This is a genomic window from Gilvimarinus sp. F26214L (assembly GCF_054401055.1).
Genome location: NZ_JBTIYG010000005.1, coordinates 1 through 230,686 on the forward strand (window position 1 = coordinate 1; position 230,686 = coordinate 230,686).

Here is a 230,686-nt window from a genome sequence, read left to right on the forward strand (position 1 = left end):
CGACTTGCATGTGTTAGGCCTGCCGCCAGCGTTCAATCTGAGCCATGATCAAACTCTTCAATTGAAAAGTTGCGGAATCTCTATCCGACATCCCCACAAGGAGAATACCGGTACTGCAGAGCTTCCTAATTCATGTTCAGACTACATCGTGAACGTAACATTCGTATGAATTGTCAGGTCACTTGCGTCTGATAGGTTCTGTGTCTCGCCTATCCCGCAAGCGCCCACACGCTTTGCTTGATCGTCTTTTTAAAGAGCCGGTTAAGTGCGTTGCCTCAACCGAGGACGCGCATTATACGCAACTCGAACCGGCGCGCAACAAGAAAAAATAACTTTTTTGTAATTTTTCTCCGGCGCCATTTTCGGCACCCGTCGCGCCCCGGTTCGAGCAAAAAGTCAAGCCTTGGTCCGCTCGAAAAGATGGTATTTTTTCTTGCCCATCCGCACGATGAAGAACCGGCCGAAGTACGATTTTTCCACTGCAAACACCTGTGCAGCCTCCATGTTCTCATCGAAGGAGGCGGCCCGCCCGTTTACGCTGACCGCGGAACGCTGCAACGCATCCTTCACCTGCTTTCCTGACGCTGCGAGCCCGGCGTCTGCCAGGAGTTGGGTCAGCGGCGTTGCGTTGAGGTCACCTTCCGGCAGCGCCGAGGAAGGAATACCGTCCAGCTTCAGTTGCTCCAGGTCACCCTCGGTCAGACTCTCCAGCCTGCTCTCGAACAGAGCCCGGGTAATTCGCTCCGCGGCCTCCAGCCCTGACTGCCCGTGCACCAGTTCCGTGACCTCCCGCGCCAGTATGCCCTGGGCCTGGGGCTTGCCCCCGGCGCTGCGGTCGGCCGCCTCGATACCGTCTATCTCCGCAGGCGGGAGAAAGGTGAAGTAGCGGAGGAATTTGTACACATCCGCGTCGGCGGTATTGAGCCAGAACTGGTGGAAGGCATAAGGAGAGGTTCGCGCGGGATCGAGCCAGATGGTGCCACTCTCGGTCTTGCCGAACTTGGTGCCGTCTGCCTTCGTAACAAGGGGCAGGGTGAGACCATGGGCCGTTCCCCCGTGGAGACGGCGCACCAGGTCAACCCCGCCGGTGATATTTCCCCACTGGTCGGACCCGCCGATCTGCAAGGTGCAGTTGTGGCGCTTGTAGAGTTCGGCGTAATCCAGAGACTGCAGGATCATGTAGCTGAACTCGGTGTACGAGATACCCTCGCCTTCGCGGTCAATCCGCTGCTTCACCGATTCTTTATTGATCATGTTGTTGATGGAGAAGTGTTTGCCGATGTCACGTAGAAAGGTGAGCACATCCATCGGCCCCACCCAATCCAGATTGTTCACCACTTCGGCCGAGTTCGCTCCCGTATCGAAGTCGACAAACCGGGAAATCTGGCGCTTCAGACAGTCGACCCACTCGGCGACCACCTCTTTGGAGTTCAGGGACCGCTCCTGCGCCTTGAAGCTTGGATCACCGATCAGCCCGGTGGCCCCGCCGACCAGCGCGATCGGTTTATGGCCGGCACGCTGGAATCGCTTGAGGGTCAGCAGGGGCACCAGGCTGCCGATATGCAGACTGCTGGCGGTGGGATCAAAGCCGCAATAAAGGGTTCGCGCTTCTTTTAGGAAATTTTGAAACTCACCGGCACCGGTGGTCTGGGCTACGAGCCCTCGAGCTTGAAGGTCGTCAAAAAGCGAAGGATCTACGCTGGACATCAACAGTTCCTGAACTAGATTGGTAAGAGATTCGGGGCGAGTTGCGGGAGGCGCCAACGATACCCGAACTGCACCCAAAAACAAATATTCCCTCCGTCGCGGTCTGCCTGTGGCGCATATCTCCAACTGAACTGTTTGGGATTTCAGGGATCAATTTTATGGTCCTGTCAGGGTGAAAAGCTCAGCCTTTTCTGCTATAACTCTTCCAATTAACTCAGAAAATTAACACCGCCATGGAACCCATTGAAACACAAGGGAAACTTCCCTTCCGCAATTACCTCAGTCAATTCCCGCGCAAGCACCTCATGGTGGCTGGCGGCCTGGGGCTTTGCCTGAGCGGCCTGCTGCTCCTCTTTCCCTCGGGAGACGTGACCGCGGAGCGCCAGACCATTCCATTGACGCTGAACCTCCCCGCCTCAACCCCGGTGCCGGAAACGGCGATTCCGGAGGAGCCGGCGACCCCCGCGCCAAGCCTTGAATGGAAATCTCTGGTGGTGAAGTCAGGAGACAATCTCTCGCTGCTGTTCAAGCGCGCCGGCCTGACCCAGTCCGACGTCCACGAGTTCATCAGCAGCGGTAAAGATGCCAGGGCCCTGACCCGCATTTATCCGGGACACCAGTTGGCTTTTCAGCTGGACGAGGCCGGTAAACTCCAGCAGCTTCGCCACACCAAAGACCGACTGAATTCGCGACTGTATCGGCGCGGGGACAATGGCTTCGTGGCCGAGGACCAAAATAAGACGCCGGACATTCATCTCGCCTACCGGGAAGCGGAAATCACCAGCTCCCTGTACCTGGCCGCCAAATCCCCGGACGTGGGTCTCGACGATGCCTCAATCGACCAGCTGGCAACCATCTTCGGATGGGACATCGATTTCGGCCTGGACATCCGCAGGGGCGACACCTTCAAGGTACTCTACGAAGAGAAGTTTCTCGACGGCGAGAAACTGGGCAACGGCGCTATTCTTGCGGCGGAGTTCACCAATCAGGGGAATACGGTAAAAGCGGTCCGATATGAACACGAAGACGGAAGCGTTCACTACTACACCCCGCAAGGCAAGAGCATGCGCAAGGAGTTCCTGCAGACGCCTCTGAACTTCCGCTACATCAGCTCAAATTTCAATCCGCGCCGGCTCCACCCGGTTCACAAGACCGTGCGAGCCCACCGCGGCACGGACTACGCCGCAGATCGGGGCACACCCGTGTGGGCCTCGGGGGACGGACGAGTGGTTGCGGCCGGCTACAGCCGCGCCAACGGGAACTATGTCTTCATTCAGCACGGCAACGATGTCCAGACCAAATACCTGCACCTCCACAAGAAGTACGTGAAAAAGGGCGAGCGCGTCCGCCAGAAGCAGGTGATCGGCACCGTCGGCTCCACCGGCTACGCCACCGGGCCCCACCTCCATTATGAGTTCCTGATGAACGGGGTGCATCGCAACCCCCGCACTATCATCCGCAAGCTGCCCCAGGCCAAATCCATCGCGGAGAATGAAATGCTGCGGTTCTCGCAGCAGATCTCGCCCCTGCTGGCCCAGCTTGACCAATACCATGAAGCCACTCAGCTGGCACTGGCCGAATCGGAAACCACCGGCGGCCAATGAGCGACCCCCGGGAGCTGTATGTCGGTCTGATGTCCGGGACCAGCGCCGATTGCATCGACGCGGTCCTGGTGGACCTGTCCTCCTCACAGCCCCGCTTTATCCACCAACTAGCCTTTCCCATGGACGCCGCCACCCGTGCGGCGATCTATGAGCTGATGGTGCCCGGTGATGGCGAGATCGACCAGATGGGCGTGCTCGACCAGCAGCTCGGACATGACTTCGCCGATGCCGTTACGCAACTCCTGGCGGAGGCCGGGATTGCGCCGACTGAGGTCCAGGCCATTGGCAGTCACGGCCAGACCATCCGCCACCGCCCGCCTGGTCAGCTCGATGCAGCATTCACGGTTCAAATTGGCGATCCAAGCGTTATCGCCGAGCGCAGTGGCATCACCACAGTCGCCGATTTCCGGCGTCGGGACATGGCCGCCGGAGGCCAGGGCGCTCCCCTGGTTCCCGCTTTTCACCGTGCAGTTTTTCATTCCAGTAGCCGCAACCGGGTCATTCTGAATATCGGCGGCATCGCCAACATCACCTTCCTGCCCCAGGACGGGGAGCCGCTGGGTTTCGATACCGGCCCCGGCAATGCCCTGATGGACGCCTGGATTCAGCGGCACCACAATGAACCCTTCGATTGGGACGGACACTGGGCAGGCACCGGGCGTGCAGTTCCCGGGTTACTGGAACAACTTCTCGAACACCCGTATTTCGCCCAGGCGGCACCCAAGAGCACCGGGCGCGAGATGTTCACTCTCAACTGGTTGCTGGAAGCGCTAGGCGCCCACCCGGATCTTCCCCCCCAGGACGTGCAGGCAACCCTTATGGAGCTCACGGCTCAATCCATCAGCAACCACATTCAGGGGCTGGAAGGCGGAAGAGAACTGGACATATACGTATGTGGCGGGGGAGCCCACAGCAAGGGACTGATGCGGCAACTCGCCGAAAAAATGCCGGAGCACTCTCTGGGAACGACCGAGGAATTGGGCATTCCACCGGACTGGGTAGAAGCGGGTGCCTTTGCCTGGCTGGCCCAGCAAACTCTTGCGCGCCGGCCCGGCAACCTGCCCACTGTCACAGGAGCGCGTCGCGCGGTCATTCTGGGCGGGGTGTATTACGCGTGACCGGTCGCCCTCATTGTTGAGGCGGAAACGTTGCGGGCAGGAAATTAGAAAGAAAAGGACTCACCGCAGCCACAGGTGGAGGCTGCGTTGGGATTGTGGACCACGAACTTGGAGCCCTGCAGCCCCTCTTCATAGTCCACCTCGGCCCCCAGCAGGTAGGGATAGCTGAGGGAGTCCACCACCGCACAGACGCCATCCTTTTCCACCACCGTGTCGTCGTCAGCGGTGGTTTCCTCGAAGGCGAACCCATACTGAAAACCCGAACACCCGCCGCCGGTCACAAAAACCCGCAGCTTCAGGTCCGTATTGCCCTCCTCCTCGATCAGCGATCTGACCTTAGCCACCGCATTGGCGGTAATGAGCAATGGTTGTTGAGGATCAAAGGTTTCTGCACTACTGGCCATGTACAAGCCTCAGCCGACGGGGAATGATTCCAGGAACGAAATTATGGGGGCTGGCCGGGGCGCAATCAAGGGCGGAACGGGAACTCCACACGAGAGACCTATAAATAGGCCCGCGCCAACGCCCGGGCCGCCACGGGTGAATCAGAGTGCGGGAGCGGAGGCCTCAGCGGGTGCAGCGCTGCTCTTGCTGTCGGCAGGAGCCTTGACCTTGGACTTTTTGGACTCTTCAGGGCTATAGAGCAAGCTGCCGTTCACCTGAGCGCCTTTCACCATCTCGATCAGTTTATAGTGAACATTCCCGTCAACCGCGGCCTTGGCGGCCAGTTCGACGTGCTTGCTGGAATGGATATCGCCGACCACAGCCCCGTTGATTCGCACGGTGGGTACCACGATCTCGCCTTCGACCCGACCGTTCTCCGCTACGTCCAGGTGGGCGTCATCGCCATCTTTGACATAGATGTTGCCGCGCAGGGTGCCTTCAACGTGAAGAGTACCAGAAAAGTGGATATCCCCCACCACCTCGGTGTTCTTGGAAATCAGAGTGGTACTTGCGCTGTTGGAAAGCCCCATAGAAACCTCGTTTTTGCTGGATTTACCGAACATTATTGCACTCACTGCCTTGCTTCGTGTTTGTTTATAGCTCAGCTTTCGTGAACCAGCCAGCCAAATTTCTTCTCGACTGACTTCGCGTTCCGACCGGTGGATTTGGCCACCAGCTCTATGCGCTCCGGCTCGAAGCCGGGCGGCAGGTCCAGATACCCTTCGATGTTCTGGAAGTACTTGAATCGCAGCTTGATGTCTTCCTCGTCGATCTGAGGGCTCAGGTCCTTGAGCGGCATATTGCGAGTCGCGCCGTCTTCGTGCCCGACGACCGTAATGTTCACGGAACCGTTCAGCACCTGGTGATTGGTTGCCAGCTGTTGCATCACCACCTTGAAGTCATATCGCCTCGGAACCCCTGTTGAAATCACATCGACAGAGCCGATGGTGAGGCCGCTGCGATTTTCGGAGGGGGCCATCAGCCCGCGGTAAAAGGTGATGTCTTTCTCGAGCGAAGCGATCTGAGCCTTGAGCTCGATGACCTGGTTGCGGACATCCTCGCTGGAGGCCTTGTCCACCTCACTGGCAAGGCGCAGATTGGCGACCTGCTGGGACAGGGAATCCGCCTCGTCCGTTTTGGCCTGTAGTTCGCGACGCAGTCGGTCACGTTCGCCCATGGCATCCGCCTGCGCCGTTACGCCGTGGTGCTTTCCGAGCCAGTAACTGCCGCCCACCGCCACGACAAACAGCACCGCCACCCCGGCGCTCACCAGCAGCCGGAAATAGGGTCGGTACGGAACCACGACCAAGCGGGTTGGCTTAGTGCCTGTTACTGCCATTGTGGATGAATTGCCCCGTAAGTTCTTGCTAACAATGTGGTTTTCCGGCGGCAATATACACGAAATGTCGCCCTCAGGGCATTACGGCGAGCTGATCGATGCCGGTTCTCTCCTCGAGCCCGAACATGAGATTAAAGCACTGGATGGCCTGGCCGGATGAGCCCTTGGTGAGATTGTCGATGACGCCAAGGACCACAACTGTATCTTTTTTCGCCGGTTTAAACACTGACAAGCGGCACATATTGGAACTTTTTACCGAGCCGGTGGGCGGCGTACTGCCCGCTGGCATCACGTCCACGAAGGGCTCGCCTCGATAGCGCTCTTCGAAAAGGCTTTGCAGGTCGCAGTCGCTGTCCAGCAGAGGCGCATACAAAGTGGCGTGGATGCCCCGGGTCATCGGCGCCAGGTGGGGAATAAAGGTAACAGAGGGCTTGACGCCGGCGCGCGCCACCTGAGCCAGAGTCTGTTCGATCTCCGGCTGGTGCCGGTGCCCGCCGATGCCGTAGGCCTTGAAGCTGTCGTTCACCTCGGAAAAGGAGAAGTCCACCTTGGCGCTGCGACCCGCCCCGCTCGCTCCCGTGGCGGCATTGGCGATCAGGTGCTCCGCATCCACAACGCCCGCTTCCACCAGCGGCAGGAAGCCCAGCTGAATGACCGTGGGGTAGCAGCCCGGGCAGGCCACCAGACGCGCCTCGCGAATGGCCGCCCGATTCAGTTCCGGCAAACCATACACCGCGTGTTCAATGAACTCGGGACAGGCGTGGGCCTGGTTGTACCAGGATTCCCAGAGAGCCTGGTCGCGCAGCCGAAAGTCCGCCGAGATGTCGATGACCCTGGGGCCCGAGTCGAGCCCGGCGCCCAGCAACTGCCCCAGCATGCCCTGGGCCACGCCGTGAGGAGTTGCAAAGAACACCGCATCGCAGCTCTGGAGCTGTTGCGGATCCGGTTCCACGAACTTCAGGTCGATGTAGCCGCGCAGACTGGGATACAGGTCGGACACGGGGCGCCCCGCTTCCGCTCGCGAGGTCACACACACGATCTCCACATCCGGATGGTGCGCCAACAAACGTAACAGCTCCACGCCCGTGTAACCGGTTGCGCCTACGATACCGACCTTAATCACTGCTCAACTCCAATTGTCCTGGGGCGGAAAGCCCGCGTTTGCTTTGGCCGCACAAAGAGTGCGTATAATAAAAGGAGCGCCCGGGGAGCGAAAGTGGCCCCTTCGCCGCTGGACATTCCTTCCCATTCAACAAGCGTCTCGATGCCCTCACCCAAGTCCAACGCCCTGCAACGCCTGAAAAGCCGCACACGGGCCGGAATCGACGACTTCCGCTACAGTCTCTCCTACATTGATGCCCTGCCGCAATTGACTATTCTCGGTTTATTCAGCGGGCTGGCCGCCGCGGGGGTGATCGTTCTGTTCCGGCTACTGGTTGACGGCTCTTTGATACAGCTGCTGGGCGAGCGGGACAACTTCGAGGCACTACCGGCTTTATGGCGCTTCGGCCTTCCGTTCGGAGGTGCGCTGATCATCGGACTGGGCTGGCACATGCTGGACAGACAGGCGCGCTCCGTAGGTGTGAGCCACGTGCTCGACCGGCTGCACCACCATCAGGGAAAGCTGCCCTTCCGCAGCCTGGTCGCCCAGTTTTTTGGCGGGGCACTCAGCCTAATCAGCGGTCAGTCCGTGGGCCGGGAAGGGCCGGCGGTTCACTTGGGCGCGGGAGCCGCCAGCCTCCTGGGCCAGTGGTTGCGCCTGCCCCACAACAGTTTGCGCACGCTGGTGGGATGCGGGGTAGCGGCGGCCATCGCGGCCTCGTTCAACACCCCCATGGCCGGCGTCATCTTCGCCATGGAAGTGGTGCTGATGGAGTACACGATCGCCAGCTTTTTGCCTGTGATTCTGGCCTCGGTATCCGGAGCGGTGGTGACCCAGTTGGTATTCGGCGAAGACCCCAGTTTTTCGGTGACGCCGGTACAAATGAAGAGCCTGCTGGAACTTCCGTTCATGGCTCTGGCCGGCGCGGTAATCGCTCTGGTGGCCCTGGTGTTCACCCGCCTGCACCTGGCGCTGTATCGCTCGCAACAATTACCAATACTTGTACGCTTTACAACCATTGGCGCCCTCACGGGGGCTCTGGCCCTGGTGGTGCCCGAGGTCATGGGGCTGGGCTACGACACCCTGGAGGCGGCCATGCTCGGGGAGCTGGGGCTGCAGGTGCTGCTGGCAGTGGTGCTGGCGAAGACGGTCGCCTCGGCCGTAAGCACCGGGCTCGGGATGCCCGGCGGCCTGATCGGTCCCATACTGGTCATTGGCGGATGTGTTGGCGGTGTGATGGGAAACCTGGGGGAGATCTTTTACCCGGAGCATGCATCCGGAGCAGGCTTCTACGTGACCCTTGGAATGGCGGCCATGATGGGCGCGGTTTTGAACGCACCGCTCGCCGCGTTGATGGCCATTCTTGAGCTGACCTATAACCCCAATGCGATTTTCCCGAGCATGGTGGTGATTGTGGTGGCCTCGGTATTCACTCAGCAGATTTTCGGCTGCGAAGGGATATTCCGGGCACAACTCCGGGCACTGGGAACGCCCTTGAGCAGCGTGCCGGCCCAACAGGTTCTCAGCCGCGCCGGCGTGCTGAGTGTCATGAACAGGTCCTTTGTGATCACCGAAAGAAGGCTGTCCCTGATTGCCGCCCACGCGCTGTTGGAAAAGACGCCCACCTGGATTGTTCTCGACGAGCCGGACAATCCCGCTCCCGACAGCCGCCGCAGTCTCTTGCGAGCCGCGGATCTGGCAAAATACCTCGACAGTTACCAGCCGGAACTCAACGAAATTACCGAGGAAGGTGAAGCCGTGATCGATCTGGCGGAAATCCCCGGGCAGCGGTACAAGCTGTACAGTTTGCACCCGCAGGCCAACCTCTACGAGGCCCGCGAGCTGTTGCGCCAGTCCTACGGCGAGGCGATCTGCATCGAAGAAGTGGAATCGAGCACGCCGCTGCGTTCACCCGTTCTCGGCATCGTTACCCCCGGGGAAATCGACAACTACTACGGGCCGGTGCGCTGAGGCTGCAGAGCCTGGCAACCCACGCCCCACATTCACCATCGAAGCACACTGCGAACGGGAAGAACACATGGCCTGGCTCAACGATTACTACCTATGGATCAAGAGTTTTCATATTTTTTTCATGGTCTGCTGGTTTGCCGGCATCTTCTACCTGCCCCGGCTGTTCGTGAATCACGCCATGGCGGAACACCAGGCCACTGCGGCACAGCTCGGCGTCATGGAACGCAAACTGTACCGCTTCATTACCCCCTTTGCGGTGCTCACGGTGCTGCTGGGCATCGCGCTGATGGCGGCGCGCTGGGACTATTTCGCCCAGGCGGCATGGATGCACGGCAAGTTGACCCTGGTGGTGATCCTGCTGGCTTATCACTGGTACTGCGGCCGGATCGTGAAGAGCTTCGCCCGCGGAGAGAACCGACGCGGGCACCGCTTCTACCGCTGGTTCAACGAGTTTCCCGTGCTTCTGCTGCTGGGCATCGTCCTGCTGGTGGAACTCCAGCCCTTCTGAGGGACGAGGCGCACCGGGCACACACGGTCCCGAAATGTTGACAACGCGGTTGCCGGGCGCGGAATTTGCTTCCTGAGCTGATTCTTTAGCCCCGGATCCCTGGGCGAATCAATAACACGCAACCCCGGGCACGGCTTCGTGTCTGGCGCCAGGAGCATGCAATGACCGAGTTTCACAGCGACACCCCCGTGGTAATGAGTCTCTCCAGTCACGACCCCTCCGGCAGCGCCGGTATTCAGGCGGACATCGAGACCACCGCCAGCCTGGGATGCCACTGCACTCCCATTATTACTGCGCTCACGGCCAAGGACACCCAGGCGGTCAAGGACATCTCCCCTGTGGAAACGGGACTGCTGATCGAGCAGGCCCGGGCAATTCTGGAAGACATGCCGGTGCGAGCCATCAAGCTGGGCCTGATGGGAAGTGTGGAAAACATTGAGGCCGTGCACACCATTCTGCGGGACTATCCGGACATTCCCGTGGTACTCGACCCGGTTACGGCCGAGTTCAACAACGAGCTCTTCAATGCAAGCGCCGTCATCAGCGCCACCGCAGCGCTGCTCATGCCGCTGGCCACCATCGCCACACCGGATCTGGTGGAAGCTCACGACATGGCGCTCGGTGCCGATACGGTCGACGCCTGCGCCCAGGAAATTCTGGAGACCGGCTGCCAGTACGTGCTCATCTCGGGCTCCGTTCGCAACGCCACCCATTACGAGAACAGCCTCTACGGCGAGGGCCACCTGATCCGTCACTACAAGTGGCCGCGAATCCGCATGATCAGCCACGGCTGCGGTGCCACTCTGGCTGCGAGTATCGCTTCTTATCTCGCTCACGGTCTGCGCCTGGAAGACGCAGTCCAGCAGGGACAGAACTTCACGTGGCACGCCCTTGCCGCAAGCCGGCGCCTGGGCATGGGCTGCTTCATACCCAACCGGATGCATTGGGCCGACAAAAACGGGAACGAGAATCAGCGCAAGGCGGGATGAGCGCTCCTGCCAGAGAGACCTTCCCCCGCGGCCGCCGGCGCTGAACCGGCGGCCGCTTTGCGCTACACTGCGCGGCCAGTTCCCAGCGGGCCGATGCCGTGATTCAAGGTCTTTACGCCATAACAAACGAAACCCTGATGCCGGGCGAGCTGCTTCTCGCCAAAACCGAGGCGGCGCTGGCTGGCGGCTGCCGGCTGATCCAATACCGCAACAAAACCGCAAGCCCGGCGCAGCAACTGCGCGAGGCGACGGCGCTGCGGTCGCTATGTGATGAATACGGCGCCGCACTCATCATTAATGATTCTCCCCAACTGGCCCGGGAGGCGGCCGCCCACGGCGTGCACCTCGGTCAGGAGGATGGTTCCCTGGAGGCCGCTCGCCGCGATCTGGGCTCCCGGATGATTGTCGGGGCTACCTGCCATGGGTCACTGGAACTGGCTCGCCAGGCGGCTCTCGCCGGGGCCAGCTACCTGGCTTTTGGCCGCTTTTTCCCGTCACAAACCAAGCCCCAGGCTCCCCCGGCCACACTCGACCTTATCGCCGAGGTTCACGCGGAGTTCGGATTGCCTCTGGTGGCGATTGGAGGAATCACCCTGGACAATGCAGCCGGGCTGGTGGCCGCCGGGGCCGACTGCCTCGCTGTGAGCCATGACTTGTTCCACGGCGACCCGCACCAGGTTCGCGAGCGTGCCTTACGCTATTGTTCTCTTTTCGAAAGCACACAGGAGTCTCCATGAGCCGTTCCACTGAACTCTTCCAACAGGCCCAGCGCTACATTCCCGGTGGCGTCAATTCACCCGTGCGCGCCTTCAAAGCTGTTGGGGGCACGCCCTTGTTCATCGAGTCGGCGAAGGGCCCTTTCGTATACGATGCGGACGGTCGGGAGTACATCGACTACGTGCAGTCCTGGGGGCCCATGCTGCTCGGTCATGCCCACCCGGACGTTCTCCAGGCGGTTCGGGAAAAGCTGGACCTGGGTCTGAGCTTTGGAGCGCCCACTGAAATCGAAACCACGCTGGCGGCGAAAGTCTGCGAGATCTATCCGAGCATCGACCTGCTCCGATTCGTCAATTCCGGCACCGAAGCAACCATGAGCGCTATCCGCCTCGCCCGCGGTTTTACCGGTCGGGATAAAATCATCAAGTTCGAAGGCTGCTACCACGGCCATTCGGATTCGTTGCTGGTCAAGGCGGGTTCCGGCGCGCTGACCATGGGCGTGCCCAGCTCACCGGGGGTGCCGGCCTCCCTGACCGAGCACACCCTCACGCTCACCTTTAACGATAGTGAACAGGTCCGGGAAGCCTTTCGCCAGTACGGCGATCAGATCGCCTGCGTCATCGTGGAACCGGTAGCAGGCAACATGAACTGTGTGCCGCCGGTGCCCGGGTTCCTGGAGTGTTTGCGGGAGCAGTGTGATCAGCACGGGACCGTATTGATATTCGACGAAGTGATGACGGGGTTCCGGGTCAGCCTGTCCGGCGCCCAGGGCCATTACGGAATCAAACCGGACCTGACCACCCTCGGGAAAGTCGTGGGGGGAGGCATGCCCGTGGGTGTGTTCGGCGGTCGCAAGGACATCATGGAACAGATCGCGCCGCTCGGGCCTGTCTACCAGGCGGGTACCTTGTCGGGCAATCCCATCGCCATGGCCGCAGGACTGAAGACCCTGGAGCTGATCTCCCAGCCGGGCTTCTATGAGCCGATCGTTAAACGCACCCGGCAACTCGTCGATGGCTTGACCGAAGCCGCCGGTCGCCACGACGTTCCCTTCACCACCAACAACGTCGGCACCATGTTCGGGGCATTTTTCACCACGGAAGAACGTGTGACCAACTACCAGCAGGTCATGGCTGGTGACACTGCCCGCTTCAACAGGTTCTTCCATCTGCTGCTGGACGAAGGGGTCTACCTCGCACCCGCTGCCTACGAAGCGGGCTTTATGTCCGCCGCCCATGGCGACGAGGAGGTTGAAAAAACCGTCGCGGCGGCCGATCGGGCCTTCGGCGCCCTCTGAGAACACCGGCATGCATGGGCCGGCGGCAGGTTGCCAGAGCGCGTTATCGGTAGCCTGCCGCCCCCCGCCGGGGATACAAAAATAACGCCAGATACGTTTTATCACCCGCCAAATTTCACGAATTCCTTTTTCTACGCGCCAACTTCAGGGCCTCGCCAGGACAAACTCGCAATCTACTTCTAGAATCATCGGCAAAGTTACTCAATAACAGAGCTTGGACACCGATGTCGGAACTGGAAATAGAACGGGGCGATGTCACCCTGGTAATGAACACCCAAGGACCTCGCAAGGGGCCAACTCTCTTGTTTCTACACGGAGGTGGCGAATCCCGCGCCGTGTGGTCACCGGTTTTTTCGCGGTTGCGCCCCAGACACTGGCAATTGGTGGCACCGGACCTGCGCGGCCATGGCGACAGCGGTTGCTCCCAGGCCTACGTCTTCGATGATTTTGTCCGGGACGGCTATGAGATCATGCGCCACCTCAAAGGCAGGCCATTGGTGCTGGTGGGCAGCTCCATCGGCGGACTGATGGCGCTGATGCTCACTCTGCGCTACCCGATGATGATCGACGGCCTTGTTCTCCTGGATGCACCCACGCGGCTGTCGAGGGCGGCGGCGAAGCGCGAGAGCGAAAAAATCCTGGCAAGCTTGACCGGGACAAAGCACGAGCCTGACCCGCTGGATTCACAGCACGCACTTGGACAACTCCTTGACGACATTCTGGCGAATCCGGACCGTCTGGCGGAAGCCGCACAGTCAGTGTGTGTGCCGACTCTGTTCCTGCACGGTTGCGAAAACGACGCCGTGGGACAGGAGGAGCTGAACGGCTTGAAGAAGGACATCCCTCATGTTGAGACCGCGGCGATTGAAGCGGGCCACCACATGGCCCGGGAAAACCCGCAGGCCGTAGCCGATCAGATCTCCGAATTCGTACCGGGCCTCATCCGGGAAGTGGTGCACTGACCACACGTCTGTCATGCCAAAAAAAGCCGGGATTTCCCGGCTTTCAATCGGATACACTCGCTCACGACTGCCGCAGACATGTAATCAACCGTCCGGCTGACCAAGCATTGCGATCAGCGTCTGCAAGTCCGCCTGAGCCTCCTCGCTCAGATCGATGATTTTGCATCCAGCCCAATGCAGTGCGCCCTCTTCGCGTTTCGACCACAGACAGTCCACTCCCACCGGGATCACCCTGCGACCATTGACGGCCCGTGGAAGATGGAGGTCAAACTGATACAGGCACTCTGCCGAGAAGGCGTGCTGTCCCGCCACCATCATGCCTTCCATGTGAATGTTCACCACTCGTCCCACCGGGCGTTGACTGACCCGGTCGTAAATCTCGACCGGCTCACTGATGGAGTGTCGTGGCAAGCGACGCTGTTCGCTCGGATTCAGGCTGCCATCAGACATGGTCGGTCTCCTGTTGCATGGCTTCTGCCTTGGCATTCAGGCTTTCGAGGATATTGTCCAGTGCGCGGTCGAAGAAGGGCTTGCTGCTGCCCGCGATGACACGCGCCCTGCCCTGCAACATGCCACGAGCCAATTCCAGCCCGGACTTCATCGCGACTTTTTTCCCCATTTGATCAACCAGCATGTATTGCATGGTCTTGGAGTTGTACCAGGCAACTTTGAGCCGCTTGCCACCGTCGAATTCGAACCAGGTGCCGAACTCAATCATCTTGAGATTCTCGACCATGGTTCGCTCCTGGACGGTAATCGCCTGCTCGCCTTGTTGCTCACCCGCCTTCTGAGCCGCCTCGCTTTCCCATTTGCTGCGCATGGGTGCAGGGGCCGGTGAAGGTTTTTGGTGGTCCATGGCCATTTTCTGCAGTGATACCAGGGCGTCCAGGAGCTTTCGGGCCCGCCCCTGATCGTAACCAATGGTGTCGAAACCCTGCTCCATGGTATCCATCAGCTCGTCCAGCATATCCTGCTTCTGGACCGGTCTTTCGCCGGGCCCTTCCGCTTCGATGCTCGCGATTAACTGATCTACTGCGGCAATGGCCCGTTTCCAGGATTCGGAGTTGTCGCCGTAACGGAGGAGAAGAAATGCCAGATAATCGGACCAGGGCTGCAGCAGCAGGAGTAGCACAGCAGAGGGGAGCTCGCGGCCATCCGTTCGCGAACGAATCTCCCTGTTCACTCGCACCTTCACTTCCCGCAGTTTCTCTTCGCCCTGGACTTTTTCCATGGCCCGCTTTTCCATCAGGTCCTGGCGACGGGCGATCTTTTTGACATACGAGCTGAAGTCCAGCAGCAACTCCGCGAACAGCCGGACATCGTTTTCAAACTCCTTCAGCACCCGCGACACGGTGTCCCTGATCTTGGTGTAGATCTCGTACTGGGAGGTTCCGTCGTTGCCGACCCACCGGGTGCCCGCCTCCGCCAGGGAGTTGAGCAGCAGTCGTGCCGGGTGCTCCTTTTTCTCGAAGAAGGTGCTGTCGATGAATGCCATTTTCAGAAAGGGCGTATGGAGATAACTGAGGATGGTTTTTACGCTATCGGGCAACTGCTCGTCCGAGAGCATGTACTCGAACAGCATACCCACCAGATCAATCGTGTGCATATCGGCCGGATCAACCCGACCGTCAGCCGAGCTTTGCTGGAGTTGCTCCACAACCTGGCGGCTCACAGTGGCAACGTCCTGAATCGGAACGGCAAGTTCGCCGGCCGGCGCGTTAGCTGCGTCATCGGTAAACCCCAGAGCCTGACTCTGGAGGGTCTGCAAAGCGTTCACCAGTTCCTGGTTGGTGTACAACGCGGGCCCCGTCGCGGTTCGCGGACCCGCAGCGGGACCGGGGCCGCTGCGCGGGCCTGTGCTTGTTCCCTGATTCAGGCCTGCCTGGCCAAGGTGCTGCTGTAATGTGCGAATCGCATGGATGATCCCGCTGGCGTAGGGATCCGCACCGGCGGGATCATGGCCGTTGACCTCGGTCGCCGTCCTGGCCTGCCCGGAGGATTCAGGCGCTGTACCCGCGGCCCCAGTCGATGCAGGCTCCTCGTGCCGCTCGACCGGCTCGGGGTGGTCCTGCTGGAAACGCAGTCGTGACATGGTGTGAAGATGCGGAAGAATCCCCTGGGCGGCAAGGTAACTGCCCACCTCCCGGTAGATATCCTCGAGCACTTCGGTCAGCTCCACCTCGAAGTATTTGTAGGCAAGAATTTTTTCCGGAGTACTGAGCGCTACAGTGGCGAGGCTGCTGCGCAGCGCTTCGCAGAACTGCAGCGGGCTGAGCGGGTTGTTGTGCTCCTGCACCTTTCGGCCCTCGTTGAGGACGGCGAGCCGCTGCTGGAGGAACCAGAGAGTTTCCCCACAGCGCTCCTCGGCACGATGGGCGATGGATGACAGAGCAATACGCTCTTCCAGATCGTCGTTCTCCACCAGCGTGAGCGTGTCCGGGTGGTACTCGTCGCTCCTCAACCGGGTGTCGAGGGTCCGAGCGCCGAATCTGGCGAAGCCTTCGCGCAGCGATGCCGTGAACTGTGCACCCATGGCTGCGCCGTTGTAGCTGAGAAAATGGGTGGTTTCCTGCAGGTGCCGCGCGTCCTTGTCGGTCGCCGCCCGGTCGAACAACTCCTGAAACTTTTCTTCCAGGACCTTGAGGAAGCGGGCGTACATCCGATCTCCGTGATCGGTAGTGATCTGCCCGCATTGTTTCAGGTACGCGTTTATTGTCGCGTCCGGGTAACGGCCGATGCCGCGTTCCGCCCGGTTGCTGTCGAAGTCGCTCATGGATGCCCCAGGCTTTCCTTCTGGTTATTGCCGGTCGCTGCCCGCGACCGTGCGTGGGTGCGGGATGAGCCCCGGCTCGTGCGCGGGGCAAGGGTTTTGTAAGCAGCCTCTCTTAATACTAGCAGGCCGGGACCAAAGGCAATACGAAGTGGGGATCGGAAGCGTAAGGAAATGTATCCCGCGGAGCCGCCGCAGCTCCGCAGGTTTTCTATTGGAGTGTTTGCAGATTGGTGACCATCTCCTGCAGGGCAAGCGCAACCGGCCCGGTGGAGTCGCCCACGTAGCGTAAACCCTGGCGCGCAAACTGACGGGCCCGGTCCAGCTGTGCCAGGCCACGGTAGCTGGTTGCCAGCAGCAGATAGAGTTCCGGCTCCCGTCGATCGATGCGCAGGCCGCGCTCCGCATTGACGATTGCCCCCTGCCAGTCGCCCGCCGCCACCAGGGTGCGGGCGTCTTCCAGCATTCGGTTCAGGGCTTGAACCGGGGCCGCACTGGGCGCAGGCGACCCGGGCCGGGATACCTCCGGTTGTTCCGGCTCGGGCGATTCCACGATCGGGCGAACGGCACATCCTCCGAGCAGGACGAGTAGGGCCAGAATGGCCGGGCCGGTGGCGTTGACGAGTCTCCTGTTAAACAGGGCAGAAATCTGGGTCATTCTCGAATCGAACTCCTTCATTGCGTGTCCCACAGCTGCTGAAGCCAGTGGATCACGGGATTGCGGCGGTGTCGGCACCCCCCCTTCGACTGCGGTTCAGTGCCCTGCAGGAAGGGGAGCAATTCACTTCCAATGCAGTTGGATCCGCCCAGGGTGCCGTCCGCGGGATTAACCCAATGATAGTCCACTCCGGCAGGTTTGAGCGGCGACAGGGGCCGGGACGAGATCTCGCCGAAGACATCGGTCCAGACTCTCAGGGCTCCGGTGGCACCGGTCAGGGGCGTCGGACCATTGTCGTCCCGCCCGACCCACACCACTGCCAGGTGGTCTCCACTGTAACCCGCGAACCAGCTATCCCGTTGTTCATTGCTGGTGCCCGTCTTGCCCGCCACCTGCCAGCTCTCGTCCAGCCGCTGGTAAGCGCTCCGCCCGGTGCCCTCGCGCATGGTGGCCTGCAGCCCGTACTGGAGCAGGTGCATGGCGTCCGCTGGAAAGCGCTCTTCGGTCAGAAGGGGGTAGCGGTTCAGGGGTTGTCCCTGGGCGTCTAGCACGGAAAGGATGCTGCGCTGGGGCGTGTACACTCCTTCCGAGGCGATGGTCTGATACATGGCACTGACCTGAAGGGGAGACAGGTCCAGCGCGCCCAGGAACAGCGACGGCAGCGGCGCGATCGGCTCATCCACGCCGAGCTTGCGCAAGGTTTCCCTGACCGGCTCCACACCAAGCTCCATACCCAGGCGCGCGGTGGCCTGGTTGTAGGACTTGGCCAGCGCCTGATACAGAGGCACTTCGCCGTGCTCTTCCCGGGAGAAGTTGCGGGGCTCCCAGAGCCGTCCGCCTTCCGATTCGACACTCAGCGCAGAATCGTCGATGGGGCTGATCAGAGTATAATTCTCGGGCGGCATCAAAGCGGTCAGGTATACGGCCGGTTTAACCAGGGAGCCTATGGCTCGACGGGCATCCAACGCGCGGTTGAAACCTGCGTAATCCGGGTCCCGGTCACCCACCACCGCCAACACTTCGCCACTCCCCACCGCTTCCACGACCACGGCCCCCTGCAGAGTCTCTGCTTCCAGCTCGTAACCGCGTTCCATGGCCGTCAGCTCCGATTGCAGGCTCTCTTCCGCCGCTTTCTGCACCGTTGGCGACAATGTTGTGAATACCCGCAAACCTTCGCTGCGCAGGTCCTCCTGGCGGTAGTCTCTTTGCAGCTGCCGTTTGACCAGTTCAATGAAGGCCGGGTAGCTATAGGGTGTGGCATTGGCTCCCTGCACCACGTCCAGAGGCTGTTGCCGAGCAATCTGGGCCTCGAACTCGCTGATCAGCCCCCGCTCTTCCATCACGGACAACACCACATTGCGGCGCTCCAGCGCGCGCTCCGGATGCCGCCAGGGATTGTAATAGGAGGCGCCTTTGACCAGCCCCACCAGCAGCGCGATCTGGTGAATGCGCAGTTCACCCAGGGGCTGCCGGAAATAATGCTGGGCGCCAAGGGCGAAACCGTGAATGGCGCGGGGACCGCTCTGCCCCAGATAGACTTCGTTGAGATAGGTTTCCAGAATCTCGGCCTTGCTGTAGCGGGCATCCAGGGAAATTGCCATGAACGCTTCGACGATCTTGCGCGTCATGCTGCGGCGTTGATCCAGGTAAAAGTTCTTGACCAGCTGCTGGGTGAGGGTGCTGCCGCCCTGGACCACGCGGCCGGCGCGCATGTTGACGTAAGCCGCCCGGGCGATGGACTTGGGGGACACACCGTGGTGACGAATGAAATCCCGGTCCTCCACGGCGATCAGCGTCTCTCCGAGCAGCGGAGGGACATCTTCCAGCCGCAGCAGCAGGCGATCTTCCATGTGGGCCGGGTAAATTCCGCCAATCTCCTGGGGCTCCAGACGCACAATGGGCAAAGGTGCGCCGCTCCGGTCACTCAGCTCCTGAACGGAGCCATTGGCAAAGCTCAGAGACAGGTATTGGGCTGGTTCCCGGCGGTCCCAGAATGTAAAGCCGCGACTATGCAGCTGCACCCGGTCACCACGCACACTGGCCTGCCCCGGTTTGTTCACGGCATTCACAAATTGATATCCCAACCCTTCAAGCTCCGCCAGCAGCTCATCCTGCTTCAGGGGCAAGCCGGCATAGAGTTCAAGGGGGCGCGCGTAGACACGGGCCGGCAGCGACCACTTTTTGCCCTCGAACTTGCTGCGCACCACATAGTCGAGATAGAGAAGGGTTCCGAGACCCAGAAATACCGGGATCAGCGCCAGCTTCCACCAGCGGCGGAGTCCGCCCAGTAAACCGGAGGTGCTTTTGGTTCTGCGGGAGGGCGCCTTGCGGCTTTTGCGGGTTGTTCGTCTTGCCATGATACCGACGGGCCGAGAGAGTTGAATCTGCAGCGGGAAGGAGATTTCCCCGCAGATCGGCTCAATAGTTTAGCCCGACGCCAAAGGCTTATCGAGAGGGCTTTATCGTCGAAGTTCATTTCCGCATAATGCGTCACTCCCGAAGCGGCAAATGCACTTCCAAAAATCACCGCACACCCATAAGCGAGCGAGCATGAGCAAATATCACATCTACGGCATCGGCGCCGCCCTGGTCGACACGGAAATCGAGGTCACCGACACGGACCTTGAGCAGATGGAGGTGGACAAGGGGCTGATGACCCTGGTGGATGAGGGCCGTCAGCATCAGTTGATCGAGCAACTCTCCGGTCACCTGGTTCATTCCAAACGGGCCTCCGGCGGTTCCGCCGCCAACACGATCATTGCCGCCAGTTACTTCGGTGGCAACAATGTGTATTCCTGCAAGGTCGCGGACGACGAGAATGGCGAGTTCTATATCAACGACCTGCGCGCTGCAGGCGTGGACTACCCATACAACGGTGGGCTTGAATCGGGAATAACCGGTCGCTGCCTGGTGATGATCACCCCCGACGCGGAACGCACCATGACCACCTTTCTCGGCGTGAGTGCTTCCCTGTCCGAAGCGGAGCTGCACCCCCACGTTGTGCCGGATTGCCAATACGTCTACATGGAGGGTTATCTGGTCTCCTCTCCCACCGGCAAGACGGCCGCCATCAAGCTGCGGGAACTCGCCGAGCAGCACGGAGTGCGCACGTCCATCAGTCTTTCCGACCCGGCCATGGTGGAACATTTTGGCGATGGTCTGAAGGAGATGATCGGCAGCGGCGTGGACCTGATTTTCTGCAATGAACAGGAAGCAATGGGTTTCACCGGATGCGCCTCGCTGGAAGCTGCGGCGGAGGGCATGAAGGAGTATGCCCGCACCTTTGCCATTACCCTCGGGGCGCGCGGCGCTCTGGTTTACGATGGCGATAAGCTGATTTCGATTGCACCGCAGACCGTAAAAGCCGTCGATACCAACGGCGCGGGAGACATGTTCGCTGGCGCATTCCTTTATGCCATCACCCACGGACATTCCCATGAAACCGCCGGTGAGCTGGCAAGCCATGCAGCCGCCCATCTGGTGACTCAGTGGGGCCCCCGCCTGCCTCCCGAGCAACACGAACACATCAGACGGCGCGTATTGGGTCAGTGAGTTATGCCGGTGCGCCGCGTGGAGCTGCGTACCGGCTTTTCATGTCCGCAAGGATGGTTCTCACCCAGGGAGCCGCTTACTCGTCGAACTGCTCTCGAATCTGGTCTGAAACCTGCCGGGATTCGTGGGGATTGAACTCCAGGATGAACATGTGCCAGAGAGTAAAAAACAGCGCAGCGATCAGCGGTCCCACCACAAAGCCATGGATCCCAACCACCGCGAGACCGCCAAGGGTTGAAAACAGGACGATGTAGTCCGGCAGTTTGGTATCGCGCCCCACCAGGATCGGTCGCAGTATATTATCCACCGTGCCGATGACCAGAACCCCGAACAGCACCAGTACGATCGATTGGACATAGCTTCCCACGGCGAACAGATACAATGCCACGGGAACCCAGATCAAGCCGGTACCAACGGCAGGAATCAACGACGAGACCGCCATCATCGCGGCCCAGAGCAATGCCGGCTGAACGCCCAGGATCCAGAAAATAAGCCCGCCCAGAGAGCCCTGGACCAATCCCACCACCACGTTGCCCTTCACGGTCGCCCGGGTCACTTCGGAAAACTTCTTGAAGAGCAGGGTCTCGCGTCGGTCATCCAGTGGAAAGGCCACCCGGAGCCACTTGAGAATGGTGATGCCGTCGCGCAGCAGAAAGAACGCCAGATAGAGCATCAGAGCCGCACTCAGCAGGAAGGCCAGCGTGTTCTGGCCGATGTTCAGCGAGCGCTTCGCGAGGAAGTTGACTGCGGTGCTGATGGCGCTGCCGGCTTGCTCGCGCAGCTCGGCCAGGTCCACGCCCAACGAGTCCAGGCGGCTTTGCACTACCGGAAACGCACTTTGAATCCGCTCCAGGTACTTGTCCACGTTCAACTCGCCGGACTCATACTGGGCATAGAGATTGACAGCCTCATTGACCACCGAGGACAGTACCAGCAATACCGGTAGAATCACGGCCACTACAGCGATCAGCAAAGTCAGCAGGGCGGCCGCAGTGGGAAAGCGCGGCATGTGCCGGAGCAAACGCTTGTTTACCGGCATGAACAACACAGCAAGAATGGACGCCCACAGTATGGGCGCCAGAAAGGGTGACATCACCCAGACGAAGCCCGCCGACGTCGCCGCCAGCACCCACACAAAGACCCGCTTTTCCTGGATCGTGTATTCAGGTCTTGTTTCCAGCACCGCCCCTCCCCATTTCCCTCAAGGTTTCAAGCCGGCTTGCTAGCCGACAAACACGCGCGCGTTCCTGAACATCCGCATCCACGGGCCGTCTTCACCCCATTCGTCGGGATGCCAACTGTTGGTCACGGTTCGGAACACCCGCTCCGGGTGCGGCATGATGATGGTAGCCCGGCCGTCACGGCTGCACACTCCGGTCATTCCACGCGGCGATCCGTTGGGATTGGCGGGATAGTGCTCGGCCACTTGAATCCGATTATCCACGAACCGCATAGCCACCAGCCCGCTGCTATCGCACTCTTCCAGTGCCGCGCCGGACGCGAACTCCGCACGGCCTTCACCGTGGGCGATGGCCACGGGCAGATGCGACCCCGCCATGCCAGCCAGCAACACGGACGGACTCTCCTGGATCTGCACCAGTCCGAAACGGGCTTCGAATTGCTCCGACTCGTTCTTCACAAAGCGCGGCCAATGCTCCGCACCGGGAATCAACTCCTTCAGCGTGGACATCATCTGACAGCCGTTGCACACGCCCAGGCTGAATGTATCCGTTCGATGGAAAAAGCGCTCAAACTCATCCCTCAGGGTGCTGTTGAACAGCACGGTTTTGGCCCAGCCTTCGCCGGCCCCCAGCACGTCGCCGTAGGAGAAGCCACCACACACCACCAGGCCCACGAAGTCCGCCAGAGTGGCGCGGCCGCTCAAGAGATCGCTCATGTGAACGTCCACCGCAGTAAACCCGGCCCGATCGAAACAGGCCGCCATCTCTACCTGGGAGTTGACACCCTGCTCGCGCAGGATCGCAACCCGGGGGCGCTGCCCCGCGGCGATCAGGGGCGCAGCCGGATCTTCGTTGGGGTCGTAGCTCAGCTTTGCGCTCAATCCTGGGTCCTCGGCGCGGATCTGTTCAAATTCCTGGCGGGCGCTTTCCGGGTTGTCCCGCATGGCCTGCAATCGGTAACTGGTCTCGCTCCACAGGCATTCCAGTTCCGCGCGGCTGTTCTCGTAGAGCACCTCACCACCGTGTGAAATAACGAACCGCTCCTCCGTGGACACAGTGCCCAGGGCTACCAGCAGCCCTTCGATTCCCTGTGCGGCAAAGTGCGCGCGAACGCGATCCAGATCAGCAGATTTCACCTGCAGGACGCAGCCGAGCTCTTCATTGAACAGGGCAGCCAGTGCGTCCTTGGGCGCGCTGCCGATGCCGAGCCCGTCCAGTTCCACTTGCAGACCGCAGCGGCCCGCGAATGCCATTTCCGCCAGCGTGGTCAGCAGCCCACCATCGGACCGATCGTGGTAGGCGAGGAGCAGCTCGTCCTGGATGCACGCCTGCAGAGCCGTGAAGAATTTTTTCAGAACCTCCGCACTCTCCAGGTCGGGAACGGCTTCACCCATCTGCCCGCACACCTGGGCGAGAATGGATCCACCCAGGCGCTGCTGCTTCCCGGCCAGATCCACAAATATCAGCTGACTGTCGCCCCGGTCGGTCCGCAGCTGCGGAGTCAGGGTCTTGCGGACATCCTGCACCGGCGCAAAGGCTGAGATCACCACGGACATGGGAGCCGTTACGGCCTTGTCCTGCCCGTCGGCCTGCCACGCCGTGCGCATGGACATGGAGTCCTTGCCCACGGGAATGGTGATCCCCAATTGCGGACACAGCTCCATGCCGATCGCTTCCACGGTGCGATACAGCTTTTCGTCTTCCCCGGGGTGTCCGGCGGCGCACATCCAGTTGGCGGACAAACGGATGTCGCGCAGAGAGTCGATCCGCGCGGCGGCGATGTTGGTAATGGCTTCGGCGATGGCCATTCGACCCGAGGCGGGCGCGTTCAGCAGCGCGAGGGGTGTGCGCTCGCCCATGGACATGGCCTCGCCACAGTAGCTGTCGTAGGCGCTGGTAGTCACGGCACAATCGGCCACCGGCACCTGCCACGGGCCCACCATCTGGTCCCGCGCCACCATGCCGCCCACGAAGCGGTCACCAATGGTGATCAGGAACTTCTTGCTGGCAACGGTGGGATGCTGAAGAACCCGTTTGACCGCCTCTTCCATTGTGACCCCGTCCAGTTGCAGCGGCTCCACAGGCGCATAATGGCGGTTGCCTTCCCGGTGCATTTTGGGCGGCTTGCCGAACAGGACCGGCATGGGCAGGTCGATGGGCGCATTGTCGAAGTGGCTGTCCTCCACCACGATGCGTTTTTCCTCACTGGCTTGACCCACCACCGCGAAGGGGCAGCGCTCCCGTTCACAGATGGCCTGGAACACGGCCAGATTTTCCGACTTCACCGCTAACACATAACGTTCCTGGGACTCGTTGCACCACAGCTCCAGGGGGCTCATGCCCGGCTCGTCACTGGGCACCTTGCGCAGTTCGAAGCGGCCCCCGCAGCCGCCGTCCTTAACCAGTTCGGGAAAGGCGTTGGACAGGCCCCCGGCGCCCACGTCGTGAATGAAGGCGATGGGGTTGTGATCTCCCAGCTGCCAGCATTGGTCGATGACCTCCTGACAACGGCGCTCGATCTCGGGGTTCTGGCGCTGCACCGAAGCATAATCCAGGTCGGCGCTGGATGTTCCGGCGCTCATGGACGACGCCGCGCCACCCCCAAGGCCGATCAACATGGCAGGGCCACCGAGCACGACCAACTGGGTCCCGGCGGAGAAGGTGGGCTTCTCAATGTGCTCCGCCTTGATGTTCCCGTAGCCGCCGGCCAGCATGATGGGCTTGTGGTAGCCGCGGCGTTCACCGCCAAAGTCCGCCTCGAAAGCGCGGAAGTAGCCGCAGATATTGGGCCGGCCGAATTCGTTGTTGAACGCGGCTCCACCGATGGGCCCCTCCAGCATGATGTCCAGGGCACTGACGATCCGGTCGGGCTTGCCGTACTCATTTTCCCAGGGCTGTTCAAAACCGGGAATCTGCAGGTTGGAAACGGCAAAACCGGTCAGGCCCACCTTGGGTTTGGAGCCGCGACCGACCGCGCCTTCGTCCCGGATCTCGCCACCGGCACCGGTTCCCGCGCCCGGGAAGGGGGCGATGGCTGTAGGGTGGTTATGGGTCTCCACCTTCATGAGCATGTGAATGGCTTCCTGCTGGTAGCCATAGCTTCGGGTCACCGGGTCCGGATAGAAGCGGCCGGCCACATGCCCTTCCACCACGGCCGCATTGTCCGCATAGGCCGACAGCACGCCCTCCCCCCCCTGCTCATGGGTATTTTTGATCATCTGGAAGAGCGAGCGGCTCTGATCCTCACCATCGAGGGTCCAGCTCGCATTGAAGATCTTGTGGCGGCAATGTTCCGAGTTGGCCTGGGCGAACATCATCAGTTCCACATCCACCGGATTGCGACCCAGGTCCTGATAGCTTTTTACCAGATAGTCGATCTCATCCTCGGCAAGGGCGAGCCCCAGTTCACGGTTGGCTGCTTCCAGCGCTTCGCGGCCTCCCGCAAGCAGATCCACGGTATTGGCGGGCCGGGGGGCCTCGTCGCGAAACAGCTGTTCGGCCTCACTGAGTTCGTCGAAGACCGCTTCCATCATGCGGTCGTGAAGCAGCGGTGCCACTTCGCCAACGGCCTCGCCACGGCTGTACACGGTGTACAGAATGCCGCGCTCGATCCGGCCCAACATTTCGAGACCCACGTTGTGGGCGATGTCCGTTGCCTTTGAGGACCAGGGGGAGATGGTTCCAGGGCGTGGCACCACCAGGAAGCTGCGCTGGGAACGGACATCCGTCGGCGCCGAAGTGGTTTCCAGTGCGGGGCCATATTCCAGCAGTCTGGAAAGCAGGCCCTGCTGCGCCTCGTTCAGTGGTGCCGCGCCTTTTTTCATTGCGGCGAAATGAACGTATTGAGCAGAGACCGCGCTGATGGCGGAGTCCTGTGCCTGGAGGCTGGTCAGCAGCTTTTGACTGCGAAATGCGGAAAGTGCCGGAGCGCCGAGCAGGGTCAGCATAGCGGTTTGATTTCCTCGAGGTTTGTTGCGGGACGGCAGGCTGGGGAACGAGCCACGTTGGGAGGCGCCATTGTACTGGATAGCGGCAATGAAGGCAGCAGCAGGCGGCCACCACCATGGCGCTCCATTGCCGAAGCCCCGGCGCGAATACCAGCTATTAGAGTGGATTATGACGAAAACTTTCTACTCTCAAGTGCCACTTCCTCGGAACTTTGTCCTCGCGGATCGCTCTATCTGATCCATAAATTGCGCACCACGGCCGATTTTGCTCCCTCCGGCCAATCTCTACTATATTTGCACGCCAGGTGCAAGCTAGCCGATCACAAGCTCAACCTATAAAATTGCACATATCCAGACATCGCACCATCCACGTCACAGGGAAGAAGACGGCAATGGGATCAATGAAGCGAATTCATCCAGTCTTCCGATTTTTTAAACGCCTGCTGTGCAGCTGCGCGGTCCTCCTGGCCTGCAGCGTACTGGTGGGTAGCGATACGCCGAGCCTGCTGGAGAAGATCCAGGCCAGCGGCAAGCTCTATGTGCTCTCCCGCAACGGACCCACCACCTACTACGAAGGTCCCTACGGCTTCACCGGCTTCGAATACACCCTGGCACAGGCCTTTGCGAAGGAACTGGGCGTGGAGTTGGTCATCCGTGACGAGGACAATCTGGCCATTCTCCTGGACGCCCTGGGCGGCCCTAAAGCCCACATTGGCGCCTCGGGATTGACTGTGACTCATAAGCGCCAGCGAGAGCTGCTCTTCAGCCGCCCCTATCTCGAAATTACTCAACGAGTCATTTACAACCGGGATAAGCCCCAACCGGAATCCCTCGCCGACCTGGTGGGCCAGGATTTCCTGGTGATCGCCAACAGCGCGCATTCGGAACGCCTGCGGGAACTGCGCAGTGAATTTCCCGGCCTGCGCTGGCGCGAGCGCAACGACCTGGAGATGATCGATCTGGTGCAGATGGTTCACAATGGTGAGCTGGACTACGCGATTGTCGACTCCAATGCCTTCGCCATTAATCGCAATGTGTATCCCAATGTGCAGGCCGCGTTTGACCTTTCCGAACCCCAGCAACTGGCTTGGGCATTCCCCCGTTTTGCCGACACCAGCCTGTTCGATGCCGCCGAGGCGTTTTTTGCCCGGATCGAATCCAGCGGTTGGCTTGCAGAGGTAACGGACTACTATTACGGCGACGCCGACATGTTCAACCAGGGCGGCGCCATGCTGTTCGCCGAACGCATCGAAAGTCGTTTGCCGGCCTGGGAGGGCTATTTGAAAACGGCTGGAGAAGAACAGAACATTGACTGGCGCTTGCTCGCTGCAATGAGTTATCAGGAATCTCACTGGAATTCCAGGGCGCGTTCCCATACGGGCGTACGCGGCCTGATGATGCTGACCCAGGTTACCGCCAAGGAACTGGGGATTGCCAACCGGATCGACCCGGAGCAAAGCATCAAAGGCGGAGCGCGCTATTTCAAGAAGATCTACGAGCGCATTCCCGACCGGATCCAGGGTGCGGACCGGACCTGGATGGCCCTGGCCGCCTACAACGTGGGCACCGGGCACCTGGAAGACGCGCGCATCCTGACGGAGGCTCACGGCGATGACCCCGACAAGTGGTCAGACGTGCAGCGCTATTTGCCCCTGCTGGCGGAGCGGAAGTATTACCAGCACACGAAGCACGGTTACGCCCGTGGCTGGGAGCCCGTCGCTTACGTGCAGCGCATCCGCCAGTTCTACAACATCCTTCGCTGGCAGGACGAGCGCAGGCAGAAGGAACTGATTGCGGACCAGGTGGAGTACCGATTCGAGCCGGTGGAAACAATCTCCGCCAACACGCTGTTCCCCCGAGCGCTCTAAGAGCCTGCAGCCGACAATTCACGTGCAGAGGTCACTCAGGCCGCTGCTTCAGGATCAGCTCACCGGACGACGGTTACTCTGAATCGGCACCGGAGTCAGCAACTTTCCTTGCGGCTTTTCTTTCCTGTCGTCGCCGTCGAAAAAAGCGCGACATGATCTCGCTTGCCTCCGCACCGCAAAGCCCCAGTTCATAGCGCACGCGATGGTTGCACCAGGGCGCGTCCAGCAGTTGCGCCTGGCTGACGACGGCTCCGGCCTTGGGCTCGGCAGCGGCGATCACCACCCGCTCGATCCGGCTATGCACAAGAGCCCCGGCGCACATGGTGCAGGGTTCAATGGTGACATAGAGCGTACAGCCGGGAAGCCGGTAATTACCGGTGTTTCGCGCCGCGTTCCGCAGAGCCACGATCTCCGCATGGGCTGCGGGGTCGCAGGCAGAGATGGGCTGGTTCCAACCTTCCCCGAGAATCGTTCCGCCTGCGTCGACCAGCACTGCGCCCACCGGAACCTCCCCTGCCTGTGCCGCCTGCTCGGCCAGTTCCAGCGCGCGGTTCATCGCTGCCCTGTCCTTCGCGTTCCAGTCAGCGTCGGTGTCGGAGTGTTGTTCGTACATTGAGCTACCCGGAAAAATCGTACTGAATTCTTTGTGAAAAATCCGTCATGGGGCAGAATGCATCGCCGCCGCTGACATAGTTTGCCTCGTCCCGGTCAAATCCCTATGATTGCAGCCGCCAGGCAATTCGATAATGAGGACTCCATGCCCAAGGTAACCTACTTCTCTCCCAACGGCGATCAACAGGACGTGGATGTCCCGGTCGGCAACAGCGTAATGGAAGGCGCGATCGACAATATGATCGATGGCATTCTCGCAGAGTGCGGCGGCGCCTGCACCTGTGGCACCTGCCATGTATATGTGGACGAGCAATGGCTCAGCAAAGTCGGCGAAGCAGGCGATTTCGAAAAGGACCTGCTGGAGGTTGTCATCGACCCCGAGCCCAACAGTCGACTCTCCTGTCAGATTGAAGTGACCGAAGAGCTGGACGGCCTGGTGGTCCGCATCCCCAAGGCCCAGATTTAACAGCCTGCAGCGCTTTCTGGCACAGCTGGCAGCCCGCTCGCGCATGGCGCCGGCCAAGCCTGAGGTCAATTGACAATTCCCTCGTGCTGGGGGTACCTTGTTTGCCTGCTTTCAGCTCTGTGCAACAGCCGGAGCCACACTGCGCTGCTCATCACCGCCCTCTCTCCCATGAGGCATGCAGGCAGGCGGTGAAGATCGACTCGGCACGAGCAGGCGCTGAAGTCACAGGCAGCTCCCGCCCCAGCGCCACAACAGATCGTGTTTTTAATTCCCGCTAATCAACCTCTGGAGAACCACGTGAAAGAGCTTACAAAATTTTACATCAACGGCGAGTGGGTCGACCCGGTCGATCAGCGCCAGATCGAAGTAATCAATCCCGCCACCGAACAGCCCGTCGCCAAAATTTCCATGGCTGGCGCTGAAGACGTCAATCGCGCAGTGGCGGCCGCCAAGGCTGCATTCCCGGGCTTTTCCGCAACCAGCCGCGATGAACGACTCGCTCTGCTGAACAAGCTGGCGGAAGTGTACAAGGAACGTTACAACGACATGGCGGAAGCAATCACCCTGGAAATGGGCGCGCCTGTGGCATTGTCCCAGAAAGCACAAGCGGCCACCGGCCTCGGTCACATCACCACCGCTGCGGAAGTTCTGAAGACTTACGAATTCGAAGAAGACCTGGGCACCACTCATGTGTTCAAGGAAGCCATCGGGGTGTGCGGCATGATTACGCCCTGGAACTGGCCCATCAACCAGATCATGTGCAAGGTCGCGCCGGCACTGGCGACGGGTTGCACCATTATCCTCAAGCCCAGCCAGGTTGCACCGCTGGACGCCTACGTGCTGGCCGAGATGATCGACGCCGCCGGCTATCCTCCGGGCGTTTTCAACCTGGTGAACGGTTCGGGTCCCCAGGTTGGCGAGTGGCTGTCCTCGCATCCGGATGTGGACATGATCTCCCTGACAGGCTCCACTTATGCGGGTGCACAGGTTTCCAAGCACGCGGCGGACACCATCAAGCGCGTTTCACTGGAACTGGGCGGAAAGTCGGCCAACATCATCCTCGATGACGCGGATCTGGAAAAGGCCGTAAAGATGGGTGTGATGAGCTGCTTCAACAACACGGGTCAGAGCTGCAACGCCCCGACCCGCATGCTGGTTCCCGCTGACAAACACGACCAGGTGGTGGAGATCGCCAAAGCGGTCGCCGAAAAAGTCGTGGTGGGCGCACCGGACGACCCCAGCACCGTTATCGGCCCCCAGGCGAACCGAAAACAGTGGGAAACAGTTCAGAAGCTGATCCAGAAAGCCGTCGACGAAGGTTGCCAGCTGGTTTGCGGCGGCACCGGAAAACCGGAAGGCCTGGACACCGGCTTCTATACCAAGCCGACGATTTTTGCGAACCTCAAGAACAGCGACACCATCGCTCAGGAAGAGGTATTTGGTCCGGTGCTGGCCATCATTCCCTACCAGGATGAGGAAGATGCGATCCGCATCGCCAACGACAGCATTTACGGCCTGTCCGGCTATGTGCAGTCCGGTGATCTGGAAAGGGCCCGCCGGGTCGCTTCCCGCATGCGGACCGGCATGGTGCACATCAACGGCGCGCCGGTGGATGTACGCGCTCCCTTTGGCGGTTACAAGCAATCAGGAAACGGTCGCGAGTGGGGTGCCCACGGCTTTGACGAATTCCTGGAAATAAAGGCTGTAATGGGCTACGAAGCCCGCAAGTAACAGTCGATGCACCATCGAAAGGCCATCTGCGGATGGCCTTTTTTATGTCACTCTCCGTCACTCTCCAATGTACTTCCCATGGACGAACCCCGCTCTCCCTGCATTTCGGTCTGCGCCCTCGACGCAGAGGATCTCTGTATCGGCTGTTATCGCAGTGCTGGGGAAATCGCCCGCTGGTCACAATTGACGGCGAAAGAAAAACAGGAAGTACTGGAAAATGCGGCGACCCGTCGGGGGCGCAAGCATTCGGTTCGGCTGGATTGAACATTGGGATGCAGACCGCCCTGCGGGCCCACCCGAGCGGTTGAAGTAGCTTCAAGCTGGAACTGCAGTTGATGACATCCTATCTCGCCACCCTGAACTTTGCCCTGGGCATTACCGCGCCGATTTTCTTGCTGGTGGTCCTGGGGATTGTGCTCAAACGCTTGCAGGTCATCAACGAGGGGTTCATCACCTCAGCCTCCTGGCTGGTCTTCTCGGTGGGACTTCCCACCCTCCTCTTCATCAGCATCATCAAAACCCACTTCGATCAGGTACTCAATCTCCGCTTGCTGGGGGTGGGCGTGCTGGCAACGGTCGCGGTTTTCGTTGTTCTGCAGCTCGCCTCTCGGGTGCTGGTACGGGAACGGGATGAACGGGGCATTTTCGTACAGGGCTCGTTCCGCGGCAACATGGGTATCATCGGTCTCGCATTCTGCGCGAACGCCTATGGCGAGGAGGGGCTCGCCATCGCGTCCATCTACATGGCCGTGCTCACCATTTTGTACAACGTATTGTCCGTGTACATCCTCACCCGGACCCTGGCTGCTGGCAGTGAGGCGATGCTGAAAAAAATCGCCTGGAACATTGGCAAAAATCCGATCGTCATTTCCATCGTGTTTGCGCTTCTTTGGTCCTATCTGGGGATTGGTCTTCACCCGGTGCTGATGCAGTCCGGAGAGTACCTCAGCGCCATGACTCTGCCTTTGGCCCTGCTCTGTATCGGCGGCAGTATCAGCCTCAGGGAACTGCGCCTGGCCTCGAATGTGCCGGTGCTGACGGTGATCGCGAAGCTGGTGCTGGTGCCGGCGGCGACGGTGCTGATCGCCTATCCGTTTGGTTTTACCGCGATGGAATTGGGTGTGGTGTTCCTGATGGCCGCCACCCCGACCGCCACGGCCAGTTACATCATGGTGCATGCCATGGGCGGCAAGGGAAGCATGGCAGCCAATATCGTCGCGCTGTCCACGTTGGCTTCCGTTCTGAGCGTCAGTGGCGGCATCGTCATCCTGAAAGCAATGAATCTGATTTGATGCAGTGGCTCATTGTGGTCCCGAGACCTCCGAGCGCCCTGCCTGCAACTCCGACAGCTGTGCGCGCTCCAGGGCATCCTCCAGACTCTGAAACCGACGACTCTCGGGGAAAGCCTCTCGTGCGCGAATGAGAACCTCCCGCGCCCGATCAAACTGGTTGCGATTGATAAAGGTTTCGCTGCTGCGAATCAGTTCGCGCTCGATGCGAGCGATCCCAAGCCTGGCTTCGTCGCTGCCCGGGTCCAGGTCCTGCAGCCGCAAGTAATAGTCGAACGCACTGCTGCCGGCTGGGGTCAGGTAGTTTTCCGCCGTCATCTGCCGCCGCGCTGCAACTCTGACGCTTTCCAGTTCGCCGTCGCCTTCCTCGCCCGCTACGATGGACAACAACCCCTCGTGCTTCCCATCCACACGCAAGCCTCGCAACGCTAACTCGATCGCCCACTGGTGATTGCCGGACCGGAGGCTGGCTTGGGCCAGTTCCAGATAGCGTTCGGGAATTCTCCGAAGGCCCGCACGCGCCTGGGGATTGTCGGGGTCCAGATCCAGCGCGCGCCCATAGAGCTGGTAGGCGTTTTCATGGCGAGGTTCGGTCAACTTGTCCTCGGCTAACAATGCGTCGCCCTGCTCCACCAGCCTGGCGGCGCGTTTCATTCCTGTTGCCCGCTCCTTCAGTTGCTCGGAGATCGCATCCGGATGGCCCGCAAACGTGTTCTCAAAAATTTTCAGAACCTGTTCCGCCCGGGCTACATTTCTCCCCTCCAGGGCGCGGTTGATGTGCTGGTGAAGACGATCGGCCAAGCGGGAAAGGGCCAGCTCGGCATCCGCCGAATCGCCGCGCCGATACGCTTCGGCGAGGCGCGGGGCAAGAGACAAATCCCGATCCAACTGCGTCCACAGCTGCCGGACTTCCGACGAGGAGAGGGCCTTGTTCGCGCTTGCCGCTTCCGCAGCTTCGGCCGGATGTTCCGCGCCCGAGCTAGATCCCCGCACCGGGGTGGGGGTCGGGTCCGGCGCTGGCACTTCGGACCCGGGGCTCGCCTTGGCGGGAAGCGTCTCACGCGGCCCCGGGTCGGCTACTCCGCGCAACTCTCCCGTTCGACTGACCAGGCGATCCACCACTTGGGAAATTTCGGGCGGAAGGTGCACGGCAAACCGGGTGAGCGCGACCATGCCCAGCACCAACATCGCCGCAGCCAGCCACGGCCAGAACACACCAATCGCCGAACGCCCGCGGCGTGGCCGTTCGTGTCCGCTGCCAGCGGCTGCCGCCACCCTGGGCTGGCCCTCGGATACCGGCGCAGGAATTTCTTGCGCGGTGGATTCGCCCTCACCGGCTTCCACAGCATTCTCGAGGGAAGCCGCAGCCCGTTCGTGGGGCGTCGGGCCATCGGTTAGACCCCGTCGCCGGGCAGCCTCGTAATGGCGGACCGCCAGCTCAATGGCTTCCATGTCTTCGTCGGTGATCTGACCGATCGCCGCAATCAGCTCGGCCCCGCTCTGCAAGCGCTGGTCCGGGTCCGGCGCCAGGGTACGATCGACGATGGATTGAAAAATGCGAAGATGACCTGGCAATCGCGGGATCGCGCCGCCTTTAACGTCCTGTGCGCCCTCTTCGTCACTTGTCGGTGGGAACTGGCCGGTGAGGAGCAGAAAGAAGAGGACGCCGAGACTGTAGATGTCCGAGCGGGAGTCTGCGGCGCCGTCGCCGATCAGGGAATCGAGGCCGAAATCCAGGACCACCGCCCGACCGTCGCCTGCCCGCACCATGACGTTTTCCGGACTCAGATTCCCATGAAACACCCCCTGGCGGGCAGCGTAGTCCAGAGCGCCGGCAACCTCCCGAAGGATTTGCAGGGTTTGCTGGGGCGCGAAGCTTTGCCTCGCTTCCATCAGATCCCTTCCGCGCACATGCTCGATCGCCAGATAGGCTCGTTGCTGATGCACGCCCGCATCATAAACCGGTGCGATGTTGGGATGCCGCAGCTCGCTCACCGCTCTCGCGTGATGAAAAAAACGTGTGCTGAATGCCCTGCCGTCGCCGTGCCTGGAGCGAAGAAGTTTGAGCGCCACTTGCCGCCCGGAACTCTCGTGCACCGCGAGAAAGACACTCGCCACAGTGCTCTTGCCGAGGGGCCGAACTATCCTGTAACCGGGAACTTCGATCACCATCACCTCTTCCCCGTCGTCCGTTCCGCTTTGAGGTTCTGCCGCTCCGGGGTTCTTTGACAGGATCAGCCCCGGAACAGGACGAGTTTTGACCGCAAGGCCCGTCCGGGGTTTAGCCGACTGCCGAAAAACGTGAAGAGAAGCCCGATACAAGGGACCATCAAGCGCTCACGCGCCGGCTGGCTGAACCCGGCGTGAACCGCCGATACTAAATCGACCGGATGCGGCGCGAGCGCTCATGGGGTTGCGGGACCTGCGGATAGCGGGAGTCCGATGTGGATAGCGGGAGTCCGATGTGGATAGCGGGAGAGAGGAGAGAAGATAAATCCGGCGGGAGCCGGCCGGGCAGTGGGCGCACCGGCCGAGTCATTCACACGAGCGTTCGGGGAGTTGAACGCACGGGCTTCTTAAAACGGACTCAACCGTCCTGGGCTTCGTCGGTCTTCACAGCCTCATCGATCAAGGGCTTGAGTTCGCCCTTCTCGTGCATTTCCGTGATGATGTCGCAGCCGCCAATCAGCTCACCGTTCACCCAGAGCTGAGGGAAGGTGGGCCAGTTCCCGTATTGCGGCAAAGTGGCCCGAATCTCGGGGTTGGCCAGAACATCCACGTAGGCGAACCGCTGCCCGCAAGCCATCAGCGCCTGAGATGTGCGCATGGAAAAGCCGCACTGCGGAGCACTGGGGGAACCTTTCATGTAGAGAATGACTTTGTTTTCGGCGATCTGCTGCTTGATGGTTTCAAGAGTATCCATGGATTGAGCTTTACCTCGCATCATCTGTCACCCCGACCTCAATGGGCCGCGGGCTGAAATTTGCACCGTGTGGGCACTTGGATTGGTTTCGGACCCTGTGGATTCCGGCTCCAGCAGGAATGTGAGCTGATTTGAAGCCGGGCAATAACCGAGTCCAGCACTCGGGATTTGTTGCATTCTAACTCAGGGTGGCTGCGGTTTAAATGGAAACTGCTGGCCGCGGACCCATACCGCCCATCGGGCCCCGCCGTGGTCCAATTGCCAAGCCCCTGGTTTACTTACAATTGCCAAGCCCCTGGTTTACTTATAATATTTACGGTTTTTACAATTTCACTGACAGGCAGCCCGGGCTGCCTGTTTTGTTTCTGCTCCCGCGCACCTTCCAGGCTCCGCGGTCACGAGCTCGAGCCAAGCCCCGGGCGTGCAGAGCAGATACTGTTGCAAACGAAATTGATCGGGTGGTGTTTTCGCCCCTTCACACGGATCCACACGCGAGAGTAAACACCATGGCCAGCCGACACCTTTTGACACTTACGGACTTGAGCACCAGCGAGCTCCGACAACTGATCGACCGAGGCATTGAGCTCAAGGAGCTTCACCGTGCGGGCAAGGACCCACAGTGCATGAAAGGCAAGGTTCTGGGGATGATCTTCGAAAAGTCATCCACCCGAACCCGGGTGTCATTTGAAGCCGGGATGGCTCACCTGGGCGGCCAATCCATTTTTCTCTCCCCGCGCGATACGCAACTGGGACGAGGCGAACCGATCGAAGACTCCGCCCGCGTGCTCTCGCGCATGGTGGACGTGGTCATGATCCGCACCTTCGCGCACGAGATCGTGGAGCGTTTCGCCCGCCATTCCCGGGTGCCGGTCATCAATGGGCTCACCGACGAGTTCCACCCCTGTCAGCTGCTGGCGGACCTGCAGACTTTCGTGGAGCACCGAGGCGATCCCCAGGGCAAAGTGGTGACCTGGGTTGGCGATGGCAACAACATGTGCCACTCCTACATTAACGCCGCCCGCCTGTGGGACTTCGAGCTGCGCATTGCCTGCCCTCCCGGCTTCGAGCCCGACGCAGCTCTGGTGGACGCAAACCGCGACCGGGTCACTGTATTCCGGGACCCTCGGGAAGCCATCCGCGGCGCCCACTGGGTCAGCACCGACGTATGGGCATCCATGGGTCAGGAGGAAGAACAGCAGGCGCGGCTGCAGAAATTTTCCGGGTTCCAGGTGAACCACGAGTTGATGGCCCTCGCACATGCCGACGCCATCTTCATGCACTGCCTGCCCGCCCACCGGGGAGAAGAGGTCTCGGCTGAACTCCTCGAGGATACCGGCGCATCCGTCGTCTGGGACGAAGCGGAGAATCGACTGCACGCGCAAAAGGCGTTGCTGGAATTTTTGATGGCACAGTAGGCGGGCGACCCATCCCCTCCGGCGGGTCGCAAACGCCAACCGGTTCTCATTTGCCGGTTAAAATTTCCTCTCTCTCTGGCACAGGCCTCCCCCTCGAATATACTGCCGGGCACGAGTTTGAACTGATCACCACGATGGGGGAAGCCGCCGTGCTCATTCTCAGTCGCCGCAAAGGCGAATCTTTCATGATAGGGGACGACATCAAAATCACTGTGCTGTCGCAGCGCAGTAACCAGGTGCGGATCGGAATCGACGCCCCCCGGTCCATGCCTGTCCACCGGGAGGAAGTGCTCCGCCGCGGAGACAACACGTCCTCACAACCCGCCCAAGATACCACCTCAGAGTCCACGGAAGACGCTCTCGCGGACCTGAACGAATAACCTCATCCCCGGGCCAGAATCAAGCGACATATCCGGCCCGGGCCACTATGCCAAAATAATCTAATTTCCGCTCTCGACGGCCCCGGGCGCGTCGATCTGCGCCTTGTCGCGCACGGGCGATTAGCGCCCACTGACCCCGCTCCTTACCCACATTTTATCCACAAGATATCAGGGCCGTTATGGCCTTGCATTCAACGGCTAACCGCATTATCTTGTAGCGCAAATCGGCTGCACCCCCATATATTGGGTTTTCCGCTCCAGCTACCCCGCTTCCAGGGGTGCAGCGGACCTGCAGCCCGGTGGGCCCCTCCGGGGAGCCCGCCCGACGGCATAGCGACACGGAAAGAGAGCGCCACTGCCTCCAGTTCGGACGGTGGTCTGCGAGCTAAGAGTGAAATAAAAGCCATCAGGACAGCTATATGCCCGGTACCACCAGGACATAGATCGAAATTTCAATTCCCTAGGGTCGGTGCGTTTTGGCAGCGGCCCTTTTAGTTTCGGATGGCCGATGCCGTCCGATCAGCACCTACATCAAATGACAATTTGTACCCGGCCGGCCGTCCGACTCGGCCAGCCGAGCCAGAAGGCAGGCCCGCCGTTCCGCCGGCTATCACAGCCGGACACTGGAACGTACCGGCTTCTGGATTTTCGCGCAGCGTCCGCAAGGATGCCGCGCACAGAGGAAAGAAAGCCCATAAGCACGCTCGCGTGCAAGAAAAGCAACCCCGCTTAATTCGGAGACGTCGATGTATACCGATCAGACCATAGAAGGCAGTGCAGAGCCTGGTTCAGCCACTCTGTCCGGCGAGGACAGCGCTGTATCCGCCACGGCGCCAGGAAGGATTCGCGTCATCAAGCGCAACGGTACCGTAGTGCCCTACGAGGACAGCAAGATCGCCGTTGCGGTGACCAAGGCGTTTCTGGCCGTTGAGGGCGGTACCGCTGCCGCTTCCAGCCGCATTCACGAGACCGTTGAGAATATCACCGGGCAGATCAGCGCGACCTTTAAGCGCCGCATGCCGTCCGGCGGAACCATCCACATCGAAGAGATCCAGGACCAGGTGGAACTGGCTCTGATGCGCTCCGGTGAGCACAAGGTGGCCCGGGACTATGTTCTGTATCGCGAGCAGCGGGCGCGCATCCGCGCAGAGAAGGCGAAGCAGGAAGCCACCGACAGCAACCTGCCGCGCATCAACGTCACCATGGACGACGGTTCGGTCCAGCCCCTGGATATGGGCCGCATCGAAGTCATCGTCAATGAGGCCTGCGCGGGCCTGAAGGATGTGGAGCCCCAGGCGATTCTCAACGAGGCCCTGCGCAACCTTTATGATGGCGTCTCCATAGCGGACGTGAACACCTCTCTGGTGATCACCGCGCGCACCCTGGTGGAGAAGGAACCCAACTACTCCTACGCCACCGCCCGCCTGTTGCTGGACAAGCTGCGCGCCGAAGCCCTCGGCTTCCTCGGCATCGCCGAGTCCGCAACTCAGGCGGACATGCATACCCTGTACGCTAAAGCCCTGCCCGCCTACATCCGCCGGGGGGTCGAGCTGGAACTTCTGTCTCCGGAGCTCCTGCAGTACGACATGGACAAGCTGGGCCAGGCCCTGGATGCAAGCCGGGATCTGCAGTTCACCTATCTGGGGCTGCAAACCCTGTACGACCGCTACTTCATTCACAGCGACGATATCCGTTTCGAACTGCCGCAGGTCTTCTTCATGCGCGTGGCCATGGGCCTCGCCGCCGAGGAGGCTGACAGGGAAGCGCGGGCCATCGAGTTCTACAGACTCCTGTCCTCCTTCGATTACATGAGTTCAACACCGACCCTGTTCAACGCCGGCACCCTGCGCCCGCAGTTGTCCTCCTGTTACCTCACCACCGTGCCCGATGACCTGCACGGCATCTACGGGGCGATTCAGGACAACGCCATGCTTTCCAAGTGGGCGGGTGGCCTCGGCAACGACTGGACGCCGGTACGGGGCCTGGGTTCCTACATCAAGGGCACCAACGGCAAGTCCCAGGGCGTGGTTCCCTTCCTGAAGGTGGCAAACGATACCGCCGTGGCCGTAAACCAGGGTGGCAAGCGCAAGGGTGCGGTTTGCGCCTACCTGGAATCCTGGCACATCGACATCGAGGAGTTCCTCGAACTGCGGAAGAACACCGGTGACGACCGACGCCGCACCCACGACATGAACACCGCCAACTGGGTTCCTGATCTGTTCATGAAGCGCGTTTTCGAAGACAAGGAATGGACGCTCTTCTCACCGAGCAGCGCGCCGGACCTGCACGACCTTTATGGTCAGGCCTTCGAGCGCCGCTACGAGGAGTACGAGCAACTTGCCGCCCAGGGCAAGATCAAGCCCTTCAAGAAAGTGCGCGCGGTGGACCTGTGGCGCAAGATGCTGGGCATGCTCTTTGAAACCGGCCACCCCTGGATCACCTTCAAGGACAGCTGCAACCTGCGCAGCCCCCAGCAGCACGTGGGCGTGGTGCATTCCTCCAACCTGTGTACCGAGATTACCCTCAACACCAAGGCCAACGAGGAAATCGCGGTGTGCAACCTGGGTTCCGTGAACCTGGCCCAGCACGTCGAGAACGGTCAGCTGAACCGGGCGAAGCTCCAGCAGACCATCAAAACCGCGATTCGCATGCTCGATAACGTAATCGACATTAACTACTACTCGGTTCCGGAGGCTCGCACCTCCAACCTGCGGCACCGGCCCATTGGCCTCGGCCTGATGGGCTTTCAGGATGCCCTGTACCGCATGCGCATCGCCTACGGCTCGGACGAAGCGGTGAAGTTCGCCGACGAATCCATGGAGGCGATCAGCTACTACGCCATCAGCTCTTCCAGCGAACTGGCGGCCGAGCGTGGCAGCTACTCCAGCTTCGAGGGCTCCCTGTGGAGCAAGGGCATTCTGCCGATCGACTCGCTTGAGCAACTGGTGCAGGCGCGAGGCGCCAAGTTTGTCGAAGTGGACCGCAGCGAGACTCTCGACTGGAACACCCTGCGCGAAACGGTAAAAGCCCAGGGCATGCGTAACTCCAACGTGATGGCCATCGCGCCCACCGCGACCATCGCCAACATCACCGGCGTATCCCAGTCCATCGAGCCCACGTATCAGAACCTCTACGTGAAATCGAACCTGTCCGGCGAGTTCACCGTGGTCAACCCTTACCTGGTTCACGACCTGAAGGACCGCGGCCTCTGGGACAACGTCATGGTCAACGACCTGAAGTACTACGAGGGATCGGTGCAGCGCATCGAGCGCATTCCGGCCGATTTGAAGGCCCTCTATGCCACGGCTTTCGAAGTGGAGCCGCGCTGGATCGTGGAGGCAGCAAGCCGCCGGCAGAAGTGGATCGATCAGGCCCAGAGCCTGAACCTCTACATCGCCGGCGCCAATGGCAAGAAGCTGGACGTGACCTATCGCATGGCCTGGTTCCGGGGTCTGAAGACCACCTACTACCTGCGCGCACTGGCAGCGACCTCGACGGAGAAATCCACCGTCGACACGGGCACGCTGAACGCGGTCTCCGCGTCCGCCAGCAACGGGGCCGCAAGCAACGGTGCTGCGGCCGCCGCGCAACCGGCTGAAGTGCCCAAGGCCTGCTCCCTGGACGATCCGGATTGCGAGGCTTGCCAATAGGGCAAGCCCAACCCTGGCTGAACGGGGGCCTCATGGCTCCCGTGGCAGCGACTTGAACACACAGCAAAAACTCATTTGGTAACAGGTTTTTTTATGCTCAGTTGGGACGAATTCTACGACGATCAACCGGCGGCCCAAGCGCCGAAACCCGCTCCTCAAAAATCGACCCCTGCTCCGCAGAAAACGGCGCCCGGCGATGCGCAAGCGCCTGAAACTCCTGAGCCGGCACAAACCCCGGCGCCCTCGGTGAGCGAGCCGAGCGCCCGGTACGACGCTGATCCGGACTCGGATGCCATCGCCGCAGCAAGGGCTTCGCTGGAGAATCTTGACCCGGCGCCGGGTCTGGCGGAACTGGAAATGGGCGCAGCGCGAGTCGAGGTGGATGACAAGGCAATGATCAATTGCCGCGCGGATCTCAATCAGCTGGTGCCCTTCAAATACGATTGGGCCTGGCAGAAATACCTGGACGGCTGCGCGAATCACTGGATGCCCCAGGAAGTCAACATGACGGCGGACATTGCCCTGTGGCGCAGCGCCGAAGGGTTGAGCGAGGACGAGCGTCGCATCGTGATGCGCAGCCTGGGCTATTTTTCCACGGCGGATTCGCTGGTGGCGAACAACCTGGTACTGGCCATCTATCGCTTGATTACCAATCCCGAGTGCCGCCAATACATCCTTCGCCAGGCTTTCGAAGAAGCCATTCACACCCACGCCTATCAGTATTGCATCGAGTCCCTGGGTATCGACGAAGGCGAAGTGTTCAACATGTACCGGGAGTTGCCTTCGGTGGCCAACAAAGCGGCCTGGAGCCTGAAGCACACCCAGGCCCTCGGCGATCCCACCTTCACCACCGGAACGCCGGAGACGGACCAGGAGCTGCTGCGTAATCTGGTCGCGTTTTACGTGGTGACCGAAGGCATTTTCTTTTATTGCGGTTTTACCCAGATTTTGTCCATGGGGCGCCGCAACAAGATGACCGGCGTTGCCGAGCAGTTCCAGTACATCCTGCGCGACGAATCCATGCACCTGAACTTCGGCATTGATGTGATCAACCAGATCAAGCTGGAAAATCCCCATCTCTGGACCGACCAGTTCAAGAAGGAAGTGATTCAGATGGTGCTGGAAGGCACCGAGCTGGAAGTCCAGTTCGCACGGGACTCCATGCCCCGTGGCGTACTGGGAATGAACGCCGCGATGATGGAGGAGTATCTCCACTTCATCGCCAACCGGCGGCTCGCTCAACTGGGCCTGCCGGAGCAGTACGCGGGTGCGCAGAACCCCTTCCCGTGGATGAGCGAGATCATGGATCTGCGCAAAGAGAAGAACTTCTTCGAGACACGCGTCATTGAATACCAGACAGGCGGTGCCCTGAGCTGGGAGTAATCACCCTGCACGGGTTGGAGAAGTCCAGGAGGGACTTTTCCGGCACGGCACGGGAAGGGAGCATCGATGAAAGTGTGTTCCGCTCTCCCGCGAAAAGACCGACAGTAATTGCGCGCACAACCGAACGAGGTAGTGAAAAGCCGATGAAACCCAAAACGGAAGCCGACCGGGAAGCAGTGCTCATGGCGCTGGATCAGCTCAGCCAGACCATGGAAGTCATGAGTCAGGTGGTCAGCCGCCTGAAGCGCAGCGTGGAGCAGGCGGAGGCGAATGCGGCAAAGGCCCCCGCGGGCAAATCACCGCAGAGCGCAAAACAGCAGCAAGATCGTGCGGATTGTACTGACGCAAGCGAGGATCCCCCCACCGTTCTACATTGATCAGGTCAGAAAGCAAAGCCGTCCTCACCCGGTACACAGACCCAGTTTGGAGATCGCCCGCTTATGTTCACCCGCACTCTGCACCACATCGAAATCCGGGAACCCAAGTCAACATACGCGGTTATTCAACGTTCCCGTCGCAAGCAGCTCGCCCGAATCATCTGTCATTTGCGGGATGATTTGCACGTGACCTACCCCCGTCTCGCCATGCCCTCTCGCTGGCTGATCGAGAACCTGCTCTGCAATGTACCTGACGAAGACCTGTTACAGACTGAAAGCTGGGACACCCTGGTGGTGGAGATTCTGAAAAAAATCCGTCGCCTGGCGGACGCCAGCCTCAACAAGGAATACGAGTTCACCCGCTGCGAAGACAGCGGCCCGCTCTTCCCCAACGCGGAGCGGTTCGACCAGTGGGACGTGTTCCGCTTCTGCCAGACCCTCCTTCGCCACCTGGATCGTGTGCTGCAACAATCCTGAAGCGAAGCGCAGGTTTTTGCCGGATCATGTGAATGCCTTTTCCCCGCTCCGAGGCCTACCGCAGGAACCTCTGTGGTGAGGCGCCATCCAAAGATTCACATTTCGCTCAGCTACAGACCGGCCAGCACCATGACAGATGATCCGATCGAGCACCTGACCCATCAGCTTGAGCAACTTCAGCCGCGGAGGGTTCTGGTGGCTGCCGATCACGTTCCGGCCGTGATCAACGAATGGGCTCGGCAACACGGGGCGGAGCTGACCACCGTGTCCTCTGCACGGGACGATTGGCAGGAACTCGGCCGTTACGAATTTACCGTGGTCATTGACTACCTCGAACATCTCGACAAACCCGAGGCGCTGCAAAAGCTTGCCCGCCTGCGCAATCTGCACAGCCAGCGAATCTGGGTTCTGGTGGATCGCGACAGCACCTGGCGCTTCGGGGATTTCATCGGTCTGGGGTTTCACCGCTACGCGCAATTCGCCGGCGACGTGCAGAGCGGTGCGAGCGTCTGCTATGGCTACGACCTGGCCTCTTACAACCACATCCGAAGCTGGAACAATCCCCGGTTCTGGGCGAATCCGGAGAACTGGAACAAGTACCGCTGGTAACCGGCAGCGGACCGCAGAGATTTCCGGCACCTGCTCTGGTCAAGGGCTCACATTAGCCTCAGCCTTTTCCTACACGATGCTCAGCAATGTCGCCTATTGCCTCCTTGGCACTCTCCCCATAATACGCATCAACAAGGACGTTACAGGAACTAGCTGCCAGGACGGCAAGGTTACAGCAAGGAACTCCGATAGCGTGTAACAGCAAGGATGTAAACGGGCCATGGATTGGCCCTTTTTTTTGCCTGATCTTCAGGCAATTATCCCACCAGGCGATGGATTCGGCGGCGAAGATAAGGCACCACCTCGTCCTCGAACCAGGGGTTGGTCTTCAGCCAGCGGCGATTGCGGGGCGAGGGATGCACCAGCGGCAGCGCCTCGGGTGCGAAGCGTCGCCAGTCGCGCACCCGCTGCGCGAGAGTCGGGTAGCGCCCCTCCAGGTAGTGGGACTGGGCGTAGCTGCCCACCAGTAAGGTCAACTCGATGTTGGGCAGTGCCTCCAGCAACCTCCCGTGCCAGAGCTCCGAACACTCCGTCCGCGGCGGCAGATCGCCGGACTTGCCCCGCCCCGGATAGCAGAACCCCATGGGGATGATGGCAATCTTCCGTTCATCGTAAAAAGCTTCCCGCCCGAGGCCCATCCAGTCGCGCAAGCGGTCACCGGAAGGGTCGTTCCAGGGGACACCGGTCGCGTGAACGCGGGTGCCCGGCGCCTGACCAACAATCAGAACCTTGGCGCTGGCCGTCGCCCGCACCACCGGATTGGCCCCGAGAGGCAGCACCTCTTCGCAGACGCGACAGGCGCGCACTTCCGCCAGCAGATCTTTCAATGGAATGGTTGCAGATTTTCTCATGAAAACTATCGAAAGAATCGGGGCTGATGGTGCAAACGTGTAGGTTGGGTTAGGCCAAAGGCCGTAACCCAACAATGACCTGACCCCAGGGAAGTGCTGCGGCACGCCACAGTTTCTCACCGGCGTTATGTTGGGTTACGCTTCGCTAACCCAACCTACGGGGTTAAGGTGCAGAGTCGCGGGGCAATCAGCGAGCCGTCACCCACAGCGCCAGCGCGTCCTTTTTGCTTCGGGACACCAGGCAGTGGCCCATGGCTGCATCGTAGTACATGCTGTCCCCTTCATTGAGCAGAACAGGCTCGTAGTACTCAGTATAGACCTCGATCTGACCTTCCAGCACCAGCAGAAACTCCTCCCCCGCATGGCGCACCCAGTCGTCGAAATCCTCAAAGGACCGCGCCCGAACGCGGCACTTGAACGGCACCATCTTCTTGATGCTGAGATTCGAGGCGAGAAGCTCGTGCTCGTAGGTGGCCGTTGGATGGGGCTGCCCTTCTCCGGCGCGGGTGATGTCCCGGCGGCCGGTGGCACCGTGGCCCGGTGAAAGCGGCACGAACAACTGGGGAATGTCGATTCCGAGCCCGGCGGTCAGCTTCTGTACCGCCTGAAAGCTGGGGGAGATCTGTTCGTTCTCGATCTTGGACAGAGTGGAGCGTGCGAGCCCCGTAAGTCGGCTGGCCTCTTCCAGGGTCAACTGATTGGCCAGGCGAATCTCCCGGACCTTTTTACCCAACTGGAGCGGCTCTTCCAACGGCAGGCCGTCCTCTCCCAGGGCGTCCCGGGAACGGCGGATCTGCGGGGCTTCCGGCGTGCTGATTTTGCTGGGCAAGAGTGATCTCCGGGGCGTCTCCGAGCGGTCAGGCGGGTACTTTAGCAGATTTCCCCAATCAGGAAACTTGTGTTTCCGATAGGAAATTTTTGGTAAGATGCCCGGCTTCTCGCGGGGCCGCCACCGTCGGCCTGGCCCCCAGACTCTCTCCCGCACAACCAGGTAAATTTCATGAGCCCGATTGCCTCCAAGCCCCTTTCTCTCACCCCGCTCAGTGGTTTCGCCAAGCGCCACATCGGACCCGATGCCCGCGAAGCCGATCAGATGCTGGCAACCCTGGGGCTGGACTCCCTGGCGGCGCTGATCGACAAGGCAGTCCCTGCCAGCATCCGGACTCATGAGGAGTTGGCCTTGGACGAGCCCAAGGGGGAAGCGGAGGCTCTGGCGGCCATCAAGGCCATCGCCCAAAAGAACCGCATCTTCAAATCCTACATCGGCATGGGCTACCACGACACCTACCTGCCGCCGGTGATTCAGCGCAACGTTCTGGAGGCGCCGGGCTGGTACACCGCTTATACACCCTACCAGCCGGAGATCTCCCAGGGCCGCCTGGAAGGGCTGCTCACCTATCAGCAAATGATCGTGGACCTGACGGGACTCGACATGGCGAACGCCTCCCTGCTGGATGAGGGCACCGCGGCGGCGGAAGCCATGGCACTGTGCAAGCGCCAGGCGAAAAAGAACAAGTCGCTGAACTTCTTTGTGGCGGAAGACGTTCACCCGCAAACCCTGGCCGTGGTGCAAACCCGGGCGGAACACTTCGGCTTCCAGGTTATCGTCGGCGATCCGGCCGGTGACCTGGAGCAACACGACTACTTCGGTGCGCTGCTGCAGTACCCCGGCAGCACAGGGCAGATCCGCGACCTGGCACCCTTCATCGACACCATCCACCAGAAAGGCGCTCTCGCCACTGTGGCCGCGGACCTGATGAGCCTCGTACTGCTGACCCCGCCCGGCAAGATGGGCGCGGACATCGTGGTTGGCAGCAACCAGCGCTTCGGCGTGCCCATGGGCTTCGGTGGACCCCACGCCGGGTTCTTCGCCTTCCGAGACGAATACAAGCGTCTGGCGCCCGGTCGAATCATCGGGGTATCCGTGGACAAGCACGGAAAGCAGGCCCTGCGCATGGCCATGCAAACCCGGGAACAGCACATCCGTCGGGAGAAGGCCACTTCCAATATCTGTACCTCTCAGGTACTGCTGGCGCTGATCAGCGCCTTTTACGCCATGTATCACGGGCCGGAAGGACTCCGGGAAATCGCCGAGCAGATTCACCGCCGCACGAAGAGCCTGGCTGCAGCGTTGCGCCAGCAGGGATTCAACCTCGAGAGTGAATCCTTTTTCGACACCATCACTGTCGCGGTGGGCAAGCAGCAGGACGCAATCTATCAGCGCGCCCAGGATCAGGAAATCAACTTGCGCCGGGTGGGCTCCGACAAACTGGGCATCAGCCTGAACGAGATGACCAGCAAAGGCGATGTCCTGCAACTGCTGGAATGCTTCGCGCCGGACGCTAAAATCGGCGGCGAGCCCGACGGCCTGGGAATTCCCGCCAGCCTGCGTCGCGATGACGTGATTCTGGGGCATCCCATTTTCAACAGTTACCACAATGAAACGGAAATGATGCGCTACCTCAAGCGCCTCGAGTCCCGGGACGTCGCCCTGAATCAATCCATGATTCCGCTCGGCTCGTGCACCATGAAGCTGAACGCCGCAGCGGAGATGATGCCCATCACCTGGCCAGAGTTCGGCCGCATGCACCCCTTCGCACCCATTGAGCAGGCCGAGGGCTATCGGCAACTGTTCACGGAACTGGAACAAATGCTCCAGGCCTGCACCGGCTACGCCGCCATCAGCCTGCAACCCAATGCCGGCTCTCAGGGTGAATACGCGGGCTTGCTGGCGATCAAGAAGTACTTCCAATCCCGCGGTGAGACCCAGCGAACCATCTGCCTTATCCCATCCTCCGCCCACGGCACCAACCCCGCCTCGGCACAAATGGCGGGCCTGAAAGTGGTGGTGGTCAAATGCGATAGCGAAGGCAACGTGGACCTGGCGGACCTGCACAGCAAGGTGGAGAAACATGGCGACACGGTTGCCGCACTGATGGTGACCTACCCCTCCACCCACGGCGTGTACGAAGAAGGCATCCGCGAGATCTGCGAGACCGTCCACTCGGTGGGCGGCCAGGTGTACATGGATGGCGCCAACCTCAATGCCCTGGTGGGCCTGGCCGCGCCCGGTGAAATCGGCAGCGACGTATCCCACCTGAACCTGCACAAGACCTTCTGCATTCCCCACGGTGGCGGCGGTCCCGGCATGGGCCCCATCGGCGTGGCGGAACACCTGAAACCCTTCCTTCCCTCCCATCCGGTGCAGCCGGTGCCCGGCACCGATGCAACCAGCGGCACCATTTCCGCCGCTCCCTGGGGCAGTGCCAGCATCCTGCCTATCAGTTGGATGTACATCAAAATGATGGGGCGTGACGGGATGCGCTCGGCGACTGAATACGCCATCCTTAATGCCAATTACATGGCGCGCGCGCTGGAGCCCTATTACCCGATTCTGTACAAGGGCCGCAACGGGTTTGTGGCCCACGAGTGCATCCTCGACCTGCGCCCGCTCAAAGAGGCAACGGGCATCAGCGAGGAGGACGTGGCCAAACGGCTGATGGACTTCGGCTTCCACGCGCCCACCATGTCCTTCCCGGTGGCCGGCACGTTGATGATCGAGCCCACGGAAAGTGAATCCAAGGCGGAGATGGACAAATTCATCGAAGCCATGATCACCATTCGCCAGGAAATCGACGACGTTGCAAAAGGCGTGTACTCCGCGGAGAACAACCCGCTGGTCAATGCACCCCATACCCTGCACGACCTGACCGCCGCCGACTGGCCCCACGCCTACAGCCGCGAGAAGGCAACCTTCCCCGCCGACTACCTGCGCGAATACAAGTACTGGCCCAGCGTGAACCGCATCGACAACGTCTACGGTGACCGTAACCTGATGTGTACCTGTCCGGCGGTGAGTGATTACGAGGAAGCCTGAAGCTGATAATTAACACCAAATAAGTTGGAAGCAATGAAATTGGAAACCGGCCAATGGAGTTGGAAACCGGTAGCAAAGAGGTCTTGACGAAGGTTTGTTGTCGACTTTTGGCAGGGGCAGGGATGCTCTTATGCCGGCGGGATTTACTCAGTCGCCGCGATTTGCGGTAACGTTGGACCGCTAGCGGACAGCCCGTTCGATAGCAGCGCGTTTTACACCCTGTCCACTAGTCCCTCACAAATACTGTTTGGAGTTCGTCACACATTTGCGCTTGGTTAATGGTGCGGTGACGTAGTCTGAAATCGCAGGCAGACTCAGTGAGCAATTGCAGGTCGGCAAACAGCTGCTATGCATAGCCCGTCTTGAAAGGGCCGAGCCCCAGCGGCAATAATCCCAGCTGCGCCGCGACCATGCGCCGATTATCCCTGCGCCGCTCGTGCCCGCCTTCATGCGCAAAGACAATATCCAGTTCTGTTTTTCTGCAGCTCGATACCAGCCCCCGACTGACATAAATCCTGGCCCGCCACCAGCCGAGGGTGAACACCAGCGGTTCATCCTGGTACAGCAGCAGCGGCGCGAGTATCCAGGCTCGCTGCAAGCCACTCGCTACGCCGGGCTCCATCGCGAACAATGTTCTGCGCAGACGCGGATAGAACAGTCGAGCGAGCTGGGCGAGCCCGAAGCACAACCCAAATACCACCAGCGAGAAGAGCCAATCAAATCAATCATCTTTGTGGCCCTCCTCGCTCGTTTCCTGCTCTCCCTTGCTGACGATCAACTGCTCCAGATCATCCACATTAGCACCAGGCCCCGCATCACAGGGCAAGCCGCAGCCAGACGGAGCCACCTACAAACGGCGGTCTGACACACCACTCTCTAGATGTATTCCGCCCCCGATCACTTAAATCAGATCTCCCAACCAACAAATCATGCCCCTCCACTACTGGAAACTGAATTACAGGTACGAATGTTGCTGTTCAGCCAGAGTGTTCTGTAATTACCCCTCACTATCAGGATTTCACCCGTATTCATGATTGACGATGCTCGGAAAAGGGGCGGGCAGGGGATGCCGGCACCAAAAACTGTCACGACAGGTTTCGGCGGAAACTGATGCGGGCCTCGCAACAAATTTTTCGGGCCAGGCGCGAATACAACATCTGGGTCGGCAACGAAACCCTGGAAGACTATGCCCTGCGGTTTACCGCCAAGAAGTCGCGGCACTGGAGCCTCGACCAGGTTGCGATAACCGCCCTGGGCGCGACCGCCTTCATGGCCCTGGAAGCCATCGCGGCAGCCATTACCCTGAACTACGGGTTCGTCAACGCGGTGAGCGCAATGGTGGCCGTTGCCATCATCATTCTGCTGACCGGTTTCCCCATCGCCTACGCGGCCGCCCGGCACGGGCTGGATATCGACTTACTGACCCGGGGCGCGGGTTTCGGCTATCTCGGGTCCACCCTGACCTCATTCATCTACGCGTCCTTCACCTTCATTTTCTTCGCAATCGAGGCCGGCATACTCGCCTCCGCATTGCAGGCGCTGCTGGGCATTCCACTGCCGCTTGGCTACGTGATTTGCGCGCTGGCTGTCATTCCGGTGGTGACTCACGGGATTACCGCTATCAGCAAATTCCAGGTGGGAACCCAGAACCTGTGGCTCGCCTTGCAACTGATCGCCCTGCTTGCCGCGGGTATTGTCGAGTTTGATCGACTCGGGGAATGGATGGCCTACGCACCAGCGGGCACCGGCACCGGAGCCGCGACGGAAGCTGGGTTCAGCCTGGCCCTATTTGGTGCGTCGGCCGCGATCCTGTTTTCACTGGCGCCCCAGATCGGGGAACAGGTCGATTACCTGCGCTTCATGCCGCCAAAGACCAGAGAAAACGCCCGGAGCTGGTGGTTCTGGCTCAGCCTCGCGGGCCCCGGCTGGATACTCATTGGCCTCGTCAAAATGCTCCTCGGCTCCTTCCTCGCCTGGCTCGCCTTCGCTGGCGGCAGCAGTGCAATCCATGCGGCCGACCCCACTTACATGTATCAAACGGCTTTCGCCTATCTGGTGCAGTCCCCCACCGCTGCCCTGATCATCGCCGGCGTGATGGTGTTGATCTCGCAGATGAAGATCAACGTCACCAATGCCTATGCCGGTTCGATCGCCTGGTCCAATTTCTTCTCGCGGCTCACGCACAGCCATCCGGGCCGCGTGGTATGGCTCGTGTTCAATGTGGCGATTGCGTTGACTCTGATGGAGCTGGGCATTCATCATGCCCTGGAATCCATTCTGGGCCTGTTTGCCATCGTCGCGCTGAGCTGGTTGGGCAGCCTTGCAGCTGATCTGATCATCAACAAGCCTCTCGGTCTCAGTCCGCCGCACGTGGAGTTCAAACGCGGGCACCTTTATGACGTGAACCCAGTGGGCGTAGGCTCGATGTTACTGGCGTCCACGATGGGGGTGCTCGCGTACTTCGGCACGTTCGGCGAAGTGGCCGGTCACCTCGCGCACTTCATCAGTCTCGCGATCTGTTTTTTGGCCGTTCCCGCCATCGCGGTACTCACGAAGGGCCGCTACTACCTGGCCCGCCAATCGCCTGAGATCGACGAACTCATCGAAGCCGCGAATCTGCGTACGGCGAACGCTGATGAGCAGAGCCACGCCACGGTTCTTGAATGCTGCATCTGCGAGAATGCCTTTGAGCGGGAAGACATGAGTTTCTGCCCAGCCTATCAGGGAGCGATCTGCTCACTGTGCTGCTCCCTCGATTCCCGGTGCATGGACAGCTGCAAGACGCAGGCAAGGTTCTCCCAGCAGCTGACCCGACTGCTCCATAAGGTTCTTCCGAAATCGCTTCTCGACATCGTCAACGGGCGACTCGCCCGATTCCTGGCGGTGTTGTCGGCCTCCGCCATCGTCATAGCCTCGATTCTGGGATTGATCTACTACCGGATGCAGCCGCAGACCGGGGCCGAAGTCCTGCTGCTCCAGGACACCATGATCAATGCCTTTTTTCTGTTATTGATCGTCTGCGGGGTGATCGCCTGGCTGTTCCTGCTCACTCACGAGAGCCGGGTGGTAGCGCAACAGGAAGCCACGCGGCAGACTCAGCGCCTGATGATGGAAATCGACGCGCACGACGAAACCGACAAACAACTCCAGCAGGCAAAAGAACTGGCGGAACGCTCCAACCAGGCAAAGAGTCGCTACCTCACGGGCATCAGTCACGAACTCCGCACACCGCTGCACGCAATTCTCGGCTATGCCCAGCTGCTCAGTGAACGGGACGATATGCCGGAGAGGCACCGGGCTTCACTGCTGACCATCAAGCGCAGCAGCGAATACCTGGCCGATCTGATCGAGGGTCTCCTGGATATCTCCAAGATCGAGGCAGGCCGACTCGATATATATCGCAACACAGTGAACCTGCCCGAATTGATAGATCAATTGATTCACTTGTTCCGCGATATGGCGATAAAAAAAGGAATCGACTTCAATTGCCACATTTGTGGTCGCTTGCCGGAATTGGTGATTACCGATGAAAAACGCCTGCGGCAGATACTCATCAATCTGCTTTCCAACGCCATCAAGTATACGGAGGAAGGCCGAGTGGACTTTCGTATCCGCTATCGCAGCCATGTGGCGGAGTTTGCAATCGAAGACACCGGCGTCGGTATCCATGGAAAGGACCTGCAGCGAATCCTGGATCCTTTCGAACGCGTTCGCGGCCCGGGCGTCCCCAACGTCTCGGGCAGCGGTCTCGGTCTCACCATCGTGCGTCTGCTCACGGACATCATGGGCGGCGAGCTGAAGATCCGAAGCATCCCCGGCGTGGGTAGTTGTTTTACTGCATCCTTGATGCTGTCGCCTACCCACGGCCCCGTGGACAAGACTCTTCCCCGCCAGCGCATCGACGGCTATCACGGACCGCGCCGGGTAGTCATGATCGTCGATGATGAACCGGTTCATCGCGGTCTGCTGTCGGAAATCCTCAGGCCGCTGGGCTTCACCATCGTAGAAGCTTCCGATGCAAGCAGTTGCCGCGATCTTCTCCTGCAAACAACGCCTCACATTTTCCTGCTGGACGTGAGCATGCCCGGCTCCGACGGACTGCAGCTGGCGAAACTACTGCGCAAAGCCGGCTACAAGCAACCCATCGTCATGATCTCCGCCGACGCCCAGGAGCGCCATCGCAATCCGCGGGAAGTCGCCTTTCATGACGGTTATCTCGTAAAGCCGGTCAACAATCAGCAGTTGCTCGACTGTATTGGCCACTTTCTGCGGCTGGAGTGGACACTAGCCGCCAGCGACGACGCATCTCCGGCAACACTGATCAGACAGTCCGGCGCTGCCCTCAAGGGCTCGCTGTCAATAGCAGCCAGAGCAGCCAGTGCCCCGGTTCTGACGCGGCAATCAGTCGACCATGTACTGATAAGGGAGCTGATCGCCTATGCACAGATCGGCTACAAAAAAGGCGTCAATGAAAAGCTGGAACAAATTGCCGCCGCGCACTTGCTTGACGAAGAAGCCCTGCGCTACTTCAAACGGCTGGCGGCCAGTATGCGTTTTGACAGGCTGGTAGAGAGTATTGAACTAAATGAATGAACGTCCCAACGTAGTCCTCGTCGTCGATGACTCGCCCGAGTCCCTCGGAATGGTAAACGATACCCTGGAGCAGGCTGGCTACGATGTGCTTGTAGCATTAGAAGGCAAGCAGGCACTCTCCATCGCCAAACGCATCCGACCCGACGTGATCCTGATGGATGCGATCATGCCTCACAAGGACGGGTTCGACACCACACGCGAGCTGCGCGAAATGCCGGAACTGTCGGCGGTACCAGTCATCTTCATGACCGGTCTGAGCGACTCGGAAAGCGTGGTTCGCGGCCTAGAAGCCGGAGGCGTGGACTACCTGACGAAGCCCATCCGCCCCGATGAACTGCTGGCAAGAATGAACGTTCACCTGAACAACGCACGGCTCACCAGCAGCGCATTCACTGCACTGGACTCCACCGGACAATATCTCTTATCGGTGGACCGAAACGGTCATATTCTCTGGGCTACGCCCCAGGTACACGCCCTCTTCGCCCGAGCGCGAATCACGGAAAGCTGGCAGGAAACCGAATTAGCTTTCAAGATCGATGAGTGGCTGAGACACAAGCCGGATCCCGGCCAGAGCATCGAAGTAAGCTCACCTCCCGAGAAAACTCCCAAGTCCCGCAGCAGTGAGAAGAGCCTCTCGCTCACACTGGTTCAGATCCTGAGCGCCAACGAAATCCTGTTGAAGCTCTCGCAGGTTAGTAATATCTCCGGCGAAGAGCTGCTGAAAACGAAGCTGAATCTCACCCGACGCGAGTCCCAGGTACTTTTCTGGATCAGTAACGGCAAAACCAATTGGGAAATCGGGCAGATCCTGGAAATGAGTCCGCGCACAGTTAACAAGCATCTGGAGCAGATTTTTCCGAAGCTGGGGGTACAGAATCGCACGGCGGCGGCGAGGATTGCGTTGAGTGCGCTGGGGGAGGCGCAGGGGGCGTGATTTGGTGGTGAGCTGTGAGATGAGAGATGTGAGATCAGCTTGACTCTCCTGCCTTCGTCATTCCGGACAAAGGGCGGAATCCACCTACAGTGCGCGCATCCAGCCCGCCGTTTGCCGACGGGGAAAGCGTTTCGAAAACGCGTAGATTCACCCCTTCGCCAAACGGGGCCGAAGGCACTCAACTGCACTACGTCCTCAAAACCGCTCTTTCCGTCGGACCACGGCACGCTTGTTCGCACGTCCTGTTCCACGAAGGGCAATACCCACCAAAAACAAAACGGCAGCGACAAACCAGGCAAAGTGCATAAAGTCATGTGCAATCCCGGAAGACGGCCCATGACCTTCGTGGCTCCACGCTAGGCTGGAAAGGATCGTAAGCACCATACCCACTTTGATCTTGGTAACTCTCATTTCACCCCTCCGGTCATTACCTCTGTCGTACCTGTGTTGTTCAGTGCGAAACCGCTAAAAGAGGGTGGCAACTCGCGTTTTGGCAGCATGCCTTCCTCCACAATGAAATTGATCACCTGGTCCACGCCTGCACCGGTTTTTAGGTTTGTGAAAACAAAGGGTGCGTCGCCACGCATGCGCTTGGCGTCTTCACGCATGACATCCAGTGATGCGCCAACCAGGGGTGCAATGTCGGTCTTGTTGATGATCAGCAAGTCCGAGCGAGTGATACCCGGTCCCCCTTTGCGGGGGATTTTGTCTCCGGCCGAAACATCAATCACATATAGAGTGAGGTCGGACAGTTCGGGGCTAAAAGTTGCACTCAGGTTGTCGCCGCCGCTCTCGACAAAGACTAGGTCGAGGTTCTCATGCCTGCGCATCAGCTGGTCAATGGCCGACAGGTTCATGGACGCATCCTCGCGGATTGCCGTGTGCGGGCAGCCGCCTGTTTCTACACCAATGATTCGATCCGCGCTCAGCGCGTCATGGCGAGTAAGAAACTGGGCGTCTTCATGGGTGTAAATATCGTTAGTGACCACGGCCATGTTGTAGTAGTCGCGCAGGGCCTGGCACATGACCCGCAGCAAGGCGGTTTTTCCCGAGCCTACCGGGCCGCCGACGCCGACGCGCAGTGTTTGCGCTGGTCTGTTGGTTGACATGCTTGTCTCCTTCCTCAAATGTTCTCAGCGTCAATGAGAAGTGCTGAGCAAATTGTCGTGGCTTTCACGAGCGGAACAGCCGCGTGTACTGATTTTCGTGGCACATGCTGGCGATGGTTAGCCCCGGCAAACTTGCGCCTATCTGATCGTCAGCTATCGAGCCGCCTAAATCGAGTACAGACGGGATCTGTTCCTGCAGATTGTGCAGAAGCACCTGTGCTTGGGCTTGTCCCAGTGGCATCAGCTTGGTTGCGGCCACCACCTGATTCTCCAGCCACGACCATACATAGCCGAGCGCGGCGCTGCGCGGGTCGATGTTCCAGTGGTGGGCGGCATGAGCGAACCCCGTCAGGAAGCTGAGCGAAGCGATCCCGCTGGTGAGGGGCACGTCCAACTTCGGCAATAATCGCTGCAAGGCTTCACCTGCGGCGGTATCACTCAGTTGCAGTTCCCGGGTTTCGCGACAGGCCAGGAGGAAGTCGTTCCAGTAGCGAATCGCGACATCGTCGCCCTGCGCGATCGACTCAGCGAGACGGTACACCACCGGTATATCCACGGTGGCCATGGAGTGACGAAGCTGCATGGACACCCAGTTGCCGATTTCCCGTGCGTTGTTGATCCAGCGTGCGTCAATGGCGTATTCCAGGCCGTGTGAAAAAGCGTAGGCACCGACCGGCAGGTTGGCACTGGCCAGATGCAGAAGCCGCAGCAGAGCGGCGTCAGTGCTCATGGGTTTTCCCGTTTCCGTTCAGGCACAGGTAAAGAGGTCTCTCGTCATGAGAATGGTGGTGATCACCGTGGCTCTGGTCATGGCCGCCATGAGAGCTGTGGGAATGAGAACCGGCGTACGCCCCGGACACCGGGACGAACAGATGTTCGCCATGGGTGAGCGTCATGCCGAGCATGGTGAGCATTTCTTCCAAAACATGGTCCGGCAGGATGCGCAGTCTGCGCGGCCCCATTTGCACTTTTACGTGCCGGTTGCCCAAGTGATAGCAGGCAAGGCTGAATGTCTCCCAGTCCTCGCAGGTGGCAGTCACCACCGGTTCCATGGCGCCCTCCACGATGATGTACTGACCACATTGCGTGCGAAGGCATTCGCCGATCTGCAGCGGTGTGCCGCGCTCCAGGAATATGCGCAGCTCTTCGCCGTCGGTCGTGATGGTGCGCAACCGTCCGCGGTCGCGCTGCAGATGCGTGAGGATCACCCTGCGCGGCGGTGCAGCCGGGAATTCGGTTCCAAGACGTTCATAAACTTCTAGCACTATGGCCTCCGGCCTGAGCATTGAATCAATTAGCCCTAAAAAAGGTTGTAAAGCTGCGCAAGCGGCAGCACCGATGCGGGTTCGCAGGTGAGCAGTTCACCGTCGGCCCGCACTTCATAGGTTTGCGCATCGACTTCGATGGTCGGCAGCCAATCATTTAGGATCATGTCCTGCTTGCGCACGCTACGGGTGTTTCGACAGGCCACCAGTTGCCGCTGCAGACCGAGCCGGTCACGAACTCCTTCGGCCAGTGCCGCCTGGCTGGTGAAGGTCACCGAGAGCGCGGCGGCGGCCCGTCCGAAAGCGCCGAACATTCGGCGGTAGTGAACGGGCTGCGGCGTGGGGATCGATGCGTTGGGATCGCCCATCGGCGCGGCGGCGATCATCCCAGACTTGATGATCAGGGCCGGCTTACTGCCAAAGAATGCCGGCCTCCATAACACCAGATCCGCCATCTTTCCGACTTCGATGGAGCCCACTTCGTGGGCAATGCCGTGGGTCAGCGCGGGATTGATGGTGTATTTAGCAATGTAGCGACGGGCACGCACGTTGTCGGCAGCGCTCGTGTCTTCCTTCAGGGATCCGCGCTGTACTTTCATCTTGTGCGCGGTCTGCCAGGTACGCGTGATGACTTCACCCACACGTCCCATGGCTTGGGAGTCGGATGCGATCATGCTGATTGCGCCCAGGTCCTGCAGAATGTCTTCAGCGGCAATGGTTTCCTTGCGGATGCGCGAATCGGCGAAAGCCACGTCTTCGGGAATGGACGAGTCCAGATGGTGACAGACCATCAGCATGTCCAGATGCTCATCCACGGTGTTCACCGTGTAGGGACGCGTGGGATTGGTGGACGATGGCAGCACGTAGGGGTAACCGCAGGCGCGAATGATGTCCGGCGCATGGCCGCCACCGGCGCCTTCAGTGTGATAGGTATGAATCGCCCGGTCCTTGAAGGCGACAATGGTATCGTCGACGAAACCGGATTCGTTCAGCGTATCGGTGTGGATCGCCACTTGAATATCGAAGGCTTCCGCCACGTTCAGACAATTGTCGATCGCGGCGGGCGTGGTGCCCCAGTCTTCGTGAAGCTTCATTCCACAGACGCCGGCGCGCACCTGATCCTCCAAAGCCTCGCGCCGGCTGGCGTTCCCTTTGCCGAGAAAACCCAGGTTCATGGGCATGTCGTCGGTGGCCTGCAGCATTTTTCCGATATTCCATGGGCCCGGCGTGCACGTGGTAGCGTTGGTTCCAGTGGCCGGGCCGGTGCCGCCGCCGAGCATCGTGGTGATTCCGCTCATCAGGGCTTCGTCGATTTGCTGCGGACAAATGAAATGAATATGTGCATCAATGCCGCCAGCGGTGAGAATGCAACCTTCGCCGGCGATTATTTCCGTTCCGGGGCCGATGACGATGTCCACCGCATGCTGCACATCCGGATTGCCGGCCTTGCCGATGGCGGCAATGCGGCCGCGCTTTACGCCAACATCCGCCTTGACCACTCCCCAGTAGTCGAGAATCAGCGCGTTGGTGATAACCAGGTCCATGACCTTGTCCCCGGCCTGCTGGCTTTGGCCCATGCCGTCGCGAATGACCTTGCCGCCGCCGAATTTTACTTCGTCGCCATAGACGGTCATGTCTCTCTCAACCTGAATCCACAGTTCCGTATCGGCCAGGCGGACGCGGTCGCCGGTGGTCGGGCCGAACATTTGCGCATAGGTTTCCCGATCTATTCTTGTCACATTGTTCTCCGGTCTACACGAACAGCTTACGTTACGAGCGACTATTTAAATTCCGGGTAGTAAAACGATTTCAGAGTGGACCCATGACTTCGCCGCGAAATCCATACACCCGTTGGTTTCCAGCGTAAGCCACCAGATCCACTTCCCGGCTCTGCCCCGGCTCGAAGCGCACCGCGGTGCCGGCAGCGATGTTCAGGTGAAAGCCGCGCGATTTTTCACGGTCGAAACGCAGTGCGGGGTTCACTTCGTAAAAGTGATAGTGGGAACCTATTTGAACCGGACGATCGCCAAGGTTCTCTACCCGCAGAGTGACTGTGTCCCGACCTTTGTTGATTTCAATCGGATCCGCGCCGACCTGAATTTCGCCCGGCTTCTTTACGGGTGCTGGAGTATCGGATTGCATAGCATTTCTCGCTCAGATCAGTTGATCGGATCGTGAACCGTCACCAGCTTGGTGCCGTCGGGGAAAGTGGCTTCCACCTGAACTTCATGTATCAGCTCGGCGACACCCTCCCTCACCTGATCGGCGCCAAGTATCTCCTTGCCGTAGGCCATCAGCTCGGCGACCGTTTTGCCGTCCCGCGCGCCTTCGATGATTTCCATCGAGATCAGCGCAACCGCTTCCGGGTAGTTGAGTCTCAATCCGCGGGCGAGGCGTCGCTCCGCCAGTAGTGCCGCGGTGAACAGAAGCAGCTTGTCTTTCTCTCTCGGTAGTAGTTCCATTGATCTGCCTCGCCTCTTTATGCGTTGCTATCGCCCGCGCTTCTATGTGGACCAGATTCGCGGGTGCCTGGCGTCGCGTTGGTTCAACACGGGCCGGACACATTCCCATATTGAGATAAACAACTTCCGCGCCTGCTCCGAGCAGGGCCCAAGATAACGAGCGACGACGAGGTCGTTGAGCTTTGAAACACCTGCGAGGGCACCCTTTGGCAATGCCGCTGTCCGTTCGCGCAGCTCATGAATTAGAGCGTCCACATCGTCATCGCCCGACGCAAAAGGACCCGCCACGAAAATGCCGCTTACCGGGCAGGACTGCATGCCTGCCGCAGCGGTCGCGAGGTCGCGCGTTGCATCACCGAGCACCAGATTTTCCACCAACACCGGGCGCTGTTCGCGAGAGATCAGCAAGCGCTGATTGAGACTACCCTGATCGAAGCGAGCCTGCTTGGCCGGCAGTCCCAGACAGGTGATCTCCCAGCCGGTAAAGCGACTTTCGGCGGCGAGCTTCACTTGCGTGAGCATGCTGGCGTGCGCGTCGGGATAGACAATAGTTTCCTGCGGCAACCACTCCATGGAAGCGCCGGCCGCCACATCGATCGTATTGATCTGCTGTTGCAGGCGGCGGTCGGAACGAGCCCGGTAGACACGACCCGCACCGGGCGTGGTCAACAGGACCTGAGCCGCCGGGTTCAGCCGGACATTGATTTGCAAACGATCACCGGAGACCAATCCGCCTGGAGGGTGCAGGAGGTAAACGTGGGCCAGCTCCGCGCCTTCGGGATAAAAAGGCTTCTGTACGCAAAGCGGTCCGCTGTGCGCGTTGCGTACCAGTCGGCAACCCCGATCACGCTGCTCGAAAGCCAGGTCGAGGCTCGCCTGCCATTGACCGGCACGGTGCAGGTCTTCGGCCTGCTGCAAGGCATTCAGGGGCAGTGCCAGTGAATTCATCTAGACCGCCAAGTGCCGCTCAATGAGGCTCTCGCTTAATCGGTCCATGGTGTCGCCAGCCACTACCCTTCCTTTTTCCATCAGCCGAAATTCCTTGCCAACCCGGCGCGCGAATCCCAGCCTTTGCTCCACCAATATCACGGTGAGTCCCTCCGCGTTGAGTCTGGTGATCACATCGCCGATCTGGCTGACGATGTTCGGCTGTATTCCCTCATTGGGTTCGTCAAGAATCAGAACGCTGGGTTCAATCACCAGGGCACGGCCGATCGCCAGCTGCTGTTGCTGGCCGCCCGACAGGTCACCCCCACGGCGGTGCAGCATTTCCGCCAGCACCGGAAAAAGGTCGAAAATCTTTTGCGGAATCCGGCGCAGGCCGTCCTTGCGACAGGGCAGTCCGATGCGCAGATTTTCTTCCACCGTCAGCTTCGTAAAGATATCGCGCCCCTGAGGGACGTAACCAATTCCCAGGTTCGCGCGGCTGTGCGCCGGCATCTGTTGGATGGGCTTGCCTTTGAAAAGAATCTCCCCGCCACTGACCGGCAACTGACCCATTAGGCATTTGAGCAAGGTGGTTTTGCCGACGCCGTTGCGACCCATGATGCAGGTACAGGAACCCTTCTCGATGTCGAGATCGAGACTCCACAGTATCCGGGAGTCGCCGTAGCGCTGGTCCAGCTGTTTGACTTGGATCATGCGCCCTCTCCCAGATAGACCTCGATCACCTTCGGATCATTCTGAACTTCGTCCATAGTGCCTTCCGCCAGTACGCTGCCCTGGTGCAATACGGTTACGGTTCGCGCGATGCTGCGAACGAACTCCATGTCGTGCTCCACGACCACCACGGTGCGATCACCGGCAAGCGAGGTCAGCAGCTCGGCGGTGCGCTCGGTTTCCTGTGCGGTCATGCCCGCCACCGGCTCGTCGATCAGCAGCAGACGCGGATCGGAAGCGAGCAGCATGCCGATTTCCAGCCACTGCTTTTCGCCATGGGACAAGGCACCTGCCTGCAGATCGCGCTTGGCCTGAAGGCCAACAAGGTCGAGCACTTCATCGATCCGGTCGCGCTGGTCGCCACTGAGCTGCGCAAACAGAATGTCCCACACACCTTTGCGGCATCTGAGCGAAAGCTCGAGGTTGCTGAACACGGAGTGCGATTCAAACACCGTCGGCTTCTGGAACTTGCGGCCGATGCCCAGTTGCGCGATTTCCGCTTCATCGTGACGCAGCAGGTCGATGGTCTGCCCAAACCAGGCCTGACCGCTGTCGCAGCGGGTTTTGCCGGTAATCACATCCATCAGCGTGGTTTTGCCGGCACCGTTGGCGCCGATCAGGCACCGTAGTTCGCCATCGTTGATATAAAGGTTCAGATCGTTCAGGGCTTTGAAGCCATCAAAGCTGACTGTGACACCCTCAACATAAAGAATCACCTTGTGCGAAACGTCGAGGGGGCGATCCACCTCGTTATGCCAGGTCTTTCTGAACCCTGGCATGAAGTTTCGCAGCGGCGCTTCAAGCATTTCAGGAAGTTTCATGCGCCCGCCTCCTGTTCTCGAGGAAGCCGTCGGAATGGATTGATGCGCGCGCGGCTGACCAGACCCACCAGACCCTTCGGCAGGAAGATGGTGACCACCACAAAGAGTGCGCCGAGCATGAACAGCCAGCTTTCCGGCGCCCACGCGGTGAACTTGGTTTTCGCGTAGCTCACTAGCAGCGCGCCCAGCACTGCTCCGTAGAGTGTGCCGCGTCCGCCCACGGCGACCCAGACCACCACCTCGATGGAGTTCAGTGGTGCAAACTCGCCGGGATTGATGATACCCACCTGCGGCACATACAGCGCGCCAGCCACCGCGGCAATCAGCGCCGAACAGGTAAATAGCCACAACTTGTACTGCGCCGTCCGGTAGCCGAGAAAGCGCACTCTTGCTTCTGCGTCCCGCACCGATTCCACCACCCGTCCGAGACGGGAGTTCACCACGGACTGGGTCAGGATATAGAGAACCGCGAGAAGCATTGCCGTGATCACGAAAAGTCCAACGCGGGTGCCGTCCGCCTGTAGGTCGAAGCCGAGAATTTCCTTGAAGTCGGTCAGACCGTTGTTGCCGCCAAAGCCCATTTCATTGCGGAAGAAGGCAAGCATCAGCGCATAGGTGAGCGCCTGCGTCATGATGGACAGGTAGACGCCTGTGACCCGCGAACGAAAGGTCAACCAGCCGAACACGAAAGCGAGCAGCCCGGGCACCAGCAAGACCATCAGCATTGCAAAGCCGAAGTTGTCCATGCCCCACCAGTACCAGGGCAGACTGTCCCAGCTCAGGAACACCATGAAGTCCGGCAAATCCGGGTTGCCGTAAACGCCCCGGTCGCCTATCTGCCGCATTAGGTACATGCCCATGGCGTAGCCGCCCAGCGCGAAAAATGCGCCATGCCCCAGGCTCAGAATGCCGCAGTACCCCCAGATCAGGTCCACGGCCAACGCGAGCGTCGCGTAGCACAAATATTTGCCGAACAGGGAAATCGTGTAGGTACTGACGTGCAGCGCCGAGCTCTCGGGAATCAGCAGGTTGGACACGGACGCGATCAGCGTCGCCCCAAACAGCACCAGAACAAAGGTCAGGCAATTGCCGGTGGTGGCGCGGCGCACGCCCCAGTTCTCCAGAAGCTTTCTCATTCCACCGACCTCCCCTTCTGCGGGAACAGTCCCTGCGGCCGCTTCTGTATGAATAGTATGATCGCCACCAGCATGAGGATTTTTGCCAGCACCGCGCCGGCAACCGGCTCAAGAAACTTAGTGAACAGACCCAGGCCAAAGGCGCCCACCAGCGTGCCGAAGAGATTGCCCACGCCGCCGAATACCACGACCATAAAGGAATCGATGATGTAGGCCTGACCCAGGTTCGGGCCCACGTTGGTCAGTTGGCTAAGCGCAACGCCGCCAATACCCGCCACACCGGAACCGAGCCCGAAAGTCATCGCGTCGACCCGGTCCGTGCGGATGCCCATGGCCTTCGCCATGTCCCGGTTCTGGGAAACAGCTCGCACCTGAAGACCGAGCGAGGTTTTCTTCAGAATCAGCAGCAGAACGAAAAACACGGCCAGCGAGAAGATCAGAATCGCAAGCCGATTGTTGGTCAGCGACAGTACGGGGTTGATCTGCAGAGAACCGCTCATCCATTCGGGAGAGACCACCAGCCTGTTCAGCGGCGAGAAGATGCTGCGTACCGCCTGTTGCAGAATCAGGCTGATACCGAATGTCGCCAGCAACGTTTCCAGAGGACGCCCGTTGAGATAGCGAATAACGTATCGTTGAATCAGGACGCCCACGCTGCCGGCGACGATAAAGGCCGACGGAATCGCCACCCACAGCGAGTAATCGATGAAGGCCGGCATGGCGAGTTGAACCACATAAGTCGTATAGGCGCCCAGCATCAGCATTTCGCCGTGGGCCATGTTGATCACGCCCATCACGCCGAAGGTGACCGCGAGCCCTACGGCCGCCAGCAGCAGAACGGAGCCGAGGCTGAGTCCGAAGAACAGTTGATCGATTCTGGAGTAAAACTCGACACGCGCTTCGATGGCTTCCAATGCAGGCGCGAGGGCGGCACGGACTTCCGGGTCCTGCTCGTTACGCCCGTTTGCATCCAGCATGCTGGCCATGGTGTTCCGCACGGAATTTTCCAGACGTTCTTCCAGCTTCTTTAGCGCCTCAAGGCGAAGCTGGCGGTCGCCGCCGTCGGCCAGCGTCTGCAATGCGATGGCCGCTTCCAGAACTTCCAGCACATCCGGATGCTCTTCCCTCGCACGCGCCTGCTCAAGCAAGGGCAGATTGCTCCCCTTCATGTTGTCGAGCATTTCCCGGGCGGCCTGAATCCGTTCCTGTAAATCGCCCTGCAACAGGTTTACGCGGGCAATGGCCTCGAGCAAATGGCTGCGAATGCGGTTGCTCACGCGCACTCGCTTGAGGGTCGCTGGATCGATTTGCGGGAGTAGCTCACCGGAAACCGCATCGGCAACGGCTTTCGCCCCTTTCGAACTGGTCACCGACAACAGACGAAACGTGCTTTGGTCGTAGTACAAGTCCCCGTCGAAGAGCGCGCGAAACAGCGGCAGCATCGTTCTGCCGCCCGTGTCCTCGAGAGATGTCAGAATGTCGAGACTTTCGCGCAGATTGGCGGTGGGGAGCTCTCGCAGCAGCGCGTCCATTGTCGGAGCCGCGGTCTTATTGGTCACCGTTGGGATGCCGGATTTCGCGCCCGTGACTTCGGCGGCGGCGATGGTGTTGGCTTCGGCCGCCGCCTGCCCGGCAAACAGGCAGCAGAGCAGCATTAACAACTTTCTCACTATATAATCTCCCGGAGAACTGCTTTGCGGTAGAGAGGCTCTTCCCGGGATCAATCGATACCCGGGAAGAACGGGTGCCTGCTAGCGCTGCTGACCTGAGCAGGACTTGCTGACCGTGTTGTAGTTGCCGCATCGGATCGGTTTGGTCCAGTCGGCGATCAGATCACGGGAGCCTTCCAGGTAATCGGACCAGGCATCGCCGGGCACAATACCTTCGGTTTCCCACACCACCATAAACTGGCCGTTGTCCTGGATCTCGCCAATCAGTACAGGCTTAGAGAGATGGTGGTTTTTGTTCATCACCGCCATGCCGCCGGTCAGGTTCGGTGTTTCGATGCCGATCATCGCCTGCTCCACCGCATCCACGTCTGTGGTACCGGCCTTTTCCACCGCCTTCGCCCACATGTTGAAACCGACATAGGTTGCTTCCATGGGATCGTTAGTGACCCGCTTCGGATCGCCAATGAACTTCTTCCACCTGGCGATGAATTCTTTATTTGCTGGCGTATCCACGCTCTGGAAATAGTTCCAGGCGGCGAGGTGACCCTCCAGTGCGGAGGTATCGATACCCGATAGTTCCTCTTCGCCCACGGAGAACGCAATGACGGGAATGTCGTAGGAGGAAATGCCCTGGTTCGCCAGTTCACTATAAAAAGGCACGTTGGCGTCGCCATTGATGGTGGACACCACCGCCGTCATCTTGCCGGCATTGCCAAAGTGCTTGATGTCGGACACGATGCTCTGCCAGTCGGAATGCCCAAAGGGGGTGTAGTTGATCATGATGTCCGAGCTCGCCACACCCTGGGACTTCAGATAGGCCTCGAGAATCTTGTTGGTGGTTCGCGGGTAAACGTAGTCCGTTCCAGCCAGGACCCAGCGCTCCACGCCCAACTCATTCATCAGATAGTCCACGGCGGGAATCGCCTGCTGATTGGGCGCCGCACCGGTGTAGAAAACATTCTTAGAGGATTCCTCGCCCTCGTACTGCACGGGATAGAACAGCAGTCCGTTCAGTTCTTCGATCACAGGCAGCATGGATTTGCGGGAAACGGAGGTCCATCCGCCGAAGATGACGTCGACCTTTTCCTGGGCTAGCAACTCGCGAGCTTTCTCCGCAAACAGGGGCCAGTTGGAGGCAGGGTCAACCACCACCGCTTCCAGCTTCTTGCCCAGCAGGCCACCTTTTTTGTTCTGCTCTTCCACCATCATAAGTACGGTGTCCTTCAGGGTGGTTTCGCTGATGGCCATGGTCCCGGACAGCGAATGCAGCACACCCACCTTTACGGTATCGGCAGCCTGAACCGCGAGGCTCAGAACGGACAGACCTGCACCCAGCAGGGCTGCTTTTGCTTTGCTCATGGTTGGTTCTTTCATGCTCAGACTCTCTTCGGGGGATGCTCTCTTTAGTGAGGATGAAGGCGTTCCAGTCAGAGAGATTATTGATGCGGGGCTGAGTCGGGGCCATTAGCCGATTGACTACCCCAAACTGCGTCAAATGACGTAGTTCGTGTGCACGATTTCTGTGCAGGCTTTGCAGGGTTGAAAAAGCAGAGAAATAGAGACAAAAAGAACCAGCGAACCGACCGCCAGCTATCAAGGCCGGTTGCTGGGTTGGGGAATAGGGAAAGCCTGGAGCTGCAATTTGCTCATGCTTCCCGGTACCCGGAGATAAGACAGGCTTGGGCGCAGAACGCCCTTGCGACCGACCGCAAAGGCAACGCCGTTGCCATGGAATCATTATTGTAAAAAAGACTCGAACAAGACCATCAGCCGATTAACTAACGGCCGTACGTTGCTTAACGTAAGAGATAAACTGGCTCGGTCTAGAATTTGAAAAAAAGCCAGCAGGGTCGGTCCCGACGAAGTCGGCCTGCTGGCAGGAGAGCACAGACAGTAGAGGCATGCTATCTGTGAGTAAAAGTGCGGGCGCGGTATCTATACTCCGACGACACGCTCAAGCGTCCACACCAGGCCCATACCGCCTACGCCGTAAGTGGCCGCATGGACCACTGGCATCTCCAGGCGCAACAATCGGAACAGACGGATCGATGCAATCACTGCTACCACAAACAGAATCTGGCCGATTTCCACACCGATGTTGAAAAACAGCAGGGCCGTGACCGTTTCCGTCGGCGATACACCGAGGCCGCCCAGCACGCTGGCGAACCCCAATCCGTGAATAAGACCGAAAGCCGCCGTTACACCGGCCCGCCATCGCAATGACCGGCTGCCGCTTTCGCCATCATCCTGCTTGCGAAACGCCAGTATCGCTTCTCTGGCCATGAACACCACGGACAGCGCGATGATTGCTTCGACGGGAGCGATGGGAATATTCAAAACGTCGAGGTGCGCTAGCGCCAGTGAAATGGAGTGGCCCAGGGTAAACGCCGATATCAGCCACAGCAGCGATGTCCCGGTCGCCAGCAGCGCGAGACAGAAGACGAAGGCCAGGTGATCCCAGCCAACCAGTACATGGACCGTACCCAGCTCGAGATAACGCCAGGCGGTTTGCCAGAAGCCGGCAGGTTCCCGCTGCGCAACGCTTTGCCAGTCCGGCAGCGCAATCACCGCGCCCACGCGTCCTCCGGGCAACATGTCGGAACGGCTGCTTCCGTCGCTGAGCCGGGTTTCCAGCGTCCCGCCGTCCTTGCCCCAGCGGGTTTGCACGATACCGGCGGCGCCGGGTGCGCAGCTGACGTCGAAGACGAGGGTTGCGGAGAATTCGCTTGCACCGGCAACGGGAGTGACACTTTGGGCAGTGCAGTCCGTCGGCCAGATCAGTGGCAAGCTCGGATCCACGTTCTCCGGCAGAGTTACCTCAAGGCGAAACCGGTCGCTGTCGTTCTGCTGAACGATCGTGAACTGCGCCAAGTCAAGATAGGGCGCCCAGGCCGGCGATATCCATAACATTGCCGCCAGGCCCGGGAGCAGAAACCGAAGTACCTTAATCATCGGCACCACCACTCATCGTCACGCGGCTATCCGGCGGTTCGTTCGCTTCGACGATGATCTCGAATTTCTGCCGCACGATTTGCGTTTGTTCATTCACGCGCTTCATCTGCTCGTTGCTTGTCCAGTCGCTTGCGATACGTTCCTGAAGCAACTCGAAGGGAATCGGCTCCGGCTGCTTCACGTTCGCCACACGCACGTAATGATATCCGCGCGGGGAAGCGAGAGGACCGATCCACTCGTTCCTGGGAGCCTCAAGTAATGCGTTGAAGAAGTTGCCGCCAAAACTGGTCTTCAGAATGCTCGCCGCATAGTCCTCCATGTTATCGCCCAACCAGTAGCGGTCTCCTTCAACGTGCTCCCCGGCTCTGAGCCGTGCGAGTATGTCGACCGGCTTGTCGGGTTCGCTCTGGTAGAAGACCTGCTCAAAGCTGACTTTCGCTTCCGCATAGTACGCGTCCATATTGTCCGCATAGTACGCCAGCAGTTGCTGATCGCTGGGTTCCGCCGGCGTCCCGGCCCAGAGCAGGCGCACCTTTTCGATCAGATGCTCGCGCACCTTGCCGTCGTTCATGTGCATCTGTCGCGCGACTGCCTCGCGAAAAACGATTTCATCGCTGAGCCATTGGCTCACGATGGCCTCGCTCTCCGACGGTGTAGGTGTTCGCCCTTCCAACCACGCGAACTCCTCTTCGAGCGCGGCGACAATGCCTTCACTGATGACGATGGTCCGGTCCACGGAGGCGGCAAGCGCTGGCGCGGACTCAGATATCTCTTCCGGCGGAGCTTTCCGCCAGGCGTCCAGCGCGAATATGCCTACAGACGCGACGACAAACAGGGTGAGCGGCTCTTTCAGTATTCTTGTCAGCCGGGTACTGGTAGATGGTTTTTCCATGTTCGCTTCTCTATAGCTGGCTTGAGTTTTTGGTCACTTGCCCTGCCCGTGGTCCACCGCCAGGGCATTGAGATAATCTTTCTCGGTAATCCCTATCTTCCGCATCGCCATGCCCGACAGGCAGGCATTCATCATGTAGTTCGCGTTCATGGCACTGGTGTTGCCGAACTCGAGCATCGGTGCGAAGTCGGTGATCTCGAATCCGGCGATCTTTGTTTCGGCACAGAGGCGGCGCAGCAGTGGCGTGATTTCACGGACCATCAAACCGCCCGGTGTCGCGCGACCGGCCGCACCCAGTTCCGCCGGGTCGAGCACACTCACGTCGAAAGCGATGTAGACCCGCTGGGAAGTGGACTTGGCTTCGTCGAGCACTCGCTCCATTACCTCCTGCCATCCGCGGTGCTCCACTTCCGCCATGGTGTGGTAACGCACTCTATTGTTTCGCAACCAGTCGAAGGCCCTTTGATCGTTCATGGGTCCGCGCAATCCGACCTGGATCAGGTTTTCCCCATTGACAATGCCTTCAGTGACGAGGCGGTACATGGTATTGCGGTCGGAAAGGGCATGGGCGACTGTGGGCTCGGCGTTGTAATGCGCACCGAAGTAGACGACGGTGACCGGATCGTCTGGCTCCAGGTCGCGAATCGCCACGACGTTCGGATACATGATGGAATGATCGCCTCCCACCAGGAAGGGAACCGCACCGGTCATGCCGGTCTCATAAACCATGTCGCGGACATGCCTGATGCTCAGCTCGAGGCTCATGCGATCCACGGCGAAGTCACCGTAGTCGACGATGTTGAGCACTGCACCGGGATCCACCATGGAGTAGATGTCCCGATCGGCGATCCCGTGCATGGCCCGCAGCGTGCTGGGCCCGTGCTGCCCGTCGCGGCTGCCGCTGCTCATGCTTTGCGGAATGCCGGCGATGGCGACTTCCACCTTGCCCATCACCAGGTCCTCCGGCGTGATGGCGTAAGGCGCTCCCGCAAAGGTTGGGATCGACGTACTCGAACGGATATACCGCGTCAGCGCGAAGGGTCCCGGACTGCGTCGGAATCTCTTAAGCACCTCGGGCTTTTTCACCTTGAAGCTGTTGAAGCGCGAGGATTCGCGGTTGAGGGGAATTTCTCCCATGTCGATACCCGGCTTGTAGGCAAAATCCTCGACCGTGCGGATCAAGTCCGCCACGTACTGTTCAACCTGCTCCGGCTCGCGTCGCTCCAGTTCCTCGATCAGTTTCTGACGGGACGGGACCACGTGCAGTGCCTGGTCGCTCTGCAGAAACGTTCGCTGCTCGTCGCTAAGAAAGTCGAGCTTGCTCATCAGGCTGCGGGGAATATCGCGGTCCGATTGAGCCAGGACCGGAGTCGGAACGACGGATGCGGTTGCGAGCATTAGCAGGCCGCACAGCAGGGCCGGACCTTGCCTGCGTATTTGAAGCCGATTCATTTCGCGTGCTCCTTCTGATAGTCATCCTGCGCGTGATCGGTGGTCACTGCATTCAGGAAATGCGGCGCAGTCAGGCCTAGCTTGCGCATGGCTACGCCGGTCATGCAGGCCTTGGCGATGTGCGCACTGTGCAGCGTGGTGACGTAAGTGGGGTCGAGCGCGGGAGCGATTTCGACGAGATCGAAACTGACCACGTCGGACTCCGCACACAGACGCCGTACGATTGTGATTGCCTCGCGCGGTGTGATGCCGCCGGAAACGGGGGTGCCGGTGCCAGAGATATACGACGGGTCCAGGACGTCCACATCGAAGGAGATGTGCAGCTTGCGCCCGTCCGCCCTGGCTTCGGCCAGTACGCGCTCGAGCACGAAGTCCCAGCCGAACTTCTCCACTTCCGCCATGGAGTGATACTTGAAGCCTTCCTCCCGCAGCCACTTGTAGGTTTTCTCGTCGGGACTACCCGATCTCAGCCCCAGCTGAATGTAGTCACTGCCCTCGATAAGGTCCTCAGCCAGCAATCGATAGATCGGCTGGCCGTGGTCGATCAGGTGTGCGCGGTCACGTCCCACGTCGTAGTGCGCGTCGAAGTGAATCACCCCAAGATTGCCCTTGCCGTAGACGTCCACGAGACCGGCCACATTGGGATATTCCAGCGAGTGATCACCGCCGATGATGAAGGGCATCGCGCCCGTTTCGGCAATCTCGCGGACCACTTCCCGCACGTGCTGCATGCTCCGTTCAGTGCTGTCGTTGTCGATGGCAATATCGCCGTAGTCGACGATGTTCAGTTCCCGACTTGCGTTCACCTGGGTGTACTGGTCGTTGCCGCCCATGCCGCGGGCCAGTCGCAGCGCAACGGGACCGTGATCTGCGTCGCGCCAGCCAGAACCCATATTCAAGGGCGCGCCGACAATGGCGATGTCCACCTCGCCGGCGATCAGGTCCTCCGGCGTAAAGGCCACCGGAGCGCCCGCAAACGTGGGCACACCCAGACCCCAGCCGCCCATATAACGCGAGAGATCAATGGGGCCGGGCTCGCGCTCGGGATCGAAGCTGCGCGGCCGGCGCACCTTCCAGGCGTTGAAGTCCGGCGATTCCGTATTGAGTGGAATGCTCGCCTGGTCGCGGCCCTCGACGAACTTCGTCTGCTCCTCGACCCACATCATCGCTTCCACGTAGGCCGCCACTTCTGCCGCACTGCGCTTCTCCAGTGCCGCGATGAGATCCTCGGACGTGGATGCGTAGCGCTTGCTCTTATCGCTGAGCAGGTAGTTGCGCTGCTCGGGGCTCAGCGCCTCCAGCTTCACTTGCACGGACGTCGGAAAATAGATGTCTCGGCGTGTTTCCTCGTCCTGGCTTAGCACCTGTGTGCTGGCGGCGACAACACCGAGAGCGACACAGGCGCATGCGATCAACTGCTTTCGTTTCTCTGTTTTTTTCATGTTCTACCTTATCGATGGAATGCCCTTGCGTTGAAACGCATTCCTCACTGGCCGTGGTCGATCGCGATGGGATTGAGGTAACCGGCTCTGGTCAGCCCCTCCTTTCGCATCGCCATGCCCGAGAGGCAGGCATTCATCATGTAATTGGCGTTCATGGCACTCACGAGGCTGAGGTCCAGCATCGGCGCGAGGTCGGTGATATCGAAACCGGCGATTTCGTTCTCCGCACAGAGGCGGCGCAGTAGCGGCGAAAGCTCCCGCGGGGTCAGCCCCCCCGGAGTCGCGCGACCGGCTGCGCTCAGATGCGCGGGATCGAGCACGCTCACATCCATGGAGATGTAAAGAGGCTTGCGTGTAGACTTTGCTTCCTTCAGTACGCGCTCCATCACCTGAGCCCAGCCGCGGTGTTGCACTTCAGCCATGGTGTGATAGCGCACACCCTGTTTTCGGAGCCACTCGAAGGCTTCGGGCCCGGCCTGCGATCTCCGCAGTCCCACCTGGATGAGATCGGCACCTTCCACCAGTTTTTCGCTCAGCAGGCGGTACACCGCGTCGCGGTCGGAGAGGCGATGCGCACGGGGGGCCTCGGCGTTGTAGTGCGCACCCAGATGCACGGCGGCAATCGGCCGGTCCGGCCTTGCGCCGCGCACTGCTTTCACCGCCGGGTAGAATATCGAGTGGTCACCACCAACCAGAAAGGGAACCGTTCCGGTTTCGGCGATCGCCTGTACCCGGTCGTGAATGGGCTCGAGGCTTCGCTCCACACTCATGCGATCAAGGGGTACATCGCCAAAGTCGACGATGTTGAGCACAGCACCGGGATTCACCAGCGCGTAAACATCACTGCCATTCATGCCGTGCGCAGCCCGGAGTGCTTGCGGTCCGTTGCGTGCATCGCGACTGCCACTGCTCATGCTTTGCGGGACGCCAGCGATCGCCACGTCCACGCGACCCGCCACCAGATCTTCCGGTGTACTGGCGACCGGTGCGCCTGCGAAGGTGGGAATACCCCCTTGCGGGTGAACGTAGCGCGAAACGCTGAACGGTCCTGGATCGCGGTGGCGATCTTCGAGAATCTCCGGCGCGATCACCTTGAAACCGTTGAAGCGGGTGGCTTCCGGGTTGAGGGGGATTTCCGCCATATCACCCTCCTGAAAACCCAGCGCCTGTACCGCGGCCATCATGTCGGTCACATATTGCCGTACCTGCTCGGGAGTGCGGGTCTCCAGCTGTTGAATGAGTTTCTGGCGTGACGGGATCACCCGCAGCGGTTCGGGACTGCGCAGAAAGCTGCGCTGGTCATCGGTGAGACCCGACAGCTTCTCGGCGACGCCGGGAGGGAATGCAAAGGCTTCCACCTCCGCAAAGCCGGGAATCGCCGTCATCGCGAACATTGCCGTCAGGAGAGAGCCACCAACCTTTTTCTTGCTGAAGCGGGCCATCAGCGCATCTCCTCCTGATAGTTGTCCTGGGCGTGGTCGGTCGATATCGCGTTGAGATAGTGCGGGTCCGTCAGGCCTTTCTTGCGCATCGCGATGCCGGTCAGGCAGCCCTTGGCGATGGCCGCGCTATGCAGTGCGGTGACATAGGTGGGGTCCAGCGCCGGCGCGACTTCCACCAGATCGAAGCCGATCACATTGGATTCCGCGCAGAGACGTCGCACGATGGGAATCGCCTCTCGAGGTGTTATGCCCCCCGAGACCGGTGTGCCAGTGCCGGAGATATAGGACGGGTCCAGCACGTCCACGTCGAAAGAGATGTAGAGTTTGCGGCCGTCCGCTTTCGCTTCGGCAATGACGCGTTCAAGCACGAAGTCCCAGCCGAACTTTTCCACTTCGGCCATGGAGTGATACTTGAAGCCTTCCTCGCGCAACCACTTGTACGTTCTCTCGTCCGGACTGCCGGAGCGCAAACCTACCTGAATGTAATCGCTACCCTTGATATGCCCTTCTCGCATCAGGCGGTAAATGGGTTGCCCGTGGGAAATGTAATGCGGACTGTCCCGGCCCACGTCGTAGTGCGCATCGAAATGGATGACGCCCAGGTTGCCCCTGCCCACGACGTCAACCAGGGCGGCGACGTTGGGATACTCCAGCGAATGGTCGCCGCCGATGATGAATGGCATCGCACCGGTTGCGCCAATCTCCCGTACCACTTCGCGCACGTGCTGCATGCTGCGCTCAGTGCTGTCCTGATCGATAGCGATGTCGCCGTAATCTACGATGTTCAGTTCACGGCTGGGGTTGACCTGGGTGTACTGGTCATTGCCGCTCATGCGCCCCTGCACACGCATGATCAGCGGCCCGTGGTCGGCATCGCGCCAACCGGAGCCCATGTTCAATGGAGCACCGACGATCGCCACGTCCACCTCACCCGCCTTGAGGTCTTCCGGCGTTAGCGCGAGCGGTGCGTTGGCAAAGGTGGGAACACCGCGCGGCAGTTCCACGGGACCGGGCTCGCGGTCCGGGTCGAAGCTGCGCGGGCGGCGCACCTTCCAGGCGTTGTAGTCTGGAGAGTCAGTGTTCAGTGGAATGCGGGCCACATCCCGCCCTTCGATGAATTTTGTCTGATCGCGCACCCAAAGCATGGCTTCCACATAGGCCACCACCTCTTCCGGGCTGCGTTTTTTCAGTTGTTCGAAGAGTTTTTCTTCAGTGGATGCGTAGCGGCGGGCGCCGCCAGTGGCGAGAAAATCGAGCTGCTCCTTCGTCAGCAGTTCGAGCTTCGGCTTCAGCGAATCGGGGAAATCGAAGCGCTCCTCGTCGCTTTCAATCCGGGCTAGCGATGTGACGGACACGGCACCGATACCCAGCGCTACGACAGCGGCAAGCAGCCGCCGGTTTGCCAGTGTTCTGCTCATGAGGTTTTCCTGTCTGACAATCTGATGAAGGCGAAGGTGCTCGCAACAGGGAGGCTTCAAACCTTCCCTGCGCGAGCAGCACTTCCCTCGTTTAGAGCTGGATGTTGATACCCATGTAATAGGAGCGGCCGACCGGGTTTACCGGATAGCTGCTCGAGGTTACGTAGGGACGCTCGTCCGTCAGATTGTCGATACCACCGTACAGTCGCACTGTGTCGCTGTAGTCGAAAGTACCCGACAATCTGTGGGACGTGAAGTCGTCGGTGTAGAGAGAGCCGTAGTTCTGCTCAAGGGTTTCGATATCGTCGATAAGGGCCTGCTCACTCAGATACTGGGCTCTCCAGGCCACTGCGAGCGGACCCTTGCTCACCCGCGCGTTCAGCAATCCTGACCATTCAGGAGAGCGCATTTCACCCAGCTGAATGTCGACCTTCTCGGGTTCGCCAGGGTTCGCCGGTTCGATGAACTCCAAGGTCTTCTGCTTGGTAGCCGCTAGTCCGATATTGAAAGCGTAGTCAGCTAGGTCGAACTGGTAAGCGATGTTGAGATCGACCCCTTCGGCACGAGCTTCACCGAAGTTCAGCTTAGTCTGGCGAAGGAAGACAAATCCACCAGCCTGCGCCGAGGTCGGGTCGGAGTTTCGTGCGGTCAACTCACAGAAGGGGTTATTGATGCTTGCCGAGTCATAGCAGCTGTCCACGATGCGCTGCGACGACACTTCTGAAATCGCCTCTTCGATGCTGATGTCCCAGAAGTCGACGCTCATGGACAAGCCCGGCAATGCGTAGGGCGCATAGACTATACCGAAGGTCTTGGTGGTCGCTTCTTCGGGCAGCAGGTCTTCATTACCGCCGATCACACCAGGGAAGCCAGCTGACAGCGGATCTTCAAAAGCGTAGCTGCCGTCCGCGTCAAAGATGTGAACGTCACCCGGGTTGACTCCATAGTCCTGAACTCCCGCACCCCGAAGGGCGGCAACACAGTTCGCCTGACGCTGTGCTGGATTGGCACCGCTGGAGATTTGTGCAGCATCACATGGGTCCACCGGTCGGAAACTCTGGCCCTGTTCGGGCGAGTAGAGCTCAAAGAGGTTCGGAACCCGAATCGCCTTGCTAAAGTTTGCGCGCAGCCGGACGTCTTCATGCGGAGCCCAGACAAGGCCTGTTCCCCAGGTGGTGTTTGAACCGAAGGTGGAGTAGTCGGCTCGACGACCAGCGATATCCAGAGTGAGTTCGTCGACCAGGGGCAGGCCTGACAACAGCGGAATCGACGCTTCCGCGAAGACATCCCACACATGATAGCTGGCGTCGGTACTCAGGGAGCGGCTGCCAGGTGAAGTACCCAGGGAACCGGCAGCGCTTACGTCTCCCACATAGTCGCCCACTGAAAACTCGGCACCTTCCGGCGTCACGCCATCGACCAGAATGATGCCCTGGTCCATGCTGTCGAAGTCTTGTGAGCTCTTCTCCTCACGCCACTCTGCGCCCAGAGCAAAGGCGATGGGGCCGGCGGGCAGATCGAACAACATGCTCGAGTCACCAGTAACGAAGGCCGTTACCACGCTTTGCTCAATGCTATCTTCCACTTCCCGGTCGTAGGTGAAGAAGTCGATCGCCTCCTGGCTGATACCGCCCTTGCCGGCCCAGATGTTGGCGGGCTTGCATTGTCCGTCGCCGGGAGTGAAGGTGAAGAATGGCGAGCTGGCGCCACCGCCGAGATAGGATGGGAAGTTGAACGGCGTGGTATAGGGGTAGGCCGTCGGATCCAGATCGGAACGGCAAACCACATTTCCCGTAGTCGGATCAGTCACCGCATCGATGGCGGCGAAGAAACGATCGGTGATCACCGCCTCGCGGTCGGTGAGCTTGCGATCGAAGCGCCCGTAGTTGGCAGCCACCTCATAGTCGAGACCGATCTCGTCGAAAGCACCACGAAGACCGGTAACCAGACGGTAGGTGTGTCGCTCGTTGGTGGAGAGGTTATCGCCCCAGTCATCCGAGTCCCGCGAGATATACAGACCGGACCCAGCGTAGGGCTGCAGTTCGGCAGGCAGGTAGGGGTTGTCGGGCGCACCGTACAGCCAGTCAGTGGCATGGTGGGAACCACCCCCGAACTCCACTTCTTCGTAGACGTACTTCGATTCGACGAAGATCTCGGCAGACGGCGTTATGTCGTAACGCGCGTTCAAGTTGGCCGAGTACTTCTCGCTTTTCGGGATGATGTAAGGCCGCTCCGGTGCAATATAACTTTGTGCGGCGCCGAAGTGGTTGAAGTTCCCCGCAATCAGACCGTCCTGATAGGGGACCGGTTGACCGGCCTCATTGAGGTACCAGCACCCTCCTGAGTAGTCGGAGTTGTAGCCGGTAAAGCTTTGCAGGCAATCCGGGGTTCCGTCGCCGTCCAGGTCCGGCTCTGAGCCCAGAGGCGTTTGATCACGAAAGTCGCCAAGCACGACTACGCCATACGGCGAGGTTACGTTATAAGTTCTTCCCGGCAACACGGCTCTTGGAGTTGCTGTAGCGGCGCGCTCGATCAGTGCCAGCTCCGCGTCGGTCAGCGTCGGCGCGCCTCCAAACTGCGCGGCATAGTCCGCCATGAACGAGTCGGCCGAGGGAATACGGAACCCGGCGTGGTAGAGCCCGGTTGTGTCATAGTCGTAGAACTGACTGAAGTTGGGCATCGTAGCCGGGTCGATGTCACCGTGCTGGAAACGCAAAGCCGGGTTCACGTCGTCGCTCCAGGGGCCGTCCGCCTTCGACAGGTAGTCCCGATCGCCATAGCGCAGCCCGTTACTGCGATCCGCCTGAAGGCCAAAGACCACGTTGCCGCGACCGTCACCGAAGTTGCGACCGAAGAGGCCGGAGAGGTTGTAAGTTTCCGCATCACCATGCTCCGACGAACCGATGCGGAAGTCGAACGCGCTACCTTCGAAGTCGTCTTTCAGAATGAAGTTAACGATCCCGGTTACGGCGTCCGCGCCGTAGACCGCCGATGCACCGCCAGTGAGCACTTCTACCCGTTCGATTAGCGCGGAGGGAATGGTGCCTACATCGACCGCGGACGTACCCTCGATACCCGCTACATGACGGCGACCATTGACCAAAGTCAAAGTCCGCTCGGTACCCAGGCCGCGCAGGTTCAGCGCGCTGCCACCGACGTTGTCGGCTGCGCTGACGTTGGAGGTAGACGTGGGTGCGGATCCAAGTTCGGAAGCGAGCAGGGCCGGGTTTTCCTTGAGAATTTCGCTGATGTCGTTGGAACCAGTGAAGGTCATGTCTTCCGAGGTGATAGTCGAGATAGGCTGGGGTGCCGTGGTGTTGTCTACCCGCTGAATCCTGCTTCCCGTCACAACCACTTCTTCGATCACGGCGCCCTGAGCTCCAGCCAGCTGAGGGGCGGCGATGCCGGACAGGATTGCAACCAGATATTTCAGCCGCATTGAGCCAATCGAATTCGTCTTTCTATTCATTACACACTCCGAAATCTCGGTGTGACCATCCGCAGATGCTGGCGGCCAAGGATGGCAGCGGTTAGTCGGCTTGATGTCATGCGGTGCGCGCTTTCGCTAACCGGCGATTGCGCTACCTCGCGTTCTCTCGTTTCTGAATCGTCCTTGTTATGTTTTCAGCTGGCCTCTCGTCCTCGGGCTCTTCCTATTTGGGTAAGAGCAATCGGTGTGCCACTCACTGTGGGCAACCACAAAGCACAGAACTGGGCCAGTCCGCCCCGGAAGCGTTAAGTGCCCCAAACCCTGCGAAAACAAAGATGTTTTTGCTTGAGCGACCTCGAACAGCGGGTAGACGGATCGGGCGATCAACGCAGTAGCATTAGGTTAAACTACGTAGGTTTTGCACGTAGGGTTCGGGTCTGGCTTTCACCTTTATGGCCAACTCATTTTCGTTCTAGCTCGCACACGGGGAGGGGCTGGCCACATAGTGGATCACGTTCCAAGCACTGTGTTTTATCTTGGTGCAGCGGGCGATAGGAGATCTGGGGTTCGCAACGGGCCTGGAATCGCAATGGCCAACTTGCTGATGAGCCCATCCAAGTTGCCTCTGGAGTTACACCGCCGAAAATCGTCAGGCGTTCTGGCGGGCATCAAGTATCGAAAGCGAACTGCGCTACAAGCGCATTGGAGGGCTGCGGTGAATGCGTGATGACTCGCGGGATATGAGTTGTAGCGGAAAAGCGGGAACGTCCTTGTTCCATGGGTTGTAATGCAGATGAGTAGCTGAAACGCTATTTTTCTTCGTCCTGGGCCTCGAGTTCTTCGGTCCTTCTCAGGAATTCTTGCCGGTCTCCATAGTAATCATCGATGGCATGTTCGGAAGCCACCGGGCTCAGATAGTGGGGGTCGGTCAATCCCTTTTCGCGCATGGCCAGGCCGACCAGGCACGCCTTGACGATATGAGCGCTGTTCATGGTGGTCATGTAGGTCGGGTCCAGAGCAGGGTGCAGCTCGACGAGATCGAAGCCGACGACGTTGGCCTCCGCGCACAGACGGCGAACGATGGCGATGGACTCGCGCATGTCGAGGCCGCCGGCAACCGGAGTGCCCGTTGCGCGCGCGAACGCCGGGTCGATGACGTCGATGTCAAAGGAAATAAACAGCTTGCGTCCTTCCTCGCTGGCTTCTGCCACCACCCGGTCGATAACCGCATCCCAGCCGCGCTGTTCCACCTCCGCCATGGTGTGATAGCGCATGCCGATTTCGCGCATCCACTTGAACGCTTCTTCATCCGGACCGCTTGAACGCAGGCCCACTTGAATGTAGTCGGCACCGCGCACGTGACCTTCATTGAGCAGGCGATAGACCGGCGCGCCGTGGCTCATCAGATGCGTACTGCCCCACCAGGCATCGTAGTGGGAGTCCAGGTGAATCACCGACACTTTTTCCTTACCGTAAACATCGGCGAGCGCGGCGATGTTGGGGTAGGACAGCGAATGATCGCCGCCGACGATGATGGGCACCGCGCCGGTGTCGGCGATTTCGCGGACAACTTCGCGCACGTGCTGCATGGAGCGCTCCGTGCTGGCATTGTCGATGGCGATATCACCGTAGTCCACGATGTTCAACTCTTTGCCCGGGTCCACCTGAACGTATTGATCCGAGCTACCCATGGCGCGGCCCATGACGCGCATGTCTGTGGTGGCCTGGGCGCCGGAGTCCCGCCAGCCCGAACCCATGTTCAAGGGAGCGCCCACAATAGCAACGTCCACTTCGCCGGCGACCAGATCTTCCTTGCTCAATGCCAGTGGAAAGCCACCGAATGTAGGCGGTCCGCCATTGCCGTTATAGCGACCCAGCGACACTGGCCCGGCGTTGCGTTCAGGATCCAGCGAGCGGGGGCGCTTCAGTCGCCAGGCATTGAAGCGGGGGGAGTCTGTGTTCAGTGCAATGTGCGGGTCGTCGCGGCCTTCGTGGTAACGTTGGCTGTCCACGACACTTTTCATGGATTCAACCCAGGCTTTGATTTCTTCCGGGGTATGGCCCTCGAGATATTTGATGGTTTCTTCCCGATCGCCGGCAAAGCCACGGGCATCTGCGCTTTTCAGGAATACGAGCAGGTCGTCGCTCAGCAGACTCAGTTTGTCCGACACGCTGTCCGGCAAGTCAATGGACGGCCGTTCTGTTTCCCGCGGATCGGCGGTTTCGAAGGGGTAGCGGTTGGTGCCTGTCACGTGTTCCGGCTCGTCAACAGCCAGCGCCGGTTGCGCGGCGATGCCAGCGACCAATAGTAGCGCGTGTGCGAGCGGTGAAAGTCGGACGCTGGGCGGTTTGCGAATTGTCTGTCTTGAATACGTCATGGGTGCGGTTCCAGTGTTCAGGGGCCGATTGCGAATTGATTCAGTAGCGGAAGGGTGGCATCAGCCGCTCACTGTCCGTGATCGAGAGCCAGCGGGTGAACATCGTCCGGGCCGTAGCCCGCCTTGCGCGCTGCCATGCCCACCAGGCAGGCGTTGAGAACGGCGTTAGCGTTGACGGCGGACAGACGCGAGTAGTCCAGCATCGGTGCCATGTCGGTGATCTCGAAACCGACGATGTCGCGCGCGGCGCACAAGTGGCGAACGGTGCGGGTGAGATCCTGGATGGCCATACCGTTAGCGGCGATTCGGCCAGCGGCGACCATGTCGCCCGGATCGATCACGCTCACGTCGATGGACACGAACAGCTGCTCGGGCAGGCTTCTCAGTTCCCTCAGTACACGCTTCAGTACAGCGCTGTAACCATTGCGGTTTACCGCCGCCATGGTGTGATAGCGGACTTTGTTGTCCCGCAGCCATTGCAGCGTATCTTGATTGACGGCCGCGCCCCGGAGTCCGATCGTGACCAACTCGTCGCCCTCGACGATGCCTTCGTCGATGAGCAGAAACAGCGCCTGCTCGTCCGAGATGGTGTGCACGGCCTGGCTGTCCGCGTCCGGGTGCGCGCCAAAATGAACAAGTCCGAAGGAACCCTTGCCACGCGCCTGCGCGACGCCTTTTACGCCGGGATAGAGCATGGAGGTATCGCCGCCTACCATCATCGGCACGGCGCCGGTTCCGGCGGTCTCCGCCACCATGGCGGTGACATGGCCAATCGTGCGTTCCGTACTCATGCTGTCGATGGCGAGATCGCCGTAATCAACGACCGACAAAACCTCCGTTGGATTGACGAGCGTCTGAATGTCCGGCGTCGAGATGGTATTGAGCGAGCGCATTGTGTGCGGAGCGGCTCCAGCGTTGCGCCGTCCGCTTCCCATGTCGTTGGGTATGCCGACGATCGCTACATCCACCTTGCCCGCCACCAGATCCTCCGGCCAGATGGCGACCGGTGCACCGGCAAAGGTGGGCACGCCCGACTCGGGAAAGATGTAGCGATGAACGCTGAAGGGTCCCGGGCTGCGGTCCTCCTTGCGCAGTGCGGCAGGCGGCATGATTCCCTGATTAAAGCGCTTGGCTGTCAGGTTCAGCGGGATCGCGCCCATGTCCCGGGACTCGTCGTAACCCATTTCCGCAGCGACGGCCTTCAGGTCGGAAATGAGTGCGCGGACCTTGTCGGCATCGCGACTGGCCAGCTCGAACTCCATCTGCCGCGCCGGCATGAACGCAAGGAAATCTCCACTGGTGATGAAACGCCGCTGTTCGTCTTCCAGTGCGCTCAGCTTGCCGCTGAGATCCTGGGGTACTCGCCATCCGGCAGCGGACGATGATGCGTTCATGGCAGCTACAGCCAATGCGCAACAAAAAAAAGTCCTGGCAGTCAGTGCTGCCAGGCTGAAAAGCTGATGGGCCTTCATTCCGCGTTACTCCTGGGATACTTGAGATTTAAGGTTTTCGTCGCCGCAAGTCGCTTTGTTCACGATACCCCACGAACATGCTGTCGGGCGCTACGTCATCTGACTCAAGTCCCGCGCGCGCCGTTACGGCAAGCGGCGGCTTGTACGCTGCCTGTTCGAAGCGCGCGTCGGTCAGCATGTGCAGGAAAGCCAGTAATGCATCCAACTGCATCTCGTCCAGAGCGGGGCGGGTTTGAAGGCGGTCCAGGGCAATCGTGTGGGGTACTTCAGCTTCCCTCCACGGCTCACCGCTTTCCGGGTTGATTCGGCTGGCGCGACCGCGATTGTATTGGTTGTAAAACTGCAGCACGGTGCGCAAGTCCTTGAATACGCCGTTGTGCATATAGGGCCCGGTGACCGCGACATTGCGCAGTGTTGGCACGCGAAACCGACCTTCGTCCGCAGTTTGGCCGGTGGCCTGCGCGAGGCCCCGGTCGACAAAGTCGGCTGTCATGCCATTGATCCGGCGCAAACCTCGGTTCACCGGAACACCGATGTTTTCGTAACGATGATTGCTGAAGGTCTCACCGCGACTTCGCGGCAGTGCAGCGCTCTGGTGGCACAGGCTGCAGTTGGTGAAGTCCTCGGAGAAGAACAAGGCCATGCCGACGCTTTCTTGCAGACTCGGCTGGTACTCCCCGCGCAGGTAGCGGTCGTAGCGCGAATCGAAAGCGGCAAACTCCTCGCTGCGCTGAAACGCCGCAAGGGCTGCGCCGACGCCTGCGGCGAGCGCCTGTGGATCGGAAAAAATCGTTCCGCCGAACAATGCCTGGAAGCGGTTCCTGTAGTGCGGGTTTCGGCCGATTCGGTCCGCCAGTTCGGCCTCATTGTCCAATCCCATTTCGACAGGGTTGAGTAACGGGCGCAGAGCCTGCTCTTCGAGGTCGGCCGCGCGCCCATCCCAGAACTGCCCGCCCACCAACTCGCCTCGCCTATCGTGATGACGTGCCGGCACGAGGCCACCATAGCTCAGGGTGGGTGCGTTGCGCTCTCCCAGTGCCTGCCCCCGCGAAGCGGCACCAGCGACGCCGTTATCGCGCGAATCGCTGAATGCCCGGGCCGGGTGGTGGCAAGTAGCACAGCTCACATCGCCGTGCTTCGAGAGGCTCGCGTCGAAAAATAGCGCGCGCCCAAGTTCTCGCACTTCCTCCTTCCGCTCCGCATCCGCCCGAACATCCAACAGTTTGCTGCGCAGTTTGATGGGGTCGGCCAGTACGTTCAGCCGATGCTGCGATACCTCCGCCGCGCTGAAAGGAGCTGCAAGCTGTTCGCCTGCGAAGGTGGCGACAACCCAACTCAACACCTCCGCCAAATCGGCATCGGAGATCGGCGCCTGGGAAACGCCGGGTACGCGGATCAGATAGGAGCGCCCTTCCGGCCTGGCAGCAAAGTAGCTCAGATCCACCCGCAGGTCCGGAATGTGCGGCGGCATGCCGGAGCCGTTTTCCAAATGGCAGCCGGCGCAGTGCAGGAGGTAGTCAACTTCAGGCGAGGCAATGCAGTGGCCAGCCAGGAGCAGGAGCCCGGTCAGCCACACCCGGCTAGCGTGCTGAATCGCCCGCATGGCCGATCACCAGCGCCAGAGTGCAATGGTAAGCGTGACTTTGCGTACCAAAGCACCAGAGGATGCTGTTGGACTTGGACGGGAAATACACCGGCCGGTCGCCCTCGTGCCGCGAGCAACGGCAATCACCGCAGCTGCTTTTGCCACAACAGTCGTTGTAAGAGATCAGGTAATCGCGGCCATCCGTAGGGTTATGGCAGGTTCCGATCCAGGCCACAGTTGCAGTCTGTGACCCTGGAGGACAGCGAGTGAGACTGCCGCCGCAGCAGCTGCACATCTGTCCGCTGAAACCACAGTAACGCCAATACTCACAGCTTTGGGGATCACCCATTTCCAGCAAATCATCCACCCCGTCGACCGGGTCGAGGTCAGGACCCGTGTTGCTCTGCGCCGCGGCATCGCGCGCCACCGGCAGCAGAGGGAACGCGGCCACACCGGCCAGCACGGAACCGAATCGCCCCAGGAAGGAACGGCGCGAAGTCCGCGCGGCGAGAAAGCGAAGGGCACCGGTAGTGCTGGCATCCAGATCGCGCAGCAGTTGTTCGATCAAATCTTGTCTACTGGTGCTCATGCCGGTTCTCCCAGGTGCTGCTCCTTGACGAGATAATCCTGGATGGATTCGTAACCGCTCTGCATCGAGTTAACCAGCGATTCCAGGTGTTCCCGGCTATTCACCAGGCCCTTCGAGCGCAATGTGCCGCTTTCATCAATGAGAACGGCGTAAGGCAGTTTCGCCACTTCAAAGCGCAGCCCCAGCCCGGTAGATACCACGTAAGGGTAGTCTTGCAGGCGCATTGTCTCGATGTAGAATTCGTGCTTGCTGATGTCCCCACCGTCGCTAGCGAACACCAGGGACAGGCATTCAGCAGCCGCCATGCTCTTGGCCGCCGGTACGAGTTCCTTGCAGATCGGGCAGGTCGGCGAGACGAACAGGAGCAGCTGGGCCAGTTTTTCCGCGGCACCGATGTTGACCGGCTTGCCGGTGATGTCGGGCACATTCAGAGAAGGCGCAAGCTCGCCCACTTTGGGGCCCGAAGTCGTCATCAATGCTCCGGCCGGCGCCAGGCGCGTATGCAAAATGCCGATCTGCCTTGCGAGGGCAATTACGGCGAAGATCAAAACCAGAACCACCAGTGACAACAGCATCACGATGGCAAACAGACTATTACCCATTACTGCGACTCCTGTTTTCTAAAAACGTAGTGATTGCGTATCAACTGCTCGACCATAAGATAGGAAAGGGCCAGGGCCGCGGTCAGTAGTACCATCAAGCTCGCATCGAGCAGCGATAACGCTCGCGCCGAGCTGGGGACCGCCAGTGAAAGCGCTCCCATAGCGAGCACCGCGTTGCGCAGCAACAACCACCCGGAAAGCGTCTGTGGCGAACCTCCACAGCCGCAGTCAATTTCACTGCGTCCGCGCATCAGGCTGATGGACATGGCAATTGCGTAGATGACGAGCAAGCTGGCGGCCAGGGTTCCCGCAACGGCGCGCGTTGCCGGAACCAGCAACAGAACGACAAGGGTCATTTCCAACCAAGGCAGCACCCGGGCGACCGGTTTCACCAGAGGATCAGGCACGATTTGGTAGGCATCAAGCTGCACCTGAAAGCGTGCATAGTCCGCCTGTTTGTGCCGGGCTGCCATAAAGAACAGCAGCGCAAGCGAGGTTGAAATCACCAGAAGGATGAGCGGATCAATCATCGGGGTGCCTCGTACAGATTCTGAATGGTGCCGCCGCGAACGCTTTCGACCACACGCAATTCGTGCCCGGTCCGACCTTCGTATATGCGAATTCCCTCATCGGTACTGACTAGCAGCAGCGGTTCTTCGTCCTGAGTCAGCTGGACGGAACGGGTATCTATCCCGTCAGGCAATTTGAGACGGTAGCCGCGTTTTTGCGTGCGGGTATCGAAGCCCCAGACCTCGGTGCCGGCATCCTCGAATGTGTCCTGGCCACCCTCGGCGTGCATGACGGTCACCAACAGGTTCGCTTGGGCGTTGTAAGCAAAAGGCTGTCGGCCACCGATGCGCCAACTGTCGTCCTTAGGAGGTACATAATCGTTGGCCAAGGCGACGCCGTCGGTTTCCGGATTGATGCTCCACGGCTGACTAACCAGCACATTGCCATTGCCCACCTCGACGGTGTAAACCTGACCTTCCACCGACACGAACATCCAACCGTTCTCTGCGGGCACGGCGTAGTCGTATATAAAATCATCCGTAACATCGAAAAACTTCTCACTCCGCAAGCGTTCGATTTCCTCGCCTTGGTCTGACAAGGCGATGTACTGTACCGTGCCGTCGCCGCAAGGCATCAGGAAGCCTCGTCCGACCGGATACACGGCTGCGCATCCAGGTGTCGATATCTCGCGTACAAAAGTCTGGTTGCGAACATCTGCGATGCTGACGGACATACCAGGTGTGATATTCCAGACCCCGACAAAGCGATCATCGATTAGCCCCATCATGCCGGGATGGCCAATACCAGCCGTGATGGGGGGCAGTTCGATTTCGCCCACGGGAGACAGGGTCTGCAGATCGAAGACCAGGAGCAGGTCAGTGCGATCGCCGTATACGTCTCGAGTGAAAAAACTCCCATAGGAGTAGATACGTCCCTCGGACATATGGGGGGCAAGTGCCGGCGAAAAGCGCGACAGAGGTATGGTGCCGCCCAGACGTCCGGTATCACCATCCACAAGAAAGGCGGTATTACCGTTTCGTACCGCGAACCAGCGCTCGTGGGTTTCGCCCAGCGTTAGTGGCTCCTGCCCGACGATACTGTCCCATTGCGCATGGGCCGCAGTCGTGAGCGCCAGGCCCAAGGCCAGTATTCCACGTTGCAACATCTGACATCTCCAGGTCTATGCGTTTTTGCCAGAACAAAATTAGCACCAAGCTTTTCACGCCACACTGCGTCAAAGAACGTATCGCCCGCCAGGGAGTTAAAGATCCGGGCAGGCGAACGATGTCGCTCATGCGTACTTGTCGAGGAGGTCTCTCCCGCTTTATAGCTGGGCGCTGCGGGAGGATTCGAGAGGAAGCCCTCTCGCGACGGTGAATGAACAATAGCCTACGTGAACTGTGCGACCGATGGTCTCATGAGAGCTGACTCGGTCTGAGGCAAGGCGGTGTGCGGCGCTTGTGATTTTCCAGGCTGACGAAACGCATCACTGCGCCAAGTTGACAGACCGTGCGCAAGCAGACGGTTCGACTGCCTGTCTCTGACTACAACGAAACGTGGAACAATCGATGGCGAGGCGCAGCCTCGGACGCACAGTCCACACCCAGCTCTCAGGTCTAGGGCTCACACCCTCCCAGGATCACGGTTTCCAACTCGTTTGGCACGTGGGGTAAAGTCATCCGTTATTTATATCTACAGAAGTTTCCAACCTCTTTGTATTCTAGGGGTTCGTAAACAGCTGATTTTCGGTGCCCTGGGGTTTCCAACTACGTTGTCAATAATCGTAAGCTTGAGAAGCTTGTTCAGCCACACCGGAGGAAATCGTGAACCAGCGCTGGACTCGAATCCGGGAAATCTTCGAAGTTTTTTCGGTGCTCGGGCTGACGTCTTTCGGTGGCCCTGTCGCCCACTTGGGATATTTCCGAGCCGAGTTCGTCGTCGCGCGAAAGTGGTTGAGCGAACAGGATTACGCCGACCTGGTAGCGCTCTGCCAGTTTCTTCCCGGGCCTGCCAGCAGCCAGGTTGGATTTGCGCTCGGCTTGCAACGGGGTGGGTTGCTGGGTGCATTGACTGCATGGGCTGCGTTCACACTGCCCTCGGCCGTACTTCTGGTGGCCTTCGCCTACAGCGGACTGGCGATGCGGGGTGCGATCGGAGAGGCCCTGGTCCACGGCCTCAAGCTGGTTGCGGTCGCGGTGGTTGCACAGGCGGTCTGGGGTATGGCCCGCCATCTTTGCCCGGACCGCAATCGCGCCAGTATCGCGGTCGGAGCGGTTGTGCTCGTTGCATTATTGCCGACGGCGATCGCCCAGATCACTGCCATCCTCTTTGGCGGGCTCGCCGGCCTTTGGCTGTGCAGAAACCTTGAAACGGGCGAGACAGGGCGGCTGCCCATGACCATACCACGCTGCTTCGCCCGGGCTGCCTTACTGTCCTTTTTCGTTCTGTTAATCGGTTTGCCCGCCTCGGCCATGTTTATAACGGCAGACGGGTTGGCCTTGTTCGAGGCATTCTATCGTGCCGGCGCGCTGGTGTTTGGTGGCGGCCATGTGGTCCTGCCGTTGCTGGAGTCCACAGTTGTGGCAAGCGGCTGGGCCGGCCAGGACAGTTTTCTTGCGGGGTACGGGGCAGCGCAGGCCATACCCGGCCCCCTGTTCACTTTTGCCGCCTACCTGGGCGCAGTCGTGAATCTCGACGTGACCGGGCCCGCCGGTGCGACCATAGCGCTGGTCGCCATTTTCCTGCCGGGTATGCTGCTACTGATCGGTGTTCTCCCCTACTGGGATACGCTTCGCGGAAAAATTGTCGCCAGATCGCTGATGGCTGGCGCCAATGCGGCGGTGGTAGGCCTGCTCGCATCGGCGCTTTATGACCCGGTGTGGATCAGTTCGGTCCTTTCACCGCTTGATTTCGCGATCGCCCTGATCGCCTTCGTGCTGTTGAGTGCCTGGAAAATGGCTCCCTGGAAGGTTGTAGTTATCACGGCTGCACTCGGATCCGGTAACTTCCTTCTCATTTAGCACGCTGACCTCTACCACGAATCAAAAGTACCCGGCTCGGTGACAAGAACATTCTGTTCAATCTGCCAGCCGTCGCATTCGTCGTCCGCCGGTGCTTGTCCTTGTTGCCCCGACTTTTCGCTGTTGGCCCGACTTTTTCAACAATCAGTCACCCTGCTGTGTCTGGAAGATGAGGTCAATCTGGTGAATCGTACTCCTGGCGCCACTCGGCGCCGTTTCCTGCAATCGCTGGCCCTTGTGGCGGGTTTCCCGCTCCTTCCTCTGGCTCGCCCTAATCTGGCCGATGAACCGTTTCCCTTCAGTCTGAGCGATGAAGAGTGGCGACAACGCCTGAGCGCGGAACAATACAGGATACTGCGCCGGGCCGGTACGGAACCGGCGGGAAGCAGTGAGCTTCTGCGCGAATCACGCAGTGGCGTTTACGTCTGCGCGGGCTGCGGGCAGCCCCTCTTTTCCTCCCGGGACAAGATACCGGGCAGCACGGACTGGCCCAGTTTCTCCGCGCCAATCAACGAAGATGCTGTGACCCTGAGCGCCGACCAAAGCTGGACGGTGCTGGTTCGGTCGGAGGTGTTCTGCGCCCGCTGCGGCGGACGCCTGGGGCGGGTGTTCAGGAACGAGCCCGAGCCGGGCAGGATGCGGTTTTCGATGAATGGCCGAGCGCTCCGCTTTATTCCGGGAAAGGGTGGCGGTTTACGGGACGAGCTGGCCCCTCTGAACGGGCGCTCTCCTTCAATAGTAAAGCTTGCAAGTGGGGCGCAAAAATAACACGCACACGGCGGTAACAGGGCTCAGTGAACCGGCTCTCCCCCATCCGGGAGTATTCTCGCGACCGAGGGCGAGCGCGCGCCAAGAAGCCTCTTCTTGTTCTTTTCTCCCCTTACATGAGCTTGAAAATTTACCGCTGAGCCTGGCCTCGGTCACACCTCACCCGTGCACTGAAAACCGACCTGTCGCGCGTTTTCCGATGGCACACTTATCGCAGCTCAGCCCCTGATTACATGTGCACGCCATCGAAGGACCGGGACAACAACAAATCAGAGCATGCTGTACCGGGAGGCCGGTTTATTTCCGACGGAGCTGTTTTCAGAGGGAGTTGTAATGGCAGGAGCTAAGCGCAAGCGCATTTTGGTCGCAGGTGGCGGCGGGTTTCTGGGAGCCCATTTATGCCGTCAACTTCTTGAAGCGGGCCACGATGTTGTGTGTATCGATAACTTTTCCAGCGGCAGTCGGCGCAACATCGAACATCTCGAAAGTTTCAAATCTTTTTCGCTTTTCGAACACGACGTGACCGAGCCCTTCGTACTGCCCCACGTCGACGAGATCTACAATCTGGCTTGTGTAGCGTCCCCAGTTCAGTATCAACGCAGCCCGATTCAGGCCCTGCACACCAGCGCCCAGGGGATCGACAATCTTCTTCAGTTGGCTCTGGCGACCGGCGCAGCCATCTTTCAGGCTTCCACCAGTGAGGTGTATGGGAATCCTCTGGTCCACCCTCAAAGCGAAGACTATTTCGGCAACGTCAATCCCATAGGTCCTCGCGCCTGTTATGACGAAGGAAAACGCTACGCCGAAACCCTGTGCATGGATTACGCGCGTGTTCACAAGGTTCGAGTGAGGATCGCCCGAATCTTCAATAGCTATGGACCGTTCATGCAGCCGGACGACGGACGGGTGGTTTCCAACTTCATCGTTCAAGCCTTGCAGAACCGCCCCCTGACCATCTACGGCGATGGCAGCCAGACCCGTTCGTTTTGCTACGTGGATGACATGATCGGGGGCATTCGCGCTCTGATGGACTCATCCGACGACGTGAACGGCCCGGTCAACCTGGGCAACCCCGGCGAATTCACCATGCTCGAACTGGCGGACCTGGTGCTCGAACTGACCGGCTCCAGTTCAAAGGTCGTATTCACCGGCCTGCCCACCGACGACCCGGTGAAACGTTGCCCTGATATCACGCGGGCCAGACACCTGCTGGATTGGGCTCCCAGCGTGAAGTTGCGAGACGGTCTGGAAAAAACCATCGCCTACTTCGACACATTGCTGGGCAATGCCCCGGTCGCGCAACTCAGCAACACCTGGAACGGCACCTACCAATCCCCCAAGACAAGGAAGGCAGCATTGTGAAGGAATGCGTACTGATTACCGGCGGCGCGGGGTTCGTGGGCTCGCACCTCGCCGACCGATTGCTGCGGGAAGGCTACCGCGTTCGAATCCTCGACAATCTGGCCGAACAGGTCCATGGATCCTCCGGCTGGCCCGCCTACCTGGATACGCGCGTGGAGCGGATTGCGGCCGACGTTCGCGACCGGGCCAAGGTGCGTGAGGCGCTGAAGGACGTCAGCGCCGTCTACCACTTGGCCGCTGCGGTCGGAGTGGGCCAAAGCATGTACCAGATCGAACACTACACCGATGTGAACAACCGTGGGACCGCCGTACTGCTGGAAGCCCTTTGCGACAGCCCCGTGAGGAAACTGGTGGTCGCATCCAGCATGAGCCTGTACGGAGAAGGGTTGTACCAGAGCGTTGCAGGCGACGTCTGCGCGCCAGGGGAACGCACCCTGGAACAACTGAAGTCCGGTCGGTGGGAACTGACTGCCAACGGCCAGGAACTGAGGCCCGTTCCCACCCCGGAAGACAAGACAGCGTCTCCGTCCTCCGTGTACGCCCTGTCGAAGTACGATCAGGAAAAACTGTGCTTGATGATCGGCGCCGCCTACAGCATTCCCACCACTGCGCTGCGCTTTTTCAATATCTACGGTCCGCGCCAGGCGCTCTCAAATCCCTATACAGGTGTTTTGGCGATTTTTTCCTCGCGGTTGCTGAATGACAATGCTCCGGTCATTTTCGAGGACGGCCGCCAGCGTCGCGACTTCGTCAGCGTTCATGACGTTACTCAGGCCTGCCTTCTCGCGCTGGAAAAGGACGCGGCCAACGGGCGGGTGTTCAACGTGGGCAGCGGCGAGCACTTCAGCATTCGCGACATCGCCGGGAAAGTCGGCAAGGTCCTGCACAGGGAGATCGAGCCGCAGGTCACCGGGGAGTACCGGGTGGGTGATATCCGCCACTGCTTTGCCGATATTGCCAGGGCCCGCGACCTGCTCGGCTACAGCCCGCGGGTAAAACTGGAAGACGGCCTTGGCGAACTGGCGGAGTGGTTGCGGGATCAGCGCGCCGATGACCGGGTGGAGACCATGCGCCAGGAGCTTTCCAGCCGGGGGTTGAGCCTATGAGCACGAGCACGGATCGCAACCGGTTGGCTCCGGAGCGCCTGGGGCTTGTGGAATATTTCCGGCCCGGAGAGTACGCGCGAGCGGAGCAGTTCATGGAGGATGCGTCAGCCCTGGGGCTGCGCCACTTGCGTTGCATCCTTCCCTGGAGCGATTGGCAGCGGGAAGGAGGCGCCCAATGGTATGAGTGGCTGATCCCACAGCTGGCACGAACAGTCGAACTGCTGCCGTGTCTTTCATTCACCGCGCCACAGCTTGACGGCAAGGGCGAAGTCCCGGATTTGAATGAAGAGCCGGCGGCCTTCGAGGCGTACATTGACGCCGTAGTCGGTCGTTTCGGGGACGCCTTCGAATGGCTTGAGGTGGGCAACTCGCTGGATGATCGCAGCGTGTGGAACTGGAGCGACCCGGAGCGTCGGGCGTATTTCTCTTCGCTCCTTGAAGCGGGAATCGAACGCGCACGCCAGCGCGGAAAGAACGTGGTGCTGGCCGGCCTGTGCCTTGGCCATCCCGAATCGCTGGAGGCGGTTCTGGAAGCCGGCTGGCTGAACCGGGTTCAGGCATTGGGAATCAGCGGATTCCCGGGAACCTGGGATTTCGGCTGGCAACGCTGGCCGCTGGCGGTGCGCCAGTTGACGCGGCAACTCAAGGATAACGACATCCACATCCCCCTGTGGACCACGGCCAGCGGTTACTCCACATGGCGACGGGACGAGGTGCTGCAGGCGCGCAAGCTGGTGGAGGCTTTGCGAGCCTGCGTTGCGCGCGTGTACTGGTATTCCTTCGACGACCTCCCCTCGAAGGAAGACGACCCGGTGGAGTTCGGCAGGAAAAAACTGGGTGCAGACCAGCGCTGCTACCACTTCGGCCTCCGGCGCCCGGACCACAGTCCAAAGTTCGCTTTGCGCATCTGGCAGGAGCGCGGACTGGAAGGACTGGGGGACCTCGTGGACACGCTTTATGGGCGCGATCCGCACCCGGGTGAAGCTCTGGTCAACGCCTTCCACCGACCTCCGGTCAGCACGCAGCAGCGAATCGGGCTCGCCGTGCTGGCGCCGGCGCCTTCACGAAAGCCCATCCTCATCACCGGCGGGGCCGGTTTTGTTGGCAGCAACCTGGCCCAGCGTCTGGTCCGGGATGGTCGCCAGGTGGTGATCCTCGACAATCTGCAACGTCCCGGCGTGGAGCGCAACCTCGAAGCTCTGTTGGCCGCAAACGGCGACGCGATTCAGGTGGAGATCGCGGACGTCCGGGATCTTCCCACCGTGCGCAAACTGGTGCATGGCGCTTCCCAGGTCTATCACTTCGCGGCCCAGGTTGCGGTAACCACCAGCCTGGAAACCCCGCGGGAAGATTTCGAAGTCAATCTCACAGGCACTCTCAACGTGCTGGAAAGCCTGCGGGAGATGCTGAATCCGCCGCCCTTGCTGTTCACCTCCACCAACAAGGTGTACGGCGCGCTGGACGATGTGAGCCTGCGTCGGGCGGGCGACAGCTACGAACCGGACTCGGCGTTCTTCGCCCACGGTATTTCCGAGCAGCAGGCGCTGGATTTTCACAGCCCCTATGGTTGCTCAAAGGGCGCGGCGGATCAGTACGTACTGGATTACGCGCGCAGCTACGGACTGCCGGCGGCGGTGTTTCGAATGAGCTGCATTTACGGTCCGCACCAGTTTGGTACAGAAGATCAGGGCTGGGTGGCCCACTTTCTGATTCAGGCCATGAAGGGCCGTCCTCTGACTCTTTACGGCGACGGTCGCCAGGTTCGCGACCTTCTGTTCGTGGAGGATCTAATCGACGCCATGCTGCTGGCCCAAAAGAAAATGCCGGCCCTGGCCGGACGCGCCTTCAACATGGGCGGCGGCCTGAAGAACAGCGCCAGTCTGCTCCAGGTTATTGCGCGCATCGAAGCACTCACCGGCAGGTCGTGCGATTACAGCTTTGCCGACTGGCGACTGGGGGACCAACGCTACTACGTGAGCGACACGCGGCTGTTCGAAGAACTGACTGGCTGGCATGCCGCAACCGACATCGATACGGGTCTACGGCATCTGTACGGCTGGCTGGAAGAAAAAGGAATCAACACTCCATCCACTCAGCGACCTCTGTCAACGGGAGAAGGAGCACTGCACGGTGGCACAATCAATTAGTTCCGCACTTACGGATCCAGAAGAACACCACGGACACACGCAATCCGCAGCAACCCATCAACACAGCGCTGTTCTCAGCGCACCACAACACTACGACATACAGACCTTGCCTTCGCCGCTGTGTGGCGACGATGAAGTCATCGTGCAGGTGGAGGGCTGTGGTCTCTGTGCGTCGAGCATACCGGTGTGGGAAGGTCGGGCCTGGTTCGACTACCCCATGCCTGCAGGAGCCCCCGGTCACGAGGCTTGGGGTCGGGTGATCGCCCGGGGCGATCGGGTGGACAATGTAATCCCGGGGGAGCGCGTCACTTGTCTCGCGGAAAATGCCTATACCGAACAACTGAGGGTAGCCGCCAAGCGATTGGTGGTACTGCCGCCCGAACTGGATGGAATGCCCTTTCCCGGCGAGGCCATAGGCTGCGCCATGAACATATTCCGTCGCGCCGACATTCAAGCGGACCAGTCGGTTGCCATTATCGGCGCGGGCTTTCTCGGCCTGTTACTGGTGCAACTGGCCGTGGGTGCCGGCGCAAGTGTCACGGTGCTGTCGCGTCGGGAATGCGCGCGGCGGCAGGCGCTGGAACTGGGCGCGGCGGAAGCCTTCGACACCGAGGACTGGTGGGGCAATGCCCAGCGGGTCGTGGAGCGCACGGCAGGGCGTGGTTGCGAACGGGTCATCGAAGTAACCGGTCTGCAGTTCGCGCTGGATATGGCTACGGAAATGATCGGCGAATACGGCAAGCTGGTCATTGGTGGTTACCATCAGGACGACCTGCGCCAGGTCAACATGCAGAAGTGGAATTGGCGCGCGATCGACGTCGTAAACGCTCACGAAAGGGACCCCCGCCGCTGCATGGAGGGCATCGAAATGGGCGTGAAGGCCACTCTCGAGGGGCGCATTCGTCCCCAGGATCTGCTCACCCATAAATTCCCGATGCAGGATATCGACGCGGCGTTCCGCACCTTGCTGGAACGGCCGGAAGGCTTTATCAAAGCCTGGGTGGCGCCATGAGCCAAACCCCGATGAGCAGGGCCGAAGCGGAGGTTCCAGTCACCAACAACCAGGCCGCGCACGGGTCACACCAGCCGGCCACCGATCGCAGTGTGGGGCCCGGCGCCGCGATGAAGCGACCGCGCCTGGGTTTCATGGGAACCGGCTGGATCGGACGCTTGCGGATGGAAGCTCTTCTCGCATCGGACAGCGCCGATTTCTCGGTGGTTTACGACCCCGCCGAAGAAGCGGCGCAGGCGGCTGCGTCCCTGCAAGCTCAGACGCGGGTGGCGAGTTCCTACGAAGCATTGCTGGACCAGGATATCGACGGTGTGGTGGTCGCCACCCCCAGCGCACTCCATGCCGAGCATTGCCTGCAGGCCCTCGCGAAGGGAAAGGCCGTGTTCTGCCAGAAACCGCTGGCGCGGAATCGCGCCGAAACCGAACAGATTCTCAGTGCCGCGCGGGCAGCGGACAAGCTGCTTGCGGTGGACTTTTCCTACCGTCATCTGGCGGGCATGGAACGCCTGCGGGAAATGATTCGGGGCGGAGAACTGGGAAACATCTACGCGGCGAATCTGATCTTCCACAACGCCTACGGCCCCGATAAAAGCTGGTTTTACGACGTGAATTCCGCAGGCGGCGGCTGCGTCATGGATTTGGGGATCCACCTGGTAGACAGCCTCTTCTGGCTGCTGGGACGCTCGCAGGTGGAGCACGTCGAGTCACGGCTCTATCGCCAGGGTCGCCGGATCAAACCGCCGTTTCAGGAAGTGGAAGATTTCGCAACAGCCACTCTCGAACTGGGTGAAACCCACGCGCGCCTGTGTTGCTCCTGGAATCTCCACGCGGGCCAGGACGCCGTGATCGAGGCCAACCTCTACGGGACCCACGGCGGCGCCTCCATTCGCAATGTGGGCGGCTCGTTCTTTGACTTCGAAATCCACCGTTTTGCGGGCACCGCGCGGGAGAAGATCGCAGGCTATCCGGATGACTGGGGTGGTCGGGCGCTCAGCACGTGGGTTCACCAACTGAGCCAGAGTGATCGCTTTGACTGCGAGGTGGAGCAGACGCTTGCCGTGGCCGACACCATCGACCGGATCTATTGCCGATGAAACTGCTGATGACTACGGACACCGTTGGCGGAGTCTGGACCTACAGCATGGAGCTGTGCGGCGCGCTGCGCGAGCGCGGTGTCAGCATCGAACTGGCTTCCATGGGGCGCCGGCTCTCCCCCGAACAACGGGAGGAGGTGGCTGCCCTGCCGAACGTGCGCCTGCACGAAAGCGACTTCCGTTTGTGCTGGATGCACGATCCATGGGATGACGTGGAAGCGGCCGGCAAGTGGTTGCTGGACCTGGAAGCCGAGCTCAAGCCGGATCTGGTGCAACTTAATGACCTGGGCCACGGAGGCCTGCCCTGGCGATCCCCGCTGCTGCTGGTGGGCCATTCCTGTGTGTACTCGTGGTGGGCTGCCGTTAAAAACCAGCAGGCGGATGCTCAGTGGAACCGCTACCGGGAGACCGTGCGCGCCAGTGTGGGCAACGCCGACTGCCTGGTGGCCCCGACCCGCGCAATGCTCGATGCGCTGCTTCAGTTCTACGGCCCGGCAGCGAATTGCCAGGTGATCGCCAACGGTCGCAGCTACCCGCCGCTCACCAGCCGTCACACCGCGCTGCCAGCAGGCGGCGGCCGCTCCCATGCGCGCATGACCCTGATTCACCACGAGGGAAGTGAAGCGATTGTTTTCGCCGCAGGACGGGTCTGGGACGAGGCAAAGAATATTGGCACGCTGGTGGGCGTGGCCGACACGCTGCCATGGCCCGTCTACGTAGCGGGCGAGCAGGCGGAGCCCGGCGGCGAAGGGCAACCGGGACCAATGGCCGGCCCGCGGGCCCACTACCTGGGCTACCTGGACAAAACCGAAATGGCCCGCTGGCTGCGCCGCGCCGGCATCTACGTCGCCCCGGCATACTACGAACCTTTCGGCCTCGGGATCCTTGAGGCGGCCCGCGCGGGTTGCGCCCTGGTTCTCGGCGACATCCCCAGCCTGCGGGAAATCTGGGAAGACGCCGCCTTGTATGTTCCACCTGATCAACCGGACCTTCTGCGCGCCGCCATTTCAGAGTTGGCGCACAGCCCCGCACGGCGAAAGCAGATGAGTGCCCGCGCCTGGCAACGCGCCCAACGTTACACGACAGAGCGCATGGCACGGGACTATCAACGCTGCTATCGGAATCTCATCGATAAACCGGCGGGCAGCAGCCGGGACATTCGCAGTCTGGCAGGAGCCAAAACATGAAGTTCAGCCTGTTCTATCACTCATTGGTTTCCGATTGGAACCACGGTAACGCGCACTTTCTTCGGGGGATTGTCAGTGAGCTGATGGACCGCGGCCATCAGGTCTGCGTTTACGAACCCGCGGACGGGTGGAGCCGGGAAAACCTCCTCCGGGACCACGGGCCGGAACCACTGGCGGATTTTCAGCGCAATTATCCCTCCCTGCAGAGCTACGTTTACCAACGCGAGACTCTGGACCTGGGCAAGGTGGCCGCCGATTCGGACGTGGTGATCGTTCACGAGTGGAACGAGCCCTGGCTGGTCAACGGACTTGGCGAGGAGCGGAAACGCTCCCCCGGAGGATTCCGCCTGCTCTTCCACGATACACACCACCGCATCGTCAGCGATCCGGACTGGCTGCAACGCTTCAAGCTGGATGCTTACGACGGCGTACTCGCCTTCGGCGAGGTGATCAGTGAAGCCTATCGCCATTACGGCTGGAACAATGCGGTGTGGACATGGCACGAAGCGGCGGACACCCGCATCTTCTACCCTTGTGTTCCGAATACCCGCTACCCCCGCGGCGACGTGGTCTGGATCGGCAACTGGGGGGACGACGAACGCACCGCGGAACTGGAGGAGTTCCTCTTCGAGCCGGTGCGCGAACTGGTATTGAAGTGCCACCTTTACGGCGTGCGTTACCCCGGCGAAGTGTTGCAGCGCCTGGCCCGACAGAACACCCTGTACCTGGGCTGGCTCGCCAACTTCCACGTTCCGGATGTTTTTGCCAACCACAAGGTAACGGTGCATGTACCGCGACGTTACTACCGGGAAAGCCTGCCCGGCATACCCACCATTCGACCTTTCGAAGCCATGGCCTGCGGAATCCCCCTGGTCAGCGCTCCCTGGGAGGACAGCGAGGGACTGTTCACCCCCGGCGAGGATTACCTGCTGGCCCGCGATGGTGAGCAGATGAAAGATCACCTGCGCACGGTGCTTCAGGACCGGGACCGGGCCAGCGAACTGGCCGCTCACGCGCTGCATACCATTCGCGAACATCACACGTGTGCACACCGGGTGGACCAGTTGCTCGCAATTCTCGCTCAGTTGGGGCTGCCAGGCGGCACCGCGGCAATGAGCCATCACAACAACCCAACCGAAGGGAGCCGATACTATGCCCAGCGCTGAAGCACAGCTCGCGCCCCTGGACATCGCCTTTTTCGGGTCCAGCCTCCTGTCATCGTACTGGAACGGAGCGGCCACCTATTACCGCGGCATCATCAAAGCGCTGGCGGAGCGCGGCCATCGGGTGACCTTCTACGAGCCGGACGCATTTGAACGCCAGCAACACCGTGACATGGACCCACCCGATTGGGCCCGCGTCGTCGTCTACGAAGCCGATGAAGAGAGCGCGGCCCGCGCGCTGCGCCAGGCAAAGGGCGCCGACATTGTGGTTAAAGCGAGCGGCGTCGGAGTGCTTGATGAGTGGCTGGAGCGGGAGGTACTGCGGCTCCGAGAAGGAACCGGAACCCGGGTCATCTTCTGGGACGTGGATGCGCCGGCCACCCTGTCCCGGGTGCACAACGATCCCAACGATCCCTTTCGGGCGCTGATTGGACAGTATGACTTCATCCTCACCTATGGCGGGGGTGATCCCGTGGTGCGCGCCTACAGGGAGCTGGGCGCCCGTGCCTGCCATCCCATCTACAACGCTCTCGACCCGGACACCCACTTCCCCGTGGACCCGGACCCCGGCTTCCAGGCCACTCTCGGATTTCTCGGTAACCGCCTGCCTGACCGGGAGGCGCGAGTCCACGAGTTCTTCTTCAAAGCAGTCGCGGCCCTGCCCGGTTCCACCTTTCTGCTGGGCGGCAGTGGCTGGGAGCAACACGCTCCCCAGTTTCCCAACCTGCGCTACCTGGGCCATGTCTACACGCGGGACCATAACGTCTTCAATTGCAGTCCCCTGGCGGTTCTGAACATCAACCGGGACAGCATGGCGCAAACGGGTTTTTCTCCGCCCACCCGGGTGTTTGAAGCTGCGGGGGCCGGGGCGTGCCTGATCATGGACCGCTGGCAGGGCGCCGAGCTGTTTCTGGAACCGGGCACAGAGGTCCTGCTCGCCAGCAGCGGCGACGAAGTGGTTGCCCATTTGCAGGAGCTGACGCCAGAGCGCTCACGCGCCATCGGCGAGGCCGCGCGCCGGCGGGTGCTGGCGGAGCACACTTACCGCCACCGCGCGCTGCAGTTCGAGGAGCTGATGAGCCAAGGCACCAAAGCCCGGAAGACAGCCTGATTCGGACCCCGGGCGGGCGAGCCAGCAAACTCACGCGCGGGTGCTATTACCCGCTCACCCATTGAACGGACAGGGAACGATTTTCCATGGAACTGAATATTGTTGTGTTCGGGCTATCGATCACCTCCTCGTGGGGCAACGGCCACGCAACCACCTTTCGCAGCCTGATCAAGGCACTGAATGCGCGCGGGCACCACGTCAGCTTTTTCGAGAAGGACGTATCCTGGTATGCCCACAACCGCGACATGCCGGAGCCGCCGTTCTGCGAAACCATTCTGTATCGATCGCCGGACGAAGTTCAGCGTTACGAGCAAACCCTGGGCGAGGCGGATCTGATCATCATCGGCTCCTTTGTGGCGGACGCCCAGGAGATACTGCACCGGGTGCGGGAAGTGACCCCCGTCTGTCTCGCCTTCTACGACATCGATACGCCGGTCACCCTGGGCAAGCTGGCGCGCCAGGATTACGAATACCTCCACCCCGACATGATTCCCGAATTCGACCTCTATCTTTCCTTCACGGGCGGCCCGGTCCTCGAGAAACTCGAGAGCCGCTGGGGCGCGCAGCGAGCGCGACCATTGTATTGCTCGGTGGATCCGGAGCTGTATTTCCCCGAGACCCGCACCGACCCACTGCCCTACACGCTCGGCTATCTGGGCACCTACAGCGACGACCGCCAGCCCACTCTGCAGCGCCTGCTGATCGACAGCGCCCAGCGAATGCCCAAGGCGCGCTTCTGTGTCGCGGGCGCTCAGTATCCCCGCGAGATCAACTGGCCCTCCAACGTGAAACACGTGGAGCACATACCGCCGCGGGAGCATCGGGCGTTTTACAACGGGCAACGCTTCACCCTGAATGTCACCCGGCAGGACATGATCGGGGCCGGCTACTCTCCCAGCGTGCGGCTGTTCGAGGCAGGCGCCTGCGCGATTCCGGTCATGAGTGATTACTGGGACGGCTTGGAGCATTTTTTCAGTCTCGGCGACGAGATACTGGTAGCCCAGACCACTCACGAAGCTCTTGATATCCTCAACATGGACGAAGACTCGCGACGCAGGGTTGGCGAGGCCATGTACCGCCGGGTGCTGGAAGAGCATACCTGCGATCACCGGGCCATGGAGCTGGAGGAGTATTGGCGGGAAGCGGCCCGCCCCCCGCTGCCTTCCACCGGTGCCACATCGTTCCGGGAGCCGATCAGCGGGGGCCGGGTCGCGAGCCGCTGAGTTTTCCGACCGCGGGCGGTGAAACGCCGCCCGATGAACATCCCGCGCCTTCGTCACTCAAAGTCGAAACCCTGTAGCACCGGCGCTTCGACTCAGGTCATGAATCCCCAGCCGCTTAAGCGTACACTGAGAGCATCGGCCGACGCTCCGGACCGTAATCTCAGTGTATCGGCGGCTGCGGGCGGCGGCCGGCAAGCGGAAACGAATCTCTGTAATGAATCTGGATGAATCCCTCGCAATCTACTCCCTGCCTTTCATCACAGCTCTGATCGGATGGGTGACCAACTACATCGCGATCAAAATGCTGTTCCACCCGCGGGAGCCCAAAAAGCTGCTGTTTTTTACTCTCCAGGGGATCCTGCCCCGCCGCCAGGAGGACATCGCCGTGCAGTTGGGCAGGATCGTCGCCACGGAGCTGCTATCCTCCGATGACCTGATTGAACAACTGACCAATGAACGCAGTCGTTCCATTTATGCGAAGTTCATCGACACCCAAAGCGAGAAGTTCATCCGGGACAAGCTGCGCAAAGCGATACCCGTATCCAGCCTGCTGCTTCGCTCCCGGGCGCTGTCCAAGTTGAAGAGCGCTTTCGCAGACGAACTGATGGTGCAGCTCCCCGCCCTGGTGGAAACCCTCACCACCCCGAAAGAAGGGGCACTGGATATCGAGCAGCTGGTGGAGGACCGGGTGAGGGCATTTCCCACGGATCGTCTGGAACGAATCCTGTACCAGATCGTCGCCAAGGAGTTTCATTTTATCGAGCTCCTGGGTGCGGTGCTGGGCTTCATCATCGGCGTGCTGCAACTGGCTTTTATCCTGATTGCACGCTAAACCTTCATCTGCAACATTTACATGTATGCAACCGTAGCGGGCCAAAAGCCCTCGCCGCAATGCGGTGCTGTGAAACCGAACCCAAAAGGACCCAATTCGGCAGTATGAAAACCGTTATTCTCTCTGTGACCGCCCTGTTCATGAGCCTTGCCTTGCTTGTCAGCGGCAATGCAATGCTCAGCACCCTAATCTCCCTGCGCCTGGACATGGAGGCGGTGAGTGATACCACCCTCGGCCTGGTGCTGGCTTTCTACTCCCTGGGGTTCGTGCTTGGAGCCACTTACGGGGTCAACATCATTCGCCAGGTGGGTCACATTCGCGCTTATGCGGTTTACGCGGCCCTGGCCTGTGCCACCACCTTGCTGCACCCGCTGGTGGTCAACGCGGAAGCATGGATGGTCATGCGGCTGATCATCGGGTTTTGCCTCGCGGGGTTGATGACGGTAACCGAAAGCTGGATCAACGACCGGGCCACCAACGAGTCGCGCGGCAAGCTGCTGAGCGTGTATACCATCAACTTCTATCTTGCGTCATCCCTCGGCCAACTGCTTGTGGGGCTCAACAATCCCGCTGAGTTCGTCGCCTATACGGTGGTGGCCATGCTGGTGGTCATGTCCCTGGTCCCGCTTTCACTGACCCAGAGCCTGATCCCTACCCCGCCCAGTCATCACGCCGCACTCGGGATGCGGGACCTCGCAAAACACGCGCCGTCGGGTTTGACGGGTGCGCTGATTTCCGGCCTTTCGCTCGGCGCCTTTGTGGCTCTCGGACCGGTCTACGCCTCGCGCGCGGGTCTGCCGCTGACGGAGATTTCGCGCTACATGGGCTTCACGATCGTCTGCGCGATTCTTCTGCAGTGGCCCGCAGGCTGGCTTTCGGATCAAAAAGGACGGTTACCCGTGCTGGTCGGATTGTTGCTGGTGGGGGCGCTGACGGCGGGCGGTGCCGCCCTGGTCGGCCAGCAGTCCACTGTAGCCCTGTTCGGCTTGAGCGGGGCGTTCTTTGCCCTGACTGCGAGTATCTACCCCATTAGCGTCGCGCTCACCAATGACAACCTGCCCCAGGATCAACTGGTAGCCGCCTGCGCAACCATGTTGCGGGTGTACGGAATCGGCACCATGGCCGGCCCGTTGCTGATCGCCTTTCTCATGGGGGTCATCGGGGACGCGGCGCTGTTCTCGATGATTAGCGCGGCCATGCTGGCCGGTGCCACACTGATTCAGTGGGTCTTCCACAAGGGCGACGAGGTGCCGTTGGAGGATCAAGTGGAGTTCGTGACCACCAACCCGATTTCCACACCGGTGCTGACCGAGATCGACCCGCGCAACGAAGAATTCGAACAGCACCATCCGGGGGAACCGGCGGAATGGGATATTGCGGACAAGCTGGAGATGCTGATGCCCGACCCCGAAGAGCTGCACGAAGAAGCGGGCGAGCCCGTCGATGGAGAAGCGGTACTGGAGCCGGAAGACGAAGAAAGCCGGCCCGCCTGAACGTCCGGCTGGACTGTAATGCCCGGCTCCGGACTGGAGCCGGGTCAGCAGCATCAATGCAGGCGCTTCACCTGCTCTTCGATCGCATGCATGGCGTCGTGGCTGCGCTGCTGCTCAGGCATGATCTCGTCCTGAATAAAACGCTGCAGATCCGGGGACAACTTGCTCACATCGCGCCGGTAGTCGTCACGACCACGATCCTCACCTTCTTCAAGCGTCGAAATCGCAGACTTTTCGCCGAACAGTCGCGAGCCGCCCTCCAGCATCTTGGCGACGCTGCCCCACATACCCGAGCTGTCGGCCGGCGTTCCGCCCAGAGACTGGATGCGCTGACGCAGCAACTCCGCGCGGCGCTGATGAGAGCGCTGCAGTTCCGACAGGCTTGTGGAGATGTCCGGGCTATCCGCCTTCCCGATGCATTGGGAGTAGGTTTCCACGGCGGCGAGTTCATTTTTCAGGAACGAGTTAAGCGTTTTTACATCACTTTCACTATGCTGACCTGCTGTAGCCATATCATCCTCCTTTTCTGACGCAGGGACAGATAGGTCAGGTGAGGCAACAACCGCGCCAGCGGGCTGCTCGCGCCAGAGCTTCCCGCTGTACAGCCCTTCAAACCCGGACTTTTCGGCGCTTCACACCAGGCGCATCGCGCGCCACCAAAGCTGCAAAGGTAAAGGAAAACCGCGAGGCACAGCGCTACCGGCTGCACGGCTTACAAAGATCCCTGACGCGCCCCACTCAGGCGGGTCTCTCGTGCTGACACTTCCAGCAGTGCTCGAAGCTCGCTGTGTTCTGCTCGCCGCAGCCGGGGCAGGTCCAATCTGAGCTTCGGTTGTCAGAATAGGCGAATTCGATGAGTTTGCGGGCCGCTTCGAAGGAGGAATCCCGCACCCAGATCTCCGGCCACGCTTCGATGGGCGCCAGCTCTCCAATGGCTCCGCCGGCGAATTCGTTGCGCAACTCGGTTTGGATTCCCGCGTTTTCCACAATATTGCGGGCGTTCTCCACGAGCAGGCGATTGGGGTGGGTGTACAGGAGCTTCATGGGCGATTCCAGTTGGAGGTATCCGCGAACTGTTCCGCGCCGCCTTAACCGGTGGGGCGCGGGCCAAGCATACCACTCGCCAGCCACGGCGGTCTCAGTGGTCGAAAAGGTCCAGCTGACGCAGCAAGCCGTCATCCTCCAGGTCCAGCAGCCGGACCCCCAGGCCGAGCAGGCGGACAGGCTGGGCGCGCCGCTGCCACGCTTCGCTGCAGAGGTTGTGATAATCGTCCAGATTGAGCCCGGTGCCGGCCCGCTCCAGAGTGGTGGTAGTGAAGTCGGTGAATTTCACTTTGACGAAGGCCTTCACCACCCGATAACGCTTGTCCAGGCGACGCAGGCGACTGCGCAGCTGCATGTATAACGCGGGCAACTCATTCAGACAGCGTTCGACGCTCTGCAGATCCGCGGGATAGGTGTGCTCCACGCTGACCGACTGCCGGCTGCGGGTTGACTTGACTGGACGGTCGTCCACTCCGCGGCTTAGCTGATGAAGGCGCAACCCCATGGAACCGAACTGCCGGACCAGGCTCAGTTCGTCCACGGCCTGGAGTTGGCCACAGGTTTCCACCCCCATGTTGTGAAGCTTCTGGGCGCTGACGCGACCGACGCCGTAGATTTTGCTAACCGGAAGATCGCGAACGAAGTCGGCGACTCCACCAGGCTCGATGACAGTAAGACCGTCGGGCTTGCGCCAGTCGCTGGCAATCTTTGCCAGGAATTTGTTCGGAGCAACACCGGCTGACACCGTAATGCCCAACTGGTCCCGGATCCGCTGGCGAATCTCCTGCGCGATCAGGGTAGCGCTCCCCTTGCACTGGGTGGTCTGGCTGACGTCCAGGAATGCTTCATCCAGAGACAGAGGTTCCACCAGATCGGTATAGCCGTGGAAGATCTCCCGAATTTGTAACGAAACGTCCCGATAGAGGTTCATATTCGGGGGAACGATCAACAGATCCGGGCACAGGCGTCTGGCCTGGGCGGAGGGCATCGCGGATCGGACGCCATGACTGCGCGCTTCGTAGTTGCATGTTGCGATCACGCCGCGCCCCTCGGATGCCCCTCCGACGGCGAGCGGGCGTCCCCGAAGGCTGGGGTCCTCGCGCATCTCCACAGCGGCAAAAAAGCAATCCGCATCACAGTGGATGATCTTGCGCTGGATCTGGTTGTTCTGTTCGCTGCCTTCCATCGAAATCCGCTGTATCTGAGTCCAGGCACAAACCCGCATTGAAGGTTCCTGCGCTCCTGCTCACGGCCGGCACTGGTGGCGGTTCGCCCGTGCATTGCTCTCGCGCGCAAAGAGGAAGCAGGTTGTTAACTGTACGTGCGCACAGTTATATACGCAATTTTTTTCGTTTTACGGCCGCGATCTTTCGCGATTGGGGCCTCGGTTTTTCTTCCCAGGCAACCGAGCCGGGAGCACCGGTTCGTCAGCTGTAAGCCCTTGCCGGCCAAAAAAAACTTGACCTTTACTCAAAAAGTTTTAATTTAGCGCCATTATAAAAATTCCGGGCTCATTTCATTCGATTCATCAGCCGCGACGGCAAGCAAATTTTCATCGACGTTTCATCATTTCTTTTTCACTCAAACCACAACGAAGGAAGCACACTATGGCAGCTCGTCAATCAAAGAGGTTGGATCCTGTTAGCAAACTGGAACAGGAACTTGCCAAGGTCAAGGCGGAGCTAAACAAGGCTCGGGGCAAACAGGAAGCGGAAGCGGAGAAGTCGCTGAAGCAGCTCAAGCAGAAGGTCGCCAAGGAGACGAAGAAGACACAAGCCGCTCAGAAGAAGGTGGCCGGGCTTCGCAAGAAGAAAGCCAAGGCAGCCCAGCTTGCCTCCGCTCGCAAAGCGGTGGAAAGCAGCCGCAAGACCGTCGCCGACCTGAAAAGCAGCGTCGCGGCAGCGGCGGCCCAGCTGAGCGAGATCAAGGCCGCACGCAAGCGCGAAGCCGAGCTGTCCAAAGCTGTTGCCCGCGAAGAGAGCAAGATCCTCAAGAAGGTGAAAGCTGAGGAGAAGAAGCGGGCCGCCAAGGAGCGCGCTGCCGAGAAGAAGGCTGCGGCCCGGGCCAAAGCCGCTGAGAAGAAAGCCAAGGCCAAAGCCAAGGCCGCTGAGAAGAAGGCCGCCGCAAAAGCCCGAGCTGCCGAGAAGAAGAAGGCTGCAAAAGCCCGGGCCGCTGCGAAAAAAGCCGCCGCCAAGGCGAAAGCGAAGGAAAAGCGTCAATCCGCCAAATCCAGGACCACGGCAAAGAAGGCAACCCGCAAGAAAGCCAGCGCGGCCAAAACCGGCGCAGCCAAGAAGAAGGCGTCTGCAAAGAAGCCCGCCAAGCGCGCAACCAAGGCTAAGCCGGCAGCCGCCAAAGGTAAGGCCAGGAAAGCGGCCTCGGCCAAACGTAAAGGTCGATCTGCAAAATCAGCCGCAGCAGCAAACGCCTAAACCGCGCGGGGGCGAGCGGCTGCAGGCCGCCCGCCCCCTGAAAAAGAGCGCACCGGCCTGGTGCGCTCTTTTCATGCATCCCTTCAAACGCGGCCGATGTGCCCTCACGCCGATTCGTTCCCTCCTGGAACAACCAGCCCTGCCTACTGATTACTTCCCGCAACCAGCTGCGCCTCAGAGCGCTGACTGCGGCGGAACAGCACCTGTTTGATGCGTCTCGGCAACAGCAGCAGCACGGGCGTGAGTAACAGGGTGAGAAGAGTGGAGAAACTCAAGCCATAGACGATGGCACTGGCCAGCGGCACCCACTGGGTCGCAATGGGCCCCCCATGGGCGACACTGCGTCCGAGGAAGTCCACGCTGAGACCCAGGGCCATCGGGAGCAGCCCCAGGATCGTGGTAAAGGTCGTGAGAAAGACCGGGCGCAGCCGCTGTACGCTGGCCATGACGGCGGCAACCGGTGGCTCCACATCGGGGCGCTCGCGACGAATCACGTTGTAGGTGTCGATCAGGATGATATTGTTGTTCACCACGATCCCCGCCAGGGCCACAATCCCCGTCCCGGTCAGGATTGTGCTGAAGGGGGATTGAGAAATCAGCAGGCCCAGCAGAACCCCCGCCGTGGACATGATCACGGCCGAGAGGATCAGCAGCGACTGGTAGAAGCTGTTGAACTGGGTTACAAGCAGGATGAACATCAGGAACAGGGACAGCAGCAACGCAACAGCAAGAAAGGCTTGGGAGTCCTGTTGCTCTTCGTTGCTGCCGCGGAATACGACGTTCACCTCCGGATCCACGGGGTTCTCGTCCAGATAGGCCTGAATCTCCCGAACCATGTCGGTGGCCAGTACACCCTGAGCCAGCCCCGCCTTGACCGTCATCACCTCTATGCCATCGACACGGTCGATTTTGTCCACACTGGGCCGCGGTACCCGCTGGACAAAGGTGCTGATGGGAACAGGACCACCGCTGGTGTTGATCCGGAGCTGGTCCAGGGCCTTGATACCGCGGTGTTGCTCGGCAAAGCGCACACGAATATCCACCGGATCCTCCGCGTCATCGGGCCGGTACTCACCGAGCTTGATGCCGTTGGTCACCAGTTGAACCGCGCGCCCCACTTCGGTGACGTTGGCTCCCATCTGTGCGGCGAGGGTGCGGTTGACCTCCATTTCCCAGGTGATACCCGGCAGTGGGGAGCTGTCCACCACGTCCACCAGCCCGGGGATGTTGTTCTCCATATGGGCCTGTAGCCGCCGCGCCTCGGCAATCAGCTTGTCGCGGTTATGGGATTCCAACTGGACGTTAACGGGCCGCCCCACCGGGGGACCGCCCTCGGGAATATCCACACCCACTTTGATGCCGGGAATGTTTATCGTCCGGTCCCGGATTTCGTAGATTACGCTGAGCGCGGTACCGCTTTCCAGGTCCTCGGCATCCGCCAGTTCCACCACAATCTGGCCGATCTGATCCTTGGCGGAATCGCTGCCGCCGAAAATGCCACCGCTACTGCTGGACGCCGTGGTTACCAGAACGCCCGGCACATCGAGAATGATTTGCTCCACCTCCTGTACCAGCTCACGGCTCTCCTGCACGGACAGGTTTCCCTGGGCCCGGATTTTAACCGTGGCGTACTTGGGTTCGGAGTCGCCGAAGAAGTCGACTCCCGCATTGAAGCTGCCGTACAGATAGAAAATCCCGAACAGCAAAAGTACAGCCCCAACCGCCGTACGACCTACGCGATTCGTAAGTGTACGCAGGCTCCGTGCATACAGACCCGTGAATCCGCGCAGGGAGTCGATATCGCAGGTTTCCAGGTCCTTCAGATACTGTTTGGAGGTCTGATCCTTGGCGGCGACCGCTTGCGGCATGCGAAAGAGGCGGCGCAGCGCGGCGATAAAACCCGGCAGCACGGAGCCGACCACGGGGCCGAACAGCAGTGCGTACAGCAACGAGCCGGTCAGTACCGCAAAAACCGTGACGGGCAGGTAACGCATGAATTCACCGGCCACGCCCGGCCAGAACATAATCGGCAGAAAGGCAGCGAGGGTGGTGGCCGTCGAGGCGGCCACCGGCCAGAACATCCGCTTGACCGCACTGCCATAGGCCTGCTCAGCGCTCATGCCCTCGGCCATTTTCCGATCGGCAAACTCGGCGATGACGATGGCGCCATCGATCAGCATACCCAGGGCGAGCAGCATGCCGAACATGACCATCATATTGAAGGAGAAGCCGATGGCATAAGTCACGACCAGGGCAAACAGAAGGGAGAAGGGAATCCCGAACCCCACGATGATCCCCGAGCGCAGGCCCAGTGCGGCAACAACGATAATCATTACCAGCAACATGGCCGTCAGGATATTGCCCTGCATCTCGCTGACCATGCTCAATGTGAACTCGGACATGTCGGCCGTATAGCCCACCTCGACCCCATGGGGGAAGCGCGGTCGCTCTGACTCCACCAGGGCGCGCACGGCGTTGACCATCTCTATGTCATTGGCTTCGGTGCGTTTGCTGATCTGAATCGCAATGCCCGGTTCGCCATTCACGCTGTTGAAACCGGCGGGATCCTTGAAGGTTCGACGAACCTCGGCCACATCCCCAAGGACCACTGTGCCGCTGGTGGTGGATTTGATCGGAAGGCTGTACAAATCCTCCGCGGTTTCGATCAGACCCGGCACCTTCACTGAAAATCGCCCCTGCCCCGCTTCCAGTTCCCCGGCCGGCACCAGACGATTGTTGGTGGCGATTGCACGACTCAGTTCGTCGCTGGTGATGCCGTACTGCTCGAGACGGACCGGGTCGATCACCGCTTCGGCCACCTCTTCGCGATGCCCCACCAATTCGGCGGACAGCACCAGCGCCAGCGAATCGATCTTGCGGCGCAGGTCCCGAGCCACATCATAGATGACTCGCTCACCCACATTCTCACCGCCCACGGTCACGATCAGCGTCAGGTCGCCGTCGGCGGATAATTCCATGATGACGGGCTCCTCAGACTCCTGGGGAAGCTCGGCGCGCGCTCTGGTGACGGCGGCACGGACGTCCTCCATCGCCTTGTCCAGATCTGCATCCGCCTCGAACATTACCGCTACGCTGGCGATGGATTCGCGAGTTGTGGCTGTGACCTGATCGATATCGTCAAGCGCCCGCAGCTCCTTTTCCAGAGGCTTGACGATCATGCGCGCGCCGTCTTGCGGCGAGATACCGTCATGGAACACCTGAACCATGATCAGTGGTACGGAGACGTCGGGGTTCGCTTCGGTGGTCATCGAAGAACGTGCCACCAACCCGGCGATTACGATCAGAAAAAGGATGCTGAGGGTACTGCGGTAGTGAGATACCGCGTTTTCAAGAAAGCTCATCGCATGGCACTCACGGCTGCTGCTGCATTTTCCTCAAGGCTCACGGCCACCTGCTCGCCGATGCCCACGTATTGATGTCCCACAGTGATCAGCAAGGTGGACTGAGGCAGGCCTGTGACCCACACCCCATCACCTGCATCGCCGATAAGCTCCACGTTGTAGAACTCAACCCGCTTGTCCTGATCCAGCACCCGCACGCCCAACTCCCCTGTGCTGTCCAGGGTGAGCAGGGAAGACGAAATCAGATGTGCGGGTACTGTACCCACCTCGATCGACATATCGGCGGTAATACCGCCTGCCATTTTCATTTCGGGGTTGTCCACCACCGCTTCAACGCGAAAGGTTCGGGTGACCTCATCTGCCCGCCGGGCGATGAACCGGACCGTGCCCTGCCTGCGTTCGCCACTGACAAGTTGCACCTTCACCGTGCTGCCCTTCGTGATGCGGCCCACCTCCTTCTCGGAAACCTGGGCGCTGACCACCAGTGGATTCAGGTCGATAACCGTTGCGCAGGTATCTCCCGGCCGGATGAGATCGCCGATCTCCACGGGACGATCCTCGACGATTCCGGTGAAGGGTGCGCGAATCTCGGTTTTTTCAAGGTCGATCTCGCGGCGCAGGAGATTGGCTTTGGCGGATTCGAGTCGCGCTTTTGCAGAAGCAATGGCAGTTCGCGACTGAAGTCCATCACTCGCCAGGCGCTGGGCGCCGTCGTAGTCGATCTGCGCCTGCGCAACCGACGCCCGGGCTTCCTCCAGGCGCTGGGCCCGGTCCTCCACGGCGAGACGACAGATAACGTCACCGGCATTTACCTGGCTTCCTTCCGCCACCGGCAGCTTGTCCACCTGGCCGCCCACCTCCGCGCGAAGGTTAACGAAGCGGTTGGCCTCGGTCTGCGCCGTCGCGGAAACAATCAACGGGTACTCCTGTGCCTGGATGTGGCGGGCGCGAACCTCGGTTCGCGCCTTTGTTTCCTGCGCTGGCTGAACTTCGGCATTTTTCTGTGGCGGTTCGGTTTCCTTGGGCTCAGCGAACATGCCGCTGGCCAGCCACAGGCACAAAGCCAGCGCGATGATTGCGGAAGTACGATAGTTTTTGTTGGCCCAGAACTGTTTCAATGAAGTCATTTGCTTGGATTCTTTTCGAGAAAAGTGTGACGCGGCCTTGGCGCAATACCGCGCAAGGAATGCGGATGCGTGGTCGCAATTAACTCAGGGAAGTTGAAACAACTATGTGAGGGGCCATATGGCGGCACAAGTTAATTAGTGTAAAAACTATACAAAACGAGAGAGCAGCGAATGCTGGGTTCGTGCTGTTCTTACACGGACTGCCGATCCTGCGCAGTGGAAAGTACTTCCCTTCGGGTGCGGGTATTCTATGCCCGGCTCCAGGGGTTCACAAGCAGACGGCGGCTCCGCTCGTCGCGCATTTCCCGACCTTCATTCACTCTTTATTTTCTGTCACGATTTTGGCGGGCGATACCTCCCCCGGACCGGCGGGGCGGTGTCGTGGCCAAGGTGGGAGGCAGCCTCCTGCGATGGGGGTTCGGGCCCGTTTCGGTGGGACGACTCGTCGCTGAATCGAGCGATTGCTGATCGAGATTACCGGACCGGTGTGGTGCTGGCGGGCGTGTGGATTCGTGGCTGGATCAGCCCTGGCTAAATCGAGGCCAGAACCTGGGGGCTCGGCACATTGCCACCGAGCGCCGGGGAGCCGAACTCGCGATTCCAGCGCACCAGCAGTTCGGCCAGTTGCACCGCCTGCTGATGAAGCGATGACAGCTCCTCGGTGGTATCCCGCGGACCTGAGTACAGCTTTACCTTGTGGTGATCGCTGGCCAGTTCGAAGGTCGGGTACTTCATGCGATAAACCTCGAGCTTCCAGCGCAGGCTGTGGACCGTGTTGCGATAATAGGTGAGCTTGGTTTTGAGGTTGATGACGCGAAAGTCTGTAAGCGGTCCGAACGCTGTAAAGTCGGTGCCGAAAGCCATGATCTGGCGACTGTTGGGGTCGGCTACGACGGTCGCAGTGCGGTGGTCGCCAATCAGCATGGCCAGGTCCCCAAACACCTCGCCCGGTGTAATGTAATTGACTGCCTTGGCCGTTTCGGGGTCCCTGGCTGCGTATACAGCCAATTGGCCCTTCAGCAGAAAGTACAACCATCGACCACTTTCGCCGTGCTTGAACACGGTTTCGCCCGGCGCGAAATAAACGATCCGAGAATGTTGAAGCAGCACTTCGAATTGCCAGGGGTCCTGAGCTTTCACGGTCTTGTAAAACGGGACGGCGGCCAGAAACCGGTCCACTGCCTGGCGCGAAAACTGTGGTATTTGTTTGATTTCCATATGGTCCCTCGCTTCAATGCTGGCAGGATCACGTCAAAGCCCTTTGCGGTGACAGACTACGGGGAATCGGCAGCAGGAACTGCGAATCCTTCCACTAAATCGCCGGGCATTGTAGGTGCGCGCTAATAACGAGACAAACGGAATCTGGCCTTTTTTATTGCGGTTCCAGCCACAAACCCGCGCGGATTGGAAAATACTTTTACCCCAACTTGCAAAGCACTGCCGGTTATAGGCATTATTCATGTCACAATATAAGTGCTGCCAGCCGGTTTACGGGCGCAGCCAGTTGGTTTATATAAGGCCAGGCAGAGGATGCCAGAGGGCTGCTGGGGCCAGGAGCGGGATTGCTTGGGGGAAACAGACCCCCGCTCCGTCGTTTGAGTTCCCATCGTCCACTCCTCGGGTCCGGCTGCCAAAACAGAAAAAAACAAGAGCGATGCAACGATGAGAGCGAAACGATTTTCCATTTTCGGCATTTGCCTGGCGCTGGGGATTTCCGCCGGTTGGCTCCATGCCGAGCCGTTGTTGAACGGCCTGGCGGTAAATACGGAATTCGGCAAGGAGCGGTTCATTGCCGCACTGTACGCCGATGACCTCACCACTAATGCCCAAACCATGCTGGACAGCACACGCTATCGGCGGATGGAGTTGAAGGTCACCGCCCCTTCCCTCTCCGCGCGCAGCGTCAACAGCATGTGGGTGGAAGGCATGGCGATCAACAACCCGGGCAGCGCATTGGAGGCGGAAGCCGACAACCTTGCCAAGTTGAACAACATGATCCGCCGCCGTCTTCGCGAGGGCGATGTGCTGACCTTCGACGCCCCTCCGGGCGAAGGAATGGCCGTGTCACTGAACGGCGTTCGGCTGGGAACAATCAATTCGCCGAACTTCTTCACCATGGTACTCCGCACCTGGATTGGCAGCATCCCCCTGTCTTCGGATTTCAAAGACAACCTATTGGCGGCAGGTGACGTGGACCGCGGACTGGCCGGTCGCTATGCGACCATCGAGCCGGACGACGCGCGGGTCCAGGCCGTGGCTGGCTGGACAACCCCGGCCGTACCGCCCGTCACCGCTGATACAGGACTGACGCCTCCGAAACCCGACGTTTCGATTCCCGCTCCCGCCCAGGAGAAAAAACCCGAGCCAAAAGTGGCGGCCGCTCCGCCCAAGCCCGAGCCAAAGCCTGAACCCAAGCCGCAGCCCAAGCCTGCCAAGCCCGAGCCCAAACCTGAGCAGGTGGCTCGAGCAACGCCTCCCGAACCTGAGGACGACGAGGTTGAGGAAGTAATGGTGACCGCGCAGAGCCTTCTCCTGCGCCAGCGCTACATCTCCGATGTGATGCGGGCGACATTGCAAAGCATGCGTTATCCGCGCCGTGCTCTGGAAAGAGCGCAGGAAGGCAGCATTCGACTGGCTGTTACAGTCTCCCGGGACGGTAAAGTGCTGAACGTGCAGATCGTTGACGAATCCCGACACAGCCTGTTGAACAAGGAGGCTGTGGCCAGCGTCGAGCGAGCCGCGCCATTCTCGGCTTTGCCGGACGGCATTGCCGGAGACACCCTGGCGTTTGGCATTCCGGTGACCTTTCGCCTGCAGTAGGCCATCGCGAACGGCCGAGAGCCGATCTAGATAAAGCCGCCCTCGGGCGGCTTTTTTGTTTGTGGCCGGTCTCCCACCAAATCAGCTGATGAGGGCCAGACGCTCCAGAATAACCTGTCGGATACTTTGCCGCTCCAGCATCGAAAGGTCGGTCAGCTTGTCCAGGTTGATGGAGTGCAGGTGCAGGCACGGGGTTGTGGCATTGAGTTCCCGCAGATCCCCCTTCACCAGCACGGGAAGCAGGGGCTTGCCCGGGCCCCGGTGCTGATTCAGCACCCGCAGCCCCACTTGCAAGGGAACCGCACGATACCGGGTCTTGCCGCTCTTGAAAGGGATGGTGATGTAGGTGCCGGACTTTCCGAACATCTGCCCCGGCACAATGTTGAGCCGGGTTGCCACAATGGCGGACTCCGGGACCCCGTTGTAACTGTCGTGGTGGGCGTAGGGGTTGGGAAGGATGACCAGTTTTCGATCTTCCTCCTTGGGAAAAAACAGATTGTAGTTGGTGTAGAGCTGCTCCACCGAGTTGGAGTACACACAGAGCTTGTTTTCGAAGGACATTACGAAATCAATGGCCCGCTGGCGCTGTTGAAAAGCGTCCAGGTCCCAGATGAGGTCTTTGTTCTGTGTGGCGAATTGCATTTGAATCTCCGGCCGGAACTGCCCGGCGGGGCCCGGAAAGGCATGTGACGCACCGGTCCCGCTCTCCTATCTTGCTTCAAATGGGTGCCAGAACCAAGCCCCGGTCAGGGTCATCTACTGATTTTGTGGATTGCGTCCCCGGAAATTATCGCGGCAGAAATGATAGAGCGCATCGGCATCTGCATCGTGGTCGCCGGTGGCGCTCACGACCCGGGAGAACACGATGGCCTTGCGACTGAAGTCCAGGCCCACCACGATCACCGGCACCCCTGCCGCATGGGCGATCCGCACAAAACCGGTCTTGTAACGATCCACTTTCCTGCGCGTACCTTCGGGCGTGATCACCAGCCAGATGCTGTCCTTCTCCCGAAATTCCCGGGTCACGCGGGAAACAATGCGTTTGGGTTGCGTACGATCAATGGGAATGCCGCCGATGCGAATCAGCCAATTCTTGAAGGGCCAGAAGAAGGCTTCCTGTTTCATCACGTAAGAGGCCTTCAGGTTCAGCGCGAACTTTGCGATGAGTGCGATGAAAAAATCCCAGTTGGAGGTGTGCGGGGCCAGAATCACCACCGCCTTGCTCAGTTCGGGAACCTCCCCCTGGAAACTCCATCCCAGACGACTGTAGACCCATTTGCCCCAGCGACTGAGCCACGGATGGTTGGTGCGCGGGAATGTATCGGGAATCTGCTTGTAAAACTCTTCGTTTAGATCTGCCATTCGTTTTTATCTGTGACTTGCTACATCAATAACGACGGGGCCCGGACATGCCGACGCGACCAGGCCACGCATATCAAACTTGGGATCAATGTTCGCGGGTCGCCCGAAAATCGATGTCCGGATGGCGTTCCTCGGTAAGACTCAGGTTGACCCGCGTTGGGGCCAGATAAGACAGGTGCCCTCCTGCGTCCACGGCCAGGTTGTCCGCAGCCTTGCGCTTGAACTCGGCGAGGACTTTGGGATCGTCGCACTCCACCCAGCGCACCGTGTTAACGTTGATGTTCTCGTAGATGGCGTCCACCTTGTACTCGTCCTTGAGACGGTAGGCCACCACCTCAAACTGCAGCATCCCCACTGCGCCCACAATGATGTCGTTGTTCTTCAAGGGAAAGAACACCTGGGTAGACCCCTCCTCCGCCAACTGCTGCAATCCCTTTTGCAGTTGTTTTGTTTTCAGCGGGTCAGCCAGCCGAATGCGCCGGAACAGCTCCGGTGCAAAGTGGGGAATGCCGGTGAACTTCAAACCCTCTCCGTCGGTGAAGGTGTCGCCGATCTGGATTGTGCCGTGGTTATGCAGGCCGATCACATCACCGGAAATGGCTTCTTCCACATTGCTACGATCACCGGCGAGGAAGGTCACCGCATCGGCAATCTTCACGTCCTTGCCCGTGCGCACATGGCGCATTTTCATGCCGCGGGTGTAGCGGCCGGAACAGACCCGCAGGAAGGCGATGCGATCCCGGTGACGGGGGTCCATGTTCGCCTGGATCTTGAAGACAAAACCGCTGAACTTCTCTTCGTCGGCGCTGACCGGGCGCTGGTCCGTCTCACGCGGAAGGGGCGCAGGGGCCCACTCCACAAACTTGTCCAGCATTTCCCGCACGCCGAAATTGCCAAGAGCGGTGCCGAAGAAGACGGGCGTCTGGCGGCCGGACAAATAAGCTTCCAGGTCAAACTCGTGCGTTGCACCGCGCACCAGTTCAATCTCGTCCTTGACCTCGTCGGCGTAAACCCCCAGCAGATCCTTCGCTTCCGCGCTGTCGAGGCCCTGAATCTGCACATCCTCGGGAATCGCGTGGCCGGAACCTTTCTGAAACACGTGGATGGTATCCGTATACAGGTTGTAGACGCCCTTGAAACCCTTGCCCATGCCGATCGGCCAATTGATGGGGGCGGCCTCGATTTTCAGCACGCTCTCAATCTCGTCCATCACCTCGATGGGGTCGCGAATGTCGCGGTCCATCTTGTTGATGAACGATACAATCGGTGTATCCCGCAGGCGGCAGACCTCCATCAACTTGATGGTGCGCTCTTCGACGCCCTTGGCTCCATCGATCACCATCAATACGGAGTCCACCGCCGTCAGGGTGCGGTAGGTATCCTCGGAAAAGTCCTCGTGCCCGGGAGTATCCAGCAGGTTCACCACCCGTTCCCGGTAGGGAAACTGCATCACGGACGAAGTCACCGAGATGCCCCGCTCCTGCTCCATGGTCATCCAGTCGGATTTGGCATGGGGCCCCTTTTTGCCTTTGACGCTGCCCGCCACCTGAATGGCGTTGCCGAAAAGCAGAAGCTTCTCGGTCATGGTGGTCTTACCGGCGTCCGGGTGGGAAATGATGGCGAATGTTCTGCGCGTGCCAACTGCTGACTTTATACTCGACATTGATTTCAATTCTGTACTGATCGGGTGCCGCTCTGCAGCAGAGCGTTTGGGGAACCGCCCATTGTCGCTTATCCGGGCGCCGTGCTCAATCGCTGAGCAGTACCCGGCGCTGCCGCAAAGTGATCTGCAGGCTTGATTCACACCGAAGCGCGGGGGGCCGTCGCCTGCACACCAGCGGGTTCGGCTCAGGTCTTCTGCGGCGCCTCGGCGAGTTCATGCTGACCGGCCTCAGCGCGCATCGTATTGCTCAGCCAGAAGTGGGCGATGAGGGCCACCACACCATTGGAAAGGGCCGCAGCCACGAAAAGCCCGGTCAGGCCCCACAGCCACATGCCCGCGAACGCCAGGGGCAGGTAGACGCCCATGACCCGGAGGAAGGAGATCACCAGGCCCGGGACGGGTTTGGCGAGACCGTTGAACATGGCGTTTACCGACATCACCAGGCCGTAAGCGCCGTAACTGACCGGCACGATGGCCAGGTACAGGGTGACCACCTCGAGCACCGTTTCCGAGTCGCTGAACAGTCGGCCCACGTAGGGGCCGGACAGCCAGAGCACCAGAGCCATGGCGAAGCCAAACAGCAGGCAGAACACGGTGATTACCCGCAGGGTTTCGAACAGGCGGTCGTAGTGGCCGGCGCCCTTGTTCTGACCACAAAAGGGTCCCACCACACCGGACAGCGCGTAAAACACAATCAGCGCAATGGGCTCAATGCGCAACGCGACTCCGAGCCCGGCCACAGCAATGACTCCGTAGCCCGCCACCAGCTTCACGGTGATACCGCTGGCCACCGGAATGATGAGATTGCTGGCAATGGCCGGCAGCCCCACGTGGAAGACGGTGCGCCAGGAAGCCTGCAACTGCCGCCAGCCGGCCAGCGGGCTTACAAAAACACGGAAGTGTTTGTGGAGAACGTAGAAGGCCACCAGAAGGGTCATCACCCGGGTCACCAGGGAGGCGATAGCAGCGCCCTGAATCTCCAGGCGGGGGAAACCGCCCAGCCCGAAGATGAGCAGGGGGTCGAGAATGGCGTTGAGGACAGCGGCAGCCACCATCAAGGACCCCTGAATGTGGCTTTGCCCCAGCGCACGCAGGGCTGAAAGGCTGATCATGGGCACCATTAGAAAAGGCGCGCTCAGATACCAGATGGCCATGTAGTCGTGAATAAAAGGCAGCAGGTCCGGCGTTGCCCCCAAGGCCACGAACAGGGGGTCGATGGTAAACCAGCCCAATACGCAAACCGCCACTGAAATCAGAGTGGCCAGGGTGATGGCGTCCGTCACCAGCCGCCGCACCTTGTCATCATCGCCGGCCCCGATGGTTCGGGAGATGGCCGAGGAGGCGCCGGCCCCAAGCCCGATGGCAATACTGGTGACCACCATGATGACCGGGAAGGTAAAGGCCATCGCCGCCAGCGGACCTTCGCCCAGTTGCGCCACGAACAGGGTGTCCACGGCGTTGAACGACATGGAGGCAAGCAGCCCCCACACCATCGGCAGCGCCATGGTGCGCAGATGGCCAGCCACAGAACCGTGGATCAATGTCGCTTGCAGGGGCGAAGTCAATTCGGAGCCGTATTCAGAAAATCGTTGAAGGGCGCGGGAGTATAACACCCGACCGGGCGCAACCCCGTGCAGCGCGCTAGCCCGGCAGCTCAAGCGCCAGAATCAGGGCATCCTCCCGCCCGCCAACGGCCGGGTAGTAGTTGGGGCGTGAACCCACCTGATTGAAGCCCAGTTTTTCATAGAGTTGAATGGCCGGGTCGTTGGAGATGCGCACCTCCAGAAACAGAGTGTCGGCCCGCCCGCGAATTTGCTCGGTCAGATACAGCAGCAGCGCTTGTGCGATCCCATTGCGGCGAAGCTCTGGAGCCACGGCAATATTGAGGAGGTCCGCCTGGCCTCCCCCCACCGAGGCGAGCGCATAGGCCGCAATCGCAATTTGTGATTCGCGGCTCCCGACCTGTTCCGCGACAAACGCAAGATGGCCGGACTTCAGGCAGTCCACAAAGGAGCGAGGTTGCCACGGATGGGAATGAACGCGCATCTCGATGGCCTGCACCGCATCCAGGTCCGAGTCAGTCATGGGGCGGACCCGCAAACCCAGACCGGTCGAGGTTTCGAGATGGCTCACGTCGATCAGTCCGCCTTGAGGTGCCGAATGGCTTGCCAGACACGGCCCTTCAGTTCGGGCTTTTGCAGGAGGTTGGCGAGACTGGGCAGGGGAATGGCGCAAACCGCGATCGCGCCTCCCAGGTCGAGTTCGAAACTTCGCCCCAGCAGGGCAGCCATGGCCTTGCCGTTCCAGCCACCTGCGTCGGCGATCGCCCCCTCGGAATCGGTCGCCGCCAAACCGTGGCGAGTCGCGCTGCCCCCCATGAGCAGCACGGTACGAAAGGGCTGCTTTTCATACTGAGCTGCGAGATAAGCGTGCACCATGGCGCGGGCATCCACCACACTCTGCTCCAGCGGGATATTCATGGATTCACCATGGGGCCAGCGCAGCTGCTCGGGAGGAGCAAGGGGAGTGCCTCCGAACCCCAGCGCCGCCCGGATATTACTCAGCAATGATTCCACCGGCAACGCCGCTCTGGGTTGGCGGCTATCGAGCACCACCACGTCGCTGTCGATGCGCCAGGCGCCAAGCTGAAAGCGATGCTGTGTACCGCGCGGCACCCCGGGTTCGCTTTGCGGGCGGGCCTTTTTCTTGTCCGGTTCAGGGCCCAGGATTTCGGCAACTGGTGAGGGCTTCGTACCCGTCGCTGATGCGGCTTCGGAGACCACCCTTGCCTGATTGGCGGCAACCGGTTCGGGGCCGGATTCGGCGGGAACGGGGGTCACCTCTGGCTCGTCCGGCAGGATCGGCGACTCAGCCGCGCCGGGCAGCACAAATCGCGGCACGTAGCTCTCGATGCCCAGGGCGTGCAGGTAGTGCCTGCGGCTTGCCTCGTTGACCACTGCATTAACCTATAGAACTTGCCATTGCGGGTGCCGTACCGATCTTCCCACCGGGCAGAAAGGGGAGTACTGCTGCCTTCCGGGCGCTTTGCCCAAGAGCCTCCTAAACGCCCGGCTCCTGCCAACGCAGCTTCTCGTCCGAAGACACCAGCAGATTCAAGGCGTGAATGTACGCCTTCGCGGAGGCACAGACAATATCCGTGTCCGCGCCAGTGCCGTTGACGATCTTGCCATCCTTTTCCAGTCGCACAGTGACCTCTCCCTGGGAGTCGGTGCCCTGAGTGATGGCATTGACGGAATAAAGCTGCAGGTCCGCCCCGCAGGCAACCACCTGTTCGATCGCCTTGAAGGTGGCATCCACGGGCCCGCTGCCTTCGGCTTTCGCAGTATGGACCTTATCACCACCATCTTGGGCCACACTCATACTGATCGTGGCCGTGGGCACCTCGCCGGTTTTGGACATCACTTCCAGGCTCTTGAAGCGGTAACGCTCTTCCACCTGGCTCTCGAACACCCGCCCGGCGATTGCCTGCAGGTCCTCGTCGAACACTTCCTTTTTCTTGTCCGCCAACTCCTTGAATCGCTCGAAGGCAGCGTTCAGTTCAGCGGCAGATTCAAAGCTCACGCCCAGTTCTTCAAAGCGGGCTTTCACCGCTGCCCGGCCAGAGTGCTTGCCGAGAACGATGCGGTTGTTGGTCCAACCCACGTCCTGGGCGCTCATGATCTCGTAGGTCTCCCGGTGCTTCATCACCCCATCCTGGTGAATGCCGGCTTCATGAGCGAAGGCGTTGGCGCCCACGATGGCCTTGTTGGGCTGCACTGCAAAGCCGGTGACACTGGCCACCAGGCGGGAGGTGGGCACGATGTGCTCGGTCACAATGCCGGTCTCCACGGGGAAAATGTCCTTGCGCGTGCGCACCGCCATCACGATCTCTTCCAGCGAGGCATTGCCGGCGCGCTCGCCCAGGCCGTTGATGGTGCACTCCACCTGCCGCACACCGTTCATGACCGCAGACAGGGAGTTGGCCACCGCGAGGCCCAGATCATTATGGCAATGGGTTGAGAATATGGCCTTGTCCGAGTTGGGAATGGCCTCGATCAGGCGCTTGAAAAGCGCACCGTACTCTCCCGGCTCGCCATAGCCCACCGTGTCCGGCAAATTGATGGTGCTGGCCCCCGCGTCGATGGCAGCTTCGATGATGCGGCAGAGAAACTCGAAATCGGAGCGGCTCGCGTCTTCACAGGAGAACTCCACATCGGGTACATGGTTGCGTGCGTGCTTTATCGCATCCACCGCCTGTTCGACGACTCGCTCCGGCTCCATCTGCAATTTGTACTTCATGTGAATGGGCGAAGTGGCAATGAAGGTGTGAATCCGCGGAGCGTTGGCGTCCTTCAGCGCCTCCGCGGCGCGGATGATGTCGGGCCCGACTGCTCGCGCCAGGCTGCAGATGGTGGAATCCTTGACGGCGCGCGCCACAGCCTGCACCGCTTCGAAATCTCCCGGGCTGGCAATGGCGAAACCGGCTTCGATGACGTCCACCCGCATCTTCTCCAGCATCTTGGCGATGCGCACTTTTTCATCCCGGGTCATGGAAGCACCGGGGCTCTGCTCCCCGTCCCGGAGAGTGGTGTCGAAAATGACGAGTTTTTCTTTTGCGCTCATGAGTTCAACTCCGATCGGGGCCTGCACGTGGCCCGAATGTCTTGACGCTCACCCAAGGTGAGACGTGAAATGAAAAGAATTAATGGATGGAGACTGGAGGAGGATCGTTAGTTGCCGCGCAGCGGCAGCAGTCGGTCGCCCGAAAGGATCGCGGCCAGCGGTGCGGAAGCCTGAAGGCTTTTGAGGAAGCGACAGCTGTTCATGAGGAAAGTATTTCCACGACCCTTGGAAGAATTTGTGGAGGGACTATAAACTGGCAGGTTCGCGCCGTCAACGTCTGTCCCTCGCAGGACCAGATTTACTTGATGCCATCCTACACTTTTACCTGAGAACCCCTATAAACGGAACGCACGTCCTAATATCGACGGATTTTCAAACAATATTGCTCCCCGCGTGAGGAGCGGGTGTGCTGGACCGCTTTTTGGCTACACTAAAAATACAGGGGCCGTTGTGCGGAAGGCCCGGGGTACTGATGCCGGACAAGCAATGAGCAACGGGGACACAACAATAATCGAGGCAGAGGCGGACACCGTTGAGGTCGGGGAACGTGAACACCAGACCTGCGCGACCGACCTCTTCTTCGAGATTGCCGAACGATTGGCGGCTGCCCAAAGCGAAAGCGCCCTGGAACGAGCCCTGGAAATCTGCGCCCGTAATCTGGGCGCCAGCCACATCGTACTAGGGGTACAGGACGCCTCCGTTCCGGTGTCTCTGTGCCGCTGGAGCCCACACCAGTTCGCTCTTGGCCAGATCCGTATCGACGGATCGCCAGCACTCTCAACCCTCTTCGGTGGCGGAGTTCAAACCAGCGACGACCCCGCGCTGAGAACCGCTCTGTTTGGCGAGAACGGAAACCCGGGCCTTACTGTCATCGGCTCGTCCCCTGACTGCGAGCCGGGCTTCATGGCGCTGGCCGGGGTCCGCAACCTGCAGGGAGTTCCCCATGGCCCGATCCTGCACAATATCGTGGGCCTCCTTCTGGCCGCCGCTCGTGCGGGCCTGCGCCGGCGGGCCACTCAATCGCGCATCGAGAAGCTCAACAATGTGCTGAGTTTTTCGGATTCCGTCTACTCCAGCTGGCATATCGAGGACGGCTGGCACTACCACAACGTAAACAGCATCGTGGAGCTGGGTTACGAGCGCGACCAGATCGATGTTCTGGCCGAAGCATCCAAAAACCCGATGCATCCCGAGGATTGGAAACTCGGGGCCCGCCTATTTGAAAAAACCCTGAAAAGCGGCCTCGGCTATCAGCATGACTATCGCGCGGTCGGCCCCGGCGGCGACCTGCGCTGGTACCGGGCGGAGGTCACGGTCACCCGGCAGGCACCGGGCGGAGGCACCCACGAACTGGTGTCCATCTCCCGCAACATCACCGGGATCCGCATGGCGGCCCGCAAGGCGGTGGAGAAAGCCAATCTGGAAAAGTGGCTGGTGGCCAAGGTCAACAGCATTTTCAGTTGCGACGACTTCGAAGCCATGAAGCCGGTGTTGCGGGAGGTCGGCAGCTACCTTGGCATCGATCGGTGCACCATACGGGTCGTGGATCCCGAGACGCGACGCTGCAATCTGGCCGGTGAATGGTGGCGGCGCGGACTCCAGTCCCTGACCGAGCTCTACCCGGAATTGAGCTCCCTCTCCGGCGTCGGCTGGGTGGGCCAATTGGTGGCTCTCGGCAACACCTATGTGGTGGCCAATGTGGCCAGACAGCCCATGGATGAGCGGCTCAGGGAGCGTTATCAAAGCATCGGCGTCGAGGCGGTGGTGACTCATCCGATGATCCACGAGAACCAATTGACCGGTTATCTCAGTCTCATGAGCAATACGGAGCGCCAATGGACCGAAGCGGAACTCCGGGTCGCCCGGGAGATAACCAACGCAGTGCACATGACCGTCCTGCGCGCGCGTTTGCTCGACGAGCTTCGAGCCAACGATGAACGCTTTCAACTTGCCATGGAAAGCTCAACCTACGGCCTGTGGGACCAGGACTGCGTGGCCGATACGATTTATTACAGCCCGCATTTCTATGAGCGACTCGGCTATCCGCGCCGCAATCGGGCGATACCGCTGGAAAAAATCCTCCGTTACATCCATCCGGACGATCACCACCACCTGTTCAGGCAGCAACGGCTGGAGCAGGAAACGGACACCATCGACCTGGAGCTGCGGCATGTAAAAAAAGACGGGTCGCTCATCTGGATGATGTCCCGGGGCAAGGTGGTGGAGCGCGACCAGGCGGGACACGCGTTACGTCTGGTGGGAGTGAACATCGACATCAGCGAGCAAAAAGCCATGCTGGCGGAACTGCACGAAGCTCGACAAATCGCGGAAGAGGCAAATCGCTCCAAGAGCGAGTTCCTGGAGCGCATGAGCCACGAAATTCGCACCCCCATGAACGCAATCATGGGGATGGCCTACCTCGCCCTGGACGCCGCTATGGACACCAAGCAACGGGGCTTCATGGAGGACATCGATGCCGCCGCCAAATCCCTGCTCCATATCATCGATGACATCCTGGATTTCACCCTGATCGAAGCCGGAGAACTTTCCATTGTCAGCGAGCGCTTCAATCTCAGAGAGGAACTGGAGCGCACCGTCAAACTCATGCAAACGCGGGCCACCCAGGGCGGTAACCAGCTGCAGCTGCAGATGGCCGACGACCTTCCGCGCTACCTCCTGGGCGACAAACACCGGCTGGGACAGGTACTGACCAATCTGCTCAGCAATGCACTGAAATTCACCACGGGCGGGACAGTTCGACTGGAAGCGCGGCTCGCCGGCAAGGACCCGCACACGGAGACCCGCAGATTGCATTTCTCCGTGCAGGACTCCGGCATTGGCCTCAGCAAAGAACAGATCGCCAGAGTGTTCGAGCCTTTTACCCAGGCTGAAGACTCCACCACCCGCAAATACGGCGGTACCGGTCTCGGGCTGGCCATCTGCCAGCACCTGGTAACGATAATGGGCGGATCAATCCAGTGCCGCAGCGAACCGGGCCAGGGAACCACCTTTGAATTTACCACCGTCTTCAAACAGGACCCGACGGAGAACGGCACAAAGCATTTGCATGATGGCGAGGACTCCTTGCAGTCACTGGCGCAATGGGACCGTACTTTTGAAGGCAGACGGGTTCTGCTGGTGGAAGACAACGCAGTCAACCAGCGGGTGGCTTTGGGCATTCTTCACAAGCTCGGCTCCGAGACCTCCACCGCGACGAACGGCGCGGAAGCGCTTGACCTGCTCGACGCCGTGGAGCCCGGGCATTTCGATGCGGTTCTCATGGATATCGAGATGCCGGTTCTGGACGGCATGGAAGCGACCCGGCGTATTCGCCGTCAGTCGCGTTTTCACAGTCTTCCCATTATCGCCATGACCGCGCACGCCATGCGCGGCGACCGAGAGCGCTGCATGGCCGCAGGGATGAACGAACACGTGGCAAAGCCGGTGAACCCCCGAAAACTGGCCCGGGTGCTGAGCGAAATCTGGATGGCTCCGGGAGATGGGGAACGATGAGGCTGCCCGCCGAACCCATGGCCGCTGCGGTAATCCGCGCCTGCACCCGCCTGGCCTGGGCCACGCGGCCGGAGCAAGCCCGGACCATCGCGTCCGAACTGTGCCATGCACTTGGAGCCCCCCTGTTCGGCGTCTATCAGTTCCGGCAACGGCGCAAGGGCACAGCTGAGTTTTACGCGCTCGCGCGGGCGGGAAAGAACGCCGCGGATCTGCCGGGGCAACTCGAAAGCGATCACCCGGCTTTCAAGCAACTGCAGGCCAGCGTTCCGCAGCCGAGTGGTACTTTGCCGTTCGCCGCTGCGGGTGATTGCTGCTTGCTCCGCCTGAACGGTGAGGATCGACAAGCGGCGATCCTGGTTCTGAAGCGGACGGAGAATGCGGACCTGCTCACGCACCTGCGACGCTTCGCAATGCAGTTGGTCTCGACCGCGCAACGCATTGCGCGCGACGAGCGCCAACTCCGCCACCAGGAAGCCTTGAACCAACTGTTTCTGCATACCAGTGAATCCTTTTGTGAATGGAGCCGGGCTGAAGGCTGGCGTTATCACAACAAACATCTGCTGCAGCGGCTCGGCTACAACCGGGACCAATTGCCCCTGATCAACGTGTTCGGACACCCGGACGTGATGTCCGCCGAAGAATGGAGTCGGGTCACCGCGCTACTCGAACAATGCATCGAGTCGGCCACGGACGTGGAGTGCGAGTATCAGGTTCACACGCCGACGGGGGAACCGCGCACCTTAAGGACGCGACTGCGGGTTCTCCAAGGCAATTCCGACGGGCGCGCGGACGGACTTGCCGCGGTTTCCGTGGATGTAAGTACGTCCCGAAGGGTGGAGCAGAATGCCAGCGCCCACACCGAGCTGGAACGCTGGCTGTTGGCGATCAACGGCGAGCTGTTCAATCGCTGCGACAAGGATGCGGTGGTCAACACCCTGGCTGCCCTCTGTGAGCGCCTGGGTTTGCTCCGCTGCTTCATTCGCGTGTACGAAAACAACGGGGCGCCCGTATATGCCGAGTGGCAGCAGCCTGGGGTGCAAGCCATCAGCGAATTGAGCAGCCGGCAGATGGTGCCTTTGCCGGATTTCAGGCGACCGCACTTCGTACACGACATCGAAGAACAGAGCGAGTATCACGGGTTTCTTGACCTCGCCCGTGCTTCGGGAACCCGCGCCCAGATCATAATGCCCATGTCATACGGCGGCAGGATATACGGCTATCTGGTCTGTCACAGCGCTGAGCCGCGCCGCTGGAAATCGCTCGAGAAGCGCGCTGCGCGGATTCTGGCAGATTCCCTGTGCATGGTGGCAGTGAAGGAGGCAATTCAGCACAAACTGGAGGCGAGTCGCGAACAGTTTCAACTCGCCATGGAAGCGGCTTCATACGGCCTCTGGGAACTCAATATCCCCGATCAGACCGTCTACGTCAGCCCCCACTATTACCGCATGCTGGGGTTTACGGGTAAATGCCCGACGGGCTTTGGTCCGATGATGTTGAACAACATCCATTACGAAGACCGGCAGAACGTGCTCGACCATGCCCGCGGGCTAAGCGACGGAAGCGTCAGCGAATTCTCCTTCGAAAATCGCCATATTGACCGCGATGGCAACATCCTCTGGATTCTGATGCGCGGCAAGATCATCAAGCGGGATGATACCGGCAAACCCCTGCGCGCCATGGGCACACTCACAGACATTACGGCTTTGAAAAAAACCCAGGCCAATCTCACACTCGCCCGGCAACAGGCGGAGTCCGCTCATCTGGCAAAGAGCGAATTTCTCGCGCGCATGAGCCACGAAATCCGCACACCCATGAACGCCATCATCGGCATCGCATACCTGGCCATGCAATCTTCGCCAAGCGATGAACTGCGAGCCTATGTAGAAGACATCGATGCCGCTGCGCGATCCCTGTTACACATCATTGACGATATTCTCGACTTCTCGAAGATCGAGGCGGGCAAGGTCAGGCTGGAACAGCACCGGTTTGATCTGCGTCGGCTGGTTACGGAAAGCGCAGCCCCCTTTCGGACCCAGGCAGCGCAACAGGGTCTGGAGTTTGAGATGGATGTCGCGCGGAGCCTTCCGGCCTCGGTTTTGGGGGATACGGTGCGCCTGCGACAGGTTCTGCACAGCTTGCTGAGCAATGCCTGCAAGTTTACCCGTGCGGGCCGCATAGCACTCAGCGTCTCGATAAGGGAAGCGCCCGGTCAGGACCTGCTGGATTTCCAGGTAAGCGACACGGGCATCGGGCTAAGCGCGGATCAGATTGATGGCTTGTTCGATCCATTCACCCAGGGGGACAGTTCCCCCACCCGCCAGTATGGGGGCACTGGTCTGGGGCTTGCCATCGCACAGGGGCTGATTCGGATGATGGGAGGTGAAATCGAGGTCTCCAGCCACATAGGGCGTGGCAGCACCTTCCGGGTCACCATTCCCTGCCTCGAACCAGTGTTCGACCGGCCGGCGGATCCGGCGAATCCACGCGGGGAAGCAATGGGCCGGGAAGGAATGAGTCGGGAAGGAAGTGATTACGCGTGCCTCAAAGGCAGGCACGTCCTGCTGGTAGAGGACAACCCGGTTAACCAGAAAGTGGCCATGGCGATGCTGGAGAAGATCGGCGTCGTGATGACCGTGGCCGCCGACGGCCGCCAGGCGCTGGACCTGCTGGGTAAACGTACGCACGCTTTTGACCTCATCTTGATGGACATAGAAATGCCCCATCTCAATGGTTTCGAAGCGAGCCAGGCGATCAAGGCGCTGCCGATTCACTACCAGTCACCCATCATCGCCATGACCGCCCATGCAGTGGAAGACGACCGACAGCGATACTACGAGGCGGGGATAATCGACTGTCTTTCCAAACCCATTTTACCCGCGCGCCTGTACGCGGCCATCGTTTCCCACCTGCGGCCCCCCGCCAGTCCCTAGCCCAGCCCCCTCGCCCTGTGCAGCTGTAACGTTTACAGCAGCTGTGCATTTTTTTCTCCCCGCCGCCGGCATTTTTTTCGCGACGCGTCATTCCGACAAATGCGCGAACGCCATGGGGCTGGCCCGAATCCTGCTCTGCAGTTGCGATATTGGATGAAATTCAGATAGACAACCCAGGGGAGGCATTCGCCTATGCAAGGAATCCGGGTCGGCATTGTGGGCGTCGGCAATTGCGCCAGTTCGCTGCTGCAGGGAGTCGAGTACTACCGCAGGCAGCAGGATCCCGCCGACTCGTCCGCGCACTCCGGTGCGGAAACTCCCGCGGGCTTGATGCATTGGGAAATTGGCGGCTACCGGCCGGGGGATCTGGAGGTGGCCCTCGCCTTCGACGTGGATGCCCGCAAGGTGGGCAAGGACGTGGCCGAGGCGATGTTTGCTCCGCCCAATTGTACCCAGCAGTTCTGTGCCGATCTTCCACCCACGGGTGTCAAAGTGCAGATGGCCCCCCTGCTCGATGGCGTGCCGGACCATATGCGGGAGTATCCCGACGCGCGCCGTTTTGTCGTGTCCGATTGGGCCCAACCGGAGCAGACCGACGTGGTGCGCCAACTGCGAGACGCAGGCGTGGAGGTTCTGCTCAACTATCTACCGGTGGGGGCCGAATCCGCCACCCGTTTCTGGGCCGAATGTGCCCTTCGGGCCGGCTGCGCCTTCATCAACAACATTCCTGTCTTTATCGCCAGCGACCCCGACTGGGCCGGCCGCTTCGCCCAGGCGGGCCTGCCCATCATCGGGGACGACATCAAAGCCCAGTTGGGCGCAACCATTACCCATCGCACCCTCGCCGAACTGTTTCACCACCGGGGGGTGCAACTGGATCGCACCTATCAACTGAATACGGGCGGGAATACCGATTTCCTCAACATGCTCAACCGGGCGCGACTCAGTACCAAAAAGATCTCCAAGACCGAGGCCGTGCAGTCCGCCGCAGGCCGCCGCCTGCCGGACGACCAGATTCACGTGGGCCCCAGCGATTACGTACCGTGGCAGGGGGACAACAAGGTCTGCTTCATTCGCATGGAGGGCCGTCTGTTCGGCGACGTGCCCATGAACCTGGAGCTGCGCCTGTCGGTGGAGGACTCCCCGAACTCGGCGGGCGTGGCCATCGACGCGGTGCGCTGCTGCAAACTGGCGCTGGAGAGGAAAATGGGCGGTGTACTTCGCGCGCCCTCCGCCTATTTTTGCAAGCATCCCCTGGAACAGATCAGCGATGAAACCGCATACCGGCTTACGGAAGCCTTCATCAATGAGGGCTGGCGCGCCCGCAAGAGCGAGTTGACCGACAGCGGCAAGCCCGCGAAGGTGAGCGCAGGCGGCGGCACGTCCGGCAGCAAACTGGAGACGGAATGATTGAAGCGATAAAGCTCTGGAATGAACCCAACAATCTCTCCCACTGGGATTTCACAATGGACCCGGAGTGGCGCCAGTTTGCGGATCTGGCCATCTGCGGGGCGGATGCCATCCGCGCCCGCGCGCCGAAGCTTCCCCTGGTTTTGGGCGGTGTGTCCCCCATTGATCCGAATTTCATCCGGCTGATGCGCAGTCACGGTGCCCTCGATGCGGTCGATGCGGTTGCCGTTCACGGCTTCCCCCTGGACTGGAATCACTGGAAGATCAACGAGTGGCCGGACAAGGTCAAGGAAATCGAAGACGTGGCTCAGTGTCCGGTCTGGGTTGCCGAGGTGGGTGTGTCCACATTCGGGGCCGACGAGGTGCAGGTTTTCGGTCTTCAGCGCACCCTGGAGTTGCTGGGCGATCAGGTGGACAGGGTCTACTGGTACAGCCTGCTCGACCTGCCTGCTGAGTGGGGCGCCACTACGCGCCACAAAGAGGCGGAGGGATCGTCCTACTACCGCCACTTCCACATGGGGCTCATTCGCGAGGACGGCACCCGCAAACCGGCCTTCGACTGCTTCGACCCGGTGTTCGGGATCTGCCAGTGGTTTCACTTCAACGATAATCGACTGGACGTTGCGGTGGACCGATTACGGGAGTTGGGCGTCAAACGGCTGCGTACCGGCATCAGCTGGGCCGACTGGCACCGACCGGGTGCGACGGAATGGTTTGACCGGCAAATGGCTGCCCTGCAGGAGTTCGACGTAACCGTAACCCTGTGCTTCACGCCCCCGAGCCGCGGCCAGCGCGATTGCCACACCAGCCCGCCCCTGGACGTTACGGAGTTCGGGATGTTTGCCGCCGAGGTGGTGGAGCGCTACGTCCCGGAATCAACAAGATCCTCCTGGCCTCTGAGCAACGCGGCGGGGTCGTGACTACGTTTCTGCTGATTCGCCATGGACACACCGAGCATACCGGGCACACCTTGAGCGGCCGCCTTCCGGGCATTGCTCTCAGCCCGGCCGGTCAGCGAGAGGCGGCCCGTTTACCCGCCCGCCTTGGCGACTTTGTTCCGGATCTGCTTTGTACCAGCCCCTTGCAGCGCTGCCAGGAAACCGCCGCGCCGCTCGCGGACTCGTTCCGCCTGGAGTCCAGAGTTCTACCCGGCCTGGAGGAGCTGGACTACGGACGCTGGACCGGAAGCCAACCCGCCGAGCTGGACGGCGACCCGTACTGGCAGCTGTATAACCGCCACCGCAGTACCTACCGCATTCCGGCAGGCGAATTGCTGGTGGAAGCGCAGCTTCGCATGCTGCAGAGCCTGGAAACGCTGCAGGCGGAATTGCCCGATGGACGGATTGCAGTGGTCGGACATTGTGATCCCATCCGCGCGATTCTTGCCTACGCGATGGGCCTACCCCTGGATTTTATCAATCGCCTGAGCATCGCCCCGGCCTCCATGAGTCTCCTCACTCTGGGGCCCGGAGAGCCTCGGGTCCATTGCATCAATAACACCGGGACATTGCTGTGGCGTTAACGATTGCCGAGGCGTTATCGATTGCTGTGGCGCTAACGATGTTCGATCCGGGTGCAAAGTCACCCAGTGATCACCCGCCAGGCGAGGGTCCGCCGGGCCCGGCCTGAGCTCATGAGCTGAAAGAAGGATGAAACAATGGCAACCAGCAAGAACCAAGGTTCGACCTCCGCGTATTCCGCGGACAATTATGTGAGCCCCACCTGGCGGGAAGCGGCCGCCCTCGCCCCCTGGTTTCACAACCTGCACCTGCCGGATGGAACCCAGACCGCACCCGATCACGAACTGGGCGACTTTCCCAACTACAAGTGGCAGGAGCTGGAGCCTTCGCTGCCGTCCCGTCTGGACGGATGGTCCGTGCTCGACATCGGCTGTAACGCCGGATTCTACAGTCTCGAACTGGCCCGCCGGGGTGCGGACGTGACGGGCATCGACAGCAATCCCCACTATCTCAAGCAGGCGCGATGGGCGGCCGAGAAGTTCGGACTGAAAAACAAGATCGAATTCCGCCAGCAGCAGGTTTACGACCTGGGGCACAGTAACGAGCGTTACGATCTGGTGCTGTTTCTGGGCGTGCTCTACCACCTGCGGTATCCACTGCTGGCACTGGACATCGTTTGCAGCAGAACCAAACACTTGTTGTGCCTGCAAACCATGACCATGCCCGGCGAGGAGGTTTTCGAGCATACGGACGGGCTGGGGCTGAACGACCGCGACTACATGCTGGATCCGGGCTGGCCGAAAATGTCCTTCATTGAGGGGCGGCTTGCCAATGACCCGACCAACTGGTGGGCACCGAACCACGCTTGCGTCGAAGCCATGTTGCGCACCTGTGGAATGGATGTTTTGAGCCGGCCCGGCACAGAGTTCTATCTCTGCAAACCCTGTCCGATCGAGAAGGAGACCCGGGAGTTCACCACTACGGAGCTGAACGCGGTAATCGGGCAGCATTCGGATCACCTTTGACAGCAGCACCATGCTCGAGCCCCACTTCCGGACTGAAGCGAGCTCGCAATGATTCACGGGAAAAAGATATTGTTCTGCCTGCGCTACGGGATCGGCGACGTGGTTATGGAGTTGCCCGCGTTGCGGGGCTTGCGACGGACGTACCCGGATAGTGAAATTCACTTGCTCGGGGCCCTGCCGGCGCTGGAGCTGTTCGAGGGCGATCCGGATTTTCAGGCCCTCATTTCTGTCCACGATTTTGGTTTCGAGCATTGGGGGGATCCGGGCGACGAGGCCAATCGGGAGGAGTTTGAGCGCTGGTTTTGCAGTCAGCATTTCGAGGCCATTCTCGATCCGTTTCACGCGGTGTACGGCATACAGCAGACCCTGACCGGCTCGGGGGTTCCCTGGTACAACTCGGCGCCAAAGCCCCCGCTTGCCGGTCATCCTCAGAGCGGCCAGGGGATCACGGCGATCTGGCGCGCTGCAGCCGAGATCTGGAAGCTGGATACTTCGCGCCAGCCGGGGCCGCCCGCCCCCGGCCTCCATATCCCCGACGAGGCATGGGAGCAGGCGAAGGAACATCTGGGCCCATGGCAGGGGCTTTCCGACCCAGGGCCGATCGGCATTGCGCCGATTGCTTCATCGCCGCTCAAGCGCTGGCCCCTTGATCGGGTCGTGGATACGGTGGAATGGTTGACGCGGGATGCGCGGGAGCGCGTGCTTATCTTCGGCATGGATCACAATGAGGACGAGTTTCGCAGGGCCCTGGGGGCTCGCACGGCGGGTGACCGGCTGAAAACGGTCGCGCCCGTTCATCTTCAAGTAACGGCCGCGCTCGCAGCGTCCTGTCGGGCTTTTCTGAGCAACGACACGGGGCTGATGCATTTGGCCGCGGCTGTGGGCACCCGAACCGTGGGGATTTTTGGTCCCACTGCGGCTCACATCTATCAGCCTCCGGATTCGGTAGCGGTGGCCAGTGATCGCCCCTGCGGGTACCGGTTGCAGGAAACTTTTGGTCCACCGCAGTGCGTGCATGCAGCGCGTTGTCTGATTGCTCATGAGAGCTGTATCAATACGGTTTCTGTCGATCAGGTGAAGGAGAAGGTGGAGCAGCTCTTGGCCAGCAGTTCGGAAGACCGGGAGGGTCTGCCTACGAGGCCTCTGCTCAGTGATCCCTGATCCAGGCTTGGCCGATGAATTACGGCCGCTTTCATTTTCATAACTCGGGAGGGAGCATGACGGATCGCGCACCCAATCGTCTCCTCGATCTGGAGGAGTTGACCAGCCCCGATTTTGCGGCGGTACTGGATGAATTGGACACGCTCACAGAACGGGAATCCATTTCCTACCTGCATCCGGGTAAACGCTGGGAATATCCCTGGGCGTTGAGCCGTGCTCAGCTGGAACCGGGCTGTCGCGTGCTGGACGCGGGCTGCGGTGCGTCGATTTTTCCGGTTTACCTGGCGAAGAATGGCTATTCGGTTACGGCTCTCGATCTGCATCCGCCTGAAGGCTTGAACGAGGCGCATCAGGTGCCGGTGGATTACTGTCGCGGCGAACTGACTGAGCTTCCATTTCCGGATGGAAGTTTTGATCGGGTGTTTTGTATTTCGGTCATTGAACACCTGGGCCACGAGGGGGCGCCGGCTGCTCTCGCAGAGTTGCGCAGGGTGTTGCGGCCGGGCGGGCGCCTTTTGATCACCACTGATTATTATGACGATGCGGAGGCGGAAATATTCTACGAGAAGGATGGGGAGCGATTTCCGGTGGATTGGGGGTTTTACGATGCCCGGCTATTGGAACATTACCTTCTGGATGTGCCGGGCCTGCGTCTTGATGGAGCGCTGGACCTCTCTGTCGACTGGGACGAGACGCGACCGCGGATGCGGGAGTTCCATGGTTATCCGTATACGTCTGTCGGGTTGGCGTTCGTGAGGGAGGTCTGATTGTAGGACCATGCCGGGTCGCTGCGAATTCAAACAGAAGGAGACGGCTTGGTTCGTGCCATGACGCGGGGGCGCCCGGCCCTGCCGCGACACGCCGTGAACCCTTCCCTGGGGGCTCTTCACCAGCATCCCTGCTGGTGAAGGTCGCGGCAGGGCCGGGAGTCCTCGCGTCTGAACGCTCAGTGCAAAATGATAATTCTTCTAACGGTTCGATGGACTGAACGTGCCGGTTACAAATTCAGACTTCCCCGAACGTTCCGTAGGTGCCGCGGCAGTAGACCAGGGGTTGGCCGCCTTCGGGATCGACGATTACGTCAACGATTTCGCCGATGACGATGGAGTGTGTCCCGTAGTCGACCTTTCGGGCCACACGGCAGATGAAGGTGGCCAGGGCGTAAGGGAGGTAGGGCAGTCGCTGCTCGCCGTAGTCCTGCCACTGACCGACGACGAAGCGATCTTCATCTTCCGGTGTAAAAGCACAGCGATCGGCGATCCCTCGCTGCTCCTGGCGCAGGACGCTGACGCTGAACTGATTCGTGCTGTCCAGGGATTTGCAGGTGGCGGATTCGCGATGCAGGCAGACCAGCAGGGAGGCGGGTTCGTCGGAGACTGAGGTAATGGAGGTGATTGTCATGGCGTGGGGAACGCCGTCCCCGCCGCGGGTGGCGGCAACTGCTACACCGCTGGCCAGATGACGCATTCCCTCTTTCATGGCGTTGCCCATGTGCTGCCGACTTGTCATATCACCACCCAACCGCGCCCGTCTTGATCACTGCGGGCTATTTCACTTCGATACCTCGGACCGGAAACCGCCAGGGTAAGAGCTGCCAGGGTGGCAGCGCGGGTCTTCACAGGCGCCCGGACGCGGCGAGTTTATCACAGAGATGGGCGCCAATTGGTATGGCCGAGGTCGCCGCGGGCGAGGGGGCGTTGCACACGTGCAGGCTGCGGGCGGACTCGGCAAACAGGAAGTCGTGCACCAGGGCTCCGTCACGGGTCACGGCCTGGGCGCGTATGCCGGGCGGGCTCGGCTGCAGATCCGCTTCGGTGAGCTCAGGGCAGTAGCGTCGAACCACTTCCAGATAGGCGCTTCGGGAGCGGGAATTGCGAGCCTCTTCCAGGGCGAAACGCCAGTGGCGGGCCGCCATTCGCCAGAAGCCGGGAAAGCCCAGGCTGTCGCCGGCATCCCGAAAGGACTGACGCCAGCCGCCCTCGGCGCCGGTTCCATGGCCGTAGTTTTCGCGCCGCCATGCAAACACCGCATTGGGTCCCACGGTCAGGCGGCCATCCACCATGGGAGTCAGGTGAACCCCGAGAAACGGCATGTCCGGAGCGGGGACCGGATAAATCAGATGGCGCACCAGCGCGCGCTTCTCCGGTGGAAGCTGGTAGTACTCGCCGCGCACGGGGATGATGCGGAAGTCCACGGGAAGCCCCATGGCACGGGCCAGGCGGTCCGCCTGCAATCCGCCGCAGGCCAGCAGGTAGCGGCCCGTGTATTCGCCTAACGAGGTGTGCGCTATGACGTGCCGGGCGTTTTCCTGGAGCCCGTGTACCTGGCAACCCGTCACAATGCGGCCGCCCAGGGCCTCGAAATCAGCAGCAAACTGCCTGGCCACGGCCGGGAAGTCCACGATGGCGGTGCTGGGAACATGAATCGCCGCACGCCCGCTCACACTGGTTTCCATTTCCCCGAGGCGCGCAGCGTCCAGCCATTCGACCCCGAGCTCGTGCGCACCGGCTCGTTTGTAGAGTGCTTCGAGGCGGGGCAGTTCGGCGGCGCTGGTGGCAACGATGAGTTTGCCGATTTGCCGCTGGGAAATCCCCTTGGTCGCGCAGTACTCCAGGGTGGCCCTGGCGCCGGCCTGACAAAAACGTGCCTTGAAACTGCCCGGCGGATAATAGATGCCCGAATGGACAACTCCGCTGTTGTGGCCGGTCTGATGGCAGGCCAGGGATCGCTCCTTTTCCAGAACGACGATCCTGTGATCGGGATAGCGCTGTTGCAGTTGCCATGCGGTGGAAAGACCAACAATGCCACCGCCGATGATCACATGGTCATACTGCACTCGATTCTCCCGGGAATTGTTAAGGCCGCTGGATAATGCCAGACTTTGCACTTTCCCTCTATGCGCGACGAACTCTGCCCATGCTGCCCAGCTTGCGTTCCATGCCGAAGCCGGACTCGCTCCACCGGCGGTTTGCCGAGGCTCTGCACAACAGCGGCTTTGCGGGAGACATTAGCCTGGATTTCTCGAGCCGCGCGGTACAGTCCACTGACAATTCCATCTACCAGCGTTTTCCCCAGGGGGTGCTTTATCCCGCGGGAATCGAGGACCTGGTGCGCATTGCCCAGCTGAGCCAGGAGCCGGCTTTCCGTTCGGTCAGTTTGTGCCCACGGGGCGGCGGGACCGGAACCAACGGCCAGGCGCTGAGCAATGGCCTGGTGGTGGATTTGTCCCGCCACATGAACCGGATTTTGGAGATCAACGTCGCCGAGCGCTGGGCCAGGGTCGAAGCCGGAGTGGTCAAGGACCAGCTCAACGCAGCCGTCAAACCTTACGGGCTCTTTTTCGCCCCGGATCTTTCCACAAGCAACCGGGCCACCATCGGCGGCATGATCAACACGGACGCGTCTGGCCAGGGCTCTTGCCGCTACGGCAAAACCCGCGATCACGTGCTGGAGATCGACAGTGTTTTTCTGGGCGGAAGCCGGTGGAGGTCCCGCCCTCTGGAACCGAAGGAGCTGGAATCCGTTTGCGAGCGCGACGACAGGATCGGTGAAGTTCACCGCGTGGCCGCCGACGTTGAGCGGAGTGAGCGCGCACTGATCCAGGAGGTGTTTCCGCCACTCAACCGTAGTCTGAGCGGTTATGATCTTGCCCACTTGCGCGGCACGGACGATCGCTTCGATCTGAACAGTCTGCTCTGCGGGAGCGAGGGGACGCTGGGCTTCATTTGCGAGGCTGTGGTGAATCTGGAATTGCTGCCTCGCTTTACCGGCCTGGCGATCATTCACTATCGTAGTTTTGTGGGCGCCCTGAGGGACAGCCGCCGATTGATGGAAGCGGAGCCCACGGCGATTGAAACCATCGATGACAAGGTGCTGGAGCTGGCCCGGGGCGATTCCATCTGGTCCGAGCTCGAAGATTTTTTCCCGCAGCAGCAAACCAAGGCTGTCAACTTCCTGGAATTTTCCGCTCACTCCGAAGCGGAGTTGTCCGCTGCGCTGAACCGCATTTCGCTCCTTCTGAGGGAGAGCAGTGAGGCTGACCCGCTGTTTTTTACCACCACCCGGGACCGGAATGCCATCAATCGGCTATGGACGCTGCGCAAGCGAGCCGTGGGTTTGCTCGGGCGAACCCCCGGCAATCGTCGGCCCCTTCCGTTTGTGGAAGATACTGCGGTTGCGCCCGAGCGGCTCGCGGATTTTATCGAGGAGTTTCGGGCTATTCTCGACGCACGGGGCCTTCAGTACGGGATGTTCGGTCACGCCGACGCCGGCGTGATTCACGTGCGCCCCGCCCTGGATCTGCGCGATTCTGGTGCTGCTCAAACGGTTCGGGAAGTGTCCGATCAGGTTTTCGCGCTCACGCGCAAATACGGCGGCCTGCTGTGGGGCGAGCACGGCAAGGGCCTGCGGTCTGAATACGTGCCCGAGACTTTCGGCAAACTGTACCCGCAGCTGCAGAAGATCAAAGCGGCTTTCGATCCATTCAATCAACTGAATCCGGGCAAGATCGCGACCCCGGGCGACCCCTACCCGCTGACACGGCTGGACGAGGTTGCCACCCGCGGGAAAAGGGACCGGCTGATTCCCGCTGCCGTGTGGGAGGACTACCCGGATGTGGTTCACTGCAACGGCAACGGAGTCTGCTTCAACTGGGACCCGGACCAGAGTATGTGTCCTTCCTGGAAGGGCAGTCGGGAGCGGAAGTACTCACCCAAGGGTCGGGCCACTCTGATGAAGGAGTGGTTGAGTCAATTGGCCGAACAAGACTACTCCGCCCGCCGCAATGAGCGCGGCCAGCGCGGGGGCTTTCTTTCCCGCGCCCGTGCCTGGGCTGGCAAGGGCCAGGGGGATTTCTCCCAGGAGGTGTTCGACTCGATGGATCACTGCCTGGCGTGCAAATCCTGTGCGACCGGCTGCCCGGTGCAAGTGGATGTGGCCGCCTTTCGCAGCGTCTTTTTCAATCACTATTTTCGCCGCTACCTGCGGCCCTTGCGGCACCACCTGATCGCGCGCCTGGAGTCCATTCTGCCGGTGGCCGCGCGCGTTCCCCGCCTCTACAACCTGGCCACACAAAGTCGCCCCGGGAAGTTCTTTGCCCGGTCCGCGCTGGGCCTCACCGCGTTGCCTGCCATGGAAACAGGTCGCGATCGTGCCGGGCTTCTGGCCCGCATGAATGTCGGGACCGCGCGCGCGTCTGTCCTGAACGAGCTGAGTGCACGTGAAAAGGCCCGCTCGGTGATCCTGGTGGAGGACGTGTTCAGCCGTTACTTTGATCCGCAGTTGCTCCCCGATGTGTGCGCATTCCTGCAGACCCTGGGATATCGAATCTGGCTGGCGGATTCCATCCTTAACGGCAAGCCGCTGCACGTGCTGGGATTTTTGCAGGCATTCGAAAAAACCGCCCGCCGCACGGCACGGGAACTGGAAGAACTCTCGGCTTCCGGGGTGCCTCTTGTGGGTCTGGACCCTTCCATGACCCTGACCTTTCGGGACGAGTACCCCAAAACGCTCGGTGCGCGATGGACGTTACGAGTGCTGCTGTTGCAGGAGTGGCTGGCCGGAGAGGAAGAACACCTGCGTCGGTGCAGTAATCTGTTCGCCGCGGGTCGTTTTCGGCTGCTGCTCCACTGCAGCGAAGCCGCACTGGCCGCGGACAGTGCAAAGCAGTGGCAGACCATCTATGGTGCTTTGGGGTGCGAGCTGACAGTCGAACAAAGTGGCTGCTGCGGTATGGCCGGAACCTTCGGGCATGAGGCCAGCCATGCGGAGTTGTCTGAGCGCATCTACCGCCTGTCCTGGCAACCGAAGGTTGAGGCGGACGCTCCCACCGAACTGTGTGCAACCGGATTTTCCTGCCGCAGCCAGGCCGAGCGCTTCAGCGAGCGATCAGTCCCCCACCCCGTGCAAGTGCTGCTCGCCCGACGGCGCGCGGCGATGGGCGCCGCCGTCACGGTTTGAAAACAACGGTCTTGTTGCCATTGAGCAGCACCCGATGCTCCACATGCCACAGAACGGCGCGCTGAAGCACGATGGCTTCGATATCCCGTCCGATCTCCACCAGTTGCTCTGGCGTGTTGGCGTGGCTCACCCGCTCCACAGCCTGCTCGATGATGGGGCCTTCGTCCAGGTCGGAGGTGACATAGTGGGCGGTAGCGCCAATGAGCTTGACGCCCCGCGCGTAGGCCTGGTGGTAGGGCCGCGCGCCCTTGAAGCCCGGGAGAAACGAGTGGTGGATGTTGATGGCTCGCCCCGCCAGCGTGGTGCAGGCCTCGTCGCTCAGTATTTGCATGTAGCGGGCGAGCACCAGTAAATCACTCCCGGTATCCGTAAACAAATCCAGGATCTTCGCCTCCTGGTCGGCCTTGTTGCCGGGGCTCACGGGGAAGTGGTGAAAGGGCAGACCGTACCACTCCACCAGGTCGCGCATGGTGTTGTGATTGGAAACCACCCCCACAATCTCCACCGGAAGCGAGCCGAGTTTCCAACTGTTCAGAATGTTGTTCAGGCAGTGTCCCCACTTGGACACCGCAATCAGAATCCGTGGCCGGTAGCCTCGGTCGTGGAGCTCCCAATCCATTCCATAGTGGGAAGCTACAGAAGCGAATTGCTCCTGCAAGCGGGCAAGGGATTTTGCCTTGCCATCGCTGCTTTCGAACACGGTGCGCATGAAAAACTGGCAGCTGTCGCGATCCTCGAACTGGGAGGACTCACGGATGTTGAATCCCTGCTCGCAGAAGAAACCCGCAACCGTGGCGACAATGCCGGGCTGGTCCGCACAGCTGAATCGCAGAACCATCTCACTGCTCTGCCCGTCTGAAGTCTCGTTCATTCATGCTCCTGTCGTTGCGGCAAACGAAGCGCTCGCCTTGTATGCACTGCCTCACAGTTTTTGCGCGTATTCAGGGCCACAGCAAATTTCCACTTGTAATAAAAAGCAGGCTCCTCGTAATTTTCACAACGCGAGGCGCACGAAGAGCGGCAGTGGTTGAGCTAAACTCTGATGATAAGTTCATTTTCAGTCACCAAAACGGCCCGCCGGGGTCGACCTGTATGCGCATGGGCCCACCGTGCGGCACAGTTCTTTTTTCATGCCCGCGGAGGCGGAAATGGGTAGTTTTCTTGCACATCGCTGGGGAGTTGCAGCCAGCGCACGGAACGCGCCGTCGGTCGGAAGCAATTTCGCGCAGCGGGCCGGCCTGGAACTGAAGTTGCCTACCAAGCTCTAACCTAAGACCTTTGTCATGGAAAAGCAATTGGCATACGCTCACCCGATCAGAGGACTGGATCACATGGGCGGGTACACCTTGTCAGACGACAGCGCAGGACAGCCCCGGCGATTCGTCGGTGCGCTGGCAAAGTACGTGCTCACCGGCTGCCTCGCAGCCAGCCTTCCCGCGCTTGCCCAGCAGCCCCCCACCGAAGCCGATCAGCTCAGCCCCGCCTCCCCTGCATCCACGGGTTCCCTGCTACGCCCATCCGAGGGCGTGGAAGACTTTCGGGACGCAATCGCGCGCCTGGAAGCAGAACAAGGCGCGTGGGGCAGCGGGCTGGCCGAACAGCTCAGCGGCCTGGGGCAAAACTACCAGCTTCGGGGCCTGCACCGCGACGCCATCGCGATTTTTGATCGCGCCGTGCATGTCAGTCGCATCAACAACGGCCTTTATGACCTGAGCCAGGTGCCAATCATCGAACGCATGGTGGAGAGCCTGAAAGCCCGCGGCTTGTGGGAGGAGGTCCACAAGCGGCACCAGTACCTTTACTGGCTGCATAAGCGCAACTACGGGGCGGAAGATCCCCGCATGCTTCCAGTGATCGATCGGCTGGGTAAATGGTACATCAGCGATTACGCGCTCAACCCGCAGCGGCGGGTCATGACTCAGCTGGTGGATGCCCACGACCTGTTCCAGCACGCCATCCAGATCATTACAGGCACTTATGGACAGCAAGACCTCCGGCTTATCGAACCTTTGCGCGGTGTGGTCATGTCCAACTGGTTCTTCGCCAACTACCGCGGCGAAAACACGGTCACTGTATTGGAGCGAGAGCAGGTCGCCCGGGACCTGCAGGCCGATCAGGTCGCCTATGTGGAACAGGAAGACAACCGCCTGACTCAGTACTTGCGCAACAACTATGTGGACGGCAAGCAGGCGATCGAACAGATGGTGGAGATCTACTCCAACAGCCCCGATGCACCTCCCGGCGCCGCCGCTTACGCCAAGATCGAACTGGCCGACTGGCAGCAGCTGTTCGAACGGAGAAAAACCGCAGGAGACCTCTACAAGGAGGCTTACCAGGAGCTTGCCGCCAACGAAGCCACACGGGCGCAGGCGGAGAAGGTTTTTGACGAACCGGTGGCCCTGCCGGCTTTGGACCTGATCGAATCCGACCTGGAGCAGCCGGCAGAGACAGATGAGGCAGCGGAACCAATACGCTACGTTCTAGTCAGTTTTGATGTCAATCGTTTCGGGGAGGCGAAGAACATCGAGGTCGTGGAGTCCCAGCCAGAGGACGCCGAAGAACACTATGCCGAAGTGAAGCGCAGCCTGGAGGGCACCCGGTTTCGCCCACGCATGATCAACGGCGAACCGGTCGACACCGAAGGGCAGACGCAGAAGTTCGTATTCAGCGAGTCGTGAGTCGCTCAGGGCTTGGCAGGGGGGCGCAGCGCTCAGCCGGTTGTGGGCGGAGGAAAGGAAGGCTACATTAGCCGGATCAGCTCTTGGTGAAACCCGGCGCCACAGCCAACGGAAGCGAAACGACCGACACAGCCAAATAGGTGCACCCATGATCAGCCTGAGAGTCACCACGGTAGTCACGGCCTTTCTTTTGACGGGCTCATTGCTGAGCGCGTGCAAGACCAACTCCCCGCGGCCGCAACCGCCGCAGCAACAGACATCCATGCCCTCGCCCTCTTCTCCGAGCGCCTCCAGTTCGTCCAGTTCGAGCCAATCCAGCTCGAGCCAATCCAGCTCGAGCCAATCCAGTTCCAGCAGCTCCAGTTCGTCCCGCTCGCAAAGCTCTTCATCCATGCCGTCGCCCGGCGCGTCCAGCCCCGGCGCCAGTGCACCGTCTGGTACGCCACAACAAACGGCGACGCAGAGCGGTACCGCCGGTTCCCGCTCCCAGGCTTCGCTTCCCCAGGGGCAGAGCGGTTCTCAGGGGGGCAGCCAATCTCAAGGGACGCAATCTGCCGGCACTCAATCGCCCGCAGCCGCGGGAGAGTACGCGAGCCAGCAAGGCGCTCAACCCGGAGCGCAAGGCGATCCAGCCGGTGACCAGGGCGGTACCGAGTATGCCCGGGACGCCCAGCCGGGATCGCCAGGCGAGGCCAGCGCTGATCAAGGGGTCGCGGACACGGCTCAAGCGGGGCCGCAGTCGCCCACCGATGAGATCGACTTTTCCGAGGAAACCGCCACCGGCAGCTCTGCGCGCGCCGACGGTCAAAACCAGAGCCAGCCGGGCCAGACCGCTTCTGCCGGTGGGGCGCCCGGCGGCAACCCACAAACGGGAGAACCCGGCCAGCCAGGCGGCGCTTCCGCCAGCAGCTACGAAGAACGGGTGGCGATCCTCGACAGGCAACTTGAGGGCTCCATGGGGGATTACGATGGCATGATTCTCCGTGAGCGCCGCAAAGTGCTGACCGACGGGAGCGAACAGGGCAGCGAAGAACAGGTGGAAGATTTCGATCGCAGCGTGGCTTATTACGAAGAAGGCGATCTGGGTGATGAGGACGGAAGCCAGGGCGGAGCTCCAATGCCGCCCGGCGGCTCGACAGGCTCCGGCGGCGAGGAACAAACGGTTGCCCAGGCGGGTGGCCATCCCAACGGATCTGACGCAGGTGGCCCGGGGCGGGCCAACGACGCGGCCTATGCGCCCCCCTCCGACATTCCCAGTGGCGATGATGATGACGTTGTCGCCCGCCAGATCCGGGAAGCGGCCATGCACGAGGACGATCCCGAATTACGAGAGAAATTATGGGACGAGTATCGCAAGTACAAAGAGCAGACGCGCTGACCCGGACTCCCTACCAGCGGCTGTGGCTTTGTATTTTCTGTCTGCTGGTGAGTCTGCTGGGCGCGTGTTCCAGCCAGATCGTCAAGACTGCCAACCACGTTGCGGTGGATCGAGAAACCGACGCCTTGCCGGAGAATCAGCTTCTGGACGTAGGGGTGCAGGTCTTCGGCACCGGACTGGACCTGGTGCCCGATGACGATGACCTGCTGATTTTTCCCGAAGTGCGCAAAGCCGAATCCCGCTTCATGCCCCATCAGTTGATGGAGGCCCTGCAGAGCAGCGCCGCCTGGGGGGCTGTGCGGGTGGTTCCGGAAGCGCACGACGCCGTGGATGTTCTCGTACAAGGAGACATCATCCAATCCGATGGAGAGATGCTGCTTCTGCGGGTCAAGGTGACCGATGCGAGCGGTCGGCTATGGTTCGAGAAAATCTACGAGGGTCTGGCAAGCAAGTATGCCTACGAACGCCGCCTGGGCAGTGCGGCGTTGAAAGCCGACCCCTTCCAAGGCGTTTACAATCAGATCGCCAACGACATGCGGGAGTACCGGGAGCAACTGAACGGCCAGCAGCTTGTTGATATCCGCACCATCTCCGAGCTGCGCTTCGCCCGGGATTTCGCGCCCGATGCATTCGGCGGCCACCTCCGTGAGAACGATGAAGGGCGATATGAAATAACGCGATTGCCCGCCGCGAACGACCCCATGCTGGCCCGTATCCGCCGGATTCGGGAACGGGACTATCTGTTTGTGGATACCATGCAGCAGTATTACGGAAATTTTGTTCGGGAAATGGACCGGCCTTATCAGGAGTGGCGCAAACAAACCTATTCCGAGGTCATGGCCATGCGGGAGCTGCGCCGCACTGCGCGCAACCGCACCATCGCCGGCGTGGCGGCCATTCTCGGGGGGATCGCCGCTGCGGGAAGCAGCGGGTCTTCCGCCGCCGCTGGCCACGTTGGTTTGATCGGTGGTGGCTATCTGGTTAAAAGTGGTTTTGATAAGGGCTCGCAGGCGAAGATCCACGTCGAGGCCCTGCAGGAGCTTGGCGACTCTCTCGAAGCCGAGATCCAACCCCGCGTGATTGAACTGGAGGACCGCTCCATTACTTTGTCCGGCACAGTAGAAAACCAGTACGATCAGTGGCGGGAAATACTAAAAGAAATTTACCGGGCCGACACGGGTGGTGCGCTGCCCGCACCCTCCGGGGTTCAGGAATAAACTCCTGCCCGGGCGCTGCGCTATGCTGGCGCTGCGCCCGCAACAAGAAAGACCCTCATCAGACTGATATTTGACGAGCCATGGCAGACAAGCACCAAAAACTTCCTGACGACGACGCGATTGCGCCGTTTGAAGTGACCCTGAACGCGCAGCCACAGGCGGGCCAGTCCCGTTCCGGTCCGGGCGCGGTATGGCGCGACTATCGGTGGGCGATCATCGGGCTGGGACTGTCTGCGCTTGCCCTGGTGGCGGTCGTCTTCTTTCTGCCCGGTGTGGTTACGCCTGTGGAACGCCCCCAGGTCAGTCGCCAGACAGCGGAGCAACCCTCCGCCCAGGAGCAGGTGCGCGGACCCAGCGAATCCCCGTGGCGGGACGCACAGTTGGCCAAGGCGCGGCGGGAAGCACAGGACATACTGCAAAAGCTGCTTGAAAAGCAGGAGGCCCTGGAGGAAATCGGCGTCGGCCACTGGGCGGCGGAGGACTATGCCCGGGCCACGGAACTGGCCGAGACAGGCGACCAGCGCTACCAGGAGCGAGCCTTCGAAGAGGCGCAGTCCCTTTACCAGAACAGCCTCGCGCAATTCGAGCAGTTGCTGGAACGCAGCGAGGAGGTCTATCGGTCTGCCCTCGCCAGCGGTGAGCAAGCCATCGAAGCCGGTGATGCTTCCCGGGCTCAGGAGCAATTCCAGTTGGCCGCCCACATCAAGCCGGATGCCGGAGCCGTCACCGAAGGGTTGCAACGGGCGCGGGTGCTGGAGGACGTACTGGCGCGGCTCAATGCGGGCGAAAAACTGCAACGCAAAGGAGAGTTGGAAGCCGCCCGGCAGGAGTTCCTGGCGGCGTTGAAGCTCGATGACCAAAGCGCTCCGGCCCGGAAGGCCTTGCAGGACCTCGAACAGGCCCTTGCGGATCGCGACTTCGGCCGCCACATGTCCACCGGCTTTGCGGCCATGAGCAATAGCGAATACCCCGCGGCAATTGCCGCCTTCGAACAGGCCTTGGAACTTCGGCCCGGCGCCGAAGATGCCAGGGCCGCCCTGACCCAGGCCCGCAACGAAAGTACACAGACCCGGCTGCAGGCCCTGTTGCAGAAAGCCCGGTCCCATGAGGCGGCGGAGCAGTGGCAGTCCGCCGTGGAGCAATATGAAGCAGCACTGAAGCTGGACAAGAACCTGGTGGAAGCCCGGGTCGGCAAGATCAGGGCGGGCACACGGGCGGATGTTGATCGCAGGCTGGAGGCCATCCTGGCCAAGCCGGAGCGCCTCAACACCCCCAGCGTTCACGACGAATATCAGGCTTTCTACCAGGAGGGGCTGCAGATTCGCGATTCCGGCCCACGCCTTAATCAGCAACTGGAGCAGTTGGCCGAGGCGCTGCAACTCGCCCGGCAGCCGGTCACCGTACAATTCCAATCGGACAATGCCACCCAGGTCACCATCTACCGGGTGGGCCAGCTGGGCAGCTTTGTACAGACCGAACTGACCCTGAAGCCGGGAACCTATACCGCGGTTGGCACGCGGGAAGGGTACCGGGATGTCCGACAGGAGTTCACCGTTTCAGCCGCCCAGCCCATTCCCGGTCCCATCACCATCCAATGTGAGGAGAAAATCAGCCAGGGATGAGCAGCGTCGAGCAAGCACAGCAGGATGCGCGGCGCGAAGGAAACGCCAGCGGTACACCAGGCCAGGAGGACCTGCCTGCGCACGGCGAGGTGATTCAGCCCGCCGATTTCACTCCCCTGCACGGCCCGCTCAAACGGCGGCGTGCGCCCGTTCGCCCCATCCATCTGGTGCTCGGCGTCAGCTTGCTGGTGCTGGCGCTGGTGGCCGGTTTTCTCTTCAGCGCCCGCTCTGTTTTTATCCAGGTGGAGCCGGAACACGCCCGGGTAGACCTTGATGGCGGGCTGCACTTCTCAGTGGGTGAAGGTTATCTGCTCCTTGGCGGCGATTACCGTTTAAGCCTCACAGCCGAGGGCTATCACCCGGTACAAACCTCCATTCACGTGGAAGACGAGCAGAACCAGACTTTCCGCTTTGCGCTGGAGAAGCGTCCCGGGCATCTGACAGTAAAAGCTCCCGTGGACGAACCCGGCGAGGTGTGGATTGACGGCAAACAAAGGGGCAGCCTCAACCAGGTGATCAGTGACCTCCCCGCCGGTGCGCACCAGTTGCAAATCGTCACGGAACGCTACAAACCGTTTTCCCGCTCGATCCAGATTACGGGCCTCGATCAGCACCAGGATCTGCAAGTGGAACTGGAACCCGCCTGGGCGAATGTGGAGCTTCGCAGCGAGCCCGAAGGCGCCGAGGTGACAGTGGACGGACAGGTGATCGGCGAGACGCCCCTGACGGCGGAGTTGCTGGAGGGTGAACGAAGCGTCGCCATGAAGCTGCCGGGCCATAAGGCATGGGACGAAATTCTGGAAGTGGAGGCCGGCGAGACCCTGGCCCTACCATCTGTTGCACTGGAGCCCGCCGACGGGCTGGTGATGGTGGAGTCCAGCCCGGCTCAGGCAAGCATCACCGTCAACGGCGACTATTACGGGCTGACTCCCCGGGAGGTGTCCCTGGCGCCCGGCAAGAGCTACGAGATCACCCTGTTCAAAGAGGGCTACGAGCCCGCCCAGAGTCAATTGCAGGTGGAATCCGGACGCGAGCAAAGCGTGGAACTGCAACTGACTCCCAAACTGGGGCAGGTCCGGGTGACCGCCTCCCCTGAGGACGCCCTGCTCTACGTCGACGATCGATTGATGGGACGGGCGAACCAGACCCTGGAACTTCCGGCACGGCAGACCCGCATCGCGGTCAAAAAGGACGGCTACGCGGATTATCAGACCACGGTGCAGCCCCGCCCCAACTTCGATCAGTCCCTGGAGGTGAAACTGCTGACTGCAGAGGAAGCCAAGTGGGAACACATACCCGAAACCATTACCACCGAAGCCGGGCAGAACCTCAAGCTGTTCCGTCCGCAAGCCACCTTCACCATGGGCAGTTCCCGGCGTGAACAGGGTCGCCGCGCCAACGAGGCCATGCGCGATGTGGCGCTCAGCCGCCCGTTTTATCTGGGGACTCACGAAGTCACCAACCGTGAGTACCGGCAATTCGATCCGGAACATTCGTCCGGCCATGCCAAGGGGGAAAGCCTGGATGGCGAAGATTATCCGGTGGTACGGATCAACTGGCAGCAGGCGGCACTTTACTGCAACTGGCTGTCGGAGCAGGAAGGGTTGCCCGCTTTTTACCGGGTGGAGAATGGCACGGTGACCGGCTTCAATCCCGAGGCCACCGGCTACCGGCTGGCCACCGAGGCGGAATGGGCCTGGGCCGCGCGCTACAGGAACGGCGAGATGCTGAAGTTTCCCTGGGGTCCGCAGTTGCCGCCCACGGAAAAAAGCGTGAATATCGCGGATCGCAATGCCGCACCCCTGGTAGGCTACGTCCAGCCGGCTTATGACGACGGTTATGCGGCCACGGCCCCGGTGGGAAGTTTTGCCGCCAACCCCAGGGGGCTTTACGATCTGGCGGGAAATGTGTCCGAGTGGGTGAACGATTTCTATGAGATCGCCGTCAGTCTTTCCACCAAGGCGGAGCAGGACCCATTGGGGCCCACCGAGGGCTCCTACCACGTGATTCGCGGCTCCAGCTGGGCTCACGGAGGCGTAACGGAACTGCGGTTGTCGTTCCGGGACTACGGCGATCAAGGTCGCAGCGATCTCGGATTCCGGATCGCGCGCTTTGTAGAGTAAGGGTTTGAACGGGTGCTCGAAAGCCATGCAATGGCCGGGTTTTCGAAGGCGGAATACTTGATTCACTGACACGGGTTGCCAATGAGCAGACTGATGATTCGCAGTGCAGTGGTTGCCGGGTTACTGTTTCTCTCCCCTGGGGCACTGGCCCAGCAAGAGGAAGAGTCGGCCCCTGTGACGGAGGAAAGCCGCCAACAAAAGGCGGAAGAGCCGGCAGAGCAGGACCAGGAAACCTCCGCCGAGGATAAAGAGGCCGAAGTCACTGAGCCGCGGCGTGGCTCCGACCGCTTTGTTCCTTCGGAGGAAATCTCTGAGGACCTGTCCGTGTCGTTTCCGGTCGACATTTAAGGGCCGCTTTGCCGGATGTCAGTGGCATCCAGGATGTGGAACCCATGAGACAGCCTGGAGATATGTGCCGCATGAAAATCTTCGTGCGGTGGTCAATTAAAAGAACACGGGGCAGTGAGCGATGAAGAAAACCACCCACATCGAATTTCTGTATCAGCTCTTCGCGCTGATACTGTCCTTCATCATCGTGCACACGATCTACGTGGCCATGATCCGGCCCAATGCCGATGCAATCCTGCAGGAACAACTCGATCGCCAGGAAGCCGGCGAGGATTATGTGGTCCAGCGCTCCTGGTACGTCGTGATGAAAGACTACGAACAGGAGGCCTGCTTCGTTCTCATGTTCTGGGCCATGGCCATCATGGGCTACAAAGCCAAGCGCGCGCTGGATGAACGGCAGATGTTCCAGCGACCGCTGCTGAACGTGGCGGAGGGCACCAGCATCCTGCCCGAGGATGCGCGGGAGATGTCCCGGCCCATTCAGGCACTGCCGGATTCGCAGCAGAACCTGCTTGTGCCCCGCGCTCTTCTGACGGCCTTGCAGCGTTTCGGGTCCACCCACAACATTGCGGATGTCTCCCACTCCGTAAAGGAAGTCTGCGAGACGGAATCCGACCGGCTGGACAGCGAGCTGGCCATGGTTCGTTACATCGCCTGGGCCATCCCTTCCATTGGCTTCATCGGGACCGTGCGCGGCATCGGCGAGGCACTGGGGCAGGCCCATCGCGCGGTGGAGGGGGACATTGCCGGGGTGACCGTTAGCCTGGGTGTGGCTTTCAACTCCACCTTTATCGCTCTGGTAATCAGTATCGTCATCATGTTCTTTTCCCATCAGTTGCAATTGCTGCAGGAAAAAACGGTGCTGGATACCCAGAACTTTCTCGACAACAAACTGATTCGCCACCTGCGGGTACGCGAACAGGCGCAGGTCGCCTGACGTCTGTCGACTCCGCCAGCCTGGCCACCGAGGGTTGAACAGCAATGACCGTTGGCATTATTGAACTGAACGACGCCGGGGTCCGGGTCGCCGGGGGCGACCGCGGGACGGAGTTTACGGAAAGCCCGGGCATGGCCGTCATCAATCGCAAGGGCCTGTTGCTGGGCGACGCAGCCATGCGTCAGTCCCGACTCCAGCCGCTACAGACCAACAGCCTGTTCTGGCACCGCCTGAGCGCCGAACCTCTGCCGATTCAAAGCAATCAGCATCGCCATCACGCGGATCTGGCCTTCAGTCACCTGCTCGCTCTGCATCAGGATATTCCCGAGTGCCAGGAAGTGGTTTTTGCCCTGCCGGGCAGTTTCAGCCGGACGCAAATGTCCCTTCTGCTCGGCATTGCCGGTCAATGTCCCTTCAAGGCTGTTGGGCTGATTGACAGCGCAGTTGCCGCCAGCGCTCTCCACGCCACGGCCGGGCGTGTGCTGCACGTGGACCTTCAGCTGCATCAATGTGTTTTCACCCTGCTGCAGCGCGACGGTGACCTGCGCCGGCAGCAAGTGGAGGTGTTGCCCAACGCGGGCCTGCTGAGCCTGCGCGAGCGTTGGGCAAAGGTGGTGGCAGATCAGTTCATCGATCAGTCCCGCTTCGATCCGCTCCACAGTGCGGAGACGGAACAGGCACTGTATGATCAGCTGCCCACCTGGATGCGCCACTACGGAAAATCCGGCGAGCAGTTCCTGGAAGTGGGTGGCAAGAACATCAAGCTCGCGCGGGAAACTTTCATTCGCGCAGTGGAACCTCTCTACAGGCAGATTGCCGAGCGGGCCGGCGACCTGCACGGCTCCGGGACTCAAGTGCTGCTGAGTGATCGCCTGGACGCGCTGCCAGGGCTGACGGATATTTTTCGCCAGACCCTCAACTCTCCTGCCGAAGCCCTTCCGGGCACGGCCGTGTTCGCGGGCATCGAAGAGAACCAGGAACTGATCAGGGGTGAACCGGGCCAGCTTAGTTTTGTGCAGGCGCTGCCCGCCAGGGCGAAAGCCTCCGCCCCTGCGCCTGCCGAGAACTCGGCCCCGGAGCGCCACGCCACCCATTTGCTGCTCGGCGACCGAGCGTATCCGGTCGACGAAGAACCTCTGTACTTGGACCTGCGACGACAGGTTGTGAGCAGCCACGGCGACATCCAGGCTCAGTTCAGCCTTCGCCGCCAGGGTGAGGGCATCGCCCTCCTCCCCCTCAACGGCAGCACGATCACGGTAAATGGGGCGACGGACAGGGAATGGCTCGCGCGGGACAACGCCGTGCTCGGCTGCGGCGACTCCCTGGAGATTGAAGGCGCACGGCATCCCTTGCTGCTCATCGAGGTGCTGGAAGGCCATGGCTCGGCGTAGGCATCGTTTTTCCACCTTCAGTCTTTCCTTCCTCGACATCATGTCCTGCGGCTTCGGTGCGGTCGCACTGATTTTTCTCATCATCAAACACGACGCCAACACCCAGGTGGAGGTGGAAAACCAGGAGTTGCTGGCCGAAGTCAGCATGCTGGAAGAAGATGTTCGCGACGGCCGCGACCAACTGGTGAAGGCGCGCAACACAGTGTCGCAACTGGATCAGGAGTTGGCGGAGGCCCAGGGACTGGCCCGCCGAATCAACGAAAACCTGCGCGCCGCCCGCGAGCGGATTGCCGAGTTGGACGACAATGCGGACGACCAGCAGATCAAGGACCTGGAAGCACAGCTCGCAGCAGCGAGGCAGCGGCGGGAGGAGCTGGAGGAGCAGCGGGTTCAGCAGGGAAACGACGTCCGCCGGTTTGTGGGTGAAGGAGAACGCCAGTACCTGACGGGGCTGAAATTGGGCGGAGCCCGCATACTGATTCTGGTGGACGCGTCGAGCAGCATGCTGGACGATTCCCTGGTCAACATTATCCGGCGGCGCAACATGTCCGATGAGGTCAAGCGCCTGTCGCCCAAATGGCTGCGGACGGTGGAAACCGTGCAGTGGCTGACCGCGCAACTACCGAAGCAGAGTAGTTTTCAGCTCTATACCTTCAACACCGAGTACAGCTCCACCAAGGCCGACAGCGAAGGAACCTGGCTCAGCATCGGTGACGGCGCCGTGCTGGAAGAGGCCGTTCTCAATCTGCAGAAGGTCGTGCCACGGGGAGGTACCAGCCTGGAGAATGTGCTGTACGGCATGCGCGAGTTCGACCTGCCTCCGGACAATATCTATCTGATCACCGACGGCCTGCCAACCCAGGGCCGCGAACGACCCCGGCGGGGCACGGTGACCGGGAGCGAGCGGGAAAAGCTCTTTGCCCGCGCGGTGGAGCAGATTCCCTACGGCGTTCCTGTCAACGTCATTTTGCTGCCCATGGAAGGCGATCCGATGGCCGCGGCGGCCTATTGGAACCTGGCGCTGAACACCGGCGGCTCCTTCCTCACCCCGTCGGAGGACTGGCCATGAGGCGGGCACGACGAGACAGCGGCGAGTTGAACATCTCGTTTCTGGACGTGATTTGCTGCGGCTTCGGCGCCATCGTGTTGCTGCTGATCATTGCCAAAACCGTGGAGCCCCTGGTCCTGGAATCCACGGCCGTCAACCTGGACGGCAAAGTGGCCGCCCTGCAGGAGGAGCTGTTCGAGATCCGCGGTGAAACGGCAGTCTTTAACCGGGACATGAACGCCAAGCACGAACAGCTCTCCCGGGAACGGGAGCGGATCGCCATCCTTCGCACGGAACTGGCGGAATTGGAGGCCCGGCAGGCCAAGGAAGCGCAAACCACAGCCTCCAGCAGTACCTACCGGGGCGAGTTGGAGCTTGCGCTGCAGTCCCTGACCGAAGAAATGGAGCGCCTGCTGGCAGGCATGACCCGCCAGAACGACCTGATCGGAGGCATACCCGTCGACAGCGAATACGTTATTTTCATCATCGACACCTCGGGCAGCATGTTCGAGAACGCGTGGCCGCGGGTGATGGACGAGATGGTGAACGTGCTGGATATTTATCCCGAGGTAAAAGGGCTTCAGGTGCTCAATGACATGGGCGAATACATGTTCCCGAGCTTTCGGAACAAATGGATTCCCGACACGCCGGGGCGGCGCGACGCCATTTTGCAGAGACTGCGAAACTGGAATGCCTTTAGCAACTCCAGTCCGGTGGAAGGTATTCAGATGGCGGTGCGAACCTTTTATGATCCCGACAAGAAGATCAGCATCTATGTGTTTGGCGACGACTTGATGGCCAATCACTCCATCGGCCAGGTGGCGGACACCATCGACCGCATTAATCGGCGCGGCATGAGCAAGGAGCCGCTGGTGCGTATTCACGGGGTGGGCTTCCCGGTTCTGTTCCAACTGGCGGCGCCTCATCAACAGGAATCCGCCAAACGCTTTGCCGCCCTGATGCGCGAAGTAACCCAGCGCAATGGCGGCACCTTTGTGGGACTGAACGATTACCGGTCGGAGCAACAGCGGTAGCAGCCTCCGCGCCCACCAATTCAGACGAGTGAGGACAGATGACACACAGCACTGCACTACACGGACTTCGCCTCGCCATTCTGAGCGGCTGCCTTCTTCTTGGCGCCTGCACACACACGCTGATTGTGGAAGGCGATTTTCCCTCGCCACTGGTGGGGGAAATGCCGATTACGCTGGGAGTTCACTATCCCGAAGGATTCAGCGACTATCGTTATGTTGAACAGAGTGAAGACCGGGCCAAGTGGATTATTGACATGGGCGAGGCTCAGACGGAAATGTTCAGTGCCGTGTTGCCGGGCATGGTCGATCAAGTGCGCGTTCTCAATGGCATCCCGGCCGGCGAAGCGGGCCGGCCGGGTGTGGATCTGATTATTCAGCCGTCCATGGCCGAATTGCAGTACACCCTGCCCAGTGAGACCAAGGTCAAGGTGTACGAGATCTGGCTCAAATACAACGTGCAGGTGTTCGATCCGCAGGGCACGCTGATTGCGGATTGGATACTGACCGCTTACGGCAAAACGCCCAGCGGCTTCATGCAATCGGATGAAGCCGCACTAAACCAGGCGGTAGTGGTCGCATTGAGGGATGCGGGGGCGAACCTCTCCCTCAACTTCGGCAACATTCCCGAAGTTCGCGCCTGGCTCGCCCAGAGATGAAACGTCAGGGTCGTCCGCAGGAGGGCACAATGAAAGATTCAACGCTCGCATTTAACAACTTCCGGTGGCTGCCTCCCCTGGTCGTCCTGCTGGCGCTCCTTTCCAGCGCATGCACCTCCGTGACCATCGACCATTACTCCAGCGGGCAAGCTGCGCTGGGGGAGGACGAAACCGTGGTAGTCCTCGGGCGCCGGTTCGCCAGTAACTATGACACGGAAGAGGATCTGATCAACTGCGTCGGCAGTACTCTGGGTCGTGGCCGATCCGGGGTTAACGTGATCCCCGAACAGGAGTTTGTGGATCGTCTCTATCCCTGGTTCGAACCACGTACCGCGCCAATGCGGGTCAGCGCCCTGCAAAATCTGGTGAAGCAGGAACAGATCGCCGCCGTCATGAAGGACTACAACATCCGCCATATTATCTGGATTGACGGGAAGACCGAGACCACTGACAGCTCCGGCTCCATCGGGTGTTCCATCGGTGCCGGCGGCGCGGGTTGCTTCGGCTTCGGCACCTGGGATCAGGAATCCACCTACGAAGCCTCCATCTGGGATTACGAGAAGCAAACCTTGCTGGGCAAGGTGAGCACCGATGCCGCGGGCACCTCCTACATGCCTGCGCTTATTGTTCCCATCCCCATCATTGCACGGGTCCAGGCAAGCGCCTGTCGGGGAATGGCGGAACAGTTGCGGGCCTTCTTCACTCCGGAGAGAACAGGGGAAGTCACTCAACAATAAACTGCGCAATGAAATTCGGGAGACTTTGTAGCCCATGAATCCACAGCTGGAACACCGACCTTTAACCCGGCTACTCCTTCCTGCCGTAATGCTTCTTCTCGGCCTGGGCGGGTGCGCCATGAATCCTGCGACGGGTGAGGCGGACTTCGTACTCATGTCTGAATCGCGGGAGATCGAGATCGGCCAGGAGATGCACGAGAAGTTAATGGCCAGCGCGCCGATCTACGAGGATGAGGAGCTCCAGGCCTACCTCGAACAGGTGGGCCAGAAAGTTGCGGAAAACGCCGACCGGCCAGACCTCGACTACACCTTCACAATCATCGACAGCCCGGACATCAATGCTTTCGCCTTGCCCGGGGGCTTCGTCTACGTCAACCGCGGGCTGTTGGGCTACCTGCAATCCGAAGCGCAACTGGCGGCGGTACTCGCCCACGAGATCGGCCACATTACCGCGCGGCACGGTGTGCGTCGCGATACGGCGCAGAAGGGGGCCGGCATCGGGACTGGCATTCTTTCAGTGCTGTCGGTATTAACGACGGGAACCAACGTGGTGGGTGATGTCGCCAACCTGTACGCCAGTGCGGCCGTCATGGGCTACGGCCGGGAGATGGAGCTCGAAGCTGACCGCTTTGGTGCCCAGTACCTGTACAACAGCGGCTATGATCCGCAAGCGATGGTGGAAGTCATTGGCGTGCTCAAAAACCACGAGCGGTTCATGCGCCTGAAAGCTCAGGACCGTGGTGAAAAGCGACAAACCTACCACGGCGTTTTCTCCTCTCACCCGCGCAACGACGAGCGCCTGCGCCAGGTCGTGGGCGAAGCCGGCAAACTGGCCGAGGGCGGCGAATACGCCCGTGAGCAGATTAGATTCCGTCAGAAGACGGAGGGTCTCGTGTTCGGACGCAACTTCAAAGCGCCCGAGCCGCAGGACCAGGACCCGCGCCGTTACGTTCACGCGCGCCTGGGTTTCACCCTGCTCTTCCCCGAAGGCTGGGAAGCACAAAACCAGCGCAGTGCCATCGTCGCCACGCCGGATGACGATGCCGCCCGCCTCACCCTCGAGGTGGACCGGCTGCAGAGCAATATGGCGCCCAGCCAGTACATACGCAGCAAGCTCGGCATCAATCTGCTGACGAAATCCGAACCCTTCAGTCAGTTCGGGCTGATCGGTCACACGGGGCTCAGGCGCCCCGAAGGGGAGGGCCACCCCGAACGGATCGCGGTCCTCTATCAGGGCAACCGTGTGTACATCTTCACCGGCACCGTCAACAAAGCTGACCCGGAGAACGACTACGACGCCCTGTTCCTGGAGAGCATTCGCAGCTTCCAACCCATTCGGGTTGCGCCCGCGAACAACCAGCAGCCCAAGAAGATCCACTATGTCCGTGCCAACGAGAACACCACCTTTGCGGCTTTGGCACGACTCTCGGGAATCAGGCCCTATGCCGAGGAGGAATTACGCCTGCTCAACAATTACTATCCGAGCGGCGAACCCGACCCCGGGGAATGGATAAAAATAGTCAAGTAAGGTCATTGAGGCTGGCAAAAGCCGCACTGAGCCGTTAGTGTATTTGGTCGGCCACCGCCGCTGGGTGGCCCCATTCTCGCGTTCATCTCTGAGAGGCGTACGCCGCAAAAGCGCCCTAATAAATAACAATTATGTAGTTCTGGAGATTCCCATGATTAATAGCACAATGATGAATGTCCCCCTGGTCCTGACCTCGGTGATGAATTTCGCGGAGAAAGTCTACGGGTCGTCCGAAATCGTCTCCATCACAGCAGATAACCCCCGCCATCGCTATACATACCGGGACGCTTTCCGGCGCGTGCGTCAGCTCGGCAATGTATTCCGAACCCTCGGCGTGGAGATTGGCGAATCGATCGGCACCATGGCCTGGAACGATTACCGGCATCTGGAGCTCTACTACGCCACAGGGGCCTCAGGCCTGGTCTGTCACACGGTCAATCCGCGCCTGTTTGCACACCAGTTGGAATTCATCATCAATCACGGGGAAGACAAGTGGCTCTTCCTGGATCCGGCGTTCGTACCCATCATCGAAGGCATTCAGGATCAACTTCCGAATGTGAAAGGCTTCGTCGTACTCACCGATGAGGCGCACATGCCCGAAACAACCCTGCGCAACGTGAAGTGTTACGAAACTCTGCTGGCCGCTGAATCCGACCAGATCACGTGGCCGGAATTGGATGAGAATCATCCCTGCTCCATGTGTTACACCTCCGGTACAACCGGCGACCCGAAAGGTGTGGTGTACAGCCATCGCTCTACGGTGTTGCACGCCTATGCCGCGGCACTCCCCGACACCTTTGGCGTATCCGTGCGGGATGTGGTGCTGCCCATCGTGCCCATGTTCCACGTCAATGGCTGGGGGCTGGTGTACGTGGTCCCCATGACCGGTGGCAAGCTGGTTCTGCCCGGGCCGAAGATGGGCGATGGGGAAGCCATTTGCGAACTGATCAATAGTGAGAAGGTCACCCTGAGCGCCGGCGTTCCCACTGTATGGCTCGCGCTGATCAATTATCTGGAAAGCAAGGGTGCGACGGTGGACAGCCTCCAGCGCATTACGGTTGGCGGCGCCGCCTGCCCGCTGTCCATTATCACCACCATGCGTGAGAAGTTCGGCGTCGAAGTGCGCCATGCCTGGGGCATGACGGAAACGAGTCCGCTGGGAACCTACAACACCCCCAAACCGGGCATGGAGGGTCTGCCGGAGGCCGAAATGGATGCCATTCGCCTGAAGCAGGGCCGCCCGATTTTTGGTGTGGAACTGCGCATTACCGACGAGAACAACCAGGAACTTCCCTGGGACGGCAAGAGTTCCGGTGCAGTCAAGGTTCGCGGCCCCTGGATCACCGGTGGCTACCACAAGTCGGAAAACGCCGCCGTGGATGAGAACGGCTGGTTCGAAACCGGGGACGTGGCCTGCATCGACCCGGAGGGCTACATGCTGATCACCGATCGAACCAAGGATGTGATCAAATCCGGCGGTGAATGGATTTCCTCCATCGAGTTGGAGAACCTGGCAGTGGACCACCCCCAGGTGGCGGAAGCTGCTGTAATCGGCGTACCTCACCCCAAATGGACCGAGCGCCCCCTCCTGCTGGCCGTGTTGAAAGAAGGCGCGTCCCTGAGCACGCAGGAGTTGCTGGACTGGTACGAGGGCAAGGTCGCCAAATGGTGCATTCCTTCGGACTGCGAGTTTGTCGCTTCGCTACCTCATACCGCGACGGGTAAACTCAGCAAGAAGGATTTGCGTGAAGAGTTCAAGGACTACGAATGGTCCGATATCGAGCAAGAACCCAGGGAAACTGTATGACTGCAGAACTTCAATCCATCAGCAACCAGGTGTCGCCGGAAGAGTGGCAGATGCGCGTTGATCTGGCGGCCCTCTATCGGATTGTCGCCATGTATGGTTGGGATGATCTGATTTTTACTCACCTTACCGCCCGGGTACCGGGCGGCGAACATCACTTCCTGATCAACCCTTACGGCTGCCTGTTCGAAGAGATCACCGCATCAAGCCTGGTGAAAATCGATCTGGACGGCAACAAGGTGATGGACTCACCCTACGATATCAATCCGGCGGGGTTCACGATTCATTCGGCTATTCACGAAGCCCGCGAGGACGCCACCTGTGTCATGCACTTGCATACGCGCGCCGGTATCGGGGTATCCGCCCAGAAGAATGGCCTGCTGCCCATTTCGCAACAGGCCTCGGTGGTCATGAACAACCTCTCGTACCACGATTACGAGGGCATCGCGCTGAACCCCGCCGAGAAGGAGCGTCTGGTTGCGGACCTTGGCAGCAAAAAGTTGATGATCCTGCGCAACCACGGCACTCTGGCCCTGGGCCGCAGCGTTGCGGGTACCTTTCTGGCCATGTACACCCTGGAAACGGCCTGCCAGGCGCAAATCGCCGCCCAAGCCGGCGGAGCCGAACTCGTGATGATTCCTCAGGACATCATTGACGGTGCCATGAACACCAGCAAGACCACCACCAAGAACAAGGGCGGCAACCTGGCCTGGCCGGCATTGTTGCGCAAGCTCGATCGGCTGGACCCTTCTTACAAGACCTGACGTCCGGACCTCCCGGGCCGGTCAAGTCGCGGCTCCGTTTTCGAACACTCATCCCCAAAAAAAAAAAGGGCTGCCTCTGGCAGCCCTTTCTCGTCTCGAATCTTCGGCTTCAGGAATTGCCTTCCGTCTTGTCGATGATCTTGTTCGCCTTGATCCAGGGCATCATGGAACGCAGCTTCGCGCCCACTTCTTCAATCTGATGTTCGCTGGAAATGCGACGCTTGGCTTTCAGGGTCGGTGCGCCGGCCTTGTTCTCCAGAACAAAATCCTTCGCGAACTTGCCCTGCTGAATGTCGGTCAGCACGCGCTTCATTTCTTCCTTTGTCTGCTCGGTGATGATGCGGGGCCCGGTCACGTAGTCGCCGTATTCAGCAGTGTTGGAAATAGAGTAGCGCATGTCCGCAATGCCGCCCTGGTACATCAGGTCGACGATCAGCTTCAGCTCATGCAGACATTCGAAATAGGCCATTTCCGGCGCATAGCCCGCTTCCACCAGTGTCTCGAACCCGGCCTGGACCAGCGCGGAAGCACCGCCACACAGTACGGCCTGCTCGCCAAAGAGATCGGTTTCGGTTTCTTCACGGAAGCTGGTTTCGATGATCCCGGAGCGACCGCCGCCGTTGGCGGATGCATAGGACAGAGCCAGGTCTTTCGTTTTGCCGCTGGCGTCCTGATAGATTGCAATCAGCGTTGGAACGCCACCGCCTTCGAGGTAGGTTGAACGCACGGTATGACCGGGGCCCTTCGGCGCAATCATGATGACGTCCACATCCTTCGGCGGCTCGATCAACTGGAAGTGAATATTGAAACCATGGGCAAAGGCGAGCGCCGCGCCGGACTTCAGGTTGGGAGCGACCTGCTCCTGGTAGATGGCCGCCTGGTGCTCATCGGGAGCAAGGATCATGACCACGTCGGCATCTTTGCTGGCACCCTCGATGGTGTCTACCTGCAGACCGGCCTTCTCCGCCTTCTGCCAGTTCGCCGAGCCCTTACGCAGACCGACGACAACGTTGCTAACGCCGGAATCCTTGAGGTTCTGTGCATGGGCGTGGCCCTGGGAACCGTAGCCGATGATGGCAACTTTCTTTCCCTGGATGATGGAAAGGTCGCAATCTTTGTCGTAATAAATTTGCATGGCTCAATCCTGATTAGTGATTGTTGATCGAAATAAAATTGGAACTCAGAGACTCAAAACCTTTTCGCCGCGGGCAATTCCGGACACCCCGGTACGCACCACCTCCAGAATGGCCGCTTCACCGACGGCCTGGACGAAGGCGTCCAGCTTGTCACTGGCACCGGTTACCTGGATGACATAGACGGTACTGGTCACATCGACGATCTGGCCCCGGAAGATATCAACGCAGCGCTTGATCTCGGCGCGCTGGGCTCCGGAGGCTTTCACCTTGATAAGCATCAGCTCTCTCTCGATGTGGGCGCCTTCGGTCAGGTCGACGAGCTTGACCACGTCCAGCAAGCGGTTCAGATGCTTGGTGATCTGTTCGATGATGTGATCGTCGCCGATGGTGGTGAGCGTGAGTCGCGAGAGCGTCTCGTCCTCGGTCGGTGCCACTGTCAGGGATTCGATGTTGTATCCCCTTTGGGAGAACAGGCCAACCACCCGCGACAGGGCGCCGGGCTCGTTTTCCATCAGAACGGAAATGATTCTTCTCATTATGTCCGCTCCGTTTTGCTGAGCCACATGTCGCGCATGGATCCGTTGGGGGCGATCAGCATCGGGTAAACGTGCTCGGCCGCGTCCACGGCAATATCCATGAATACCACTTTGTCTTTCATTGCAAAGCATTCTTCCAGTTTGGATTTCAACTCTTCGCGCTTGGTTACGCGCATGCCCACGTGACCGTACGCTTCCATCAGCTTGACGAAGTCCGGCAGGGAGTCCTCGTAGAGGCTTTCTGAGTAGCGGCTCTGGTACTGCATGTCCTGCCACTGCTTCACCATGCCGAGTGCCTGATTGTTTAGGCAGATGATCTTGACCGGAAGATGGTACTGACTGCAGGTGGACAACTCCTGAATGCACATCTGGATGCTGCCTTCGCCGGTAACACAGGCAACCACCGCGTCCCGGTCCGCAAACTGGGCGCCCATGGCTGCCGGCAGGCCGAACCCCATGGTGCCGAGGCCACCGGAGTTGAGCCATCGACGGGGCTTGTTGAAACGATAGTACTGGGCCGCAAACATCTGATGCTGGCCCACATCGGAGGACACATAGGCGTCCCCTCCGGTAACCTCGTGCAGCGCCTGAATGACTTCCTGCGGTTTGATGCTGCCCTCGGTGGAAAACCGGTTCCTGGTGTAGAGGCCGTGCTTCTCCCGCCACTCGTTGATCTGCTTCCACCAGTCGGCCAAGGCCGTTGCGTCGGGTTTCTCGGCGGAGCCTTCCAGAATCTCGAGCATGTCCTTCAGGACACTGCCGACAGCCCCGACAATCGGAACGTCTGCGGCGACGGTCTTGGAGATGGAAGCCGGATCCACATCCACGTGGATGATCTTGGCGCCCGGGCAGAACTTGTTGGGTGTATTGGTCACACGGTCGTCAAAGCGCGCGCCCACAGCGAGGATGACATCACTGTGATGCATGGCCGTGTTGGCCTCGAAGGTGCCGTGCATGCCCAGCATACCCAGGAACTGCTTGTCCGAACCCGGGAAGCAACCCAGCCCCATCAGCGTGTTGGTCACCGGATAGTTGAGGGTCTTGGCCAGGCGGGTCAGCAACTCGCTGCCATTGCCCTGAACCACACCACCGCCCGCGTAGATGACCGGGCGCTTGGCGGAGAGCAACAACTGTACGGCTTTCTTGATCTGACCACTGTGCCCCTTGTTCGCCGGTGTATAGGAGCGAAGCTTGATCTTCTTCGGATACTCGAACTCGAACTTTGCCTCGGGGTCGGTCATGTCTTTCGGGATATCCACGACCACTGGTCCGGGTCGGCCGGTGGAGGCGATGTAGTAGGCCTTCTTGATGGTCTCCGGAATCTTGCGGGGGTCCGTCACCAGGAAGCTGTGCTTCACGATGGGACGGGAGACGCCGACCATGTCGGTCTCCTGGAAGGCATCTTCGCCGATCTTGTCGCTGGCGACCTGGCCTGAAATCACCACCATGGGAATGGAGTCCATGTAGGCGGTGGCGATACCGGTAATTGCGTTGGTTGCACCGGGGCCGGAGGTGACCAGCACGGTGCCCACTTTTCCTGTGGCGCGCGCGTAACCGTCAGCCGCGTGAGTGGCGGCCTGTTCGTGGCGCACCAGAATATGCTTTACCTTGTCCTGTCGGAAAAGCGCATCGTAGATGTGCAGGGCAGCCCCTCCGGGGTAGCCGAAAACCAGGTCGACTCCTTCTTCCTGGAGTGAGCGAATGAGCATGTCTCCGCCCGACAATAATTCCACGGTATTTCCTCTTGCAGTGAACAATGGACTGAAACAGGACAGCCCACCCATAAAACGGGAGTCAGGCCCGGGCCTGAAAGGGTCATCAACGGATGAATTCGAGTCGTCAGACGAGGCGGTTCGGAAGTCAATACGAACAACAGGGTTATGCGCGGCCTGAGCGGAAGCACCGGTGAGGCGCCTCCTCGCAGGGACGGCTGTTATCCCGGTGCAGGGCGTGGAGTCATGGTCCAGACCCTGCTACACGGCCGACTCGAGCCGAGGTAATCGTCGAGCCTACCAGCCATCCAGCGAACAAAGCATTTTGGCAATTTTGTGTACGATGTCAAGGTATTGGGCTGCTACACTGGAAGAAACCGGGCAATCCGTTCTCTGGCCCTGCCGTCTTTGCGTGAATCGGTTTATAGTGGCAGGCGGGTTCTCAACCCGCGGATCCAGACAGAAGCGCCTGGCGGCAGGCGCGGAAAGAAGGTTATAAAAAATGGCAAAGCTTCTTACAGTGTTCCTGGCCACGGCCCTGATCAGTCTTCCGACCCTGGCGGCAAAGAATTATTACAAGTGGACCGACGAGGATGGAGTGACCCATTACTCAGCGCGCAAACCCCATGACCAGAGTGCGGATGTGGTCAGTGTGGCCACCGGGCGGCCCGCTCCCGCCAGCGACAGCCAGGCACCCTCTCCCGACAAGGCGCGCAATGACGAGCCAGCCGGAAATAACCGGGCCCAGAGCGAGTCCGGGAACCTGAAGGATCCGGAGCGCTGCGAGGCGGCGCGCAACAACCTGGAAGTTCTCCGCAACAATGCCAAAGTGCGCATGAAGGATGAGAACGGCGAAATCCACTACCTTTCCGAGGAAGAAAAAGCCGAGAAAAGCCGCGAATTCCAGCAGGCCGTCGACGAGTCCTGCTAACTGATCAATGGGTGCGCGTAAACAGAGCGCCCAGCAGACAGATAAAAAGCCCCGAGCGCGGCCTGGCCGTCTCGGGGCTTTTAAGTGGTGGATCAGTTGGGGGGAGTCCGTCGTGGATCGAGCCAGCCGGCCTCCGGCTGGCGACCCCCTGATCCTCGGGTCGGTCAGGTGGAAAACGCCACACGCTCTCCCTCGCCGAGACGGACGCGGATGGTATCTCCTGGCGCGAACCGGCCCGCCAGAACCTCCTGGGCCAGCGGGTTCTCGATATATTGCTGAATGGCCCGCTTCAGCGGTCGGGCGCCGTAAACCGGATCAAAGCCCACCGCCACCAGCTTGTCCATGACCGCGTCATCCAGTTCGAGTCCCAGTTCCCGATCCCGCAAACGCTCCTGCAAGAGGCCGAGCTGAATCTCGGCAATTCCGCGTATCTGGGATTCCGCAAGGGGATCGAAGACCACCACTTCATCGATGCGGTTGATGAATTCCGGTCGGAAATGACCACCCACGATCTCCATGACGGCGCTCTTGACCGCCTCCTGGCGGGCACTGTCGGATTCGAATGCGCCCTTGCGGGTGATCTCCTGAATCACATCCGAGCCGAGGTTGGAGGTCATCACCACCACCGTGTTTCGAAAATCCACCGTGCGCCCCTGGCCGTCTGTCAGTCGACCGTCCTCCAGCACCTGGAGGAGAATATTGAAGACGTCCGGGTGCGCCTTTTCCACCTCGTCCAGCAGCAGCACGGAGTAGGGGCGGCGGCGCACCGCTTCGGTCAGATAACCCCCCTCCTCGTAGCCCACATAACCCGGAGGCGCACCGATGAGGCGGGCCACGGAATGCTTCTCCATGAATTCGGACATGTCGATGCGAACCATGGCGTCTTCACTGTCGAACAGGAATTCCGCCAATGCCTTGCAGAGCTCGGTCTTGCCCACTCCAGTCGGCCCGAGAAAGAGAAAGGAGCCGTTCGGCCGACGCGGGTCCGACAATCCCGCGCGGGACCGGCGGACCGCGTTCGCCACCGCGATCACGGCCTGATCCTGGCCGATCACCCGCTGGTGCAAGCCCTCCTCCATGCGCAGAAGTTTCTCCCGTTCACCTTCCAGCATTTTCGAAACGGGAATACCGGTCCACTTGGAGACCACTTCGGCGATCTCCTCGTCGGTGACCCGGTTGCGCAGCAACTGCATGTCCGTTTGCTCCATCTGACTGGCCGCTTCCAGCTGCTTTTCCAGGTCCGGGATGACCCCGTATTGCAACTCGGACATGCGACCCAGATCGCCGGCGCGGCGCGCAGCCTCCATATCGAGCCGGGCCTGCTCCAGGTTCGCCTTCACCTCGTGGGAGCCCTGCAGGGACGCCTTCTCCGCCCGCCAGATTTCTTCAAGATTGGCGTACTCCCGCTCGTTTTTATCGATCTCCGCGTCCAGCTTCTCCAACTGCTTTTTCGCGGTGTCCGATTCGTCCTTCTTCACCGCCTCGCGCTCGATCTTGAGCTGGATGAGACGGCGCTCCAACCGGTCCAGCTCTTCGGGCTTGGAGTCGATCTCCATGCGGATGCGGCTGGCCGCCTCGTCAACCAGGTCGATGGCCTTGTCGGGCAACTGGCGGTCGGTAATGTAACGCTGGGATAGTTTCGCCGCGGCAATGATCGCAGAGTCGGTAATGTCCACCCCGTGATGAACCTCGTACCGCTCCTTCAAGCCGCGCAGAATGGCGATGGTGTCCTCCTCGTTGGGTTCGTCCACCAGCACCTTCTGGAAGCGACGCTCCAGCGCCGCATCCTTCTCAATGTATTTCCGGTATTCATCCAGAGTCGTGGCGCCGACACAATGCAACTCGCCGCGGGCCAGGGCCGGCTTGAGCATGTTGCCCGCATCCATGGCGCCTTCCGCCTTGCCGGCGCCCACCATGGTATGCAGTTCGTCGATGAAGAGGATGATGCGCCCTTCTTCCTTGCCCAGTTCGTTGAGCACGGCCTTGAGGCGCTCCTCGAATTCACCGCGGAACTTGGCTCCGGCCAGCAGCGAACCCAGGTCAAGGGCGAGTAAACGCTTGTTCTTCAAACCCTCCGGCACTTCGCCGTTGACGATGCGCTGGGCCAGGCCTTCCACGATTGCGGTTTTACCGACGCCCGGCTCGCCGATGAGGACGGGGTTGTTCTTTGTGCGGCGCTGCAATACCTGAACGGTGCGGCGAATTTCATCATCGCGCCCGATCACCGGGTCCAGCTTGCCCGATTCGGCGCGGGCGGTGAGGTCGATGGTGTACTTGTCCAGGGCCTGGCGGTTGGACTCTGCGTCCGGACTATCGACGGTTTCGCCGCCGCGGACTTTTTCGATGCTCGCCGCGAGGCGCTGCTGGTCGCCGAGATGGTTCAGCAGCTTGCCCATTCCGTTGTTCTTGTCGGCCATGGCCGCCAGTAGCAGGCTTTCACTGGAAATAAACTTGTCGCCCGCCTGCTGGGCCTGCTTGTCGGCCAGGTTCAGGAGACGGCCCAGCTCCGAGGACATGTGTACATCGCCGGTGGGATTCTGAATCCGCGGCAGGGCCTCGAGTTGCTTGTTCAGCTCGTTGCGCAGGCCATTCACATCGAAGCCGCTTTGGGCGAGCAAGGGGCGCACACTGCCGCCCTGCTGGTCGAGCAGGGCCAGCAGCAAGTGTTGCGATTCAATCTGGCTGTGGTCCCGGCCAACAGCCAGACTTTGAGCGTCGGCCAGGGCCGTTTGCAGTTGGTTGGTCAATCGATCCAGACGCATGGTCTACCTCATCGTTAAGGGCAGATGCGGACGGCCCGCGCACAGACGGAGGCCGTTTCACCTTAATTTACGTATGGATTTGATTGTGGGGGCGGACAGGGTGAATTCAACCGGAGCGGCGGGCAGTGCTGCCATCAAAGTGATCCGGCGTTGACCTGGATCAGGTCAACCAGATCAGACTGGCCATGCGACCGGTGGTGCCGTCCCGGCGGTAGGAATAGAACCGTTGGGGCTCATCGAAGGTACAACGGTCGCCACCGTAGACCTGAACCACCCCGAGCGCCTGCAATTGAGCGCGGGCCACGGCGTAGAGGTCCAGCATGAAATGGCCGGACCGCTCCGAGGGGCGGCTGAACAGTTTCGGGTTCGCCGGCGTGGAGTCGGTCAGCGCATCGCGCACTTCGGGCCCCACTTCATAATGCCGGGCACTGATGGCCGGGCCGAGGAAGGCCAGCACGTCTGAGGACTCGGAGAAACCTTCCAGGGTGCGGGCAATGATGCCGTCGGCGAGTCCGCGCCAGCCGCAGTGGACCGCCGCAACCTGGCGCCCCTGGGTATCGCACAGCAGCAGCGGCAGACAGTCCGCCGTAAGCACAACACAGGCTCTCCCGGGCGTTCGGCTGATACTGGCGTCGGCCTCGGGGACAGACAGGCCATCACCGGCTTCCACGACGGCCGTACCGTGAACCTGTTGCAGCCAGCAGGGCCGGCTGATTCCCAACCCGGCGCACAGGGCGCTCCGATTGGCCTCTACGCGGGCCGGCTGATCGCCAACATGGTCGCCCAGATTGTTGGATGCGTAAGGCGCTTCACTGCACCCGCCGTTGCGGTAGGAGATAAAGGCTTGCACCGAGGAGGGCGCGGGCCAGTCCGGCCGGAATCCGCGGGCGGAACTGTCGCCTTCAGGAAGGTAATTGCTCACACCCGCACCTCTGCATCCTCGGTCTCGATCACTTGCAACAATGTATTCAGGTCGTCCGGTCGCGGAGCTTCCCAGCGCTGCTTTTCCCCAGTACGGGGGTGTATGAGCTCCAGGCTGCGCGCGTGCAGTGCCTGGCGTTCAAAACCGGCGACCGCCTCGCTCAACGGAGGAGATACTGTCCTGGGCAACTTGCGGCGCCCTCCATAGGTGGCATCCCCCACCAGTGGGTGACCGATGTGAGCCATGTGAACGCGAATCTGGTGGGTGCGTCCGGTTTCCAGTTTCAGATGCAGATAACTGAAGTGGCAAAAGAGCTGCTTGCGCTCGTAGTGGGTTATCGCCTCTTTGCCGCCACTCCTGACCACCGCCATTTTCTTGCGCTGCTGCGGGTGTCGGCCCATGGGCGCATCCACGGTACCCATGGGCGCGAGCCGGCCCCAGGCCACCGCCTCGTACTGGCGCCCCACGGTTCGGGCCTGGAGCTGGGCCACCAGGCTTTGATGGCTCTGGAGGGTTTTGGCCACCACCATCAACCCCGTGGTGTCTTTGTCCAGGCGGTGGACAATGCCCCCGCGCGGCAGATTGACCAGTTCCGGCAGGTGATGGAGGAGCGCGTTCAAGAGCGTACCGGAAGCATTGCCTGCAGCCGGATGGACCACCAGCCCGGCAGGCTTGTTGACCACCAGCAGGTCCTCATCTTCATGAACGATGTCCAGTGGCAGGTCCTGGGCTTCCCACTCGCCCTGGGGCTCGTCCTCGACCGTGAGCCGCAGCTCCTCGCCGCCCGCCACCTTCTGCTTGGCTTTGGCCGGGGAACCGTCGACGGTCAACGCTCCGCTCTTGATCCAACTCTGCAGGCGACCCCGTGAATACTCCGGAAACAACGAAGTGGCCGCCTGGTCCAATCGGGAGCCCAAGAGCTCGGCGGGCACATGTGCGCTGTGGAAGGTGGTGGTCATGGATAGATCGGGTCCGGCGCTCGGCGGCGCGTTCAGGGTAAACGGGGTTATCAGGGCCGGTTAACGGCCGGCGCAACATGCTTTTTCAATAATCTGCTAATGTAACAGATCTCCCGCGCCATCATGCATTGACTCCTCTCCTGTGCTTTAATGCCGCCAGTTCAGACGTATCCTTGCAGGATGGGCCCGGTTGCGCTGTGAGACCGGCCGAAAAAGATTTATTCGAGTTCAGTATGCTAGACAGATTATTCAGTTCCTTATCCACCCTGCGCCTGCTGAGCCTGGCGCTGGTTTTGACCCTGGCCGCTTGTGCATCCAGCCCCGAGGAGGATGCGGCGGACCGGGTTCGCGAGACCGAGCGCGAGCTCTACGAGACCGCGCAGCGCCAACTGCGCACCCAGCAGTGGGACCTGGCCATCAGCAACCTGCAACGGCTGGAGGACAACTTCCCCTTCGGCACCTATGCCGAGCAGGCGCAACTGGAGCTGATCTACGGCTATTACCGGAACTTTGATTTCGAGGCCAGCATCGCCGCCGCCGAACGCTTCATCCGCCTCCATCCCCGACACCGCAACGTGGATTACGCGTACTACATGAGAGGCCTCGCGTCCTTCGATCAGAGCCGGGGCTTCTTCGACCGCTTTCTACCCACGGACATGAGCCAGCGAGATCCGGGCGCCGCGCGGGAATCCTTCGGTTATTTCAACCAGCTCCTCACACTGTTTCCCGACAGTCAGTACGCCCCGGACGCAGAAAAGCGCATGGTCTACCTGCGCAACCTGCTGGCCCGCTATGAGATTCACGTAGCCAACTATTATTTCAAGCGCGGCGCTTACCTGGCCGCAGTAAACCGTGGCCGCTACGTGGTGGAAAACTTCCAGCAAACGCCCGCGGTGCCGGACGCGCTGGCGGTGATGGTTCAGGGCTACAAGCTGCTGGGGCTCGACGACCTGCAGCAGAGCACGCTGGCCATCCTCACGGAAAACTACCCGGAGCACCCGGCCCTGACCGAGGACGGGCAGTTCAACTTCCAATTCAGCACAGCCGCGGATGAGCGCTCCTGGTTGAGCCGGCTGACTTTTGGTCTATTCGACAAGCGCGAGCCACCCGGCTTTGACTCGCGCAGTGTCTACAACCCCGAATTCCAGGTCGACTGAGTCCCCGGGCCGGACGTCAGTCGCCGATTTTCCAGCCGGAGGTGATCGGGTAGCGTCGGTCTCTTCCGAACCCGCGGGTGGTGATACGGGGGCCAATGGCGGCCTGGCGACGCTTGTACTCGTTAATGTCCACCATTCGCAGGGCCTGCAGCACCTGCTCCCGTTCGAAACCCTCTGCGACAATCTGCTCCGCGCTCATATCCTGCTCGATGTAAGCGGCGAGAATCTGGTCAAGTACATCGTAGGGCGGCAGGCTGTCCTCGTCCTTCTGCCCCGGTGCCAGCTCCGCCGTAGGGGGACGTGTAATGACCCGCTCCGGAATACAGGGACCCAGGGTGTTCCGATACCGGGAGAGCGCGAACACGCGCGATTTGGACACATCCTTCAACACGTCGAAACCGCCCGCCATGTCCCCGTACAGGGTGGAGTAGCCCACCGCCACTTCACTCTTGTTGCCGGTAGTCAGCACCAGTGAGCCTTTCTTGTTGGAAATGGCCATCAGAAGATTGCCCCGGCAGCGAGCCTGGATGTTCTCCTCGGTCTTGTCCACGGGACGGCCCGCAAACTCCTCCTTCAGCGCTGCCATCATCGCGTCGTAAATCGGCTCGATACTGATGGAGCTGTAGCGTACGCCCAGGGTGCGCGCCTGCTCCGCCGCGTCCTGCTGGCTCATGTCAGAGGTATACCGGAAGGGCATCATCACCGCTTCCACGTGTTCCGCTCCGAGGGCGTCCACGGCAACGGCCAGGGTCAGAGCTGAATCGATGCCGCCGGACAGACCCAGCACCACACCGCCGAAGCCGTTCTTGTGAACGTAGTCGCGCACACCGAGCACCAGGGCCCCGTACATGGCTTCAAGCTGCGCCTCTTCCTCCTCCAGAACCGGCGACTCCAGGTGGCAGCCGTCCGCGTCCCGGCGCAGGTCCAGCGGGTAAATTGCCGATTGATAGGCAGGCGCCCGCATCTTCAGTGTCCCGTCCGGGTCCACCGCCAGAGACGCCCCGTCAAAGACCAGTTCGTCCTGGCCGCCCACCTGGTTCAGGTAGACTAACGCCATGCCGCTCTCCGCGGCCCGCTCCCGCAGTATCGCAAGTCGCTCGGCAGGCTTGCCCACGTGGTAGGGGGAAGCGTTGAGCACCAGGGCCACCTCCGCCCCCTCCTGTCGCGCCCGGGCCAGAGGTTCCCTTTCCCAGATATCCTCGCAGATCAACAGCGCGGCTTTGGTGCCGCCCAGATCAAAAACGCAGGACTCGCTGCCTGACGAAAAATAGCGCTTGTCGTCAAACACCTGATAATTGGGGAGAATCTGCTTGAAGTACCGATGGCTGATTTTCCCGTCCTGGATTACCGCCGCAGCGTTGTACACCCTGCGCTCTTCCGTGGAAGAATCAACTTGTGGATAGCCCACCACCACCGCGGCCCGAAAATCGGCCGCCAGCAGACGGTCCAGTGCCCTCTGGACCCGCAGCCCCACACTCTCGCGCAGCAGCAGGTCCTCGGGCGGATAGCCCATCAGGGTGAGTTCCGGAAACAGGACCACGTCGGCTCCCAGGTCCTGCTCGGCTTTGCGGACTGCGTCGATCACCAGCTGGGTGTTGCCGGGAATGTCCCCGACCCGGGGGTTCAGCTGGGCCAGCGCTATGCGTACGTTTGCCATGGATGGGTCATACTCCGCTATGAGTTTGTGGGTGAGGATCAGCGAGAGCGGCCAAATGAGCTACTATTGTGAGGCGCCGCCGCTGCACCTCCGCGCTAGCTGATGACTGCCGGCCGAAAACTGCTGAGTAGCAATCTTCAGGCCCGTCTGCAGGCGCACGCTGCGCGTGCCGACCCGCCGCGGTGTTGGCCGGCCCGGCTGCGGGTCGCGAATTATAACGTGAATACGCCCTTCTGCCTCGTCGCGGGCAATCGGAAGTCTATGGAAAACAGTACCAGCATCGACAGCCGGCACTCTTATGTGAAACGCCGGACCTCACCCCAGGAATGGGCCACCGCCAGCGACGCCGAGCTGCTGAAGGTCTACGTCTACTATCGCACTCTTTTGAGCAGCATTCTGCTGCTCATGTTCAGCGGCGACGTGGCCGGGAATCTGCTGGGCACCACCAATTCAAGACTCTTTGCCTACACAGCGTTTTCGTACACCGCCACCAATTTACTGGTCCTGATCCTTCAGTGGCGCAGCCACTTCACGCCGCGGACGGAACAGATCGTTGCCATCCTGGTGGTCGACATCATCGCGATCGCCCTGCTGACCCACGCCAGCAACGGCATGGACGGCAATATCGCCTACCTGTTGCTGATCTGTGTTGCCGCCGGCAGCATTTTCCTGCGCGGCACCGCGAGCATCGCCCTTGCCGGACTCACCACCATTCTCGTATTGAGCGAGAGCATCTACAGCAGCTATGTGGGGCTGCGAGGCGAGCGGGCACTCTTTTCCGCGGGGGTGTTCGGCGTCCTGCTGTTCGCCACGGCTTTCGTATTCGGGACGCTCAGCGAGAAGATCCGTCGCTCGAACCTGGAAGCCCTCGCCCAGGCCGAGCACGCCGCATACCTGCAGCGGCTCTCCCAGCTCACAATCGAGCGGATGAGGACGGGAATTATTGTTGTGGACAAGGGCGACCAGATCGTCCTGATCAACCGGGCGGCTCGCAATCTTGTGGGCCTGCCGGGACCTGAACACAAACCGCTGGTGCGACTTTCGGACGCGGAGCCACTGCGGGAGCACCTGACCATCTGGCGACGCTACCCCCACACCCGCTCACCCCATTTCCAGATTCGGGCCGAAGGGCCGGAAATCCGCGTAAACTTTGCCCAGCTCGAACCCCATCCGGACTCCGACACCCTCCTGTTCATCGAAGACAATCGGCTCCTCTCCCAGGAGGCCCAGCAACTGAAGCTCGCCTCTCTGGGGCGCCTGACGGCCAGCATTGCCCACGAGGTTCGCAACCCTCTGGGCGCAATCAGCCACGCCGCACAACTGCTGTTTGAATCTCCCCATGCGGCCACCAGCGACAAACGCCTGGGCGAGATCATTCAAAACCATTCGCGCCGGGTCAACCACATCATCGAGAACGTACTGCAGCTTTCGCGGCGCAAGGCGGCGCTGGCCGAGCCCATCAAGCTCGCCCAATGGCTGGCTGGCTTTGTGCGCGAGTACCAGCAGACGCGACGGGCAATCATCGATCTGCAGGTGCTGGACTCCGGGGCAAAAACCCGGGTGGACCCCAGTCAACTCCACCAGGTTCTCAGCAACCTCTGCGACAATGGTTTGCGCTACAGCCTCGAAAACACCGGTCATGAAACGCTCACGCTAGTGGTTGGTATTGATGCAGACAGCGAACTTGCCTATATTGAGGTGATCGACGAGGGTCCGGGGATACCCGACAGCGATCTGGAACAAATATTCGAACCCTTCTTCACGACGGAATCCTCCGGTTCCGGACTGGGTCTCTATATCTCGCGAGAACTCTGCGAAGCCAACCAAGCCACTCTCGTTTACCTGCGAACCGGCAAAGGAAAAAGCTGCTTCCGCATTAATTTCGCTCACCCGGATCGAATCTTCTGATCCGGAATCCGCACGACCAACACAACAAGCAACTAGCGATCGGACGAATGAGTAAATCACTGGCATTGGTTATCGACGACGAACCGGACATCCGGGAACTCCTTGAGATCACCCTGGGGCGCATGGGAATCGATACGGAAAGCGCAGCCAGCCTCCGCCAGGCCGAGGCCATGGTGGAGAGCAAAACCTACGATCTTTGTCTCACGGACATGCGCCTGACGGACGGTAACGGGATCGACTTCGTGAAGCGCGTACAGCGGGACTTTCCCAACATGCCAGTCGCCGTGATCACCGCCCACGGCAATATGGATACGGCCATCGAGGCCATGAAAGCCGGAGCCTTCGACTTTATTTCCAAACCTGTGGAATTGGAGGACCTGCGGAAAATCGCTGCCGCCGCCCTGCGCCTGCAACAGCAGCCTTCCAGCAAGGCATCCCCCAATCTGCTGGGAGAGGCACCCAGCTTCCAGAGCCTGAAAAAGAAGATCGTAAAGCTTGCCCGTAGCCAGGCTCCCGTTTTTATCAGCGGCGAATCGGGAACGGGCAAGGAACTGGTCGCACGAGCCATTCACGAGCAGGGCCCTCGTGCCGCAGAGCCCTTCGTTCCGGTCAATTGTGGGGCTATCCCCGGCGAACTGATGGAAAGCGAGTTTTTCGGCCACCGCAAGGGCAGCTTTACCGGTGCCACGGCTGACAAGCAGGGACTGTTTCAGGCCGCCAACGGCGGTACCCTGTTCCTTGATGAAGTGGCCGACCTGCCCCTGGACATGCAGGTGAAACTGCTCCGGGCCATTCAGGAAAAGGCGGTCCGCCCCGTGGGGTCACAGCAGGAAGATCGCATCGATGTTCGCATTCTCAGCGCCACCCATAAGGACCTGAACCAGGAGATTCGTGAAGGCCGTTTTCGCAACGACCTGTTCTATCGGATCAATGTAATCCAACTGGATATTCCACCCCTGAGGGAACGCCTGGAAGATATCGAGATTCTCGCCCGGCACTTTCTGCAGCGCTTTGCCGATGAATTGGATCTGCCCGCGGCCACCCTGGCGAAGGAGGGCTTGAGGGCGCTGCACGCCTATCCCTTTCCCGGCAATATCCGAGAGTTGGAAAACATCCTCGAGCGGGCTTACACCCTCTGCGATTCAGATATCATCGGCCCTGCCGACCTCCACCTTCCTGATCTCAGCACCCAGGTAAGCGAGGGAACCACGCCGCACCATCACGGGCCGATCACCGGCTCTCTGGACGACTACCTCGAGAGCATCGAACGGGATGTCATCACCAGGGCGCTGGACGAAACGCGCTGGAACCGCACCGCGGCGGCCAGGAAGTTGGGCGTGTCCTTTCGTTCGCTGCGCTACCGCCTGAAAAAACTCGGACTGGATGCGGAAGCAGACGGTTAACCAGGCCGCTTTTGAAAAAACCTGTGGAATCATCTTCGATGACCTTCTGAGCAGAACAGGGCGGTTCTGCGCATACCCCCCCGGTTCTGCGTTTCCTCCTACGTCGATCCGTCCCGATTTCCTACACGCTGTTTCGCACATCACTGGCATCCGCTCGCCATTGCCTTCCCTAGAATAGCCTCTGCAGTCACCGCGCGAGTCAACAGTATTGTCGCGGCGCAATCCGTTCGGAGGACCAGGGAGAGGACCAATGAGGGAACGAGGATTCACTTTATTCGAACTGCTGACCACACTGACCATTGCCAGCCTGCTGCTGTTCATCGGCTTGCCGGCGTTGTCGGACACAATGAAACAGAGTCGCAGCCGGGCCATTGCGATCGAATTGACCGGTCTGTTCAGCATGGCCCGCCAGGCGGCGGTGAACACCGAGCGGCTCGTGACGGTTTGCGGGAGCAGTGATCAGATTCACTGCGACCGGGGTTGGGCCACAGGAATTCTGGTTTTCGTGGATGGGGGCTCAGCCGGAATCGTGGATGGAGGTGACCGCGTATTGCGCTACCACAGTCCGGCTCTCGGTGGAGATCTCGCGTGGAGAACATTTCAGAACAAGCCCTATGTCCAGTACAAGCCAAACGGCAGCACGGACAACAATGGCAACCTGACTTACTGTCCCGACAACCGAGCACCCGCCCTCGCGCGCCAGATCATCGTCAACCGGGTTGGACGGATCCGCCTTGCGGCAGACAGTGATGGCAACGGCATTGCGAATGATGCTGCCGGGGACGACCTGAGCTGCTGAGCGGACCGGGCGCGCCCGGTCTGCCGGTTACTGCAGGGCTTTCGGGAGAGAGAAGCGAATACTTTCGACTTCGCCGGGCATTTCCTCGGGGAGGTGGGCCCCCAGGCTACGCAGCCGGGAAACGACCCTTTGCACCAGCACTTCAGGGGCCGAGGCGCCGGCGGTGACGCCAATGCGGCCCACTCCGGCCATCCAGACCGGATCGATGTCCCGCTCGTCGTCGATGAGATAGGCCTGGGTGCCGCAGCGCTCAGCCAGCTCCCGCAATCGGTTGGAGTTGGAACTGGTGGGTGAACCGACCACCAGCACGAGGTCGTTCTCCAGGGCCAGTTGCTTCACCGCGTCCTGCCGGTTCTGCGTGGCGTAGCAGATGTCATCCTTTCGCGGCCCGTGGATGGCCGGGAACTTCTTGCGCAGTGCAGTAATGATACGCGCGGTGTCGTCAACGGACAGCGTGGTCTGGGACACGTATGCCAGATGTTCGGGGTCCCGTACCTGCAGCGTTTCCACGTCTTCTTCGTTCTCTACAAGATAGATGTCGCCACCATGACTGTGATCGTACTGGCCCATGGTGCCCTCGACTTCCGGGTGGCCCGCGTGGCCGATCAGCACGCACTCATGTCCCCTGCGGCTGTACCGGACCACCTCCATGTGGACCTTGGTCACCAGCGGACAGGTGGCGTCGAAAACCTGCAGCCCACGCTGGTCCGCTTCCTTGCGCACAGCCTGGGACACCCCATGCGCACTGAAGATAACGATGGAATCAGCCGGCACCTCGTGGAGTTCCTCGACGAAAACTGCCCCGCGATTGCGCAGCGACTCCACCACCGTGCGATTGTGAACCACCTCGTGACGCACGTATATCGGCGCACCGTGAATGTCCAGCGCACGGTTGACGATGTCGATGGCACGGTCAACGCCGGCGCAGAATCCGCGGGGGTTGGCGAGCTTTACCTGAATAGTCATAGAAGTACCGGGTCAGTGGGTTACTGCGGGTTCAACCGCTAGCACTTCCACATCGAATATGAGGTTGCGGCCCGCGAGCGGATGGTTGAAATCCACAGTAACCGTCTGCTCGTCAAAGGACTGGACGATGCCGGGCAGTTCGTTGTTGTTGGCGTCTGCGAAGGAGACCATGAGCCCCTCGCTCAATTCCATGCCGTCCTCAAATGAGGAGCGGGGAATCTCCTGAATATTGTTGGGATTGTGCGCACCGAAGCCCTGCTCCGGCAGCACCTCAAAGCTGTTGCGATCCCCCGCGGTAAGCCCGAAAAGCAGTTTTTCGAACCCTTCCAGCAGGTTTCCATCGCCGACTACAAAGGTCGCCGGATTCGAGTCGAATGTGGAATCCACCTCCGAGCCATCATCCAGCTTGACCGCAAAATGCAGAGTGACCTGAGTGCCGGGACCAATTAGAAGTTCTGACATAAGCATCAAATGTTAGTTGGATTTCGCCTGAGTTCGGGATTGTCTGGATTGTACGAAGAGCATGTCCACAATCAATAGCGCCGCGCCGACGCTGATGGCGGAATCGGCGATATTGAAGGTGGGCCAATGGTACTGCTGATAGTGCCAGACCACGAAGTCGACCACGTGACCCAGCAGGATACGGTCGTAAACATTGCCCAGAGCGCCGCCGAGAATCAGTGCAAGAGCAAGCAACTCCCAGTGACGACCAGCCGTTCGGCTCGCCACCAGGCGCGCAATCCAGATGACGATACCCACGCTTACCGCGATCGCAAGGCCGCTGAACAACCAGCGCTGCCAGCCGCCCGCGTCGTACAGCAGGCTAAAGGCCGCGCCCGTATTGTAGGCCAGCTCCAGGCGAAACCATGAGGTGAGAACAACAACCTCGCCGCCGGCCAGTGCCGACTCGGCCCACAGCTTGGTGATCTGGTCCAGCACCAGGATAAGCGCGGCAATTCCGTACCAACCCCACAAAGCCTTCGATTTCAGAATCGACACATTTTTTCTCCGATGTGGTGGCATCCGCTCAGACAAAACGCCGGACTTCTCCTGAACCGTCCACGTTCTCCACGCAGCGCCCGCAGAGTTCCGGGTGCTCCGGATGGCTGCCTATATCAGGCTGATAATGCCAGCAGCGGGGGCATTTGGCGTTCGCAGTTTTGCGGACCAGCACCTTCAACCCTTCAACATCCTGGGACTGGGCGTCTGCCGGTGCATCGTCAAGAGGCCGCACTTCGGCCGCCGAAGTAAGAAGCACGAAGTGCAGCTCACCGTCCAGCGCACTCAGATCCTGCCGCCACTGTCCGTCCGCGAAGATGGACACCTCGCACTCCAGCGCGCTGCCAATTTCGCCAGCCTTGCGCATGGATTCGATGATCTTGTTCACTGCTTCCTTGGCCTGCACCACTCGCTGCCAATAGGCCGGCCCCATGGTTTCGGACTCGGGCAGACGGAAAAGTTCATGCCAGCGCGCTGCGAAAACCGGTTGCGAACGGTCGCCCGGCATCAGCTGCCAGATTTCGTCCGCGGTGAAGGAAAGAATCGGTGCAATCCAGCGTACGAATGCTTCTGTAATGTGGTAGATGGCCGTTTGTGCCGACCGCCTCGCCCGGCTGTCCGCCTGAGTCGTGTACTGGCGATCGCGAACGATGTCCAGGTAGAAACTGCTCATGTCCACCACGCAGAAGTTATGCAGCTTCTGATAGATCAGGTGGAACTGATACTGGTCATAGGCTTCGACGATCTCTGCCTGCAGGGTCGCTGCACGGTCCACCGCCCAACGGTCCAGGGCCAGCATCTGGTCGGTCGGTACGGCATTCACCGCAGGATCGAAATCATCCAGGCTGGACAGAAAGTAACGGACCGTGTTGCGAATACGCCGGTAGGAATCCGAGGCGCGGCTCAGGATCTCCTTGGACACATGCATTTCGGAGGAACAATCAGTGGCTGCCACCCACAGCCGGAGTACATCCGCGCCCAGATCCTTGATGACCTCGTCCGGAGTAATCACGTTGCCCACTGACTTGGACATTTTGCGGCCCTGTTCGTCTACCGTGAAACCGTAAGTCATCACCTCTTTGTAGGGCGGTTTGCCGTGGATGGCCATGGCGGTTTTCAGGGAAGACTGGAACCAGCCGCGGTGCTGGTCGGAGCCCTCCAGGTACAGGTCTGCGGGGTATCGCAGTTCATCGCGTTTGCAGAGCACGGCGTAGTGGGTCACCCCGGAATCGAACCAGACGTCCAGGGTGTCGGTGACCTTTTCATACTGGCCCGCATCGGCCCCCAGCAGCTCGGTCGCGTCCAGTTCGAACCACGCATCCATGCCGTCCTTCTCGATTCGCTGTGCCACCTCTTCGATGAGTCGCGGCGTGTCCGGGTGGAGCGCCTGGGTTTCCCGGTGAACAAACAGGGCGATCGGCGCACCCCAGGTGCGCTGCCGGGAAATACACCAATCGGGGCTGGAGTCCACCATACCCTCGATGCGCGCCTGCCCCCAGGCGGGAAGCCATTTCACCTCCTTGATGGCATTCTTCACAGCACCGAGCAGATCGTTCTGGGTAAGGCTGATGAACCACTGCGGCGTCGCTCGGAAGATCAGCGGCGTCTTGGTGCGCCAGCAGTGAGGGTAACTGTGCGTAATCTTGCCCTGGTGCAGGAGCGCACCGCGTTCCTGCAGAACTTCGATTACCGGCTCGTCCACCTTGTACACGTGCTGCCCTGCAAACAGCTCCACGTCGCTGCGAAACAGGCCGTTTCCATCCAGGTAGTTGAGGGTACCGATGCCGTACTTGCGTCCCACCAGGAAGTCGTCGAGACCGTGATCGGGCGCGGTGTGCACACAGCCGGTCCCGGCCTCCGTGGTGACGTGCTCACCGAGCAGAACCGGAACCACACGCTCGTAGAACGGATGCCGGAGCTGAAGTTGCTCAAGAGCCTCGCCCCTGGCACGGCCGACCACTTTGTACTTCTCGATACCGGCCCGCTCCATGACCGACTCCAGGAGCGCTTCCGCCACGATCAGCCGTTCGGAACCGGCTTGTACAGCCACATAGTCCAGCTCACTGTTGAGGCTCACCGCCTGGTTGGACGGCAAGGTCCAGGGGGTGGTGGTCCAGATCACCACGGACACGGGCCCTTCACCGCTTAGGTCGGACATTCGCCGCTGTAGATCCGCTTCGTCGGCCACCGGAAAGCGCACGTCGATGGAGAAGGATGTTTTTTCCTGGTACTCCACTTCCGCTTCAGCCAGGGCCGATCCACCCACCACACTCCAGTACACGGGTTTGAAGCCCTTCAGCAGATGGCCGTTTTCGGCAATCTTGCCGAGCGCCCGCACGATGTCCGCCTCGAAGGCGTAATCCATGGTGAGGTAGGGGTTCTCCCAATCACCGAACACCCCCAGGCGGATGAAGTCCTTCTTCTGGCCCGCCACCTGCTTGCTGGCGTACTCGCGGCACTTCTGCCGGAAGGTTCTGTAGTCCACCTTCACACCGGCCTTGCCGATTTTTTTCTCCACTTGATGTTCGATCGGCAAGCCGTGGCAATCCCAACCGGGCACGTAGGGAGCATCGAACCCGCTGAGCGTTTTCGCTTTGACGATGATGTCTTTCAGAGTTTTATTGACTGCGTGACCCAGGTGAATACTGCCATTGGCGTAGGGTGGGCCGTCGTGCAAAATGAATTTCTCGCAGCCCTTGCGCGCGTCGCGAATCTGCTGGTAAATGCCCTGTTTCTGCCAGCGTTGCAAAGTCTGGGGTTCCCGCTGCGCCAGGTTGGCCTTCATGGGGAAGGCTGTCTTGGGCAAATTCAGTGTGGACTTGTAATCAGCCATAATCGCCTAATCGAGCTTGGTGTATGAGAAAGATGTCGTTTGAGCCTGAGACTCAAAGGGAAAAATAATCGCGCGCGTTCCGGATGTCCTTTTCCATTTGCTCACGAAGCGCCTGCAGATCTTTGAACCGCTCTTCTTCGCGAAGTTTGAGTTTGGGTTCCACCCGAATTCGCTGTCCGTACAGATCGCCGGAAAATTCCAGCAAATGGACCTCAAGCAGGGGCTTTTTCACGGCATTCACAGTCGGGCGCACGCCGATGTTGGCCACGCCCGGATGCGAGTCCAGACCCGCGCCGCTGACAGTCACCGCAAAGACTCCGGACAGGGGGGAGTGGTCCCGACGCATGCAGACGTTGGCGGTTCGCACCCCAAGCTGTCGACCCAACTGCTTCCCGGTTTTCACCCGACCGGAAATCGAAAACGGTCGTCCCAGCAAGCGCCCGGCCTCTGCAAAACGGCCTGCGGCCAGAGAAGCCCGGATACGTGAGCTGCTGACTCGCTCCCCGTCCAGCTCGACAGTCGCCGCGCTCTCGACACCGAAACCATGCACCTGCGCTTCCGCACGCAAGAGCGCAGCGCCACCCGCTCGTTTATTGCCGAAGCGAAAGTCGTCGCCTACCACCAGGTGGCGAGTCCCGAGGCCCTCTACAAGCACACTGTGAATGAAATCTCGTGGTGTGATCGCAGCCAGCTGCCGGTTGAAGTGGAGGCACAGAACCCGGTCGATACCCTCTGCGAACAGAGTCTCTACCTTGTCCCGAAACGGCTGAATACGAGCGACGCCCTGCTGGAAGTATTCGCGAGGCAGTGGCTCGAAGATGATGGCGGTCGAAGGCAAATTCAACGCCCTGGCCTTGTTTCGAACCTGCCCGATGATCGCCTGGTGCCCCAGATGCACTCCGTCGAAGGCACCGATGGTGACCACATTGCCGCGATGCTCCGGCTGCAGATTGGCCCTGCCGCGGATCAGATCTTTCCGGGTTTCACATTGGCTGGGGTCGCTCACATGGGGCACTGCAGTCGGGGGTTCCGTGGCAATCCTGGGAATTTTGGATCAAAGGCCGGGAGTATACCGCAGGTGACGGGGTGCCGGAAACGTCACGCGGTTCCCACACCCTCAGGCCGGAGTACGGAAGTGCCGCAGGCGCAGGCCCGCCAGCAACAGGCCCGCGGCATAGACCCCGGCCCCGGCGGCACACACGGCCAGCAGGCGCAAAGCGCGCTCCAGCGCCCCCCAGCGGGACCAGTCCTCCCAGTACCCAAGCGCAAGCACCAGAACTGCAACCATGGCCGCAGTCCCCAGAATCAGCCCCAGGGCAAAGCGCAGCCATTCGGGCTGAAAACGATAGGTGCCGCTGCGGCGCAGCCCCCAGAACAGAAGGCCCGCATTCAGGTAGGCGGACACCGACGTGGCCAGAGCCAGCCCCATGTGGCCCAACTCCAGCTTTATCAGTGGGAGTACGAAGGCGATATTCAGGACCATGTTGGCGATCATGGCGATAACGCCGATTTTGACTGGAGTTTTAGTGTCCTGCTGGGCAAAAAAGCCGGGAGCCAGCACCTTGATCAGCATGAAGGCCAGCAAACCGAGGCTGTAGGCGCGGAGGCTGTAACCGGCCATCAGCACGTCCCGGGTGCCGGTTTTGCCGTATTGAAACAGGGTAAACAAAATAGGTTCAGCCAGCACCATCAAAGCCGCCGCCGCCGGCACCCCGATCACGAAGATCATCCGCACCGACCAGTCCAGGGTGGCCGCAAACCGCCTGGGGTCCTGGGCCTGATGCTGGCGGGACAGGGTGGGCAGGATGACTGTGGCAATGGCGATGCCGAACACTCCCAGCGGAAGCTCCGATAGCCGGTCGGAAAAATACAGCCAGGTGATGCTCCCGGTAGGCAGGAAGGAGGCGATGACTGTGTCCAGAAGCAGGTTGATCTGACTGACGGACACTCCGAAGATTGCCGGCAACATCAGAGCGAGAATTTTGCGCACCCCTTCGTGGTTCCAGTCCACCTTGGGCGACGGCATGAGCTTGAGCCGATACAGGAAGGGAAATTGAAACAGAAGCTGCACCACACCGGCCGCCAGAACGCCCCAGGCCAGGCCGAGGGCGGGCGGATCGAACAGCGGCGAGACGACGATGGCTGCCGTGATGAGGGCCACGTTCAGCAGCACCGGAGTAAACGCGGGAATGGCGAAACGCCCGTAGCTGTTGAGAATGGCGCCTGCGAACCCGGTCATGGAGATCAGAAACAGATAGGGGAAGGTGATGCGGACGAAGTCGCTGGTCAGGCCAAACTTGTAGTCGTCGTCCAGGAAACCCATGGCGAAGAGCCCCGCCACTGCCGGCGAGCCCACCACGGCAATGAGGGTGACCGTAAGCAGCACCGAGCCCAGGCAGCCCGCTACCCGGTCCACCAACTCCTGCACCGCGGCCCGCGAGCCGCGCTCCCGGTATTCGGACAACACGGGTACGAAGGCCTGGGAGAAGGCACCTTCGGCAAACAGACGCCGGAGGAAGTTGGGAATCTTGAATGCGATGAAGAAGGCGTCCGCATCGGGACCCGCCCCGATGAAACGGGCAAACACGATGTCACGGATCAGCCCCATGACCCGCGAGAGCATGGTCATGGACCCCACCACCGCGCTGGACCTCAGCAATCGCGGCGAATCCTCGGGAGCGGCAGCTTCGGCGTCGGACATCGGTATTCCATGCAGGTGATTGGTGGCGGGCAAGTTTATAGGCTCCAGCCGCCGGCCTCCAGCCTGCAATCGACCGGTACGCGGCCCCTGTCACTGAATCGGGGCAAATCCACGGGGCCTGAAAACACAGCGCCCGGGCCGTTGCCGACCCGGGCGCTGTGTAACCGAAACCACCGCAGTGGTCAGACGGTGAAGCCTTCTTTGCTCAGGGGCAGGGTTTTCACCCGGTGCCCGGTTGCCGCGTAGATGGCGTTGCACACGGCGGGGATGAGCGGTGGCAGGCAGGGCTCGCCGAGGCCAGTGGGGGAAAAGTCGCTCTGGATGAAGTGGACCTCCACCTCGGGCGCGTTCTTGATTCGCAGCGGCCGGTAGTCGTGATAATTGCTCTGCTGAACCATGCCGTCCTCCATGGTGATCTGCAGGTCGGCCATGGTGCTCAATCCATCCACCACGGAACCTTCGGCCTGGTTCTCGGCGCCGCTCATGTTCACGATGGGCCCCACGTCACCGGCGATGGTCACCTTGTGAACCGTCACCTTCTTGTTGGCGTCCACGCTGACTTCGGCCACCTCGGCAATGTGACCGGCGTGGCTGAAGTGGAACGCCAGCCCGAGTCCGCGACCGGCGGGAAGCTCCCGGCCCCAACCCGCCTTCTCGGTGGCCAGCTTGATGACCTCGATGGCGCGCCCGGTATTGAGCGACCGGGTGTTGCCTTCAGCAAACCAGCGCGGTTCGCCCATGACCTCCAGGAGGAACTCCCGGTGGTCCCGACCGGCGGCCACAGCCAGCTCATGGATAAAGCTCTGCATGACCCAGGCGAAGGAATTGGCACCGGGTGCCCGCCAGGCGTAGCACGGGGTGCCCAGTGGCAGCACAGTCTGGGTCAGCTTGTAGTTCTCCAGGTTCAGGGCCGGAAACTCTTCCTTGGAAAGTGAGCCCCCGCTTACCGGACGACCGTTGTTGCTGAAGGTGATGAAATGGTTTTTCCAGCCGGTCAGCTTGCCGTTCTGGTCTACGGATCCTTTCAGTGCGTGGAAGCCGGCGGGACGGTAGAAGTCGTGCTGCATGTCCATCTCGCGACTCCACTGCACCTTAACCGGCGCGTCCACTTTCTGGGCGATGGCAGCCGCCTCACAGGCGTAGTCGTTCAGCAGTCGGCGACCAAAGCCGCCGCCAATCCGGGTCTGATTGATCTTGACCTTGTTGGCGGGAAGGCCGGTTACCTTGGCCACGCTGCCCACCGCGCCCTGAGGGGTCTGGCTGGGCACCCACATCTCGAGCATTCCGTCCTTGAAGTGGGCGGTGCAGTTCTGGGGCTCCAGTGGCGCATGGGAGGCAAACGGATAGGTGTAGTAAGACTCGACGGTTTGAGCGGCATTCTGGAAGGCGCCTTCCACATCGCCCTTGTTTTCCACCTCATCCTCACCGTCCTTCCGGGCCAGCTCGGCGGCGGTTTTCACGATCTCGGTCCAACTGTCGGTGGAGGCCGTGCTCCTGTCCCACTCCACTTTCAGCTTCTTCTGAGCCTGGAAAGCGGCCCAGGTGGAGTTGGCGATGATGGCGACACCGGAGGCCAGCTCGGTCTGATTGCCGTTGCCCTCCAGAATGAAGGCGTCCTTCACGCCCGGGAGGGATTTGACCTCTTCCAGATTGGCGCTCACCGCCTTGCCGCCGAAGGCGGGGCACTTGGTATAGGTGGCGTACACCATGCCCGGCAACCGGGTATCGATGCCGAACAGGGGCTGGCCGGTCACCAGGTCGACGTTGTCCACGCCGGTAACGCGCTTGCCGAGGAGTTTGTACTCACTTCGATCCTTCAGCTTGAGCGCTTTGGGGTCGGGTACTTCAAGCCGGGCGGCGGCATTGGCCAACTCGGCATAGCTCAGGGATTCCCCCTCGGGACTGATAACCCGGCTGTTTTCGGTGCGCAGGCTCTCCGCCGGCACCTTCCACTGCTGGGCCGCTGCCTGAACCAGCATGGCCCGGGCCGTCGCTCCGGCCCGACGCAGGGCCTCCCAGTTCATGGGAATGGACAGGGAGCCACCCGCAAACTGACGGCCGTACTGCTGGGCGATGGGTGATTGCTCCACCACCACATCGTCCCAGGACGCATCCAGCTCTTCAGCGACGACCATGGGCATGGAGGTTTTCACACCCTGACCGATTTCCGGGTTGGTGGCATAAATGTAGATTTCACCTTCCGGAGAAACGCGCACATAGGCATTGAGGTGGGCGATTCCGGCGTCCTCTCCGTCCGCGAGTGCTGCGGGTCCGAAACTCATGGCGAGGGTCAGGCCGCCGCCGGCGATCCCCACCAGTTTCAGAAAGGAGCGGCGATTCACGGTAAGGCTTTCGGCCCACTGGGCGTCCGCCTGGGCGAGAATCTGTTCGATGATGGGGTCGGAGTATTTGCTGTTATTGATGAGTGGCTGGCTCATGCTTTCTCTCCTCGCTGCGCCTTGGCAGCGGCGTGAACGGCGGCTCGGATGCGCGGATAAGTGCCACAACGGCAGAAATTGCCGGACATGGCGGCATCGATATCTTCATCCGTGGGATTGGGCTTGGCTTCCAGCAGGGCGGTGGCGGACATGATCTGGCCAGCCTGGCAGTAGCCGCACTGGGGCACGTCGAGATCAACCCAGGCCTGCTGCACGGGGGTCAATTCCGCGGCATTGGTGGCCAGGCCTTCGATCGTGGTAATGGTACGGCCTTCAGCCGCGGAAACAGGCGTCGAACAGGAGCGTACAGGGCTGCCGTCCAGATGAACTGTACAGGCGCCGCACTGGGCGATGCCGCAACCGTACTTGGTGCCCACCAAACCCAGGTGATCACGAAGCACCCACAACAAGGGAGTGGACGGGTCCACGTCTTGGATTTTTTCTGACTTGCCGTTGATAGTCGTATTAATTGTAGACATGAGGGAATCCCGTTTTTTCGCTGAGGAAGAAGCCTGCCTGGCCCGAAGTCTGGTTGTTCTAAACCCCGGGTTATTTAATGTCAAGGTCCTAAACAAAACCTAACACCGACGGGTCGCGCGCCCGGTGGCAACGCATGTGCGTAGCCACCGACACAGCCTTGTTGAAGCTTTATCTGCCGCTATGGCACCTTTGTTTACGCGCGACGTCAGACAATTGTGTATGTTGACCTGGCTGCCCGGAAAGCCTTATAACACTTGGCCGCAACGAAAAACCCCAAGTATTTCCTTTTGGCCGCCCGTTCGAAACGGAAGCCTGTATGATGCGATCACACACTTTCCCGCAGGGTGCGCATTCAGGTCATAACTCAAACGAGCCTACAAAAAAGAGGACGACAACAATGAACAAACTTCTCGCAACGATATTTCTCAGCGCCTTTCTGCTTCCCGTAGCTGCCACGACTCAGGCTGCCAGCGCCGACAGCATTCGCGCCGCCATCGACAGTTCGCAGCGCAAAGCCGAGGACAAGGAGAGAGACGCGGGACGCAAGCCCGCAGAAGTCCTCGCCTTTCTCGGTGTGGAACCCGGCATGACGGCGCTGGATGTCATGGCGTCCGGCGGATGGTACACCGAGGTGCTTTCTTTCGCGGTTGGCGAAGACGGCACTGTTTACGCGCACAACACTCCCGCGTTCCTGCAGTTTCGCGACGGCGCTTACGACAAGGCTCTCGACGAACGCCTGGAGGGCGGACGCCTGCAGAACGTTACCCGTGTGAACAAGGACTTTGATGATCTGGGACTCGAAAACGAAGTGGACGTCGCAATCAGCGCACTCAACTTCCACGACATCTACAACCGCGACCCGGAAGCGGCCGTGGACATGCTGAAGAATATCAAAAAGGCCCTGAAGCCCGGCGCCTCTTTCGGGTTGATCGACCACGACGGCAAGCCCGGCGCGGACAACGCCAGCCTGCACCGCATGACCAAGGAGCAAGCCATTGACGCCGCTGAGAAGGCCGGATTCGAAGTGACGGCAAGCGACCTGCTCGCTAACCCGGACGACGACCACACCGCCATGGTGTTTGCGCCGGAGATGCGCGGCAAGACCGACCGCTTTCTTCTGAAGCTGACCAAACCGGAGTAAGCTGATGGAGCGATGCCGCGCGCCGGCATCGCCCGCTTCAAAATCTCTTGCCTTCACCTCCCTTCATCTCCTTATGATTGAATTGCGACTTGAAACCGGCGACGAGTGGATCGCTGCAGTGCTTCGCGACTTTGATCGCTTTCTGGTGGACCACGCCGCCGCCGAAAAAAAAGCCGCGGGTATGGCGATGTCCATGCTGTCCCACTATCCGGACCGGCCGGAACTGGTCGCCGCCATGGCGGACCTCGCCGTTGAGGAAACTACACATTTTCGTGAAGTCCTTCGTCTGATGCAGCAACGGGGCATCCAGTTGGCTGCCGACGAAAAAGATCCTTACGTCAACCGGCTCCGTCGGCTGATACGCACCGGAAGCGAACACTACCTGATGGACCGCCTGTTGCTGGGCGGCATCATCGAGGCGCGCGGATGCGAACGTTTCACCCTCGTCGCGGAGGCAATCCCGGATCCGGGCCTGCAGCGTTTTTACACCCGGATCGGGCAGTCCGAATCCCGCCATACCGATTTGTTCGTGCAGTTGGCCACCACCTACTTTCCCTCCGCCGCGGTCACGGAACGGTTGGACGCGCTTCTCATTGAAGAGGCGGCAATTGTTGCCGACCTTCCCATTCGACCTGCCCTGCATTGATTCATGGTGGTTGCCCGCGCTCTGGAGAAATACTGCCGGCACTACGCGGAAGCCGAGCAGCGCCAACTCGGGACCTTCCCGCGCCACCATCGCTTCAGTAACGCTCTGGTGGTGCCTGCGTACAAGGAGGGGGCACTGTTTCTCGAGGGTCTCCAGGCGCTTGCGCAGGAGAGCGGACGCACACTGGTCATCCTGGTAATCAATCAGCCCGCGAACGATCAAGAGAACGATCAAGAGTGCGATCAGGACCAGGGGGCCAGCCTGGCTCTGCGGAACGCCGCGCTGGAAAGCGGCACCGCGGCCTGGCGAGTTGATCCGCTGACACTGATCCAATGGCAGAACCAATCAGCGCTGCTGGTGGTGGATCGTTATTCCCCGGGGCTGCGCATACCGCTGAAACAGGGCGTGGGTCTGGCCCGCAAGATCGGCAACGATCTCGCCGTCGAGCTGTTCCGCCTCGGCATCCTAGGGGCGCGCTTCATCCACAACAGTGATGCGGACGCGACTCTGCCCGCGGACTACTTTCAGCAAACTGCGGAGCTGCCGCCGGCCAGTGCCGCTGTCTATCCCTTTCGTCACATCGCCGGCGACGATGCCCTGGGATGTGCGACCCGGCTCTACGAGGAATCACTCCACTATTATGTGGACGGACTCCGCTGGGCCGGTTCTCCTTATGCGTTTCATACCATCGGCAGTTGCGTTGCCGTTTCGTTGCAGCACTACTGCCAGGCGCGGGGCTTTCCCCGCCGGGCGGGAGGCGAAGATTTCTATCTGTTGAACAAACTCGCCAAACTCTGCCGGGTCTTCTCGGTTCATGGTGCACCCATTACCATAGCGGCCCGGCAGTCCAGTCGCGTCCCGTTTGGCACGGGCCCGGCGGTGGAGAAGATTCTGGCACTGGGATCTCCGGACCAGTTTCACAGCTACGATCCGCGGGTTTTTGCAGAGCTCAAAACTTTGCTGCACAGCTTTGGCGGGCTGGAGCGGCAGCCTTCGGGGAGCGAACACTGGCTTGCCGGGCTGTCATCCCATTTGCGCGATGCCTGCCAGGCGCTGCAGATCGGGAAGCTTCTGGATCACCTGGAAAGAGAAGTTCACAGCCCGGTACACCGTCGACAGCACATCGCCCATTGGTTTGACGGCTTTCGCACCCTGAAGCTGATCCACTACCTCCAGGACAACCATTATCCCGCCCTGCCGTTTCATCGAGCCAGGTCCATGTTTCAGACTCTGGTGCGCGATCCGCTGGAATAGCATGGTTTACATGCGGTCACAACACTCAGGAAACGAAGGAGGTGATTCATGCGCGACAAAACAGTAATGGTCACTCTGTTACTGATTCTCTCTGCGGCGCTCGTGTCGTGCGCACAGACGCCGCCGAATGAAGAGTCGGTCGAACGGACGCTCACGGACATGAACCTTACGGAGGACAGAACGGTGGACTCCATTCGCGACTACCGCATCGACGGGTGGCGCTACGTGGACCGTTACCACGTCATCCTGACCGGGCGCGGGAAGGAGAACTATCTGGTGAGTTTTCTGACCCCCTGCCTGGATTTACAGGGGGCCTTCAGTATCGGGTTCACCAGCACCGCGGGCGGCGTCACCCGCTTCGATGACATCGTGGTCCGCGGCCCCGGCGGGCGGGCCGAAGTCTGCCCGATCAAGGAAATCATTCGCCTCAGGGATAGCGAGCAGTAGTCATGGCCAAACTTCTGATCAACGTTCACTGCCCATCACCCAATACACAGCGATTGCGGGACGCGCTTGTTGAGGGTGCATCGCACCCGGACATCGAAAACGTGGAGGTTCGGGTGCGGGAGCCTTTGAAAGCAGATGCGGAAGACGTGCTCTGGGCGGACGCCATTCTCCTGGGAACCACCGAAAACTTCGGCTATATGAGTGGCGCCATGAAGGATTTTTTTGATCGCGTCTACTATCCCTGCCTGGAAAAGACCGAGGGACTGCCCTACACCATCGCCATCCGCGCAGGGCTGGACGGCTCCGGCACGCGCACTGCCATGGAACGCATCATCACGGGCTTGCGTTGGCGGGCCATTCAGGAGCCGCTCATTTCTCAGGGGGAGTTCAGCGACCGCTTTCTCGAAGACTGGAAGAACCTGGGAATGACCATGGCCGCCGGCCTTGAGGCCGGCGTGTTCTGACACCCGGCGCCTACACCCATTCCTTGTGATTACCCAGCAAATTGACCAGGTGAGTCAGGAAGCGCCCCGCGTCCGCGCCGTTCACCGCCCGGTGATCGTAGGACAGAGACAGGGGCAGAAAGGTATGCGGCACAAAGTTCTTGCCGTCCCACCAGGGCTTGATGCCGGCCTTGGATACTCCGAGGATACCCACCTCGGGCGTATTCACCACCGGCGTAAACCCCTGTCCGCCAATGGCGCCCAGGCTCGAGATGGAGAAGCATCCACCCTGCATGTCCTTGGGTGACAGCTTGCCCTCCCGCGCTTTTGTCGCAAGTGCGATGCTTTCCTCCGCCAGTTCCCAGATGTCTTTTTGATCCACATCCCGGATCACCGGCACCATCAGCCCGTTGGGGGTATCCACCGCCATGCCGATATGCACATAGCTCTTCTCGATGATGTGCTCGCCATCAGGATCCATGGAGACGTTGAATGAAGGCTCTTCCTGCAGAGTCAGGGCACAGGCCTTGAGCAAGAAAGGAAGCGGCGTCAGTTTGGTGCCGCGTTTTTCCCCTTCGGCTTTCTGCTCCTTGCGATAGGCTTCCAGGTCGGTGATATCGGCATCATCAAACTGGGTGACATGGGGAACGTTCAGCCAGGCACGGTGCATATTGGCCGCGGTTGAGCGCTTGATCTTGCTCATTTTTGTCCGCTTGACCTCTCCAAACTTGGAGAAGTCCACAGCCGGAACCTGCGGAATGCCAGTGCCGGTACCGCCGCCACTGACAATATCGCGGACGTAGGCGCGCACATCCTCCCGCGTATGACGGTTGCGCGGGCCGCTGGGTTTTACCTTGGCGAGGTCGATGCCGAGCTGGCGAGCGAGTTTGCGTACCGCCGGACCTGCGTAAACCTTGCTTCCCTCGGTGTCCACACCCGAGGGCAATGTGACGGGCGGTTGAGGTGCCTGCGGCGCAGCCTGGGGCTGGGGGGCTTCCGCCTTTGGTGCCGGGGCTCGCTTTTCGGGTGCGGGCTTGTCTTTCACCTCGGCCTCTTCGGTCCTGGCGGCCGCTGGCGCAGGTCCACCCGCCGTTTGCAGAACGGCGATCTGATTTCCCTGTTTGACCTTGTCACCTTCCCCTACCAACAACTTTACGACTTTGCCGGCGGAGGGGGATGGAACCTCCATGGAGGCCTTGTCGGTTTCCAGGACAATCAGTGAATCGCCTTCCTCCACCTCGTCCCCAACCGACACGCTCAACTCCACCACTTCCACGTCTTCCGCCCCGCCGATGTCGGGAACGGCCACCTGGATGTCCTGAGCCTGCTCGGCCGGCTCTTGCGGGGATTCAGTGCTGGACGGCTCCTGCCCCTTGGGACTGGGCTTTTCGCTTGTTTCGGCAGGCTCCTTGGCCCCTTCCGACGGCTCGCCCTGCTCCGCCGCGGCCGGAGCGGAAGCTGCTTCTTCCGCGCTGCCCGATTCGGTCTCCACCTCCAGAACCGCCGAGCCGGTCTTCAGTTGGTCGCCTTCCTTTACCAGTACGGACACCACCTTGCCAGCGGTACTGCTGGGGACTTCAACCGAGGCTTTATCGGTTTCCAGCACAATGATGGACTGCTCGGCTTCGATTACATCGCCTTCCGACACCAGAACTTCCGCAACTTCTGCCGCTTCGTCGGTGCCGATATCGGGGACTTTTACGGTTTGCTTGGACACAGATTGGTTCCTTGATTCAGATTTACGATCGGCTCATCAGATTCATTGCTTACCCCCGTATCTACAGGGTAACCGGGTCGCGCTTCTCCGGATCGATACCGAATCTGTTCATGGCCTCCGTCACCTTGGCAACCTCGACCTTGCCTTCATCCGCCAGAGCTTTCAGCGCGGCGACGACGATGTAGTGGCGATCCACCTCAAAGAACTGACGCAGCTTCGCGCGCGTATCACTGCGGCCAAAACCGTCGGTGCCGAGCACCGTGTAGTGTCTTGGAACAAAGGCACGCAGCTGCTCGAAGTAGGTTTTCACGTAGTCGGAGGCGGCGACCACCGGGCCTTCATGGCCTTCGAGCTGCTGCTCGATATAACTGAGCCGCGGCTTCTGGTTCGGGTGCATGAGATTCCATCGGTGCACACTCTGTCCTTCCCGGGCCAGTTCGTTGGCGCTGGTCACGCTCCAGATTTCCGACATCACCTGATAATCGTCGCGCAGAATCTCCGCGGCCGCTTCCGCCTCCCGGAGGATGGTGCCGCTGCCCATCAACTGCACCAGCTTGGTGGACTTCACGTCGCATCCGCGCAGCAGGTACATGCCCTTGATAATGCCCTCTTCAGCGCCCTTGGGCATTTCCGGATGGGCGTAGTTTTCGTTCATGGTGGTGATGTAGTAGAAGCAGTTTTCCTTCTTCCCGTACATCCGCTCCAGACCGTTCTGGATGATCACCGCCAATTCATAGGCATAGGTGGGATCATAGGTTCGACAATTGGGAATGGTGTTCGCGAGGATGTGACTGTGACCATCCTGATGCTGCAAGCCTTCCCCGTTGAGCGTCGTCCGGCCGGCGGTTGCGCCGATCAGGAAACCCCGGGCCTGACTGTCACCCGCGGCCCAGGCCAGATCACCAATGCGCTGGAATCCGAACATGGAATAGAAAATGTAGAAAGGAACCATGGGGCACGAGTAATTGCTGTATGCCGTGGCGGCAACAAGCCAGGCCGACATGGAGCCCGCTTCGTTGATCCCTTCCTCCAGGATCTGCCCCTTCTTGTCCTCCTTGTAGTACATGATCTGGTCCGCATCGTGGGGCGTGTACTTCTGCCCCGCCGAAGAATAGATGCCGAGCTGCCGGAACATCCCCTCCATGCCGAACGTACGCGCCTCATCAGGCACGATGGGAACCACGCGCTTACCGATCTTCTTGTCCTTGGCCAGGGTGGCCAGAATACGGACAAATGCCATGGTGGTTGAAATGCTGCGCTCACCCGTGGATTTCAACTGCGCCTTGAACGCATCCAGAGGCGGCGTTTCCAATGCCTCGAAGTCGCTGCGCCGGGCGGGAATCGGGCCTCCTAATTCTGCGCGGCGCTTTTTCATGTATTCGATTTCCGGCGAGTCGGACGGCGGGCGATAGTAAGGAACGTTTTTGAGCTCGTCGTCGGTTATGGGAACACCGAAACGGTCCCTGAATCGTTTCAGGTCTTCCACGTCCAGCTTCTTCACGGAGTGGGTTTCGTTGGTGGCCTCGCCCGAGGCGCCCATACCGTAACCTTTTACGGTGTGCGCAAGTATCACTGTCGGCTGCCCCTTGTGCTCCACCGCCGCTGCATAGGCCGCGTAGACTTTGAAAGGATCGTGGCCGCCACGGTTGAGGTACATGATGTCCTCGTCGCTCAGGTCCTTGACCAGTTCCAGGAGCTCGGGATAACGACCGAAGAAATGCTCACGGGTGTAGGCGCCGCCATTGGCCTTGTAGTTCTGCAACTCGCCATCGACCACTTCGTCCATGCGCTTTTGCAGCAAACCGGTTTTGTCCTTCTCGAACAAGGGGTCCCAGAGGCGCCCCCAGACGACCTTGATCACGTTCCAGCCTGCGCCGCGGAAGATTCCCTCCAACTCCTGGATAATCTTGCCATTACCGCGCACCGGGCCGTCGAGACGCTGCAGGTTGCAGTTAACAACAAAAATAAGATTTTCCAGTTGTTCGCGCCCGGCCATGGAAATAGCGCCCAGGGTTTCGGGCTCATCACATTCCCCGTCCCCCAGGAAGGCCCATACGTGGCGATCATCCCGTGGCACCAGTTCCCGCGCGGACATGTAGCGCATGAAGTGGGCCTGGTAAATGGCCTGAATGGGACCAAGCCCCATGGACACGGTGGGGAACTGCCAGTACTTGGGCATCAGCCAGGGGTGCGGGTAGGACGACAGCCCATTGCCATCCACTTCGCGGCGGAAGCTGTCCAGCTGCTCTTCGGTCAGCCTGCCCTCGAGAAAGGATCGCGCATAGAAACCCGGCGCGCTGTGGCCCTGAAAGTAGATCAGGTCACCCTGGGTTTCCGCATCATTGCCTTTGAAGAAGTAATTGAAGCCCACATCGTAGAGTGTCGCCGCGGAGGAAAAACTGGCGATATGCCCGCCCAGGCCTTCTTTATTGTCATTGGCGCGAATAACCATGGCCAGCGCATTCCAGCGAATCAGGGAGCGGATTCGCCGCTCCATGAACAGATCTCCGGGCATGCGCTTTTCGCTGTGGAATGGAATGGAATTTCGAAACGGCGTGGTGATCGCCGCCGGCATCTCCACTTCGGCGGCAATCGCGCGATTCGCCAGTTCCTTGATCAGGTAGGCCGCACGCTCTTTGCCTGAGTGGCGGATGACAGCGTACATCGCATCCAACCATTCTTTCGTTTCGAGCGGATCAATGTCCTCTTGCTGCATGCGGTTCTCCTACACAGTACTGCGGCGTGAATGCCGTGTTGAACGAAGTTGCGAAAGGTACGCACCGGCGAAATCCGGACAGATGAAAAATCTGTTCCATTCTGCGGGAGGACGCCGGATCGAATCTGGGGAACGGTATTGGAAGAGGTAGGGGCTGGCGGTCCTGTGTTCCCAGCCCGGAGCGGGCAAGGGCACAAGCGTCGGCATTCGCGTTTTTTTTGTACTGCAAGTGCGACCCCCAACCTTTTGAGTTCGGTGATAGCTCTGTCTCAGATAAGCCGGGCCAGGGATTAAGTCCGGCATGCACCCGCTCCGCGATTCGGAACGGGTCACCAGGGACAGGCCGCATAGGTGCATGCGGCCGATCCGTTTTTTATTTTTCGCCGTAGATAGTGGAATAGGCGTTATTGCGCGACCATCTTATTGCAAAATGGTCGACTTCGGCAATGACCGCGGGGTTTCGCGGGTGCGCGGAACGGGATTCTACAACCAAATCACGCCCTACGCACATCATTTGTATCACCAGAACGGCAGCAACAGGCTCAGGATGCTTCCCTGTCCTCAGTGGTACTGCTTGGCGTTTCGGTGTGGGTATAGGCCATCACTCTTTCGCCGGTGGGCCAGGCGTTGATGATTGCCTTGATCAGGGTGGCCAGGGGAATGGCGAAGAACACACCCCAGAAGCCCCAGATGCCACCAAAAAAGAGAACGGCGAAAATAATGGCGATGGGATGCAGGTTAACCGCTTCGGAAAACAGCAGCGGAACCAGCACGTTTCCGTCCAGCATCTGAATAACGCCGTACACGATCAGAACTGTGAGAAATTCCGACGACCACCCCCACTGAAAAAAGGCGATCATGGCGATGGGCAGTGTCACCACCGTGGCACCGATGTACGGAATGAGCACCGAAAAGCCCACCGCCAGCGCCAGCAACAGCGCGTAATTCAGGCCGAGCAGCACAAAAGCCAGGTAACTGACGCCGGCCACAATGAGAATCTCGATTACCTTGCCGCGTACGTAGTTGGCAATTTGCAGATTCATTTCCAGCCAGATCTGGGTCATCACCGGACGTTCGTTGGGCAAAAAGCTCGACAGCCAGCGCAACACCTGCTGGCCATCCTTGAGGAAGAAAAACACCAGGATGGGCACCAGGACGATGTACACCGCCACCGCCAGCAGAACCGGCAACTTCGCGATGGAGAAGGAGACGATGTTCTGCCCCATGGCGCCCAGGCGGGTCGCGGCCAGGTTGATCAACTGTTCCACCTGGGCCTCACTGACCCAGTTCGGGTATTTTTGCGGCAGCAGCAACAGCAAATCGCGCCAGCCTTCCAGCAATGCGGGGATTTCTCCGATCAGACGGACTGTCTGCTGCCAGAGCCCCGGCAGCAGCACCAGCAGCAACAGGGCCATGCTGCCAATCAGAACCACCGTGGCAATACTGACCGATGCCAGATGCGGCACGCCCCAGCCCTTGAGCCGGATAACCATGCCCTGCATCAGAAAGGCTATGACCACACTGGCAATGAGAGGGGCGAGAATGTCGCCCATGGTCATGAGAACCACAACAGCGGCGATGATCATCAGGATCAGGAGAACCGCTTCTTCCTCGGCGAAATAGCGGTTGATCCAGTTTCTTACAATGCTGTACATGCGGGTCTACACCTCGGAAGCCAGAGCCTGTAGCGGGCTTTACACCTTCTGCAAGATGTAGCAGTAGCTTCCACCCTGCTCGCCGGAATGGAGCAGCTTATTGCCGCTGAGTTCGGAAAATACCTGGAAGTCGCGCACCGAGCCCGGGTCTGTAGCGATGACCTTGAGACACTGGCCGGCGGATAGCTGTTTCAGGCCCTGCTTGGCCTTGAGCAGTGGCAGTGGGCAGTTGAGTCCTGTGGCATCGACGGTGCTGGCGATGGGCAGATTATCTGACATGTACATTCCTCAACAACCTGGAACAGCCCCCCGGGCCGGGCGGCGGCTGGAACCTTTTCGTGGACGGGAGCCTCGAACAGGACGAAACAGGGCCTCACACAAGGGCGACTTCATACCCGGAGCGGGACATCCCTCACGCCACCGCGTTTCGCGGCGAGCAACGGAAGCGGTATGATGTCGAAGAAGTGCCGACCGCAAACAGCCGGGAAATCATCCGTGTTCGACCATCTTTGTACCGCCACACACCCAGCCACTGCAAGGAAGCGCATCGCACCGTGCGCTGTGAGGCTCGTTTTGCTGGCGCTCTTCAGCGTTCCGGCGGTATCCACATGGAGCGCTGACGTGGAAGTCCCCGTGCTGGGGGATGCTAGCTCAGCGGTCATTTCTCCTCAAGCGGAATATGAACTGGGCCAGCAGGTTCTGAAAGCCTACCGCGCCCAGATGCCCACGTCGTCGGATCCGGTCATTTACGGCTATCTGGAACAACTAATCACAGACATTGCGGCTCACAGCGAACTGGACGAAAAAAGCTTTGACCTGCTGGTGATCGAAAGCCCCGAGATCAACGCCTTCGCGGCGCCGGGCCGGGTGATGGGCGTCAATACCGGTATTTTTCTCACCGCCGAATCGGAAGATCAGCTAGCCGCCATCATCGCTCACGAATTGGCGCACCTGAGCCAGCGTCACATCGCCCGACAGATGATCGCCCAGCAAAACGCCACTCTGCCGACCCTGGCGGGGATCCTGGCCGGCATTGCCCTGGCTGCCGCCGGTGGAGCCGACGCGGGAATGGCCGCCATTACCGCCACCCAGGCGGCCGCAATCGATTCGCGCCTGCGTTTTACCCGCTCGTTCGAGCAGGAGGCGGATCGCGTGGGAATCCAGACGCTCGCCAAATCGGGCCGTGACCCGGAAGCGGCAGGCGAGATGTTTGAAGTCATGCTGCGCGACCAGCGTTATTCCCGGCGCCCTCCCGAGTTTCTCTCCACCCACCCGGTGACAGAGCGGCGGATCGCCGATGCGCGCTCGCGAGCCATGGGCTTCGATAAGGGTGAATACGCGGAGAATCTGGACTTTCACCTGGTGGCGGCGCGGGTCAAACTCAAGTATTCCACGACTCCTCACGACGCAGTGAAGCGCTTTCGCAGCGAATTGCAAGGTCGAACGCTGTCCGAGTCGGGCAGTCGATACGGGCTGGTCCTGGCTCTTACAGAAACCGGTCAGACCGAAGAGGCGCGAAACGAGCTGCAGACACTGCTGGACGGGGAGCCGGACAAACCCATTTACCTGCTGGCACAGGCTGCGGTCGACACCAAGGAAAAAGACTACCGACCCGCGCTCAACCTGCTGAACAAATTGCTCAAACAATACCCGGAAGACCACGCAATCAACATTCAGTTTGCGGAAACCCTGATGGCCGCGAGCGAATACAAATTCGCCCAGGATCTACTGCAGCGCTATGTTCGCATGCGTCCCGAACAGGAGTATGCGTGGTATTTGCTCGCCGAGGTTCACGGCCTGGCGGGCAATATTCTGGGGGTCCACCGTGCGCGAGCCGAATACTACATTCTCAACGGGATCTACGACCACGCGGAGCGCCAGTTGCGCAACGCCCTGCGACTGGCGGAAGAGGACACCCGCATTTCCGCAGAGCTCGAGCAGCGTCTGATCGATGTCCAGGACATGCGAACGGCGGCCGAAAAGGTAGCGGGCCGCTAAGAGGAATCGATGAGCAAGAATTCAAGACTGGTGTATTCCACCGACCAGGGCCGGATCAAAGACGATCAACCCCAGGAGGTCATCCCCGAGGGCGATGGAATCATCCGCTTGAGGCTGGAGACCAAGGGGCGCAAGGGCAAGGGTGTCACCACCATCTCGGGCCTGCCCCTGGCCGGGACGGAGCTCAAGGCGCTGGCTAAAAAACTCAAGCAGGTGTGCGGGACCGGCGGTAGCGTCAAGGAACACGTGATCGAAATCCAGGGCGACCACCGCAGCCTTTTACAAGGCAAACTGGAACAGATGGGCTACAAGGTGAAATTAGCCGGCGGCTGACTGAAGCTGCCCGGCGGCGCCCCGGGCCGCGCGCCGATTCCAGAATCGCTCGTGGAAGTAGAAGGCGAGCGTGTTAATGGCGGGTTCCACCAGGGCCACCGCGCCACCCACAATCACACTGCCGGTCAGCAGATAGGCGACCGTAAAGGCAATGGTAAAGTGCATGATTGCGAAGCTGATTGTCTTGGCCATGAAAGCCTCCGGTGAATCCTTCAGTACAGTCTTCAAGTCGCTGTGCAGATATTGACAGAAATAATAATCATTCTTATCCCCAAAAACAATCTATCACTCCGATAGCCTTAATAGATTTTAGCTACGCACCATGGAGCACTAGGATGATTAGTGTCCGTGGCGAGTCATGGCGCGGGGCATGAACTCCCACTGCCGGCCAGTGGTCGACAAAGTGAGGCTTTTTGGACGGCGCTTCGAGAATTGGCAGCCTGTGGAAAAAGTCCGTTCATCAAGCACTTGCAAGCTCGATTCGCGAGCCGAACATCCCTGCTCCAGCCGACCGGTCGCCGGCGGCTGGAGCAGTCGCCAACCTGAAGCAAGGAGTAGATCTATGAGTGCCATCGACAAAATGGGTATGGATAAAGAACAAAGGGAAGCCGTGGCAGAAGGCCTCAAGCGTTTGCTGGCGGATTCCTACACGTTGTATCTGCAGACTCACAACTTCCACTGGAACGTGACCGGGCCGCTGTTCCGACAACTGCACCTGATGTTCGAGGAGCATTACACCGAGCTGGCCACGGCCGTGGATGACGTTGCAGAGCGCATTCGCACTTTGGACGTGCACGCGCCAGGCACTTACAAGGCCTTCGCGGAGCTGAGCTCCATCAAGGAGGTGGAGGGAGTTCCCGCCGCGGAAAAAATGCTCGAGATCCTGACCCACGGGCACGAAGCAGTGGTCCAGACCTGCCGTCAGGTTTTGAAAACCGCCCAGGATGCAGACGATGAATCCACGGTCGCGCTGGTGTCTGACCGCATGCGCGTCCATGAGAAGACAGCCTGGATGCTGCGCTCAATGCTGGGGACCTGAGCCTGGGATTGAGCTGACTGTGTAAGCTGGGGCGCAAATCGCTGCCCCGACGCCTGCCCGGCGGGAGCCGGGCTTCCTGACCTGCTGACCGCCCCGCCGCCGCGCGTCGCGCGGTTTCCTGGGGTACCTCTTTTGCTTCATGGCCACTCGGCACTGGCGACCGAGAGCTGGCGACTCTATACTACTGTATATCGAACCAGTATCTCTTACCCATCCGTTGGATGGCTGCAGTTATGGCTATGAACACCAAACTTGAACAGCTTCTGGAGCTGCCCAATGTCTGGCAGGCTTCCCGTGTGCGCCGTCTCAAATCGGTGCTGGCCACCGGCTATTCGGAGCTGGACGCACAGCTCCACGATAGCGGGTGGCCCGACAATGCCACCACGGAACTGCTTCTGCCCCAGCCGGGAATTGGCGAGCTGCGCCTGGTATTGCCCGGCCTGCGGCAGGCTCAGCGTCTGCGCCCGTGGCTGGCATTTATTGCGCCGCCCCACCTGCCCTATGCCGCTGCCCTGATTCAGCATTCCATCAACCCCGAGGGTGTGCTGGTCGTCACGCCCCAGTCCCCCAAAGACCTGCTCTGGGCCGCCGAACAGTGCCTCCAATCCGGATGCTGTGGCGCGGTACTGACCTGGGCCATGGGAACGGAGCTCAGCACTCAACAGCTGCGACGCCTGCAGCAGGCCGCACACCAGGGCCAGTGCTGGCACACACTCTTTCGCGCCACCCGGGCCCAGCGACAGCCTTCGCCTTCGGCGCTGCGAATCCAGTTGAATCCGGGGGCGCAGGGTTTGCTGCAGGTGGACATCCTCAAGCAGCGCGGCGGCTGGAGCGGGCAAAGCCTGGCGATCACCCTGCAACCTGATTTGAGTCAGCTCCAAAAGCTGAACCCCGAGCAACTGCCCTTGCCCATGGCCCAGTTCAATCGCCCCCTGCCACCGGTGGATTCCCCCAACGAGGGCACCCTGAACAGCCGGGTCGTCCCCCTCTCCCGCCGCCGGGGATAAGATGGCCGCGCCCCGCGACCGCAAGCAGCCCCCTTTATGGCTCTGTCTGTATTTCCACGGTCTGCCCCTGGACCAACTGCGTCTTGGGGAAGCACTGGCTGCTGTGGCGGAAAAGCAGCGCATCGCTTTCGTCAGCCCTTCGGCGCGTCAGGCCGGCATCAAGCCCTCTATGCGAGTCGCCACCGCTTATGCGCTGCAGCCGGAGATCAAAATTGTTGAACGCCGGACAGACCGGGAGGCGGACACCCTGGAGCACCTGAGCCAGTGGTGCTACCAGTTCACCCCCACAGTCCAGAGCTACAAGGATTTTTCAGTGCTGCTGGAGGTCGGCGGCAGTCTGACTCTTTTCAAGGGGCTCAGCCGCCTCTTGCAGCAAATCGAGCGGGGCCTGAGCCAGAAGGGATATGGGTTCACCAAGGGGCTGGCCCACACCCGGGAAGCGGCCTGGATGCTCAGCCACTTTTACACCGACACCGGCACGCCCCCGCCCCTTGGGGATTTGAATGAATTTGCTCCGGCGGAAGCCGACTTCTGGCTGCCCCGACTCGAGCCCCTGCCCCTGACCTATCTGGATCTGCCACTGAAAAAACGGCAACAGCTGCTGAACATGGGGCTGAACACCCTGGGGGATTTACTGGCCCTGCCGCGGGCCGAGCTGGGCAAGCGGTTCGGCCGGGATCTGCTGAAATTGCTGGCGGACGTTACCGGCGAAGAAGCCACAGTCAGCTCCGACCTCAAACCGGCGCACATCTTTGCAGAGCAACTGGATTTCGCCAACGGTCTGACCCGCATCGACGAAGTCCACCAGCCCCTCGAAGAACTGCTATCTCGTCTTTTGCGCTTCATGCACCAGCATCAGTTGTACACTCAGGAACTGGAATGGGGTTTTTACTATTTCAAGCAAGGGGATTTCAAACAAGGCGCCGACAAATTACTGATCCACACTTCGCCAGCCAACAATAACCTGCAAAGTCTGCTGAGTCTGAGCAGGCTGAAACTGGAGCAATATCAGCTCAAGGCGCCACTTGAACTGCTGACCCTGACCAGCCAATGCTTCAAGCCTGCTAACGCCAGCAGCGGCGACCTGTTTCCCGAACTGTCCAACCCCAGCAACCAGCTCAAGGATTATCAGCAGCTGCTGGACAAACTGCTGACCCGGCTGGGCAGCGAAGGACTCAAGACCATCAGCATGGGCAACGAGCATTTACCTGATTTTCAGCAGGTGGTCAGCGATCTCAACCACCAGGCCATCGAGGATCTGCGGTTGCGCGAGCCGCCGCGGAACTCCGACTCCCAGACCCAATTGCCTTTGTGGCTGAATCAGACTCCGATTCCCATCGGCGCGCCCAACCAGAGCACGGGTCCCTTGCGTCTGGTGTATGGACCACAACGCATCGACAGCCACTGGTGGCAACAACGCAGCCAGCGGGACTACTTTATCGCCCGCCATAAAAATGGCTGCTATTGCTGGGTATTCCGGGACCTTAAAAACCGGCGCTGGTTTTTACAGGGTTTTTACGGTTGATCTCACGACACTCCGGTTTTTTTAGCCCACCAGATCTTTGACCCGACAGTCCGCATCCAACACGGGGAAACTCGCGTTTACCCCTCCGTACCTTGGCAAAACTTTGCAAAGAAAACACTTGGACTCTTTTGTCCCTGCGCTTAGATTGGTAGATCAAACCGGAAAACACAGCGAAGATCATGGAAAAACAGACTGTTGATGTCGTTATCGTGGGAGGCGGGCTCTCGGGCATCGGCGCCGCTGCCCACATGGGCATGAAGTGCGCCGAAAAAAGCTACGTGGTTCTGGAAGCCCGGGAAGACCTGGGCGGAACCTGGGACCTGTTCCGCTATCCCGGCATTCGCTCCGATAGCGACATGCATACACTGGGATTCAGTTTCAAACCCTGGAGCGACGCAAAAGCCATTGCCGATGGACCGTCCATCAAAAAATACATCAAGGAAACGGCGGACGAGTATGGCATCACCTCCCGGCTGCGCCTGGGACACACAGTCATATCCGCCCAGTGGTCCAGTGAGCGGGCGCTCTGGTCGGTTGTGGCCCGAAGGCGCGATGGCACGGAAGTGGAGTTCGAATGCCGGTTTCTCTTCATGGGTTCGGGCTACTACAGCTACCAGCAGGGCTACGCACCGCGCTTCGAAGGACAGGAGGATTTCCACGGGCCCATCGTCCACCCCCAGTTCTGGCCTCAGGATCTGGACTACCGTAACAAGCGAGTGGTGATTATCGGCAGTGGCGCCACCGCCATCACCCTGGTGCCAGAAATGAGCAAGCAGGCTGCCCATGTCACCATGCTGCAGCGCTCACCCTCCTATGTGGTGGCGCGACCCGGCAAGGATCGCATTGCCAACTTCCTGCGCCGGAATGTTTCGGAGGGAGTGTCCTATGGGTTCACCCGCTGGAAGAATATTCTCCTCGGGCGCTACTTCAACCATCGTGCCCGCAGCAAACCGGAGAGCACGGCAAAGCTGCTGCAGAAGTGGGCGCGCAAACGTCTTCCCGAAGGCTATGACATGCGCCATTTCACCCCAAGCTACAAGCCCTGGGATCAGCGCATCTGTCTGGCACCGGATGGCGATTTTTTCGAGGCCATTCAGTCAGGCAAAGCCTCGGTGGAAACCGATCATATCGAGCGCTTCACGAGCACGGGGATTCAACTCAAATCGGGGAAAACCCTCGAAGCGGACATCATCGTCACTGCCACCGGCCTGAAACTGGTCACCGGCGGCGAGGTGGACGTGAAGGTGGATGGTCAGCCAATCCGCTTCGGCGATACCCTCAGCTACAAAGGCGTTATGTTCAGCGGCGTTCCCAACTTTGTGCTGGTGTTCGGTTACACCATGGCCTCCTGGACCTTGAAAGCGGATTTGGCAGCCATTTATCTCTGCCGGCTGATCAATCACCTGGACTCCATCAACAAGTCCATCGCTCTGCCACCACACCCCACCGAAGTGATGGAAACCCGTCCGCTTATTGATTTCACCTCGGGCTACGTGCAACGCGCCGTGCAGGAACTCCCCAAACAGGGAGACCGGCCGCCCTGGCTCGTTCACCAGGACTATCTGGCCGATCGCAAGGTCCTGCTGCGCGAACCCATCAATGATGGGGTACTTCAGTTTCCAGAGCCGAAGATGGCGCAGGTCACCGATTCTCCCGCACACGTTGCCGCCACAACTTAGCGAGCCTTGACCCATGTTGGGTTACGCTGCGCTAACCCAACCTACGAATGCCACTACCAGCACCGGTAGGTTGGGTGAGGCCGAAGGCCGTAACCCAACAGCACCCACGAATCCTCCCGAACCGGACCCGTGTTGGGTTACGCTGCGCTAACCCAACCTACGAATGCCACTACCAGCACCGGTAGGTTGGGTTAGGCCGAAGGCCGTAACCCAACAGCAGCGCTCAGCCCCTAGCGGATCAGCAGGCAGCTTCGCTTCGCTGGCCTTGCCGGGATCTGCTATACTGTATTTTCAACCAGTAGCTCACCAGTAAGAGGTCGCCGTGAGCCGCTTTGCAGAACTACACGCCATCAGCAACTTCTCCTTCCTGCGCGGCGCTTCCCATCCGGAAGAGCTGGTTCTGCGCGCGGCTGAACTGGGCTATGAAGCCATTGCCATTACCGACGAGTGCTCCTTTGCAGGCATCGTCAGGGCCCATGTGGCAGCCCGGGACCTGCGCCAGACCGGGACGTCCATCAAGCTGATCATTGGCAGCGAGTTCCATATTCACAGCCAGCAGACCATAACCGGGGACGCCGGCCCGGATCTTCACCTGGTTCTGCTCTGCCCCAACCGCAAGGCTTATGCGGAAGTGTCCGGGCTCATCTCCCGCGCGCGGCGCCGGAGCGAAAAGGGTAGCTACCGTCTGCACCTGAGCGATCTGCAATTCGGCACCCAACACTGCCTGGCCATCTGGCTGCCCCAAGCGGGGCAGTCCGAGCAGCCCGATTACGCTCCCATCCTGGCCAGCTATTTCCGCGACCGTCTCTGGCTCGGCCTGGAGATGCTGCAGGACGATGACGATCAGCAGCATTATCTGAATTGCCAACAGATGGCGGACGCACTGAACCTGCCCATGGTGGCCTGCAACAACGTGCACATGCACGATCCCCTGCGCAAACCCCTGCAGGATGTTCTTACCGGGATTCGTCTGGGCAAGCCGGTGCAGGAGCTGGGTCGGGAGAAGCGGAGCAACGGCGAAAACTATCTGCGCCTCCTGGACACGCTGGACTGCATCTACCCGCAAGCCCTCATGGAAGAGGCCTGCCGCATTGCCGACTACTGCCATTTCAGCCTGGACGAATTGCGCTACGAATATCCCGAGGAGATTGTGCCCAAGGGCACCAGCCCGAGCGCCTACCTGCGGCAGTTGGTCATGGAGGGCGCACGGAAGCGTTGGCCCCGAGGCCACGCCCCGCACCTGCAGGCGCAGATTGACAAGGAGCTGCAGTTGATCGCGGAGCTGGAATACGAGCATTACTTTCTCACGGTCTACGATCTGGTGCAGTTCGCGCGCACTCAGAAGATTCTCTGCCAGGGGCGCGGTTCAGCCGCTAATTCCGTGGTCTGCTATTGCCTGTTCATTACCGAAGTCGACCCGGTTCAGAGCGAGCTGCTGTTCGAACGATTCATCAGCAAGGAGCGCGATGAACCACCGGATATTGACGTGGACTTCGAGCACGAACGACGCGAAGAGGTCATTCAGTACATCTACAACAAGTACACCCGCAAGCGTGCCGCCCTTGCGGCCACTGTCATCACCTACCGGCGCCGAAGCGCCGTACGGGACGTGGGCAAAGCTCTGGGGCTGGACGACATCCTGGTGGACAAACTGAGCAAGAGCCTTGCCCGGTGGGACAAGTCCCGCCAACTGCAGAACGAGTTCAAAGCTTCCGGATTGACTCATTCGAGCCAGCTCGCCCGACAGTTTCTGTACCTGGTGAATGAGATTCTCGGCTTCCCCCGCCACCTGTCCCAGCATGTGGGCGGGTTTCTGATTGCCCGCAGTCCCATCAGCACTCTGGTGCCTGTGGAGAACGCCGCAATGCCGGACCGGACCATCATTCAGTGGGACAAGACGGACATCGAATCACTGGGTCTTTTGAAGGTCGACGTACTGGCCCTCGGCATGCTCACGGCCATTCGCAAGAGTGTGGACCTGCTCAACAGCTACCTGCAAAAACCCATTACGGTGGCGGACATTCCCAACGAGGATCCCAAAACCTATGACATGCTCTGCCGCGGCGACAGCATGGGCGTGTTCCAGGTGGAATCCCGGGCGCAGATGTCCATGCTGCCGCGGCTGAAGCCTCGCACCTACTACGATCTTGTGATTCAGATTGCCATTATCCGTCCCGGCCCTATTCAGGGGGACATGGTGCACCCCTTCCTGCGGCGCCGAGACGGTGAGGAGGAAGCGGATTACTTCAGCGAAGAGCTCAAACCTGTACTGGAACGAACACTGGGCATTCCCATTTTCCAGGAGCAGGTGATCCGCATCGCCATGGTGGCCGCCGGTTTCAGCGGCGGTGAGGCCGATGCGCTGCGGCGCGCCATGGCCAGTTGGGGCCGCAATGGCCATCTGGCCCCGTTCAAGGAAAAGTTGATCGACGGCATGCTGGCGAAGGGTTACGACCGAAGCTTCGCAGAACGGATTTTCCGGCAGATCCAGGGCTTTGGCGAGTACGGCTTTCCCGAATCCCACTCCGCCAGCTTTGCCTTGCTGGCTTACCAGTCCGCCTGGTTGAAGTGCCACTATCCGGCGGCTTTTTACTGCGGCCTGCTCAACAGCCTGCCCATGGGTTTCTATTCCGCCTCCCAGTTGATTCAGGATGCCAGACGTCACAACATCGAAGTGCTGCCGGTGGACGTCATGCACAGCACCTGGGATCACCAGTTGGTGCACGAAAACAACAACCCTGTTCTGGAGAGTTGGCCATCCATTCGCCTGGGATTTCGAATCGTGAAAGGCTTCAGCGAAAGTGGCGCAGAGCGGGTGCAGGTTGCTCGCAGCGAACAGGCATTTACCAACGGGCACGATCTGGCCAACCGCGCAGGCCTGAATCAAAAAGAGCTGTCCAGCCTTGTGGCTGCCGATGCCCTGCAATCCATCAGCGGCCACCGTCATCAGGCGCACTGGAATACCCAGGCAGTGGCCGGCCCCACGCCGCTACTGGGCTTGAGTGATCGCAGCGATACATCTTCGGTAGAGTTGGCAGAACCCTCTCCCCAGGCGACCACCGCGATGGACTACGACAGCATGGGTTTGACGCTGAACAAACACCCGCTGGCCCTGTTGCGCCGACACTCTCCCTTCGATCGCTGCCGCCGCGCCATTGATCTTTATACGCTGAATACCGGCCGTTTTGTGCGTGTCGCCGGCGTGGTTACGGGTCGCCAGCGCCCCGGAACCGCATCGGGAGTTATCTTCATGACCCTTGAAGATGAAACCGGCAACATGAACGTCATCGTGTGGCGGGAACAGCAACGCCGCTTCCGACAGGCGGTCCTCACCGGGCAACTGCTGATGATAAAAGGCGTGGTGGAACGGGAAGGCTCCGTGGTGCACGTGGTGGCCGGCGAAATTATCGACATGGGGGAGGAATTGCCGGCTCTGAAAACCCAATCCCGCGACTTCCACTAGCAGGCGACGCTCACCCCGACCGCGACAGACCGCCCTCAGAAATGAGCGGCGGTCAGCTCCACATCAGCCTTTCCCCAGGCCTTCTCGAAGCGCTCCTGAACCGCCTGGGCTTCCTCGTTCTTACCCTGAGCCCAGAGGCTCTGCGCCAGGCCGTACAGCGCCCAACCGTTCTCATTCATGAGGTCCAGGTCCTGCCGGAATATCACCTCCGCATCACCGGGCTGGTCCGCGTCCAGATAAGCCTGGCCGAGGAAGAGACGGGTGGACTGCATCCAATCCGGCGGCTCCATGTAAAGCTGCTGGTCCTGCGCGGCGACCGCCGCTCGAAAGTGTTCGATCGCCGCATCCTGATCACCAACACGGGCCGCAATCTCGCCCATCAGCATCGTTTCCGCGATCTTCAGGAGGTCCGCGGCGGTATTGACCGCAGCACGCTGGTCGGACAGGGACTCATGCTCCATCGCGGTCCGCAACGCGGCCAGTTCCCGCTCCGCAGCTTGCGGGTTATTCTCCGACAGGTAGGCACTGCCCCGGGCCCAGTGCAGCAGCCCTGCCAGATAGGGCTGATCGGCGGGAGGAACCGGCTCAGCGAGGATCTGATCCCAGCGCCCGAATGCGCGAAGGGTCATCGGGTAGACCGCCGCCATCCGCAATGTCATGGCGTCATGGGCATCGGTTGCAACCCCATGGGCCATGTTCTGCGCTTCCTCCACAGCCACCTTGCTGTTGCCCTGCATCAATGGACCCCACTGGAGAAAATCCCGTGCGTGGCCGCCATGATTTTGATGAGAGAGCCCGTAGGTGACTTCTGTGGGCAGCGGACGATTCCACTTTTCGGCGAAATAGGCATCGGCCGCCAGTGAGCGCTCATTCACGGCGATCGCGTCGTCATATCGACCCAGACGCATATAAATATGCCCGGGCATGTGGACCATGTGGCCCGCCCGAGGTGTGAGTGACTCCAGGCGGTCAGCCGACGCTTCTGCCTGATCGAACTCCCGGGAGTTCTCCATCAGATGGATGTACAGATGGTTCAGCCCGGGATGCTGTGAATCCTGCTCGATGCCCCGCTCCAGAATTGCCCGAGCCTGGTCCGAGCGGCCGATGGGACTTCCATCCAGAGCGAAGTAGTTCCAGGGCGACGCCAACATGACCGCGTGGGCGGCAAGAAAGGCGCTTTCGAGATCATCCGGATGCTGCTCGTGTGCCGCAAGGCTTGCGTCTACAAAAGCCTGGGTCCGTGCCTCTTCATCGGGATAGGTTTCCGTGTCATAAATGACGGCGAGCGCCTCGATGAGCGCGCGACCCCGTTCCGGCAATTGCTCGCTGTTGGCTTGCGCACGGGCAATGGCCTCAGCCCCTGCTCCTTTCGGGTCGTCTTCCGCTCCCTCGTAGCGGCTGTTAGGGTTGGGTGCGATTGCCAGAGCGCGCCCCCAATGGAGCATGGGGTGATCGGGTTCGTAACATAGAGCCGCATCGAAGGACGCCTGCGCTTCCGGGAAATAATAACTGTATGTCAAGCGCAAACCCTGGTCGAAGAAAGCCTGGGCCTCCGTGGTGCGGCTGTCGATGGGCCGGCTGTAGTGTCCCGTGTTGGGAACCAGTACGGCCTTGGCCTCCGCACAATTTTGCGCCTCGGAGAGCTGCGGCGAGTCGTCGCGCCCCAGGTCGCTGCACGCGACCACTGCAAGCAGCAACAATAACCAACTGTTTCTGATCCATCGAAGAATGTTCATGAGCTCTCTCCTTGCGCGCTCAGTCGGAGCCAGACAAATTCCAACTCCCGACTTGCCCCAATCGGAAAATAGAAGCAAGCGTTCCGCCAATCCGGCACTCGTTCTTACACAGGTCTTCCCATGTTTTCAGCTGAGCCGTCACTCGGAAGGCAGATTGAGCTTTGGCGTGTAGTTCAACTAATCTGATGGCAGTCGTGTTTAAGCCTTCTGGTATTTACGGTATCCTGAAGCGACCTCAACCATAGAGAGCAGAATAATAACTTCAGTTAGGACGAAGCGCATGTTTTCCCGACGAATACTTCCTATTCTTGGCCTCCTCCTCACCAGCTACGCCGCCGCCGTTGACCTGAGCCAGTTCACGTACTCCCCGGACGTCATCAACGTCAAGATATCCCCAACAGGCGAGTATCTGGCGTTACAACTGAACCGGGACGGACGATACATGCTGGCCTTTGTGAACCGCGCCGATGGTTCGACAACCGGCGGTGTCAAATTCCGCGCCCCCAGGGGGGTGGGTGAGTTCTTCTGGGTGAACGACGAACGGGTTGTCATGCAAGTGGTCGAAAGCTCCGCTCATGATGAAGCTCCGAAGTACTACGGAGAACTCTACGCGTCCGATTACGATGGCGGCAACTCCGAGATGATCTTCGGCTATCGCGCAGAGGCCGCGCAGAAGGCGACGAGAATACGACAACGATCACGCGATTATTCGTGGGCGCACGTTGTGGATGATCTGTCGCAGGACCCGCGGAATATTCTCATTTCAGTGACTCCCTGGGATCGCGAACGGGCACTCCGCCCGCGCTTACAGCGGCTTGACGTTTACCGCGGACTGGACAGTCGCCCCCGGAAGTTCGCCCGCTACCCGCAGGCCTCGTTTTTCACCGACGAAGAAGGAAATGCTCGTGTAGTCACCAGCCGCAGGCCGGACGGAACCCTCCATGTGGAAACACGTCCCGATCCGGACGGCGATTGGCGCGAGTTGGATGAGTCCCGCTTCGGCACGGCATTCGTTCCCGCCGCCGTGACGGACGACGGTAAGTCCATCTACGTCATCGACAACATCGATCACGACCGAACGGGCCTTTACAAACTGGCCCTGGATGGTTCGACCTATGAACATATCTATACCAACGACAGCGTTGACATCACGGATCTGCAACGCACCGTGGACGGCAATGGGGTCTTCGCGATTCGCGTCGATCCCGGCTACCCGACCTATCTCCTGTTCTCCCAGGACTTTGCAGAGGCACGGATTTTCAAACAGCTGCTCGCCAGTTTTCCTGGAAGAACTTTGTCCATTACCAGCCGAACCCGCGACGGGCGGTACTGGGTGGTTCGGACCGGGTCGGACATCGACCCTGGGTCGTTCTACCTCTACGACGACAAAAAACAGCAGCTTCAGCTAATCTTCACAGCAAGAGAGGACGTTGACCCGGGAGAGATGGCCTCCTCCGAACCCGTCGAATTCCAATCATTCGACGGCAGAACGATCACCGGCTATTTCACACCCGCAAAAAACCGCGAGGGTATAGCTCCGATGGTTGTTCTCGTCCACGGCGGCCCTCCCATACGCGATTTCTGGGAGTTCGATCCGACAGTCCAGGCCCTCGCCACTCACGGATTTTCCGTGTTGCGAATCAATTTCCGCGGCTCAGCCGGGTTCGGTCGCGAATTTGAAAGTGTGGGTTATCGGGAATGGGGCGGCGACATTCAACGGGACATCCATGCCGGAACACGCTGGGCGCTTGAAAACGGTAAAGCAGAAGAGGGCCGCGTATGCATCATGGGCGCCAGCTTCGGCGGCTATTCCGCGATCCAGAGCGCGACCATGGAGCCGGATTTGTACCGCTGCGTTGTTGCCGAAGCCGGAGTGTACGACCTGTCCCTGATATATAGCGAAGGCGATATCGAGTACACCTATGGGGGCAGGAGTTACTTGGAGAAGGCAATCGGCGAAGACGAGAGCCAACTGCGTGCTTATTCCCCCGTTCATCGAGCAGAACATCTGAAAGCACCGGTGTTTCTCATTCATGGAGAGCAAGACCACCGAGCCCCCTATGCCCATGCTCGGGCGATGATCAAAGCGCTGGAAGAAGAGGACAGGGTTTTTCAGACTCTTATTCAGGAAACCGAAGGACACGGGTTCTACAACGAAGCCAACCAGGTCGAACGGTACAAGGAGATCATCAACTTCCTCTCCACGCATCTGCGCCCATCAGAAGATTAGAACCGAGGGGCAGCTCCTGAGCGCCTAGGCTCGTTCAGTGTAATCCGGCTCCAGGGTGCTTTGAGAAAGTGCCAGCGGCAGGCTGAAGTAGAACTCGGTCCATTCACCGGGTTCACTTCTTACCTGCAGTTCGCCGCCGTGGTTCTTGATAATGGTGTAGCAGATGCTGAGACCCAGCCCCATGCCTTCCCCCACGTCCTTGGTGGTGAAGAAGGGTTCGAAGACTCTCGCCTGCAGATCTGGGTCCATGCCCGGACCGTTGTCCCAGACCCGTATCATCAGTTGGTCCCCGCGCCGGTCGGCGATTATCTTGAGCCGGGGATTGTGATCCCCACCCTGTTCCTTCAGAACCTTGGCGCTGTTGCGAATCAGGTTTACCAGCACTTGAACAATGTGACCCTCGGATCCGGCCACCAGATCATCTCCCTTGACATGCACTTCGGGCACGATGGGGCTCAGGTCGTGGCGTACGAACCGGGTAGCGAGCTTGATGGCCTCCTGAAAGTGAAACGACTTTTTCTTGTCGATCTCCGACGGGTATGCAAAGGTTTCCAGATCCGCGACGATGCGATTCACCCGTTGCACCCCTTCCTCCACATCCTGCAGCATCTCCGCCACATCTTCATGGTCTGAAATACCGGGCTCCGATTTGAGCAGGTGCAGCGCCGCCAGGGTATAACTCAAGGGGTTCTGTACCTCGTGCAGCAGGCCCGCAGCCATACTGCCCAGGCCAACCAGCTTCTTCTCATGAAGGATCTGGGCCTGGGCCTTGTGGAGGAGCGAGAGCGTTTCGGTCAGGTCGCTGTTGGCCTTGACCAGGCTCTCCTCCAGCTCCCCCTGCTTGCGCAGGTTTTCCAGGCGGGTACGCACTTCGATGCTGCTGAACGGTTTGGTCAGAAAATCATTGGCGCCGTTTCTGAGGGCTTCTATTTTAGCGGCTTCGTCGATTCGGGCAGTCAGCAGCACAATCTTGATCCGCTCGGTCCGCGGGTCTTCCTTGAGCTTGCGACAAACCTCCAGGCCGTCCATGACGGGAAGCATCAGGTCCAGCAGGATCAGATCGGGCTGTTCAGTTCGCGCCATTTGCAGTGCCAGATGCCCGTCGCTTGCCGCCAGGATCTGATAGGTGTCCTTCAGCATGTCGATGAGGTACCCGCGCATACCGGGCTCGTCATCCACAATCATCAAGGTGGGTAAATCATCTGGCTGTGCGCTCTGCCCCACCGCGGGCGAGTCCGGTGCGCGTTCGCTGCCCGGCGCAAAGGCGGATTGCTGCGCCTGCCGGTTCAGCGCTTCCAGTGGGTCCACGGGTTCCGAATCGAAAACCCTGGCCTCGCGGTCAAGGGCTTCGACCTGGGCAATGGGGAAAAGCAACCGCATCGTGGTGCCCGCACCCAGCTCACTTTCAACGCCGATCTCACCGCCCTGCTTCTCGGCCAGTTCTTTTACCAGAGCGAGACCGATGCCCGTGCCCTGGTGCTTCCGTGTGCTGGAGGCATCCACCTGATGGAAGCGGTCAAAAATGCTCTTGAGCTCGGTGGGCGGAATCCCCACGCCAGTGTCCCGGATTTCGATGGCGACCCGGTTTCCCTCCAGGCGGGTGCTTACGGTGATCGAGCCCCCTTCGTCGGTGAATTTGCTGGCGTTGCTCAGCAGGTTGATGAAAATCCTCTCAAAAGCGGGCTGATCACCAATAACAGTTATGTCGTCCGAGCAGAACCGTTTGACCACCGAAATACCCTTCAATTGCGCGTAATGGGAAATGGCGTCCACCTGGCTTTCGAGTAGCTGGTTGATTTTCAGGGGCTGTAGTTCAAGTGCCTGCTTTCCCTCCTCAAGGCGGATCAGGTCCAGAAGATCATTGACCAGCTTCAGCAGGCGCATGCCATTCTGATTAGCCACGTTCAGAAATGATTTCACATCCTGAGAGGCTTCTTCTGATCGAAGCAGGTCCTGGAGCGGGGCAAGAATGAGACCCAAAGGGGTACGCAGCTCGTGACTGATGTTGGCAAAGAACTGGGATTTCATCTTGTCGAGCTTGCTCAGTTCACGGTAGTTGCTCTCAAGCTCGTAGCCGAGGCGGAACTCATTGAAGCGGCGCCGGTTGGAAAAGAAAACCGCAGTCATGCTGATAACGGCGGCCAGAATCAGGAAGTACAGGTTGTTGAATAGCAGACTCAGGTCCACCGGCACGGTCGGGGTGTAGAACACGCAGGCCGCAACATACACGAGAATGGCGGCAATGGAGAATACTGTAACTTCAGTGACCGTTAACGGCAGCAGAATGCCGATGGCTATGATTACGAGAATGATTCCGGCGTAGTATGTGGACGCCTCTCCCTCGGTGGCGTAGATCATGTAGGAAATCATAACCACCGGCGCCATCAGCCAGGATGCTGTAAGCAGGCGCACGAGGCGGCGACCCAGGGGCACGAAGTGCAGCGCGAACAGCAATCCGATCAGGACGTCGCACAACACCCGCAGCAGGGTGAACTCCACCAGACGTTCCGGATAGACAAAAAAATCGAGCGATATGCCGGCGGGCACCAAAACCAGCAGCAGTGCGCTGCCGATCTTCGACTGGCGCAGCCGCATGTCAAAATCTGCTTCCCGATAGGCCTCCCGTACGGCGGCGTACTCGGATCTCGTCATGCTTGTTCCCGCGGCTTGTGAACTTCAAGAAATACGTTCAGACCTGTCAAGTCCAGGTAAACATAATGGTCCCCGTATCCCTTGACGAGCTTGAGCATGTCAGTCTCATCGCGATATTCCATGTACCACTCGACGATATGCTCCATGCATAGCTGGCTTGGATTCTTGGGGTGAACGTTGGTGACAAGCACGTAGCCGCCAGGCTTTACCCAGCGATAGAAAAGCCGCAGGAGGCGAGCGCAGATCTTGTCCGATAAGTAATCGAACAGGCCGGCGCAATAGATCACATCGTATTTGTTCTCCTGCTGGAGCTGTTCCGGCGTTGGTTTTGCGGCTTCTTTCAATAACTGGTGCACCGACTTCTGCACGAAATGGATACTGGCATCATAGCCGCTCGCTTCGCGCGCTTCGCCGATCTTCTCCTCGGCGTGCTCCAGAGTCTCCTGATTGAAGTCGACCAGGGTAAAATCGCAATGCTCGCAAACGTCCCGCGTGCGAACGAAGCGCTGAACCTCCAGGGCCGGGCCGCAGGCCATGTTGAGAATCTGCGCGCGCTGACCCTGTGCCTTGAACTGTGTACCCAGATCCGTGAGGCGATCCTGGAGAATGGCGATTCGGTTGCGGTGAGCCCGGGTCGGGCCTATCTGGTGAAAATAGCTATTGATGAGCTGGGTGTAGGTGGTCGGACCATTGCGGCCGTCTGCCAGCATCATGTTTACCATTCCGTAATCGCCAGCGTAACCAAGCGGTTTGACATAGGAGCGGTAAAAGAACGGCGAACGCATGAGCAAGGGATGAAGGTCCCGCTGTGCAAAGGATTTGTGGGTATTTAACTCCTCGTCATCCACGAGTTGTGCCGCTTGTTCAAACTGGGCAAACAGTTCATTGCTCTTGTTGATGACCCGTTCGGCAACGGCGTCAAACGATTCGCGCGGAAGCGGCGTGCTCTCTCTTTCGTCGTCAGTCGCAACATCGAACTGCTCCAACCAAAGGTGCAGATCCGCAAGAAAGGCGCGCAGTCCGGCCACGGCGAGCATGTATTCCTCCCGAAGCTGGTGCCGGGCTTCCCATTGGGCGATGTATTGATCCGTCTCCTTGGCCAACTCTTCGGGCTCGTCCTGAAGCTCCCGAAGGTCCTCGAGAACATCCACCAGGGTCGCCGAGACAACCAGCATCAGTCCTGTGTTCACAAGACTTGCCACCACTGCGCGCCCGTTATAGATGGTGCTTTCGCCGCGCACGATCTTGAGATTGGCCAGCACCTCACTCAACTGAACGATGGAGTAGGGGTTGTATACCTCCATGACGACCTTGTGCCGAGTCAGCTTCAACAAGGTGCCGCGCGACTCCTGCCCCTGGGAATTGCGGAAGGTGATGATGCTTTGACTTATCGGTATGGATTCAGTCAATGTGATGCCCCTCAATGGTATGGTATTTACTTGTTAACCGTATCTCACAACGGCCAGCTTCCTGCCGTTCAAGAAATAAACTTGTTCGCTCCCGTTTCCGCGCTGTCACCGGGCAGCGCCGGAGGAAAAATCAAGGTGAACTCCGTGTAAGCGCCTGGGGTCGATGTGCATTGTATCGACGCGCCCCAGGTCTCGAGGGTTCGTTTGCAGAAGGGCAGCCCCACCCCGTTGTTCGAGCTCTCCAGCTTGGTACTGAAAAAATCGTCGAAAACGCAAGGTAACTCGTCCGGCGAAATGCCCCGTCCGTTATCCCGAAATACCAGAACCCCACGCCCATCGCTTCGCTTCAGTCCAATGTCTATTGCACCCTTTCTGCCGGTGTCGCTGATTGCGTGAAACGCATTCTTCATCAGATTGTAGAGCACGTGAACCATCAACAGCTGAACGCCTCGAAAGCAAAAGTCATCCTCGGCCTGAATCCGGATTCGGGACCGTTGCTGATCGCTCATCGGATAGGTTTCAACCGCCTGACGCACGCAAGTGGCCATTGATATGAGTTCCCGCCGGTCCTCGCACTGGTTCTGAGGTTTTGCACTCACCAGCAGCATATCGATAATGTTGTGAGCCCGTTGGACGTGTGCCTTTATGGACTCCACGACCCGGCCGAGTTTTCCGCGCCGCGCCGGCTCGATGGGAGCAAGTGCCAGGTTTGCAGCTTCCGCTGTGTCGTAGGCCGCCAGCAGCTTATCCAGATCCTGATCCAGTGCGTCGGCCGTAACATCGATCCCGGTGAGCGGGGTTCGAAGCTCGTGGGCGATATTGCTGGCGACCTGATACATCACCTGGCGTTTCTGGAAAATGATTCTTCGCTCTTCCTCCCGCATGACGTAGAGATTGGTGGCTTTCCGGATCTCCTCGCGCAAATAGGCGAGATCCCAGGGTTTGCGAATATAGCGGTAGACTTCGCCCTCATTGACACTATCAATAGCATCGGACAGATCCGCATAGGCCGTGGTGAGGATTCGGATCACATGGGGATGATAGCGCTTCGCGTACTTTACCAGGTCGATGCCTGTCCGGTTTGGCATCCGCTGGTCTGTGACCAGAATTGCGAGGTTCGCCGAGTGGCCCTCCAGAAGCTCAATGGCCGCATCCACGGACTCTGCCGACAAGACCTGATAGGAATCCGAGAAAACCCGCGCAAAATATTTCCGGGCTTTCTCCTCGTCATCGACGAATAGCACCCCAAGACGATGATCAACCACCTCTGGTGTCATAGGTCCGGGTAGAACTCATCAATGGATGGTTCGTAACTGGCCAGACTTTCAGTGAGCCAGTCCCAATCAAGCGGTGGCAGCTCGGTCGCGATCTCCGGCAGCGTAATGGCCAACTCAGTCTCTCCCTCCCGCCGGGTGAGCTCAAGCTTTCCGCCCAGGTGGGACGCCGCAAGACAGGCAGCGAGGAGATTCTCGAAAACCGGCTGGACGTCCGTCAGGGCGCTGCCACACAGGAGGTGGCGGTCCAGGGGCCAATTGCCGCGAATCAGGTAGGTCAACCGGATGCCACTGGTTCCGGAGTACGGTGCCGCCACTGAGCCGAATCCGAGCTCGATCGGTTGCCTTACCTCTTCCATATTAGCGGCAAGGCCGAACACTGAACGCAATAATCCGTGGGCAGCGGCACCGCCCGCCTGCCAGGAAGGAACGGCCTCACTGTCGGGCACAGAGATTTCGCAATCGAAATCCGCCGCCACCTGATGTGTCAGGGTGAGCAGTTGATCGGCGGTCAGTGTATCTTGCGCGGCGGCGACAGGATGCAGCGGCAAAATGGCCTTCACTGCACGAATGAAATCGCTGGCCCGCCGGGTTTCCCATTTGGTGAGCTCCCACTGGTCCACGTTGCCCAAGCCGTCGGATTCACGGGAGCCCGGCAAATCATGCAAAACGTCGAGAAAGTCCCGCAGGCCGTAGGCGGCATTGTGCAAATCTCCGGCAGTCTGAACGCAGGCGATCAGCTGGCTGAGGCGCTGAACCCCGGTCATGCGCTGCCGGGCGGACAGCTTTTCGGCCAGAAGGAGATCCCGTTCCCGGCGCAGCTCGAAAATGCGCATGGCACTGACCATTTCCGCTTGCAGACTTTCCACATGCCAGGGCTTCTGAATGTAGCGGTAGATTTCTCCGCGGTTGATGGCCTCGATTGCATCGTTGAGGTCCGAGTAAGCCGTAGTCAGAAGGCGCACGATGCCGGGGTATTCCTGCCGGACCTTTTTTAGCAGCTCGACCCCATTGCGCCCCGGCATCCTCTGGTCGGAAATGACAATCGCAATCTCATCGCTTCTGGATTCAAGAATTTCTTCGGCGCTGTCCACATCCTTTGCGGTATAAACCGGAAATCGACCGGCCAGAGCCTTGGAAAAGTACTTCAAGGCCTTTTCTTCGTCGTCCACGAACAGGACGGCAAATTCCCCATTGTTGTTTTCTGTCATCGCTGATTCCTTAATCCAGTTGAACCCCACATGGCCGCGACGCCTTCCGTCTTCTGACGCGAATTACATCCGGTCCACAAACAATATCCTGTTGGCGTCTTCAAGCATAGAGGATCAAAAAATCTTTGCGAATTCTCAGAGGAATTCGGCGACAGAAAGGGAAAAAGGAGGCAGGCTTGTGGGGGCTTAACGGCGCTTCTGATGACGCTCGAAGTTTTCCTGGCGTTTTTTCTCGCTTTTCTTCAGCAGCACATAGGTAGCGCCACTGCCGCCATGCTGCCGCTGGGCACTGTGATATGCCATTACCGCATCCAGCTGGGGCAGCCAGTGAGCGACACAGCTTTTGAGGAGGGCGGCGCGGGGCTGGCGATTCTCGCCCTTGCCGTGATTGATGAGGGCACAACGGATGTTATGGGCGAGGCAATCGTTGATGAACTGGGCCACAGCCGCGCGCGCCTGCTCCACTGACATGCGATGCAGGTCAAGCTGGGCGTCCACGGAGTACTTGCCCAGGCGGAGATTCTTGTATACGCCATGTTGAATCCCCGGTCGCTTGAACTCGAGAATGTCGTGCGGATCGACGGGGTGGACAAAATCGCCGCTGAGCCCCGGACCTTTGTCCGCAGCCTGGGCGACCGCAGCCTGGCGGCGTGCTTCCAGAGCCGTGGCCGCTTCGCTGGCCTTTTTCTCCAGCTTGACCCTGGCCTCGGATTTGATGGGCTTGACATCACCCATGGCCTGACGAAAAAGATCGTCGTCAGAATCGGACTCAGACATGACAGACCTGATACAAACATGAACAGGCCTGTATTAAACCATTTTTAGAAAAGCCCGAACAACTATCGCGCCTCCGCCGGGCCTCGTCAGGCGGACATTTTCTGAAGCGAGCGCAATATCGCCCAGCGCTCCCAGTATTTGCGGCTGCCGCGGAAGCCGTCATCCACCTCTCCACCCCAATGGGGATTTGCCTGTACGGACCGCTTGAGCTCCTCGTACTGAAGCCTGTTGATGCGCATTGGCTGCCATTCCAGGACCATATTGCCCGCGCTCACCAGGCGCCCCTCGCCGAGGGTTTTGTTCAGCATGGAGTAAGGCGGCAGAACTCCGAAGTAGCACGCCGCCTCCGCGAACAGGAAATAGCCCAGAGGTGCCGTATAGGGTCCTTCTCTTTCTCCCAGACCGTCAGCGCCGAATTCTCTTCGAGTATAGGTGATGTTCATCGTGGTCGTCCTTAATAAGCCTGACTATCATCTATTGGTTGGGGGGCGTCTTCGGCGATCGCAAAGCATTGTTTTCGAGAGCCTCGCGACCTAGATTTCATAACGGTTGTTTCTCAGCCAAACCGCCCCGATCAGTAAAGGAGTGGAAACAGCCAGAATCCTGACCAGTTGCCCCGGCGTTACAATCAGCAAGGTTGAAAGAGCTTCCTGCAGCGTTGCATCTTCGTCACCCTGCAATTGCACATTGTTGAAGAAAAGGCTTTCCACAAAGCTGTAAAAATAATCGCTGCCCAACACCAGCGCTTCAAGAGAACCGAGAGCCACTATCGGAATCACTGCCGTCAGGAAAGGCGAGCGCTTGCTGACCGAGGACGCGAACAACAACCAGGAGAACAGCGGCAAATTCTTCAAGGCGAAAACCAGCACCAACAGAAGGTGGAACACGAACACCGAGAGAAAGCTCACCCTCCCCAGCACTTCGAAGTAGCCGAAGTCCGTGCTGGCGACGATGGTGCGGACGACGGAGAGCCCGAATACCAGCTGCACCGCTATCGCGATAACCAGCGCAGCCACCGGAATGACCAGCGACGCGAACAGCAGTTTGGAGAGAACGTTGTTGGTTTCGCTGAAAGGAAGCGACTTCCAGAACAGAATGCTGCGATCCTTTCGGTCGCCGAACAAGGTGCTCAACAGGTAGAAGATGGCGACTATGAACGCCACAAGTTCAAAGGCCAGCGCGATTGCGTGCAGTCCGGGCTGCAATGCGTCCAGTAGTTTCGGGCCCCACAGTAACCAGTCCAGGTTTTCGCCTTCGCCGGATACGATCACCCCACGTGAGAAATCGATTCGCCGGGTCTCCTCCTGGTCGCCCTCCCCGGACAATTCGGTCCAGGAAAGAACCTCTGCGATCTCACGACTGAAATTCTGGTCCCCGATGGCCTGCGCGAAGATTATAAACAGTACCGCCAGTACCGCCAGCACCCCAGGGAGCCACAGAACACTCGATCGGTTCTCCCAGAGTTCCCGGCGGATCAGGTAGTAGGTCTGATGTAACACTGCTTTCATTGTTTGATCCTGCTGGTCAGGTGTGTCGTTCTTATTGCATTTTTGCGACAAACAGATCGGCTATCCCGGGGATGCGGGTTTCCCCCAGGGGTTCAAGTCGGGCGCGGCTGACACCCTCGAACAACAGGATGGTGCGGCCAAGGCCTGCGTGCTCGGCGATGGGGTTCAATGCTCGGGCTGCGTCAAGTTGTTCCGGTGCTACCAGCAACTCGGTGAAGCGGTCTGCCACCTCATCCATCGGGGTATCCAGAATCACCCTGCCGCGTCGCAGGAACACCAGGTCCGTGAGCAGCGCCTCAACTTCCTCCACCTGGTGGGTGGTAATGATGATGGTTCGCTGTTCGTCGAAGTAGTCATTCAGGAGGCTGGTGTAGAACTGCTTGCGGTACAGGATATCGAGCCCCAGTGTCGGCTCATCAAGGACGAGCAGCGGTACATCGATGGCCATGACAAGAGCCAAGTGGAGCTGGGTCACCATTCCCTTCGAGAGTTTTCCCACATCCTTATTCAAATCAATGTCCGTATGATCGAGAAAAGCCTGGGCCTTGCTGCGATCAAAACGCGGGTGCACACCCTCAAGGAAATCCAGCGCGCGCCTGCCAGTGATCCATTGGGGAAGAATGGAAGTATCGGCAATAAAGCAGGCCTGCTCCATCAATCTGGCCCGGTCCCGGGCCGGGGCGAGCCCCATGACTTCCAGATCGCCCTCGCAAGGGGCGAGACCAAGAAGGCACTTCAGCGCGGTGGTCTTGCCTGCGCCGTTGTGGCCAATCAGCCCGACGATGCGGCCCCGCTGGATTTCCAGATCGATGTTGTCCAGAACCCGGTTGCGACCGTAGGATTTGCTCAGCCCTTTGGCACGGATAAGGGTTTCCATCAGTTGTTTCTCTTCTCTTTATTGATGAGCTCAATGACTGTGCCGGGATCAATCTCCAGACGCTCCATGCGCTCTATGAACGCAGGCAGTTCCGTTTCCAGAAATTGTTTACGCTCTCTGTCCAGCAGCCGCTGCTGAGCGCCTTGCGCCACAAACATCCCGAGGCCCCGGCGCTTCTCCAGCAACTCGTCCTCGACCAACTCCTGGTAAGCCTTGGAGACAGTCAGATGGTTGATACGGTATTCGCTGGCCACCTGGCGAACGGAAGGAACGGCCTCGCCTTCCTTGAAAACCCCTTCGATAACCAGGCTGACGATACGGTCCCGTAGCTGCCGGTAAATCGGTTGCGAATCGTCCCAGTTATCCACGCTGCTCATAAACGGTGACCGGGCTCAGTGACTGGACGCGACATCGCCGGACCCATTGACTTTGGTGCCGAGATGTTTTGGTTCACCAGAATAGCGAACGTCGCCGCTGCCATTGATCCGAACATCCAGGGCTTCGCTTGCATGCACCAGGGCATCACCGGAACCGTTGATGCTCACCGTAACCTGCTCACTCAAGAGCTCGGCGCTGTTCAGATCGCCGGAACCGTTGATCACAACGTCCATTTCAGTCGTGGCGCCTGCCCTGATATCGACCTGGCCGGAACCGTGAATCGTGATTTTGTTGCGCTGCGCCTCCATGGAGGCAAGGTCCAGACTGCCGCTGCCATGCACCCGCGTCGTGGCTTCCCCGGCCCGAACGCCCTCGACGCGGCTTTCGCCAGACCCATGAACCCCCAGCTCGACAGTGGGCGCATCAATCGTGCCGGCGGTTACCGAGCCGGAGCCCTGGTTGAGAAGCGCGAAATCCGCAACATCGCTGATTGGGCCCACCGTGACGGTGCCCGAACTCCGGTTCGCGACGCTGCGCGGATTGCGCAACTGCACCTCGATGTCGGCCTGCCAGTCGCGGTCCCGCCCGGCCCAGTTCCAGAACGAGGAACGCTCTTCGCCCAGGGCGAGCACGTCTCCCTTGATTCGCGCTTCCACCTCTTTCAGATGCTTGCGTTCGGCGGTGACGGTGACGAATTCGCGTTCGCCCTGAGTGACCACAAGGTTGTGGCGGCTCAGCAGATGGACGTGCTCGATGCCTTCCAGGTCGATGGTGGTAGACGCCACTTCTGCCTGGGTCGCCCCGGCCAGAAATACCAGGGCAAAGATGATGGTTCGCTGGATGGTGGTCATGGGTGCTTCCCTTTCCATTAACGGATGAATTTGCTGTTGCGGTGTTATGCATAACTATAACACCATAGAAGCGCTTAGCAAGCGCCAGGCGTAAAGCAGAGTAAAGATTGTTTTCTCGAGGGAAGGGGTGTAGGGGTGGAACTGTCGATAATCATCAGGAGCAACCGGGACGGCTCCCCGCCGGTAGAAGATCCGCGCGGACGTTCAGCACCCTCTCGATGGCAATTAAATTCGCCTGATCAAGCACTTACGGAGCCAAGAGAGTCGTCCCTCGCCGCAGGTTCGCCCCGGGCAGCTGATGAGCGCCCCCTTTTCGCTCGGTGGGTGCCACGGCGGACACGCCGCAGTCCGTGACCGCTCAGCCGGGATTAGGGTTTGAGTTCACAAAGCGGACACCCTACTTTGGAGCTCTTGCCGACATTCCACGGATAAAGAACAACAACAGAGGAGATCTCGCCCATGTCGTACGGTAGCAGATGGCGGTGCCTGGTGGCGCTTGCATTCACTTTGGCCTGCACGTTGAGTACGGCCCTTCCCGCCCACGCTGCGGAGCGCATCGCCAACTTCGTCCTCCTGGACCAGCACGGGCGCGCTCAGGAGCTCCACTACAACAAGGATGTGAAAGCCGTGGTTCTCACCGCGCACAGCACCCGCGCGCCGGGCAATGACAAAACCATTCGCCTCCTGAAAAAGCTAGAAGGATCAGATACCCGCGTAATGCTCCTGAACAGCGATCCCCGGGACAGCCGCGAGTCTATTCAGGAGGAAGCCGCAGCGCTGGACCACGAGCTGCCGGTCATGGTGGATGATGGGCAACTGATTGCGGAGACGCTGGGCCTGAGCAAGGCCGGAGAGACCCTGCTGGTGGACACGGCACGCTGGGAGATACTGTATCGGGGCCCCGCCGATCGCAAAATGCGTGGTCTGCACAAGCAGCTTCTGAAAGGCAAGTCCGTCGAATTCACCCGCCGCCCCATGCCCGATAACGCGGCGGACCTGCCAATGGCCAGCGCAGCGCAACGGGAAGCCCGCAAGTCCATCTCCTACAGCGACACGATTGCGCCTTTGCTGATGGACAAGTGCGCCGCCTGCCACCGGCCGGAAGGCATAGGCCCCTGGGCCATGACCGACTACACCATGATTCGCGGCTTTGCCCCCATGATTCGGGAGGTGGTGCTCACCCGTCGGATGCCGCCATGGCATGCGGACCCGCACATCAACCGCTTCCGCGAAGACATCGGCCTCTCTCTGGAGCAGAAACAGACCCTGATTCACTGGATCGACGCCGGCGCTCCCCGGGGCGAAGGACCGGACCCGCTCACCGAAGTCGGCCCGCCGGACAGCGAATGGGTTCTCGGTGAGCCGGATCTCGTAGTTGAGATGCCTTCCTTCGATATCCCCGCCACGGGCGTCCTGGACTACCAGTTTTTCGAAGTGCCGAACCCTTTTCCGAATGATGCCTGGGTCAAAGCCGTACAGATCATTCCCGGTGACCGGAAAGTGGTCCACCACGCCATCGCCACCTTCGGCACTCCGGAGGACCCGAGTCGCCCGGTTCGACCGGCCAGCGAGGGCAGCGAGTCCAATTCGATTCTGCAGGAACAGCTGATGACCTTCGTGCCCGGCAACGAGCACTACATCTACCCCGAAGAGACGGGGTTGCTGCTTCCCAAGGGCTCGAGCTTCTTCACCCAGATGCACTACACCACCAGCGGCAAAGCCACCACGGACAAGACCAAAATCGGCCTCTGGTTTCGCGAGAAGCCGCCGGAGCATGTGCTGCGACATTATGTGATTGCCAACACCGAGATCAGCATTCCCCCCGAGGACGGCCGGCACCAGGAAGGCGCTTATGTGCAGTTCCATGAGGATGCGATCATCTACAGCCTCTTCCCCCACGCTCATTACCGGGGCCACGCCTCAGAATTTGCGGTCCGCTGGCCCGATGGGCGCGAGGAAGTAGTCTTGTCGGTTCCCAACTACGACTTCAACTGGCAACGCTACTTCCGCCTTGAGGAGCCGCTGGAGGTACCTGCAGGCTCCCGGCTGATTCACCGCACCACCTACGACAATTCGGCACTGAAGGAAAGCAATCCCGACCCGAGCCTGACCATTGGTTGGGGCCTGCAGTCCTGGGACGAAATGCTTTACGGCGGCGTCTCCTTCCGCTACAAGGACGCCAGCATCCCCGCGGAAACCGACGTTCTACAGTTCCGCACCGACGTCGTGATGGGCATGCTCGACACCAACATGGACGGCACCCTCATCGCAGCGGAGATGACCGGCGACACCGGCGAGCAACTGAAGAAAATGGCCGTCTGGTTCGACACCAACAAAAGCGGCGGCCTGGAACATGACGAGCTCAAGAAGATGTTTGTGACTCTGCGGGAGGAAGCGCGCAAGCGCCGCGCGCAAGAGCAGGCGAGCCGTTAGCGCGACGACACATCGCGCACGACATTGTTGGGTTACGGCCAGAGGCCTAACCCAACCTACGGATTCGAATCACCCTCGTAGGTTGGGTTAGCGCAGCGTAACCCAACAAAAAGGTTTAGCGTGTCCAGTCAGCGCACGTAACCCGATCACACCACTGATTATCGATTCATCCGGTTCTCGATCAGATCCTCCACGACCGACGGATCCGCCAGAGTGGTTACATCACCCAGGGTGTCCAGCTCGTTGGCGGCAATCTTGCGCAAGATGCGACGCATAATTTTGCCGGACCGGGTTTTGGGCAGACCCGGGGCCCATTGAATGAAATCGGGCTTGGCGATCGCGCCGATTTCCTGGGTGCACAGCTCGCGCAGTTCCTCTTGCAAGGTATCGCTGGGTTCGCTGCCGGACATGAGCGTCACAAACGCGTAGATGGCCTGGCCCTTGATGTCGTGAGGGCATCCCACCACGGCCGCCTCGGACACTGCATCATGCAGCACCAGTGCGCTTTCCACTTCCGCGGTGCCCATCCTGTGGCCGCTCACATTCAGCACATCGTCCACCCGCCCGGTAATCCAGTAATAGCCGTCCTCGTCCCGGCGCGCGCCGTCCCCGGTGAAGTAGTAGCCTTTGAAGTGACTGAAGTAGGTAGTCACACAACGCTCGTGATCACCATAGATGGTGCGCAGCTGGGCCGGCCAGGAACTCTTGATGGCCAGGTTTCCCGAGCACGGGCCGGACAGCTCCTTGCCATCGTTGTCCAGAATTACCGGCTCCACGCCGAAGAAGGGCAAGGTGGCCGAACCCGGCTTGAGGTCGGTGGCACCGGGGAGCGGCGTAAGCATGTGGCCGCCGGTTTCCGTCTGCCACCAGGTGTCCACCACCGGGCAGCGGGACTCGCCCACGATTCTGTAGTACCACTCCCAGGCCTCGGGGTTGATCGGCTCGCCCACGGTGCCAAGCAATCGCAGGGATCTACGGGAGGTGCTCGTAACATACTGATTGCCACACCCCATCAGTGCGCGAATGGCCGTGGGCGCCGTGTAGTAGATGTTCACCTGGTGCTTGTCCACCACCTCCCAATGCCGCGATGCGGTGGGATAGGTGGGCACTCCTTCGAACATCAGGGTAATGGCACCATTCGCCAAGGGCCCGTACACAATGTAGGTGTGGCCGGTGACCCACCCCACATCGGCGGTGCACCAGTAGATGTCGCCTTCGTGATAGTCGAACGTGTATTTGTGGGTCATGGCCGCCTGGAGCAGGTAGCCACCCGTGGTGTGAAGAACGCCTTTGGGCTTGCCGGTGGAGCCGGAGGTGTAAAGGATGAAGAGCGGGTCTTCCGCGTCCATCGACTCCGGCTCACACTGGTCGGCCGCGCGCGCCATGGCGTCGTGATACCAGAGATCCCGAGCTTCCGCCCAGTCGATCTCACCGCCGGTGCGCTTCACGACAAGGCAGGTGTGCACATCGGGGCAGTGGGTCAGGGCCTTGTCCGTATTCACTTTGAGGGGAATGGTTTTGCCGCCGCGCACCCCTTCGTCAGCAGTCATCACGACCCGGCAATCGGAATCGAGAATCCGGTCCTTGAGGGACTCCGGCGAGAAGCCGCCGAAGACCACCGAATGCACCGCGCCGATACGGGCGCAGGCAAGCATGGCGTAGGCCGCTTCAGGAATCATGGGCATGTAGATGCAGACCCGGTCGCCCTTCTTCACGCCCCGCTCTTTCAGGACGTTGGCGAGCTTGCACACCGCCGTATGCAGTTCGCCATAGGTAATGGTTTTGTCCTCGCCGGGATCATCCCCTTCCCAGATGATCGCTGTCTGATCCGCCCGGTCGGGCAGATGCCGATCGATGCAATTGGTGGTGACATTGAGCTTGCCGCCCTCGAACCACCTGGCCTCCCCTTTGTGAAAGTCGAATTCCCGCACCGTATCCCAGCGCTGGTCCCAGGTCAGAAATTGCTCAGCCTGCTCGGCCCAGAACTGGTCCGGTGCTTCGATCGAGTAGCGATAGAGTTCCTCGTAGCGCTCTTTATTGATATGGGCGCGAGCGGCTATTTCGGCGGGCACAGGGTGAAGCTTGGGCAAGTCAGACATACCTTTCTCCCTCGGTTATTGTGATCGGCAGGTGGGGCACCGTTACGGTCTGCACTGTCTCTGACCGCATTCTAACACTGGGGTTTAGAGGGGCAATTGAGGAAGGGCGGCTAGTCGGACTTACTGGGACAGGGGGAGAAGCGGAGACGACCGGCGATGGAACCGGTCGCGGAAAGTCAGCCGGGGGGCGATGTTCTTGTCAGGCATCGAAGCGCGTCTCAGCCGGCGGAGCGGAGCTGCTCTCAACCAGCCGGGCGGAGCTGGCTCAACCAGCGGAGCGGAGCTGCACTCAGCCAGCGGAGCGGAGCTCCTTGGCTTGCACGGGAATAGTGTTGGCGGTTCGCTCAACTGTGTTGTCGGCGTTCAGATAGACCAATCTGGGTTTGTAAGTGGCCGCTTCTTTTTCATCGAACTGGCCGTAGGCGGCAATAATGATTCGATCGCCCACCGCCACTTTGCGGGCCGCAGCGCCGTTCATGGAAATGGTGCCGGAGCCCGGTTCGGCCAGAATCACGTAGGTGGTCAGCCGCTCGCCGTTGTTCACATTGTAGATATCAATCTGTTCGAATTCGCGGAAGCCGGCCAGTTCCACGAGATCCGCATCGATCGCACACGAGCCGTCGTACCAGAGCTCTGCCTGGGTAACGCTGGCCATGTGTAACTTGCCTTTGAGTAGTGTTGTGAACATATCGACCTCTCGGGTGCGTCGTCGAACAAGCGGCTGGCTATTTTCCAGCTATTTTGAGCACATTCAACCGGAAAACAAGCCGGTCGGGCGGCAGGCGGCACTCGCCGTGTTAAGTCCGGGATGCCTCAAGCACCAGGGACACATTGTCTATCAGGCGCGCGGCCTGGGTGTACATGGCCCCCAGAATGGTAATCTCGGTGTCGTCATGGGCGGCCGGCTCCAGCGTCCTGCTGTTGGACACGGTCAGATAATCCAACCGGAAACCGGCATCCTCGATCTGCCTGGCGGCGGCGGATTCCAGAGCCAAGAAGTCCCGGTCGCCGTCGAGAATACGGTCCCGCACCCAGTTCAGGCTCGCGTTGAGCTGATTCACCCGGGGGCGCTCCTCCGGTGTGATGTAGCTGTTGCGGGAGCTCATGGCCAGCCCATCGGGCTCGCGGAAGATCTCGCCGCCGGTGATTTTCACCGGGATGCACAGATCCTCCACCATGCGCCGAATCACCGCCAGCTGCTGGAAATCCTTCATCCCGAAAACGGCCTCGTCCGGCTGGACGATGTTGAACAGCTTGGACACCACCGTGGTCACTCCTTCGAAGTGACCCGGGCGGCTGGCTCCGCAGAGCACGTTGGTCATGGTGGGGACGACCACGCGGGTCTGTTCCGCCATCCCGTTGGGGTAGATTTCCTTCTCATCAGGATAGAACAGATAGTCGCACTTCGCTTCCTGAAGCTTGGCGATGTCGGCTTCATAGGTGCGCGGGTATTTGTCCCAGTCCTCGTTGAGACCGAACTGAAGGGGATTGACGAAGATACTGACCACCACCACGTCGCAATGCTGCTGGGCGATCTTGACCAGCTCGATATGGGCCTGATGCAGATTGCCCATCGTGGGCACAAAGCCGATGGTCCGCCCCTGATCCCGCTCTCGGGACAAAGCTTCGCGCACGGAGCTGACATGGTGAAAAATCTGCATCTGGGGGCTCCCCCGAGGGCCGGGAAGATGTTACCGATGTGGTGGTGTGCTGCGGTTATTCAAGAAGTGGGCGGCGATAATACACAAGACTGTTACTGATGTACACAACTGGGCCATGCGGAAATGACTGCTTCCGATGCTTTGGTTTGCACTTGTTGGCGTCTGGTATGCAGGTTGCTCACCGTTATTCCAGACAACCTTGGCCTCAGGAGGTATCACCATGACCAAGCGCAGACCCCACATCGAAGACCGCCCCGGGCCCCGCCACGAGCAGGTCCACCATAAAGGTGATGAACACACCGGAGGCGGCGGGGGCCGAGGGGGCGGTGGCAAACAGCGCCGCCCGGATAGCGGCTGGGAGAAAGGCGACAGCCGCCGGAGCGTGGACGACCACCACACGGATTACGAGGTCCCCACCAAACCGGGCCCCCATCACGGGCATCATCATTAGGCATCCGGCAAGTGCGGTGACGGCAAATGTTGGGTTACGGCCAAAGGCCTAACCCAACCTACGGAACCGGCACCAATTCAAGTTGGTTTAGCTCCGAAACCCTGCACCCCCGTAGGTTGGGTTAGCGCAGCGTAACCCAACAGATCCATGCCCGCCCATCCGCAAGTCCGACGGTGTCGATTACGCCAAAATCAAACCCAATCCCAAAACCTGCACCACCCGTAGGTTGGGTTAGCGCAGCGTAACCCAACAGATCCATACCCGCCCATCCGCAAGTCCGGCGGTGTCGGTTACGCCAAAATCAAACCCAATCCCAAAACCTGCACCACCCGTAGGTTGGGTTAGCGCAGCCTAACCCTACGGATCGAAGCTCGTAGCCAGGTACGGGTTTGTTGGGTTACGGCCAAGGCCTAACCCAACCTACGGCCGCGCCTCAATACTCCTGGTTGAAATACTCGGGTGCCAGGTTCTCGAACCGTGTGTACTGGCCCACGAAGGCGGCCCGGCAGGTACCCACCTCACCGTTGCGCTGCTTGCCGATGATCAGCTCGGCAATCCCCTTGTCCGGGCTTTCTTCGTTGTAGTACTCGTCACGGTAGATGAAGAGGATGACATCCGCATCCTGCTCGATGGCCCCGGATTCCCGCAGGTCCGAGTTCATGGGACGTTTATTGGGGCGCTGCTCCACGCCCCGGTTGAGCTGGGACAACGCCACCACAGGGCAGTCGTACTCCTTCGCCAGGGCTTTCAGGGAGCGCGAGATCTCCGAGATTTCCTGGGTGCGGCCATCGCTGTTGCCGCCGGTGTGCATCAACTGGATGTAGTCCACCATGATGAGGGCGGGCGGCCCGTGTTCCCGGGCAATCCGGCGGGTTCTCGCCTTCATGTCCTGGGGAGTCAGGCCCGGGGTGTCATCGATGAACAGGGGCCGATCCTTCATTTTGCTCACGGCCGCGGACAGTTTCGGCCAGTCTTCTTCGGTCAGCTTGCCGTTGCGGATCTTGGTCTGGTTGATGCGGCCGATGGAGGACAGCATCCGCACCACCAGCGACTGAGCCGGCATTTCCATGCTGAACACCAGCACGGGATTGTCCTGCTTGAGAATGGCATTTTCGACGAAATTCAGCGCCAGAGCCGTTTTACCCATGGATGGACGGGCGGCGAGGATGATCAGCTCACCCTTCTGCCAGCCGGACGTGCGCCCATCCAGTTCCGCCAGCCCGGTGGCCAGACCCGTGATATCAGAATCCGAGGAAAACAGCTCGTCAATGCGCTCGACCGCGCCCTTCAGCAGGTCGTTCACGCCCTCGAAGCCACCCTCCTTCGGGCGGTCTTCCACAATCTCCGCAACCCGGCGTTCCGCCAGTTGCAGCAAGGCCTCGGAGTCCAGACCGGCGGGGTTCAGGCTCGAGCGACTGATTTCATTGGCCGCGGAGATGAGCTGACGAATAGTGGCGTGGTCGCGGACAATCTTGGCGTAGGCGGTAATGTTGGCCGCGCTGGGCGTATGGGTGGCCATTTCGGCCAGGTAACCAATGCCGCCGACCCGCTCCAGTTCGCCGTGGCGTTCCAGCGCTTCCGAAAGGGTGACCACGTCCAGGGGCTGACTGTCCACGGCGAGTTCGCCCATGACGCGAAAGATCTGCCGGTGACTGTCCTTGTAGAAATCCTCATGATCCACCAGCTCGGCAACCGCGTCGTACCGGCTGTTGTCGAGCATCAGGCCACCGAGCACGGACTGCTCGGCTTCCAGGCTGTGGGGCATCGGGCGCTTGTCCAGCCCCTTGGCGCCGGGGCCGGTGTACTCGGCGTCCTCCGGCGGGATGGACTCGTCCAGGCCTTCGTCCAGGTAGGCTTCGTAATCGTCGGGCAGTTCGGCTTCGTTTGACATGCTCAGGCTTGGTAAGACCGAAGGGGCAGTGAAAGACAACCTCGACAGTCTAGCAGCCCAGATCGCCCATGGCAGGTATTTCCGGTCTGATCGGAACCGCGGCCGATTCCGGCGCCTGGACGCTCTTGTGACGGTCGAGGGAAGCGGAGACAGGACCCCGCACAAAAAATCTCCTCACCCGACGCTATTGCACCGGATGCGGAGATTGTAACGGTTTGCGCGAGGTGCGACAGCCCGGGTCCGGGCTGTCGATGTGGAGCTCGGCGCGGGCTTATTCCGCGACGACGACCAGTTTTACGGTCTGCATCACATCCGCGTGCAGTTGGACGTCGATCTCGTACTCGCCCACTTCACGCAGGGTGCCTTCAGGCAGCTTCACTTCGGCTTTGTCCACCTGGGCACTGGAGGCGGCGTTGATCGCGTCCGCAATGTCCTTGGTGCCGATGGAGCCGAACAGCTTGCCTTCGTCCCCGGCATTGGCAGTGATGGTCACTTCCAGGTCCTGCAGGGCTTCCGCTCGCTTCTGGGCTTCGGCCAGCTTCTCAGCGGCCGCGGCTTCCAATTCAGCGCGACGGGCTTCGAATTCCTTCAGGTTTTCCGCCGTCGCCGGTACGGCCTTGCCCTGGGGGATCAGGTAATTGCGACCGAAGCCAGGCTTTACCGCAACCTTGTCACCGATTTGGCCGAGCTTGCCGACCTTGTCTAACAGAATGACGTCCATCGTTATTTCCTCGCTTGTTGCACCGAGGCCTTGCTCACGGTGCGAGATAATCTAAACACGTTCAGCGACCGCTTCAGCGGTCATTCTCATGCTCCTGGGGCAGCGGAGGCCCAAACCGCCTCCGGTAGTCCACCCAGCTATCCGTAAAGCCCGCAAAGACGGCTAACAGGAAGAAGGGCTGAAAGAGCATCAGCAAATAAAACAGTATCAGCCACGGCACACCCCAATCCTTGGCCCGCACCCGGTTATGAACCACCGCGGTGGTCACCAGGACCAGCGGAAGCGCCGCCAGAAATCCCCAGAAGAGCCAGTTGGGTTGCGCTACACAGACCGCCGCGATGCCAAAGCAGATCAGGGCCTGAGTCTTGCTCAACCGGAACTGATAGAACTCCTCACGGAACCCGCCCGGGTTGTACAGCAACGCCTGCCACCAGCGGCCTATCACCAGCGCCAGCAGTGCGTGAAACGCCACCAGCGACGCCATCAACCCGGAAATGAGACTCCCGGAAATGGTGGGCGGCTCCAGTTCACCACCGCCCTCTTGCTGCATCTGGGCGGCAGCCCTTTCCTGGGCCTGGTTCAGCTCGTCAACGAGCTGCTCGTTGAATGCCGGGAAGGTAAAACCGTAGACCATCCCTCCCGTCGCACTCAGCACTACCAGGCTCATCACGCTCACGGGCCAGAGTGACTGACTGCGAAGCACCAGCGCGCCACCCAGAGCGGCCACCAGCACACAAAGCGTGTAGTACGCCATGGGCAGGGTCTCGGGGCTGACCACAGCCATCACGATCACCGGCAACATGGCCCAGGCGATCACAAAAAAGCCGTCGTAACCACCACGCCGCAGGGACACCAACGTCACTGCGCTGGGGCTGACAAAGGGAACAAACGCGCCAAACAGCGCGACCGCTGCCGCTTGTGCCCGCCCGCGCATAATGAACTCTGCCAGGGCACGCACGAGAGTTTGATTCCTCTCGCTTACTCGTGGCTGTCTGTGTAGGGCAGCAGAGCCAGGTAACGGGCGCGCTTGACGGCGGTCGCCAGCTGGCGCTGATATCGGGCCTTGGTACCGGTGATCCGGCTGGGAACGATCTTGCCGGTTTCGGTGATGTAGGCCTTCAGGGTTTCCAGATCTTTATAATCGATCTGCTTTACGCCTTCGGCGGTAAAGCGGCAAAACTTGCGACGTCGGAAAAATCGAGCCATGACTTATTCCCCCTTCTCTTCGCCTTTGGCGGCGTCATCTTTTTTGGCGTCGGAGCTGTCATCGCTGGACTGTTCTGAGTCGCGCGAGGATCGGCTGCTGTCTTCATCACGACGCTCAGGGCGGCTGCTCTTGCGCTCGCGGTTTTCTTTCTCCGCCTTCATGATGGGGGACTGCTCAGTGACAGCCTCGTCCATTTTCACAACCATGTTGCGGAGGATGGCATCGTTGAAGCGGAAGTTGGTGGTCAACTCTTCCAGAGTGGCGTCGTTACATTCCACATTCATCAGAATGTAGTGAGCCTTGTGGATCTTGTTGATGGAGTAGGCCAGCTGGCGGCGGCCCCAGTCTTCCATGCGATGGATGGCGCCGCCCGCGTCCTTGATCATCGCCGTGTAGCGATCGACCATGGCGGGAACCTGCTCGCTCTGGTCCGGGTGAACCAGGAACACGATTTCATAGTGTCTCATTGTGACTCCTTACGGATTGAAGCCTCCCGCCGAGGTCGGCAGTGAAGCAAGGAGAGCCGGGAAGCGGCCATTCGGACTGACCAAAATGAAACCACCCGGCTGTGGGGCGCGACATTCTAGGTGCTCGCAGGCGGAAAGTCCAGAAAGGCGTGGAGGCGGGAGGGTATCAGGTGTCCATGGTGTGTTTCAGCCGCGGGAGGCTTGGGACGTTTCAGCGGTCATGTTGGGTTACGGCCCGCTGGGCCTAACCCAACCTACGCGAGATCTGGCAAACGCCCCCAACCCCGTAGGTTGGGTTAGCGAAGCGTAACCCAACAGGTCACAGCCAAAAAGTCTAACCCAGTCCCCGCTGCCGCACCGCTTCGTAGAGGCAAACCCCCACCGCAACCGACACATTCAGGCTTGAGACTCCGCCGCCGATCATGGGGATGTAGGCGAGAAAATCGCAGGCTTCCCGGGTCAGGCGGCGCATCCCCGCCCCCTCGGCGCCCATCACAATGCCCAGGGGCCCTTTCAGGTCCGTATCGAACACGGACTTCTCCGCCTCGCCGGTGGTCCCCACCAGCCAGATCCCCCGCTCCTGCAAAGCCTTGAGAGTACGCGCCAGATTGGTCACGGGCACGTAGGGCAGCAATTCCGCGGCCCCACTGGCCACCTTGCGCACCGTGGGATTGATGCTGGCGGCGTTATCCTTCGGCGCCATGACCGCATGCACCCCCGCAGCCTCAGCGGTTCGCAGACAGGCACCCAGATTGTGGGGGTCCGTCACGCCATCCAGAATCAGCAGGAACGGCGGCTCATCGAGCCCGTCCAGCAGGCGGTTGAGGAAGGCCTCGTCATGAACCTCGCCAGGGCTGCATTCTGCCACCACTCCCTGGTGATTGCCGTCCGCCAGTTCATCGAGCTTTTCGCGGCTCAGCAGACGGTAGGACACTCCCTGCTTCTCGGCCAGCGCCATCAACTTGGTCATGCGCTGGTCGCGACGGCCCTTCAACAGGTAGAGCTGCTGAATGCGACTTGAAGCGTTTTTCAACAGAGTCTGCACCGCGTGGATGCCGTAGACCCATTCGACTTGTTTCGACATAGAGGAATCTGCAGATACGACACGATAGCGGGCGACCCCGGGAGGGCCGCCTGCCAGAGATTAACGGCGGCGGCGCTTGCCGCGGGCACTGCCCGGCCCGCCCGCCCCTTTGCCGCCCTTGCCTTTTTTACCCCGGCTCTCGGAGAT

The 230,686-nt window shown here is 60.1% G+C and carries 183 protein-coding genes and 1 rRNA gene (1 of these 184 cut by a window edge); 83 read left to right on the forward strand and 101 right to left on the reverse strand.

Annotation, left to right across the window (positions count from 1 at the left end):
* Both ACURWW_RS06875 and tyrS read right to left on the reverse strand, forming a co-directional pair.
* Nucleotides 1-64: ribosomal RNA gene (locus ACURWW_RS06875) — 16S ribosomal RNA — on the reverse strand; the annotation flags it as partial.
* Nucleotides 65-396: 332 nt separating this feature from the next.
* On the reverse strand, nucleotides 397-1,707 hold the full coding sequence (gene tyrS / locus ACURWW_RS06880; protein ID WP_445616060.1) for a tyrosine--tRNA ligase: 1,311 nt from the start codon (nucleotides 1,705-1,707) through the stop codon (nucleotides 397-399).
* Nucleotides 1,708-1,940: 233 nt separating this feature from the next.
* Between tyrS and ACURWW_RS06885 the strand changes: the two genes are divergently transcribed.
* Nucleotides 1,941-3,311, forward strand: a complete 1,371-nt coding sequence (locus ACURWW_RS06885; protein ID WP_445616061.1) for a peptidoglycan DD-metalloendopeptidase family protein — start codon at nucleotides 1,941-1,943, stop codon at nucleotides 3,309-3,311.
* Entirely contained in the window at nucleotides 3,308-4,429 is a 1,122-nt protein-coding gene (locus tag ACURWW_RS06890; protein WP_445616062.1) for an anhydro-N-acetylmuramic acid kinase, read from the forward strand. Before ACURWW_RS06885 ends, ACURWW_RS06890 begins: the two co-directional genes overlap by 4 nt.
* A 44-nt stretch (nucleotides 4,430-4,473) precedes the next feature.
* Here ACURWW_RS06890 and erpA read toward each other — a convergent pair whose 3' ends face one another.
* The 4 genes from erpA to argC form a co-directional block, all read right to left on the reverse strand.
* On the reverse strand, nucleotides 4,474-4,833 hold the full coding sequence (erpA, locus tag ACURWW_RS06895; protein ID WP_445616063.1) for an iron-sulfur cluster insertion protein ErpA: 360 nt from the start codon (nucleotides 4,831-4,833) through the stop codon (nucleotides 4,474-4,476).
* Between the two features lie 141 nt (nucleotides 4,834-4,974).
* Complete coding sequence (locus tag ACURWW_RS06900) at nucleotides 4,975-5,448, reverse strand: bactofilin family protein (RefSeq protein ID WP_445616064.1); 474 nt, start codon at nucleotides 5,446-5,448, stop codon at nucleotides 4,975-4,977.
* Between the two features lie 26 nt (nucleotides 5,449-5,474).
* Nucleotides 5,475-6,212 (reverse strand): DUF6776 family protein, encoded by a 738-nt coding sequence (locus ACURWW_RS06905; protein WP_445616065.1) that lies wholly within the window; start codon nucleotides 6,210-6,212, stop codon nucleotides 5,475-5,477.
* Nucleotides 6,213-6,285: 73 nt separating this feature from the next.
* Nucleotides 6,286-7,335, reverse strand: coding sequence for an N-acetyl-gamma-glutamyl-phosphate reductase (gene argC, locus ACURWW_RS06910; protein ID WP_445616066.1), 1,050 nt, complete (start codon nucleotides 7,333-7,335; stop codon nucleotides 6,286-6,288).
* Between the two features lie 141 nt (nucleotides 7,336-7,476).
* Between argC and ACURWW_RS06915 the strand changes: the two genes are divergently transcribed.
* The 6 genes from ACURWW_RS06915 (at nucleotide 7,477) to ACURWW_RS06940 (ending at nucleotide 13,758) form a co-directional block, all read left to right on the forward strand.
* Nucleotides 7,477-9,285 (forward strand): chloride channel protein, encoded by a 1,809-nt coding sequence (locus ACURWW_RS06915; RefSeq protein ID WP_445616067.1) that lies wholly within the window; start codon nucleotides 7,477-7,479, stop codon nucleotides 9,283-9,285.
* Between the two features lie 67 nt (nucleotides 9,286-9,352).
* Entirely contained in the window at nucleotides 9,353-9,793 is a 441-nt protein-coding gene (gene hemJ, locus ACURWW_RS06920) for a protoporphyrinogen oxidase HemJ (protein WP_445616068.1), read from the forward strand.
* A 161-nt stretch (nucleotides 9,794-9,954) separates the two neighbouring features.
* A complete protein-coding gene (gene thiD, locus ACURWW_RS06925) occupies nucleotides 9,955-10,782 on the forward strand; it encodes a bifunctional hydroxymethylpyrimidine kinase/phosphomethylpyrimidine kinase (protein WP_445616069.1) in 828 nt (275 codons plus the stop codon).
* Nucleotides 10,783-10,880: 98 nt separating this feature from the next.
* Nucleotides 10,881-11,519, forward strand: coding sequence for a thiamine phosphate synthase (gene thiE / locus ACURWW_RS06930; RefSeq protein WP_445616070.1), 639 nt, complete (start codon nucleotides 10,881-10,883; stop codon nucleotides 11,517-11,519).
* Nucleotides 11,516-12,796: a glutamate-1-semialdehyde 2,1-aminomutase gene (gene hemL / locus ACURWW_RS06935; RefSeq protein ID WP_445616071.1), complete on the forward strand. Its 1,281-nt coding sequence runs from the start codon at nucleotides 11,516-11,518 to the stop codon at nucleotides 12,794-12,796. The genes thiE and hemL overlap by 4 nt, the downstream gene beginning before the upstream one ends.
* 224 nt (nucleotides 12,797-13,020) lie before the next feature.
* Nucleotides 13,021-13,758 carry an alpha/beta fold hydrolase gene (locus ACURWW_RS06940; protein WP_445616072.1) on the forward strand — a complete coding sequence of 246 codons (738 nt, stop codon included), beginning with the start codon at nucleotides 13,021-13,023 and terminating at the stop codon, nucleotides 13,756-13,758.
* Between the two features lie 84 nt (nucleotides 13,759-13,842).
* On the opposite strand, the gene ACURWW_RS06945 is transcribed toward ACURWW_RS06940, so the two are convergent.
* The 4 genes from ACURWW_RS06945 to mrcB form a co-directional block, all read right to left on the reverse strand.
* Nucleotides 13,843-14,208 (reverse strand): PilZ domain-containing protein, encoded by a 366-nt coding sequence (locus ACURWW_RS06945; RefSeq protein ID WP_445616073.1) that lies wholly within the window; start codon nucleotides 14,206-14,208, stop codon nucleotides 13,843-13,845.
* Nucleotides 14,201-16,531 (reverse strand): DUF1631 domain-containing protein, encoded by a 2,331-nt coding sequence (locus ACURWW_RS06950; protein ID WP_445616074.1) that lies wholly within the window; start codon nucleotides 16,529-16,531, stop codon nucleotides 14,201-14,203. The genes ACURWW_RS06945 and ACURWW_RS06950 overlap by 8 nt, the downstream gene beginning before the upstream one ends.
* Nucleotides 16,532-16,739: 208 nt before the next feature.
* Nucleotides 16,740-17,186 carry a tetratricopeptide repeat protein gene (locus ACURWW_RS06955; protein WP_445616075.1) on the reverse strand — a complete coding sequence of 149 codons (447 nt, stop codon included), beginning with the start codon at nucleotides 17,184-17,186 and terminating at the stop codon, nucleotides 16,740-16,742.
* Between the two features lie 17 nt (nucleotides 17,187-17,203).
* The gene (gene mrcB / locus ACURWW_RS06960) at nucleotides 17,204-19,543 is read right to left on the reverse strand and encodes a penicillin-binding protein 1B (RefSeq protein ID WP_445616076.1); all 2,340 of its coding nucleotides are present in this window, start codon (nucleotides 19,541-19,543) and stop codon (nucleotides 17,204-17,206) included.
* A 193-nt stretch (nucleotides 19,544-19,736) separates the two neighbouring features.
* Between mrcB and ACURWW_RS06965 the strand changes: the two genes are divergently transcribed.
* Nucleotides 19,737-20,738, forward strand: coding sequence for an adenosine kinase (locus ACURWW_RS06965; RefSeq protein ID WP_445616077.1), 1,002 nt, complete (start codon nucleotides 19,737-19,739; stop codon nucleotides 20,736-20,738).
* 76 nt (nucleotides 20,739-20,814) lie between these two features.
* Here the strand turns inward: ACURWW_RS06965 and ACURWW_RS06970 are convergent, their stop codons facing one another.
* A complete protein-coding gene (locus ACURWW_RS06970) occupies nucleotides 20,815-21,921 on the reverse strand; it encodes an AI-2E family transporter (RefSeq protein ID WP_445616078.1) in 1,107 nt (368 codons plus the stop codon).
* 39 nt (nucleotides 21,922-21,960) lie between these two features.
* Nucleotides 21,961-25,866 carry a phosphoribosylformylglycinamidine synthase gene (gene purL, locus ACURWW_RS06975; RefSeq protein ID WP_445616079.1) on the reverse strand — a complete coding sequence of 1,302 codons (3,906 nt, stop codon included), beginning with the start codon at nucleotides 25,864-25,866 and terminating at the stop codon, nucleotides 21,961-21,963.
* A gap of 392 nt (nucleotides 25,867-26,258) precedes the next feature.
* On the opposite strand from purL, the gene mltF reads away from it, so the two are divergent.
* Entirely contained in the window at nucleotides 26,259-27,734 is a 1,476-nt protein-coding gene (gene mltF, locus ACURWW_RS06980) for a membrane-bound lytic murein transglycosylase MltF (RefSeq protein WP_445616080.1), read from the forward strand.
* Nucleotides 27,735-27,807: 73 nt separating this feature from the next.
* Here mltF and tadA read toward each other — a convergent pair whose 3' ends face one another.
* Entirely contained in the window at nucleotides 27,808-28,347 is a 540-nt protein-coding gene (gene tadA, locus ACURWW_RS06985) for a tRNA adenosine(34) deaminase TadA (RefSeq protein ID WP_445616081.1), read from the reverse strand.
* A 144-nt stretch (nucleotides 28,348-28,491) separates the two neighbouring features.
* Between tadA and ACURWW_RS06990 the strand changes: the two genes are divergently transcribed.
* From ACURWW_RS06990 to ACURWW_RS07005, 4 genes are all read left to right on the forward strand, one after another.
* Nucleotides 28,492-28,812, forward strand: a complete 321-nt coding sequence (locus tag ACURWW_RS06990; RefSeq protein WP_445616082.1) for a 2Fe-2S iron-sulfur cluster-binding protein — start codon at nucleotides 28,492-28,494, stop codon at nucleotides 28,810-28,812.
* 297 nt (nucleotides 28,813-29,109) lie between these two features.
* The gene (locus ACURWW_RS06995) at nucleotides 29,110-30,543 is read left to right on the forward strand and encodes an aldehyde dehydrogenase family protein (protein ID WP_445616083.1); all 1,434 of its coding nucleotides are present in this window, start codon (nucleotides 29,110-29,112) and stop codon (nucleotides 30,541-30,543) included.
* Nucleotides 30,544-30,621: 78 nt separating this feature from the next.
* Entirely contained in the window at nucleotides 30,622-30,807 is a 186-nt protein-coding gene (locus ACURWW_RS07000) for a DUF1289 domain-containing protein (RefSeq protein ID WP_445616084.1), read from the forward strand.
* A 71-nt stretch (nucleotides 30,808-30,878) separates the two neighbouring features.
* Nucleotides 30,879-31,835: an AEC family transporter gene (locus tag ACURWW_RS07005; protein ID WP_445616085.1), complete on the forward strand. Its 957-nt coding sequence runs from the start codon at nucleotides 30,879-30,881 to the stop codon at nucleotides 31,833-31,835.
* A gap of 9 nt (nucleotides 31,836-31,844) precedes the next feature.
* Here ACURWW_RS07005 and ACURWW_RS07010 read toward each other — a convergent pair whose 3' ends face one another.
* Complete coding sequence (locus ACURWW_RS07010) at nucleotides 31,845-34,004, reverse strand: protein kinase domain-containing protein (RefSeq protein WP_445616086.1); 2,160 nt, start codon at nucleotides 34,002-34,004, stop codon at nucleotides 31,845-31,847.
* A 415-nt stretch (nucleotides 34,005-34,419) separates the two neighbouring features.
* Entirely contained in the window at nucleotides 34,420-34,755 is a 336-nt protein-coding gene (grxD, locus tag ACURWW_RS07015) for a Grx4 family monothiol glutaredoxin (protein WP_445616087.1), read from the reverse strand.
* A 506-nt stretch (nucleotides 34,756-35,261) separates the two neighbouring features.
* Between grxD and argF the strand changes: the two genes are divergently transcribed.
* From argF to ACURWW_RS07050, 7 genes are all read left to right on the forward strand, one after another.
* Nucleotides 35,262-36,170: an ornithine carbamoyltransferase gene (gene argF, locus ACURWW_RS07020; RefSeq protein ID WP_445616088.1), complete on the forward strand. Its 909-nt coding sequence runs from the start codon at nucleotides 35,262-35,264 to the stop codon at nucleotides 36,168-36,170.
* 149 nt (nucleotides 36,171-36,319) lie between these two features.
* A complete protein-coding gene (gene csrA / locus ACURWW_RS07025) occupies nucleotides 36,320-36,550 on the forward strand; it encodes a carbon storage regulator CsrA (RefSeq protein ID WP_445616089.1) in 231 nt (76 codons plus the stop codon).
* Between the two features lie 746 nt (nucleotides 36,551-37,296).
* Nucleotides 37,297-40,200 carry a ribonucleoside-diphosphate reductase subunit alpha gene (locus ACURWW_RS07030; protein WP_445616090.1) on the forward strand — a complete coding sequence of 968 codons (2,904 nt, stop codon included), beginning with the start codon at nucleotides 37,297-37,299 and terminating at the stop codon, nucleotides 40,198-40,200.
* A gap of 93 nt (nucleotides 40,201-40,293) precedes the next feature.
* A complete protein-coding gene (locus ACURWW_RS07035) occupies nucleotides 40,294-41,583 on the forward strand; it encodes a ribonucleotide-diphosphate reductase subunit beta (protein WP_445616091.1) in 1,290 nt (429 codons plus the stop codon).
* Nucleotides 41,584-41,726: 143 nt separating this feature from the next.
* Nucleotides 41,727-41,960, forward strand: coding sequence for a hypothetical protein (locus ACURWW_RS07040; RefSeq protein WP_445616092.1), 234 nt, complete (start codon nucleotides 41,727-41,729; stop codon nucleotides 41,958-41,960).
* 63 nt (nucleotides 41,961-42,023) lie between these two features.
* Nucleotides 42,024-42,437, forward strand: coding sequence for a hypothetical protein (locus ACURWW_RS07045; RefSeq protein WP_445616093.1), 414 nt, complete (start codon nucleotides 42,024-42,026; stop codon nucleotides 42,435-42,437).
* 129 nt (nucleotides 42,438-42,566) lie between these two features.
* Nucleotides 42,567-43,046 carry a DUF6231 family protein gene (locus tag ACURWW_RS07050; protein ID WP_445616094.1) on the forward strand — a complete coding sequence of 160 codons (480 nt, stop codon included), beginning with the start codon at nucleotides 42,567-42,569 and terminating at the stop codon, nucleotides 43,044-43,046.
* A 257-nt stretch (nucleotides 43,047-43,303) separates the two neighbouring features.
* On the opposite strand, the gene ACURWW_RS07055 is transcribed toward ACURWW_RS07050, so the two are convergent.
* Both ACURWW_RS07055 and ACURWW_RS07060 read right to left on the reverse strand, forming a co-directional pair.
* Complete coding sequence (locus ACURWW_RS07055) at nucleotides 43,304-43,897, reverse strand: uracil-DNA glycosylase family protein (protein ID WP_445616095.1); 594 nt, start codon at nucleotides 43,895-43,897, stop codon at nucleotides 43,304-43,306.
* A gap of 187 nt (nucleotides 43,898-44,084) precedes the next feature.
* The gene (locus ACURWW_RS07060; protein ID WP_445616096.1) at nucleotides 44,085-44,726 is read right to left on the reverse strand and encodes a helix-turn-helix domain-containing protein; all 642 of its coding nucleotides are present in this window, start codon (nucleotides 44,724-44,726) and stop codon (nucleotides 44,085-44,087) included.
* Between the two features lie 171 nt (nucleotides 44,727-44,897).
* Between ACURWW_RS07060 and gcvP the strand changes: the two genes are divergently transcribed.
* A complete protein-coding gene (gene gcvP / locus ACURWW_RS07065; RefSeq protein ID WP_445616097.1) occupies nucleotides 44,898-47,774 on the forward strand; it encodes an aminomethyl-transferring glycine dehydrogenase in 2,877 nt (958 codons plus the stop codon).
* 346 nt (nucleotides 47,775-48,120) lie between these two features.
* Here the strand turns inward: gcvP and ACURWW_RS07070 are convergent, their stop codons facing one another.
* On the reverse strand, nucleotides 48,121-48,396 hold the full coding sequence (locus tag ACURWW_RS07070) for a M48 family metalloprotease (RefSeq protein ID WP_445616098.1): 276 nt from the start codon (nucleotides 48,394-48,396) through the stop codon (nucleotides 48,121-48,123).
* A 488-nt stretch (nucleotides 48,397-48,884) separates the two neighbouring features.
* On the opposite strand from ACURWW_RS07070, the gene ACURWW_RS07075 reads away from it, so the two are divergent.
* Nucleotides 48,885-52,367, forward strand: a complete 3,483-nt coding sequence (locus ACURWW_RS07075; RefSeq protein WP_445616099.1) for a hybrid sensor histidine kinase/response regulator — start codon at nucleotides 48,885-48,887, stop codon at nucleotides 52,365-52,367.
* Nucleotides 52,360-53,301, forward strand: coding sequence for a response regulator (locus tag ACURWW_RS07080; RefSeq protein WP_445616100.1), 942 nt, complete (start codon nucleotides 52,360-52,362; stop codon nucleotides 53,299-53,301). Before ACURWW_RS07075 ends, ACURWW_RS07080 begins: the two co-directional genes overlap by 8 nt.
* Before the next feature lie 407 nt (nucleotides 53,302-53,708).
* Here ACURWW_RS07080 and ureG read toward each other — a convergent pair whose 3' ends face one another.
* The 26 genes from ureG to ACURWW_RS07210 all read right to left on the reverse strand — a co-directional run bounded on the left by ureG (nucleotide 53,709) and on the right by ACURWW_RS07210 (nucleotide 84,752).
* Entirely contained in the window at nucleotides 53,709-54,410 is a 702-nt protein-coding gene (gene ureG / locus ACURWW_RS07085) for an urease accessory protein UreG (protein WP_445616101.1), read from the reverse strand.
* Nucleotides 54,411-54,474: 64 nt separating this feature from the next.
* Nucleotides 54,475-55,140 (reverse strand): urease accessory protein UreF, encoded by a 666-nt coding sequence (locus ACURWW_RS07090; RefSeq protein WP_445616102.1) that lies wholly within the window; start codon nucleotides 55,138-55,140, stop codon nucleotides 54,475-54,477.
* Nucleotides 55,130-55,675, reverse strand: a complete 546-nt coding sequence (locus ACURWW_RS07095; RefSeq protein WP_445616103.1) for an urease accessory protein UreE — start codon at nucleotides 55,673-55,675, stop codon at nucleotides 55,130-55,132. Before ACURWW_RS07095 ends, ACURWW_RS07090 begins: the two co-directional genes overlap by 11 nt.
* 35 nt (nucleotides 55,676-55,710) lie before the next feature.
* Nucleotides 55,711-57,414 (reverse strand): urease subunit alpha, encoded by a 1,704-nt coding sequence (gene ureC, locus ACURWW_RS07100; protein WP_445616104.1) that lies wholly within the window; start codon nucleotides 57,412-57,414, stop codon nucleotides 55,711-55,713.
* A 70-nt stretch (nucleotides 57,415-57,484) separates the two neighbouring features.
* Nucleotides 57,485-57,817, reverse strand: a complete 333-nt coding sequence (locus ACURWW_RS07105) for an urease subunit beta (RefSeq protein WP_445616105.1) — start codon at nucleotides 57,815-57,817, stop codon at nucleotides 57,485-57,487.
* A gap of 17 nt (nucleotides 57,818-57,834) precedes the next feature.
* Entirely contained in the window at nucleotides 57,835-58,137 is a 303-nt protein-coding gene (locus tag ACURWW_RS07110) for an urease subunit gamma (RefSeq protein ID WP_445616106.1), read from the reverse strand.
* A 42-nt stretch (nucleotides 58,138-58,179) separates the two neighbouring features.
* Nucleotides 58,180-59,085, reverse strand: coding sequence for an urease accessory protein UreD (locus tag ACURWW_RS07115; protein WP_445616107.1), 906 nt, complete (start codon nucleotides 59,083-59,085; stop codon nucleotides 58,180-58,182).
* Complete coding sequence (gene urtE / locus ACURWW_RS07120) at nucleotides 59,086-59,778, reverse strand: urea ABC transporter ATP-binding subunit UrtE (RefSeq protein ID WP_445616108.1); 693 nt, start codon at nucleotides 59,776-59,778, stop codon at nucleotides 59,086-59,088. It abuts the gene before it with no gap.
* The gene (gene urtD, locus ACURWW_RS07125) at nucleotides 59,775-60,575 is read right to left on the reverse strand and encodes an urea ABC transporter ATP-binding protein UrtD (protein ID WP_445616302.1); all 801 of its coding nucleotides are present in this window, start codon (nucleotides 60,573-60,575) and stop codon (nucleotides 59,775-59,777) included. Before urtD ends, urtE begins: the two co-directional genes overlap by 4 nt.
* 38 nt (nucleotides 60,576-60,613) lie before the next feature.
* Complete coding sequence (gene urtC, locus ACURWW_RS07130) at nucleotides 60,614-61,753, reverse strand: urea ABC transporter permease subunit UrtC (RefSeq protein ID WP_445616109.1); 1,140 nt, start codon at nucleotides 61,751-61,753, stop codon at nucleotides 60,614-60,616.
* Nucleotides 61,750-63,423 (reverse strand): urea ABC transporter permease subunit UrtB, encoded by a 1,674-nt coding sequence (gene urtB / locus ACURWW_RS07135; protein ID WP_445616110.1) that lies wholly within the window; start codon nucleotides 63,421-63,423, stop codon nucleotides 61,750-61,752. Before urtB ends, urtC begins: the two co-directional genes overlap by 4 nt.
* An 81-nt stretch (nucleotides 63,424-63,504) precedes the next feature.
* A complete protein-coding gene (gene urtA, locus ACURWW_RS07140; RefSeq protein ID WP_445616111.1) occupies nucleotides 63,505-64,782 on the reverse strand; it encodes an urea ABC transporter substrate-binding protein in 1,278 nt (425 codons plus the stop codon).
* Between the two features lie 576 nt (nucleotides 64,783-65,358).
* Nucleotides 65,359-66,375 carry a HupE/UreJ family protein gene (locus tag ACURWW_RS07145; RefSeq protein WP_445616112.1) on the reverse strand — a complete coding sequence of 339 codons (1,017 nt, stop codon included), beginning with the start codon at nucleotides 66,373-66,375 and terminating at the stop codon, nucleotides 65,359-65,361.
* Entirely contained in the window at nucleotides 66,368-67,267 is a 900-nt protein-coding gene (locus ACURWW_RS07150) for a peptidyl-prolyl cis-trans isomerase (RefSeq protein ID WP_445616113.1), read from the reverse strand. The genes ACURWW_RS07145 and ACURWW_RS07150 overlap by 8 nt, the downstream gene beginning before the upstream one ends.
* A gap of 33 nt (nucleotides 67,268-67,300) precedes the next feature.
* Nucleotides 67,301-68,719: an agmatinase family protein gene (locus ACURWW_RS07155; protein ID WP_445616114.1), complete on the reverse strand. Its 1,419-nt coding sequence runs from the start codon at nucleotides 68,717-68,719 to the stop codon at nucleotides 67,301-67,303.
* The gene (locus ACURWW_RS07160; protein ID WP_445616115.1) at nucleotides 68,716-70,161 is read right to left on the reverse strand and encodes an agmatinase family protein; all 1,446 of its coding nucleotides are present in this window, start codon (nucleotides 70,159-70,161) and stop codon (nucleotides 68,716-68,718) included. The genes ACURWW_RS07155 and ACURWW_RS07160 overlap by 4 nt, the downstream gene beginning before the upstream one ends.
* Before the next feature lie 44 nt (nucleotides 70,162-70,205).
* Nucleotides 70,206-71,603, reverse strand: a complete 1,398-nt coding sequence (locus ACURWW_RS07165) for an agmatinase family protein (RefSeq protein WP_445616116.1) — start codon at nucleotides 71,601-71,603, stop codon at nucleotides 70,206-70,208.
* A complete protein-coding gene (locus tag ACURWW_RS07170; protein ID WP_445616117.1) occupies nucleotides 71,603-73,021 on the reverse strand; it encodes an agmatinase family protein in 1,419 nt (472 codons plus the stop codon). Before ACURWW_RS07170 ends, ACURWW_RS07165 begins: the two co-directional genes overlap by 1 nt.
* A gap of 91 nt (nucleotides 73,022-73,112) precedes the next feature.
* Nucleotides 73,113-76,490: a TonB-dependent receptor domain-containing protein gene (locus tag ACURWW_RS07175; protein ID WP_445616118.1), complete on the reverse strand. Its 3,378-nt coding sequence runs from the start codon at nucleotides 76,488-76,490 to the stop codon at nucleotides 73,113-73,115.
* Nucleotides 76,491-77,260: 770 nt separating this feature from the next.
* The gene (locus ACURWW_RS07180; RefSeq protein WP_445616119.1) at nucleotides 77,261-78,829 is read right to left on the reverse strand and encodes an agmatinase family protein; all 1,569 of its coding nucleotides are present in this window, start codon (nucleotides 78,827-78,829) and stop codon (nucleotides 77,261-77,263) included.
* A gap of 68 nt (nucleotides 78,830-78,897) precedes the next feature.
* Nucleotides 78,898-80,301 carry an arginase family protein gene (locus tag ACURWW_RS07185; protein ID WP_458618456.1) on the reverse strand — a complete coding sequence of 468 codons (1,404 nt, stop codon included), beginning with the start codon at nucleotides 80,299-80,301 and terminating at the stop codon, nucleotides 78,898-78,900.
* 28 nt (nucleotides 80,302-80,329) lie between these two features.
* Complete coding sequence (locus ACURWW_RS07190) at nucleotides 80,330-81,904, reverse strand: cytochrome c peroxidase (RefSeq protein WP_445616121.1); 1,575 nt, start codon at nucleotides 81,902-81,904, stop codon at nucleotides 80,330-80,332.
* Nucleotides 81,882-82,475, reverse strand: a complete 594-nt coding sequence (locus tag ACURWW_RS07195; protein WP_445616122.1) for a methylamine dehydrogenase light chain — start codon at nucleotides 82,473-82,475, stop codon at nucleotides 81,882-81,884. Before ACURWW_RS07195 ends, ACURWW_RS07190 begins: the two co-directional genes overlap by 23 nt.
* Nucleotides 82,472-83,077: a thiol-disulfide isomerase gene (locus ACURWW_RS07200; RefSeq protein ID WP_445616123.1), complete on the reverse strand. Its 606-nt coding sequence runs from the start codon at nucleotides 83,075-83,077 to the stop codon at nucleotides 82,472-82,474. Before ACURWW_RS07200 ends, ACURWW_RS07195 begins: the two co-directional genes overlap by 4 nt.
* On the reverse strand, nucleotides 83,077-83,607 hold the full coding sequence (locus tag ACURWW_RS07205) for a MauE/DoxX family redox-associated membrane protein (protein ID WP_445616124.1): 531 nt from the start codon (nucleotides 83,605-83,607) through the stop codon (nucleotides 83,077-83,079). Before ACURWW_RS07205 ends, ACURWW_RS07200 begins: the two co-directional genes overlap by 1 nt.
* A complete protein-coding gene (locus tag ACURWW_RS07210; RefSeq protein WP_445616125.1) occupies nucleotides 83,604-84,752 on the reverse strand; it encodes an amine dehydrogenase large subunit in 1,149 nt (382 codons plus the stop codon). Before ACURWW_RS07210 ends, ACURWW_RS07205 begins: the two co-directional genes overlap by 4 nt.
* A gap of 658 nt (nucleotides 84,753-85,410) precedes the next feature.
* Between ACURWW_RS07210 and chrA the strand changes: the two genes are divergently transcribed.
* The 13 genes from chrA (at nucleotide 85,411) to ACURWW_RS07275 (ending at nucleotide 101,105) form a co-directional block, all read left to right on the forward strand.
* Nucleotides 85,411-86,607 (forward strand): chromate efflux transporter, encoded by a 1,197-nt coding sequence (chrA, locus tag ACURWW_RS07215; RefSeq protein ID WP_445616126.1) that lies wholly within the window; start codon nucleotides 85,411-85,413, stop codon nucleotides 86,605-86,607.
* 123 nt (nucleotides 86,608-86,730) lie between these two features.
* The gene (gene msrB, locus ACURWW_RS07220; RefSeq protein WP_445616127.1) at nucleotides 86,731-87,375 is read left to right on the forward strand and encodes a peptide-methionine (R)-S-oxide reductase MsrB; all 645 of its coding nucleotides are present in this window, start codon (nucleotides 86,731-86,733) and stop codon (nucleotides 87,373-87,375) included.
* A gap of 333 nt (nucleotides 87,376-87,708) precedes the next feature.
* Nucleotides 87,709-88,737, forward strand: a complete 1,029-nt coding sequence (locus tag ACURWW_RS07225; RefSeq protein WP_445616128.1) for a UDP-glucuronic acid decarboxylase family protein — start codon at nucleotides 87,709-87,711, stop codon at nucleotides 88,735-88,737.
* Nucleotides 88,734-89,843 (forward strand): SDR family NAD(P)-dependent oxidoreductase, encoded by a 1,110-nt coding sequence (locus ACURWW_RS07230; protein WP_445616129.1) that lies wholly within the window; start codon nucleotides 88,734-88,736, stop codon nucleotides 89,841-89,843. The genes ACURWW_RS07225 and ACURWW_RS07230 overlap by 4 nt, the downstream gene beginning before the upstream one ends.
* Nucleotides 89,840-91,990: an NAD-dependent epimerase/dehydratase family protein gene (locus ACURWW_RS07235; RefSeq protein ID WP_445616130.1), complete on the forward strand. Its 2,151-nt coding sequence runs from the start codon at nucleotides 89,840-89,842 to the stop codon at nucleotides 91,988-91,990. Before ACURWW_RS07230 ends, ACURWW_RS07235 begins: the two co-directional genes overlap by 4 nt.
* Nucleotides 91,974-93,002, forward strand: coding sequence for an MDR/zinc-dependent alcohol dehydrogenase-like family protein (locus ACURWW_RS07240; protein WP_445616131.1), 1,029 nt, complete (start codon nucleotides 91,974-91,976; stop codon nucleotides 93,000-93,002). The genes ACURWW_RS07235 and ACURWW_RS07240 overlap by 17 nt, the downstream gene beginning before the upstream one ends.
* Nucleotides 92,999-94,096: a Gfo/Idh/MocA family protein gene (locus tag ACURWW_RS07245; RefSeq protein WP_445616132.1), complete on the forward strand. Its 1,098-nt coding sequence runs from the start codon at nucleotides 92,999-93,001 to the stop codon at nucleotides 94,094-94,096. Before ACURWW_RS07240 ends, ACURWW_RS07245 begins: the two co-directional genes overlap by 4 nt.
* 8 nt (nucleotides 94,097-94,104) lie before the next feature.
* On the forward strand, nucleotides 94,105-95,283 hold the full coding sequence (locus ACURWW_RS07250) for a glycosyltransferase family 4 protein (RefSeq protein WP_458618457.1): 1,179 nt from the start codon (nucleotides 94,105-94,107) through the stop codon (nucleotides 95,281-95,283).
* Complete coding sequence (locus ACURWW_RS07255; RefSeq protein ID WP_445616134.1) at nucleotides 95,280-96,449, forward strand: CgeB family protein; 1,170 nt, start codon at nucleotides 95,280-95,282, stop codon at nucleotides 96,447-96,449. Before ACURWW_RS07250 ends, ACURWW_RS07255 begins: the two co-directional genes overlap by 4 nt.
* Nucleotides 96,436-97,557: a CgeB family protein gene (locus tag ACURWW_RS07260; RefSeq protein ID WP_445616135.1), complete on the forward strand. Its 1,122-nt coding sequence runs from the start codon at nucleotides 96,436-96,438 to the stop codon at nucleotides 97,555-97,557. Before ACURWW_RS07255 ends, ACURWW_RS07260 begins: the two co-directional genes overlap by 14 nt.
* A gap of 86 nt (nucleotides 97,558-97,643) precedes the next feature.
* Nucleotides 97,644-98,780 carry a CgeB family protein gene (locus ACURWW_RS07265; RefSeq protein WP_445616136.1) on the forward strand — a complete coding sequence of 379 codons (1,137 nt, stop codon included), beginning with the start codon at nucleotides 97,644-97,646 and terminating at the stop codon, nucleotides 98,778-98,780.
* Nucleotides 98,781-98,994: 214 nt separating this feature from the next.
* On the forward strand, nucleotides 98,995-99,612 hold the full coding sequence (locus ACURWW_RS07270) for a DUF445 domain-containing protein (RefSeq protein ID WP_445616137.1): 618 nt from the start codon (nucleotides 98,995-98,997) through the stop codon (nucleotides 99,610-99,612).
* A 104-nt stretch (nucleotides 99,613-99,716) separates the two neighbouring features.
* A complete protein-coding gene (locus ACURWW_RS07275; RefSeq protein ID WP_445616138.1) occupies nucleotides 99,717-101,105 on the forward strand; it encodes an MFS transporter in 1,389 nt (462 codons plus the stop codon).
* 53 nt (nucleotides 101,106-101,158) lie between these two features.
* Here the strand turns inward: ACURWW_RS07275 and ACURWW_RS07280 are convergent, their stop codons facing one another.
* From ACURWW_RS07280 to dinB, 3 genes are all read right to left on the reverse strand, one after another.
* A complete protein-coding gene (locus tag ACURWW_RS07280) occupies nucleotides 101,159-101,617 on the reverse strand; it encodes a DUF2383 domain-containing protein (RefSeq protein WP_445616139.1) in 459 nt (152 codons plus the stop codon).
* Between the two features lie 226 nt (nucleotides 101,618-101,843).
* On the reverse strand, nucleotides 101,844-102,149 hold the full coding sequence (locus tag ACURWW_RS07285) for a putative signal transducing protein (RefSeq protein WP_445616140.1): 306 nt from the start codon (nucleotides 102,147-102,149) through the stop codon (nucleotides 101,844-101,846).
* A gap of 94 nt (nucleotides 102,150-102,243) precedes the next feature.
* Nucleotides 102,244-103,335: a DNA polymerase IV gene (gene dinB, locus ACURWW_RS07290; protein ID WP_445616141.1), complete on the reverse strand. Its 1,092-nt coding sequence runs from the start codon at nucleotides 103,333-103,335 to the stop codon at nucleotides 102,244-102,246.
* A 421-nt stretch (nucleotides 103,336-103,756) separates the two neighbouring features.
* Between dinB and ACURWW_RS07295 the strand changes: the two genes are divergently transcribed.
* Entirely contained in the window at nucleotides 103,757-104,581 is an 825-nt protein-coding gene (locus tag ACURWW_RS07295) for a hypothetical protein (protein WP_445616142.1), read from the forward strand.
* Between the two features lie 143 nt (nucleotides 104,582-104,724).
* Here the strand turns inward: ACURWW_RS07295 and ACURWW_RS07300 are convergent, their stop codons facing one another.
* The 3 genes from ACURWW_RS07300 to ACURWW_RS07310 form a co-directional block, all read right to left on the reverse strand.
* Nucleotides 104,725-107,943: an efflux RND transporter permease subunit gene (locus ACURWW_RS07300; RefSeq protein WP_445616143.1), complete on the reverse strand. Its 3,219-nt coding sequence runs from the start codon at nucleotides 107,941-107,943 to the stop codon at nucleotides 104,725-104,727.
* On the reverse strand, nucleotides 107,940-109,070 hold the full coding sequence (locus ACURWW_RS07305; RefSeq protein ID WP_445616144.1) for an efflux RND transporter periplasmic adaptor subunit: 1,131 nt from the start codon (nucleotides 109,068-109,070) through the stop codon (nucleotides 107,940-107,942). The genes ACURWW_RS07300 and ACURWW_RS07305 overlap by 4 nt, the downstream gene beginning before the upstream one ends.
* 531 nt (nucleotides 109,071-109,601) lie before the next feature.
* Entirely contained in the window at nucleotides 109,602-110,288 is a 687-nt protein-coding gene (locus tag ACURWW_RS07310) for a cyclic nucleotide-binding domain-containing protein (RefSeq protein WP_445616145.1), read from the reverse strand.
* 444 nt (nucleotides 110,289-110,732) lie between these two features.
* Here ACURWW_RS07310 and ACURWW_RS07315 point away from each other — a divergent pair, with 444 nt between their 5' ends.
* Nucleotides 110,733-111,890 (forward strand): TonB family protein, encoded by a 1,158-nt coding sequence (locus tag ACURWW_RS07315; protein ID WP_445616146.1) that lies wholly within the window; start codon nucleotides 110,733-110,735, stop codon nucleotides 111,888-111,890.
* Between the two features lie 81 nt (nucleotides 111,891-111,971).
* On the opposite strand, the gene ACURWW_RS07320 is transcribed toward ACURWW_RS07315, so the two are convergent.
* The 7 genes from ACURWW_RS07320 to ACURWW_RS07350 all read right to left on the reverse strand — a co-directional run bounded on the left by ACURWW_RS07320 (nucleotide 111,972) and on the right by ACURWW_RS07350 (nucleotide 119,538).
* Complete coding sequence (locus ACURWW_RS07320; protein WP_445616147.1) at nucleotides 111,972-112,532, reverse strand: hypothetical protein; 561 nt, start codon at nucleotides 112,530-112,532, stop codon at nucleotides 111,972-111,974.
* Between the two features lie 114 nt (nucleotides 112,533-112,646).
* A complete protein-coding gene (locus ACURWW_RS07325) occupies nucleotides 112,647-113,252 on the reverse strand; it encodes a 1-acyl-sn-glycerol-3-phosphate acyltransferase (RefSeq protein WP_445616148.1) in 606 nt (201 codons plus the stop codon).
* Between the two features lie 85 nt (nucleotides 113,253-113,337).
* A complete protein-coding gene (locus ACURWW_RS07330) occupies nucleotides 113,338-114,915 on the reverse strand; it encodes a peptide chain release factor 3 (RefSeq protein WP_445616149.1) in 1,578 nt (525 codons plus the stop codon).
* A gap of 185 nt (nucleotides 114,916-115,100) precedes the next feature.
* Nucleotides 115,101-116,456, reverse strand: a complete 1,356-nt coding sequence (locus ACURWW_RS07335; RefSeq protein WP_445616150.1) for an MATE family efflux transporter — start codon at nucleotides 116,454-116,456, stop codon at nucleotides 115,101-115,103.
* Between the two features lie 100 nt (nucleotides 116,457-116,556).
* Nucleotides 116,557-117,048: a ribosomal protein S18-alanine N-acetyltransferase gene (gene rimI / locus ACURWW_RS07340; RefSeq protein ID WP_445616151.1), complete on the reverse strand. Its 492-nt coding sequence runs from the start codon at nucleotides 117,046-117,048 to the stop codon at nucleotides 116,557-116,559.
* Nucleotides 117,049-117,053: 5 nt separating this feature from the next.
* The gene (locus ACURWW_RS07345; protein WP_445616152.1) at nucleotides 117,054-117,872 is read right to left on the reverse strand and encodes a hypothetical protein; all 819 of its coding nucleotides are present in this window, start codon (nucleotides 117,870-117,872) and stop codon (nucleotides 117,054-117,056) included.
* 103 nt (nucleotides 117,873-117,975) lie between these two features.
* Nucleotides 117,976-119,538: a 2-isopropylmalate synthase gene (locus ACURWW_RS07350; protein WP_445616153.1), complete on the reverse strand. Its 1,563-nt coding sequence runs from the start codon at nucleotides 119,536-119,538 to the stop codon at nucleotides 117,976-117,978.
* A 486-nt stretch (nucleotides 119,539-120,024) separates the two neighbouring features.
* Here ACURWW_RS07350 and ACURWW_RS07355 point away from each other — a divergent pair, with 486 nt between their 5' ends.
* From ACURWW_RS07355 to ACURWW_RS07390, 8 genes are all read left to right on the forward strand, one after another.
* On the forward strand, nucleotides 120,025-123,051 hold the full coding sequence (locus ACURWW_RS07355) for an ATP-binding protein (RefSeq protein WP_445616154.1): 3,027 nt from the start codon (nucleotides 120,025-120,027) through the stop codon (nucleotides 123,049-123,051).
* The gene (locus tag ACURWW_RS07360) at nucleotides 123,048-125,981 is read left to right on the forward strand and encodes an ATP-binding protein (RefSeq protein ID WP_445616155.1); all 2,934 of its coding nucleotides are present in this window, start codon (nucleotides 123,048-123,050) and stop codon (nucleotides 125,979-125,981) included. Before ACURWW_RS07355 ends, ACURWW_RS07360 begins: the two co-directional genes overlap by 4 nt.
* Nucleotides 125,982-126,173: 192 nt before the next feature.
* Nucleotides 126,174-127,391, forward strand: coding sequence for an inositol-3-phosphate synthase (locus tag ACURWW_RS07365; RefSeq protein ID WP_445616156.1), 1,218 nt, complete (start codon nucleotides 126,174-126,176; stop codon nucleotides 127,389-127,391).
* Nucleotides 127,388-128,311: a hypothetical protein gene (locus ACURWW_RS07370; RefSeq protein ID WP_445616157.1), complete on the forward strand. Its 924-nt coding sequence runs from the start codon at nucleotides 127,388-127,390 to the stop codon at nucleotides 128,309-128,311. The genes ACURWW_RS07365 and ACURWW_RS07370 overlap by 4 nt, the downstream gene beginning before the upstream one ends.
* On the forward strand, nucleotides 128,308-128,913 hold the full coding sequence (locus ACURWW_RS07375) for a histidine phosphatase family protein (RefSeq protein WP_445616158.1): 606 nt from the start codon (nucleotides 128,308-128,310) through the stop codon (nucleotides 128,911-128,913). Before ACURWW_RS07370 ends, ACURWW_RS07375 begins: the two co-directional genes overlap by 4 nt.
* A gap of 135 nt (nucleotides 128,914-129,048) precedes the next feature.
* The gene (locus ACURWW_RS07380; protein ID WP_445616159.1) at nucleotides 129,049-129,876 is read left to right on the forward strand and encodes a TIGR04290 family methyltransferase; all 828 of its coding nucleotides are present in this window, start codon (nucleotides 129,049-129,051) and stop codon (nucleotides 129,874-129,876) included.
* A gap of 48 nt (nucleotides 129,877-129,924) precedes the next feature.
* The gene (locus ACURWW_RS07385) at nucleotides 129,925-131,037 is read left to right on the forward strand and encodes a glycosyltransferase family 9 protein (RefSeq protein WP_445616160.1); all 1,113 of its coding nucleotides are present in this window, start codon (nucleotides 129,925-129,927) and stop codon (nucleotides 131,035-131,037) included.
* A 56-nt stretch (nucleotides 131,038-131,093) separates the two neighbouring features.
* Nucleotides 131,094-131,804 carry a class I SAM-dependent methyltransferase gene (locus ACURWW_RS07390; RefSeq protein WP_445616161.1) on the forward strand — a complete coding sequence of 237 codons (711 nt, stop codon included), beginning with the start codon at nucleotides 131,094-131,096 and terminating at the stop codon, nucleotides 131,802-131,804.
* A 238-nt stretch (nucleotides 131,805-132,042) separates the two neighbouring features.
* Here ACURWW_RS07390 and ACURWW_RS07395 read toward each other — a convergent pair whose 3' ends face one another.
* Together ACURWW_RS07395 and lhgO are read right to left on the reverse strand one after the other, a co-directional pair.
* Nucleotides 132,043-132,546: a flavin reductase family protein gene (locus tag ACURWW_RS07395; RefSeq protein ID WP_445616162.1), complete on the reverse strand. Its 504-nt coding sequence runs from the start codon at nucleotides 132,544-132,546 to the stop codon at nucleotides 132,043-132,045.
* Nucleotides 132,547-132,652: 106 nt separating this feature from the next.
* Nucleotides 132,653-133,873 carry an L-2-hydroxyglutarate oxidase gene (lhgO, locus tag ACURWW_RS07400; RefSeq protein ID WP_445616163.1) on the reverse strand — a complete coding sequence of 407 codons (1,221 nt, stop codon included), beginning with the start codon at nucleotides 133,871-133,873 and terminating at the stop codon, nucleotides 132,653-132,655.
* 35 nt (nucleotides 133,874-133,908) lie between these two features.
* Between lhgO and ydiJ the strand changes: the two genes are divergently transcribed.
* A complete protein-coding gene (ydiJ, locus tag ACURWW_RS07405; protein ID WP_445616164.1) occupies nucleotides 133,909-136,995 on the forward strand; it encodes a D-2-hydroxyglutarate dehydrogenase YdiJ in 3,087 nt (1,028 codons plus the stop codon).
* Here the strand turns inward: ydiJ and purU are convergent.
* Complete coding sequence (gene purU, locus ACURWW_RS07410; protein ID WP_445616165.1) at nucleotides 136,985-137,866, reverse strand: formyltetrahydrofolate deformylase; 882 nt, start codon at nucleotides 137,864-137,866, stop codon at nucleotides 136,985-136,987. The two genes, ydiJ and purU, sit on opposite strands and share 11 nt — an antisense overlap.
* A gap of 412 nt (nucleotides 137,867-138,278) precedes the next feature.
* Between purU and ACURWW_RS07415 the strand changes: the two genes are divergently transcribed.
* The 15 genes from ACURWW_RS07415 to ACURWW_RS07485 all read left to right on the forward strand — a co-directional run bounded on the left by ACURWW_RS07415 (nucleotide 138,279) and on the right by ACURWW_RS07485 (nucleotide 156,260).
* A complete protein-coding gene (locus tag ACURWW_RS07415; protein WP_445616166.1) occupies nucleotides 138,279-139,673 on the forward strand; it encodes an energy transducer TonB in 1,395 nt (464 codons plus the stop codon).
* A 148-nt stretch (nucleotides 139,674-139,821) separates the two neighbouring features.
* On the forward strand, nucleotides 139,822-141,051 hold the full coding sequence (locus ACURWW_RS07420; RefSeq protein WP_445616167.1) for a hypothetical protein: 1,230 nt from the start codon (nucleotides 139,822-139,824) through the stop codon (nucleotides 141,049-141,051).
* Nucleotides 141,012-142,268: a hypothetical protein gene (locus ACURWW_RS07425; RefSeq protein ID WP_445616168.1), complete on the forward strand. Its 1,257-nt coding sequence runs from the start codon at nucleotides 141,012-141,014 to the stop codon at nucleotides 142,266-142,268. Before ACURWW_RS07420 ends, ACURWW_RS07425 begins: the two co-directional genes overlap by 40 nt.
* 80 nt (nucleotides 142,269-142,348) lie before the next feature.
* A complete protein-coding gene (locus ACURWW_RS07430) occupies nucleotides 142,349-143,890 on the forward strand; it encodes a hypothetical protein (RefSeq protein ID WP_445616169.1) in 1,542 nt (513 codons plus the stop codon).
* A complete protein-coding gene (locus tag ACURWW_RS07435; RefSeq protein ID WP_445616170.1) occupies nucleotides 143,887-146,013 on the forward strand; it encodes a PEGA domain-containing protein in 2,127 nt (708 codons plus the stop codon). The genes ACURWW_RS07430 and ACURWW_RS07435 overlap by 4 nt, the downstream gene beginning before the upstream one ends.
* An 81-nt stretch (nucleotides 146,014-146,094) precedes the next feature.
* The gene (locus ACURWW_RS07440; protein ID WP_445616171.1) at nucleotides 146,095-146,361 is read left to right on the forward strand and encodes a hypothetical protein; all 267 of its coding nucleotides are present in this window, start codon (nucleotides 146,095-146,097) and stop codon (nucleotides 146,359-146,361) included.
* A 121-nt stretch (nucleotides 146,362-146,482) separates the two neighbouring features.
* A complete protein-coding gene (locus ACURWW_RS07445; protein WP_445616172.1) occupies nucleotides 146,483-147,298 on the forward strand; it encodes a MotA/TolQ/ExbB proton channel family protein in 816 nt (271 codons plus the stop codon).
* A gap of 44 nt (nucleotides 147,299-147,342) precedes the next feature.
* Nucleotides 147,343-148,689: a hypothetical protein gene (locus tag ACURWW_RS07450; protein WP_445616173.1), complete on the forward strand. Its 1,347-nt coding sequence runs from the start codon at nucleotides 147,343-147,345 to the stop codon at nucleotides 148,687-148,689.
* A complete protein-coding gene (locus ACURWW_RS07455; protein ID WP_445616174.1) occupies nucleotides 148,676-149,758 on the forward strand; it encodes a VWA domain-containing protein in 1,083 nt (360 codons plus the stop codon). The genes ACURWW_RS07450 and ACURWW_RS07455 overlap by 14 nt, the downstream gene beginning before the upstream one ends.
* Entirely contained in the window at nucleotides 149,755-150,771 is a 1,017-nt protein-coding gene (locus tag ACURWW_RS07460; RefSeq protein ID WP_445616175.1) for a VWA domain-containing protein, read from the forward strand. The genes ACURWW_RS07455 and ACURWW_RS07460 overlap by 4 nt, the downstream gene beginning before the upstream one ends.
* A gap of 38 nt (nucleotides 150,772-150,809) precedes the next feature.
* Entirely contained in the window at nucleotides 150,810-151,427 is a 618-nt protein-coding gene (locus ACURWW_RS07465; RefSeq protein WP_445616176.1) for a hypothetical protein, read from the forward strand.
* Between the two features lie 29 nt (nucleotides 151,428-151,456).
* The gene (locus ACURWW_RS07470) at nucleotides 151,457-152,164 is read left to right on the forward strand and encodes a hypothetical protein (protein WP_445616177.1); all 708 of its coding nucleotides are present in this window, start codon (nucleotides 151,457-151,459) and stop codon (nucleotides 152,162-152,164) included.
* A 34-nt stretch (nucleotides 152,165-152,198) separates the two neighbouring features.
* Nucleotides 152,199-153,692, forward strand: a complete 1,494-nt coding sequence (locus tag ACURWW_RS07475; protein ID WP_458618460.1) for a M48 family metalloprotease — start codon at nucleotides 152,199-152,201, stop codon at nucleotides 153,690-153,692.
* 151 nt (nucleotides 153,693-153,843) lie between these two features.
* Complete coding sequence (locus tag ACURWW_RS07480) at nucleotides 153,844-155,499, forward strand: long-chain-fatty-acid--CoA ligase (RefSeq protein ID WP_445616179.1); 1,656 nt, start codon at nucleotides 153,844-153,846, stop codon at nucleotides 155,497-155,499.
* Nucleotides 155,496-156,260: a class II aldolase/adducin family protein gene (locus ACURWW_RS07485; protein WP_445616180.1), complete on the forward strand. Its 765-nt coding sequence runs from the start codon at nucleotides 155,496-155,498 to the stop codon at nucleotides 156,258-156,260. Before ACURWW_RS07480 ends, ACURWW_RS07485 begins: the two co-directional genes overlap by 4 nt.
* Nucleotides 156,261-156,369: 109 nt before the next feature.
* Here the strand turns inward: ACURWW_RS07485 and ilvC are convergent, their stop codons facing one another.
* Genes ilvC through ACURWW_RS07500 form a run of 3 tightly spaced genes read right to left on the reverse strand, consistent with a single transcriptional unit; the run spans nucleotide 156,370 to nucleotide 159,665 of the window.
* On the reverse strand, nucleotides 156,370-157,395 hold the full coding sequence (ilvC, locus tag ACURWW_RS07490) for a ketol-acid reductoisomerase (RefSeq protein ID WP_445616181.1): 1,026 nt from the start codon (nucleotides 157,393-157,395) through the stop codon (nucleotides 156,370-156,372).
* Between the two features lie 45 nt (nucleotides 157,396-157,440).
* Complete coding sequence (gene ilvN / locus ACURWW_RS07495) at nucleotides 157,441-157,932, reverse strand: acetolactate synthase small subunit (RefSeq protein WP_445616182.1); 492 nt, start codon at nucleotides 157,930-157,932, stop codon at nucleotides 157,441-157,443.
* Complete coding sequence (locus tag ACURWW_RS07500; RefSeq protein ID WP_445616183.1) at nucleotides 157,932-159,665, reverse strand: acetolactate synthase 3 large subunit; 1,734 nt, start codon at nucleotides 159,663-159,665, stop codon at nucleotides 157,932-157,934. Before ACURWW_RS07500 ends, ilvN begins: the two co-directional genes overlap by 1 nt.
* Nucleotides 159,666-160,146: 481 nt before the next feature.
* On the opposite strand from ACURWW_RS07500, the gene ACURWW_RS07505 reads away from it, so the two are divergent.
* Nucleotides 160,147-160,575, forward strand: coding sequence for a DUF4124 domain-containing protein (locus tag ACURWW_RS07505; RefSeq protein WP_445616184.1), 429 nt, complete (start codon nucleotides 160,147-160,149; stop codon nucleotides 160,573-160,575).
* A gap of 164 nt (nucleotides 160,576-160,739) precedes the next feature.
* Here the strand turns inward: ACURWW_RS07505 and clpB are convergent, their stop codons facing one another.
* The 3 genes from clpB to rluD form a co-directional block, all read right to left on the reverse strand.
* A complete protein-coding gene (clpB, locus tag ACURWW_RS07510) occupies nucleotides 160,740-163,337 on the reverse strand; it encodes an ATP-dependent chaperone ClpB (protein ID WP_445616185.1) in 2,598 nt (865 codons plus the stop codon).
* Between the two features lie 160 nt (nucleotides 163,338-163,497).
* Nucleotides 163,498-164,259, reverse strand: a complete 762-nt coding sequence (gene pgeF, locus ACURWW_RS07515) for a peptidoglycan editing factor PgeF (RefSeq protein ID WP_445616186.1) — start codon at nucleotides 164,257-164,259, stop codon at nucleotides 163,498-163,500.
* Nucleotides 164,256-165,218 (reverse strand): 23S rRNA pseudouridine(1911/1915/1917) synthase RluD, encoded by a 963-nt coding sequence (rluD, locus tag ACURWW_RS07520; protein ID WP_445616187.1) that lies wholly within the window; start codon nucleotides 165,216-165,218, stop codon nucleotides 164,256-164,258. Before rluD ends, pgeF begins: the two co-directional genes overlap by 4 nt.
* A gap of 233 nt (nucleotides 165,219-165,451) precedes the next feature.
* Here rluD and ACURWW_RS07525 point away from each other — a divergent pair, with 233 nt between their 5' ends.
* Nucleotides 165,452-166,375, forward strand: a complete 924-nt coding sequence (locus ACURWW_RS07525) for an outer membrane protein assembly factor BamD (protein WP_445616188.1) — start codon at nucleotides 165,452-165,454, stop codon at nucleotides 166,373-166,375.
* Between the two features lie 16 nt (nucleotides 166,376-166,391).
* Here ACURWW_RS07525 and ACURWW_RS07530 read toward each other — a convergent pair whose 3' ends face one another.
* Nucleotides 166,392-168,032, reverse strand: a complete 1,641-nt coding sequence (locus ACURWW_RS07530) for an NAD+ synthase (RefSeq protein ID WP_445616189.1) — start codon at nucleotides 168,030-168,032, stop codon at nucleotides 166,392-166,394.
* A gap of 261 nt (nucleotides 168,033-168,293) precedes the next feature.
* Between ACURWW_RS07530 and ACURWW_RS07535 the strand changes: the two genes are divergently transcribed.
* From ACURWW_RS07535 to ACURWW_RS07545, 3 genes are all read left to right on the forward strand, one after another.
* Nucleotides 168,294-169,940: a sensor histidine kinase gene (locus tag ACURWW_RS07535; RefSeq protein ID WP_445616190.1), complete on the forward strand. Its 1,647-nt coding sequence runs from the start codon at nucleotides 168,294-168,296 to the stop codon at nucleotides 169,938-169,940.
* A 47-nt stretch (nucleotides 169,941-169,987) separates the two neighbouring features.
* Nucleotides 169,988-171,343 (forward strand): sigma-54-dependent transcriptional regulator, encoded by a 1,356-nt coding sequence (locus ACURWW_RS07540; protein WP_445616191.1) that lies wholly within the window; start codon nucleotides 169,988-169,990, stop codon nucleotides 171,341-171,343.
* Between the two features lie 250 nt (nucleotides 171,344-171,593).
* Nucleotides 171,594-172,142 (forward strand): GspH/FimT family protein, encoded by a 549-nt coding sequence (locus ACURWW_RS07545; protein WP_445616192.1) that lies wholly within the window; start codon nucleotides 171,594-171,596, stop codon nucleotides 172,140-172,142.
* A 27-nt stretch (nucleotides 172,143-172,169) separates the two neighbouring features.
* On the opposite strand, the gene ispH is transcribed toward ACURWW_RS07545, so the two are convergent.
* The 8 genes from ispH to ACURWW_RS07585 form a co-directional block, all read right to left on the reverse strand.
* Nucleotides 172,170-173,102: a 4-hydroxy-3-methylbut-2-enyl diphosphate reductase gene (gene ispH / locus ACURWW_RS07550; protein WP_445616303.1), complete on the reverse strand. Its 933-nt coding sequence runs from the start codon at nucleotides 173,100-173,102 to the stop codon at nucleotides 172,170-172,172.
* Nucleotides 173,103-173,120: 18 nt separating this feature from the next.
* Entirely contained in the window at nucleotides 173,121-173,570 is a 450-nt protein-coding gene (gene fkpB, locus ACURWW_RS07555) for an FKBP-type peptidyl-prolyl cis-trans isomerase (protein ID WP_445616193.1), read from the reverse strand.
* A 12-nt stretch (nucleotides 173,571-173,582) separates the two neighbouring features.
* Nucleotides 173,583-174,131: a signal peptidase II gene (gene lspA, locus ACURWW_RS07560; protein WP_445616194.1), complete on the reverse strand. Its 549-nt coding sequence runs from the start codon at nucleotides 174,129-174,131 to the stop codon at nucleotides 173,583-173,585.
* Between the two features lie 4 nt (nucleotides 174,132-174,135).
* On the reverse strand, nucleotides 174,136-176,940 hold the full coding sequence (gene ileS, locus ACURWW_RS07565) for an isoleucine--tRNA ligase (protein ID WP_445616195.1): 2,805 nt from the start codon (nucleotides 176,938-176,940) through the stop codon (nucleotides 174,136-174,138).
* A gap of 52 nt (nucleotides 176,941-176,992) precedes the next feature.
* The gene (gene ribF, locus ACURWW_RS07570) at nucleotides 176,993-177,946 is read right to left on the reverse strand and encodes a bifunctional riboflavin kinase/FAD synthetase (protein ID WP_445616196.1); all 954 of its coding nucleotides are present in this window, start codon (nucleotides 177,944-177,946) and stop codon (nucleotides 176,993-176,995) included.
* 111 nt (nucleotides 177,947-178,057) lie between these two features.
* Nucleotides 178,058-179,641, reverse strand: coding sequence for a murein biosynthesis integral membrane protein MurJ (gene murJ, locus ACURWW_RS07575; RefSeq protein ID WP_445616197.1), 1,584 nt, complete (start codon nucleotides 179,639-179,641; stop codon nucleotides 178,058-178,060).
* A gap of 182 nt (nucleotides 179,642-179,823) precedes the next feature.
* A complete protein-coding gene (locus ACURWW_RS07580; protein WP_445616198.1) occupies nucleotides 179,824-182,079 on the reverse strand; it encodes a molybdopterin cofactor-binding domain-containing protein in 2,256 nt (751 codons plus the stop codon).
* Complete coding sequence (locus tag ACURWW_RS07585; protein WP_445616199.1) at nucleotides 182,076-182,558, reverse strand: (2Fe-2S)-binding protein; 483 nt, start codon at nucleotides 182,556-182,558, stop codon at nucleotides 182,076-182,078. The genes ACURWW_RS07580 and ACURWW_RS07585 overlap by 4 nt, the downstream gene beginning before the upstream one ends.
* Before the next feature lie 398 nt (nucleotides 182,559-182,956).
* Here ACURWW_RS07585 and ACURWW_RS07590 point away from each other — a divergent pair, with 398 nt between their 5' ends.
* From ACURWW_RS07590 to ACURWW_RS07610, 5 genes are all read left to right on the forward strand, one after another.
* Nucleotides 182,957-183,700, forward strand: a complete 744-nt coding sequence (locus ACURWW_RS07590) for a class I SAM-dependent methyltransferase (protein WP_445616200.1) — start codon at nucleotides 182,957-182,959, stop codon at nucleotides 183,698-183,700.
* A gap of 73 nt (nucleotides 183,701-183,773) precedes the next feature.
* Complete coding sequence (locus ACURWW_RS07595) at nucleotides 183,774-184,346, forward strand: tRNA-(ms[2]io[6]A)-hydroxylase (protein WP_445616201.1); 573 nt, start codon at nucleotides 183,774-183,776, stop codon at nucleotides 184,344-184,346.
* Between the two features lie 3 nt (nucleotides 184,347-184,349).
* Nucleotides 184,350-185,600, forward strand: a complete 1,251-nt coding sequence (locus tag ACURWW_RS07600) for a hypothetical protein (RefSeq protein WP_445616202.1) — start codon at nucleotides 184,350-184,352, stop codon at nucleotides 185,598-185,600.
* Between the two features lie 48 nt (nucleotides 185,601-185,648).
* Nucleotides 185,649-186,047 carry a DUF6491 family protein gene (locus ACURWW_RS07605; protein WP_445616203.1) on the forward strand — a complete coding sequence of 133 codons (399 nt, stop codon included), beginning with the start codon at nucleotides 185,649-185,651 and terminating at the stop codon, nucleotides 186,045-186,047.
* Nucleotides 186,048-186,049: 2 nt separating this feature from the next.
* Entirely contained in the window at nucleotides 186,050-186,511 is a 462-nt protein-coding gene (locus ACURWW_RS07610) for a flavodoxin family protein (protein ID WP_445616204.1), read from the forward strand.
* 10 nt (nucleotides 186,512-186,521) lie between these two features.
* On the opposite strand, the gene aceF is transcribed toward ACURWW_RS07610, so the two are convergent.
* The 4 genes from aceF to ACURWW_RS07630 all read right to left on the reverse strand — a co-directional run bounded on the left by aceF (nucleotide 186,522) and on the right by ACURWW_RS07630 (nucleotide 192,857).
* Complete coding sequence (gene aceF / locus ACURWW_RS07615) at nucleotides 186,522-188,207, reverse strand: dihydrolipoyllysine-residue acetyltransferase (protein ID WP_445616205.1); 1,686 nt, start codon at nucleotides 188,205-188,207, stop codon at nucleotides 186,522-186,524.
* 61 nt (nucleotides 188,208-188,268) lie between these two features.
* Entirely contained in the window at nucleotides 188,269-190,923 is a 2,655-nt protein-coding gene (aceE, locus tag ACURWW_RS07620; RefSeq protein WP_445616206.1) for a pyruvate dehydrogenase (acetyl-transferring), homodimeric type, read from the reverse strand.
* A 542-nt stretch (nucleotides 190,924-191,465) separates the two neighbouring features.
* Complete coding sequence (locus tag ACURWW_RS07625; protein ID WP_445616207.1) at nucleotides 191,466-192,578, reverse strand: AI-2E family transporter; 1,113 nt, start codon at nucleotides 192,576-192,578, stop codon at nucleotides 191,466-191,468.
* A gap of 39 nt (nucleotides 192,579-192,617) precedes the next feature.
* Nucleotides 192,618-192,857 carry a sulfurtransferase TusA family protein gene (locus ACURWW_RS07630; protein WP_445616208.1) on the reverse strand — a complete coding sequence of 80 codons (240 nt, stop codon included), beginning with the start codon at nucleotides 192,855-192,857 and terminating at the stop codon, nucleotides 192,618-192,620.
* 342 nt (nucleotides 192,858-193,199) lie between these two features.
* Between ACURWW_RS07630 and ACURWW_RS07635 the strand changes: the two genes are divergently transcribed.
* The gene (locus ACURWW_RS07635) at nucleotides 193,200-194,576 is read left to right on the forward strand and encodes a M48 family metalloprotease (protein ID WP_445616209.1); all 1,377 of its coding nucleotides are present in this window, start codon (nucleotides 193,200-193,202) and stop codon (nucleotides 194,574-194,576) included.
* Between the two features lie 9 nt (nucleotides 194,577-194,585).
* The gene (gene yciH / locus ACURWW_RS07640) at nucleotides 194,586-194,909 is read left to right on the forward strand and encodes a stress response translation initiation inhibitor YciH (protein WP_445616210.1); all 324 of its coding nucleotides are present in this window, start codon (nucleotides 194,586-194,588) and stop codon (nucleotides 194,907-194,909) included.
* Here the strand turns inward: yciH and ACURWW_RS07645 are convergent.
* Nucleotides 194,895-195,101 (reverse strand): DUF2061 domain-containing protein, encoded by a 207-nt coding sequence (locus ACURWW_RS07645; protein WP_445616211.1) that lies wholly within the window; start codon nucleotides 195,099-195,101, stop codon nucleotides 194,895-194,897. The genes yciH and ACURWW_RS07645 overlap by 15 nt on opposite strands.
* A 370-nt stretch (nucleotides 195,102-195,471) precedes the next feature.
* Between ACURWW_RS07645 and ACURWW_RS07650 the strand changes: the two genes are divergently transcribed.
* The 5 genes from ACURWW_RS07650 to ACURWW_RS07670 all read left to right on the forward strand — a co-directional run bounded on the left by ACURWW_RS07650 (nucleotide 195,472) and on the right by ACURWW_RS07670 (nucleotide 203,622).
* Nucleotides 195,472-195,948, forward strand: a complete 477-nt coding sequence (locus ACURWW_RS07650; RefSeq protein WP_445616212.1) for a Dps family protein — start codon at nucleotides 195,472-195,474, stop codon at nucleotides 195,946-195,948.
* A 239-nt stretch (nucleotides 195,949-196,187) separates the two neighbouring features.
* Nucleotides 196,188-196,955: a translesion DNA synthesis-associated protein ImuA gene (imuA, locus tag ACURWW_RS07655; protein WP_445616213.1), complete on the forward strand. Its 768-nt coding sequence runs from the start codon at nucleotides 196,188-196,190 to the stop codon at nucleotides 196,953-196,955.
* A gap of 1 nt (nucleotide 196,956) precedes the next feature.
* Entirely contained in the window at nucleotides 196,957-198,480 is a 1,524-nt protein-coding gene (locus ACURWW_RS07660; protein ID WP_445616214.1) for a Y-family DNA polymerase, read from the forward strand.
* A 179-nt stretch (nucleotides 198,481-198,659) separates the two neighbouring features.
* The gene (locus tag ACURWW_RS07665; protein ID WP_445616215.1) at nucleotides 198,660-200,159 is read left to right on the forward strand and encodes a flavin-containing monooxygenase; all 1,500 of its coding nucleotides are present in this window, start codon (nucleotides 198,660-198,662) and stop codon (nucleotides 200,157-200,159) included.
* A 322-nt stretch (nucleotides 200,160-200,481) separates the two neighbouring features.
* On the forward strand, nucleotides 200,482-203,622 hold the full coding sequence (locus tag ACURWW_RS07670; protein WP_445616216.1) for an error-prone DNA polymerase: 3,141 nt from the start codon (nucleotides 200,482-200,484) through the stop codon (nucleotides 203,620-203,622).
* A gap of 35 nt (nucleotides 203,623-203,657) precedes the next feature.
* On the opposite strand, the gene ACURWW_RS07675 is transcribed toward ACURWW_RS07670, so the two are convergent.
* Nucleotides 203,658-205,358: a tetratricopeptide repeat protein gene (locus ACURWW_RS07675; RefSeq protein WP_445616217.1), complete on the reverse strand. Its 1,701-nt coding sequence runs from the start codon at nucleotides 205,356-205,358 to the stop codon at nucleotides 203,658-203,660.
* Nucleotides 205,359-205,638: 280 nt separating this feature from the next.
* Here ACURWW_RS07675 and ACURWW_RS07680 point away from each other — a divergent pair, with 280 nt between their 5' ends.
* The gene (locus tag ACURWW_RS07680; protein ID WP_445616218.1) at nucleotides 205,639-207,588 is read left to right on the forward strand and encodes an alpha/beta hydrolase family protein; all 1,950 of its coding nucleotides are present in this window, start codon (nucleotides 205,639-205,641) and stop codon (nucleotides 207,586-207,588) included.
* A gap of 24 nt (nucleotides 207,589-207,612) precedes the next feature.
* Here ACURWW_RS07680 and ACURWW_RS07685 read toward each other — a convergent pair whose 3' ends face one another.
* From ACURWW_RS07685 to ACURWW_RS07730, 10 genes are all read right to left on the reverse strand, one after another.
* Nucleotides 207,613-210,240 carry an ATP-binding protein gene (locus ACURWW_RS07685; RefSeq protein WP_445616219.1) on the reverse strand — a complete coding sequence of 876 codons (2,628 nt, stop codon included), beginning with the start codon at nucleotides 210,238-210,240 and terminating at the stop codon, nucleotides 207,613-207,615.
* Entirely contained in the window at nucleotides 210,237-211,649 is a 1,413-nt protein-coding gene (locus ACURWW_RS07690) for a class I SAM-dependent methyltransferase (RefSeq protein ID WP_445616220.1), read from the reverse strand. Before ACURWW_RS07690 ends, ACURWW_RS07685 begins: the two co-directional genes overlap by 4 nt.
* A gap of 68 nt (nucleotides 211,650-211,717) precedes the next feature.
* A complete protein-coding gene (locus ACURWW_RS07695) occupies nucleotides 211,718-212,914 on the reverse strand; it encodes an ATP-binding protein (RefSeq protein ID WP_445616221.1) in 1,197 nt (398 codons plus the stop codon).
* 8 nt (nucleotides 212,915-212,922) lie between these two features.
* Nucleotides 212,923-214,134 carry a response regulator gene (locus ACURWW_RS07700; protein ID WP_445616222.1) on the reverse strand — a complete coding sequence of 404 codons (1,212 nt, stop codon included), beginning with the start codon at nucleotides 214,132-214,134 and terminating at the stop codon, nucleotides 212,923-212,925.
* 186 nt (nucleotides 214,135-214,320) lie between these two features.
* Nucleotides 214,321-214,911, reverse strand: coding sequence for a DNA endonuclease SmrA (gene smrA, locus ACURWW_RS07705; RefSeq protein ID WP_445616223.1), 591 nt, complete (start codon nucleotides 214,909-214,911; stop codon nucleotides 214,321-214,323).
* Between the two features lie 86 nt (nucleotides 214,912-214,997).
* A complete protein-coding gene (locus ACURWW_RS07710) occupies nucleotides 214,998-215,354 on the reverse strand; it encodes a hypothetical protein (RefSeq protein WP_445616224.1) in 357 nt (118 codons plus the stop codon).
* Nucleotides 215,355-215,444: 90 nt separating this feature from the next.
* A complete protein-coding gene (locus ACURWW_RS07715) occupies nucleotides 215,445-216,419 on the reverse strand; it encodes a hypothetical protein (RefSeq protein WP_445616225.1) in 975 nt (324 codons plus the stop codon).
* A gap of 31 nt (nucleotides 216,420-216,450) precedes the next feature.
* Nucleotides 216,451-217,296 (reverse strand): ABC transporter ATP-binding protein, encoded by an 846-nt coding sequence (locus ACURWW_RS07720; protein ID WP_445616226.1) that lies wholly within the window; start codon nucleotides 217,294-217,296, stop codon nucleotides 216,451-216,453.
* Nucleotides 217,296-217,673, reverse strand: coding sequence for a GntR family transcriptional regulator (locus ACURWW_RS07725; protein ID WP_445616227.1), 378 nt, complete (start codon nucleotides 217,671-217,673; stop codon nucleotides 217,296-217,298). Before ACURWW_RS07725 ends, ACURWW_RS07720 begins: the two co-directional genes overlap by 1 nt.
* Before the next feature lie 15 nt (nucleotides 217,674-217,688).
* A complete protein-coding gene (locus ACURWW_RS07730; protein ID WP_445616228.1) occupies nucleotides 217,689-218,525 on the reverse strand; it encodes a GIN domain-containing protein in 837 nt (278 codons plus the stop codon).
* 459 nt (nucleotides 218,526-218,984) lie between these two features.
* On the opposite strand from ACURWW_RS07730, the gene ACURWW_RS07735 reads away from it, so the two are divergent.
* Nucleotides 218,985-220,958 (forward strand): hypothetical protein, encoded by a 1,974-nt coding sequence (locus ACURWW_RS07735; protein WP_445616229.1) that lies wholly within the window; start codon nucleotides 218,985-218,987, stop codon nucleotides 220,956-220,958.
* Between the two features lie 158 nt (nucleotides 220,959-221,116).
* Here ACURWW_RS07735 and acs read toward each other — a convergent pair whose 3' ends face one another.
* From acs to panC, 3 genes are all read right to left on the reverse strand, one after another.
* Complete coding sequence (acs, locus tag ACURWW_RS07740) at nucleotides 221,117-223,057, reverse strand: acetate--CoA ligase (RefSeq protein WP_445616230.1); 1,941 nt, start codon at nucleotides 223,055-223,057, stop codon at nucleotides 221,117-221,119.
* Between the two features lie 289 nt (nucleotides 223,058-223,346).
* Nucleotides 223,347-223,745: an aspartate 1-decarboxylase gene (gene panD, locus ACURWW_RS07745; protein WP_445616231.1), complete on the reverse strand. Its 399-nt coding sequence runs from the start codon at nucleotides 223,743-223,745 to the stop codon at nucleotides 223,347-223,349.
* 109 nt (nucleotides 223,746-223,854) lie between these two features.
* Nucleotides 223,855-224,718, reverse strand: coding sequence for a pantoate--beta-alanine ligase (gene panC / locus ACURWW_RS07750; RefSeq protein WP_445616232.1), 864 nt, complete (start codon nucleotides 224,716-224,718; stop codon nucleotides 223,855-223,857).
* A gap of 220 nt (nucleotides 224,719-224,938) precedes the next feature.
* On the opposite strand from panC, the gene ACURWW_RS07755 reads away from it, so the two are divergent.
* Nucleotides 224,939-225,169, forward strand: a complete 231-nt coding sequence (locus ACURWW_RS07755) for a hypothetical protein (protein ID WP_445616233.1) — start codon at nucleotides 224,939-224,941, stop codon at nucleotides 225,167-225,169.
* A 433-nt stretch (nucleotides 225,170-225,602) separates the two neighbouring features.
* On the opposite strand, the gene dnaB is transcribed toward ACURWW_RS07755, so the two are convergent.
* From dnaB to rnr, 7 genes are all read right to left on the reverse strand, one after another.
* Entirely contained in the window at nucleotides 225,603-226,934 is a 1,332-nt protein-coding gene (gene dnaB / locus ACURWW_RS07760; protein ID WP_445616304.1) for a replicative DNA helicase, read from the reverse strand.
* Between the two features lie 397 nt (nucleotides 226,935-227,331).
* Nucleotides 227,332-227,781: a 50S ribosomal protein L9 gene (gene rplI / locus ACURWW_RS07765; protein ID WP_445616234.1), complete on the reverse strand. Its 450-nt coding sequence runs from the start codon at nucleotides 227,779-227,781 to the stop codon at nucleotides 227,332-227,334.
* Between the two features lie 73 nt (nucleotides 227,782-227,854).
* Complete coding sequence (locus ACURWW_RS07770; RefSeq protein ID WP_445616235.1) at nucleotides 227,855-228,739, reverse strand: hypothetical protein; 885 nt, start codon at nucleotides 228,737-228,739, stop codon at nucleotides 227,855-227,857.
* 20 nt (nucleotides 228,740-228,759) lie between these two features.
* On the reverse strand, nucleotides 228,760-228,987 hold the full coding sequence (gene rpsR / locus ACURWW_RS07775) for a 30S ribosomal protein S18 (protein ID WP_445616236.1): 228 nt from the start codon (nucleotides 228,985-228,987) through the stop codon (nucleotides 228,760-228,762).
* A gap of 3 nt (nucleotides 228,988-228,990) precedes the next feature.
* Nucleotides 228,991-229,455, reverse strand: a complete 465-nt coding sequence (gene rpsF / locus ACURWW_RS07780; RefSeq protein WP_445616237.1) for a 30S ribosomal protein S6 — start codon at nucleotides 229,453-229,455, stop codon at nucleotides 228,991-228,993.
* Nucleotides 229,456-229,789: 334 nt separating this feature from the next.
* Entirely contained in the window at nucleotides 229,790-230,539 is a 750-nt protein-coding gene (gene rlmB, locus ACURWW_RS07785; protein ID WP_445616238.1) for a 23S rRNA (guanosine(2251)-2'-O)-methyltransferase RlmB, read from the reverse strand.
* A 60-nt stretch (nucleotides 230,540-230,599) separates the two neighbouring features.
* Nucleotides 230,600-230,686, reverse strand: partial view of a ribonuclease R gene (gene rnr / locus ACURWW_RS07790; protein ID WP_445616239.1) — the 3' end only. Its footprint extends 2,304 nt past the window's final position; the window shows 87 of its 2,391 coding nt (coding positions 2,305-2,391); its start codon lies off the right edge, out of view; the stop codon is at nucleotides 230,600-230,602.

Coding starts and splice junctions, on each gene's coding strand:
- tyrS (WP_445616060.1), bottom strand. CDS start 1,707: ATGTCCAGCGTAGATCCTTCGCTTTTTGACGACCTTCAAGCTCGAGGG.
- ACURWW_RS06885 (WP_445616061.1), top strand. CDS start 1,941: ATGGAACCCATTGAAACACAAGGGAAACTTCCCTTCCGCAATTACCTC.
- ACURWW_RS06890 (WP_445616062.1), top strand. CDS start 3,308: ATGAGCGACCCCCGGGAGCTGTATGTCGGTCTGATGTCCGGGACCAGC.
- erpA (WP_445616063.1), bottom strand. CDS start 4,833: ATGGCCAGTAGTGCAGAAACCTTTGATCCTCAACAACCATTGCTCATT.
- ACURWW_RS06905 (WP_445616065.1), bottom strand. CDS start 6,212: ATGGCAGTAACAGGCACTAAGCCAACCCGCTTGGTCGTGGTTCCGTAC.
- ACURWW_RS06915 (WP_445616067.1), top strand. CDS start 7,477: ATGCCCTCACCCAAGTCCAACGCCCTGCAACGCCTGAAAAGCCGCACA.
- hemJ (WP_445616068.1), top strand. CDS start 9,353: ATGGCCTGGCTCAACGATTACTACCTATGGATCAAGAGTTTTCATATT.
- thiD (WP_445616069.1), top strand. CDS start 9,955: ATGACCGAGTTTCACAGCGACACCCCCGTGGTAATGAGTCTCTCCAGT.
- hemL (WP_445616071.1), top strand. CDS start 11,516: ATGAGCCGTTCCACTGAACTCTTCCAACAGGCCCAGCGCTACATTCCC.
- ACURWW_RS06940 (WP_445616072.1), top strand. CDS start 13,021: ATGTCGGAACTGGAAATAGAACGGGGCGATGTCACCCTGGTAATGAAC.
- ACURWW_RS06945 (WP_445616073.1), bottom strand. CDS start 14,208: ATGTCTGATGGCAGCCTGAATCCGAGCGAACAGCGTCGCTTGCCACGA.
- ACURWW_RS06950 (WP_445616074.1), bottom strand. CDS start 16,531: ATGAGCGACTTCGACAGCAACCGGGCGGAACGCGGCATCGGCCGTTAC.
- ACURWW_RS06955 (WP_445616075.1), bottom strand. CDS start 17,186: ATGACCCAGATTTCTGCCCTGTTTAACAGGAGACTCGTCAACGCCACC.
- mrcB (WP_445616076.1), bottom strand. CDS start 19,543: ATGGCAAGACGAACAACCCGCAAAAGCCGCAAGGCGCCCTCCCGCAGA.
- ACURWW_RS06965 (WP_445616077.1), top strand. CDS start 19,737: ATGAGCAAATATCACATCTACGGCATCGGCGCCGCCCTGGTCGACACG.
- purL (WP_445616079.1), bottom strand. CDS start 25,866: ATGCTGACCCTGCTCGGCGCTCCGGCACTTTCCGCATTTCGCAGTCAA.
- mltF (WP_445616080.1), top strand. CDS start 26,259: ATGGGATCAATGAAGCGAATTCATCCAGTCTTCCGATTTTTTAAACGC.
- tadA (WP_445616081.1), bottom strand. CDS start 28,347: ATGTACGAACAACACTCCGACACCGACGCTGACTGGAACGCGAAGGAC.
- ACURWW_RS06990 (WP_445616082.1), top strand. CDS start 28,492: ATGCCCAAGGTAACCTACTTCTCTCCCAACGGCGATCAACAGGACGTG.
- ACURWW_RS07000 (WP_445616084.1), top strand. CDS start 30,622: ATGGACGAACCCCGCTCTCCCTGCATTTCGGTCTGCGCCCTCGACGCA.
- ACURWW_RS07005 (WP_445616085.1), top strand. CDS start 30,879: ATGACATCCTATCTCGCCACCCTGAACTTTGCCCTGGGCATTACCGCG.
- ACURWW_RS07010 (WP_445616086.1), bottom strand. CDS start 34,004: ATGGTGATCGAAGTTCCCGGTTACAGGATAGTTCGGCCCCTCGGCAAG.
- grxD (WP_445616087.1), bottom strand. CDS start 34,755: ATGGATACTCTTGAAACCATCAAGCAGCAGATCGCCGAAAACAAAGTC.
- argF (WP_445616088.1), top strand. CDS start 35,262: ATGGCCAGCCGACACCTTTTGACACTTACGGACTTGAGCACCAGCGAG.
- ACURWW_RS07030 (WP_445616090.1), top strand. CDS start 37,297: ATGTATACCGATCAGACCATAGAAGGCAGTGCAGAGCCTGGTTCAGCC.
- ACURWW_RS07035 (WP_445616091.1), top strand. CDS start 40,294: ATGCTCAGTTGGGACGAATTCTACGACGATCAACCGGCGGCCCAAGCG.
- ACURWW_RS07040 (WP_445616092.1), top strand. CDS start 41,727: ATGAAACCCAAAACGGAAGCCGACCGGGAAGCAGTGCTCATGGCGCTG.
- ACURWW_RS07045 (WP_445616093.1), top strand. CDS start 42,024: ATGTTCACCCGCACTCTGCACCACATCGAAATCCGGGAACCCAAGTCA.
- ACURWW_RS07050 (WP_445616094.1), top strand. CDS start 42,567: ATGACAGATGATCCGATCGAGCACCTGACCCATCAGCTTGAGCAACTT.
- ACURWW_RS07055 (WP_445616095.1), bottom strand. CDS start 43,897: ATGAGAAAATCTGCAACCATTCCATTGAAAGATCTGCTGGCGGAAGTG.
- gcvP (WP_445616097.1), top strand. CDS start 44,898: ATGAGCCCGATTGCCTCCAAGCCCCTTTCTCTCACCCCGCTCAGTGGT.
- ACURWW_RS07070 (WP_445616098.1), bottom strand. CDS start 48,396: ATGGAGCCCGGCGTAGCGAGTGGCTTGCAGCGAGCCTGGATACTCGCG.
- ACURWW_RS07075 (WP_445616099.1), top strand. CDS start 48,885: ATGCGGGCCTCGCAACAAATTTTTCGGGCCAGGCGCGAATACAACATC.
- ACURWW_RS07080 (WP_445616100.1), top strand. CDS start 52,360: ATGAATGAACGTCCCAACGTAGTCCTCGTCGTCGATGACTCGCCCGAG.
- ureG (WP_445616101.1), bottom strand. CDS start 54,410: ATGTCAACCAACAGACCAGCGCAAACACTGCGCGTCGGCGTCGGCGGC.
- ACURWW_RS07090 (WP_445616102.1), bottom strand. CDS start 55,140: ATGAGCACTGACGCCGCTCTGCTGCGGCTTCTGCATCTGGCCAGTGCC.
- ACURWW_RS07105 (WP_445616105.1), bottom strand. CDS start 57,817: ATGCAATCCGATACTCCAGCACCCGTAAAGAAGCCGGGCGAAATTCAG.
- ACURWW_RS07110 (WP_445616106.1), bottom strand. CDS start 58,137: ATGGAACTACTACCGAGAGAGAAAGACAAGCTGCTTCTGTTCACCGCG.
- ACURWW_RS07115 (WP_445616107.1), bottom strand. CDS start 59,085: ATGAATTCACTGGCACTGCCCCTGAATGCCTTGCAGCAGGCCGAAGAC.
- urtE (WP_445616108.1), bottom strand. CDS start 59,778: ATGATCCAAGTCAAACAGCTGGACCAGCGCTACGGCGACTCCCGGATA.
- urtD (WP_445616302.1), bottom strand. CDS start 60,575: ATGCCAGGGTTCAGAAAGACCTGGCATAACGAGGTGGATCGCCCCCTC.
- urtC (WP_445616109.1), bottom strand. CDS start 61,753: ATGAGAAAGCTTCTGGAGAACTGGGGCGTGCGCCGCGCCACCACCGGC.
- urtA (WP_445616111.1), bottom strand. CDS start 64,782: ATGAGCAAAGCAAAAGCAGCCCTGCTGGGTGCAGGTCTGTCCGTTCTG.
- ACURWW_RS07145 (WP_445616112.1), bottom strand. CDS start 66,375: ATGATTAAGGTACTTCGGTTTCTGCTCCCGGGCCTGGCGGCAATGTTA.
- ACURWW_RS07150 (WP_445616113.1), bottom strand. CDS start 67,267: ATGGAAAAACCATCTACCAGTACCCGGCTGACAAGAATACTGAAAGAG.
- ACURWW_RS07155 (WP_445616114.1), bottom strand. CDS start 68,719: ATGAATCGGCTTCAAATACGCAGGCAAGGTCCGGCCCTGCTGTGCGGC.
- ACURWW_RS07160 (WP_445616115.1), bottom strand. CDS start 70,161: ATGAAAAAAACAGAGAAACGAAAGCAGTTGATCGCATGCGCCTGTGTC.
- ACURWW_RS07165 (WP_445616116.1), bottom strand. CDS start 71,603: ATGGCCCGCTTCAGCAAGAAAAAGGTTGGTGGCTCTCTCCTGACGGCA.
- ACURWW_RS07170 (WP_445616117.1), bottom strand. CDS start 73,021: ATGAGCAGAACACTGGCAAACCGGCGGCTGCTTGCCGCTGTCGTAGCG.
- ACURWW_RS07175 (WP_445616118.1), bottom strand. CDS start 76,490: ATGAATAGAAAGACGAATTCGATTGGCTCAATGCGGCTGAAATATCTG.
- ACURWW_RS07180 (WP_445616119.1), bottom strand. CDS start 78,829: ATGACGTATTCAAGACAGACAATTCGCAAACCGCCCAGCGTCCGACTT.
- ACURWW_RS07185 (WP_458618456.1), bottom strand. CDS start 80,301: ATGAAGGCCCATCAGCTTTTCAGCCTGGCAGCACTGACTGCCAGGACT.
- ACURWW_RS07190 (WP_445616121.1), bottom strand. CDS start 81,904: ATGCGGGCGATTCAGCACGCTAGCCGGGTGTGGCTGACCGGGCTCCTG.
- ACURWW_RS07195 (WP_445616122.1), bottom strand. CDS start 82,475: ATGAGCACCAGTAGACAAGATTTGATCGAACAACTGCTGCGCGATCTG.
- ACURWW_RS07200 (WP_445616123.1), bottom strand. CDS start 83,077: ATGGGTAATAGTCTGTTTGCCATCGTGATGCTGTTGTCACTGGTGGTT.
- ACURWW_RS07205 (WP_445616124.1), bottom strand. CDS start 83,607: ATGATTGATCCGCTCATCCTTCTGGTGATTTCAACCTCGCTTGCGCTG.
- ACURWW_RS07210 (WP_445616125.1), bottom strand. CDS start 84,752: ATGTTGCAACGTGGAATACTGGCCTTGGGCCTGGCGCTCACGACTGCG.
- ACURWW_RS07225 (WP_445616128.1), top strand. CDS start 87,709: ATGGCAGGAGCTAAGCGCAAGCGCATTTTGGTCGCAGGTGGCGGCGGG.
- ACURWW_RS07235 (WP_445616130.1), top strand. CDS start 89,840: ATGAGCACGAGCACGGATCGCAACCGGTTGGCTCCGGAGCGCCTGGGG.
- ACURWW_RS07245 (WP_445616132.1), top strand. CDS start 92,999: ATGAGCCAAACCCCGATGAGCAGGGCCGAAGCGGAGGTTCCAGTCACC.
- ACURWW_RS07250 (WP_458618457.1), top strand. CDS start 94,105: ATGACTACGGACACCGTTGGCGGAGTCTGGACCTACAGCATGGAGCTG.
- ACURWW_RS07255 (WP_445616134.1), top strand. CDS start 95,280: ATGAAGTTCAGCCTGTTCTATCACTCATTGGTTTCCGATTGGAACCAC.
- ACURWW_RS07260 (WP_445616135.1), top strand. CDS start 96,436: ATGCCCAGCGCTGAAGCACAGCTCGCGCCCCTGGACATCGCCTTTTTC.
- ACURWW_RS07265 (WP_445616136.1), top strand. CDS start 97,644: ATGGAACTGAATATTGTTGTGTTCGGGCTATCGATCACCTCCTCGTGG.
- ACURWW_RS07270 (WP_445616137.1), top strand. CDS start 98,995: ATGAATCTGGATGAATCCCTCGCAATCTACTCCCTGCCTTTCATCACA.
- ACURWW_RS07275 (WP_445616138.1), top strand. CDS start 99,717: ATGAAAACCGTTATTCTCTCTGTGACCGCCCTGTTCATGAGCCTTGCC.
- ACURWW_RS07280 (WP_445616139.1), bottom strand. CDS start 101,617: ATGGCTACAGCAGGTCAGCATAGTGAAAGTGATGTAAAAACGCTTAAC.
- ACURWW_RS07285 (WP_445616140.1), bottom strand. CDS start 102,149: ATGAAGCTCCTGTACACCCACCCCAATCGCCTGCTCGTGGAGAACGCC.
- dinB (WP_445616141.1), bottom strand. CDS start 103,335: ATGGAAGGCAGCGAACAGAACAACCAGATCCAGCGCAAGATCATCCAC.
- ACURWW_RS07295 (WP_445616142.1), top strand. CDS start 103,757: ATGGCAGCTCGTCAATCAAAGAGGTTGGATCCTGTTAGCAAACTGGAA.
- ACURWW_RS07300 (WP_445616143.1), bottom strand. CDS start 107,943: ATGAGCTTTCTTGAAAACGCGGTATCTCACTACCGCAGTACCCTCAGC.
- ACURWW_RS07305 (WP_445616144.1), bottom strand. CDS start 109,070: ATGACTTCATTGAAACAGTTCTGGGCCAACAAAAACTATCGTACTTCC.
- ACURWW_RS07310 (WP_445616145.1), bottom strand. CDS start 110,288: ATGGAAATCAAACAAATACCACAGTTTTCGCGCCAGGCAGTGGACCGG.
- ACURWW_RS07315 (WP_445616146.1), top strand. CDS start 110,733: ATGAGAGCGAAACGATTTTCCATTTTCGGCATTTGCCTGGCGCTGGGG.
- ACURWW_RS07320 (WP_445616147.1), bottom strand. CDS start 112,532: ATGCAATTCGCCACACAGAACAAAGACCTCATCTGGGACCTGGACGCT.
- ACURWW_RS07325 (WP_445616148.1), bottom strand. CDS start 113,252: ATGGCAGATCTAAACGAAGAGTTTTACAAGCAGATTCCCGATACATTC.
- ACURWW_RS07330 (WP_445616149.1), bottom strand. CDS start 114,915: ATGTCGAGTATAAAGTCAGCAGTTGGCACGCGCAGAACATTCGCCATC.
- ACURWW_RS07350 (WP_445616153.1), bottom strand. CDS start 119,538: ATGAGCGCAAAAGAAAAACTCGTCATTTTCGACACCACTCTCCGGGAC.
- ACURWW_RS07355 (WP_445616154.1), top strand. CDS start 120,025: ATGAGCAACGGGGACACAACAATAATCGAGGCAGAGGCGGACACCGTT.
- ACURWW_RS07360 (WP_445616155.1), top strand. CDS start 123,048: ATGAGGCTGCCCGCCGAACCCATGGCCGCTGCGGTAATCCGCGCCTGC.
- ACURWW_RS07365 (WP_445616156.1), top strand. CDS start 126,174: ATGCAAGGAATCCGGGTCGGCATTGTGGGCGTCGGCAATTGCGCCAGT.
- ACURWW_RS07370 (WP_445616157.1), top strand. CDS start 127,388: ATGATTGAAGCGATAAAGCTCTGGAATGAACCCAACAATCTCTCCCAC.
- ACURWW_RS07380 (WP_445616159.1), top strand. CDS start 129,049: ATGGCAACCAGCAAGAACCAAGGTTCGACCTCCGCGTATTCCGCGGAC.
- ACURWW_RS07385 (WP_445616160.1), top strand. CDS start 129,925: ATGATTCACGGGAAAAAGATATTGTTCTGCCTGCGCTACGGGATCGGC.
- ACURWW_RS07390 (WP_445616161.1), top strand. CDS start 131,094: ATGACGGATCGCGCACCCAATCGTCTCCTCGATCTGGAGGAGTTGACC.
- ACURWW_RS07395 (WP_445616162.1), bottom strand. CDS start 132,546: ATGACAAGTCGGCAGCACATGGGCAACGCCATGAAAGAGGGAATGCGT.
- ydiJ (WP_445616164.1), top strand. CDS start 133,909: ATGCCAGACTTTGCACTTTCCCTCTATGCGCGACGAACTCTGCCCATG.
- purU (WP_445616165.1), bottom strand. CDS start 137,866: ATGAACGAGACTTCAGACGGGCAGAGCAGTGAGATGGTTCTGCGATTC.
- ACURWW_RS07415 (WP_445616166.1), top strand. CDS start 138,279: ATGGAAAAGCAATTGGCATACGCTCACCCGATCAGAGGACTGGATCAC.
- ACURWW_RS07420 (WP_445616167.1), top strand. CDS start 139,822: ATGATCAGCCTGAGAGTCACCACGGTAGTCACGGCCTTTCTTTTGACG.
- ACURWW_RS07425 (WP_445616168.1), top strand. CDS start 141,012: ATGGGACGAGTATCGCAAGTACAAAGAGCAGACGCGCTGACCCGGACT.
- ACURWW_RS07430 (WP_445616169.1), top strand. CDS start 142,349: ATGGCAGACAAGCACCAAAAACTTCCTGACGACGACGCGATTGCGCCG.
- ACURWW_RS07435 (WP_445616170.1), top strand. CDS start 143,887: ATGAGCAGCGTCGAGCAAGCACAGCAGGATGCGCGGCGCGAAGGAAAC.
- ACURWW_RS07440 (WP_445616171.1), top strand. CDS start 146,095: ATGAGCAGACTGATGATTCGCAGTGCAGTGGTTGCCGGGTTACTGTTT.
- ACURWW_RS07445 (WP_445616172.1), top strand. CDS start 146,483: ATGAAGAAAACCACCCACATCGAATTTCTGTATCAGCTCTTCGCGCTG.
- ACURWW_RS07450 (WP_445616173.1), top strand. CDS start 147,343: ATGACCGTTGGCATTATTGAACTGAACGACGCCGGGGTCCGGGTCGCC.
- ACURWW_RS07455 (WP_445616174.1), top strand. CDS start 148,676: ATGGCTCGGCGTAGGCATCGTTTTTCCACCTTCAGTCTTTCCTTCCTC.
- ACURWW_RS07460 (WP_445616175.1), top strand. CDS start 149,755: ATGAGGCGGGCACGACGAGACAGCGGCGAGTTGAACATCTCGTTTCTG.
- ACURWW_RS07465 (WP_445616176.1), top strand. CDS start 150,810: ATGACACACAGCACTGCACTACACGGACTTCGCCTCGCCATTCTGAGC.
- ACURWW_RS07470 (WP_445616177.1), top strand. CDS start 151,457: ATGAAAGATTCAACGCTCGCATTTAACAACTTCCGGTGGCTGCCTCCC.
- ACURWW_RS07475 (WP_458618460.1), top strand. CDS start 152,199: ATGAATCCACAGCTGGAACACCGACCTTTAACCCGGCTACTCCTTCCT.
- ACURWW_RS07480 (WP_445616179.1), top strand. CDS start 153,844: ATGATTAATAGCACAATGATGAATGTCCCCCTGGTCCTGACCTCGGTG.
- ACURWW_RS07485 (WP_445616180.1), top strand. CDS start 155,496: ATGACTGCAGAACTTCAATCCATCAGCAACCAGGTGTCGCCGGAAGAG.
- ilvC (WP_445616181.1), bottom strand. CDS start 157,395: ATGCAAATTTATTACGACAAAGATTGCGACCTTTCCATCATCCAGGGA.
- ilvN (WP_445616182.1), bottom strand. CDS start 157,932: ATGAGAAGAATCATTTCCGTTCTGATGGAAAACGAGCCCGGCGCCCTG.
- ACURWW_RS07505 (WP_445616184.1), top strand. CDS start 160,147: ATGGCAAAGCTTCTTACAGTGTTCCTGGCCACGGCCCTGATCAGTCTT.
- clpB (WP_445616185.1), bottom strand. CDS start 163,337: ATGCGTCTGGATCGATTGACCAACCAACTGCAAACGGCCCTGGCCGAC.
- rluD (WP_445616187.1), bottom strand. CDS start 165,218: ATGACCACCACCTTCCACAGCGCACATGTGCCCGCCGAGCTCTTGGGC.
- ACURWW_RS07525 (WP_445616188.1), top strand. CDS start 165,452: ATGCTAGACAGATTATTCAGTTCCTTATCCACCCTGCGCCTGCTGAGC.
- ACURWW_RS07530 (WP_445616189.1), bottom strand. CDS start 168,032: ATGGCAAACGTACGCATAGCGCTGGCCCAGCTGAACCCCCGGGTCGGG.
- ACURWW_RS07535 (WP_445616190.1), top strand. CDS start 168,294: ATGGAAAACAGTACCAGCATCGACAGCCGGCACTCTTATGTGAAACGC.
- ACURWW_RS07540 (WP_445616191.1), top strand. CDS start 169,988: ATGAGTAAATCACTGGCATTGGTTATCGACGACGAACCGGACATCCGG.
- ACURWW_RS07545 (WP_445616192.1), top strand. CDS start 171,594: ATGAGGGAACGAGGATTCACTTTATTCGAACTGCTGACCACACTGACC.
- fkpB (WP_445616193.1), bottom strand. CDS start 173,570: ATGTCAGAACTTCTAATTGGTCCCGGCACTCAGGTCACTCTGCATTTT.
- lspA (WP_445616194.1), bottom strand. CDS start 174,131: ATGCCACCACATCGGAGAAAAAATGTGTCGATTCTGAAATCGAAGGCT.
- ileS (WP_445616195.1), bottom strand. CDS start 176,940: ATGGCTGATTACAAGTCCACACTGAATTTGCCCAAGACAGCCTTCCCC.
- murJ (WP_445616197.1), bottom strand. CDS start 179,641: ATGTCCGACGCCGAAGCTGCCGCTCCCGAGGATTCGCCGCGATTGCTG.
- ACURWW_RS07580 (WP_445616198.1), bottom strand. CDS start 182,079: ATGAGCCAGCCACTCATCAATAACAGCAAATACTCCGACCCCATCATC.
- ACURWW_RS07585 (WP_445616199.1), bottom strand. CDS start 182,558: ATGTCTACAATTAATACGACTATCAACGGCAAGTCAGAAAAAATCCAA.
- ACURWW_RS07590 (WP_445616200.1), top strand. CDS start 182,957: ATGAACAAACTTCTCGCAACGATATTTCTCAGCGCCTTTCTGCTTCCC.
- ACURWW_RS07595 (WP_445616201.1), top strand. CDS start 183,774: ATGATTGAATTGCGACTTGAAACCGGCGACGAGTGGATCGCTGCAGTG.
- ACURWW_RS07600 (WP_445616202.1), top strand. CDS start 184,350: ATGGTGGTTGCCCGCGCTCTGGAGAAATACTGCCGGCACTACGCGGAA.
- ACURWW_RS07605 (WP_445616203.1), top strand. CDS start 185,649: ATGCGCGACAAAACAGTAATGGTCACTCTGTTACTGATTCTCTCTGCG.
- ACURWW_RS07610 (WP_445616204.1), top strand. CDS start 186,050: ATGGCCAAACTTCTGATCAACGTTCACTGCCCATCACCCAATACACAG.
- aceE (WP_445616206.1), bottom strand. CDS start 190,923: ATGCAGCAAGAGGACATTGATCCGCTCGAAACGAAAGAATGGTTGGAT.
- ACURWW_RS07625 (WP_445616207.1), bottom strand. CDS start 192,578: ATGTACAGCATTGTAAGAAACTGGATCAACCGCTATTTCGCCGAGGAA.
- ACURWW_RS07630 (WP_445616208.1), bottom strand. CDS start 192,857: ATGTCAGATAATCTGCCCATCGCCAGCACCGTCGATGCCACAGGACTC.
- yciH (WP_445616210.1), top strand. CDS start 194,586: ATGAGCAAGAATTCAAGACTGGTGTATTCCACCGACCAGGGCCGGATC.
- ACURWW_RS07645 (WP_445616211.1), bottom strand. CDS start 195,101: ATGGCCAAGACAATCAGCTTCGCAATCATGCACTTTACCATTGCCTTT.
- ACURWW_RS07650 (WP_445616212.1), top strand. CDS start 195,472: ATGAGTGCCATCGACAAAATGGGTATGGATAAAGAACAAAGGGAAGCC.
- imuA (WP_445616213.1), top strand. CDS start 196,188: ATGAACACCAAACTTGAACAGCTTCTGGAGCTGCCCAATGTCTGGCAG.
- ACURWW_RS07660 (WP_445616214.1), top strand. CDS start 196,957: ATGGCCGCGCCCCGCGACCGCAAGCAGCCCCCTTTATGGCTCTGTCTG.
- ACURWW_RS07665 (WP_445616215.1), top strand. CDS start 198,660: ATGGAAAAACAGACTGTTGATGTCGTTATCGTGGGAGGCGGGCTCTCG.
- ACURWW_RS07675 (WP_445616217.1), bottom strand. CDS start 205,358: ATGAACATTCTTCGATGGATCAGAAACAGTTGGTTATTGTTGCTGCTT.
- ACURWW_RS07680 (WP_445616218.1), top strand. CDS start 205,639: ATGTTTTCCCGACGAATACTTCCTATTCTTGGCCTCCTCCTCACCAGC.
- ACURWW_RS07685 (WP_445616219.1), bottom strand. CDS start 210,240: ATGACGAGATCCGAGTACGCCGCCGTACGGGAGGCCTATCGGGAAGCA.
- ACURWW_RS07700 (WP_445616222.1), bottom strand. CDS start 214,134: ATGACAGAAAACAACAATGGGGAATTTGCCGTCCTGTTCGTGGACGAC.
- smrA (WP_445616223.1), bottom strand. CDS start 214,911: ATGTCTGAGTCCGATTCTGACGACGATCTTTTTCGTCAGGCCATGGGT.
- ACURWW_RS07710 (WP_445616224.1), bottom strand. CDS start 215,354: ATGAACATCACCTATACTCGAAGAGAATTCGGCGCTGACGGTCTGGGA.
- ACURWW_RS07715 (WP_445616225.1), bottom strand. CDS start 216,419: ATGAAAGCAGTGTTACATCAGACCTACTACCTGATCCGCCGGGAACTC.
- ACURWW_RS07720 (WP_445616226.1), bottom strand. CDS start 217,296: ATGGAAACCCTTATCCGTGCCAAAGGGCTGAGCAAATCCTACGGTCGC.
- ACURWW_RS07725 (WP_445616227.1), bottom strand. CDS start 217,673: ATGAGCAGCGTGGATAACTGGGACGATTCGCAACCGATTTACCGGCAG.
- ACURWW_RS07730 (WP_445616228.1), bottom strand. CDS start 218,525: ATGACCACCATCCAGCGAACCATCATCTTTGCCCTGGTATTTCTGGCC.
- ACURWW_RS07735 (WP_445616229.1), top strand. CDS start 218,985: ATGTCGTACGGTAGCAGATGGCGGTGCCTGGTGGCGCTTGCATTCACT.
- acs (WP_445616230.1), bottom strand. CDS start 223,057: ATGTCTGACTTGCCCAAGCTTCACCCTGTGCCCGCCGAAATAGCCGCT.
- panD (WP_445616231.1), bottom strand. CDS start 223,745: ATGTTCACAACACTACTCAAAGGCAAGTTACACATGGCCAGCGTTACC.
- panC (WP_445616232.1), bottom strand. CDS start 224,718: ATGCAGATTTTTCACCATGTCAGCTCCGTGCGCGAAGCTTTGTCCCGA.
- ACURWW_RS07755 (WP_445616233.1), top strand. CDS start 224,939: ATGACCAAGCGCAGACCCCACATCGAAGACCGCCCCGGGCCCCGCCAC.
- dnaB (WP_445616304.1), bottom strand. CDS start 226,934: ATGCCCCACAGCCTGGAAGCCGAGCAGTCCGTGCTCGGTGGCCTGATG.
- rplI (WP_445616234.1), bottom strand. CDS start 227,781: ATGGACGTCATTCTGTTAGACAAGGTCGGCAAGCTCGGCCAAATCGGT.
- rpsR (WP_445616236.1), bottom strand. CDS start 228,987: ATGGCTCGATTTTTCCGACGTCGCAAGTTTTGCCGCTTTACCGCCGAA.
- rpsF (WP_445616237.1), bottom strand. CDS start 229,455: ATGAGACACTATGAAATCGTGTTCCTGGTTCACCCGGACCAGAGCGAG.
- rlmB (WP_445616238.1), bottom strand. CDS start 230,539: ATGTCGAAACAAGTCGAATGGGTCTACGGCATCCACGCGGTGCAGACT.